The sequence below is a fragment of the Luteimicrobium sp. DT211 genome (assembly GCF_049844995.1).
In the GTDB taxonomy this organism is placed as follows: Bacteria; Actinomycetota; Actinomycetes; order Actinomycetales; family Cellulomonadaceae; genus Luteimicrobium.
Map to the genome: position 1 here is coordinate 288231 of NZ_JBNCMC010000002.1, position 226211 is coordinate 514441.

215 protein-coding genes, 4 tRNA genes and 1 riboswitch (1 of these 220 only partly in view) are annotated in these 226211 nt (G+C 73.5%); of the genes, 77 read left to right on the forward strand and 142 right to left on the reverse strand.

Annotated features, from left to right (window positions below; all coding sequences use genetic code 11):
• Both lnt and ACLQ14_RS05415 read left to right on the forward strand, forming a co-directional pair.
• Positions 1-253, forward strand: the 3' portion of a protein-coding gene (lnt, locus tag ACLQ14_RS05410; protein WP_425810682.1) for an apolipoprotein N-acyltransferase. It extends 1328 nt beyond the left edge of the window; only the last 253 of its 1581 coding nucleotides appear in the window; the start codon falls outside the window, past its left edge; it ends in the stop codon at positions 251-253.
• A gap of 9 nt (positions 254-262) precedes the next feature.
• Positions 263-1015, forward strand: coding sequence for a polyprenol monophosphomannose synthase (locus tag ACLQ14_RS05415; protein WP_425810684.1), 753 nt, complete (start codon positions 263-265; stop codon positions 1013-1015).
• 90 nt (positions 1016-1105) lie between these two features.
• Here ACLQ14_RS05415 and ACLQ14_RS05420 read toward each other — a convergent pair whose 3' ends face one another.
• Entirely contained in the window at positions 1106-1450 is a 345-nt protein-coding gene (locus tag ACLQ14_RS05420) for an RNA polymerase-binding protein RbpA (RefSeq protein ID WP_425810686.1), read from the reverse strand.
• Positions 1451-1672: 222 nt separating this feature from the next.
• On the opposite strand from ACLQ14_RS05420, the gene ACLQ14_RS05425 reads away from it, so the two are divergent.
• From ACLQ14_RS05425 to ACLQ14_RS05440, 4 genes are read left to right on the forward strand one after another with little or no spacing between them, the layout of a single operon-like run.
• Positions 1673-2113 carry a helix-turn-helix transcriptional regulator gene (locus ACLQ14_RS05425; RefSeq protein ID WP_425810688.1) on the forward strand — a complete coding sequence of 147 codons (441 nt, stop codon included), beginning with the start codon at positions 1673-1675 and terminating at the stop codon, positions 2111-2113.
• A gap of 10 nt (positions 2114-2123) precedes the next feature.
• Positions 2124-2537 (forward strand): VOC family protein, encoded by a 414-nt coding sequence (locus tag ACLQ14_RS05430; protein ID WP_425810690.1) that lies wholly within the window; start codon positions 2124-2126, stop codon positions 2535-2537.
• Positions 2534-4888: an ATP-binding cassette domain-containing protein gene (locus tag ACLQ14_RS05435; protein WP_425810692.1), complete on the forward strand. Its 2355-nt coding sequence runs from the start codon at positions 2534-2536 to the stop codon at positions 4886-4888. Before ACLQ14_RS05430 ends, ACLQ14_RS05435 begins: the two co-directional genes overlap by 4 nt.
• A gap of 14 nt (positions 4889-4902) precedes the next feature.
• Positions 4903-5403 carry a pyridoxamine 5'-phosphate oxidase family protein gene (locus tag ACLQ14_RS05440; protein WP_425810695.1) on the forward strand — a complete coding sequence of 167 codons (501 nt, stop codon included), beginning with the start codon at positions 4903-4905 and terminating at the stop codon, positions 5401-5403.
• A 23-nt stretch (positions 5404-5426) separates the two neighbouring features.
• On the opposite strand, the gene ACLQ14_RS05445 is transcribed toward ACLQ14_RS05440, so the two are convergent.
• Positions 5427-7121 carry a SulP family inorganic anion transporter gene (locus ACLQ14_RS05445; RefSeq protein ID WP_425810697.1) on the reverse strand — a complete coding sequence of 565 codons (1695 nt, stop codon included), beginning with the start codon at positions 7119-7121 and terminating at the stop codon, positions 5427-5429.
• A gap of 132 nt (positions 7122-7253) precedes the next feature.
• Complete coding sequence (aspS, locus tag ACLQ14_RS05450) at positions 7254-8567, reverse strand: aspartate--tRNA(Asn) ligase (protein ID WP_425810699.1); 1314 nt, start codon at positions 8565-8567, stop codon at positions 7254-7256.
• Positions 8568-8827: 260 nt separating this feature from the next.
• On the opposite strand from aspS (ACLQ14_RS05450), the gene ACLQ14_RS05455 reads away from it, so the two are divergent.
• Complete coding sequence (locus ACLQ14_RS05455; RefSeq protein WP_425810701.1) at positions 8828-9295, forward strand: NUDIX hydrolase; 468 nt, start codon at positions 8828-8830, stop codon at positions 9293-9295.
• Positions 9296-9315: 20 nt separating this feature from the next.
• Complete coding sequence (locus tag ACLQ14_RS05460) at positions 9316-9720, forward strand: hypothetical protein (RefSeq protein ID WP_425810703.1); 405 nt, start codon at positions 9316-9318, stop codon at positions 9718-9720.
• A gap of 104 nt (positions 9721-9824) precedes the next feature.
• On the opposite strand, the gene ACLQ14_RS05465 is transcribed toward ACLQ14_RS05460, so the two are convergent.
• Complete coding sequence (locus ACLQ14_RS05465; RefSeq protein WP_425810704.1) at positions 9825-10205, reverse strand: VOC family protein; 381 nt, start codon at positions 10203-10205, stop codon at positions 9825-9827.
• Positions 10206-10295: 90 nt separating this feature from the next.
• Between ACLQ14_RS05465 and ACLQ14_RS05470 the strand changes: the two genes are divergently transcribed.
• On the forward strand, positions 10296-11162 hold the full coding sequence (locus ACLQ14_RS05470; RefSeq protein WP_425810706.1) for a GNAT family N-acetyltransferase: 867 nt from the start codon (positions 10296-10298) through the stop codon (positions 11160-11162).
• Positions 11163-11636: 474 nt separating this feature from the next.
• Positions 11637-12143: a GNAT family N-acetyltransferase gene (locus tag ACLQ14_RS05475; RefSeq protein WP_425810708.1), complete on the forward strand. Its 507-nt coding sequence runs from the start codon at positions 11637-11639 to the stop codon at positions 12141-12143.
• On the opposite strand, the gene ACLQ14_RS05480 is transcribed toward ACLQ14_RS05475, so the two are convergent.
• Entirely contained in the window at positions 12100-12684 is a 585-nt protein-coding gene (locus tag ACLQ14_RS05480; RefSeq protein WP_425810710.1) for a cysteine hydrolase family protein, read from the reverse strand. The two genes, ACLQ14_RS05475 and ACLQ14_RS05480, sit on opposite strands and share 44 nt — an antisense overlap.
• 223 nt (positions 12685-12907) lie before the next feature.
• On the opposite strand from ACLQ14_RS05480, the gene ACLQ14_RS05485 reads away from it, so the two are divergent.
• On the forward strand, positions 12908-14035 hold the full coding sequence (locus ACLQ14_RS05485) for a tyrosine-type recombinase/integrase (RefSeq protein ID WP_425810712.1): 1128 nt from the start codon (positions 12908-12910) through the stop codon (positions 14033-14035).
• On the opposite strand, the gene ACLQ14_RS05490 is transcribed toward ACLQ14_RS05485, so the two are convergent.
• Positions 14007-14936 carry a cupin domain-containing protein gene (locus tag ACLQ14_RS05490; protein ID WP_425810714.1) on the reverse strand — a complete coding sequence of 310 codons (930 nt, stop codon included), beginning with the start codon at positions 14934-14936 and terminating at the stop codon, positions 14007-14009. The genes ACLQ14_RS05485 and ACLQ14_RS05490 overlap by 29 nt on opposite strands.
• A gap of 120 nt (positions 14937-15056) precedes the next feature.
• On the opposite strand from ACLQ14_RS05490, the gene ACLQ14_RS05495 reads away from it, so the two are divergent.
• Positions 15057-15602 carry a DUF1772 domain-containing protein gene (locus ACLQ14_RS05495; RefSeq protein ID WP_425810716.1) on the forward strand — a complete coding sequence of 182 codons (546 nt, stop codon included), beginning with the start codon at positions 15057-15059 and terminating at the stop codon, positions 15600-15602.
• A 46-nt stretch (positions 15603-15648) separates the two neighbouring features.
• On the opposite strand, the gene ACLQ14_RS05500 is transcribed toward ACLQ14_RS05495, so the two are convergent.
• The 3 genes from ACLQ14_RS05500 to ACLQ14_RS05510 are packed head-to-tail and all read right to left on the reverse strand — an operon-like array spanning position 15649 to position 18190.
• On the reverse strand, positions 15649-16209 hold the full coding sequence (locus ACLQ14_RS05500) for a DUF6328 family protein (RefSeq protein ID WP_425810718.1): 561 nt from the start codon (positions 16207-16209) through the stop codon (positions 15649-15651).
• Positions 16210-16218: 9 nt separating this feature from the next.
• Positions 16219-16935, reverse strand: coding sequence for a response regulator (locus ACLQ14_RS05505; protein ID WP_425810720.1), 717 nt, complete (start codon positions 16933-16935; stop codon positions 16219-16221).
• Positions 16928-18190, reverse strand: a complete 1263-nt coding sequence (locus ACLQ14_RS05510) for a sensor histidine kinase (protein ID WP_425810722.1) — start codon at positions 18188-18190, stop codon at positions 16928-16930. The genes ACLQ14_RS05505 and ACLQ14_RS05510 overlap by 8 nt, the downstream gene beginning before the upstream one ends.
• Before the next feature lie 165 nt (positions 18191-18355).
• Here ACLQ14_RS05510 and ACLQ14_RS05515 point away from each other — a divergent pair, with 165 nt between their 5' ends.
• Both ACLQ14_RS05515 and ACLQ14_RS05520 read left to right on the forward strand, forming a co-directional pair.
• On the forward strand, positions 18356-18922 hold the full coding sequence (locus ACLQ14_RS05515; RefSeq protein ID WP_425810724.1) for a hypothetical protein: 567 nt from the start codon (positions 18356-18358) through the stop codon (positions 18920-18922).
• A 48-nt stretch (positions 18923-18970) separates the two neighbouring features.
• Complete coding sequence (locus ACLQ14_RS05520) at positions 18971-19243, forward strand: DUF7218 family protein (RefSeq protein ID WP_425810726.1); 273 nt, start codon at positions 18971-18973, stop codon at positions 19241-19243.
• Here ACLQ14_RS05520 and ACLQ14_RS05525 read toward each other — a convergent pair.
• The 11 genes from ACLQ14_RS05525 to ACLQ14_RS05575 all read right to left on the reverse strand — a co-directional run bounded on the left by ACLQ14_RS05525 (position 19229) and on the right by ACLQ14_RS05575 (position 30239).
• On the reverse strand, positions 19229-22036 hold the full coding sequence (locus tag ACLQ14_RS05525; protein ID WP_425810727.1) for a cation-translocating P-type ATPase: 2808 nt from the start codon (positions 22034-22036) through the stop codon (positions 19229-19231). The two genes, ACLQ14_RS05520 and ACLQ14_RS05525, sit on opposite strands and share 15 nt — an antisense overlap.
• A gap of 83 nt (positions 22037-22119) precedes the next feature.
• Complete coding sequence (gene phoA, locus ACLQ14_RS05530) at positions 22120-23580, reverse strand: alkaline phosphatase (RefSeq protein ID WP_425810728.1); 1461 nt, start codon at positions 23578-23580, stop codon at positions 22120-22122.
• Between the two features lie 130 nt (positions 23581-23710).
• Positions 23711-24523: an MBL fold metallo-hydrolase gene (locus tag ACLQ14_RS05535; RefSeq protein ID WP_425810730.1), complete on the reverse strand. Its 813-nt coding sequence runs from the start codon at positions 24521-24523 to the stop codon at positions 23711-23713.
• Between the two features lie 52 nt (positions 24524-24575).
• The gene (locus tag ACLQ14_RS05540) at positions 24576-25154 is read right to left on the reverse strand and encodes a MerR family transcriptional regulator (RefSeq protein WP_425810732.1); all 579 of its coding nucleotides are present in this window, start codon (positions 25152-25154) and stop codon (positions 24576-24578) included.
• A 233-nt stretch (positions 25155-25387) separates the two neighbouring features.
• Entirely contained in the window at positions 25388-25873 is a 486-nt protein-coding gene (locus ACLQ14_RS05545) for a bifunctional nuclease family protein (RefSeq protein ID WP_425810734.1), read from the reverse strand.
• A gap of 59 nt (positions 25874-25932) precedes the next feature.
• Positions 25933-26721: a MerR family transcriptional regulator gene (locus ACLQ14_RS05550; protein ID WP_425810736.1), complete on the reverse strand. Its 789-nt coding sequence runs from the start codon at positions 26719-26721 to the stop codon at positions 25933-25935.
• A gap of 2 nt (positions 26722-26723) precedes the next feature.
• Positions 26724-27203 (reverse strand): FHA domain-containing protein, encoded by a 480-nt coding sequence (locus ACLQ14_RS05555; protein ID WP_425810738.1) that lies wholly within the window; start codon positions 27201-27203, stop codon positions 26724-26726.
• Between the two features lie 157 nt (positions 27204-27360).
• Complete coding sequence (locus ACLQ14_RS05560; protein WP_425810740.1) at positions 27361-28365, reverse strand: DUF881 domain-containing protein; 1005 nt, start codon at positions 28363-28365, stop codon at positions 27361-27363.
• A gap of 5 nt (positions 28366-28370) precedes the next feature.
• Entirely contained in the window at positions 28371-28703 is a 333-nt protein-coding gene (locus tag ACLQ14_RS05565; RefSeq protein ID WP_425810742.1) for a small basic family protein, read from the reverse strand.
• Between the two features lie 22 nt (positions 28704-28725).
• Positions 28726-29589 carry a DUF881 domain-containing protein gene (locus tag ACLQ14_RS05570; RefSeq protein ID WP_425810744.1) on the reverse strand — a complete coding sequence of 288 codons (864 nt, stop codon included), beginning with the start codon at positions 29587-29589 and terminating at the stop codon, positions 28726-28728.
• Positions 29586-30239, reverse strand: a complete 654-nt coding sequence (locus ACLQ14_RS05575; RefSeq protein WP_425810746.1) for a CDP-alcohol phosphatidyltransferase family protein — start codon at positions 30237-30239, stop codon at positions 29586-29588. The genes ACLQ14_RS05570 and ACLQ14_RS05575 overlap by 4 nt, the downstream gene beginning before the upstream one ends.
• Positions 30240-30485: 246 nt before the next feature.
• Here ACLQ14_RS05575 and ACLQ14_RS05580 point away from each other — a divergent pair, with 246 nt between their 5' ends.
• Positions 30486-32318 carry a DEAD/DEAH box helicase gene (locus ACLQ14_RS05580; protein ID WP_425810748.1) on the forward strand — a complete coding sequence of 611 codons (1833 nt, stop codon included), beginning with the start codon at positions 30486-30488 and terminating at the stop codon, positions 32316-32318.
• Between the two features lie 106 nt (positions 32319-32424).
• Here the strand turns inward: ACLQ14_RS05580 and ACLQ14_RS05585 are convergent, their stop codons facing one another.
• From ACLQ14_RS05585 to ribD, 7 genes are all read right to left on the reverse strand, one after another.
• The gene (locus ACLQ14_RS05585; RefSeq protein ID WP_425810750.1) at positions 32425-32892 is read right to left on the reverse strand and encodes a PH domain-containing protein; all 468 of its coding nucleotides are present in this window, start codon (positions 32890-32892) and stop codon (positions 32425-32427) included.
• Between the two features lie 23 nt (positions 32893-32915).
• Positions 32916-33764 carry an ATP phosphoribosyltransferase gene (hisG, locus tag ACLQ14_RS05590; RefSeq protein ID WP_425810752.1) on the reverse strand — a complete coding sequence of 283 codons (849 nt, stop codon included), beginning with the start codon at positions 33762-33764 and terminating at the stop codon, positions 32916-32918.
• 84 nt (positions 33765-33848) lie between these two features.
• Positions 33849-34112 carry a phosphoribosyl-ATP diphosphatase gene (locus ACLQ14_RS05595; RefSeq protein WP_425810754.1) on the reverse strand — a complete coding sequence of 88 codons (264 nt, stop codon included), beginning with the start codon at positions 34110-34112 and terminating at the stop codon, positions 33849-33851.
• A gap of 76 nt (positions 34113-34188) precedes the next feature.
• The gene (ribH, locus tag ACLQ14_RS05600) at positions 34189-34653 is read right to left on the reverse strand and encodes a 6,7-dimethyl-8-ribityllumazine synthase (protein WP_425810756.1); all 465 of its coding nucleotides are present in this window, start codon (positions 34651-34653) and stop codon (positions 34189-34191) included.
• Positions 34650-35960, reverse strand: coding sequence for a GTP cyclohydrolase II (ribA, locus tag ACLQ14_RS05605; protein ID WP_425810758.1), 1311 nt, complete (start codon positions 35958-35960; stop codon positions 34650-34652). The genes ribH and ribA overlap by 4 nt, the downstream gene beginning before the upstream one ends.
• On the reverse strand, positions 35957-36592 hold the full coding sequence (locus tag ACLQ14_RS05610; RefSeq protein WP_425810760.1) for a riboflavin synthase: 636 nt from the start codon (positions 36590-36592) through the stop codon (positions 35957-35959). Before ACLQ14_RS05610 ends, ribA begins: the two co-directional genes overlap by 4 nt.
• Complete coding sequence (gene ribD, locus ACLQ14_RS05615; protein ID WP_425810761.1) at positions 36592-37707, reverse strand: bifunctional diaminohydroxyphosphoribosylaminopyrimidine deaminase/5-amino-6-(5-phosphoribosylamino)uracil reductase RibD; 1116 nt, start codon at positions 37705-37707, stop codon at positions 36592-36594. The genes ACLQ14_RS05610 and ribD overlap by 1 nt, the downstream gene beginning before the upstream one ends.
• Positions 37708-37816: 109 nt before the next feature.
• A riboswitch (FMN riboswitch) is annotated at positions 37817-37960 on the reverse strand.
• A gap of 100 nt (positions 37961-38060) precedes the next feature.
• On the opposite strand from ribD, the gene ACLQ14_RS05620 reads away from it, so the two are divergent.
• Together ACLQ14_RS05620 and ACLQ14_RS05625 are read left to right on the forward strand one after the other, a co-directional pair.
• Positions 38061-38678 carry a TetR/AcrR family transcriptional regulator gene (locus tag ACLQ14_RS05620; protein WP_425810763.1) on the forward strand — a complete coding sequence of 206 codons (618 nt, stop codon included), beginning with the start codon at positions 38061-38063 and terminating at the stop codon, positions 38676-38678.
• Positions 38675-39232: a hypothetical protein gene (locus ACLQ14_RS05625; RefSeq protein WP_425810765.1), complete on the forward strand. Its 558-nt coding sequence runs from the start codon at positions 38675-38677 to the stop codon at positions 39230-39232. Before ACLQ14_RS05620 ends, ACLQ14_RS05625 begins: the two co-directional genes overlap by 4 nt.
• A gap of 12 nt (positions 39233-39244) precedes the next feature.
• Here ACLQ14_RS05625 and rpe read toward each other — a convergent pair whose 3' ends face one another.
• Positions 39245-39907 carry a ribulose-phosphate 3-epimerase gene (gene rpe, locus ACLQ14_RS05630; protein ID WP_425810767.1) on the reverse strand — a complete coding sequence of 221 codons (663 nt, stop codon included), beginning with the start codon at positions 39905-39907 and terminating at the stop codon, positions 39245-39247.
• 73 nt (positions 39908-39980) lie between these two features.
• Between rpe and pdxY the strand changes: the two genes are divergently transcribed.
• A complete protein-coding gene (gene pdxY / locus ACLQ14_RS05635; protein ID WP_425810769.1) occupies positions 39981-40832 on the forward strand; it encodes a pyridoxal kinase PdxY in 852 nt (283 codons plus the stop codon).
• 173 nt (positions 40833-41005) lie between these two features.
• Here the strand turns inward: pdxY and ACLQ14_RS05640 are convergent, their stop codons facing one another.
• The 3 genes from ACLQ14_RS05640 to ACLQ14_RS05650 are packed head-to-tail and all read right to left on the reverse strand — an operon-like array spanning position 41006 to position 44698.
• Positions 41006-42529, reverse strand: coding sequence for an RsmB/NOP family class I SAM-dependent RNA methyltransferase (locus ACLQ14_RS05640; protein ID WP_425810771.1), 1524 nt, complete (start codon positions 42527-42529; stop codon positions 41006-41008).
• The gene (fmt, locus tag ACLQ14_RS05645; protein WP_425810773.1) at positions 42526-43467 is read right to left on the reverse strand and encodes a methionyl-tRNA formyltransferase; all 942 of its coding nucleotides are present in this window, start codon (positions 43465-43467) and stop codon (positions 42526-42528) included. Before fmt ends, ACLQ14_RS05640 begins: the two co-directional genes overlap by 4 nt.
• A 10-nt stretch (positions 43468-43477) precedes the next feature.
• Positions 43478-44698: a benzoate/H(+) symporter BenE family transporter gene (locus ACLQ14_RS05650; RefSeq protein ID WP_425810775.1), complete on the reverse strand. Its 1221-nt coding sequence runs from the start codon at positions 44696-44698 to the stop codon at positions 43478-43480.
• Positions 44699-44721: 23 nt separating this feature from the next.
• On the opposite strand from ACLQ14_RS05650, the gene ACLQ14_RS05655 reads away from it, so the two are divergent.
• The gene (locus ACLQ14_RS05655; RefSeq protein ID WP_425810777.1) at positions 44722-45285 is read left to right on the forward strand and encodes a helix-turn-helix domain-containing protein; all 564 of its coding nucleotides are present in this window, start codon (positions 44722-44724) and stop codon (positions 45283-45285) included.
• Here ACLQ14_RS05655 and ACLQ14_RS05660 read toward each other — a convergent pair.
• From ACLQ14_RS05660 to metK, 3 genes are all read right to left on the reverse strand, one after another.
• A complete protein-coding gene (locus ACLQ14_RS05660) occupies positions 45266-45910 on the reverse strand; it encodes an HAD family hydrolase (protein WP_425810779.1) in 645 nt (214 codons plus the stop codon). The genes ACLQ14_RS05655 and ACLQ14_RS05660 overlap by 20 nt on opposite strands.
• The gene (locus ACLQ14_RS05665) at positions 45907-48054 is read right to left on the reverse strand and encodes a primosomal protein N' (RefSeq protein WP_425810781.1); all 2148 of its coding nucleotides are present in this window, start codon (positions 48052-48054) and stop codon (positions 45907-45909) included. Before ACLQ14_RS05665 ends, ACLQ14_RS05660 begins: the two co-directional genes overlap by 4 nt.
• A 93-nt stretch (positions 48055-48147) precedes the next feature.
• On the reverse strand, positions 48148-49377 hold the full coding sequence (gene metK / locus ACLQ14_RS05670; RefSeq protein WP_425810783.1) for a methionine adenosyltransferase: 1230 nt from the start codon (positions 49375-49377) through the stop codon (positions 48148-48150).
• Positions 49378-49495: 118 nt separating this feature from the next.
• Here metK and ACLQ14_RS05675 point away from each other — a divergent pair, with 118 nt between their 5' ends.
• The gene (locus ACLQ14_RS05675; protein WP_425810785.1) at positions 49496-50140 is read left to right on the forward strand and encodes a 4a-hydroxytetrahydrobiopterin dehydratase; all 645 of its coding nucleotides are present in this window, start codon (positions 49496-49498) and stop codon (positions 50138-50140) included.
• A gap of 188 nt (positions 50141-50328) precedes the next feature.
• Here ACLQ14_RS05675 and coaBC read toward each other — a convergent pair whose 3' ends face one another.
• From coaBC to ACLQ14_RS05765, 18 genes are all read right to left on the reverse strand, one after another.
• On the reverse strand, positions 50329-51534 hold the full coding sequence (coaBC, locus tag ACLQ14_RS05680; protein ID WP_425810788.1) for a bifunctional phosphopantothenoylcysteine decarboxylase/phosphopantothenate--cysteine ligase CoaBC: 1206 nt from the start codon (positions 51532-51534) through the stop codon (positions 50329-50331).
• 30 nt (positions 51535-51564) lie between these two features.
• Positions 51565-51870 (reverse strand): DNA-directed RNA polymerase subunit omega, encoded by a 306-nt coding sequence (gene rpoZ, locus ACLQ14_RS05685; protein ID WP_425810790.1) that lies wholly within the window; start codon positions 51868-51870, stop codon positions 51565-51567.
• 85 nt (positions 51871-51955) lie between these two features.
• Positions 51956-52552 carry a guanylate kinase gene (gene gmk / locus ACLQ14_RS05690; RefSeq protein ID WP_425810792.1) on the reverse strand — a complete coding sequence of 199 codons (597 nt, stop codon included), beginning with the start codon at positions 52550-52552 and terminating at the stop codon, positions 51956-51958.
• 24 nt (positions 52553-52576) lie between these two features.
• A complete protein-coding gene (gene mihF, locus ACLQ14_RS05695; protein WP_425810794.1) occupies positions 52577-52897 on the reverse strand; it encodes an integration host factor, actinobacterial type in 321 nt (106 codons plus the stop codon).
• 135 nt (positions 52898-53032) lie between these two features.
• A complete protein-coding gene (locus tag ACLQ14_RS05700; RefSeq protein WP_425810796.1) occupies positions 53033-53842 on the reverse strand; it encodes a tyrosine-protein phosphatase in 810 nt (269 codons plus the stop codon).
• Positions 53843-53899: 57 nt separating this feature from the next.
• The gene (gene pyrF, locus ACLQ14_RS05705) at positions 53900-54775 is read right to left on the reverse strand and encodes an orotidine-5'-phosphate decarboxylase (RefSeq protein ID WP_425810798.1); all 876 of its coding nucleotides are present in this window, start codon (positions 54773-54775) and stop codon (positions 53900-53902) included.
• A complete protein-coding gene (gene carB, locus ACLQ14_RS05710) occupies positions 54772-58110 on the reverse strand; it encodes a carbamoyl-phosphate synthase large subunit (protein ID WP_425810800.1) in 3339 nt (1112 codons plus the stop codon). The genes pyrF and carB overlap by 4 nt, the downstream gene beginning before the upstream one ends.
• A 3-nt stretch (positions 58111-58113) precedes the next feature.
• Positions 58114-59307 carry a glutamine-hydrolyzing carbamoyl-phosphate synthase small subunit gene (gene carA / locus ACLQ14_RS05715; RefSeq protein WP_425811637.1) on the reverse strand — a complete coding sequence of 398 codons (1194 nt, stop codon included), beginning with the start codon at positions 59305-59307 and terminating at the stop codon, positions 58114-58116.
• A gap of 35 nt (positions 59308-59342) precedes the next feature.
• Positions 59343-59942: a hypothetical protein gene (locus tag ACLQ14_RS05720; RefSeq protein WP_425810802.1), complete on the reverse strand. Its 600-nt coding sequence runs from the start codon at positions 59940-59942 to the stop codon at positions 59343-59345.
• Complete coding sequence (locus ACLQ14_RS05725; protein ID WP_425810804.1) at positions 59939-61303, reverse strand: dihydroorotase; 1365 nt, start codon at positions 61301-61303, stop codon at positions 59939-59941. The genes ACLQ14_RS05720 and ACLQ14_RS05725 overlap by 4 nt, the downstream gene beginning before the upstream one ends.
• The gene (locus ACLQ14_RS05730; RefSeq protein WP_425810806.1) at positions 61300-62310 is read right to left on the reverse strand and encodes an aspartate carbamoyltransferase catalytic subunit; all 1011 of its coding nucleotides are present in this window, start codon (positions 62308-62310) and stop codon (positions 61300-61302) included. The genes ACLQ14_RS05725 and ACLQ14_RS05730 overlap by 4 nt, the downstream gene beginning before the upstream one ends.
• A complete protein-coding gene (gene pyrR / locus ACLQ14_RS05735) occupies positions 62307-62933 on the reverse strand; it encodes a bifunctional pyr operon transcriptional regulator/uracil phosphoribosyltransferase PyrR (protein ID WP_425810808.1) in 627 nt (208 codons plus the stop codon). The genes ACLQ14_RS05730 and pyrR overlap by 4 nt, the downstream gene beginning before the upstream one ends.
• Before the next feature lie 141 nt (positions 62934-63074).
• Positions 63075-63482 carry a hypothetical protein gene (locus tag ACLQ14_RS05740; protein ID WP_425810810.1) on the reverse strand — a complete coding sequence of 136 codons (408 nt, stop codon included), beginning with the start codon at positions 63480-63482 and terminating at the stop codon, positions 63075-63077.
• Between the two features lie 115 nt (positions 63483-63597).
• Positions 63598-64014: a transcription antitermination factor NusB gene (nusB, locus tag ACLQ14_RS05745; protein ID WP_425810812.1), complete on the reverse strand. Its 417-nt coding sequence runs from the start codon at positions 64012-64014 to the stop codon at positions 63598-63600.
• Position 64015: 1 nt separating this feature from the next.
• Positions 64016-64579 carry an elongation factor P gene (efp, locus tag ACLQ14_RS05750; RefSeq protein ID WP_425810814.1) on the reverse strand — a complete coding sequence of 188 codons (564 nt, stop codon included), beginning with the start codon at positions 64577-64579 and terminating at the stop codon, positions 64016-64018.
• Between the two features lie 86 nt (positions 64580-64665).
• Entirely contained in the window at positions 64666-65094 is a 429-nt protein-coding gene (locus tag ACLQ14_RS05755; protein ID WP_425810816.1) for a hypothetical protein, read from the reverse strand.
• Entirely contained in the window at positions 65091-65693 is a 603-nt protein-coding gene (locus tag ACLQ14_RS05760) for a hypothetical protein (RefSeq protein WP_425810818.1), read from the reverse strand. The genes ACLQ14_RS05755 and ACLQ14_RS05760 overlap by 4 nt, the downstream gene beginning before the upstream one ends.
• A gap of 75 nt (positions 65694-65768) precedes the next feature.
• On the reverse strand, positions 65769-66209 hold the full coding sequence (locus ACLQ14_RS05765) for a type II 3-dehydroquinate dehydratase (RefSeq protein ID WP_425810820.1): 441 nt from the start codon (positions 66207-66209) through the stop codon (positions 65769-65771).
• Positions 66210-66242: 33 nt separating this feature from the next.
• Between ACLQ14_RS05765 and ACLQ14_RS05770 the strand changes: the two genes are divergently transcribed.
• Genes ACLQ14_RS05770 through ACLQ14_RS05780 form a run of 3 tightly spaced genes read left to right on the forward strand, consistent with a single transcriptional unit; the run spans position 66243 to position 69528 of the window.
• Positions 66243-67718 carry an MFS transporter gene (locus tag ACLQ14_RS05770; protein WP_425810822.1) on the forward strand — a complete coding sequence of 492 codons (1476 nt, stop codon included), beginning with the start codon at positions 66243-66245 and terminating at the stop codon, positions 67716-67718.
• The gene (locus ACLQ14_RS05775; protein ID WP_425810824.1) at positions 67715-68749 is read left to right on the forward strand and encodes an alpha/beta fold hydrolase; all 1035 of its coding nucleotides are present in this window, start codon (positions 67715-67717) and stop codon (positions 68747-68749) included. Before ACLQ14_RS05770 ends, ACLQ14_RS05775 begins: the two co-directional genes overlap by 4 nt.
• The gene (locus tag ACLQ14_RS05780) at positions 68746-69528 is read left to right on the forward strand and encodes a glycerophosphodiester phosphodiesterase (RefSeq protein WP_425810826.1); all 783 of its coding nucleotides are present in this window, start codon (positions 68746-68748) and stop codon (positions 69526-69528) included. Before ACLQ14_RS05775 ends, ACLQ14_RS05780 begins: the two co-directional genes overlap by 4 nt.
• Before the next feature lie 55 nt (positions 69529-69583).
• Here ACLQ14_RS05780 and aroB read toward each other — a convergent pair whose 3' ends face one another.
• Genes aroB through aroC form a run of 3 tightly spaced genes read right to left on the reverse strand, consistent with a single transcriptional unit; the run spans position 69584 to position 72536 of the window.
• On the reverse strand, positions 69584-70714 hold the full coding sequence (gene aroB / locus ACLQ14_RS05785; RefSeq protein WP_425811639.1) for a 3-dehydroquinate synthase: 1131 nt from the start codon (positions 70712-70714) through the stop codon (positions 69584-69586).
• A gap of 41 nt (positions 70715-70755) precedes the next feature.
• On the reverse strand, positions 70756-71310 hold the full coding sequence (locus ACLQ14_RS05790) for a shikimate kinase (protein WP_425810828.1): 555 nt from the start codon (positions 71308-71310) through the stop codon (positions 70756-70758).
• 8 nt (positions 71311-71318) lie between these two features.
• On the reverse strand, positions 71319-72536 hold the full coding sequence (aroC, locus tag ACLQ14_RS05795) for a chorismate synthase (protein ID WP_425810831.1): 1218 nt from the start codon (positions 72534-72536) through the stop codon (positions 71319-71321).
• Positions 72537-73139: 603 nt separating this feature from the next.
• Between aroC and ACLQ14_RS05800 the strand changes: the two genes are divergently transcribed.
• A complete protein-coding gene (locus tag ACLQ14_RS05800; protein ID WP_425810833.1) occupies positions 73140-73352 on the forward strand; it encodes a hypothetical protein in 213 nt (70 codons plus the stop codon).
• A gap of 21 nt (positions 73353-73373) precedes the next feature.
• Here the strand turns inward: ACLQ14_RS05800 and ACLQ14_RS05805 are convergent, their stop codons facing one another.
• The 8 genes from ACLQ14_RS05805 to ACLQ14_RS05840 form a co-directional block, all read right to left on the reverse strand.
• On the reverse strand, positions 73374-74243 hold the full coding sequence (locus tag ACLQ14_RS05805; RefSeq protein WP_425810835.1) for a shikimate dehydrogenase: 870 nt from the start codon (positions 74241-74243) through the stop codon (positions 73374-73376).
• A complete protein-coding gene (mltG, locus tag ACLQ14_RS05810) occupies positions 74240-75400 on the reverse strand; it encodes an endolytic transglycosylase MltG (protein WP_425810837.1) in 1161 nt (386 codons plus the stop codon). The genes ACLQ14_RS05805 and mltG overlap by 4 nt, the downstream gene beginning before the upstream one ends.
• Positions 75401-75464: 64 nt before the next feature.
• The gene (ruvX, locus tag ACLQ14_RS05815; protein ID WP_425810839.1) at positions 75465-75932 is read right to left on the reverse strand and encodes a Holliday junction resolvase RuvX; all 468 of its coding nucleotides are present in this window, start codon (positions 75930-75932) and stop codon (positions 75465-75467) included.
• Positions 75929-78619: an alanine--tRNA ligase gene (gene alaS, locus ACLQ14_RS05820; protein ID WP_425810841.1), complete on the reverse strand. Its 2691-nt coding sequence runs from the start codon at positions 78617-78619 to the stop codon at positions 75929-75931. The genes ruvX and alaS overlap by 4 nt, the downstream gene beginning before the upstream one ends.
• Before the next feature lie 78 nt (positions 78620-78697).
• Positions 78698-79060, reverse strand: coding sequence for a hypothetical protein (locus ACLQ14_RS05825; RefSeq protein ID WP_425810843.1), 363 nt, complete (start codon positions 79058-79060; stop codon positions 78698-78700).
• Positions 79057-79428, reverse strand: a complete 372-nt coding sequence (locus tag ACLQ14_RS05830) for a DUF948 domain-containing protein (RefSeq protein ID WP_425810845.1) — start codon at positions 79426-79428, stop codon at positions 79057-79059. The genes ACLQ14_RS05825 and ACLQ14_RS05830 overlap by 4 nt, the downstream gene beginning before the upstream one ends.
• 198 nt (positions 79429-79626) lie before the next feature.
• Positions 79627-80253, reverse strand: a complete 627-nt coding sequence (rpsD, locus tag ACLQ14_RS05835) for a 30S ribosomal protein S4 (RefSeq protein ID WP_425810847.1) — start codon at positions 80251-80253, stop codon at positions 79627-79629.
• A 230-nt stretch (positions 80254-80483) separates the two neighbouring features.
• Complete coding sequence (locus ACLQ14_RS05840; protein WP_425810849.1) at positions 80484-81887, reverse strand: replication-associated recombination protein A; 1404 nt, start codon at positions 81885-81887, stop codon at positions 80484-80486.
• 94 nt (positions 81888-81981) lie between these two features.
• On the opposite strand from ACLQ14_RS05840, the gene ACLQ14_RS05845 reads away from it, so the two are divergent.
• Both ACLQ14_RS05845 and ACLQ14_RS05850 read left to right on the forward strand, forming a co-directional pair.
• Positions 81982-84246: an MMPL family transporter gene (locus ACLQ14_RS05845; protein WP_425810851.1), complete on the forward strand. Its 2265-nt coding sequence runs from the start codon at positions 81982-81984 to the stop codon at positions 84244-84246.
• Positions 84247-84288: 42 nt separating this feature from the next.
• Positions 84289-84795, forward strand: coding sequence for an oxidoreductase (locus ACLQ14_RS05850; protein ID WP_425810853.1), 507 nt, complete (start codon positions 84289-84291; stop codon positions 84793-84795).
• Positions 84796-84853: 58 nt separating this feature from the next.
• Here ACLQ14_RS05850 and aspS (ACLQ14_RS05855) read toward each other — a convergent pair whose 3' ends face one another.
• Entirely contained in the window at positions 84854-86665 is a 1812-nt protein-coding gene (gene aspS / locus ACLQ14_RS05855) for an aspartate--tRNA ligase (protein WP_425810855.1), read from the reverse strand.
• A gap of 196 nt (positions 86666-86861) precedes the next feature.
• Here aspS (ACLQ14_RS05855) and ACLQ14_RS05860 point away from each other — a divergent pair, with 196 nt between their 5' ends.
• From ACLQ14_RS05860 to ACLQ14_RS05875, 4 genes are read left to right on the forward strand one after another with little or no spacing between them, the layout of a single operon-like run.
• Positions 86862-87149, forward strand: coding sequence for a hypothetical protein (locus ACLQ14_RS05860; protein WP_425810857.1), 288 nt, complete (start codon positions 86862-86864; stop codon positions 87147-87149).
• Positions 87149-88921: a polymorphic toxin-type HINT domain-containing protein gene (locus tag ACLQ14_RS05865; protein WP_425810859.1), complete on the forward strand. Its 1773-nt coding sequence runs from the start codon at positions 87149-87151 to the stop codon at positions 88919-88921. Before ACLQ14_RS05860 ends, ACLQ14_RS05865 begins: the two co-directional genes overlap by 1 nt.
• On the forward strand, positions 88899-89390 hold the full coding sequence (locus ACLQ14_RS05870; RefSeq protein WP_425810861.1) for a hypothetical protein: 492 nt from the start codon (positions 88899-88901) through the stop codon (positions 89388-89390). The genes ACLQ14_RS05865 and ACLQ14_RS05870 overlap by 23 nt, the downstream gene beginning before the upstream one ends.
• A 32-nt stretch (positions 89391-89422) precedes the next feature.
• Positions 89423-89716: a hypothetical protein gene (locus tag ACLQ14_RS05875; protein WP_425810863.1), complete on the forward strand. Its 294-nt coding sequence runs from the start codon at positions 89423-89425 to the stop codon at positions 89714-89716.
• A gap of 84 nt (positions 89717-89800) precedes the next feature.
• Here the strand turns inward: ACLQ14_RS05875 and ACLQ14_RS05880 are convergent, their stop codons facing one another.
• Positions 89801-89983, reverse strand: coding sequence for a hypothetical protein (locus ACLQ14_RS05880; protein ID WP_425810865.1), 183 nt, complete (start codon positions 89981-89983; stop codon positions 89801-89803).
• Between the two features lie 20 nt (positions 89984-90003).
• On the opposite strand from ACLQ14_RS05880, the gene ACLQ14_RS05885 reads away from it, so the two are divergent.
• From ACLQ14_RS05885 to ACLQ14_RS05905, 5 genes are read left to right on the forward strand one after another with little or no spacing between them, the layout of a single operon-like run.
• Positions 90004-90435, forward strand: coding sequence for a hypothetical protein (locus ACLQ14_RS05885; RefSeq protein WP_425810867.1), 432 nt, complete (start codon positions 90004-90006; stop codon positions 90433-90435).
• A complete protein-coding gene (locus ACLQ14_RS05890; RefSeq protein WP_425810869.1) occupies positions 90432-91571 on the forward strand; it encodes a hypothetical protein in 1140 nt (379 codons plus the stop codon). Before ACLQ14_RS05885 ends, ACLQ14_RS05890 begins: the two co-directional genes overlap by 4 nt.
• A gap of 34 nt (positions 91572-91605) precedes the next feature.
• On the forward strand, positions 91606-92073 hold the full coding sequence (locus ACLQ14_RS05895; RefSeq protein ID WP_425810871.1) for a PPOX class F420-dependent oxidoreductase: 468 nt from the start codon (positions 91606-91608) through the stop codon (positions 92071-92073).
• Positions 92074-92107: 34 nt separating this feature from the next.
• A complete protein-coding gene (locus tag ACLQ14_RS05900) occupies positions 92108-92722 on the forward strand; it encodes a hypothetical protein (RefSeq protein WP_425810873.1) in 615 nt (204 codons plus the stop codon).
• A gap of 9 nt (positions 92723-92731) precedes the next feature.
• Entirely contained in the window at positions 92732-93043 is a 312-nt protein-coding gene (locus ACLQ14_RS05905; RefSeq protein ID WP_425810875.1) for a hypothetical protein, read from the forward strand.
• 37 nt (positions 93044-93080) lie between these two features.
• Here the strand turns inward: ACLQ14_RS05905 and ACLQ14_RS05910 are convergent, their stop codons facing one another.
• Positions 93081-94127 (reverse strand): Rv2578c family radical SAM protein, encoded by a 1047-nt coding sequence (locus tag ACLQ14_RS05910; RefSeq protein ID WP_425810877.1) that lies wholly within the window; start codon positions 94125-94127, stop codon positions 93081-93083.
• 57 nt (positions 94128-94184) lie between these two features.
• Positions 94185-95588, reverse strand: a complete 1404-nt coding sequence (gene hisS / locus ACLQ14_RS05915; protein WP_425810879.1) for a histidine--tRNA ligase — start codon at positions 95586-95588, stop codon at positions 94185-94187.
• Positions 95589-95847: 259 nt separating this feature from the next.
• Here hisS and ACLQ14_RS05920 point away from each other — a divergent pair, with 259 nt between their 5' ends.
• Together ACLQ14_RS05920 and ACLQ14_RS05925 are read left to right on the forward strand one after the other, a co-directional pair.
• A complete protein-coding gene (locus tag ACLQ14_RS05920) occupies positions 95848-97272 on the forward strand; it encodes a DUF349 domain-containing protein (RefSeq protein WP_425810881.1) in 1425 nt (474 codons plus the stop codon).
• A gap of 142 nt (positions 97273-97414) precedes the next feature.
• Positions 97415-98026: a hypothetical protein gene (locus ACLQ14_RS05925; protein WP_425810882.1), complete on the forward strand. Its 612-nt coding sequence runs from the start codon at positions 97415-97417 to the stop codon at positions 98024-98026.
• Here ACLQ14_RS05925 and ACLQ14_RS05930 read toward each other — a convergent pair.
• The 19 genes from ACLQ14_RS05930 to ACLQ14_RS06020 all read right to left on the reverse strand — a co-directional run bounded on the left by ACLQ14_RS05930 (position 97983) and on the right by ACLQ14_RS06020 (position 116616).
• The gene (locus ACLQ14_RS05930; RefSeq protein ID WP_425810884.1) at positions 97983-100301 is read right to left on the reverse strand and encodes a RelA/SpoT family protein; all 2319 of its coding nucleotides are present in this window, start codon (positions 100299-100301) and stop codon (positions 97983-97985) included. The two genes, ACLQ14_RS05925 and ACLQ14_RS05930, sit on opposite strands and share 44 nt — an antisense overlap.
• Before the next feature lie 80 nt (positions 100302-100381).
• Positions 100382-100927 carry an adenine phosphoribosyltransferase gene (locus tag ACLQ14_RS05935; protein ID WP_425810886.1) on the reverse strand — a complete coding sequence of 182 codons (546 nt, stop codon included), beginning with the start codon at positions 100925-100927 and terminating at the stop codon, positions 100382-100384.
• Positions 100927-102015: a protein translocase subunit SecF gene (gene secF, locus ACLQ14_RS05940; protein WP_425810888.1), complete on the reverse strand. Its 1089-nt coding sequence runs from the start codon at positions 102013-102015 to the stop codon at positions 100927-100929. The genes ACLQ14_RS05935 and secF overlap by 1 nt, the downstream gene beginning before the upstream one ends.
• Positions 102015-104096 (reverse strand): protein translocase subunit SecD, encoded by a 2082-nt coding sequence (gene secD / locus ACLQ14_RS05945; RefSeq protein ID WP_425810890.1) that lies wholly within the window; start codon positions 104094-104096, stop codon positions 102015-102017. Before secD ends, secF begins: the two co-directional genes overlap by 1 nt.
• A gap of 99 nt (positions 104097-104195) precedes the next feature.
• Positions 104196-104663: a preprotein translocase subunit YajC gene (gene yajC / locus ACLQ14_RS05950; protein ID WP_425810892.1), complete on the reverse strand. Its 468-nt coding sequence runs from the start codon at positions 104661-104663 to the stop codon at positions 104196-104198.
• Positions 104664-104831: 168 nt separating this feature from the next.
• Positions 104832-105890 (reverse strand): Holliday junction branch migration DNA helicase RuvB, encoded by a 1059-nt coding sequence (gene ruvB / locus ACLQ14_RS05955; RefSeq protein ID WP_425810895.1) that lies wholly within the window; start codon positions 105888-105890, stop codon positions 104832-104834.
• Positions 105883-106518, reverse strand: a complete 636-nt coding sequence (ruvA, locus tag ACLQ14_RS05960; RefSeq protein WP_425810897.1) for a Holliday junction branch migration protein RuvA — start codon at positions 106516-106518, stop codon at positions 105883-105885. Before ruvA ends, ruvB begins: the two co-directional genes overlap by 8 nt.
• A 45-nt stretch (positions 106519-106563) precedes the next feature.
• Complete coding sequence (gene ruvC / locus ACLQ14_RS05965; RefSeq protein ID WP_425810899.1) at positions 106564-107142, reverse strand: crossover junction endodeoxyribonuclease RuvC; 579 nt, start codon at positions 107140-107142, stop codon at positions 106564-106566.
• An 86-nt stretch (positions 107143-107228) separates the two neighbouring features.
• Positions 107229-107990 (reverse strand): YebC/PmpR family DNA-binding transcriptional regulator, encoded by a 762-nt coding sequence (locus tag ACLQ14_RS05970; protein WP_425810901.1) that lies wholly within the window; start codon positions 107988-107990, stop codon positions 107229-107231.
• Positions 107991-107993: 3 nt separating this feature from the next.
• Positions 107994-108608 (reverse strand): pyridoxal 5'-phosphate synthase glutaminase subunit PdxT, encoded by a 615-nt coding sequence (gene pdxT / locus ACLQ14_RS05975; protein ID WP_425810903.1) that lies wholly within the window; start codon positions 108606-108608, stop codon positions 107994-107996.
• Positions 108609-108654: 46 nt separating this feature from the next.
• Entirely contained in the window at positions 108655-109158 is a 504-nt protein-coding gene (locus tag ACLQ14_RS05980) for an NUDIX hydrolase (protein ID WP_425810905.1), read from the reverse strand.
• Positions 109159-109220: 62 nt separating this feature from the next.
• Complete coding sequence (pdxS, locus tag ACLQ14_RS05985) at positions 109221-110180, reverse strand: pyridoxal 5'-phosphate synthase lyase subunit PdxS (protein ID WP_425810907.1); 960 nt, start codon at positions 110178-110180, stop codon at positions 109221-109223.
• A 62-nt stretch (positions 110181-110242) separates the two neighbouring features.
• A complete protein-coding gene (locus tag ACLQ14_RS05990; RefSeq protein ID WP_425810909.1) occupies positions 110243-110839 on the reverse strand; it encodes a hypothetical protein in 597 nt (198 codons plus the stop codon).
• Entirely contained in the window at positions 110836-112053 is a 1218-nt protein-coding gene (locus tag ACLQ14_RS05995; protein WP_425810911.1) for a glycosyltransferase family 4 protein, read from the reverse strand. Before ACLQ14_RS05995 ends, ACLQ14_RS05990 begins: the two co-directional genes overlap by 4 nt.
• On the reverse strand, positions 112050-113057 hold the full coding sequence (locus tag ACLQ14_RS06000; protein WP_425810913.1) for a phosphatidylinositol mannoside acyltransferase: 1008 nt from the start codon (positions 113055-113057) through the stop codon (positions 112050-112052). Before ACLQ14_RS06000 ends, ACLQ14_RS05995 begins: the two co-directional genes overlap by 4 nt.
• On the reverse strand, positions 113054-113728 hold the full coding sequence (gene pgsA, locus ACLQ14_RS06005) for a phosphatidylinositol phosphate synthase (protein WP_425810915.1): 675 nt from the start codon (positions 113726-113728) through the stop codon (positions 113054-113056). Before pgsA ends, ACLQ14_RS06000 begins: the two co-directional genes overlap by 4 nt.
• Positions 113725-114300 carry an HIT family protein gene (locus ACLQ14_RS06010; protein WP_425810917.1) on the reverse strand — a complete coding sequence of 192 codons (576 nt, stop codon included), beginning with the start codon at positions 114298-114300 and terminating at the stop codon, positions 113725-113727. The genes pgsA and ACLQ14_RS06010 overlap by 4 nt, the downstream gene beginning before the upstream one ends.
• 3 nt (positions 114301-114303) lie before the next feature.
• Entirely contained in the window at positions 114304-116316 is a 2013-nt protein-coding gene (gene thrS, locus ACLQ14_RS06015; protein WP_425811641.1) for a threonine--tRNA ligase, read from the reverse strand.
• Between the two features lie 114 nt (positions 116317-116430).
• The gene (locus ACLQ14_RS06020; RefSeq protein ID WP_425810919.1) at positions 116431-116616 is read right to left on the reverse strand and encodes a hypothetical protein; all 186 of its coding nucleotides are present in this window, start codon (positions 116614-116616) and stop codon (positions 116431-116433) included.
• Between the two features lie 354 nt (positions 116617-116970).
• Between ACLQ14_RS06020 and ACLQ14_RS06025 the strand changes: the two genes are divergently transcribed.
• The 3 genes from ACLQ14_RS06025 to ACLQ14_RS06035 all read left to right on the forward strand — a co-directional run bounded on the left by ACLQ14_RS06025 (position 116971) and on the right by ACLQ14_RS06035 (position 124506).
• The gene (locus ACLQ14_RS06025; protein WP_425810921.1) at positions 116971-118416 is read left to right on the forward strand and encodes a pectate lyase family protein; all 1446 of its coding nucleotides are present in this window, start codon (positions 116971-116973) and stop codon (positions 118414-118416) included.
• Between the two features lie 29 nt (positions 118417-118445).
• Entirely contained in the window at positions 118446-120902 is a 2457-nt protein-coding gene (locus tag ACLQ14_RS06030) for a hypothetical protein (protein ID WP_425810923.1), read from the forward strand.
• Positions 120903-120987: 85 nt separating this feature from the next.
• Positions 120988-124506: an InlB B-repeat-containing protein gene (locus ACLQ14_RS06035; RefSeq protein ID WP_425810925.1), complete on the forward strand. Its 3519-nt coding sequence runs from the start codon at positions 120988-120990 to the stop codon at positions 124504-124506.
• Between the two features lie 9 nt (positions 124507-124515).
• Here the strand turns inward: ACLQ14_RS06035 and ACLQ14_RS06040 are convergent, their stop codons facing one another.
• Entirely contained in the window at positions 124516-124818 is a 303-nt protein-coding gene (locus ACLQ14_RS06040; protein WP_425810927.1) for a hypothetical protein, read from the reverse strand.
• A gap of 162 nt (positions 124819-124980) precedes the next feature.
• Between ACLQ14_RS06040 and ACLQ14_RS06045 the strand changes: the two genes are divergently transcribed.
• Complete coding sequence (locus ACLQ14_RS06045; protein ID WP_425810929.1) at positions 124981-125445, forward strand: SRPBCC family protein; 465 nt, start codon at positions 124981-124983, stop codon at positions 125443-125445.
• A gap of 12 nt (positions 125446-125457) precedes the next feature.
• Here ACLQ14_RS06045 and ACLQ14_RS06050 read toward each other — a convergent pair whose 3' ends face one another.
• The 4 genes from ACLQ14_RS06050 to ACLQ14_RS06065 all read right to left on the reverse strand — a co-directional run bounded on the left by ACLQ14_RS06050 (position 125458) and on the right by ACLQ14_RS06065 (position 128534).
• Positions 125458-126180: a hemerythrin domain-containing protein gene (locus tag ACLQ14_RS06050; protein WP_425810931.1), complete on the reverse strand. Its 723-nt coding sequence runs from the start codon at positions 126178-126180 to the stop codon at positions 125458-125460.
• A gap of 244 nt (positions 126181-126424) precedes the next feature.
• A tRNA-Val gene (locus ACLQ14_RS06055) sits at positions 126425-126496 on the reverse strand.
• A gap of 104 nt (positions 126497-126600) precedes the next feature.
• Positions 126601-127455 (reverse strand): aminotransferase class IV, encoded by an 855-nt coding sequence (locus tag ACLQ14_RS06060; RefSeq protein ID WP_425810933.1) that lies wholly within the window; start codon positions 127453-127455, stop codon positions 126601-126603.
• Positions 127452-128534 carry a chorismate-binding protein gene (locus ACLQ14_RS06065; RefSeq protein ID WP_425810935.1) on the reverse strand — a complete coding sequence of 361 codons (1083 nt, stop codon included), beginning with the start codon at positions 128532-128534 and terminating at the stop codon, positions 127452-127454. Before ACLQ14_RS06065 ends, ACLQ14_RS06060 begins: the two co-directional genes overlap by 4 nt.
• A 191-nt stretch (positions 128535-128725) precedes the next feature.
• Between ACLQ14_RS06065 and ACLQ14_RS06070 the strand changes: the two genes are divergently transcribed.
• The 3 genes from ACLQ14_RS06070 to ACLQ14_RS06080 all read left to right on the forward strand — a co-directional run bounded on the left by ACLQ14_RS06070 (position 128726) and on the right by ACLQ14_RS06080 (position 129019).
• Positions 128726-128798 (forward strand) — tRNA-Gly (locus tag ACLQ14_RS06070).
• Between the two features lie 48 nt (positions 128799-128846).
• A tRNA-Cys gene (locus tag ACLQ14_RS06075) sits at positions 128847-128917 on the forward strand.
• 27 nt (positions 128918-128944) lie between these two features.
• Positions 128945-129019 (forward strand) — tRNA-Val (locus ACLQ14_RS06080).
• A 117-nt stretch (positions 129020-129136) separates the two neighbouring features.
• On the opposite strand, the gene hrpB is transcribed toward ACLQ14_RS06080, so the two are convergent.
• From hrpB to ACLQ14_RS06095, 3 genes are read right to left on the reverse strand one after another with little or no spacing between them, the layout of a single operon-like run.
• Positions 129137-131695 (reverse strand): ATP-dependent helicase HrpB, encoded by a 2559-nt coding sequence (gene hrpB / locus ACLQ14_RS06085; protein WP_425810937.1) that lies wholly within the window; start codon positions 131693-131695, stop codon positions 129137-129139.
• Positions 131696-131737: 42 nt separating this feature from the next.
• Complete coding sequence (gene tatA / locus ACLQ14_RS06090; protein ID WP_425810939.1) at positions 131738-131908, reverse strand: twin-arginine translocase TatA/TatE family subunit; 171 nt, start codon at positions 131906-131908, stop codon at positions 131738-131740.
• A 36-nt stretch (positions 131909-131944) separates the two neighbouring features.
• The gene (locus tag ACLQ14_RS06095; protein WP_425810941.1) at positions 131945-134503 is read right to left on the reverse strand and encodes a beta-L-arabinofuranosidase domain-containing protein; all 2559 of its coding nucleotides are present in this window, start codon (positions 134501-134503) and stop codon (positions 131945-131947) included.
• A gap of 240 nt (positions 134504-134743) precedes the next feature.
• On the opposite strand from ACLQ14_RS06095, the gene ACLQ14_RS06100 reads away from it, so the two are divergent.
• On the forward strand, positions 134744-135040 hold the full coding sequence (locus ACLQ14_RS06100; protein ID WP_425810943.1) for a hypothetical protein: 297 nt from the start codon (positions 134744-134746) through the stop codon (positions 135038-135040).
• Between the two features lie 224 nt (positions 135041-135264).
• Here the strand turns inward: ACLQ14_RS06100 and ACLQ14_RS06105 are convergent, their stop codons facing one another.
• Positions 135265-135492 (reverse strand): hypothetical protein, encoded by a 228-nt coding sequence (locus ACLQ14_RS06105; RefSeq protein ID WP_425810945.1) that lies wholly within the window; start codon positions 135490-135492, stop codon positions 135265-135267.
• A 149-nt stretch (positions 135493-135641) separates the two neighbouring features.
• Here ACLQ14_RS06105 and glgX point away from each other — a divergent pair, with 149 nt between their 5' ends.
• Genes glgX through ACLQ14_RS06125 form a run of 4 tightly spaced genes read left to right on the forward strand, consistent with a single transcriptional unit; the run spans position 135642 to position 143085 of the window.
• Entirely contained in the window at positions 135642-137831 is a 2190-nt protein-coding gene (gene glgX, locus ACLQ14_RS06110; protein WP_425810947.1) for a glycogen debranching protein GlgX, read from the forward strand.
• A complete protein-coding gene (gene treY, locus ACLQ14_RS06115) occupies positions 137828-140362 on the forward strand; it encodes a malto-oligosyltrehalose synthase (protein WP_425810949.1) in 2535 nt (844 codons plus the stop codon). The genes glgX and treY overlap by 4 nt, the downstream gene beginning before the upstream one ends.
• Complete coding sequence (gene treZ / locus ACLQ14_RS06120; RefSeq protein WP_425810951.1) at positions 140359-142167, forward strand: malto-oligosyltrehalose trehalohydrolase; 1809 nt, start codon at positions 140359-140361, stop codon at positions 142165-142167. Before treY ends, treZ begins: the two co-directional genes overlap by 4 nt.
• Positions 142168-142176: 9 nt before the next feature.
• Positions 142177-143085 (forward strand): PPK2 family polyphosphate kinase, encoded by a 909-nt coding sequence (locus ACLQ14_RS06125; protein ID WP_425810953.1) that lies wholly within the window; start codon positions 142177-142179, stop codon positions 143083-143085.
• Positions 143086-143117: 32 nt separating this feature from the next.
• On the opposite strand, the gene zapE is transcribed toward ACLQ14_RS06125, so the two are convergent.
• Positions 143118-144149, reverse strand: coding sequence for a cell division protein ZapE (gene zapE, locus ACLQ14_RS06130; RefSeq protein WP_425810955.1), 1032 nt, complete (start codon positions 144147-144149; stop codon positions 143118-143120).
• Between the two features lie 62 nt (positions 144150-144211).
• Positions 144212-144889 carry a hypothetical protein gene (locus tag ACLQ14_RS06135; RefSeq protein ID WP_425810957.1) on the reverse strand — a complete coding sequence of 226 codons (678 nt, stop codon included), beginning with the start codon at positions 144887-144889 and terminating at the stop codon, positions 144212-144214.
• 112 nt (positions 144890-145001) lie between these two features.
• Here ACLQ14_RS06135 and ACLQ14_RS06140 point away from each other — a divergent pair, with 112 nt between their 5' ends.
• A complete protein-coding gene (locus ACLQ14_RS06140; protein ID WP_425810959.1) occupies positions 145002-145529 on the forward strand; it encodes a hypothetical protein in 528 nt (175 codons plus the stop codon).
• Between the two features lie 63 nt (positions 145530-145592).
• Here the strand turns inward: ACLQ14_RS06140 and ACLQ14_RS06145 are convergent, their stop codons facing one another.
• From ACLQ14_RS06145 to gndA, 3 genes are read right to left on the reverse strand one after another with little or no spacing between them, the layout of a single operon-like run.
• Positions 145593-146309, reverse strand: coding sequence for an aspartate/glutamate racemase family protein (locus ACLQ14_RS06145; protein WP_425810961.1), 717 nt, complete (start codon positions 146307-146309; stop codon positions 145593-145595).
• A complete protein-coding gene (locus ACLQ14_RS06150) occupies positions 146302-147588 on the reverse strand; it encodes a carboxylate--amine ligase (protein WP_425810963.1) in 1287 nt (428 codons plus the stop codon). Before ACLQ14_RS06150 ends, ACLQ14_RS06145 begins: the two co-directional genes overlap by 8 nt.
• Positions 147585-149021 (reverse strand): NADP-dependent phosphogluconate dehydrogenase, encoded by a 1437-nt coding sequence (gene gndA, locus ACLQ14_RS06155; RefSeq protein ID WP_425810965.1) that lies wholly within the window; start codon positions 149019-149021, stop codon positions 147585-147587. The genes ACLQ14_RS06150 and gndA overlap by 4 nt, the downstream gene beginning before the upstream one ends.
• Positions 149022-149161: 140 nt before the next feature.
• Between gndA and ACLQ14_RS06160 the strand changes: the two genes are divergently transcribed.
• The 3 genes from ACLQ14_RS06160 to ACLQ14_RS06170 are packed head-to-tail and all read left to right on the forward strand — an operon-like array spanning position 149162 to position 152011.
• Positions 149162-149755: a DUF3000 domain-containing protein gene (locus ACLQ14_RS06160; RefSeq protein WP_425810966.1), complete on the forward strand. Its 594-nt coding sequence runs from the start codon at positions 149162-149164 to the stop codon at positions 149753-149755.
• On the forward strand, positions 149752-151002 hold the full coding sequence (locus ACLQ14_RS06165) for an HRDC domain-containing protein (protein ID WP_425810968.1): 1251 nt from the start codon (positions 149752-149754) through the stop codon (positions 151000-151002). The genes ACLQ14_RS06160 and ACLQ14_RS06165 overlap by 4 nt, the downstream gene beginning before the upstream one ends.
• A gap of 10 nt (positions 151003-151012) precedes the next feature.
• Entirely contained in the window at positions 151013-152011 is a 999-nt protein-coding gene (locus ACLQ14_RS06170; protein ID WP_425810970.1) for a lipid II:glycine glycyltransferase FemX, read from the forward strand.
• A 77-nt stretch (positions 152012-152088) separates the two neighbouring features.
• On the opposite strand, the gene ACLQ14_RS06175 is transcribed toward ACLQ14_RS06170, so the two are convergent.
• Positions 152089-152550, reverse strand: a complete 462-nt coding sequence (locus ACLQ14_RS06175) for an SRPBCC family protein (RefSeq protein WP_425810972.1) — start codon at positions 152548-152550, stop codon at positions 152089-152091.
• Between the two features lie 151 nt (positions 152551-152701).
• On the opposite strand from ACLQ14_RS06175, the gene ACLQ14_RS06180 reads away from it, so the two are divergent.
• From ACLQ14_RS06180 to ACLQ14_RS06195, 4 genes are all read left to right on the forward strand, one after another.
• Entirely contained in the window at positions 152702-153940 is a 1239-nt protein-coding gene (locus tag ACLQ14_RS06180; RefSeq protein WP_425810974.1) for a thiolase family protein, read from the forward strand.
• A gap of 48 nt (positions 153941-153988) precedes the next feature.
• Positions 153989-156112 (forward strand): 3-hydroxyacyl-CoA dehydrogenase NAD-binding domain-containing protein, encoded by a 2124-nt coding sequence (locus ACLQ14_RS06185; protein WP_425810976.1) that lies wholly within the window; start codon positions 153989-153991, stop codon positions 156110-156112.
• An 81-nt stretch (positions 156113-156193) separates the two neighbouring features.
• On the forward strand, positions 156194-156616 hold the full coding sequence (locus ACLQ14_RS06190; protein WP_425810978.1) for a TIGR03668 family PPOX class F420-dependent oxidoreductase: 423 nt from the start codon (positions 156194-156196) through the stop codon (positions 156614-156616).
• Between the two features lie 52 nt (positions 156617-156668).
• Positions 156669-157784: a carboxylate-amine ligase gene (locus ACLQ14_RS06195; protein ID WP_425810980.1), complete on the forward strand. Its 1116-nt coding sequence runs from the start codon at positions 156669-156671 to the stop codon at positions 157782-157784.
• Positions 157785-157807: 23 nt separating this feature from the next.
• Here ACLQ14_RS06195 and ACLQ14_RS06200 read toward each other — a convergent pair whose 3' ends face one another.
• The 6 genes from ACLQ14_RS06200 to dxs form a co-directional block, all read right to left on the reverse strand.
• Positions 157808-158485, reverse strand: a complete 678-nt coding sequence (locus ACLQ14_RS06200; protein ID WP_425810982.1) for a GNAT family N-acetyltransferase — start codon at positions 158483-158485, stop codon at positions 157808-157810.
• A 52-nt stretch (positions 158486-158537) separates the two neighbouring features.
• The gene (locus ACLQ14_RS06205; protein WP_425810984.1) at positions 158538-158936 is read right to left on the reverse strand and encodes a type II toxin-antitoxin system death-on-curing family toxin; all 399 of its coding nucleotides are present in this window, start codon (positions 158934-158936) and stop codon (positions 158538-158540) included.
• Positions 158933-159139 carry a ribbon-helix-helix protein, CopG family gene (locus tag ACLQ14_RS06210; RefSeq protein ID WP_425810986.1) on the reverse strand — a complete coding sequence of 69 codons (207 nt, stop codon included), beginning with the start codon at positions 159137-159139 and terminating at the stop codon, positions 158933-158935. The genes ACLQ14_RS06205 and ACLQ14_RS06210 overlap by 4 nt, the downstream gene beginning before the upstream one ends.
• Positions 159140-159317: 178 nt before the next feature.
• Positions 159318-159863 (reverse strand): DUF1697 domain-containing protein, encoded by a 546-nt coding sequence (locus ACLQ14_RS06215; protein WP_425810988.1) that lies wholly within the window; start codon positions 159861-159863, stop codon positions 159318-159320.
• A 20-nt stretch (positions 159864-159883) separates the two neighbouring features.
• Positions 159884-160537, reverse strand: a complete 654-nt coding sequence (locus ACLQ14_RS06220) for an HAD family hydrolase (RefSeq protein ID WP_425810990.1) — start codon at positions 160535-160537, stop codon at positions 159884-159886.
• A 61-nt stretch (positions 160538-160598) separates the two neighbouring features.
• Positions 160599-162500 carry a 1-deoxy-D-xylulose-5-phosphate synthase gene (gene dxs, locus ACLQ14_RS06225; RefSeq protein ID WP_425810992.1) on the reverse strand — a complete coding sequence of 634 codons (1902 nt, stop codon included), beginning with the start codon at positions 162498-162500 and terminating at the stop codon, positions 160599-160601.
• A gap of 174 nt (positions 162501-162674) precedes the next feature.
• Between dxs and ACLQ14_RS06230 the strand changes: the two genes are divergently transcribed.
• Genes ACLQ14_RS06230 through ACLQ14_RS06240 form a run of 3 tightly spaced genes read left to right on the forward strand, consistent with a single transcriptional unit; the run spans position 162675 to position 165786 of the window.
• On the forward strand, positions 162675-164147 hold the full coding sequence (locus ACLQ14_RS06230) for a GuaB1 family IMP dehydrogenase-related protein (protein WP_425810994.1): 1473 nt from the start codon (positions 162675-162677) through the stop codon (positions 164145-164147).
• Positions 164144-164839, forward strand: a complete 696-nt coding sequence (locus ACLQ14_RS06235) for an NUDIX hydrolase (RefSeq protein WP_425810996.1) — start codon at positions 164144-164146, stop codon at positions 164837-164839. Before ACLQ14_RS06230 ends, ACLQ14_RS06235 begins: the two co-directional genes overlap by 4 nt.
• 38 nt (positions 164840-164877) lie before the next feature.
• The gene (locus tag ACLQ14_RS06240) at positions 164878-165786 is read left to right on the forward strand and encodes a phosphotransferase (RefSeq protein WP_425810998.1); all 909 of its coding nucleotides are present in this window, start codon (positions 164878-164880) and stop codon (positions 165784-165786) included.
• Here the strand turns inward: ACLQ14_RS06240 and ACLQ14_RS06245 are convergent.
• Complete coding sequence (locus tag ACLQ14_RS06245) at positions 165770-166435, reverse strand: TetR/AcrR family transcriptional regulator (RefSeq protein ID WP_425811000.1); 666 nt, start codon at positions 166433-166435, stop codon at positions 165770-165772. The two genes, ACLQ14_RS06240 and ACLQ14_RS06245, sit on opposite strands and share 17 nt — an antisense overlap.
• 75 nt (positions 166436-166510) lie before the next feature.
• On the opposite strand from ACLQ14_RS06245, the gene ACLQ14_RS06250 reads away from it, so the two are divergent.
• Positions 166511-167380 carry an alpha/beta hydrolase gene (locus ACLQ14_RS06250; protein ID WP_425811002.1) on the forward strand — a complete coding sequence of 290 codons (870 nt, stop codon included), beginning with the start codon at positions 166511-166513 and terminating at the stop codon, positions 167378-167380.
• Positions 167381-167483: 103 nt separating this feature from the next.
• Here ACLQ14_RS06250 and acnA read toward each other — a convergent pair whose 3' ends face one another.
• Positions 167484-170225, reverse strand: a complete 2742-nt coding sequence (gene acnA, locus ACLQ14_RS06255; protein ID WP_425811004.1) for an aconitate hydratase AcnA — start codon at positions 170223-170225, stop codon at positions 167484-167486.
• A 137-nt stretch (positions 170226-170362) separates the two neighbouring features.
• Entirely contained in the window at positions 170363-172882 is a 2520-nt protein-coding gene (locus ACLQ14_RS06260; RefSeq protein WP_425811006.1) for an HAD-IC family P-type ATPase, read from the reverse strand.
• A 134-nt stretch (positions 172883-173016) separates the two neighbouring features.
• Between ACLQ14_RS06260 and ACLQ14_RS06265 the strand changes: the two genes are divergently transcribed.
• The 3 genes from ACLQ14_RS06265 (at position 173017) to ACLQ14_RS06275 (ending at position 178338) form a co-directional block, all read left to right on the forward strand.
• The gene (locus ACLQ14_RS06265; RefSeq protein ID WP_425811008.1) at positions 173017-173247 is read left to right on the forward strand and encodes a helix-turn-helix domain-containing protein; all 231 of its coding nucleotides are present in this window, start codon (positions 173017-173019) and stop codon (positions 173245-173247) included.
• Positions 173244-174554, forward strand: a complete 1311-nt coding sequence (locus ACLQ14_RS06270; RefSeq protein ID WP_425811010.1) for a HipA domain-containing protein — start codon at positions 173244-173246, stop codon at positions 174552-174554. The genes ACLQ14_RS06265 and ACLQ14_RS06270 overlap by 4 nt, the downstream gene beginning before the upstream one ends.
• Before the next feature lie 91 nt (positions 174555-174645).
• Positions 174646-178338, forward strand: coding sequence for a S8 family peptidase (locus tag ACLQ14_RS06275; protein ID WP_425811012.1), 3693 nt, complete (start codon positions 174646-174648; stop codon positions 178336-178338).
• A gap of 79 nt (positions 178339-178417) precedes the next feature.
• On the opposite strand, the gene ACLQ14_RS06280 is transcribed toward ACLQ14_RS06275, so the two are convergent.
• The gene (locus ACLQ14_RS06280) at positions 178418-179785 is read right to left on the reverse strand and encodes a class I SAM-dependent RNA methyltransferase (RefSeq protein ID WP_425811014.1); all 1368 of its coding nucleotides are present in this window, start codon (positions 179783-179785) and stop codon (positions 178418-178420) included.
• A gap of 11 nt (positions 179786-179796) precedes the next feature.
• On the reverse strand, positions 179797-181800 hold the full coding sequence (locus tag ACLQ14_RS06285) for an APC family permease (RefSeq protein ID WP_425811016.1): 2004 nt from the start codon (positions 181798-181800) through the stop codon (positions 179797-179799).
• Between the two features lie 137 nt (positions 181801-181937).
• On the opposite strand from ACLQ14_RS06285, the gene ACLQ14_RS06290 reads away from it, so the two are divergent.
• Positions 181938-182597, forward strand: coding sequence for an NAD-binding protein (locus ACLQ14_RS06290; RefSeq protein ID WP_425811643.1), 660 nt, complete (start codon positions 181938-181940; stop codon positions 182595-182597).
• The gene (locus ACLQ14_RS06295) at positions 182597-183358 is read left to right on the forward strand and encodes a potassium channel family protein (protein WP_425811018.1); all 762 of its coding nucleotides are present in this window, start codon (positions 182597-182599) and stop codon (positions 183356-183358) included. The genes ACLQ14_RS06290 and ACLQ14_RS06295 overlap by 1 nt, the downstream gene beginning before the upstream one ends.
• Here ACLQ14_RS06295 and ACLQ14_RS06300 read toward each other — a convergent pair.
• The 4 genes from ACLQ14_RS06300 to dut all read right to left on the reverse strand — a co-directional run bounded on the left by ACLQ14_RS06300 (position 183294) and on the right by dut (position 185817).
• Positions 183294-184124, reverse strand: a complete 831-nt coding sequence (locus tag ACLQ14_RS06300; protein ID WP_425811020.1) for a DUF3159 domain-containing protein — start codon at positions 184122-184124, stop codon at positions 183294-183296. The two genes, ACLQ14_RS06295 and ACLQ14_RS06300, sit on opposite strands and share 65 nt — an antisense overlap.
• Complete coding sequence (locus ACLQ14_RS06305; RefSeq protein WP_425811022.1) at positions 184114-184482, reverse strand: OB-fold nucleic acid binding domain-containing protein; 369 nt, start codon at positions 184480-184482, stop codon at positions 184114-184116. The genes ACLQ14_RS06300 and ACLQ14_RS06305 overlap by 11 nt, the downstream gene beginning before the upstream one ends.
• Positions 184482-185249: a DUF3710 domain-containing protein gene (locus tag ACLQ14_RS06310; protein ID WP_425811024.1), complete on the reverse strand. Its 768-nt coding sequence runs from the start codon at positions 185247-185249 to the stop codon at positions 184482-184484. The genes ACLQ14_RS06305 and ACLQ14_RS06310 overlap by 1 nt, the downstream gene beginning before the upstream one ends.
• A gap of 91 nt (positions 185250-185340) precedes the next feature.
• On the reverse strand, positions 185341-185817 hold the full coding sequence (dut, locus tag ACLQ14_RS06315) for a dUTP diphosphatase (RefSeq protein WP_425811026.1): 477 nt from the start codon (positions 185815-185817) through the stop codon (positions 185341-185343).
• Positions 185818-185882: 65 nt separating this feature from the next.
• On the opposite strand from dut, the gene ACLQ14_RS06320 reads away from it, so the two are divergent.
• A complete protein-coding gene (locus ACLQ14_RS06320) occupies positions 185883-186479 on the forward strand; it encodes a DUF3093 family protein (protein ID WP_425811028.1) in 597 nt (198 codons plus the stop codon).
• Positions 186480-186537: 58 nt separating this feature from the next.
• Here ACLQ14_RS06320 and ACLQ14_RS06325 read toward each other — a convergent pair whose 3' ends face one another.
• The gene (locus ACLQ14_RS06325) at positions 186538-186840 is read right to left on the reverse strand and encodes a DUF4193 domain-containing protein (protein ID WP_386800070.1); all 303 of its coding nucleotides are present in this window, start codon (positions 186838-186840) and stop codon (positions 186538-186540) included.
• Positions 186841-187081: 241 nt separating this feature from the next.
• Entirely contained in the window at positions 187082-187744 is a 663-nt protein-coding gene (locus tag ACLQ14_RS06330) for a trimeric intracellular cation channel family protein (RefSeq protein WP_425811031.1), read from the reverse strand.
• Between the two features lie 176 nt (positions 187745-187920).
• On the opposite strand from ACLQ14_RS06330, the gene sepH reads away from it, so the two are divergent.
• A complete protein-coding gene (sepH, locus tag ACLQ14_RS06335) occupies positions 187921-189234 on the forward strand; it encodes a septation protein SepH (RefSeq protein ID WP_425811033.1) in 1314 nt (437 codons plus the stop codon).
• Positions 189235-189310: 76 nt separating this feature from the next.
• Here sepH and ACLQ14_RS06340 read toward each other — a convergent pair whose 3' ends face one another.
• The 4 genes from ACLQ14_RS06340 to ACLQ14_RS06355 form a co-directional block, all read right to left on the reverse strand.
• The gene (locus ACLQ14_RS06340) at positions 189311-189955 is read right to left on the reverse strand and encodes a thymidine kinase (protein ID WP_425811035.1); all 645 of its coding nucleotides are present in this window, start codon (positions 189953-189955) and stop codon (positions 189311-189313) included.
• An 11-nt stretch (positions 189956-189966) separates the two neighbouring features.
• Positions 189967-191184: an alkaline phosphatase family protein gene (locus tag ACLQ14_RS06345; protein WP_425811037.1), complete on the reverse strand. Its 1218-nt coding sequence runs from the start codon at positions 191182-191184 to the stop codon at positions 189967-189969.
• Positions 191184-191765 (reverse strand): DUF5998 family protein, encoded by a 582-nt coding sequence (locus ACLQ14_RS06350; protein ID WP_425811039.1) that lies wholly within the window; start codon positions 191763-191765, stop codon positions 191184-191186. The genes ACLQ14_RS06345 and ACLQ14_RS06350 overlap by 1 nt, the downstream gene beginning before the upstream one ends.
• A 113-nt stretch (positions 191766-191878) precedes the next feature.
• Entirely contained in the window at positions 191879-194665 is a 2787-nt protein-coding gene (locus ACLQ14_RS06355; protein ID WP_425811041.1) for a GNAT family N-acetyltransferase, read from the reverse strand.
• Between the two features lie 103 nt (positions 194666-194768).
• Here ACLQ14_RS06355 and map point away from each other — a divergent pair, with 103 nt between their 5' ends.
• The 3 genes from map to ACLQ14_RS06370 are packed head-to-tail and all read left to right on the forward strand — an operon-like array spanning position 194769 to position 198733.
• Positions 194769-195539 carry a type I methionyl aminopeptidase gene (gene map / locus ACLQ14_RS06360; protein ID WP_425811043.1) on the forward strand — a complete coding sequence of 257 codons (771 nt, stop codon included), beginning with the start codon at positions 194769-194771 and terminating at the stop codon, positions 195537-195539.
• A gap of 55 nt (positions 195540-195594) precedes the next feature.
• Positions 195595-198138 (forward strand): DNA gyrase/topoisomerase IV subunit A, encoded by a 2544-nt coding sequence (locus tag ACLQ14_RS06365; RefSeq protein ID WP_425811045.1) that lies wholly within the window; start codon positions 195595-195597, stop codon positions 198136-198138.
• Positions 198139-198172: 34 nt separating this feature from the next.
• Entirely contained in the window at positions 198173-198733 is a 561-nt protein-coding gene (locus ACLQ14_RS06370) for a potassium channel family protein (RefSeq protein ID WP_425811047.1), read from the forward strand.
• A gap of 141 nt (positions 198734-198874) precedes the next feature.
• On the opposite strand, the gene ACLQ14_RS06375 is transcribed toward ACLQ14_RS06370, so the two are convergent.
• Positions 198875-199303 carry a PPOX class F420-dependent oxidoreductase gene (locus ACLQ14_RS06375; protein ID WP_425811049.1) on the reverse strand — a complete coding sequence of 143 codons (429 nt, stop codon included), beginning with the start codon at positions 199301-199303 and terminating at the stop codon, positions 198875-198877.
• A 63-nt stretch (positions 199304-199366) separates the two neighbouring features.
• Between ACLQ14_RS06375 and ACLQ14_RS06380 the strand changes: the two genes are divergently transcribed.
• The gene (locus tag ACLQ14_RS06380; RefSeq protein ID WP_425811051.1) at positions 199367-199825 is read left to right on the forward strand and encodes a VOC family protein; all 459 of its coding nucleotides are present in this window, start codon (positions 199367-199369) and stop codon (positions 199823-199825) included.
• A gap of 353 nt (positions 199826-200178) precedes the next feature.
• Here the strand turns inward: ACLQ14_RS06380 and ACLQ14_RS06385 are convergent, their stop codons facing one another.
• Positions 200179-201300, reverse strand: a complete 1122-nt coding sequence (locus tag ACLQ14_RS06385; protein ID WP_425811053.1) for a sensor histidine kinase — start codon at positions 201298-201300, stop codon at positions 200179-200181.
• Positions 201297-201974, reverse strand: coding sequence for a response regulator transcription factor (locus ACLQ14_RS06390; RefSeq protein ID WP_425811055.1), 678 nt, complete (start codon positions 201972-201974; stop codon positions 201297-201299). The genes ACLQ14_RS06385 and ACLQ14_RS06390 overlap by 4 nt, the downstream gene beginning before the upstream one ends.
• A gap of 87 nt (positions 201975-202061) precedes the next feature.
• On the opposite strand from ACLQ14_RS06390, the gene ACLQ14_RS06395 reads away from it, so the two are divergent.
• Positions 202062-202724, forward strand: coding sequence for a D-alanyl-D-alanine carboxypeptidase family protein (locus ACLQ14_RS06395; RefSeq protein ID WP_425811057.1), 663 nt, complete (start codon positions 202062-202064; stop codon positions 202722-202724).
• Positions 202721-203344, forward strand: coding sequence for a VanZ family protein (locus ACLQ14_RS06400; RefSeq protein ID WP_425811059.1), 624 nt, complete (start codon positions 202721-202723; stop codon positions 203342-203344). Before ACLQ14_RS06395 ends, ACLQ14_RS06400 begins: the two co-directional genes overlap by 4 nt.
• Before the next feature lie 18 nt (positions 203345-203362).
• On the opposite strand, the gene tatC is transcribed toward ACLQ14_RS06400, so the two are convergent.
• The 6 genes from tatC to ACLQ14_RS06430 form a co-directional block, all read right to left on the reverse strand.
• A complete protein-coding gene (tatC, locus tag ACLQ14_RS06405) occupies positions 203363-204088 on the reverse strand; it encodes a twin-arginine translocase subunit TatC (RefSeq protein ID WP_425811645.1) in 726 nt (241 codons plus the stop codon).
• A gap of 60 nt (positions 204089-204148) precedes the next feature.
• On the reverse strand, positions 204149-204577 hold the full coding sequence (locus ACLQ14_RS06410; RefSeq protein ID WP_425811061.1) for a Sec-independent protein translocase TatB: 429 nt from the start codon (positions 204575-204577) through the stop codon (positions 204149-204151).
• A gap of 20 nt (positions 204578-204597) precedes the next feature.
• Positions 204598-204816, reverse strand: a complete 219-nt coding sequence (gene tatA / locus ACLQ14_RS06415) for a Sec-independent protein translocase subunit TatA (protein WP_425811063.1) — start codon at positions 204814-204816, stop codon at positions 204598-204600.
• A gap of 89 nt (positions 204817-204905) precedes the next feature.
• Entirely contained in the window at positions 204906-206579 is a 1674-nt protein-coding gene (locus tag ACLQ14_RS06420) for a flavin monoamine oxidase family protein (RefSeq protein WP_425811065.1), read from the reverse strand.
• 295 nt (positions 206580-206874) lie between these two features.
• On the reverse strand, positions 206875-207765 hold the full coding sequence (locus tag ACLQ14_RS06425; RefSeq protein WP_425811067.1) for a hypothetical protein: 891 nt from the start codon (positions 207763-207765) through the stop codon (positions 206875-206877).
• A gap of 32 nt (positions 207766-207797) precedes the next feature.
• On the reverse strand, positions 207798-208496 hold the full coding sequence (locus ACLQ14_RS06430) for a DUF6318 family protein (RefSeq protein WP_425811069.1): 699 nt from the start codon (positions 208494-208496) through the stop codon (positions 207798-207800).
• A 284-nt stretch (positions 208497-208780) separates the two neighbouring features.
• Here ACLQ14_RS06430 and metH point away from each other — a divergent pair, with 284 nt between their 5' ends.
• On the forward strand, positions 208781-212332 hold the full coding sequence (gene metH, locus ACLQ14_RS06435) for a methionine synthase (RefSeq protein ID WP_425811071.1): 3552 nt from the start codon (positions 208781-208783) through the stop codon (positions 212330-212332).
• A gap of 3 nt (positions 212333-212335) precedes the next feature.
• On the opposite strand, the gene ACLQ14_RS06440 is transcribed toward metH, so the two are convergent.
• The 8 genes from ACLQ14_RS06440 to ACLQ14_RS06475 form a co-directional block, all read right to left on the reverse strand.
• Entirely contained in the window at positions 212336-213310 is a 975-nt protein-coding gene (locus ACLQ14_RS06440; protein WP_425811073.1) for a zinc ribbon domain-containing protein, read from the reverse strand.
• Between the two features lie 213 nt (positions 213311-213523).
• Positions 213524-213784 carry a recombinase family protein gene (locus ACLQ14_RS06445; protein WP_425811647.1) on the reverse strand — a complete coding sequence of 87 codons (261 nt, stop codon included), beginning with the start codon at positions 213782-213784 and terminating at the stop codon, positions 213524-213526.
• A 275-nt stretch (positions 213785-214059) separates the two neighbouring features.
• Positions 214060-215142 carry a hypothetical protein gene (locus ACLQ14_RS06450; protein ID WP_425811075.1) on the reverse strand — a complete coding sequence of 361 codons (1083 nt, stop codon included), beginning with the start codon at positions 215140-215142 and terminating at the stop codon, positions 214060-214062.
• Positions 215139-217385, reverse strand: a complete 2247-nt coding sequence (locus ACLQ14_RS06455; protein WP_425811077.1) for an ATP-binding protein — start codon at positions 217383-217385, stop codon at positions 215139-215141. The genes ACLQ14_RS06450 and ACLQ14_RS06455 overlap by 4 nt, the downstream gene beginning before the upstream one ends.
• The gene (locus ACLQ14_RS06460; protein ID WP_425811079.1) at positions 217382-219211 is read right to left on the reverse strand and encodes a DNA cytosine methyltransferase; all 1830 of its coding nucleotides are present in this window, start codon (positions 219209-219211) and stop codon (positions 217382-217384) included. Before ACLQ14_RS06460 ends, ACLQ14_RS06455 begins: the two co-directional genes overlap by 4 nt.
• Positions 219212-219893: 682 nt before the next feature.
• On the reverse strand, positions 219894-220610 hold the full coding sequence (locus ACLQ14_RS06465; RefSeq protein ID WP_425811081.1) for an ABC transporter ATP-binding protein: 717 nt from the start codon (positions 220608-220610) through the stop codon (positions 219894-219896).
• 12 nt (positions 220611-220622) lie between these two features.
• Positions 220623-221735, reverse strand: a complete 1113-nt coding sequence (locus tag ACLQ14_RS06470; protein ID WP_425811649.1) for an ABC transporter permease — start codon at positions 221733-221735, stop codon at positions 220623-220625.
• A gap of 5 nt (positions 221736-221740) precedes the next feature.
• Entirely contained in the window at positions 221741-221899 is a 159-nt protein-coding gene (locus ACLQ14_RS06475) for a hypothetical protein (RefSeq protein WP_425811083.1), read from the reverse strand.
• Positions 221900-222039: 140 nt separating this feature from the next.
• Here ACLQ14_RS06475 and ACLQ14_RS06480 point away from each other — a divergent pair, with 140 nt between their 5' ends.
• Positions 222040-222513, forward strand: a complete 474-nt coding sequence (locus tag ACLQ14_RS06480) for a hypothetical protein (RefSeq protein ID WP_425811085.1) — start codon at positions 222040-222042, stop codon at positions 222511-222513.
• A 33-nt stretch (positions 222514-222546) separates the two neighbouring features.
• Positions 222547-223173, forward strand: a complete 627-nt coding sequence (locus ACLQ14_RS06485) for a SprT-like domain-containing protein (RefSeq protein WP_425811087.1) — start codon at positions 222547-222549, stop codon at positions 223171-223173.
• A gap of 21 nt (positions 223174-223194) precedes the next feature.
• Here ACLQ14_RS06485 and ACLQ14_RS06490 read toward each other — a convergent pair whose 3' ends face one another.
• From ACLQ14_RS06490 to ACLQ14_RS06500, 3 genes are read right to left on the reverse strand one after another with little or no spacing between them, the layout of a single operon-like run.
• Positions 223195-223566 (reverse strand): type II toxin-antitoxin system RelE family toxin, encoded by a 372-nt coding sequence (locus ACLQ14_RS06490; RefSeq protein ID WP_425811089.1) that lies wholly within the window; start codon positions 223564-223566, stop codon positions 223195-223197.
• Complete coding sequence (locus ACLQ14_RS06495; RefSeq protein WP_425811091.1) at positions 223563-223889, reverse strand: hypothetical protein; 327 nt, start codon at positions 223887-223889, stop codon at positions 223563-223565. Before ACLQ14_RS06495 ends, ACLQ14_RS06490 begins: the two co-directional genes overlap by 4 nt.
• 10 nt (positions 223890-223899) lie before the next feature.
• A complete protein-coding gene (locus ACLQ14_RS06500) occupies positions 223900-226179 on the reverse strand; it encodes a DEAD/DEAH box helicase (RefSeq protein WP_425811093.1) in 2280 nt (759 codons plus the stop codon).
• Positions 226180-226211: the final 32 nt, after the last annotated feature.

The window sequence follows — 226211 nt, forward strand, 5'->3', positions numbered from 1 at the left end:
GGTCCAGGCGTCGACCGTGGGGGTCAGCGCGGTCGTGTCGCCGAGCGGCGTCGTCCTGCAGCGGACCGGGCTCTTCGAGCCCGCACAGCTCACCGCCGACCTGCCGCTGCGCACCGACATCACGCCGGCCGTGCGGGCGGGGGAGTGGCCCGCCCGCGCCGCGGCCGCGCTTGCGGCGCTCCTGGTGGTCGGTGGGATGATCGGGTCCCTGCGTCGTGCGCGCCAGCGCCGACGCCTCCCCGGCGAGAGGTAGGCAACCGGCGTGGCCCGTGTTCTGGTCGTGACCCCGACGTACGACGAGCGTGACTCGTTGCCCGTCACGTACGAACGGCTGCGCAAGGCCGTCCCCGACGCCGACTTCCTCGTCGTCGACGACGGGAGCCCCGACGGGACCGGCGAGCTCGCCGACGGCTGGGCCGCGACGGACGACGCCGTGCACGTGCTGCACCGGAGCGGCAAGCAGGGCCTCGGCACCGCGTACATCGCGGGCTTCCGCTGGGCGCTGGACCGCGGCTACGACGTCGTCGTCGAGATGGACGCCGACGGCTCGCACCGGCCGGAGGACCTGCCGCGGCTGCTGGCCGCCCTCGAGGACCCGGCCGTGGACGGCGTCGTCGGGTCACGGTGGGTGCCCGGCGGGCGCGTCGTGAACTGGCCGCTTCGCCGCGAGGTGCTGTCCCGGGGCGCGAACACGTACACGCGGCTGGCGATGGGCATCGGTGTCCACGACGCCACCGGCGGCTTCCGCGCGTACCGCGCGGCCACGCTCAAGGCGATCGACCTCGAGACGGTGTCGTCGCAGGGCTACTGCTTCCAGGTCGACATGACGTGGCGGATCGTGCAGTCGGGCGGCCGGATCGTCGAGGTGCCGATCACGTTCGTCGAGCGCGAGGCGGGCACGTCGAAGATGAGCGGCAACATCGTCGGCGAGGCGCTCGTCAACGTGACCCGCTGGGGCGCGGAGCACCGACTCGCGCAGCTGCGCGGCCTCGTGGGCGGGGAACGCCGGCGCTGACCCTGCGTCGGCGCGACGGTACGACGAAGGCTCCCGACCCAGCAGGGTCGGGAGCCTTCGTCGTGTGCGTGCCGGCGGGCCGGCGTCCGGTCAGGCGCTGCGGCGGAGCTTGCCGGCGCGCAGGAGCTCGAGACGCTCGTCGAGGAGCTCCTCGAGCTCCTTGACGGTGCGACGCTCCAGGAGCATGTCCCAGTGGGTGCGCTGCGGCTTGGTGGCCTTGGCCTCGGGGCGCTCGGCGTCGCGCAGGAGCGCCTCCTCGCCGCACCGGCACTCCCAGGTCGGGGGCACCTCGGCCTCGACGGAGAACGGGAGGATGATGGTGTGCCCGTTGGGGCAGTCGTAGTGCGCCTGGAACCGGGGGGCGAAGTCCACGCCCTCGTCGGACTCCATGCTCTTCGCGCCGATGCTCATGCCGCGCAGCGAGCGGTCTGCCATGTCGTCCTCCACAGGATGGTCGGGTCGGTGCCGTCGGTCGGTACCAGATCAGCGCGGGCCGGGTCGGGCCCGCGGGTGCGACCACGACCGGGATACGGTCGGGGCGCACAAGCCTTCGAGGGTACCAACTCGTAACCTTGCCGGAGTGTTCCGTCCGGCGCACGTCGGGTGGTGAAGGTCCGGTGAAGGTCGGGACGTCCCGCGCCGTGGCAGGATCGGAACGTGGCCACCACGGGGGACGAGGACCGGCGTCGCACGCTCGTGCTCCTGCGCCGGGTGCGGGACCGGATCGACCGCGAGTACGCGCAGCCGCTCGACGTCGAGGAGCTCGCGCGCGGCGTGCACCTGTCCGCGGGGCACCTGAGCCGGCAGTTCAGGGCGGCGTTCGGCGAGTCGCCGTACAGCTACCTCATGACCCGGCGGATCGAGCGCGCGATGGCGCTCCTGCGCCGCGGCGACCTCACGGTCACGGAGGTCTGCTTCGCGGTGGGTTGCTCGTCGCTCGGCACGTTCAGCACGCGGTTCACCGAGCTCGTCGGGATGGCGCCCAGCGTGTACCGCGAGCGGGAGTCCGGGGCCACCGAGGGCATGCCGTCGTGCGTCGCGAAGCAGGTGACGCGACCCGTCAGGAATCGAGAAGCGGCGCCCGCCGCCCGCCCGTAGCGTGACCGGCATGGACATCACGATTCACTCCGCGCTCCTGCCCCAGGACGATCCCGAGGCCGCACTCGCGTTCTACCGGGACGCGCTCGGCTTCGAGGTGAGGAACGACGTCGGGTACAAGGGGATGCACTGGATCACCGTGGGCCCGGCCGGGCAGCCCGAGACGTCGATCGTCCTGTACCCCCCGGAGGCCGCCCCGGGCGTCACCGACGACGAGCGCCGCACCATCACCGACATGATGGCCAAGGGCACGTTCGCGTCGATCAACCTGGCGACGTCCGACGTGGACGCGCTGTTCGAGCGGGTCCAGGCGCGCGACGTCGAGGTCGTGCAGGAGCCCACCGACCAGCCGTACGGCGTGCGCGACTGCGCGTTCCGCGACCCGTCGGGGAACCTCGTCCGGATCCAGCAGGCGGCACGATGACGGAGCTCGCGGACAGCCACGACCGGATCCGGGTCCACGGGGCGCGGGTCAACAACCTCAAGGACGTGTCGGTCGAGCTGCCCAAGCGTCGCCTCACCGTCTTCACGGGACTGTCGGGGTCGGGGAAGAGCTCGCTCGTGTTCGGCACCGTCGCGGCCGAGTCGCAGCGGCTCATCAACGAGACCTACAGCGCGTTCGTCCAGGGCTTCATGCCCACCCTCGCCCGGCCGGACGTCGACGTCCTCGACGGGCTGACGACGGCGATCGTCGTCGACCAGGAGCGGATGGGGGCGAACCCGCGCTCCACGGTCGGGACGGTGACCGACGCGAACGCGATGCTGCGGATCCTGTTCAGCCGGCTCGGCCGCCCGCACCTCGGGTCGCCGCAGGCGTTCTCGTTCAACGTCGCGTCCGCGAGCGGCGCCGGCGCGATCACCGTCGAGCGGGGAGCCGCGACCGCGAAGCAGCGCGCCGAGTTCCACGTGGTCGGCGGCATGTGCCCCCGGTGCGAGGGGCGCGGCACCGTCCAGGACTTCGACCTCACCGCCCTCTACGACGACGCCAGGTCGCTCAACGAGGGCGCCCTGACGATCCCCGGCTACACGATGGACGGGTGGTACGGCCGGATCTTCCGCGGCTGCGGGTTCTTCGACGCCGACACCCCGATCCGGGACTTCACGAAGCGGCAGCTCCACGACCTCCTGTACAAGGAGCCCACGCGGATCAAGGTCGAGGGCATCAACGTCACCTACGAGGGCCTGATCCCCAAGATCACCAAGTCGATGCTCTCCAAGGACGTCGACGCGATGCAGCCCCACATCCGGGCGTTCGTCGAGCGGGCGGTCACCTTCACGACCTGCCCCGAGTGCGACGGGACGCGGCTGAGCGAGGGCGCCCGGTCCTCGAAGATCGACGGCGTGAGCATCGCGGACGCGTGCGCGATGGAGATCCGGGACCTCGCCGGGTGGGTGCGCGGGCTCCGGGAGCCCTCGGTCGCGCCGCTGCTCGGGGCGCTGGGGGAGACGCTCGACTCGTTCGTCGAGATCGGCCTCGGCTACCTCAGCCTCGACCGCCCGTCGGGGACGCTGTCCGGGGGCGAGGCGCAGCGGACCAAGATGATCCGCCACCTCGGCTCTGCGCTCACCGACGTGACCTACGTGTTCGACGAACCGTCGATCGGGCTGCACCCGCACGACATCGTCCGCATGAACGTGCTCCTGCGGCAGCTGCGTGACAAGGGCAACACCGTGCTCGTCGTCGAGCACAAGCCCGAGATGATCGCGATCGCCGACCACGTGGTCGACCTCGGCCCCGGCGCCGGCTCGGGCGGCGGGCAGATCGTCTACGAGGGGACGCTCGACGGGCTGCGCACCAGCGGCACCCTGACGGGCAAGCACCTCGACGACCGGGCGACGCTCAAGGCGTCGGTGCGTGCGCCGTCGGGCGCGCTGGAGATACGGGGCGCGAGCACGCACAACCTCCAGGACGTCGACGTCGACGTCCCCCTGGGCGTGCTCGTCGTCGTGACCGGGGTCGCGGGGTCGGGCAAGAGCTCGCTGATCACCGGGTCCGTCGTGGGACGGGATGGCGTCGTGCACGTCGACCAGACCGCGATCCGCGGATCCCGGCGCAGCAACCCGGCCACCTACACGGGCCTGCTCGACCCGATCCGCAAGGCGTTCGCCAAGGCCAACGGCGTCAAGCCCGCCCTCTTCAGCGCGAACTCCGAGGGTGCCTGCCCCACGTGCAACGGCGCCGGCGTCGTCTACACCGACCTCGGCATGATGGCCGGTGTCGCGACCGTCTGCGAGGAGTGCGAGGGCAGGCGCTTCCAGGCGTCCGTGCTCGAGTACCACCTGGGCGGCAAGGACATCAGCGAGGTGCTCGGCATGTCGGCGTCCGACGCCGAGGCGTTCTTCGCGGCGGAGGAGTCCCGCGTGCCCGCGGCGCACACGATCCTGGGGCGGATCACCGACGTCGGGCTCGGGTACCTCACGATCGGACAGCCGCTCACGACCCTGTCCGGCGGCGAGCGCCAGCGGCTCAAGCTCGCCACGCACCTGGGCGACAAGGGCGGCGTGATCGTCCTCGACGAGCCCACCACGGGGCTGCACCTCGCGGACGTCTCCCAGCTCCTCGGGCTCCTCGACCGGATCGTCGACTCGGGCAAGTCGGTCGTCGTGATCGAGCACCACCAGGCCGTCATGGCGCACGCCGACTGGATCATCGACCTGGGGCCCGGCGCGGGGCACGACGGCGGCCGCGTCGTCTTCGAGGGCACGCCCGCCGACCTCGTCGCCGCGCGGGCCACGCTCACCGGCGAGCACCTGGCGCAGTACGTCGACGCATGACGAGAGGGAGAGGCATGGAACCGCACGAGATCACCGAGATCCTGGACCGACCGGCCAGCCGGGAGCTCCTGGCCCGGGATCTGACCCGCCTGGCCTACGTCGCCGAGGACGGCACGCCCCGCAACGTCCCGATCGCCTTCAGCTGGAACGGGTCGCAGCTCGTCATGTGCACGCCGCCGAACGCGCCCAAGCTCCGCGCGCTCCGCGCCAACCCGGCCGTCGCCCTCACGATCGACACCGAGGTCCACCCGCCCCGGATCCTGCTGATCCGCGGCCGCGCAGAGCTCGACCACGTCGACGGCATCCCCGACGAGTTCCTCGAGGCCAACACGACGTACGAGATGACCGCCGAGCAGCGCGTGACGTGGGAGGCCGAGGTGCGCTCGCTCTACCGCGACGGGATGGTCCGCGTCGTCGTGACCCCCACGTGGGCCAAGCTGATCGACTTCGAGACGACGCTGCCCAGCGCGGTCGAGGAGCTGGTCCGGCAGCGCGAGGGGCGCGAGCACGGCTGAACGGCGCGCCGCCACGCGGCGGGCTACAGCGGACCGGCTTCCGCGGCTCCGTGGTTCTCGCGTCCCGGCGTCGACATCGCGGCAACGGCCCGGTGGACGTTCCCGTGCACGTGGTCGGTGCCGATCCTGTCGAGCACGCCGTCGCGCTGGAGGGTGCGACGCACCGCCGGACGCACGCCGGCCAGGCGGAGCTCCACGTCCAGCTCCCCGGCGACCCGCGCGATCTCCGCCATGGTCGCGGAGCCCTGCGCGTCGATGAAGGTGACTCCCGCCAGGTACAGGACGACGGCGCGCACGCCCGGGGCGGTCAGGGCCGCGCGCACGCCGTCCTCGAGCGTGTCCGAGGTGGCGAAGAAGACGCCGCCCTCCATCCGCAGCACCACGACGCCGGGGACGGTCTCGTCGCCCGGATGCTCGTCGAGGTCCCGGAACACCTGAGTGCCCTCCTCCCGACCCAGGGCGGTCAGCCGGGGGTGGGTCGCGACGTGCACGAGCCAGAGCAGCGAGAGCGCGATCCCGACGACGACGCCGGCCAGCACGCCGAGGACGAGGGTCGCGACGATCGCTGCCACGGCGACCCAGAAGTCGATCCGCGAGACGCGTCGCAGGCGCCGCATCTCCGGGAGGTCGATCATCCCCATGATCACGGCCTCGATGATGAGCGCGGCGAGGACCGGCTTCGGCAGGGACGAGAAGATCGGGGCGAGGACGAGCAGCGCCAGCAGGACCACGACGCCCGACGTCAGCGACGCGAGCCCCGTGCGGGCGCCGGAACGGTCGTTCAGAGAGCTCGCCGACAGGCTCGTGGACACGGGCATCCCCTGCAGCAGCCCCGCGCCGACGTTGGCCGCCGACTGGGCGACGGTGTCCTGGTCGACGTCGACCTGGTAGCGGTGCTTGGCCGCGAATGACCGGGCGTCGCCGGCCGTCTGCGAGAAGCCGATCATCACGAGCGCGAAGGCCGCGGCCAGGACCGACCCGGCGTGGTCCGCGAGGAGGCCGACGTCGGGGACCTCGACGGACGGCAGTCCGCGCGGGATGTGCCCGACGAGGGCGACCCCGTGCCCGCCCAGGTCGAACAGCACCGACGCCAGGAGACCCCCCACCACGAGCACGAGCGCGCCCGGGACCCGCGGCGCCACCCGTCGGAGGCCGAAGACCACGACGAGGGCGCACGCGCCGACCACCGCCGTCGCCACGTGCAGGTCGCCGAGCCCGGTCACCCACGACCACAGCTCCCGGAACGACGTCTTCCCCTCGGCCTCCGTCCCCGTCAGCTTGGGAAGCTCGCCGATCACCACGTCGACCGCCGCACCGAACAGGAAGCCCGTCACCACGGCGCGCGACAGGAACTGCGAGAGCCAGCCCATCCGGAACACGGCCATCACCAGGAACAGCAGCCCTGAGGTGAGCGTGATGCCCGCGACCAGCGTGGCCACGTCGTCGGCGCCGGTCACGCCCGTCGCGAGGACCGCGCCTCCCGCCACCGCCGCGAGCCCCGAGCTCGGGCCCATCGAGATCTGACGACAGCTGCCGAGGACGGCGTAGATGATCGCGCCCGCCGCGGCGGCGTACAGGCCGTTCTCCAGGGGAACGCCCGCCACCCCGGCGTAGCCCAGGTTCTTCGGGATGATCAGCGCGGCGACGACGACGCCGGCGATCAGGTCGCCCCGGAGCCACGCTCGGCGGTAGGTCCGCAGCTGGTCGACGAGAGGCACGCGAACGCGGCGACGACCCGTGTCACCCGACATCGCGCCATCGTCCGACGCGGGGAGGTGGATCCGCACCACCCGGCGGGGGGTGGGGAGCGGTGACCTCGGCGCGCCTACTGGGTCCCGGTGCCGCGCGTCCTACGGCTCCAGCCGGTGCAGGTCGCGGGGGAAGAGGGTGACCTCGCGGACGTTCGCGGCACCGACGAGACGGGCGACCCAGCGTTCGAGGCCGATCGCGAAGCCGCCGTGCGGCGGCATCCCGTGCGCGAAGGCCTCGAGGTAGGTCGCGTACGACGCCGGTGACTCGCCGCGCGCCTCGAGCGCGGCCACGTAGTCCGCGTGCCGGTGGAGGCGCTGGCCGCCCGTGACGAGCTCGACCCCGCGGAACAGAAGGTCGAAGCTGTTGGTCCACGGGCCGCCCTCGACCGGCTCGCCGGTCCAGCCGTGGGTGTAGAACGGCCGCTTGCGCAGCGGGTAGCCCTCGACCGCCAGCAGGTCGCTGCCCAGCTCCTCCCTGGCCCAGACGCCGAGCGCGCGCTCGTGCTCCGGTGCGAGGTCCGGCTCGTCGGGCGCGGCGCCGACCCGGCGCAGCGCCTCGGCGAAGTGGACGACCGGGATCTCGGCCGGGACGACGGGCAGAACCAGCCCGAGCCGGTCGAGGGCGCCGGGCGCGTGCTCCCGCACGGCGTCGAACATCCCCGCGAGGACGTCGCGCAGCACGTCGAGCACGTCCCGGTGGTCGCGGACGAAGCCGAGCTCGACGTCGAGCGACACGTACTCCGCCAGGTGGCGCACCGTGTCGTGGGGCTCCGCCCGGAAGACGGGCGCCACCTCGTACACGCGTTCGAACACGCCGACCAGCTGCTGCTTGTAGAGCTGCGGGCTCTGCGCCAGGTAGGCGGCGCCGCCGAAGTAGTCGACGCCGAACACGTTCGCGCCCGACTCGGACGCCTGGGCGACCAGCTTGGGGGAGTGGACCTCGGTGAACCCGGCGTCGTCGAGCGTGCCCCGGAAGCCCCGGAGGCCGGCGGCCGCGATCTCCCAGACGGCTCGCCGTCGCGGGTGCCGCCAGGTGACAGCGGCGTGGTCGAGCAACGTCGGCAGCCCCGCGTCGAGCGTCGGGCGCCACAGCTCGACCGGTGGGGTCTGCGCCGGCTCGGACAGCAGGACGATCCGCGGCGACGTGATCTCCACGCCGCCCGACGCCTGCGCGTTCGGCGTCGCGCGGCCGGTCACCTCGACGACCGTCTCCTCGGGCGGAAGACCGCCGTCGGGCAGCTCGTCCGGGCGCACGACCACCTGGGCGAGCCCGGACCGGTCGCGCAGCACGAGGAACGCCACCGTCGCGAGCTCACGCCGACGGTGGACGTGCCCCCTCAGCGTCACGGTGCTTCCAGGCTCCGCGGCGCCGAGGTCGGCGGCCAGGGTGCGGGCGGGTGCGGGTGGTCTCATCGTTCCTCCAGAGCGTCGAAGCCCGGGAGGTGTGGGCGGGGGCTGGGTCGCGGTGCCACCACACCTTCGCCGGCGGTCCTGTCGATGCCGCCGGCCTCTCGTCGGTACGCCGGACGCGCGGGCGACCGCCTGCCCGCGCTGACGCTCGGGCCGAGGGTCGTCACGCCTCGCGGTCACCGACGTCGAGCCTACGGCGGGCCCCGGACGACGACCACGGAATTCCGGCCCGTGGCCCGGCCCACTCCCGTAACGTCGGCACCGTGGCCCGCATCGACTACATCGACGACCCGAACGCCCCTGCCATCACCTCCGTCGTCCCGTCCGTCGTGGCTGTCGTCGAGGAGGACGGCGCCGTCCTCCTCATCCACAAGACCGACAACGACCTCTGGGCGCTCCCGGGCGGCGGACACGACCCGGGGGAGACCATCACCGACACCGTCGTCCGCGAGGTCAGCGAGGAGACCGGCTACGACGTCGAGGTCACCGGCCTCGTCGGCACCTACACCAACCCCGGCCACCGGATGGCGTACGACGACGGCGAGGTCCGCCAGCAGTTCTCGATCTGCTTCACCGCCCGCCTCCTCGGCGGCCAGGCACGCACCAGCCCCGAGAGCAAGGCCGTCGCCTGGGTCACCCCCGACCACGCCGCCCGCCTCCCCATGCACCCGTCCATGCGCATGCGCCTCCGGCACGCGCTCGAACGCCGCCCCGCCCCCTACCTCGGGTAGCGCCTGGCGTGGGAAGCATCGTGACCACGCTCCGGCTCGACAACATCGGCATCGTCGTCGACGACGTCGCCGCCACGACCGCCTTCTTCACCGACCTCGGGCTCGAGGTCGTGGGGGAGACCACCGTCGAAGGACCCTGGGTCGACCGCGTCGCCAGCGTCGGCCACGTGGCGCTCGCGGTCGACGACGTCGACGCGGCGGTCGCCGTCGCCCGCTCCTACGGGGCCACCCTGCTGGGGGACGTCGTCCAGTACGAGGACAGCACCGGCTCTGCTTCCTGCGCGGCCCTTCGGGCATCATCGTCACGCTCGCTCAAGAGCTCGGCTGAGCGCCGGTGCCGATCCTGCCGAAGGAACGCGACCGCCCGGCTCGTCACCGTGCACCGCGGGGAACCCTCTCGCCCTCTGGGCCACGACGACAGGTAGGTCGGTGAGGCTCGTCGAGCCGCCACGATCCGTTGTCTGAAACGCCGGCGGACAGCAGATGGTGGCGGCTCCGCGAACGCCGCCCAGGACGGAACGCTGCGCCGTCAGTCGTCGTCCGTGACGTCCTGGACGGTGCGGGGGAGCAGGCAGAACTCGTTGCCCTCGGGGTCCGCGAGGACGACCCACGGCACGTCCGTGCCCTGCCCGACGTCGACGCGGCGGGCGCCCAACGCGAGCAGCCGGTCGAGCTCGGCCCGGGTGGTCGTGCCGTCGGCCCGCAGGTCCAGGTGCAGGCGGTTCTTGACGACCTTGCCCTCCGGGACGGCCGCCACGTCGATCGTCGGCCACGACGCGTCCTCGGCGCCGATGCTGACGAGGTCGCCGTCCCGCTCCACGACGCGCCAGCCGAGGACGTCGCACCAGAAGGCGGCGACGACCTCCGCGTCGGAGGCGTCGATGGCGATGGTGACGATCCGGCTGGTCATGGGCCCATCCTCCATCGCGCTCGAACGGTCGTCACGGGGCGCGCGGAAAAGCCGTGGCGCCCGCCGGCGGGCGCGCGGTGTGATCGAGACATGGCGACGACGCTGGACCGACCCGGGACCGCCGACCTCGACGAGGCGCTGAGCGCCTTGCGAGGCTGGCAGCAGGACGGCACCGCGCTCCAGCTCCACCCGGGCGACGTCGGCTGGCGGGTGCGGATCGGGGCCGACGCCGCGACCGCCGACCTGCGGACCTGGCGGCGCGAGGGGACGGTGGTCGCGCTCGGGATGCTCGACGGGCGCGTCCTGCGGCTGGCTCTAGACCCGGCTGTCTGGCGGGACGAGCCGCTCGCTCGCCGGATCGTCGCCGACCTCGCCGAACCGGGCAGTGGCGTGCTGCCGGCGGGGGAGGCGTCCCTCGAGAGCCCGAACGGCAGCGCCATCCACGACCTGGCGCTCGCGAACGGTTGGGATGCGGGGGAGTCGTGGACCCCGCTGCGCCGGGACCTCTCCGCGGAGGTCGAGGAGCCGGGCGTGCGGGTCGAGGCGGTCGGACCGGAACGGGTGTCCGTGCGGACCGCGGTCCACCGGGCATCGTTTCCCGGGTCAACCTTTGGCGACAACGCGTGGCGCACGATGGCCGCCGGGTCGGCGTACGCGGACGCGCGGTGCCTCGTGGCGTTCGACGACGACGGAGCCGCGGTCGCCGCCGCGACGGTGTGGTCGGCCGGCCCGGGAAGGCCTGGACTGCTGGAGCCGGTGGGAACGCATCAGGATCATCGCGGCCACGGGTACGGCAGGGCGATCAGCGTCGCCGCGGCGCGGACGCTCCAGGAGCTCGGTTCGTCCAGCGCGATCGTCTGCACGCCGACGGCCAACGAGGCTGCCGTCGCGACGTACCGGGCGGCGGGCTTCGTGCCCGAGGAGCTGCGACTCGACGCCACGCGACGTGCCCACTGAGCGATCTGTCGGCGCTCGCCTGCCGCGCCGTCCTCATGTCGTGGCATGGACGGTGCATGTGTGTGCTGTCACACTTCCCATGACGCGGCTCCGAGTGGAGCCCGTCAGGGGATGCGGAGAGACATGAGTACTCGATCAGATCCAATGGAACGACGACCGCCGGGATTGCTTCTCCCAGTCTCAGCGTGGTCCGTGGTCCTGGTCGGCTTCCTGCTCGGATACCTCGTGACTCACAACCCGGGCTGGGTCACCTTAGGAGCCGCCTTCGCACTGGTCGGCGTCTACCTGCTCGTCGTCCGGCTACGTCGACACGACTAGGTGCACGACCCATCGAGCCTGAAGTTAGCCCCTCTACGAGGACCGACGGCCGATCCGATAATGTACGTTATGTCATTATGCGTCAACGAGCGGCCCCTACCGGCGCAGTGTCGCCCCTCTCGAGCCCCACAGGCGCCCGATGCGACGATGAACGACGTGCCACCGACCTCCGTCCTCGCGATCACCGACCCGACCGCGCGCGACCTCGCGTCCGCCGCGGGGATCTGGGCACGTGCGACGGCGCGCCGCGACGACCTGGACACGCCGGAGCCCTGGGAACGCAAGCTCGCCGGCATCACAGCGCGTCTGGCATCGCCTGGAGCCGTCTTGTTCGTCGCGACCGGTTCGCACGGTCCGACGGGATTCGCCGTGGCGGCTCCTGAGGGGCCCCGCGGCGAGCTGTCCTACCTCGCGGTCGACCCCCGCGCCTGGGGCCGCGGCACCGCGGCGACGCTCCTCGCCGAGGTCGAGCGCTGGGCCGCGACGCTCGGGCTCGACCAGCTCGCGCTGTGGGTGCTCGCGGACAACACCCGCGCGCACGACGTCTACGCGCGCAACGGCTGGGTGTCGACCGGCGAGCGTCAGCACGCCGCGCCGTCCGGGCGGCGCGAGCGACGCCTCACGCTGGCACTGGCGGGGCGTCCGACACGGTCTCGAAGCTGACGTCGGCCGTCGTGACTGTCCCCGCTCGGCGTCCCGGCGCCCGGTGGTTTTCCCAGTAGAGGTTGGTGTGCGCGATCACGAGGTCAGGCGTCGGGGCCCCGAACTCCGAGAGGTCCTCGGTGGTGTGCGCGTCCGACACGAGCGTCGCGTCGTAGCCGCGCGCGATCGCACCGTGGAGCGTCGACCGGATGCACTCGTCGGTCTGCGCGCCGGCCACGACCAGGCTGCCCACGGCCAGCGCCGCCAGGCGCTCTTCCAGATCCGTGTCCTCGAACGAGTCCGGGTATTCCTTCTGGACGACCGGCTCGCCGTCTGCCACGGACAGCTCGGGCACGATCCGCCACCCCTCGCCCCCGCGCGGCATGGCCCGCGGATCCGAGTGCTGGACCCAGACGACAGGCACGTCGGCGGCTCGCGCCGCGTCCACGAGGGTCGCGACGTTCGCGACCACGTCGTCGCGGCGGTAGGCCTCGCCCACCACGCCGTTCTGGACGTCGATCACCAGGAGCGCCGTGCGGGACCGGTCGGTCAGCGTGCTCATGAGTACTCCCCTTCGAGTCGGGCTGCGGGACACCGCTGTACCTGCCCGACGCTACGACTCGCCCCCGACACGCGTCTCCGGCGAGCAATGTCCGATAGATACCATTTTGTATGTCTCAACTGAACGGTTTCGCAGCGCGGCAGCGGCGCCCGCGCGAGAGCGTGCGCCCGCGATGTCGGACCCGTCCCTTACGGTCGTCCCGTCCCACCGCACAGGAGGTCTCGTGGCAGCGCCACCCCGCGTCGTCAGGCTCACCGTCGCCGAGGCGGTCCGCCGCTACCGCACGGTCGTCGACTCGGAGACCCTCCGCGGCATCCTCTCCCCCACGACCCGCGACACCTACACGCGCGACCTGCGGGAGTTCTCCGTCCTCGCGGGACCCGACCGCGTCCTCGACGACATCTCCGGCGAGGACCTCGACGACGTCCTGGTGCGGTACCAGGTCGCGCCCGACGCCCGCTACAGCAACCCGGCAGAGAAACCGGGCGGACCAGGCAAGTCGACCGCCAGCGTCAACCGATTCCGGCAGTCCGTCTCGCGGTTCTTCACGCATGCGACCAAGCACGCCTGGGTGCAGGCCAACCCGTTCCTCTGGGCCGCTCCCCCGGCCCGGACGCGCGGCGGGCTGCGCGTCGAGCGCACGGCGCTCCCGGCGTCGTCGGCGCGGGCGCTCCTCGACGTGACCGAGGACGCCGTGCGTGAGCAGCCCGCGCGCCGCGACCAGGACCTCGCGCTCCGCGACCGGCTCGTGATCGCGCTTCTCCTGGTGCTCGGCCCGCGCGTGTCCGAGCTGGTGCGCGCCGACCTGGACGACGTCGTCCGCGAGCCCGGCGCCGCGCGGTGGCGGATCCGCGGCAAGGGCGGCGCCGTGCGGACCGTGAGCCTCTCGGCGCCCCTCGAGGTCGCGCTCGGCGACTACCTCGCGGGCCTGCGCCCGTCGCTCCTGGCCCGGGGCGACGCGTCGCCGGACGCCCAGCGCGCGCTCCTGCTGAGCTGGCGGGGACGGCGCATGGACGCCCAGTCGGTGCGGGCGCTCCTGACCCGCGCGATGCGCCGCGTGCCCGGCGACCTGCGCCGCGGCGCGACCCCGCACGCGCTGAGGCACACGACGGCTACGCTGCTCGTCGCGCACGGCTGGGACGTCAAGGTCGTCGCCGAGCTGCTCGGGCACGCGTCGATCGCCACGACCGGCGTGTACCTCGACCGGATCGAGGGCGAGCTCGCCGCCGCGATCGCCGCGCACCCGCTCACGCTGCGGTCGGAGGCACCGGGCGGCGAGGCACCCGCCGACGCGGCGCCCGAGGACCCCGACTGGCTCCCGTTCAGCGAGCCCGGTACTGCTGCGGGCTGAGCCCGTGCACGCGCTTGAACGCGGCGCTGAGGGCGAACGGCGTCGCGTACCCGACGCGCCGGGCCACCGTCTCGAGCGTCGCGTCCGACGACGTCAGCAGGTCCGCCGCCGCGGCCAGGCGCACGCCCGTCAGGTAACCCAGCGGGGCCTCACCGACGAGCTCGCGGAACCGTCGCGCGAACGCCGCCCGCGACATGCCCGCCCGGGCCGCCAGCACCTCGACCGTCCACGGGTACGCCGGGTCGTCGTGGATCCCCGCGAGCGCCCGCCCGACGTCGGGGTCGTGTGCCGCGCGCAGCCAGCCCGGGCGGTCCGCACCGGGCAGCGCGAACCAGTCGCGGAGCGCGGTCACGAGCAGCAGGTCGAGGACCCGGTCGAGCACGACCTCCTGCCCGGGCTCGTCGCGGGTCAGCTCCTCGTCGAGCACGTCGACGAGCCGCCGCGCCGCCCCGGTGGGTCCGAGGACGGCGAGCGGCGGGAGGCCGGCGAGGATGCGGCGGCTGGTGGCGTCGGGCAGCGGGTAGGTGCCGACGAGCATCCGAGCCTCACCGGGGAGCGCGTTGCCCCACGCGCGCAGCCCGAGGGTCATGCGCTCGGTCATGGGCTCCCCCTCCGGCGACCGGCAGACCTGTCCCGGGTGCACGACGACGTCCGGCGGGGTCGCGGGGGCGTGCGCCATCGTGTACGGGACGGGACCGGGGACGACCACGATGTCGCCGGGGCCGAGGACGACCCGGGGGCCGGCGTCGGACTCGAACGTGGCGGTGCCGTGGGTGACCGCGACGACCGTGGCGGGTGCCTCGTCGGCGACGCGCACGGACCACGGCGGGTCGAACGACGCGCGCAGCAGGAACGCCCCCCGCGCGCGGGGACCGTCGAGGAGCGCGGTGAGCGGGTCCACCTCGTCACCGTAGACGCTCGCGCATGCCGTCGAGCGCCCCGGCCATGTCCGCGCGTCGCGCGGCCCGGTTGACTCGAGGCAGGTGGTCACCTGGACCGCCACAGCCTCGAAGGAGTCACCGTGCGTCCTCTCACCGCCGTCCTGACGGGTCTCACCGTCCTCTCCGCCGGCGCGATGGCCGGCACGTTCTTCGCGTTCGCGGTGGGGGTCATGCCGGGGTTGTCGGCGTCGAACCCGGCGACGGCGGTCTCGGCGATGCGCCACATCAACGCCCGGATCGAGAACCCCTTCTTCCTCGCCGTGTTCATGCTCGTCCCGGTGTTCGCCGCGGCCGCCGGGTTCCTCGCGCTGCGCTCCGGTCAGCGCACGGCGGGCCTGCTGCTGCTCGTCGCCGCCGCCGTCTACGTCGTCGGGACGATCGTCACGACCGGGGCGGTGAACGTCCCGCTCAACCAGTCGCTCGCGGCCGCGTCCCCGCACGCGGACCCGGCGACCGTGTGGGCCGACTTCATCGGCCGCTGGAACGCGGGGAACGTCGTCCGGACCCTCGCGTCGAGCGCGACCCTGGTGCTCGCGGCGGCTGCCTTAGCGGCGAGGTCCGCGGCCCCGAAGGCGTCAGCGGCCGCGGAGCTCGTCACGAACGCGGTCACCGCCGCCGCGCGCTGAGGCCGTCCGTCGCCGGGGCGCCGCCGCGCTCGGACCCGTGCAGCGCTCAGACCGGTGTCGGGAGCGAACCGGGCGCCGACCGGCGGGCCACCGACCACGGCAGCACCACCCAGAGCCCGACCAGCCAGCACAGCGCGAGGCCACCCGCGACCGCTCCGACAACGGGTGAGACCACGACGTCGAAGAGGAAGAAGACGCAACCCACGATGGTCAGGCCGAGCGCGAGCAGCCCGAACCGGGCCAGCCGGTGGCCCAGGACCACGGTCTCGCGCTTGAGCCGCCGCCGGAACAGGAAGCGGTGCAGGCTCACCGGGGCGACGAGCAGCCCGGTCGCCGTCGTCGAGAGCGCGACCAGCACCAGGTACGTCACGACCTCGAGGTCGTCGAGCCGCCCGAACCGCTGCTGGAACGGGACCGTGAGGAGGAAGCCGGTGAGGATCTGCGCGCCGGTCTGGGTGACGCGGAGCTCCTGCAGCAGCTCGTTCCAGTTCCGGTCCAGCCGCTCGGCGACGGTCTCACGGCGTCCGGCGTCGTCGGGCGCCCACGGCCCCTCGTCGGGCCTCGGGTCCCCGGCCGTCACGCCGTCGGCCGCAGCGTCGTCGCTCACGAGTCCACGCTAGCCGTCCGCCCGCCCCGAAGGCATGACGAGGCCTGTCTCGTACGCCAGGACCACCAGCTGCGCCCGGTCGCGCGCGCCGAGCTTCGTCAGGAGCCGGCTCACGTGCGTCTTGACGGTCGTGAGCTCCACGACGAGCTCGGCGGCGAGCTCCGCGTTCGACCGGCCGCGCGCTACCAGGGCGAGGACCTCGCGCTCGCGGTCGGTGAGCCCGGCGAGGCGGTCGTCGTCGGCGGGGGCGGGCGGGCTGGGCGCCTGCCGGACGAACGCGGCCACGAGCCGCGTGGTGACGCTCGGCGCGAGGAGCGACTCGCCCGTCGCGACGACGCGGATCGCCTCGAGCAGCCGCTCGGGGGGCGTGTCCTTGAGGACGAACCCGCTGGCACCCGCACGGAGCGCCTGGAAGACGTGCTCGTCGTGGTCGAACGTCGTCACCACGAGCACCCGGGGCCCGTCGGGCTCGCCCGCGAGGTAGCGGGTGGCCTCGAGCCCGTCCATGACGGGCATCCGCAGGTCCATGAGGACCACGTCCGGGTGGAGCGCCCGCGCCTGGCGGACGGCGTCCGCGCCGTGCGACGCCTCCCCCACGACCTCGAGGTCGGGCGCCGAGCCGACGAGTGCCCGGAACCCCGCGCGGACCAGGGCCTCGTCGTCGACGACGAGCACCCGCGTGACTTCGGGGGCCACGTGGGCCACGGCCTCGCCCAGGTCAGGCATCAGGACGCCTCTGTTGTCCGGCACGCGCCCCAGTATGGGGTGCCGCGGTCGGGTCCGCCGGGACGTCGGGCCCGAACACGGCCCGCACGCGCCAGCCGCCGGCGTCCGTCGGACCCGCGTCGGCGTGGCCGCCGTGCAGCTCGACGCGCGCGCGGATTCCGTCGAGGCCGAGCCCGGACCCGGCGAGGTGCGTCCCCGGCCTCCCGCGAGCGCCGGTGTTCTCCACGACCACGACGAGCGGGTCGGCCCGCTGCAGGACGACCTGGACCTGGGCCCCGGGGGCGTGCTTGACGACGTTCGTGAGCGCCTCCTGGACGACGCGGTACGCCGAGGTCTCCAGCAGCCGCTCGTAGGTGGCGTCGCCGTCGACGTGGAGCTCGACGTCGACGCCCGTCCCGCGGACCGATGTGACGAGCGCGGGCACGTCCGCGAGCGTCGGCTCGACGGTGCGGGGTTCGGTCCCTCCGACGTCCCGGAGGCCGGCGAGCACGTCCCTCAGCTCGGTCAACGCCCGGCGGCTCACGTCCTCGATCGTCGCGAGGGCGGTGCGCGCCTGCTCCGGGTCGTCGTCGAGCAGGACGCGACCCACGCCCGCCCGCACCGCGACGAGCGAGAGGGTGTGCGAGACGACGTCGTGGACGTCGCGGGACACCCGGAGCCGCTCCTCGGCGCGGATCCGCGCGTCCGCCTCGGCCGCGAGCCGTCGTTCCTCGGCCGCGAGTGCCGCCGCGAACCCGCGGCGGGTGCGCACGACGTCCCCGAGGAACCACCCGACGCCGGCGACCAGCAGCTGGACCAGGTCCTGGTCGCGGTCGGGCCACAGGTGGAGCGCGACGAGGTCTGCGGCTGACACGACCGCGGCGGCCACGCCCACCGCGACGACGGCGGTGCGGCGGGGCAGACGCGAGGCGCACGCGTAGGCGGCGACGCCCAGCGCGGGGCCGAGGTCGCTCACGAACGGGGTCACCCGCACGCCGGTGAGCGCCGCGGCGACGAGGCCCGCGGAGACCAGGCCGAGCGCGACGACCGGGGCGCGTCGGGCCCAGGCCAGCGGTGCGGCGACGAGTAGGCCCAGGAACGGCGTGGCGACGGGGTGGGCGTCGGACGGCGGCGAGAGCAGGACCGGCAGCGTGAACAGTGCGAACGACGCGGCGGCCACCAGGACGTCGAGCCACGGGCCGGGCCGGAGCCGCCCTGCGGGCGGACGCACGGGGCCTGGGGCGACGTCGTGCGCGGGGGCGTCCGGGAGGGTCATGGCACCGACCCTAGGGCGGCGGACCTGCGGCGTCGTCCTCCTCGAGGACGACGGGCCGTGTCGTCCTCGAGGAGGGTGGCCGCCCGCCGTCGTCCCCCGGGACGACCCCACGATCCGTCCGCGAGCACGACGCGCGGGCCGATGGCCGGGCGGGAGGCTCGAGCCATGAACACACCGACCCGGCTCTCCCGCCCGATCGTCCTCACGTCCGTCGCGCTGTTCGCCGCCGGGCTGCTCTCCGGGGCGGCCGTCTACGCCCGCCGCACCGAGGCCGTGGAGGTCCACCACGGCGACACGTCGGCCTGGACCGTGCACCTGGTCCTCACGGCGCTGGCGGCCGTCGTGGTCGCGGTGCTCGCGGTCCGCGGCCGTCTCGTCCCCGCCGTCCGGGCGCCGTTCACCCGGGCCGCGGCCGGGCGTGTCCGGCTGACCCTGCGCGAGGCGGTCCGCAGCCCGGGCGCCGCGGTCCGCGCCGTCGTGGCGCTGCCCTTCACGGCGATCTTCCTGTACGAGTTCTACCGGGCGGGCGAGCAGGTGATCGCCGGGCTCGACCCGAACTTCACGGCGAACGCCTGGGGCGGCCCGTCCTACCTGGGCGCGATGTACTGCCACTACCTCGACGCCGCCCTGCTGGCGACGGTCGCCGCCCTCGCCCTGCACGGGCTGCTGCTGGGGCGAGGCTCGCGTCGCGCCGCCGTGCGGACGTCGTCGGACGTGGGCATGGTGGAATGACCGCCCGACGACGGCGGACCGCATCCATCGCTACCGGAGGAGGCAGCCATGCCAGGCAAGCGCAGCCCGGGACCCAGCGTGAAGGACAAGAAACTCTACGAGGAGCTCCGCGACGAGGGGAACTCGAAGCAGAAGAGCGCGCGCATCGCCAACGCAGCGGCCGGCAGCTCGCGCTCGAAGGTCGGGAAGAAGGGCGGCAGCTCCCCGTCCTACGAGGACTGGACCGTCACCGACCTGCGCAAGCGGGCCGCGGAGATCGGGATCGAGGGGCGGTCCACGATGAAGAAGGCCGAGCTGGTCAAGGCGCTACGCAACCACTGATCGCGTCGGCGCTCCCGACGGCGCGCGACGGATCGTGCGCCGTCGGGACACCGCCTTGACCCCCTCGACGAACAGGAAGACCGCGACGGCGAGGACGAGCGGCACCCACCAGCCGCGCCAGCCGACGGACGCCGAGTCGAACAGCGTGTGCATGAACGGCGCGTACACGAACACGAGCTGCAGGACGACGAGCGCGCCGGACGAGATCCACAGGACGCGGTTGCCGCGCAGCACGTCGAGGGTGAGGCTCGAGCGGTTCAGGAACCGGCAGTTGAACAGGTAGGCGAGCTGCCCGAGGACCAGCGTCGTGACCGCGGTGGTCTGGGCCTGGGCGACGCTCATGTGGCCGGACCGCTCCGTGAAGAACACGACGAGGGTCGCGCCGCCGATCACCGCGGACACCAGCAGGATGCGGCCGAGCTCCGCCCGTCCGACGAGCGAGGCGTCCGGGTCGCGCGGCGGACGCGCCATGACGCCGGGCTCCGCCTTCTCGTACGCGAGCGCCAGCGACAGCGTCACCGCGGTGACCATGTTGACCCAGAGCACCTGGACGGGCGTGAGCGGGAGCGTCAGCCCGAACAGGACGGCAACGAGGATGACGAGCGCCTGCGCGCCGTTGGTCGGCAGGAGGAACAGCACGGACTTGCGGACGTTGTCGTAGATCCGCCGCCCCTCCTCCACGGCCCGCTCGATCGTGGCGAAGTTGTCGTCGGCGAGGACGACGTCCGCGGCCTCCTTGGTCGCCTCGGTGCCCTTGATGCCCATCGCGACGCCGACGTCCGCCTGGCTCAGCGCCGGGGCGTCGTTGACGCCGTCGCCGGTCATGGCGACGACCTGGCGGTGCGCCTGCAGGGCCGAGACGATGCGGATCTTGTGCTCGGGGCTCGTGCGCGCGTAGACGTCGACGTCCTGCACGACGGCGCGCAACTGCTCGTTCGAGAGCGCCTCCAGCTCGGCGCCGGTCAGGACCGTCGGGGTCTCGGCGTCGGCCCCGCCCGGCCCGAGCCGGCGCCCGTCGGCGTCGAGGATCCCGAGCTCCTTGGCGATCGCGACGGCCGTGCCCGGGTGGTCCCCGGTGATCATCTTGACCGCGATGCCCGCCCGGTGGCAGTCCGCGACCGCCTCGACGGCCTCGGGCCGCGGCGGGTCGACGATCCCGACGAGGCCGCACAGCTCGAGGTCGCGGAGGTCGTCGTCGGACACCTGGCCGGCGCCGGCTGCGGCCTGCCGTCGCGCGGCCGCGAGCACCCGCAGGCCGCGAGCGCCGAGCGCGTCCACCTGCGCCTCCCAGAACGCGGCGTCGATCGGCCCCGGCGTCCCGTCGGGCCGCACCTGGCTCGTGCACCGCGCGAGCACCCGGTCCGGCGCGCCCTTCACGTGCACGACGGCGCCGCCCGGCCCCGCGTCGAGCGTGGCCATGTACTTGACCGCCGAGTCGAACGGCAGCACGGCCACGCGGTCCCAACCCGCCCCGTCCTCGCCCGCCTTGAGGGCGAGCGTGCGCAGCGCGCCCTCGGTGGGCTCCCCGACGAGCGCCCAGCCGTCCGCGCCCGGCACGACCTGCGCGTCGTTGCACAGCGCGACCGTCTCGACGACCGCACGCAGGTCGGCGTGCCCGCCCAGCGGGGCGGCGCCCCCGCCCGGGCCCGTGACCGCGCCCTCCGGGTCGTAGCCGGCGCCCTCGACGTCGAACGTCCCGCCCGCGGTCCGCACGACCCGCGCCGTCATCTCGTTCTTGGTCAGCGTGCCCGTCTTGTCCGAGCAGATCGTCGTGACCGCGCCCAGCGTCTCGACCGACGGCAGGCGGCGGGTGATCGCGTTCCGCCGCGCCATCTGCTGGACGCCGAGCGCGAGCGTGATCGTCACCAGCGCCGGGAGCCCCTCGGGGACGGCGGCGACCGCGAACCCGATCGACGCCGACAGCAGCTCGTCGACCGAGAAGTCGTGCAGCGTGTGGCCGATCACGGCCATGACCACGCCGAGCACGAGGATGAGGAGCGCGATCGCCGTGCCGAAGCGCGCCAGCTGCCGCGTGAGCGGCGTGGAGAGGTCGTCCGCCTCCGCGACGAGCCCCTGGATCCGGCCGAGCTCGGTCGCGGCGCCGGTCGCGACCACCACGCCCGAGCCCGTCCCCGCGACGACGATCGTCCCGGAGAAGAGCATGCTCGTGCGGTCCCCGACGCCGGCCTGCGGGTCGACCGGCCGCGCGTCCTTGGCCGCGGGCTGCGACTCGCCCGTGAGCGCCGACTCCTCGACGCGCAGGCTCGTCGCCTCCAGCACCCGGACGTCGGCGGGCACGCGCTCCCCCGGTCTGACCCGGACCACGTCGCCCGGGACCACCTGCGCGGCGTCTACCGTCGCCCACGACCCGCCCCGCCTGACCTCCGCCGACGGCGAGAGCATCTGGCGGATCCCGTCGAGCGCGCTCTCGGCACGCCCCTCCTGGATGAACCCGACCGCCGCGTTCACCACCGCGACGAGCAGGATGATCGTGAAGTCGATCCACTCCCCGAGGATCGCCTTGAGCCCCGCCGAGACGAGCAGCACGTAGACGAGCACGTCCTGGAACTGCGCGAGCACACGGCGCCACAGCGGGGGCCGCTCGGGCGGCGGGAGCTCGTTCGGCCCGACCTCGGCGAGCAGGCGCGCCGCAGCGGCGGCCCCGAGGCCGTCCGGTCCCGACCCGAGGTCGGCGGCCACCTCGGCCGCGGGACGCGCCCACGGCGAGGAGCCGGGGGCACCGGGCGCCGTGGCGCTCGCGGACGCTGGATGCGGGGCGGGGACGGCGGTCACGCCCTCATTCAAGTCCGCACGACGGAGGCCCGCACCCGGCGCCGAGGACGACGCCGGGTGCGGGCCCGGGACGGGACTTCCCGTCAGTGCTGCGAGCCCTGGCCGTGGCCGTGGCCGTGCGAGCCCGACGGGCGCGAGTCCAGGCGCAGCGCGTCACGGATCGTGAAGAACAGGTCCGTCTGGTCGGTCAGCCCCACGACGTTCGCCGCGCGCGGACCGTAGCCGGCGACCCGCACCTGGGTGCCCGTGTGGTCCTGCGAGCCGCCCTCGTCCGCCGTCCCGTACGCGACCGTCAGCGGCTGGTCGTCCGCCGTCACGAGCGTCCGGGTCAGGCCCGGCGTCGTCGTGCCCGGGTAGACGATCTGGCTGGAGTGGCCGTGGTCCGCCGTCACGACGACGAGCGTGTTCCCGTCCTTCTTCGCGAACGCGAGCGCGGCCTGCACGGCCTCGTCGAGGTCGACGGTCTCGCCGATCTGGCCGCACGGGTTCGCGGCGTGGTCCTGCTTGTCGATGCTCGCGCCCTCGACCTGGAGGAAGAAGCCCTGCTTCGAGCGGCGGTCGTCGAGCAGCGCGATGGCCTTCGAGGTCATGCCGGCGAGCTTCGGCTGGGTCGCGGGCACGCTCGGGTTCGCGGTGCAGCGGACCGCGGTCTCGGCGCCCCCGGTGTGCGTGGCAAGCGGCCCGGCCCAGCGCGTGGCGAAGTTGCCGTCGGCGAACAGGCCGAGCACCGGGCTCTTCTGGTCGGCCTTCCTGATCTTCGCGAGGCTCGCGGCGTCCGTCACGACCTGGTAGCCGCGCGTCTTCGCCTGGTCGAGGAGCGTCTGCCCCTTCCACTGCCCGGCCTTCGCCGACTCGCGGAACGAGGCCGCGCCGCCGCCGAGCGTGACGTCGGGGCGGGTGCCGAGGAGCTGCTCCGTGATCGAGCCGGCGCCGCCGTTCTCGAGCGCGTTCGCCGGGCAGCTCTTCGACGTCGACGACGGCGCGTAGCAGCCGCGCTCGGAGACGTGCGCGACCTGCACGGCCGGGGTGGCGTCCTGGATCTCGGCCGTGGTCACGTCGCCGGTGCGCAGGCCGCCCGCCTTCGCGAGCTCGAGAAGGCTGCGCTGCGCTGCGCCGTCGATGTCGACGGAGATCGCGCCGTTGTAGGTCTTGGTGCCCGTCGCCCAGCCGGACCCCGAGGCAGCCGAGTCGGTCACGTAATCGGGCCGGCCGTTGCTCCGGTCGAGCGCGTAGGTCGTGTACTGGCCGGTCAGCGGCAGGGCGTCGATGCCCGGGAGGCGCCCCGCGGCGCCGTACTGGTAGTCGCGCGCCAGGGTGATCTCCGAGTCACCCATCCCGTCGCCGATGAGCAGGATGACGTTGCGGGCCGTGCCGCCCTCGATCTCGTGCTTGACGGCCGAGGACCGGTCCCCGTGGATCCGTCGCGCGTCGCCGTTCCCGGTCAGATCGGTGCCCACCGCGGTGGCGGCCGTCGCGGCGACGGCGAGCCCCCCGACGAGTGCCATGGCGAGGCCGGCGCGGCGGCCGGCGCGGGTCATGTGCATGATGTCCCTTTCGACTGGTCGGTACGGCAACGTCTGCCGCCCGGCCAGTCGAACGGACCGGGGTGTCGCGGGGGCGACGCCCCGGCGTCGGCTGGGTGAACGATGTGTCCCCGCTGTGGCCCTGCCAGGCTCAGCCCGCGCGGCCGTCGGTGTCCGCGACCTCCTCCTCGGGCCGCGGCGCGACGTTCTCGTCACGCTCCAGCGTGGGGACGTCGCCGAACTCCGGGTGCTCCAGCTCGAGCTCGTGCGCGACCAGGGGCGCCCGCGCCGCGGGGTCGGGCTCCACCTCGAGGGCCGCGCCGTCGTCCCCGAGGTCGACGACCGTCCACGCCCAGCCCGAGCCGAGCCCCTCGGGGCCGAGCTGACGCAGGACCGAGCCGCGCCCGACCGGCGACAGCAGCGCGTCGTGGATCGGCACGACCACGCGGGGCTGGACGGCGCGGACCCAGTCGACGATCTCCGCGAGCTTGAGCCACGGGCCCGAGACCGGCGTGAGTGCGACGTGCACGTGGGCCCCGGTCGGCAGCTCGACGAACGCGTCGCCCGGGTGCAGGACGGCGCCGTCGACGACGTAGCCCACGTTCGCGATGCGCGGCAGGTCCGCGTGGATCGACGCGTGGGTCCCGCCGACGACGTCCACGTCGTGGCCGAGGACCCGCACCGCGGTCCCGGGCACGGACTCGTGCACGCGCTGGAGCTCGACACCGCGTGCCTGCAGGGCCGCGACGACGGCGGCGGGCGCCCAGACCTCGACGTGCGTGCGCTCGGCGAGCGCGGTGAGCAGCGCGTCGACGTCGAGGTGGTCGGCGTGCTCGTGGGTCACGAGCACGGCGTCCGCGGTCGCGAGGGCCTCGGGCGAGGAGAAGGTGCCGGGGTCGATGACGAGGACACCGGAACGGTCGGTCAGGCGTGCGCAGGCGTGGCCCAGGATCTCGAGCTTCATGCCCCGATTGTCCGCCTCGGACCGCGACTCGGCGCGCCGTGGCCCGGTGCCGTCAGCTGGCGCTGCGGTTCCGACGACGCGCGGCGAGCTCGTCCTCGACGCCGGGCGCCGCCTCCTCGAGGCTCTCGGTCGGCAGCTCGGCGAGCGTGCCCTCGACCTCGCGCCACACCCGGCCCACGGCGATGCCGAACACGCCCTGGCCGCCCTGCACCAGGTCGATGACCTCGTCGGCGGACGTGCACTCGTACACGCTGGCGCCGTCGCTCATGAGGGTGATGCCGGCGAGGTCGTTGACCCCGCGCTCGCGCAGCGTGTGCACGGCGGCTCGGATCTGCTGGAGGGAGACGCCCGTGTCGAGCAGACGCTTGACGATCTTGAGGACGAGGATGTCGCGGAAGCCGTAGAGGCGGTGCGACCCCGAGCCCTGCGCCGGCTTGACGCTCGGCTCGACCAGGCCCGTCCGCGCCCAGTAGTCGAGCTGTCGGTACGTGATGCCCGCGGCCCGGCACGCGGTCGGGCCGCGATAGCCGATCGACTCGTCCTGCTCCGCGATCGCGTCACCGAACAGGAGGCCCTGGGCGCCCTGCGGTACGGGGGTGCTCGTCGCCCCCACGTCACCGTTGCTGCTCATCCTGCGCCTCCTACCGGGCCCTGCGTCCTCGGTCTGCTCGCACGCCTCCACGTTCCGCGGGGCGGCTCGACCTACCCCACGCTAGGGGTGGCCGGGGGGCGGGTCAACGACCGCGCCCTCCAGCGTATCGGGCGTGTCGCGACACCGCCGACCGAGACGCCGGGCAGACCCTCAGGTGGAGGGTCAGGCCCATGCCTCCGTGCCTCACCCTCGACCTGAGGTCGAGGCCGGGCTCACGGCCCGAAGTCCTCGGGCTCCACGCCGTCGAGGAACGACCGGAACCGCTCCACCTCGCGCGCGCCGGCGTCGTCCACGACCTCCACGCCCGCCCGGGCCACGACCTCCGCGGCGCACAGCACGGGCGCCCCCGTGCGGACGGCCAGCGCGATCGCGTCGGACGCGCGCGAGTCCACCCGCTCCCCGTTCGACAGCGCGAGCTCGGCGAAGAAGACCCCGTCCCGCAGCGCGACGACCCGGGTGCTCTCGAGGACGACGCCCGCGGCACGCAGCACGTCCCGCAGCAGGTCGTGCGTCATCGGACGGGGTGGGACGACGCCCGCCTGGGCGCTCGCGATCGCCGTCGCCTCGCGCGGACCGATCGCGATCGGCACGACGAGGCCCGAGGTCGCGTCCAGGAGCAGCACGACGACCTCCTGGTCGCCGAGCTGGCGCACCCCCAGCACGTCGACGGGAACCATCGGGTCGTCGTCACCGGCCATCACCCCACGGTACGACGAGCGCCCCGGGTGCGGCAGAAGGCGGCTGCCACGGCGGGCCGTCAGGCCAGGTCGGCGATCTCCCGACGGAGCCAGGCGGCGTGCAGGCGGACGAACAGGTCGCCGATCTCGTCGGCGGTCTCGTCCGCCCGGACGTGCGCGGCGGGTGACTGCTGGCTGCGCAGCGGCGCGACGACCTGGGCGGCCAGCGCGACCTGCCGGTCCACCGCCGTCCGCAGCGACCGCAGGTGACGCGGCTCGATCCCGTACCGGCCGAGCGCCGCGGCCGTCCGGAGGATCTCCGTGGCCGTGTCGTCGAGCCGGCCTCCCGGACCGGGGTGCAGCACGCCGGACGCGACGAGCTCGCCCACGAGCGCGCCGTCGACCGGCTCGTCCTCGACGACCCCGTCCGGGATGGGTGCGGGCCGCTCCGGCTCGGGCACGAGGCGGGCCGCCGGCCGCGCCGCGGGCTCGCGGGGCTCGGCGCCACGTGCCGCGGGGCGCCCGAGCGCGATCTCGCCGGCGTCCAGCTCCTCCAGGCGGTCCTTGATCACCTTGAGCGGCAGGTAGCGGTCGCGCTGCTCGACGAGGACGAACCGCAGCCGCTCGACGTCGGCGGGGCTGTACTGGCGGTAGCCCGCGGCCGTGCGCACGGGCTCGACGAGCCCCTGCTCCTCGAGGAAGCGCAGCTTCGAGTGGCTGATCGAGGGAAAGTCGTCCCGGAGCGCGCGCAGCACGTCCGAGATCCGCATCGAGGGCGTCCGCGAGACACCCGGAGGCCAGGCACGCTCCCCCGTCCCGGGCGGCTCGTCCCGCTCGGGGTCGTCGTCCCTCGCCCAGGCGGACGACATGCTCACGCCTCGCCGCCCGCCCCCGCTGCCGCGGCGCGGCTCTCGTAGTACGTCAGCCGGAACTTGCCGATCTGCACCTCGTCGCCGGTCGCCAGCGGCGCCGCGTCCACCCGGGTCCGGTTCACGTAGGTGCCGTTGAGCGAGCCCGTGTCCCGCACCGTGTACCGGCCGCCCTCGCGCACGAACTCCGCGTGCTTGCGCGAGACCGTGACGTCGTCGAGGAAGATGTCCGCGTGCTCGCTGCGACCCGCGCTCACGCGGTCCGCGTCGAGCAGGATCCGCTCGACGCCCGCCCCGCCGCGCTGCATGACGAGCAGGGCCGAGCCCTGCGGGAGCGCGGTGATCGTCGCCGTCTCCTCGTCGTCCGGACGACGACGTGCCGGCGTCTCCTCCGGCTGGTCCGGGACCCGATCGGTCCGGTGGAAGCTGATGGTCGTGTCGCCGTCCCGGGGGCCCGTCGCGCCACCGCCGGAAACTGTCATTGCGCCTCCTCGGGACGTGGCGCCGACCAGGACGGCCGGCGCGGGCGGATGCTCCGCCCGTGACCGAAAAACCTACTACAACCCCTGGTGACAACAGTAGGCGGCGAGAGTCGCCCTGTGCAGCACCGTCCGGCTGGTGTCACGGATTCACGCCCGTTCACGAGCCGCCGCCGGTCACGAGCGGCGTCGGCGTCGCGTACTGGGGCGTCCCGGGCTCGCGCGTCGCCTTCACCTCGACGCTCGACGGCGTCGTGACGTCCGCGGTCGCGCCCGTGTTGCGGACCGCGGCCAGCGCCCCGCCCGGGATGCCGAGCGCGGGCGCGAGCGTGTCCGGGTCGCCGATCGCGAGCCACACGTACGGCGACTCCAGCGGCTGGCCGTCGGCGACCAGGGTGTCGCCGTGCACCTCGAACCAGCTCGACGCCACGAGCCGCACGTCGCCCACCTGGACCGCCTCGGCGCCCGCGTTCCTGAGCTCCTCGAGGACGTTGAACATCGTCGCCGCGCCGACCACCTGCGTCCCCTGCGTGATCGTCAGCCGGATGCCCGGCCCCTGGGCCGGCAGGCGCCCGGACAGGATGCCCTGGGTCTGCGCCCGCTGGGTCGCGAGGTCGATCGCGGCCTGACGGCTGCCCGAGCTCGACTTCAGCTGGTCGCGCGTCGCCGTGAGGTCCGACTGCTCGCGCTCGAGCGTCTGCGTGCGCTGCGTGACGTCGTCGAGCAGGCGGACCAGGTCGGACTGCCGCAGCGACGACAGGTTGTCCGACTGGTTCTGGTTGACCTGGACGATGAGCGCGAACCCGAGCGCCGCGCACAGCACGGCGACGATGAGCTGCGACGTGTTGAGCCGGGGCCGCAGCAGGGTGCGGAGCCCGGACCAGCCGCGCAGGCCACCCGTCGTAGCGGGCTCCTTCGCGGGCTCCATCGCCGGCTCGCCCGCTGGCGCCGGACCGCCGCGCTCCTCGGCCTGGTGCGCCTCGCCGTCGTCGGCGTCGTCGGGCAGGTGGCCTCCCGCGTGACGCCCGTGGTGAGCGTCGTCGACCGGCTCCGCCGCGTGCTCGCTCGGCGCCGGCGCCTCGGGGGCGGCGTCGGGCTCCGGGGCGTCGTCGCGCTCGGGACCGGGCTCGGTGCCGTGCTGCTCGGGCTCGCGGGGTCCGGACACGCGCGTCAGGCCTTGAAGACGTGGCGGCGGATGGCGGCCGCGTTGGAGAAGATCCGGATGCCCAGCACGACGACGACCGCCGTCGACAGCTGCGACCCCACACCCAGCTGGTCGCCGAGGAACACGATCAGCGCGGCCACGACGACGTTCGAGAGGAACGACACGAGGAAGACGCGGTCGTCGAACATCCCGTCGAGCTTCGCGCGCAGCCCGCCGAACAGCGCGTCGAGGGCCGCGACCACCGCGATCGGGAGGTAGGGCTGCAGCGACACGGGCACGGTGGGCTGCAGGACGAGACCGACGACGACGCCGATCACGAGCCCGACAAAAGCGATCACTGCTGCCTCCTTCGACGGCTGCTCAGTCTAGGGGTAGCGCGTACTGCAGCGTCGACGGTCCGCCACCCTCGAGCTCGAGGTGCTTCTCGGTGGCCACCGACGACTGGAGCCCGTACGACTCCCCGAGCACCTTGAGCTGGTCGGCCGCGGTCGACGTCGCGAACGAGCTCCGCAGCGCGTCCGGGTCACCGACCGCCTCGACGTGGTACGGCGACGCGAGGCCGACGAAGTCGACCAGGATCGCGCTGCCCGCGCTGCGGATCGCGGTCGTGGACGTCAGCCGCTGGCCGTTGATCGCGACCGCCTCGGCTCCACCGGCCCACAGCGCGTTCACGACGTTCTGCAGGTCGGAGTCCTGGACCCGGCGGTCGGGGTCGACCGTGCCGTCCGCGGCGACGGCGTCGGCGGCGTCCGAGACGGTCACCGTGACGCCCGGCCCCGAGACGGCGGCGGCGCCCGAGGCGACGGTGTCGTCCTGGACGGTGGCGAGGAGCGACGGGGACTGCGCGGCCAGCGCCTGCGACTGCAGGGTGCCGACCTCGGCGTTGGTGCGGGCGATGCTGCGACTCAGGGCGTCCGCGCGGTCCTGGCGCTCGAGGATCTGCTGCTGCAGCACGGTGCGGGCCCCGACGATGCCCGGCGACGGTGCACGCAGGCTCCGCACCGCCACGACCGTCACGACTCCGAGCGCGACGGCCACGAGCAGCGCGAGGGCACGCCCCGGCGCGCTCGGGCCCTTCCGTGCCCCGCTCTCACGGGCCCGGGCCGCCTCTTCGTACCCGGGGTCGAGCGGGTGCGCCATGACCTCCGTCAGGAGCGTCATGGACTCGTCGGGGCGCCGCGGCCGTCGCCCTCCGACGTCCGGCGCGTCGGTCCCTCCGCTCACGCGGGCGCACCCTCGGCGCCCGTCGCGGCCCCGCCGGCCACGGTGCCGCCCGAGTCGTCGCTGCCGCCGGTCGAGCGCAGGATCCGCGCGGCGCCGCGGAGGTAGAGGAACCCGGCCCACCAGTACAGGCCGACGCCCCACCACGCGAACGCCCAGCCGGCCACGCCGGCCACCGTGCCCACCCAGCCGTCGACCTGGCCGAGCAGCAGGAGCGGGAACGCGTACATGAGGGTGAGCGTGGCCGCCTTCCCGATGAAGTTCACCGGCAGCGGGCCGTACCCGCGCCTCGCCAGCAGCGGCAGCGTGAGCCCGACGGCGACCTCCCGCGCGAGGAGCACCGCGACCAGCCACCACGGGATGATGTCGCGCAGCGCCAGCCCGAGCAGGGTCACGAGGATGAAGAGCCGGTCGGCAGCGGGGTCGAGGAGCTGCCCGAGCTTGCTCACCTGGTGCAGCCTGCGGGCCGCGACGCCGTCGAGCCAGTCCGAGGCTCCGGAGACGGCGAGCACGACGATCGCCCACACGTCGTGGTGCGTGGCGATGAGGATCGCGAACACGGGGACGAGCAGGAGCCGCAGCACGCTGATGAGGTTGGGGACCGTCAGGATCCGGTCGGTCGCCTCGTCCAGATCGTCCTTGTCGTCCGCCACCGGGCCAGTCTATGAGGTGGCGCGGGCTCCCAGGTGGCTCCGGTACCATGGGGCGACCCCCTTTCGCAGTCGTCGCCGTTCCTGGCTGGTGCTCGGCAACAGTCCGAGGCAACCGTCCGACACGTCCGGGCCGCCGCAGCACGCGGCGTGGCCCTCGTCGGAACCTCTTCTCGTGTGTCCCGGGAGATGCGACCGCGGCCCCTGCCGCATGCGATCCCCCCGACCGGACGGTTCGAGCTGACTTCTATGACCACGCCCTCCCCTGCCCCCGAGCAGGCCACCACCGAGACTGCCCCCGAGACGACGTTCCGCGACCTCGGCCTCCCCGCGACCCTCCTCGACTCCGTGGAGGCGCTCGGCTTCGTGACGCCGTCGGCGATCCAGGCCGCGGCGATCCCGCCGCTGCTCGAGGGCCGCGACATCACCGGCGTCGCCCAGACCGGCACCGGCAAGACCGCGGCGTTCGGCCTCCCGCTGCTCTCGCGCATCGACCCGGACCTGCACAAGACGCAGGCGCTCGTGCTCACGCCGACCCGCGAGCTCGCGCTCCAGGTCGCCGAGGCGATCGAGACCTTCGCGTCGACGCTCACCGGCGTCGAGGTGCTCGCCGTCTACGGCGGCGCGCCCTACCTGCCCCAGCAGCGCGCCCTGCAGCGCGGCGCCCAGGTCGTCGTCGGCACGCCCGGCCGTGTCATCGACCACATCGAGCGCAAGAACCTCGTGCTCGACGAGGTGCGCTTCCTCGCGCTCGACGAGGCCGACGAGATGCTGCGCATGGGCTTCGCCGAGGACGTCGACACGATCTTCGGGGCCGCCCCCGCCGAGCGGCAGGTCGCCCTGTTCTCCGCGACGATGCCCCCGCAGATCCGCCGTGTCGCGCAGCAGCACCTCAACAACCCGGTCGAGATCGCGGTCACCCGCCAGGCGTCGACCGTCACGACCGTCCACCAGACCTACTCGATCGTGCCGTTCCGGCACAAGACCGGGTCGCTGGTGCGGGTCCTCCAGACCAGCGACGCCGACGCCGCCATCGTGTTCTGCCGCACGCGCGGCGCGGCCGAGGAGGTCGGGACGGCGCTCGTCGAGCGTGGGATCTCCGCCGCGACGATCTCCGGCGACGTCGCGCAGAAGGACCGCGAGAAGATCGTCGAGCGCCTGCGCTCCGGCCAGATCGACGTCCTCGTCGCGACCGACGTCGCGGCCCGCGGCCTCGACGTCGAGCGCATCGGCCTGGTCGTCAACTTCGACCTGCCGGGCGAGCCGGAGGCGTACGTGCACCGCATCGGGCGCACGGGGCGTGCCGGGCGCACCGGCGAGGCGCTGAGCTTCGTCACGCCGCACGAGCGCGGCCGCCTGCGCCAGATCGAGCGCACCACCCGGACGCCGCTCGAGGAGATCTCGATCCCGACGCCCGCCGACGTCTCGGCGCACCGCGTGCGGCGCATGCTCGACGACGTCGCCGAGCGTCAGGAGGCGGGCCGCCTCGACCTGTACGCGCGGCTCGTCCGCGAGCACCTGGCCGCGCACCCGGACCTCGACGCCGTGGACCTCGCGGCGACGCTCGCCGCGCTCTTCGTCGGCGACAAGGGCCCGAAGTCGCGCGAGGCCATCGAGGCCGAGAACGAGGCCGCCGAGCTGGCCGCCGCCTCGCGCGCGGTGCGCCAGCGCCGCGAGGTCGAGGACGGCGCCCGGCCCCGCCGCGCGCACGGCCACGACGACGACCGCGGCCCGCGCCGCGCCGGCGGCCGCCCCGAGCGCCGCGGCCCGGGTGGCGCCCGCGAGGACGACGGCCGCCCCGCACGGCGGCTCACGAACGGCACCCGCTACCGCGTGGCCGTCGGGCACGCGCACGGCGTCGAGCCGCGCGGGATCGTCGGAGCCCTCGCGAACGAGGGTGGGTTGTCGGGCAAGGACGTCGGCAAGATCGACATCTTCGGCTCGTTCTCGCTCGTCGAGATCGGCCGCCCGCTCGACGCGGCGGCGCTCGACAAGATCGGCCGCGCCCGCGTCGGCGGACGTCCGCTCCGGATCGCCGTCGACAAGGGCGCGCCCTCCGGCGCGCGTCGTCCCCGCGACTGACCCGACCCGACCCGGCGGCCCGCGCACCTCACGAGGTGCGCGGGCCGCCGTCGTCTCCGCGAAGCACCCCTCCCGGAGGCCTGCTTCGGCGAGATACCTCGTGGGATCAGTGGCGCTCGGGCGGCGTCGACGGCGTCTCCGGGGCCTCGCCGTGCAGCTCGACGAGGTGCACCAGGCGGTTCGCGGCCCGCGTGCCCCGGGCGCCGTCCGCGCGCTGGATCGCCATCACCGCAAGCGTCTTGCCGTCGGCGAGATCGAGGACGACCCAGGGATCGTTCGGCCCGAAGTGCACCGCGAGCACCTCGGGCCACTCGAGGGTCCGGCGCCGGACGATGTTGCTGACCACGAGCCCCTGCGGGCTCGGCACGGCGCGCGTGTTGACGAGCAGCTCGACGAGCCACCCGCCGAGCAGGCCGACGACGATGATCGCGATCCGCTCGCCGGCGTCGAACGACGGCCCGACACCGGTGAGCGCGACCAGGACGCACCCGACCACGAACACCGTGCCCGTGATCGCGCCGGCGATCAGGGCGAACCGGGGGCGGAACGTGGCGTAGAGGTCGCCGTCGGGCACCGCTCCCCCCTTCCCTCCCGGCGTCAGAGCCGGCAGGCGTGGATCGACGTCACCAGGATGGCACGGGCTCCGAGGTCGTACAGCGTGTCCATGACGCGGTTGGTCTGGCTGCGCGGCACCATCGCGCGCACCGCGGCCCACGACCGGTCGTGCAGCGGCGACACGGTCGGCGACTCGAGGCCGGGCGTGACGGCGACGGCCTGCTCGACGAGCTCCAGCGGGCAGTCGTAGTCCATGAGCACGTACTCGCGGGCCGTGAGCACCCCCTGCAGCCGGCGCGTGAGCACGTCGAGGCCCTCGGGCTCGGGCAGGTCGCCGTTGCGGATCAGCACAGCCTCGGAGACGAGCAGCGGGTCGCCGAACACCTCGAGCCCGGCGGCGCGCAGCGTGGTGCCGGTCTCGACGACGTCGGCGATCACGTCGGCGACGCCGAGGCGCACCGCGGTCTCGACCGCGCCGTCGAGGTGGACGACGGCGGCCGGCTCGACGCCGTGCTCGCCCAGGTGGGCGAGGACGAGCCCCGGGTAGGAGGTGGCGACCCGGCGGCCGGCGACGTCGTCGACCGACGAGGCCGTCCCGACCGGCGCGGCGAACCGGAACGTCGAGCGCGCGAAGCCGAGCGAGAGGTGCTCGACGTCGCTCGCGCCCGAGTCGATCATGAGGTCGCGGCCGGTGATCCCGACGTCGACCGTACCCGCCCCGACGTACACGGCGACGTCGCGCGGGCGCAGGAAGAAGAACTCGACGTCGTTGTCGGGGTCGGCGAGCACCAGCTCGCGGGGGTCGCGGCGCTGGCGGTAGCCCGCCTCGCGCAGCATCTCGGCGGCGGGTTCGGACAGGGAGCCCTTGTTGGGCACGGCGATACGGAGCACGGCGGAGATCCTCAGTCAGTCACGGGTCGATGGAGACGTCGGGGGCGTCGGAGCGGGCGCTGCGACGGGCGCGGCGTGCGCCCGTCACAGATGGCGGTACACGTCCTCGAGCGTCAGCCCCTTCGCGACCATGAGCACCTGCAGGTGGTAGAGGAGCTGGGAGATCTCCAGCGCGGCGTCGTCGAGCGTCTCGTGCTCGGCGGCCATCCAGACCTCGGCGGCCTCCTCGACGATCTTCTTGCCGATCGCATGCACGCCGGAGTCCAGCTCGGCGACCGTGCCCGAGCCCTCGGGGCGTGCGGCGGCCTTCTCGGTGAGCTCGGCGAACAGGGCATCGAAGGTCTTCACGCCGCCAGCCTAGTGGCGGGCCGGTGCGCGGCGTCGGGCGGTCCGCCCAGCGGGCAGCTCGCCCGACGCCCGCCGGTCAGAGACCGCGCAGCGCCACGACAGTCGCGACGGCCGCCTCGGCGGCCTCCGCGCCCTTGTCCTCCTTCGACCCGGGCAGCCCGGCCCGGTCGAGCGCCTGCTGCTCGTCGTCGCACGTCAGCACCCCGAAGCCGACGGGCACGCCGGTCCGGGTCGCGACGTCCGTCAGACCCAGGGTGGCGGCCTCGCACACGTACTCGAAGTGCGGCGTGCCGCCCCGGATCACGACGCCGAGCGCCACGACCGCGTCCGACGACGCCGCCGCGCGGGCCGCCGCGACCGGGAGCTCGAACGTCCCGGGCACGCGGATCTCGCGCACGTCCGTGACGTTCGCCTCGGCCAGGGCCCGGCGCGCGCCTGCGAGCAGGCCGTCCATGACGACGTCGTGCCAGCTCGCCGCGACGACCGTGACCCGCAGGCCCGTCCCGTCGGTGTGGATGGTGGGTGCTCCGGCGCCGCTCATGCGCGGTCCTCCTCGGTGTCGTCGTTGCCGTCGGTGCTGCCGTCGTCCGTGACGGACTCCAGCAGGTGGCCCATCTGGGTCTTCTTGGTACGCAGGTACGCGTCGTTGTACACCGAGCGCCCCACCTCGAGCCGGCGCGTCGAGGTCACGTCGATGCCGCTCGCGGTCAGCCCGGACACCTTGGCCGGGTTGTTGGTCAGCAGCTCGACGCGGTCGAGCCCGAGGTCCGCGAGGATCGCCGCCGCAGCCCCGTACTCGCGCCGGTCCACGGGCCAGCCGAGCTCGAGGTTCGCCTGCACGGTGTCGAGGCCGGCGTCCTGCAGCGCGTACGCGTGGACCTTCGCGAGCAGGCCGATGCCTCGCCCCTCGTGCCCCCGCAGGTAGACGACGGCGCCGCCCTCGCGCGTCACCGTCTCCATCGCGGCGTGCAGCTGCGGGCCGCAGTCGCAGCGCAACGACCCGAACGCGTCCCCGGTGAGGCACTCCGAGTGCACCCGGACGACGGGCGTGGCGGCCGGCTCGAGGGGCGGGTTCGCCGGGACGAGCGCCACGTGCTCCGCGCCCGTGCGCAGGTCGCGGTACCCGTGGATCCGGAAGTGGCCGTGCGCCGTCGGCAGGAACGCCTCGGTGGTCGCCCGGACGCGCGGGACGTGCGTCCCCGCGCCCGGGGCCGTCTCGGTCTCGCTCACCGGGTCGTGCTCGCGCCGCCACGCGATGAGGTCGGCGATGGTGAGGATCAGCAGGCCGTCGCGCTCGGCCAGCGCCTCGACGTCGCCGAGCCGCATCATCGTGCCGTCGTCGTTCACGAGCTCCGCGATCGCCCCGACGACGCCGGCCCCGGCCAGGCGGCACAGGTCCACCGCCGCCTCCGTGTGCCCCGCCCGGTGCAGCACCCCGCCCGGCACCGCGCGCAGCGGCAGCACGTGCCCCGGGCGGATGAGGTCGGTCGGCCCGCTCGCCGTGTCGGCGAGGACCTGCAGCGTGCGGGTGCGGTCGGCCGCGGAGATGCCGGTCGTGACCCCGGTCGCCGCGTCGACCGTCACCGTGTACGCGGTGCGGCGCGGGTCCTGGGACTGCGGCACCATGAGCGGCAGCTCGAGCGCGTCGGCCCGCCACGTCGGCATCGGCGCGCACAGGTACCCGCTCGAGTGCCGGATCGTCCACGCCACCCACTCGGCGCTCGCGGCCTGCGCCGACAGGACGACGTCGACCTCGTTCTCGCGCTCCGGGGAGTCCGCGACGAGCACCGGGCGTCCGGCGGCGAGCTCCGCGAGGGCGTCCTCGACGGTGGCCAGGCGCGCGCTCATGCCCGGCCTCCCGCCGCCGGGACCTGCAGGTGCCGCAGGTGGCGCTCCACGTACTTCGACAGCACGTCGACCTCGAGGTTGACGAGGTCGAGCTCACCCAGCAGGCCGAGGGTCGTGTCGGCGAGGGTGGTGGGGATGAGGGAGACGCCGAACGCGTCGTCGGACACCCAGGTGACGGTGAGCGAGACGCCGCTCACGGTGACGGAGCCCTTCTCGGCGAGGTAGCGGGCGACGTCGGGCGACGTCGCGACCGTGACCTCGTCCCAGCGCGGCCCGGGGACCCGCTCGCGGATCGTGCCGACGCCGTCGACGTGCCCCTGGACGACGTGCCCGCCCAGCCGGGCGTCCGCCCGCAGGGCGCGCTCGAGGTTGACGCGTCGGCCGGGCACGAGCTTCTCGAGGGCCGTGCGCCGCAGCGACTCGGGCATGACGTCCGCCGCGAACGTGCCCGGACCGGCGGACCCGAGCGACGTGACGGTGAGGCAGACGCCATCGACGGCGATCGAGTCGCCGTGCTTCGCGTCGGACGTCACGAGCGGGCCGCGCAGGGTGAGCACGGCGTCCGTCTCGGGGCCGTCGGGGAACTCGATCCCGACGACCTCCCCGACTTCTTCGACGATCCCGGTGAACATCAGGCCTCCTGTGAGGTGGGGCGAGGGCGAGAGGGGTGAGAGCGCGCGGTGAGCAGGACGTCGTCCCCGAGCCGGCGCACGTCGTGCGTGCGCCAGCGGAGCGCGTCCGCGATGGTCGTGATGCCGAGGCCGCCGACGACGCCCGGCCCGGCGCCGAGCAGCACGGGCGCCACGTAGGCGTGCAGCTCGTCGACGACGCCGGCCTCCAGGAACGCGGTGGCGAGCCGGGGGCCGCCCTCGACGAGCAGGGTCCTGACCTCGCGTGCGGCGAGCACGGCCAGGACCTCGGCGACGTCGTGGGTCGCGAGCTGGAGCAGCTCGCCGCCGGCCTCCGTGCGCAGGCGCGCCCCGTCGGGCACGTCGCGGCGCCCCACGACGACGCGGAGCGGCTGGTGCTCGGCGAGCGTGCCGTCCGGGCGCCGCGCGGTGAGGGCGGGGTCGTCGGCCGCGACGGTGCCCGTGCCGACGGCCACCGCGTCGACGGCGGCACGAACCTCGTGCGCGTGGGCGCGAGCCTCGGGTCCGGTGATCCACCGGCTCGTGCCGTCCGCGGCGGCGACCCGGCCGTCCAGCGTGGCGGCGGTCTTGACGATCACGTAGGGGCGGCTGGCCGCGGCCGACGTCGCCCAGGTGCGCACGAGCTCGGTGGCCGCGGGCGTCGGGCGGAGCTCGGTGCGCACCCCGTGGGCGGCGAGGTGGTCCGCTCCCCCGGCGGCGACGGGGTTGGGGTCCGCGACGGCGTACACGACCTCCGCCACCCCGGCCTGCTCGAGGGCGACGGCGCACGGCCCGGTCCGTCCGGTGTGGTTGCAGGGCTCGAGGGTGACGACGGCGGTCGCACCGCGCACGTCGACGCCGGCCTCCCGGGCGGCGGCGAGCGCGGCCGCCTCGGCGTGCGGGGTGCCCGCGCCGCGGTGCCAGCCCTCGGCGAGGACGACGCGCGGGCCGACCGCGCCGTCGTCGGCTGTGTCCTGGACGGGGGCGAGGATGACGCAGCCGACCCGCGGGTTCGGGCCCCAGGCGGGGCCGCGGGTCGCGAGCTCGACCGCGCGCGCGAGCGCGCCGTCGACGGACGCGACGGTGCGGTGGTGCGCGGGGGCGGCGTGGTCGGCCATCGGTGCTGGCGGTCCTTCCCGGTCGGTGCGGCGGCGCACCTGCTCCGGGGTGGACGAGGCCGGGACCCCATGACGGCGCCCCGCACCACGGGACGTCGGACGACGCCCCGCACGCACTGCCTCCCATCCGGACTTTCACCGTCGGTCCCGGAATTCCACCAGGTCAACCGCCCCGCCGCCTCGTGAGAAGCAGCCGGACGGGTCGCGGACTGTCACCGCCGGTTCGGAATTACACCGACCCCGGAGCACGTGCTCGTTGCTGTCAACGATGATGCCACACGACTTCTTCCCGCTCGCTCCGCGTCTCTCCAGCCCGTCACTTGTTACTAGCACAGTCGTGCTAGTTTGAAGGGGTGAGCAACCGGATCGACGCGACGGCACGCCGTCAGGAGCTGGCCGAGGCGGTGTGGCGGATCATCGTGCGCGACGGCCTGTCCGCGGTGTCCGTGCGCGCCGTCGCCGCGGAGGCCGGCCTCGCCACCGGGTCAGTCCGGCACTTCTTCCCGTCGCAGGCCGAGCTCGTGAGCTTCGCGATGACCGCGCTGGCCGACACGGTCACCCAGCGGGTCCGGGCGGCCGCACGGACCCCGGACGCGAGCGACCGCGTGCTCGCGATGCTCGTCGAGCTGCTCCCCGTGACGGATCGGACGCTCGCGGAGTTCACCGCGTATCTGGACTTCATGGAGCGCTCGCGGACCGACGCCTCGCTGCGGCCGGTCGCCCGGGAGAGCGTGCGCGCGGTCCGCGAGCTCGTCGTGACGGTCCTCGCCGACCTGCGCGCGCTCGGCCTGCTGCGCCCGGAGGTGGACGTCCCGGCCGAGAGCGTGCGTCTGCACGCATTCGTCGACGGGCTGACGCTCCAGCTCGTCGTCGCGCCCGAGCTCGTCTCGCGCGACGAGGCGCGCGGCGCGCTCGAGCGGTGGCTGCGGGAGCTGCAGGGCGTGGCCGCGACCGACGGAGGCCGGGCATGATCCTGGCCGGCATCGCCACCTCGGAGGTGGCGTTCTGGGTCGTGCTGGCCCTCGCGCTCGCCGCGCGGTACGTCCTGCGGCGAGACCGGCTGAGCACGGCGCTCCTGAGGACGCTGCCCGCGATCGACCTCGCGCTCCTCGTCTTCGTCGCCACCGATCTCGCCCGCCACGCCGACCCCACGTCCTCCCACGCCCTGGCGGCGTCGTACCTCGGCTTCACGGTCGCCTTCGGCGGCCCGCTGGTCCGGTGGGCGGACGCACGCTTCGCCCACCGCTTCGCGGGCGGCCCTCGTCCCGTCAAGCCGCCGAAGGGAAGCGCGACCTACGTGCGGGGCCTGTGGCTGGAGTGGTTCCGGGCGCTGGCCGCCGCCGGGATCTCGGTGGCGATCCTGACCCTGCTCGCGCTCGGCATCCGGCACCAACCCGTCCCCGCCACGCTCGACGACGCTGCCGCCGACCCCCTCTGGGCGCACGTGGTGCTGCTCGGGATCGTCGTGGTGGTCTGGTTCCTCGCCGGTCCGGCGTTCGCGCGCCGCACCGACCGCACGTCCTGAGGCCGCTCGCCGTCAGTGGGCGTGCCCCGACGCGAGCTCCCGCAGGGCGTCGATCTCGGCGGGGACGTCGTCCGCCCCGTACACCGCGGACCCGGCGACGAACACGTTCGCCCCGGCGTCGGCCGCGCGCTCGATCGTCGCGCGCGAGACGCCGCCGTCCACCTGGACCCACACGTCGAGGTCGGCGGCGGAGATCGCGCGCCGCGCCCGCCGGATCTTGGGCAGCGTGCCTTCGATGAACGACTGGCCCCCGAAACCGGGCTCGACCGTCATGACGAGCAGCATGTCGATCTCCCCCAGGAGGTCGAGGAACGGCTCGACCGGCGTCGCGGGGCGCAGCGCCAGACCCGCCCGGGAACCGAGGCGCCGCAGCTCGCGCGCGAGCCGGACCGGCGCCGTCGCCGCCTCGGCGTGGAACGTGACCGACCCGGCGCCGGCCTCCGCGAACCCCGGGGCCCACCGGTCGGGGTCCTCGATCATGAGGTGCACGTCGACGGGCACCGGGCTCACCTGGACGAGGCGCTCCACGACCGGGAGGCCGATCGTGAGGTTGGGCACGAAGTGGTTGTCCATGACGTCGACGTGCGCCCAGTCGGCGGCGGCGATCGCGCCGAGGTCACGCTCGAGGTTCGCGAAGTCGGCGGACAGGATGCTCGGGGCGATGAGGGCTGCCATGTCGCCCAGCCTAGGCGGGCGCCGCCACGAGCGGCGCGCCCTCGGCCCGGCGCACGATGGCATGATCGGGGCCGTGAAGATCCTCTCGATCCAGTCGGCTGTCGCATACGGCCACGTCGGCAACTCCGCGGCCGTGTTCCCGCTCCAGCGCATCGGTGTCGAGGTGCTGCCCGTGTACACGGTGAACTTCTCGAACCACACCGGCTACGGCCAGTGGCGCGGCCCGCTCATCAGCCCCGACGACGTGCGCGAGGTGCTCCTCGGCATCGAGGAGCGCGGGGTGCTCCCCCAGGTCGACGTCGTCCTGTCGGGCTACCAGGGCGGCGAGGGCATCGCCGACGTGATCCTCGACGCGGTCGAGCGCGTCAAGGCTGCCAACCCCGCGGCGATCTACTCCTGCGACCCCGTGATGGGGAACGCGAAGTCGGGGTGCTTCGTCGCGCCCGCGATCCCCGTGCTGCTGCGCGACCGGGTGGTCCCGGCGGCCGACGTCATCACGCCCAACCAGTTCGAGCTGGGCTTTCTCACCGGGACCGAGCCCGACACTCTCGAGTCCACGCTCGCCTCCGTCGAGCTGGTCCGCGCGACCGGGCCGCGGACGGTGCTGGTCACCAGCGTGGAGCGCCCCGACCGAGAGGACGGCACGATCGAGATGCTCGCCGTCGACGACAGCGGCGCGTGGCTGGTCACGACCCCGTACATCCCGATGAAGGCGAACGGCTCGGGCGACGTGACCGCCGCCCTCTTCACCGCGCACTACCGCCGCACCGGCGACCTCGCCGACGCGCTCTCGCGCACCACCTCGAGCGTCTTCGACGTGCTCACGCGCACCCACGAGTCGGGCGAGCGCGAGCTGCAGCTCGTCGAGTCGCAGGACGCGTACGCCCACCCGCGGATGCAGTTCACCCCGCGTCGCGTCGCCTGAGAGCCTCGCCGCGAGCACGGGTTCCGTGGCTGGGCCGGGCGGTTCGGGGGTGTGGCGCGCGGTCGTCCCACCTCCGCAGACGGTCGCGTCCCCGAAGGCCCTGTTCGCCCACGGTGACGCTGCGTTCGCCGAACCCACCTGCGGACCGGACCACGAGATGCCCGACGGGAACCTCAGCGCCGACGCAGCAGCGTGAGGTGCATCGCGTCGGTGCCGTGGACGTGCGGCCACAGCTGGACGTCGAGGCGCTCGGAGAGCGGGATCGCGTCGCCCGCGACCCGCCGGACCGCCTCCGCCGCGTCGACGCGCTCGACGTCGTCCCGGCGGCGCAGGACGTCGTCGACGACGACGCGCGTCTCCGCGAGGTGCGGCGAGCACGTCACGTAGGCGACCAGGCCGCCGGGCCGGACGGCGTCGAGCGCGGACGCGAGCAGCTCCCGCTGGAGCCCGGTGAGGTCCTGCAGGTCCGACGGCGTGCGGCGCCAACGGGACTCCGGCCGGCGGCGCAGCGCGCCGAGCCCGGTGCAGGGCGCGTCGAGCAGCACCCGGTCGTAGGCGGCGGGCTCGTTCGCCCCGAGCTCGCGACCGTCGCCGGTGCGGACCTCGACGACGTCGCGGACCGCGCGCACCGACCGTTCCACGAGCCGGCTCCGGTGCGGGGCGACCTCGTTGGCGACGAGCGTCGCCCCTCGCTCGAGCGCGAGCGCGCCGAGCAGCGCGGCCTTGCCGCCGGGGCCGGCGCACAGGTCGAGCCACCGCTCGCCCACGTCGGGGGCCGGCGAGCCGAGGTCGGCAGCCGCGAGGGCCAGCGTGACGAGCTGGCTGCCCTCGTCCTGCACCCCGACGCGCCCCTCGCCCACGCCCGGCACGCCCGCCGGGTCGCTGCCCGGCAGGACGACCGCCGTCGGCGCCCAGCGCCCCCGCGGTCCGCGCGTGTCGGCCGCGATCTCGTCCGGGTCCGCGAGGCCGGGGCGCGCCACGAGCGTGACCCGCGGCGCGGTGTTGTCGGCCTCGAGCAGCGCGGGCAGGTCGTCCGCGGTCAGCCCGTTCCCGACGAGCGACTCGCGCAGGGCGCGCACGATCCACGCCGGGTGGCTCTGCGTCGCGGCCAGCGCGGCGGTCTCGTCGGGGGCGCTGGCGCGCAGCTCCTCGAGCCACGTGTCGAGGTCGCGCTCGCCGACGCGGCGCAGCACCGCGTTGACGAACTGGCCGGCGCCGCTGCCGATCCTGTCGCGGACCAGGCCGACGGTCTCGGAGACGGCCGCGTGCGGCGGCACGCGCATGCCGAGGAGCTGGTGCGCCCCGAGCCGGAGCGCGTCGAGCACGGGCGGGTCGGTCTCCGTCAGCGGGCGCGAGGAGCACCGCGACAGGACGGCGTCGTACCGGCCGCGCAGGCGCAGCGTGCCGTAGGCGAGCTCCGTCGCGAACGCCGCGTCGCGCCCTTCGATCCCGCGCTCGCGCAGCAGCGGCGGCAGGACCAGGTTCGCGTAGGCGTCGGAGGCGTCCACGTCGCGGAGCACGTCGAACGCCGCCGTCCGGGCGGGGTCGGCGGCCCGCCGCCGCTGCGAGGGCGCCTGGGAGGTTCGCGCCCGGTCGCCGCGCAGGCGCGCTCCCCCACGCTCACGTCCGCGGGCGTCGCGTCCCTCGTACCTGCCGCGCTCGCCCCGACCGTCCCCGCGCCCGCCGTCGCCGCTCACGCCGCGGCCTCCGCCCCGAGGACGGCACCGTCGCCGAGGCGCGCGCCGCGCGCCCAGTCGGGGGCCGCCATGTGCTTCTTGCCGACGGGGGCGACGTCGCCCAGCTCGACGGCGTGCGTCGCGGTCCCGACGAGGACCTCCCGCTTGCCGGGGCGCACCTCGCCCGGAGCCAGGTCCGTGACGTCGGGGCGTGGCCGCACGGGGCCGAGCCCCAGCCGTGCGCCGTCGGGGGCGGTCGTCCACGCCCCGGGAGCCGGCGTGCAGCCCCGCACGAGCCGGTCGATCGCGAGGGCGGGCCTGGTCCAGACGACGCGGGCGTCGTCGGGCGTGATCTTGGGCGCGACGCTCACGCCGTCGGCGGGCTGGGCGACCGGGGACGCCGTGCCGTCCTCGATCGCGTCGAGGGTGCCGAGCAGCAGCGGGGTGCACGCCGTCGACAGGCGGCCGAGCAGGTCGCCCGACGTGTCGCGCGCCCGCACGGTCTCGGTCATCGTGCCGAAGACCGGCCCCTCGTCGAGGCTGGGCGTGAGGCGGAAGGTCGAGGCGCCCGTCACCTCGTCGCCGGCCATGACGGCGCGCTGCACCGGGGCGGCTCCGCGCCAGGCGGGCAGCAGGGAGAAGTGGACGTTGACCCAGCCGTGCGGCACGGCGTCGAGGACCGGCTTCGGCAGGATCTCGCCGTACGCGACGACGACGGCCGCGTCCACGTGCAGGTCGGTGAGCACGTCGAGGAAGCCTTCGCTGCGGGGCCGGGCCGTGATCACCGGCAGCCCCGCCTGCTCGGCCCGCACGCGCACGGGGCTCGGGGTCAGGGCGCGGCCACGCCCCACCCGCCCGTCGGGCCGGGTGAGCACCGCGACGACCTCGTGACGGGAGCCGAGGAGCGCCTCGAGCGACGGGACGGCGACGTCCGGGGTCCCGGCGAAGAGGAGGCGCATGGCCCCGATCCTACTGGTGGGGCGCCTGGGCGGCGGCCTCGCCCTCGTCGGCGCGCGGGGTGCGGCGGCGCAGGACGGCGCCCACGACGAGGCCCGCGAGGAGCGCCCAGAAGGCGGCGCCGACCCCTCCCAGGGCGACGCCCGACGCGGCGACGACGAACGTCACCACCGCGGGTTCGCGTGCCGCGGTCGCGCCGAACGCGCCGTGGAGCGCTCCCCCGAGGCTCGCCAGCAGGGCGAGCCCCGCCGCCGCCTCGACCACGCCCGGCGGCGCCTGCGCGACGAGCGACGCGAGCCACGTCGAGGCGAGCGCGAGCGCGACGTAGCACCATCCCGCGACGTGCGTCGCGAGCCACCGGCGGCGCGGGTCCCGGGCGGCGTCGGGAGACGCGGCGAGCGCGGCGGTGATGGCGGCGAGGTTGACGGCATGGCCGCCCGCGGGCGCCGCGAGCACGGTGCCGAGCCCGGTCACGGTCATCGCCGACCGCCAGGGCACCTGGTAGCCGAACGTGCCGAGCACCGCGACGCCCGGCACGTTCTGGGACGCCATCGTGACGAGGAACAGGGGCACCGCGATCCCGACCACGGCCTGCCACCCGAGGTGCGGCGTCGTCCAGGCGAGATGCCCGACCGACGCGGCCGGGAGGCCGCCGTGCCGGACCTCGTCCACGACGACGAGGGCCAGCGTCAGCCCGAGGGCCGCGGGCGTCGCCCAGCGAGGCGCGAGGCGCAGGAGCACGAGCCACACGACGACGACGGGGACGACGAACGCCGGCTCGGACGCGAGCGCGCGCACCGGCGCGAGGCACAGGGTGAGCAGGACGCCGGCGAGCATGGCCTGCGCGACCGGCACCGGGATCCGTCCGACGAGCGCCCCGAGCCGGGGCCACGCCGCGGTCGCCAGGACGAGCACGCCGACCAGGAGGAAGGCCCCGACCGCCGCCGGCCAGCCGCCGGCCACGGCCCCGGTGCTGACGAGCAGCGCGGCGCCGGGCGTCGACCACGCCAGCGTGATCGGGATGCGGTGCCGCCAGGACAGCACGACCATCCCGATCCCCTGGGCGAGGCAGAGCGCGGCGAGCCCGGACCCGGCCTGGGCCGGCGTGGCGCCGACGGCGCGGAGCCCGGCCAGGACGACCGCGAACGAGCTGGAGAACCCGACGAGCGCCGTGACGACGCCGGCGAGGACGGGGCGGCTGCGGTCGTCACGGGACGGACGAGAGCGTTCCATATACGGAACGATAGTCTGGCCAGGTGACCGACGAACAGCCCCCCGCCCGCAGCGATGACGTCGCGCTCCGGGTCGGACGGCGGATCCGGCGCCTGCGCGAGGCGCGCGGACTCTCCCTGTCGGGGCTCGCTGCCCGGGCCGGCGTCGGCAAGGGCCTGCTCTCGGAGCTCGAGTCCGGGCGACGCAACCCCACGCTCGCAAGCCTCTACGCCGTCGCACAGCCCCTCGGCGTGCCGCTCGCTGGCCTCCTGGGCGACGAGCCCGGCAGCATGGTCGACGGCGACGGCGCGCGCACCCGGCTCCTGGACGTGCGCGCCGAGGACGACGGCACGACGGTCGAGGTCTACACGCTCGAGCACGACCCCGGCGTGGCCCGCAGCTCGCCGGCGCACGCGCCCGGCGTCGTCGAGCACCTCGTGACCACGCGGGGCAGCTTCCGGGTCGTGCGCCACGGCCCGGCCGGCGACGAGGTCCACGACGCCCCGCAGGGCCGGCACGTCAGCTGGACGAGCGACGTGCCGCACGACTACGCAGCGGGCCCCGACGGCGCGACCGCGGTCCTCGTGATCACGACGCCGCGAGGCTGACCCCGAGCGCGCGGAGGTCGCGCCGCAGCTGCTCCGCGCCGGTGAAGCGCACTGCCAGGAAGCCGAGGCGCGCGGCGGACCCGACGTTCGCGGGGGCGTCGTCGACGAACACCGTGCGCGCCGGGACGAGCCCGAACCGGTCGGCCGCCCGCTCGAAGATCGCCGGGTCCGGCTTGACGAGCCCCTCCCGGCCCGAGACGAGCACGTCCTCGAGCAGCCCGATGGCCGGCGCGGCGGCCGGCCCGTGCGGGTACGTCTCCGCGGACCAGTTCGTCAGCCCGTACAGCCGCAGGCCCAGCGCGCGCAGGTCGCGGACCACGTCCTCGCTCCCCGGGACGGGGCCGGCGAGGGTCGCGGCGAACCGCCTCACGTACGCGTCGACGAGCGGGGCGTGGTGGGGGTGCGAGGCCGCGACCTCCGCCCGGACGTCCGCCCAGGCCAGCCCCGCGTCCGCCCGACGGTTGAGGTCGGGGAAGTCGACGTCGGCGAAGAACCGCTCGACGTCGTCGCGCGACGCGACCCCCCGGAACGCGCCGTGCGGGTCCCACTGCACGAGCACGTTCCCCAGGTCGAACAGGACGGCCTCCACGGGCTCGCGGCCGTCGGTGGCGGGTTCGGGCGTCACACGATCTCCTTCGGGTCGAGCTGGACACGGACGTCGCCGCCCTCGCGACGGGCGGAGCGCACCGACAGCGAGGCGGCGAGCTGGCGCGCGAGCTCGCGCCCCTGCTCCCACGGCACCCGGACCAGCATGCGGACGGGCTCACCGCCTGGGAGGACGAGGGTGCCGCCCTCCGCGGCACGGCCGGTGCGGCCCGCACCGGGGTCGAGCGTCACGGGGCCGAGCACGGCGTCGCCCGTCGCGAGCGGCACGCGCCCGACGACGGCGGACACGGCCGTCCGCTCACCCTCGACGGACGCCATGCGCACCGCGGGCGGCAGCGCGAGCTCGGTGACCTCGTCGAGCTCGCGGGCGGCCAGCCCGACCGGGTCCCAGCGCACTAGCGCCCCGGTCGGCGCGGGCGCCGCGTCGCCGACGAGCAGGACGGTCCCGCCGTCCGGCGCCGACCGGACCAGGGCCGCGGCGGCGAGCCACCGAGCGAGCGCGTCCTGCGCGACCCCCAGGCCGCGGCCCGCGGTGCTCGCCGCCGCGTCGAGCAGCAGGGCGCACGCGTAACCGCCCGGCGCGACCGGCTCGGCGCCCGGCGTGGACACGACGATCGCGCGTCGCGCGGGGACGGTGTCGAGGACGCCCGTCGCGGCCCCCGAGACGCGGACGGTCACGCCCGGGAACGCGCGGCCGAGCTCCTCGGCGGTGCGGCCCGAGCCGACCGACGTCGCGCGCAGACCGTGCGCGCCGCACTCGGCGCACGTCCAGTCCGCCGCAAGACGGCCGCACCAGCGGCACTGCGGGTCCGAGCGCGCGCCGGCGAGCCCCAGCGGCCCGTGGCACGTGGCGCAGCGCGCCGGCGTCCGGCACCGCGTGCACGCGACCACCGGGACGTAGCCGGCGCGCGGCACCTGGACGAGGACGGGCCCCTCCTCGAGCGCGCGGCGCACCGCCTGGAGGGCCGGGGCGGGCAGGCGCGCCGCCGCGCCCGCGCCCTCCTTCGCGAGCTCGACCGATGTGAGCGCCCGCACCCGAGGGGTCCGCTCGCGCACCACCGGGCGCGGGGACACGACGTCCTTGGCCCACCCCCGCGCGACCAGCGCCTGCGTCGCGGTGGTGCGGGCGTGCGACCCGACGACGAACGCGCACCGCTCGAGCTCGGCGCGCAGCGCCAGGACCTCCCGCGTGTGCGGGTAGGGGGCCCGCGGCTCGGCGTGCGTGTCGGCGGTGTCGTCCCAGCACACGACGAGCCCCAGGTCTGCCACGGGGGCGAACGACGCCGCCCGCGTGCCGATCGCGACCCGCACGTCGCCCCGCAGCACCGCGAGGAACTGGGCGTAGCGCGCGGAGGGCCCGTCGTCGGCGGTCAGGTGCGCGACCCGCCCCCCGCTCGCGGGCACCCACGGCGCCAGCCCGCGCACCTCGAGGGCGCGGGACAGACGGGCGACGTCCCGTGCGTCGGGCACGACGACGAGCGCGCCCCGGCCGGCCGCGACGACCACGCGGACCGCCTCCGCGATCGCCGCGGCCCAGTGCGCGCCCGTGTCGACGAGCGGGTCGGGTCCGGGCAGCACGGTCCACGCGGCACGCGGCGCCGCGCCCGCGGCGAGGTGCCGGAGCAGCGCGACCCCGCCGCGGTACGCCCGCCACTCCCCCGGCGGCGCAGTCAGCGGGGGAAGGTCCGCGGGGGCGGCGTCCGCATGTGAGGCCTGCTCGGTCCGGGCGTGCCGGGGCGGGACCGCGAGCCGCAGGACGTCCGCGAGCGTGCCCGCGTACCGGTCGGCGACGGCGCGGGCCAGCCGGAGCACAGGCGGCGTGAGCACGGGCTCGGACGAGACGACGCGCCGCAACGGGACGAGGCGGTCGCCGTGCTCGGACGACGCCTCGCGCGCGACGACGAACCCGCCCACGTCCTGCGCGCCGAACCTGACCTTGACCCGGACGCCCGGCCGGGCCGTGTCCTCCACGTCCGCGGGGACGGCGTAGTCGAAGGTGCGGTCCAGGTGCGCGGGCGGCAGCTCCAGCGCCACGCGCGCGACCGGGAGGTCGTCGGCGAGCGGGACCCCGCCCTCGGCGACGCGCCGGCGCCTCGCCCCGCGGGGGGCGCCGGCCGACTCGAGGCCCGGCAGCGCGAGCTGCTCGACCGGTTGTGCTCCCATGCCCCTATCCCAGCACGTCGCACCCACCCCGCGGCACGCCGTGCACAGGCGGGACAGGGTGGCGCAGGCCCGGACGACGAGCGGGACGGCGGGTCAGACGGCGGCGCGCAGCGCGTCGACGCGGTCCGTGCGCTCCCACGTCAGGCCCTCGAGCTCGCGCCCGAAGTGCCCGTACGCGGCCGTCCGGCGGTAGATCGGGCGCAGCAGGTCGAGCTCGGCGATGATCGCCGCGGGTCGCAGGTCGAAGACCGCGCGGATCGCCGCCTGGATGCGGTCGACCGGAACCGTCTCGGTGCCGAACGTCTCGACGTACAGGCCGACCGGGCGCGCGCGCCCGATCGCGTACGCGACCTGGACCTCGCACCGGCGGGCCAGCCCGGCGGCCACGACGTTCTTCGCGACCCAGCGCATCGCGTAGGCCGCGGAGCGGTCGACCTTCGACGGGTCCTTGCCCGAGAACGCGCCGCCGCCGTGGCGGGCCATCCCGCCGTAGGTGTCGACGATGATCTTGCGGCCCGTCAGGCCCGCGTCCCCCTTGGGGCCGCCGATCTCGAACTTGCCCGTCGGGTTCACGAACACCTGGCGCGGGCTGCCGAGGCTCACGCCGTCCGGCAGCTCCAGGGCCGCCAGGACCGGGTCGACCACGCTCTCGCGAACCTGGGCGCGCAGCTCCTCCTGGAGCGTCTTCTCGTCGTGCTGCGCGGAGACGACCACGGTCTCGATCCCGACGGGCCGGTCGCCGTCGTACGCGATCGTCACCTGCGTCTTGCCGTCCGGCCGCAGCCCCGGGAGGGTGCCGTCCTTGCGGACCGCCGCGAGGCGCTCCGCGAGCCGGTGGGCGAGGAAGACCGGCAGCGGCATGAGGGTCGCGGTGTCGTCGCACGCGTAGCCGAACATCAGGCCCTGGTCGCCCGCGCCCTGCGCGTCCAGCGGGTCCCGGACGATCGACGGCCCCGACGAGTCGTCGCGCTCCTCCTCGGACTTGTCCACGCCCTGCGCGATGTCGGGCGACTGCTGGCCGATCGACACGGAGACGCCGCACGAGTCGCCGTCGAACCCGATCTCCGACGACGTGTAGCCGATGGAGTTGACGACCTCACGGACGATCTGGGGGATCTCGACGTACGCCGTCGTGGTGACCTCGCCCGCGACGTGCACGAGGCCCGTCGTCACGAGCGTCTCGACCGCGACCCGAGCGGACGGGTCCTGCGCGAGCATCGCGTCGAGGATCGCGTCGGAGATCTGGTCGCAGACCTTGTCCGGGTGTCCTTCCGTCACCGACTCGGAGGTGAACAGGCGCATGCCGGACAGGTCGCTGGTCATGCGCGTCAGCGTACAGGCGGACCGCCCGTCGCCCTAGGGATGTCCACGGGTGAGTCCGACCCGCGAGACGACCGCCCTCACGGGTGCGGGCGACGGCGCCCGGCGCCACGATGGAGCGATGACGACACTCACCGGGAAGCAGGTCGACGACGCCGCGCTGGCGGGCTGGGCGAACCTGGGCGGCGTCCTCGTGACGCGCTTCGCGACCCCCGACTTCGCCACGGGTCTCGAGCTGGTCGACGCGATCGGGGCGCTCGCCGACGAGGCGAACCACCACCCCGACGTCGACCTGCGCTACACGCGCGTCGACGTCGCCCTTACGAGCCACGACGCCGGCGGGCTCACCGCGCGCGACGTCGACCTGGCACGCAAGGTGACCGAGGCGGCCGCGGTCCGTGACCTCACCCCCGACGACACGGGTGTGTCCCGGGTCGAGCTCGCGCTCGACTCCCCGGACCACGCCCGCGTCCTGCCGTTCTGGCAGGCGTTCCTCGGCTACCAGCGCGCCGAGGGTCTCGACGACGAGCTGCGTGACCCCGCAGGCGCCCAACCGATGGTCTGGTTCCAGGCCTCGGGATCGGACGAGCCGCGCCAGCGCTGGCACCTCGACGTCTGGGTGCCGCCCTCGCAGGTCCAGCCCCGGATCGACGCCGCGCTCGCGGCCGGAGGGACGGTGGACGACGGCGCCGCGCCGGCGTTCTGGGTGCTCACCGACCCGGAGGGCAACCGGTCCTGCCTGTGCACCTGGCAGCAGCGCGACTGAGCCGCGCCGCGGTGCCGTACCTCTCGGCCGGTCGGGCGGTTCGAGGGCGTGGCGCCCTTGACGCCGGCATCACCCAGCAGACTGCCGGCTCCCCGCACGCCGCGCCGGCCTCCCGGGTTCGCCCGCCAGGGTCGCGCACGACGACGGCGCGAGCCCGGGCGGCTGTGCTGACAGGCGAACGAGAAGGGTCAACCGAGCAGCTTGACGACGGCGTCCCACACGACGTCGGCCACGCGCTCCTTGGGGCCGGCCGCGGTCTCGACGACCTCGCCGGAGGCGTCGACGATCGTCACGTCGTTCTCGTCCGTCCCGAAGGCCTTCCCGGCCCCGACGGCGTTCACCACGACGAGGTCGGCGCCCTTGCGGCGTGCCTTCGCGCGGCCGTGGAACAGGACGTCGCCGGTCGCGTCGCCGGTCTCGGCGGCGAAGCCGACGACGACCTGGCCCGGGCGTAGCCGGTCGGTCGCCAGCTCCCGGAGGATGTCGGGGTTCTCGACGAGCTCGATGGGCGCCGGCGGCTCGCCCGGCACCTTCTTGATCTTCGCGTCGGGCACGTGGACGGGACGGAAGTCAGCCACCGCGGCGGCCATGACGACGGCGTCCGCCTCACGCGCGGCGGCTCGGACGGCGTCGCGCAGCTCGGCCGTGGACACGACGGGGACGAACGTCCCGACGCCTGTCGGCGTCTGCGCGAGGTTCGCTCCGACGAGCACCACGTCGGCGCCGCGGGCCACGGCCGCACGGGCGAGGGCGACGCCCTGCTTGCCGCTCGAGGAGTTCCCGATGAAGCGCACCGGGTCGATGGCCTCGCGCGTGCCCCCGGCCGAGACGACGACGCGGCGGCCGGCGAGGTCCCGGGGCGTCGTCCCGCGACCGGCCACGTCGAGCGCGACGCGCGCGATCTCCTCGGGCTCGGGCAGGCGTCCGGGGCCGCTGTCGGCGCCGGTGAGACGGCCCGACGCGGGCTCGATCACGTGCACGCCGCGCGCCCGCAGCGTCGCGACGTTCGCGACCGTGGCGGGGTGCTCCCACATCTCGGTGTGCATCGCGGGCGCCATCACGACGGGCGCCCGGGTCACGAGCAGCGTCGCCGTCAGCAGGTCGTCCGCCTGTCCCGTGGCCGCGCGTGCGAGGAGGTCCGCTGTCGCGGGCGCGACGACCACGAGGTCGGCCGACTGCCCGAGGGCGACGTGCGCGACCCCGGGGACGTCGTCGAACACGTCGGTGCTCACGGGCTCGCCCGACAGCGCCTCCCACGTGGGCGCGCCGACGAAGCGGAGCGCCGCCGCGGTGGGGATCACGCGGACGGCGTGCCCCGCCTCGCGAAGCAGGCGCAGCAGCAGGACCGCCTTGTAGGCGGCGACCCCGCCCGCTACCCCGAGGACGACGCGCATGTCAGCAGGCCCGGACCGGCTCGGCCGGTCTCAGAGCTGAGGCGGCGACGCGGTGTCCGCGTCCTCGCCCTCGACGACCTCGCGCTCCGTCATCGTGAGCAGGCCGGCGTTGATCTCGCGCAGCGCGATCGACAGCGGCTTCTCCTGCGGGCGCGTCTCGACGAGCGGGCCGACGTTCTCGAGCAGGCCCTCGTTGAGCTGGGCGTAGTACGAGTTGATCTGGCGGGCGCGGCGCGAGCCGTAGATGACGAGCGCGTACTTCGAGTCCGCGCGGTCGAGCAGGTCGTCGATCGGCGGGTCGGTGATGCCCTCGGGCTGGGCGACGGTTCCGGACACGGAAGCTCCAGTTCACAGTGGGGAGAAGGGGATCCGACACCCATTCTACGGGGTCGGGGGCGGGCGCGGCCCGCACCGGCCGCCGTCAGGCGGTGACGGCCCCGGCGGACCGGCCCAGGCCGTGCGGCGCCAGGCCCATCACGGTGACCAGCTCGTCGGTGGCGCGGTGGACCTCGTCGTTGACGATCGTGTGGTCGAACTCGGGCTCCGCGGCGAGCTCCACGCGGGCCGTCCGCAGCCGGCGCTCGCGCTCCTCCGCGTCCTCCGTCCCCCGCCCCACGAGGCGGCGGACCAGCTCGTCCCAGCTCGGCGGCGCGAGGAACACGAACCGCGCGTCAGGCATGGACTCCCGGACCTGCCGCGCGCCCTGGAGGTCGATCTCGAGGAGCACCGGGCGCCCGTCGGCGAGGCGCTCGAGGACCGGCCTGCGCGGTGTCCCGTAGCGGTGCCTGCCGTGGACCACGGCCCACTCGAGCAGCTCGCCGTCGGCGGCCATCCGGTCGAACTGCTCCTCGGTGAGGAACACGTAGTGCACGCCGTCGATCTCGCCCGGGCGCGGCGGCCGGGTGGTGGCCGACACCGAGAGCCAGATCTCGGGGTAGCGGGCGCGCACGTCCGCCGAGACGGTGCCCTTGCCGACGGCCGTCGGACCTGCGAGGACGGTGAGCCGGGCGCGGGCCACGGCGGGGTCGGTGCGTGTGATCGTTCAGCCCTTCGAGTCGAACCTCTCGATCAGGGCCTTCGCCTGGTGCGGGCCGAGCCCACGGACACGGCGAGTCTCGGCGATCCCGATCTCCTCCATGATCGCACGCGCCTTGACCTTGCCGACGCCGGGCAGGGACTCCAGCAGGGCGACGACCTTGAGCTTGCCGATCACGTCGTCGGTCTGGCCCTGCTCGATCACCTCCGACAGCGAGCCCTGCGAGTACTTGAGCCGGTTCTTCACCTCGGCGCGGGCGCGCCTGGCCGCTGCGGCCTTCTCGAGCGCGGCGGCGCGCTGTTCTGGGGTGAGGTTCGGGAGTGCCACGGTGGTCGCCCTTCGAGTGGTGGGGATGCCGGACGGCAACTGCTCCCCTCGAACGTAGCGAGGCACCGGGGCCCGTGCAATCGATCCACGCCGGACACGCGCAACGCACAGGTGATCCCTGACCTGCTCCGACGGTCAGACGAACCGTCCGACGAGCGCGTCCCGGTCGGCCGACGACAGCCCGCAGGCGGCGACGTACGCGTCCACGCTGCCGTGCTCGCGCGCCGCGAGCTCCCACGCGGAGAGCAGGTAGTCGTCCTCCACGGAGACGAACGGCTCGGCCGCGTCCGCCGTCAGGCCGGGCACCGGCGGGATCCGCGCGAGCATCGTGGCGGCGGACTGCGCGCTGAGGAGGTACTCGGCGAGCCGCGCGTCGTCGTCGACGCCGCACAGGTACTGGACGAGGGCGACGAGCCACCCGGTCCGGTCCTTGCCGGCCGAGCAGTGCACCACCGAGGCGCCGTCGGCGCGGGCCAGGTCGGTGAGGGCGCGGCCGACGGCGGAGCGGACGGCGGCGTCGGTGACGAACGACGCGTACACGGCACGCATCATGGCGCGCGCGACGTCGGCGGGCCGGTCGGCCTCGAGAAGCCGGGCGACGAGGGCCTGGGTGTCGGCGGTCGGCGACGTCGCGGCACCGCCGTCGCCGACCGGAGCGGGCTCGGCGCGGGAGGACGCGAGGGCGGCCGCCGGGTCCATGGCCCGGTGCAGGACGATGACGTCCGGCCCGACGGCGTCGGCGCCGTCCCGCTCGACCTCCGCCGTCCCGCGCAGGTCGAGCACGGTGGTGACGCCGAGGGACGCGAGCGTGGCGCGGCCGGCGTCGTCGAGTCCGGACAGGCTGGCGGTCCGCAGCAGCACGCCCTCGCGCAGCGGCTCGGTGCCGCCGCGCGGCGTCGCCCGGCCGCCGACGTCGCGCGCGTTCCACGTCCCGGAGATCTCCATCGGGCCATCCTGGCAGGTCAGGGGCCCGAGGCGCGAGGTCTCCGGGACGTGGGCACGTCAGCCGCGGAGCGCGGCCCGCGCCTCGAGGACGGCCTCGTCGGCCGCGCGGCGCAGCGCCGCGGCGTCGGGGCCCGCACGCAGCACCCCGCGCGACGACGACGCGAGCACCTGGCGGCGCGCGTCGCCGAACACGGCGGCGAGCTCGGCTGCCCCGCCGCCCTGGGCCCCCACACCGGGCGCCAGCAGCGGGCCGTTGACGGCGGTGAGGTCCGTGCCCGTCCGCTCCGCGGCGTCGCCCACGGTGGCCCCGACGACGAGCCCGATCGACCCCATCGGGTCGACGTCCGCGTTGAGCGCCGCCGCATGGCCGGCCATGGTGGCGGCCACGCTCGGGCCGCCCGGCCGGCCCTCCGGCGTCAGGGTCCGCGCGTGCTGCACCTCGTGACCCTCCTTGTTGGAGGTCAGGCACAGCACGAACAGGCCGCGTCCCGACGAGAGCGCCAGGTCGACCGCGGGCGTGAGCGAGCCGAAGCCGAGGTACGGCGAGACCGTCAGCGCGTCGCCCGCGAGCGGCGAGCCGTCCCGGAGGAACGCCTCCGCGTAGGCGTCCATGGTCGAGCCGATGTCCCCACGCTTCGCGTCCACGACGACGAGGGTCCCGGCAGCCCGGGCCGCCGCGATCACGTCCTCGAGCGCCGCGACCCCGCGCGAGCCGTGGCGCTCGAAGAACGCGGCCTGCGGCTTGACGGCCGCCACGCGTCCTCCGACCGCCTCCACGACCCGGAGGCCGAACTCGCGCACCCCGGCCGCGTCGTCGGGCAGCCCCCACGCCTCGAGCAGGCTCGCGTGCGGATCGATCCCCACGCACAGCGGGCCGTGGTCGTCCATGGCCGCGGCGAGCCGCGCGCCGAAGGACGGCTGCCGCGCGCTCACACGGTCGCCCCGGCCGAGCGGGCGGCCCGCACCGCGAGGTGCTCCTGCAGGCTCCCGACGGCGAACGGCCCGGCGAGCTGCGCCTCGATGCCCTGGACCGCGGCCGACAGCTGCTGGACGGTCGTGACGATGGGCTTGTCGGCGGCCGTCGTCGCGGCGCGGATCTCGTAGCCGTCGGCGCGCGCGCCCTGGCCGTTCGGGGTGTTGACGACCATGTCGACCTCGCCCTCGGTGATGAGGTCCACGATGGTCGGCTCGCCGTCGGCGCCGCGGCCCTGGGAGTACTTGCGCACGACGGTGGCGGGGATCCCGCTGCGCCGCAGCACGACCGCGGTGCCCTCGGTGGCCAGCACCTCGAAGCCGAGCTCGGTCAGGCGGCGGATCGGCAGGACGATGGACCGCTTGTCCCGGTCCGCCACGGAGACGAACACGCGACCGGACTCCGGCAGGCCGCCGAACGCCGCGGACTGCGACTTGGCGAACGCTCTCGGGAAGTCGACGTCGAAGCCCATGACCTCGCCCGTCGAGCGCATCTCCGGGCCGAGCACCGTGTCGACCGCGACGCCCTCGGCGGTGCGGAACCGCTTGAAGGGAAGCACGGCCTCCTTGACGGCGATCGGGTCGTCGAGGTCGATCGTGGCGCCGTCGCGGTCGGAGGGCAGGAGGCCCTCGGCACGCAGGTCCGCGATGGTCTCCCCCGCCATGACGCGCGCCGCGGCCTTGGCGAGCGGGACGCCCGTCGCCTTGGAGACGAACGGCACGGTCCGCGACGCACGGGGGTTCGCCTCCAGGACGTAGAGCGTGTCCGAGACGAGCGCGTACTGGACGTTGAGCAGCCCGCGGACGCCGACGCCCTTGGCGATCGCCTCGGTCGAGGTGCGGATCCGCTCGAGCTCGGCGGCCGACAGCGACACCGGCGGCAGGACGCACGCCGAGTCGCCCGAGTGGATACCGGCCTCCTCGATGTGCTCCATGACGCCGCCGAGGAACATGTCGGTGCCGTCGTAGAGCGCGTCGACGTCGATCTCCATCGCGTCGTCGAGGAAGCGGTCGATGAGCAGCGGGGCCGGCAGCGAGCCGGCCGCCTGCTCGTTCGCGGCGACGAGCGCACGCTCGACGTAGCCCGTGAGCTGCTCGGCGGAGTACACGATCTCCATGCCGCGGCCGCCCAGCACGTACGACGGGCGCACGAGGACCGGGTACCCGATCGACTCGGCGACCTCGCGGGCCCGCTCGAGCGAGCGCGCCGTGCCGAACGCGGGGGCCGGGAGGCCGGCGTCGGCGAGGACCTGGCCGAACAGGCCGCGGTCCTCGGCTGCGTCGATCGCCGCGGGGCTGGTGCCGAGGATCGGCAGGCCCGCGTCGGCGAGCTTCTGCGCGAGGCTCAGGGGCGTCTGCCCGCCGAGCTGCACGATGATCCCCTTGACCGGCCCCACGGCGAGCTCGGCCTGGTAGACCTCGAGCACGTCCTCGAACGTGAGCGGCTCGAAGTACAGGCGGTCGGACGTGTCGTAGTCCGTCGAGACGGTCTCCGGGTTGCAGTTGACCATGATGGTCTCGTAGCGGTCGGCGAGCGCGAGCGTCGCGTGCACGCACGAGTAGTCGAACTCGATGCCCTGGCCGATGCGGTTCGGGCCGGAGCCGAGGATGATCACGGCCTCGCGCTCGCGCGGCCGGACCTCGGTCTCCTCGTCGTAGGACGAGTAGTGGTACGGCGTGCGGGCGGCGAACTCGGCGGCGCACGTGTCGACCGTCTTGAAGACGGGGCGGACGCCGAGCGCGTAGCGCACCTCGCGGACCGTCGCCTCGCCGGCCGGACCGAGTCGCCGCAGGCGCGCGACCTGCGCGTCCGACAGCCCGTGCCGCTTGGCCCGCGCGAGGACGTCGCGCGTGAGGGCGGGCGCGTCGGCGACAGCCGCCGCGACCTCGTTGATCAGCTGGATCTGGTCCAGGAACCACGGGTCGATCTTGGTCGCGTCGAAGACCTGCTCGACCGTCGCGCCGGCGCGCAGCGCCTGCTGGACGCCGATGATCCGGCCCTCGGTCGGGCGGCCGATCTGCTCGAGCAGCGCGTCGAGGTCGGCGCCGGAGACCGGCTCGCCGTCCCAGTGGAACACCGAGCCGGACTTGTCGATCGACCGCATGGCCTTGCCGAGCGCCTCGGTGAAGCTCCGGCCGAGCGCCATGGCCTCACCGACGGACTTCATGGTGGTCGTGAGGGTCGGGTCCGCGGCCGGGAACTTCTCGAACGCGAACCGCGGCACCTTCACGACGACGTAGTCGAGCGTCGGCTCGAAGCTCGCCGGGGTGACCTGCGTGATGTCGTTGGGGATCTCGTCCAGCGTGTAGCCGACGGCGAGCTTCGCGGCGATCTTCGCGATCGGGAAGCCCGTCGCCTTCGACGCGAGCGCGGACGAGCGGGACACCCGGGGGTTCATCTCGATGACGATGACGCGGCCCGTCGCGGGGTCGACGGCGAACTGGATGTTGCAGCCGCCGGTGTCGACGCCGACCTCGCGGATCACGGCGATCGAGATGTCGCGCAGCTTCTGGTACTCGCGGTCCGTGAGCGTGAGAGCGGGCGCGACGGTGATCGAGTCGCCCGTGTGGACGCCGACCGGGTCGACGTTCTCGATCGAGCACACGACCACGACGTTGTCGTGCTTGTCGCGCATGAGCTCGAGCTCGTACTCCTTCCAGCCGAGGATCGACTCCTCCAGGAGGACCTCGGTGGTCGGCGAGTAGTGCAGGCCCTGGCCGACGATCCGGCGCAGGTCGACCTCGTCGTACGCGATGCCGGAGCCGAGGCCGCCCATGGTGAACGACGGCCGCACGACCATCGGGTAACCCAGCGACTCCGCGGCCGCGATCGCCTCGGGGATCGTGTGGATGATCTCCGAGCGCGCGCTCTCGCCGCCGCACTTGGCGACGACGCCCTTGAACTGCTCGCGGTCCTCGCCCTTCTGGATCGCGGGGATGTTCGCGCCGATGAGCTCGACGTCGTACTTCTCGAGGACGCCGGCCTCGTGCAGCGCGATGGCCGCGTTGAGGGCGGTCTGGCCGCCGAGCGTCGGGAGCAGCGCGTCCGGGCGCTCCTTGGCGATGATCGTGGTGAGCACGTCGGTGGTGATCGGCTCGACGTACGTCGCGTCGGCGAACTCGGGGTCCGTCATGATCGTCGCCGGGTTCGAGTTCACGAGGACGACCCGCAGGCCCTCCTCCTTGAGCACGCGGCAGGCCTGCGTGCCCGAGTAGTCGAACTCGCACGCCTGCCCGATGACGATGGGGCCCGAGCCGATGACGAGGACGCTCTTGATGTCGGTTCTGCGCGGCACGGGTCAGGCCTCCTGCTCGGTCGTGCTCTGGTTCATGAGGTCGAGGAAGCGGTCGAAGAGGTACGCCGCGTCGTGCGGGCCGGCCGCCGCCTCGGGGTGGTACTGGACGGAGAAGGCGGGCAGGTCGAGCGCCTCGAGCCCCTCGACCACCTGGTCGTTGAGCCCGACGTGCGACACGCGCACCCGGCCGTACCGGCCGCCGTCGTACGGGGCGGTCGACTCGCCGTCGAGCGGGGCGTCGACCGCGAAGCCGTGGTTGTGGGCCGTGACCTCGACCTTGCCGGTCGTCCGGTCCATCACGGGCTGGTTGATGCCGCGGTGCCCGTAGGCGAGCTTGTAGGTGCCGTAGCCGAGGGCCCGCCCGAAGATCTGGTTGCCGTAGCAGATCCCGAAGTACGGGATCTTCCGGTCCAGGACGGCGCGGAGCAGCTCGACCTCGGTGGTCGCGGCGCCGGGGTCGCCCGGGCCGTTGGAGAAGAACACGCCGTCCGGGTGGAGGGCCTCGATCGTGGCGATGTCCGTGGTGGCCGGGACCACGTGGACGCGCATGCCGCGCTCCGCCATCCGGTGCGGCGTCATCGACTTGATCCCGAGGTCGACCGCGACCACGGTCGCGACCGGCCCGGCGCCCGCGTGCTCGCCGAGCGGCTCGATCGTGTACGGCTCGGTCACCGAGACCTCGGCGGCGAGGGCCGCCCCCTCCATCGCGGGGGCCGAGCGGACCTCGTCGACGAGCTCGGCGACCGGGCGCACGCGCCCGCCGCGGACGAGGTCGTCGCCCGAGAAGATCGCCGCCCGCATGACGCCGAGCTCGCGCAGGTGCCGGGTCAGCGCCCGCGTGTCCACGTCGCTGATCCCCACCACGCCCTGCGCGGCGAGCTCCTCGTCCAGCGACCGGTCCGCGCGCCAGCTCGAGTACCGGCGCGCGGGGTCACGCACCACGTACCCGGAGACCCAGATGCGGCCCGACTCGGGGTCCTCGTCGTTGACGCCCGTGTTGCCGATGTGCGGCGCCGTCATGACGACGATCTGCCGGTGGTAGGACGGGTCGGTCAGCGTCTCCTGGTAGCCGGTCATGCCGGTGTTGAAGACGATCTCGCCGACCGTCGTCCCGCGGGCGCCGTAGGCGCGGCCCACGCTCGTGCGGCCGTCCTCGAGGACGAGGACCGCGGCGTCGGGGCCGAGGTCGGCGGGCAGCTCCGTCGGGGCTGCGTGCTGGGGGGCAGGTGCGTTCACTTCTTCTCCTCCGTCGTCTCCTGCGCGGCGTCGTCCCGCGCGGCGGTCGGCGCCGCGTCACCCGGGGCGTGGCCCGCGGGTCTCAGCGCGTTGACCGCGTCGACCAGCAGCGGCCTGTCGTCCGCGTGCCTGGTCCTCAGTCCTGTGTCGAGCGCGACCGTGCCGTCGGCGCCCGGGGCGGCGAGCCGCCACGTCACGACGACGAGCCCGTCCTTGCCGACGAACTTGCCCGCCATGCCGGGCGCCGTCTTGGCCTCGACCACCGCCTCGGCCGGGACGAACACGTCCTCGGCGCCCTGGCGCTCGACGACCACCCCGCCCGCGAAGACCTGCACCGTCGCGTTCGACCGGAAGCCCAGGTCGTGGGACGCGACCCGGTCCAGCCAGTCTCCCGCGGTCGTGCTCGACACGTACACCGCGTCCACGGGCTGGGTGCGGGCCTCGCCGAGCGCGGCGTCGTCGGGCCGGGCGGGGAGCGCCGGGACGAGCGCCCGTCCGCGGCGCGAGCGTCCCCGCCAGCCGAACCACATGATCGAGAGCAGCGCCGCCGCGAGGACGACCCAGATGCCGACGGCGACCGGCAGCGGCAGGTTCACCGGGCACCCCCCGCCACCAGCGCGGCCTCGACCGGCGAGCCGTCGAGCACCGTCGCCCGCCCGCGCAGGAACGTCGCGACCACGCGCCCCGGCAGCTCCCGCCCCGCGAAGGGCGTGTTGGCGCTCGCGGTCTGCTGCGCGCGGCCGTCGACGACGCGGCGCGCGGCCGGGTCGACGAGCACGAGGTTGGCGGGCTCGCCGACCGCGAGGGGTCGGCCCTGGGCGCGTTCGCCCGTGTCGATGCGGCCGATCCGCGCGGGGTTCGCCGACATCACCCGGGCGACGTCGGCCCAGGTGAGGCTGCCGGTGTCGACCATGGTCGCCTGCACGACGCTCAGCGCCGTCTCGAGTCCCGTCATCCCGAACGCCGCCGCGGCCCACTCGCAGTCCTTGTCCTCGCGGGCGTGCGGGGCGTGGTCGGTCGCGACGATGTCGATCGTCCCGTCGGCGAGGCCCTCGCGGACCGCGTCGACGTCGGCCTGCGTGCGCAGCGGGGGGTTGACCTTGAACGTCGGGTCGTACCCGCGCGCCTCCTCGTCCGTGAGGACGAGGTGGTGGGGCGTGACCTCGGCGGTCACGTCGATGCCGCGGCCCTTGGCCCAGCGCACGAGCTCGACCGAGCCGGCCGTCGACAGGTGGCACACGTGCAGCCGCGAGCCCACGTGCTCGGCGAGGAGCACGTCGCGGGCGATGATCGCCTCCTCGGCGACCGCCGGCCAGCCCGCGAGCCCCAGCTCGGCGGAGACGGCGCCCTCGTTCATCTGCGCGCCCTCGGTCAGGCGCGGCTCCTGCGCGTGCTGCGCGACGACGCCGTCGAACGCCTTGACGTACTCGAGCGCCCGCCGCATGAGGACCGGGTCCGAGACGCACTTCCCGTCGTCGGAGAAGACGCGGACGCGTGCGGCGGACTGCGCCATCGCGCCGAGCTCGGCGAGCTGCTCGCCGGCCAGCCCGACGCTGACCGCGCCCACGGGATGCACGTCGACCCAGCCGGCGTCGCGGCCGATCCGCCACACCTGCTCCACGACGCCCGCGGTGTCCGCGACGGGCGTCGTGTTCGCCATCGCGTGGACCGCGGTGAACCCGCCCGCCGCGGCGGCCCGCGTGCCCGACGCGATGGTCTCGGTGTCCTCGCGGCCCGGCTCGCGCAGGTGCGTGTGCAGGTCGACGAGGCCGGGCAACGCGACGAGGTCGGTCGCCTCGACGACGGTCGCGTCCGCCGGCACGTCGCCGTCGGCGATCCTCGGCTCGATCCGCGCGATCACGCCGTCGCGCACGAGCACGTCCGCTCGCTCGCCGCCCAGGGGTCGGACCCCGCGCAGGAGGTACGAGTCGGTCGGGCTGGTGGGAGCGGCGCTCATGCGTGGGCCTCCTGGGGACGGGCGGTGGTCGGGGCGTCGGACTGCCCCGCGAGCAGCAGGTAGAGCACGGCCATGCGGACCGCGACGCCGTTGGCGACCTGCTCGACGATGACCGCGCGCGGCGAGTCCGCCGCCTCCGCGGAGATCTCGAGGCCGCGGTTCATCGGGCCGGGGTGCATGACGATCGTGTGCTCGGGCAGGGTCGCGAGGCGGCGGCCGTCGAGGCCATAGGCGCGCGAGTACTCGAGCGGGCTCGGGAAGAACCCGCCGCCCGCGGAGCTCATCCGCTCGCGCTGCACGCGGAGCATCATGACGGCGTCGGGCTTGCCGTCGGCGAGGGTCGCGTCGAGGTCGTACGAGACCTCGCAGGGCCACCTCTCGACGCCGACCGGGACGAGCGTCGGCGGCGCCACGAGCGTCACGTGCGCGCCCAGCGTGGTCAGCAGCGCGACGTTCGACCGCGCGACCCGCGAGTGCAGGACGTCCCCGACCACGGCCACGTGGAGGCCGTCGAGGTCCGCGCCGAGCCCGGACGTCGCCCCCAGCGACGGGTCGCCGGCCAGGTGCCGGCGCAGCGTGAAGGCGTCCAGGAGCGCCTGCGTGGGGTGCTCGTGCGTGCCGTCGCCCGCATTCACGACGGCGGCGTCGAGCCACCCGGCGTGCGCGAGCAGGTGCGGCGCGCCCGACGCCTGGTGGCGGACCACGACCGCGTCGGCGCCCATGGCCTGCAGCGTCAGGGCCGTGTCCTTGAGGGACTCGCCCTTGGAGACGCTCGAACCCTTGGCCGAGAAGTTGATGACGTCGGCCGACAGCCGCTTGGCCGCGGTCTCGAACGAGATCCGCGTGCGGGTCGAGTCCTCGAAGAACAGGTTCACGACCGTGCGGCCGCGCAGCGTCGGCAGCTTCTTGATCTCGCGGGACTGCGTCGCGGCCATCTCGGCGGCCGCGTCGAGGACGTGGACCGCCTCGGCGCGCGAGAGGTCCGCGGCGGACAGCAGGTGCTTCATCGGTCGCCCTCCGTCGGCGTCGTCGGGGTCCCCTGGATGACGACGGCGTCCTCGCCGTCGAGCTCGGCCACCCGCACCCGCACCCGCTCGGTGTGCGAGGTGGGCAGGTTCTTGCCCACGAAGTCGGGGCGGATCGGCAGCTCGCGGTGGCCCCGGTCGACGAGCGCCGCGAGCTGGACCGCACGCGGGCGCCCGAGGTCGCTGATCGCGTCGAGGGCGGCGCGGATCGTCCGCCCGGAGTAGAGGACGTCGTCGACCAGGACGACCACCTTGCCGTCGATGCCGCCCGCGGGCAGCTGCGTGCGGCCGATGGTCCGGGTGGGGTGGTCGCGCAGGTCGTCGCGGTACATCGTGACGTCGAGCTCGCCGGCGGGTGCGATGGACGCGCTCCCGGCCTCGTCCGCGGCGATGGTCGTCAGCCGCTCGACGAGCCGGTGCGCGAGGGGCACGCCGCGCGTCGGGATGCCGAGGAGCACCACGTCGTGGGTGCCCTTGTTGCGCTCGACGATCTCGTGCGCGATGCGGGTGAGCGCCCGCTGGATCTCGTTGGGCCCCAGGACCACGGTGCCGGTCGGGGCGGCGACGGGCGCGTTCGCACCGTCGGCAATCTGGCCATGACTCATGAAGACCTCCTTCCCCGCCTCCCGGACGGGTGTTAAAGGAACGTCGGCTCGTATTCGTGTTGGGGGCGCGAACGCCCACGTCAGTCTAGCGGAGCACCGGCCGGAGCCGGCCGGATCCGGGCCACGGGTCCGTGAGCCGCGTCACGGCTGCGCGAGGCCGGCGTCCCGGTCCGCGGCCGCGAGCTGCTCGAAGAAGCGCTTGTGCACCCAGTGCTTCTCGCCGAGCAGCTCGATCGTCCACCACGTGCCGCGGCCCGGGCCCAGCCCGGTGCGGCGGGGCATCGTGCCCAGCAGCCTCCGCGGGCGGGCGCCGCCGGACAGCTTGGCGCTGTCGAGCACGTAGATCCCGTCCTCGGTGACGGCCACGCACCGGTACCTGTTCACCAGCATCGTCAGACCGGTCAGGTACGTCACCACGAAGAACAGGAAGCTCGGCGCGCTCTGCGCGATGAACGCCTGCCGGATCACGCTGCCGGCCGGCAGCAGCTCGGCCGCGCGCGACGCCAGGTCCGGCCGCGGCTCGGGCTCCGGGCGGGCGTCGTCGGGCACCGGCGTTCCACCGCTTCTCTGGACGGCCCCCGCAGCGAGGCCGCTGCGGGGGGCGGGGGCGAGATGTCCCCGGCCCGGGCGCCGCCATCGACGCCCGGGACGAGTGGTGCGGGCGTCAGGCCCGCAGGGTGGGACCGAGCTCCGCGACGCGGGCGAGGAGCCCGTTCACGAACGAGGGCGACTCGTCCGTCGACAGGGACGTCGCGAGGGAGACCGCCTCGTCGAGCGCGACGCCGTCGGGCACGTCCTCGTTGTAGAGGATCTCCCAGACGCCCACGCGCAGGATCGCCCGGTCGACGGCGGGCATGCGCTCGATCGTCCAGCCGTGCGAGTACGTGGCGAGGATCTCGTCGATCCGCTCGCGGTGGGCGTCGACGCCCTCGACGATCTCGACGGCGTACTGGGGCAGGGACGCCTGCGTGCCCGGCTCGGCGACCCGCTCGGAGAGCATCGTGACGGGCGCGATGCCGCGCGAGTCCGCCTCGTACAGGACGTCGATCGCGCGCTTGCGCGCCTTGCTGCGCGCCGCCACGTCAGTCGTTCACGCGGCCGAGGTACGACCCGTCGCGGGTGTCGACCTTGACCTTGGTGCCGGCCTCGAGGAAGAGCGGGACCTGGATCGTGGCGCCCGTCTCGAGCGTCGCGGGCTTGGTGCCGCCCGTCGAGCGGTCGCCCTGGAGGCCGGGCTCGGTGTACGTGACCTCGAGGACCACGGACGCGGGGAGCTCGACGAAGAGCGGCGCCGCGTCGTGCGTGGCGACGATCGCGTTCTGGTTCTCGAGCATGTAGTCCGACGCCGAACCGACGGTCGCGGCCGAGACGGGGAGCTGGTCGAAGGTGACCGTGTCCATGAAGATGAAGTCGTCGCCGTCGCGGTACAGGTACTGCATGTCGCGCTTGTCGACGTTGGCCGTCTCGATCTTCGCGCCGGCGTTGAACGTCCTGTCGACCACCTTGCCCGAGAGCACGTTCTTGAGCTTCGTGCGGACGAACGCGCCGCCCTTGCCGGGCTTGACGTGCTGGAACTCGATGACGGTCCAGAGCTGGCCGTCCAGGTTGAGCACGGTGCCGTTCTTGATGTCGTTGGTGGTCGCCACGTTCTGCTTCCTGAGGTCGGGGAGAGGGCCGGGCTGCTGTGCGGCGGGTGAAGGGAGGCCGCGCCCGCGAAAAGGCCCAGGCAAGACTACCTGACGAGCCCGTTCAACCACAGGCCGAGCAGGCCGGCGGCCGCGGCCCACACGAGCGAGGCCAGGGATCCGATGACGAACCGCTCGGACACACCGGGGTTGTCGCGGATCTCCGGGTAGCGCCCCAGGCCCTTGACGGCGACGACCACGGCGACCCCAGGTGCGAACCCGGTGAGGAGACAGCCGGTCACCGCGAGGCGTTCGAGGATGCCGATCCACGTCCCGCCCCGCAGCACGGCGGCGGCGTCAGGAGCGTCGGGCTGCGGGGCGTTCGACGGCTGGGCGTCTGCCCGCGCGGCCTCGCCGGCGGACGTCCGGCCGGCGGCCCGCAGCACGGCCGGGACGACGACGAGGCCACCGAGCACGCTGACGGCCAGCATCGCGACGGAGATCCCGACGACCGCGAGCACCTCTCCCACGCTCACGACGCGTCAGCCTCCTCGAGCAGCCGTGCCGCGAGCGGGCGCGCCGCGGCTTCCTCGGGCCACATGCTAGCCCGCACGCGCTGGCTCACGGCCTGCCCCGACACGCCCAGCCGCTCGGCCGCCGCCCGCTGCGACAGCCCGTCGCGCAGGAGGTCGACGACCTCCCAGCCCGCGGCGGTGCGGCGCTCCGCGACCGAGGCGAGGAGCTGCAGCACGGACTCGGCCTCGGCGGCCCGGTCGGCCTGCGGTCCGCGGTCCGCGCCGACGACGGCGACCGGCGCGCCGCCCGCGCGGCGCTTGGCCCGCTCGACCGCCTCGCGCGCCCGGACGAACGCCGCGCCGGTCCCGGCCCGCGTGCTCGCCGGCAGCGGCTCGTCGACGGGGCCCACGCCGACGCCCACGCTCCACTCCCCCAGCCGCGCGGCGAGGAGGACGACGTCGACGACGGTGGCGGCGTCGTCGAGCACCCCCTGGACCTCGTCGCCGACCGTCCGGTCGAACGCGAGGACGACGCCGTCGTCCCCGGGCCCCGGCAGGGCCCCGAGCAGCTCGGGCACGCGGTCGCCGTGGCGCCGGCTGGCCCGCTGGTCGATCGTCATGACCCACATATCACAAGGTTAAGGTCTTGATAGTGAGGAATCAAGGTTGTGATCTTGATACTGAGCGATCCAGTCTCAGGCCTTGGCGGCCACTGCCTGGAGCGCCAGGCGGTAGGAGTCGAACCCGAAGCCCGCGACCGTCCCCGTCGCCACCGGCCCGATCACCGACGTGTGGCGGAACTCCTCGCGCGCCATCGGGTTCGAGATGTGCACCTCGACCAGCACCAGGCCCGCCTTGGTCACCTGTGCCGCCGCGTCCCGCAGCGAGTAGGAGTAGTGGGTGAACGCCGCGGGGTTCAGCACCACGTGCGCGTCCGTGTCCACCGCCTCGTACAGCCAGTGCACGAGCTCGGCCTCGTCGTCCGTCTGCCGCACCTCGGCCTCCAGGCCCAGCTCGCCGGACCACCGGCCCACGGCGTCCCCCAGGTCGGCGAGGCTCAGCGCCCCGTAGACGTCCGGCTCCCGGACCCCCAGGCGACCGAGGTTCGGACCGTTCAGCACCAGCACGCGCGTCATGCCCCCGAGGGTAGCGGCCCGTAGCATGCGCACGTGCCCGCACGCAGCGCCGCCCGGACCCCACGCCGCTCGCCCGACCAGGTGAACGGCGCGCCCGCGCCGCGCACCCTCCGGCGTCAGGTCACCGCCTGGTCCCTGTGGGACTGGGGCGGTGCCGCCTTCAACGCGGTCGTCACCACGTTCGTCTTCACCCCCTGGCTCACGAGCGACACGTTCGTCGAGCAGGGAGCCGACGCCGACGCCGTGACCGCCCAGCACTCCGCCTGGCTCGGGTGGGGCCTCGCCGGCGCCGGCGTCCTCATCGCCGTGCTCGCGCCCGCGCTCGGGGCGCTCGCCGACCGGTCCGGCCGCCGCAAGCTGTGGCTCGGCGCCAACTCCGCCGTCGTCCTCGTGACGATGCTGGCGCTCTGGTTCGTCGAGCCCGTGCCCGGGCACCTGTCGCGCGCCGTGGTGCTCGGCGTCGTGCTCCTGTCGGTCGGCAACGTGTTCTACGAGCTCGCAGGCGTGGCGTACAACGCGCTGCTCCTCCAGATCTCGACTCCCCGCACCATCGGGCGGATCAGCGGCATCGGCTGGGGCGCCGGGTACGTGGGCGGGATCGTCCTCCTGCTGATCCTCTACGTCGGGTTCATCAACCCCGACGTCGGATGGTTCGGCGTCACCGACGCGCACGGGCTCGACTTCCGTGTCTCCATGGTGCTCGCGGCCCTGTGGTTCGGGCTCTTCGCGATCCCGGTGCTCGTCGTCGTGCCGGAACGCCGGACGTCGCCGTTCACCGGCGACGTCGCCGAACCCGCCGCCGCGGACGCGGCCGTGACCGGTCGGACGGCCCGCGGGACGCGCGGTCTCGCCGCCGTGGCGAGCGCCTACCGCCAGCTCTTCCGCGACCTCGCCCGGCTCTGGCGCACGAGCCGCTCGACGCTCGGGTTCCTCGTGGCCAGCGCCGTCTTCCGGGACGGGCTCGCCGGCGTCTTCACCTTCGGCGCCGTCATCGCGTCCGGCACGTTCGGGTTCACCTCGAGCGAGGTCATCGTCTTCGCGATCGCCGCCAACGTGGTCGCGGGCGCGTGCACCATCAGCGCCGGCTGGCTCGACGACCGCATCGGGCCGCGGCGGGTGGTCGTCGGCTCGCTCGTCGGGCTCGTCGTGGCCGGGACCGCCGTCTTCTTCCTCCACGACGCGGGTCGGACGGCCTTCTGGGTCTTCGGCCTGCTGCTCTCGGCGTTCGTGGGGCCGGCGCAGTCCGCGAGCCGCGCGCTGCTCGGCCGGCTCGCGGAGCCCGGCCGGGAGACCGAGCTCTTCGGGCTCTACACCACCACCGGACGGGCGGCGAGCTTCCTCGCGCCGTTCGCGTTCTCGACCCTCGTGTCCGTCACGGGCCACCAGTACTGGGGCATCGTCGGGATCGTCGCGGTGCTGGCCCTCGGGCTCGTCCTGCTCCTGCTCGTCCGCTTCCCGAGCGGGCGCGGGATCGGCGGCGCGCGCGACACCCCGGAGACCGCCGCATGAGCGACGCGCCCGCGTGGACGCCCGACGACGAGCTCGGCGACGCGTTCTCGGTCGCCACGCTGCCCGCGCCCGGGACCTCCGGCGGACCCCGCAACCACGGGGGCGCCGTCCCACCGCGCGTGACGCTCGTGCGTGCCGCGGCCGGGCGCCTCGGCGGCGACGACGGCACCCGGCCGCGCGCCGTCGTCCTGCACGTCCACGGGTACAACGACTACTTCTTCCAGGCGCACCTCGCGGCCGCGCTGACCGGCGCCGGGTACGCGTTCGTCGCCGTGGACCTGCGCCGCGCCGGCCGGTCGTGGCGCCCCGGGGAGGTCCCGCACTACGTCGACGACCTCCACGAGCACGCCGCCGACCTCACGCTCGCCGCGGCGGCGGCCCGCGCGCTGCACCCCGGCCTCCCGCTCGTCGTCCACGCGCACTCCACGGGCGGCCTCACCGCGGCGCTGTGGGCGCACGCGGCCCGCCGTGGCCCGGACGGTCCCGACCTCCTCGTGCTCGACAGCCCGTTCCTCGACCTGCGGTCCAGCTGGTTCAACCGGACGGTCGGGACGCGGCTGCTCGACGCCGTCGGGCCGTACGCGGCCCTGCGCCCCATGACGAACGCACCGTCCGTCTACGCGACGCACCAGCACGTGTCGGGCGGTGGGCGGTGGGAGTTCGACACGGCGCTCAAGCGACCCGAGGGGCTCCCCGTCCGCGCCGGCTGGCTCCGCGCGGTCCGGCGCGGCCAGGCGCGCGTCGAGCGCGGGCTCGACGTCGCGGCGCCCGTGCTCGTCGCCCGGTCCGCCCGGTCCGGGCCCGACCGCGAGGGCAACCCGGACCTCGACCGCGAGGACACCGTGCTCGACGTGCGGTCGATCGCCCGGCTCGCGCCGCGCCTCGGTCACGACGTGACGGAGCTCGTCGTCGACGGTGGGGTGCACGACCTCACGCTCTCGGCCGACGGCCCGCGGGCCGCCTACCTCGACGGCGTGCTGTCGTGGGCCGGTGAGCGCCTGGCCGCGCCCCGGCCGGGGACCGCCCGGTGACCGCGACGCCCTACCTCGACGCGCCCTTCGTCGCGCTCGCCCACCGAGGCTTCTCGCTCCACGGGCTCGAGAACTCGCTGCGCGCGTTCGAGGCCGCTCGGGACCTCGGCTACCGCTACGTCGAGACCGACGCGCACGGCACGTCCGACGGCGTCGCGGTCGCCCTGCACGACGCGACCCTCGACCGCACCACCGACGCCACGGGGGTCGTCGCGGCGCTGCCGTGGGCCGTCGTCGCGCGGGCCCGGATCGGCGGCGTGGAGCCGGTCCCCCGGCTCGACGACCTCCTGGGTTCGTGGCCCGACCTCCGCGTCAACATCGACGTCAAGGGCGATTCGGCCGTCCGACCCGTCGCCGAGGCGATCGAGCGGACGAGCGCCCACGACCGCGTGTGCGTCACGTCCTTCTCCGTCGCCCGACGGCGCGCGACGGTCGCACGGCTGAGCCGGCCCGTCGCGACGTCCGCCGGGCAGGGCGAGGTGCTGCGGTTCCTCCTGGGCGTGCGCGGGCGCTCGCGCGGAGCGGTCATGAGGGCGCTGCGCGAGGTCGACTGCCTCCAGGTGCCGGTCACGCAGGGGCCGGTCCGTGTGGTCTCCGCGCGGAACCTGGCCGCCGCCCACCGCGTAGGACGGCAGGTCCACGTGTGGACGATCGACGATCCCGCCGAGATGCGCCGGCTGCTCGACCTCGGCGTCGACGGGATCGTCACCAACCGCGCCGACCTGCTCCGCGACGTGCTCGCCGAGCGCGGTATCCCCCTCGCCCCTGACGGGAGGTAGGCCTCCCGGAGGGGTACCTCGCGATGCCTGGTGGGGGCGAGACGAGGTCGACGCGTCAGAGGGAGATGGTGCGCGACGACGGCGCGTCCGCCGAGATCTCGGCGTACGCGGCATGCAGCAGCGCGGGGTCGGGGCCCTCGAGCCGCGTGGGGCGGGCGACGTCGTCGAGCACGACGAACCGCAGCAGGTCGCCGCGCGTCTTCTTGTCGCGGCGCATCGCGGTCAGGAGCTGGTCCCAGCGGTCCCCGCGGTACGTGGTGGGGAGCCCGAGCGACGACAGGATCGAGCGGTGCCGGTCGACCACGTCGTCGTCGAGCTTGCCCGCGAGCCGCGACAGCTCGGCCGCGAACACCATGCCCACGGACACGGCCGCCCCGTGGCGCCAGCCGTACCGCTCGGCAAGCTCGACCGCGTGCCCGAGGGTGTGGCCGTAGTTGAGGATCTCGCGCAGGCCGGCCTCCTTGAGGTCCTCCCCCACGACGGCGGCCTTCACGGCCACGGACCGCTGCACGAGCTCGGCGACGACGGCCCGCAGCTCCGCGGACGGCTCGCCGCCGGCCGCCTGCCACGAGCCCCAGTCCCGCAGCTCGCCGGCGTGCGCCTCGACGAGCTCGAGGATCCGGGGGTCGGCGATGAACCCGGTCTTGACGACCTCCGCCAGCCCCGCGACGAACTCGAACCGCGGCAACGACTCGAGGGTCGCGAGGTCCGCGAGCACGCCGGCGGGCGGGTAGAAGGCGCCCACCAGGTTCTTGCCCTCGGCGGTGTTGATGCCGGTCTTCCCGCCGACGGCAGCGTCGACCATGGCGAGCAGCGTCGTCGGGACGTGGACCACGCGGATGCCGCGCAGCCAGGTCGCGGCCACGAAGCCCGCGAGGTCCGTCGTCGCTCCCCCGCCGACGCCGACCACCGCATCGGACCGCGTGAAGTCCGCCTGGCCGAGCACCCCCCAGAGGAACGCGGCGACCTGCGCGGACTTGGCCTCCTCGGCGTCGGGCACCTCGGCGAGGAACGCCTCGTAGCCGCTCGCCGCGAGGTCCTCGCGCACGACCTCCGCCGACGCCGCCAGCGACGGCTGGTGCACGACGAGCACCCGGCGGACGCCCTCACCCAGGAGCCGCGGCAGCTCGCCGAGCAGGTGCCGGCCGATCAGCACGTCGTACGGCGCGTCACCCCGCACGGTCACGGCCACGGGCGCGCTGCCCGTCTCGTCCACGAGCGACTCGCTCACACGTCCTCCTCGGTCCGGGGCGACACGTGCGCCCGCTCGATGTGCCTGACGATCTCCTCGACGACGTGCCCCGGCCCGGCGGCGTCCGTCCTCACGCGCACGGTGGCCACCTCCTCGTAGACGGGCCGCCGCGCGGTCATCAGCTCGTCCCAGCGTGCCACGGCGTCTCCCGCGAGCAGCGGGCGGCTCCGGTCGCCGCGCAGCCGTCGCGCCGCGTGGAGGCGGCTCACGTCGAGGAACACGACGACGCCGCCCTCGGCCGCGTACGCGGCGAGACGTTCGCGCGTGGCCGGGTCGAGCACTGCGCCTCCACCGAGCGAGAGCACGCCCGGGTGGGACTCCAACGCCGCGGCGACGGCGTCGCGCTCGAGCGCCCGGAAGGCGGACTCCCCCTGGTCGGCGAAGATCGCGGCGACGGTCACCCCGCTGGCCGCCTCGACGTCGGCGTCGGTGTCGCGGCCGTCGACGCCGAGACGCCGGGAGAGGTGCCGCATCACGGTCGACTTGCCGCTCGCGGGCGGTCCGACGAGGACCGCGACGGGCCGAACCATGGCGGGCCTCAGCGCAGCAGCTCGGGGACGGCCGCGAGGTACGCGTCGACGTTGCGGCGCACCTCGGCGACGGAGTCCCCGCCGAACTTCTCGAGTGCGGCCTGCGCGAGGACGAGCGCGACCTCGGCCTCCGCCACGACCGCGGCGGGCGGCACCGCGCACACGTCGGAGCGCTGGTGCTGCGCGGTGGCGGCCTCGCCCGTCACGACGTCGACGGTCGCCAGGGCGCGCGGCACGGTCGAGATCGGCTTCATGGCGCCGCGCACGCGCAGCACCTCGCCGTTGCTCATCCCGCCCTCGACGCCGCCCGCCCGGTTGGACGCCCGTCGGATCCGGCCGTCCTCGCCACGGACGATCTCGTCGTGGGCCTGCGAGCCGCGCCGGTGCGCCGTCCGGAACCCGTCGCCGACCTCCACGCCCTTGAACGCCTGGATGCCCATGACGGCGGCCGCGAGCCGGGCATCGAGGCGCCGGTCGGACGAGACGTACGACCCGAGCCCCGACGGCACGCCGTAGGCCAGCACCTCGACGACGCCGCCGAGGGTGTCGCCGTCCTTCTTGGCCTCGTCGATCTCCGCGACCATCGCCTCCGACGACGCGGGGTCGAAGCAGCGCACCGGGTCCCCGTCGAGCGCGGCGACGTCGTCGGGTGTCGGCAGCGTCGCCCCGTCGGGCACGTCGACCGACCCGATCGCGACGACGTGCGAGACGAGCCGGACCCCGAGCGCCTGCTCGAGGAACGCGGCGGCGGCGCGGCCGAGGACCACGCGGGTCGCGGTCTCGCGCGCGGACGCCCGCTCGAGCACGGGCCGCGCGTCGTCGAACGCGTACTTGCGCATGCCGATGAGGTCCGCGTGCCCGGGCCGGGGCCGCGTCAGCGGGCGGTTGCGTGCGATCTCGCGCTCGTCGCCCGTGCCGGCGTCCACGAGCAGGGCCTCGGGCGGCACCGGGTCCGCCGCCATCACGTCGACCCACTTGGGCCACTCGGTGTTGCCGATCTGGATCGCGAGGGGGCCGCCCTGCGTGAGCCCGTGCCGCAGCCCGCCGAGCACGGTGAGCTCGTCCTGCTCGAACTTCTGCCGCGAGCCGCGCCCGTAGCCGAGGCGCCGCCGCGCGAGGGCCGAGCGCAGGTCGTCGCTGACGAGCTCGACGCCGGCCGGCAGGCCCTCGATGATCCCGACGAGCGCCGGGCCGTGCGACTCACCTGCGGTCAACCAACGGAGCATGCGCCGATTCTTCCACGCGCCCGCACGGTGGACGGCCGCCGTCCGCTGCGCGGACCTCCTGTGGACGGGCCCGGCGCGCGTCCCGCGTCGTCGTTACAGTGCCGCCGTGCCGACGACGCAGCCCGCCCCCGGAGGAGACCTCACCGACACCCCGCTCACCGGGGTGGCGGTGGTGCGCTCGCCGGGGCGCACCGTGGCGGCGCTGCGGCGCGAGATCGCCCCGGTGCGCGTCGGGTCGACGGTGGTGAGCCTCGTCGCACTGGCGCTGGTCGGTCTTGCCGTGGTCGCCGCCGCGTCGGCGCGGCACGACGCGGCTGTGGGCGATGCGGCCGGCCTGGTCCTCGCGGCCGTGCCCGCGCTCGTGGTGCTCTCCCTCGTCGCGGGCCCGCTCACCGTGATCGACGCGCGGACCCACCGGCTCCCCGACGTGCTCACGGTCCCCGGGATCCTGCTGAGCGCTGTCGCCCTGGGCGTCGCGGCGCTGGTGCTCGGCGACGGGTCAGCCGTGGTCCGGACCATGGTCGGAGCCGCCGTCACGGCCGGGTTCTACGCGCTGCTCGCGCGCCTCGCGGGCTGGGGCGCGGCGACGTCAAGCTTGCGTGGTTGGTCGGGCTCCCCCTTGCCTGGGTCGGCTGGGGGACGCTCGCGACGGGAGTCCTGCTCGCGTTCCTGCTGGGCGGACTGTGGTCGGTCGGGCTGCTCGCGACGCGCCGCGCGCACCGCAAGACGGCCGTCGCGTTCGGCCCGTTCATGCTCGCCGGTGCGCTGCTGGCGATCGTCCTCGCGACGCTCGCCGCGCCGGCCGTCGGCGTCTGACCCGAGCTCTGCCCGGACCGCTCAGCGGGTCGCGAGGGCCGCGCGGAGGGCCGCGTCCATCGCGTCGAGCGGGGCCCGGCGGCCCGTCATCAGCCGGACCTGCTCGGCCGCCTGGTGAAGCAGCATGCGCTCGCCGTCGACGGTGTCCCCGCCGGCCCGGCGCCATGCGGCGGCCAGGGCGGTCGGCCGGGGGTCGTACGCGACGTCGAGCAGCAGGCCCTCGACCGGGCCTGCGAGCCCGGCAGCGAGCCCGTCGGCGGCGTGCGGCGGCAGCGTGGACACGATGACGTCGTGGCCCGGCAGCGTCTGTGCGGCGTCGTCGAGGACGACGAACCGCGGGCGCACCTCGAGCCGCTCGGCCACCTTCGCCAGGTCCGACGTGCGCGCGAGCGAGCGCGCGTAGACGACCGGCTCGGCGCAGCCGAGCTCGCGCAGGGCCGCCAGGGTCGAGGCGGCGGTGGCCCCGGCCCCCAGGACCGCGGCCGACTGCGCCGCCGATCGGACGGACGAGGTGTCAGGCCCCCCGCGCTCGTCCGACTGCCCGTCGAGCCCCTCCCGCAGCGCTGCGACCAGCCCGTGGACGTCGGTGTTGGAGCCGTGCCGGCCCGCGTCGTCGAGCACCACGGTGTTCACCGCCCAGACGCCGAGCGCCAGGGGCGTCACGTCGTCGAGCAGCTCGATGACCGCCTGCTTGAGCGGCATCGTGAGGCTCAGTCCCGCCCACGTGTCGTCGAGCGCGTCGAGGAACGCCGGCAGCGCCTCCTCGGTGACGTCGACGGCCGTGTACGACCAGTCGTCCAGGCCGAGCGCCGCGTAGGCGGCGCGGTGGAGCACCGGGGACAGCGAGTGCGAGATCGGGTGGCCGAGGACGGCCGCGCGGCCGCTGCTCACTTGGACGGGTGAGCCTTCTGCCACGCAGCAAGCTCCTTCTCGTTGGTCTGCTGCTCCTGGTAGGTCACCGCGAACTTGGTCTTGCCGGTGTCCAGGTTCACCGCCACCCAGAAGAGCCAGTCACCCGTCGCGGGGTTCATGACGGCCTTGACCGCGCTCTCCCCCGGCGACGCGATGGGCCCTGGCGGCAGACCGGTCAGCACCCGTGTGTTGTAGGGGTTCTTCGTGCTCTGCAGGTCCGCCTTGGTCAGGTCGGTACCGGACTTGTGAGCGCCGTACGCGGTAGCGGCATCGATGCCCAGCGTCATACCGCGTTCGAGACGGTTCTCGATGACGCGCGCCATCTTGGGCTGGTCGGCCGGGACCTTCGCCTCGCGCTCGATCATCGACGCCTTGATCAGGACCTCTTCCTGGTCCGCGGACGGCACCTTGAGCTTCTTCAGCTCGGCCTTGGTCTGCGCGACCATCTGGTTGAGGACCTCGGTCGCGGTGACGTCCGGGTCGAACGAGTACGTCGCCGGGTACAGCCAGCCCTCGTAGTTGCCCTTCGCGACGGCGGGCAGGCCGGTGCCCTTGGTGTTCTTCTTGGCCTGCTCGAACTGCGCCGCCGAGATGCCTGTGACGCTGCTGGCCCGCGTGATGGCCTGGTCCGCCGTGTAGCCCTCGGGCACCGTCACCTGGAACTCGACGCGGCCCTGGTTGGACGCGAGCAGCGCGACCGCGTCGGCTGCCTTCATCTGCTTGCGGACCGTGTAGACGCCCGGCTGGATCCCCGCGGCGTTGACGTTGGCGCTGTACGCGTTGGTGAACGCCTTGACACTCTTGACCACCCCGGCCTCGACCAGCGACTCGCCGATCGCCGTCCCGGAGTCGCCCGGGTTCACGGTCACCTCGACGGACCCGGTCCCGGGCCCGGAGTAGTCCTCGGCCTTCGGGTGCAGGCCACCGAACGACAGGCCCGGAAGCACGTGCTCGTAGACGTACCAGCCCGCCCCGCCGACGACGACGAGCGCCAGGAACAGGACGACGAGGCGGCGGCGACGACGCCGACGACGAGCTGCGGCGGACGCCTTCTCACGGCGCCGCTGAGCGGTGCGGGAGGGAACGGGCGCGGGGCCGGTCGTCGTCGGCGGAGGTGCCGAGAACAGGTCCGTCATGCCGTCCAACCTCTTTCTCGTCGTCGTCTGCTGGTGCTCCCCCTGCGAGTGCTTCTTCGGCGGCTCATGCGGTGACGAGCTCGCCGGCCCGTTCCCCGGCGCGACGCTCGGCGTCGAGGGCGGTCTGGAGGATGATAACCGCCGCCACCTGGTCGACCACGGACCTCTGCTTGCGACCGGGTCGGCCAGCCTCCTGCATGGAACGGTGGGCGCTCACGGACGACATGCGCTCGTCCACGAGGTGGACGGGTACGGGGTCGATCGCTCGCGCGACCGTTCCAGCGTACGCGCGGGCGGCCTGTGCGGAAGCACCCTCGGCCCCGGAGAGGTGTCGCGGCAGCCCCACGTACACGACACGTGCACCCCGCTCGACCACCTCGTCCACGATGCGCCGCACGTCGCTCGCGCCCCCCGCGTCGCGGCGCAGCGTCTCCACCGGGGTGGCGACGAGGCCGTCCGGGTCGCTCGCGGCGAGCCCGACCCGGACGGTCCCCACGTCGATCGCGAGGCGCGGCCCCCGTTCCAGCGTCACGAGGCCTGCGCGGCCACGGCGTCGCGGACGGCGTCGAGCGCCGCGGGCACGGCCGCGGCGTCCTGCCCGCCGCCCTGCGCGACGTCGTCCTTGCCGCCTCCGCCCCCGCCGAGGACGCCGGACGCCGCCTTCACGAGCGCTCCGGCGCGCACGCCGGACTGGCGGGCCGACGCGTTGGTGGCGGCCACGACGAGCGGGCGGCCCTTCGCGACGCCCGCCACGGCCACGACGGCCGGGTCGGACTCTCCGAGGCGCGAGCGGACGTCGAGGGCCAGGGCGCGCAGGTCGTCCGCCGAGGCGACCTCGCCGGCGTCGTGGGTCACGACGCGCACGGCGCCGACCTGGCCGGCGGCCGCCGCGAGCGTGCCCGCCTGGGCCAGCAGCTGCCCCTGACGAACGCCGGCGAGCTCCTTCTCGGCGTCGCGCAGGCGTGTGACCAGCGAGGACACTCGGTCGACCAGCTCGTCCGGGCGCGCCCCGAGCAGCTGCGTGACCTGCCCGACGAGCGCGTGCTCCTTGGCCTGGAAGCCGTAGGCGCCGTCGCCGACGAGCGCCTCGACGCGCCGCACGCCCGAGCCCACGGAGGACTCGCCGAGCAGCGTCACACGGCCGATCTCGCCGGACTGCTTCACGTGCGTCCCGGCGCAGAGCTCGCGCGACCAGTCGCCGCCGATCGAGACGACGCGCACGCGGTCGCCGTACTTCTCGCCGAACAGGGCCATCGCGCCGAGCGACTTGGCCTCGGCGATGGGCATCACCTGGTCGGTGACCTCCAGGTTGTCGACGAGCAGGGTGTTGACCCGCTCCTCGATCTCGCCGAGGGCGCTCTGCGGGACGGCGGACGACGACCGGAAGTCGAAGCGCACCCGGCTCGGCGAGTTCTCCGAGCCGGCCTGCGTGCGGTCCGGGCCGACGGTCTCGTGCAGCGCCTTGTGGATCATGTGCGTGGCGCTGTGCGCCTTGCTGATCGCCTTGCGGCGCGCCAGGTCGATGCGGCCGGTCCCGCGGTCCCCCAGCGCCGCGGTGCCCTCGACGAGGCGCCCGCGGTGCACGGACAGGCCCTTGACCGGGCGCTGGACGTCGTCGACCTCGATCGAGGCGCCGCCGTCGAGCACGATGGTGCCGTGGTCGGCGAGCTGGCCGCCGGCCTCGGCGTAGAAGGGCGTGCGGTCGAGGACGACCTCGACGTCCGCGGGCGCGGTCGCGGCCGGAGCGGGGACGCCGTCGACGAGGAGACCGACGATCCCGACCTCGGCCGTCGTGTCGGTGTAGCCGAGGAACTCGACCGGCTTGTCCAGGTCCTTGTCGATCGCCTCGTAGGCAGCGAGGTCGGCGCCGCCCCGGCGCTTGGCGAGGGCGTCCTCGCGCGCCCGGGTGCGCTGCTCGGACATGAGGCGGCGGAACGCGTTCTCGTCGACCTGGACGCCCTGCTCGGACGCCATCTCGAGCGTGAGGTCGATCGGGAAGCCGTAGGTGTCGTGGAGCGCGAACGCCTGGTCGCCGCCGAGCACCGGCACCTGACCGGCCGGGGCCGCGTCCTTGAGCTTGCGCACGGCGGTGTCGAGGATCGTCGTCCCGGACACGAGCGTGCGACGGAAGGCGTCCTCCTCCGCGTACGCGACCTCGGAGAACCGCGCGAACTCTGTGGCGAGCTCCGGGTACGACGGCGACATCGCGTCGCGGCTGACGGGCAGCAGCGACGGCAGGGACGGGTCGTCGACGCCGAGCAGGCGCATCGCGCGCACCGAGCGGCGCAGCAGGCGCCGCAGCACGTAGCCGCGGCCCTCGTTGGACGGCCGGACGCCGTCGCCGATGATCATGAGGGCGGACCGGACGTGGTCGGCGACGACGCGCATGCGCACGTCGTCGTCGTGCGCCGCGCCGTACGTCTTGCCCGAGAGCTCGGCGGCCGCGGCGATCACGGGAAAGACCTCGTCGATCTCGTAGAGGTTGTCCTTGCCCTGCAGGAGGTAGGCGACGCGCTCGAGCCCCATGCCCGTGTCGATGTTCTTGCGCTGGAGCTCCCCGAGGATCCGGAACTCCTCCTTCGACTTCACGTCGGCGATCGCGTACTGCATGAACACGAGGTTCCAGATCTCGAGGTAGCGGTCCTCGTCGACGACGGGGCCGCCCTCGCGCCCGAACTCCGGACCGCGGTCGATGTAGATCTCGGAGCACGGCCCGGCGGGACCGGGCTGGCCCGTTGACCAGTAGTTGTCCTTCTTGCCGCGCGCCTGGATGCGCTCGTCGGGCAGCCCGGCGATCCGCTTCCACAGCTGACGGGCCTCGTGGTCCTCGTGGTAGACGGTGACCCAGACGGTCTCCGGGTCGAACCCGTACTTGCCCTCGTCGCGCGAGCCCGTGATCAGGTCCCACGCGTAGGTGATGGCGCCTTCCTTGAAGTAGTCGCCGAACGAGAAGTTGCCGTTCATCTGGAAGAACGTGCCGTGGCGGGTCGTCTTGCCGACCTCCTCGATGTCGAGGGTGCGCACGCACTTCTGGACGCTCGTCGCCCGGTCCCAGGGCGGCGTCTGCTCGGCCGTCATGTAGGGGATGAACGGCACCATGCCCGCGATCGTGAACAGAGTCGACGGGTCCGGGGAGATCAGGGAGGCCGACGGCACGACGGTGTGGCCGTTGGCCTCGAAGTAGTCGAGCCAGCGCTTGCGGATCTCGGCGGTACGCATGGTGTCCTTCGTCGGTCGGGACGGCCCGCGGGGCGGGCCGGTCGTGCAGCGGGTGGTGGGGCGCGCGAGGGGCTCGCGTCAGAAGAACGCGTAGCCCACGTCGGGATCTTCCTCGTCGCGCGGGACGGCGCCCGGCTCCGCGTGACGAGCCTCGCCGGGACGGCGGCCCTCGGCGCGCGCTCGGCGCACGTCGTCGGGGGCGGGCTGCCCCTCGGACAGCAGTGCGGCCTCGAGCTCGGCCTCGCGCGCGTCGCGCGCGGTCCGGAACTCCTCGCCGAACGTGCGCACGAACGTGACCGCCCGTCCCCCGGCGGCGTTGGCGCGGTCGGTCGCCTGGTCCACGAGCGAGGCCGGCGCGTAGCGGGCGACCACCTTCCGGCCCTGGCGGACGACGACGACGGTCACCGCGACGCCGACGCCGATCCAGAACAGGCGCCTCACGCGGCACCGCCCGTGCCTCGGCCCGACGCGCGGGCGAAGGCCTTGCGCACGCCGTAGCTGAACGCGGCGACCTTGACGAGCGGGCGCCCGACCGTCGCGGCGTACAGGCCCGTGAGCGCGGAGACGTTCTCGCTGACCTGCGCCGCGGACGTCGTGATGACGTCGACCTTGGCGAGCTGCCCGTTGGTCGAGGCGACCGTGGTGGCGGCCTCGTCGAGGATGGGCACCGAGTGCTCGGTGATCTGGCGCACGGAGTCGCGCGTCTCGTCGAGCACGCGCCCGAGCTTGAGCAGGGGGACCGCGAGGAACCCGACCAGCAGGACGAACGCGATCGCCGCGATCAGTCCGGCCACGTCACCGACGCTCATGTGCTCCCTCATCTCTGTGTCCGGTACGGCCCGGTCCGGGCCGCCACGCCACCTTACCGAGGCGGGCGGCGAGGTGCGCCGCCCGCGGGGCGAGTCGCCGTGGGTCGGGCGGGCCGGCGGGGAACCGGGTCCGGGCACACGGACGCCCCGCTCGCTCCTGAGCGGGCAAGCGGGGCGTCCGACGTGCGGCGGGCTGGGTCAGCGCGCGTAGTACTCGACGACGAGCTGGACCTCGCAGGTCACGGGGACCTCGGCGCGCTTGGGGCGGCGCGTCAGCTGCGCGGTGAGCTTCTCGAGCTGCACCTCCAGGTAGCCCGGGACGGCGGGGAGCACGTCGCGGTGCGCGCCGGCGGCGGCGACCTGGAACGGCGTGGTCGCCTGGCTCTTCGGCTTGACCTGGAGGGTCTGGCCGGGCTTCACGCGGAACGACGGGCGGTCGACGATCTTGCCGTCCACGAGGATGTGGCGGTGCACGACGGCCTGGCGCGCCTGGAGGATGGTGCGGGCGAAGCCGGAGCGCAGCACGAGCGCGTCGAGACGGGTCTCGAGGTTCTCGACGAGCGCCTCACCGGTCAGGCCCTTGTCCTTGCGGGCCTCCTCGTACGCACGAGCGATCTGCTTCTCGCGGAGCGCGTACTGCGCGCGCAGACGCTGCTTCTCGCGCAGACGGACCGCATAGTCGGACTCGGTGCGGCGGCGGGCGCGGCCGTGCTCGCCGGGCGGGTAGGGGCGCTTCTCGAAGTGCTTGACGGCCTTCGGGGTCAGGGCGATGCCGAGCGCACGGCTCAGACGCACCTGACGGCGCGAGCGGGTCACAGAGGACACGGTGGTTCCTTCTCTTCCTGTCGTGTTCTGACGTCGCACCGGGCGGTCGTGGAGACCGGCGGTGCTGGACCAGCCGATGAGCCTCGCTCTGTCGAGAGCGAGCGGGCTGCGAGGGCCGAGGTCCCAGGGGTCGCCCGAGCGGGCAACCCGTCAAGGTTACCAGAGCGGCCGGCTCCCCCGGGCCGCCCGAGCCCGCCGCGCGGAGCCCGGCCGACCCCGCGGGAGGCGGCTCAGCCGGCGCCCTGGCCGGCGTCGTCGCCTGCGAGGATCCGGCGGATCCGGCTGAGCCTCTCGCCGACCGAGCGCTCGTAGCCGCGGTCGTTCGGCTCGTAGTACCGGCGGCCCACGAGCTCGTCGGGCAGGTACTGCTGGGCGGCGACGGCGTGGGGGGCGTCGTGCGCGTACCGGTACCCGTCGCCGTGGCCGAGGCGCTCGGCCCCGGCGTAGTGCGCGTCGCGCAGGTGCGCCGGCACGGTGCCCACGCGCCCGGCCCGGATGTCGGCGAGGGCCGCGTCGACGCCGAGGTACGCGGCGTTCGACTTGGGCGCGGTCGCGAGGTGCACGACGGCCTCGGCGAGCACGATCCGCCCCTCGGGCATCCCGATGAACGCGACCGCCTGCGCGGCCGCGACCGCCGTCTGGAGGGCCGACGGGTCGGCCATACCCACGTCCTCCGCGGCAGAGATGACGAGGCGCCGGGCGATGAAGCGCGGGTCCTCCCCCGCCGCGACCATGCGCGCGAGGTAGTGCAGCGCGGCGTCGACGTCGGACCCGCGGATCGACTTGATGAACGCGGAGACCACGTCGTAGTGCTGGTCGCCGTCGCGGTCGTAGCGGACCGCCGCCACATCGACGGCGCGCTCGATCGTCTCGAGGTCGATCGTCGGGGCGCCGGCCCCCGGGCCCGTCCCCGACAGGGCGGCGCCCGCCGCCGCCTCGAGGACGGTCAGCGCCTTGCGCGCGTCCCCGCCTGCGAGGCGGAGCAGATGGTCCTCCGCGTCCTCCTCGAGCACGACCGACCCCGCCAGGCCGCGCTCGTCGTCGAGCGCCCGCCGCACGAGCACCTGCACGTCCTCGCCCGTGAGCGGCTCGAGGGTGAGCAGGAGCGAGCGGGACAGCAGCGGCGCGTTGACGGAGAAGCTCGGGTTCTCGGTCGTCGCGGCGACCAGGGTCACCCAGCGGTTCTCGACGCTCGGCAGCAGCGCGTCCTGCTGGGTCTTGGAGAACCGGTGGACCTCGTCCACGAAGAGGACGGTCTCCTGCGCCCCGGACACCAGCCGCCGCCGCGCGTCGTCGATCACGGCGCGCAGGTCCTTGACCCCGGCCGTCACCGCCGACAGCTCCACGAAACGGCGGCCCGAGGTCCGCGCGACCAGGTACGCGAGCGTCGTCTTGCCCGTGCCGGGCGGTCCCCACAGGATGACCGACGTCGGCGCCGCCCGGCCGGCGTCGCCCGCGCCGTCGTCGACCAGCCGGCGCAGCGGCGAGCCTGGGCGCAGGACGTGCGCCTGGCCGACGACCTCGTCGAGCGTGCGGGGGCGCATCCTGACCGCCAGCGGCGCCGACGCCGGGACCTCGGGCAGGCCCGTGGGCCCGGTCGAGGCGGCGTCGAACAGGTCCCCGAGCGCGTCCATGGGAACGAGCGTACGCAGCGCAGCCCACAGGCCCGAGCGCGCCGGCGCCGCACAGGGCGTGACGCGCCCTCGCGCGGGATGGAATGCTGACCCCGTGTTCGCCAGCCTCGGTCGCGCCGTGTCGCGGCACCCGCTCCGTGCCGTCGCCGCCTGGGTCGTCGTCGCCGCGCTGTCGTACCTCGTCGCGGTCGCGGGGCTCGGCTCCGACGGGGGCCTGTTCGACCGCGTCACCTCGGGCGAGCCCCAGGTGAGCGGGTCCGAGAGCGCGACCGGCCTGGCGCTCATCGACTCCTCCAGCGAGCAGGCCGTGAGCATCACGGCGATCGTCGACGACGCCCCGCCCACCACCAAGGGCCTCGCCACCGCGCTCGGGCCGCTGCACGACGACCTCGCCGGGACCGACGGCGTCGACACCGTGATCGACCCCTTCGTCCTGCCCGACGGCCCGACGTCCGACGCCGCGAAGCCGCTGATCGGCAAGGACGGCCAGGGCTTCATCGTCGTCGTCGACCTCAAGGCGTCGTTGAACGACACCCGGACGAGTGCCGCCGAGGACGCCGTGGTCGCGCGCCTGCGCGAGCTGCCCGCGGACCTGGCGAGCGTCGCGCCCGACGCGACCGTGCGGGTCTCCAGCGACGACCTCGTCGTGCACGCCATCACCGACCAGCTCGAGGCCGACCTCCGGACCGGCGAGGCGATCGCGCTGCCCGTGGCGCTCGTGATCATGGTCCTGGTCTTCGGCGGGCTCCTCGCCGCGAGCATGCCCATCGTCGGCGCGCTGGCGTCGATCGGCTGCGGGTTCGGCGTGCTCTACCTGCTCACCTACGTCCTCGACGTCGACGCCACCGTCATCAACGTGGTGACCGTCCTGGGCATCGGGCTCTCCATCGACTACGGGCTCCTCGTCGTGTCCCGGTACCGCGAGGAGCTCACCCGCCCCCAGGCCCCCGACGACGGCTCCGGGGGCACCGCGACCCGCAGGCGGCGGCGCGGCGGGCGCGGCGGCACCGCCCACGAGGCCGTCGTCGCGACCGTCGCCACGGCCGGGCGCACCGTCACGTTCTCGGCCCTCACCGTCGCCATCTCCATCGCGACGCTCGCGATCTTCCAGCCGCAGCTCATGCGCGCGATCGGCCTCGCCGGCGTCGCGATCATCCTGCTCGCGCTCGCCACGGCCCTCACGCTCGTCCCCGCGCTGCTGCGCATGTCCGGCACCAGGCTCGCCCGGCCCGGCGTCGTCGGCCGCGTTCCCGGCCTGCGGGCCGTGCTCGCACGCACGTCCGACGTCTCCTCCGACGAGGGCGTCTTCTCCCGGCTCGCCGCGCGCGTGCAGCGCCACCCATGGCTCGTGGTCGTCGGGTGCGTGGCCGTGCTCGGCGTGCTCGCCGCGCCCGCGGCCGGGCTGCAGCTGCGGAACTCCGGCATCGAGCTCCTGCCCACCGACAGCGAGTCCCGCCAGTTCGTGGCCGAGCTCTCCGACGAGTACCCCGCGTCCCGCAGCCCCGAGGTCCGCGTCGTCGTCCAGGGCACCGAGACGCAGGGCAAGGAGCTCGCCGGACGCATCGCCACCCTCGACGGCGTCCAGTCCGTCGACCCGCCCGCCCAGGGCGACGGCATCCAGGTGATCGGCGTCCGCACGACCGACCACGACCCCGGCAGCGCCGCCGTCGTCGACGTCGTCCACGGGATCCGCGACCTGCGCGACGACGGCGTCGCCACCACCTTCTACGTGACGGGCCAGGCGGCGGGCCAGGTCGACTTCACCGCCGCGCTCGCCGACCGGCTGTGGTGGGCCGTCGGGATCATCGCCCTCGCCACGTTCGTGCTGCTCGCCCTCATGACGGGCTCGCTGGTGCTGCCGGTCAAGGCGCTGCTCACGAACGCGCTGTCGATCTTCGCGTCCCTCGGCGTCCTCGTCTGGGTGTTCCAGGACGGCCACCTGTCCGGCCTGCTCGGCTTCACGAGCACCGGGGGCATCGAGGTCTACGTGGTCGCGCTCGTCCTCGCGTTCGCGTTCGGGCTCGCGATGGACTACGAGGTCTTCCTGCTGTCCAGGATCAAGGAGCTGCACGACGCCGGGGTCGCGCCGCGCGAGTCCGTCCGGCTCGGCCTCCAGCGCTCCGGACGGATCATCACGAGCGCCGCGGCCATCATCATCGTCGTGTTCGCGGGCTTCGCGGCCGGACGCCTGCTCGTCACCAAGGAGATCGGCTTCGCGCTCGCCGTCGCCGTCTTCATCGACGCGACGCTCGTCCGCATGCTGCTGGTCCCCGCGACGATGACGCTGCTCGGCCGCGCGAACTGGTGGGGTCCGCGCTGGCTCAAGCGGCTCGCGTCCGCAAGCGCCGTCCGGCCCTGATCCGCCCGTCCCGGGCGGCGCCGCGCGCGTAGCGTGGGCAGCATGAACGAGCCGCGACGCAGCGCCACCGCCGACGACGCCGGACCGGGCCCGGCCGGCCGGCCGACGGTCTTCGAGGCGTGCGGCGGCACGCCGGCGATGCTGGCGCTGGCGAAGGCGTGGCACGCGCGGTGCCTCGCGGACCCGGAGGCCGCGCACCCGTTCACGCACCGCCCCCTCCACCCGCAGCACGCCGAGCGCCTCGCCGCGTACTGGGGCGAGTCGCTCGGGGGCCCGCCCGCGTACACCCGGGAGCTCGGGACGGAGGCGGACTTCGTGCGCATGCACTCGGGCAACGGCCCGCACGACTCGCTCGACGCCGCCGCAGCGGCCTGCTTCGCCCTGGCGCTCGACGATGCGGCGATCCCCGACGACCCGGCGCTGCGCGACACGCTCGCGCGGTGGTTCGTGTGGTCGAACCGGCTGGTGAACCACGGCTGGCCGACGCCCGCCGACGTGCCCGACGACCTCCGCCTCCCCCGGTGGGGCTGGGACGGCCCGGTCACGTGAAGGCCGCGGGCCCGCGGTCTCGGGTGGAGACCACGGGCCCGCGGGGGGCAACCGGTTGTCAGGCGACCGGCGTGCGCTCACCGCTCGGCGCGTCGGCGTCGCCGCGCTTCGGAGCGGGCCTGGAGTCCACGCCCGCCTCCTTGCGCTGCTCGGCCGTGATGGGCGCGGGCGCGCCGGTGAGCGGGTCGTAGCCGCCGCCCGACTTCGGGAACGCGATGACGTCGCGGATCGACTCGGAGTCCGTGAGGAGCGCGACGATCCGGTCCCAGCCGAACGCGATGCCGCCGTGCGGCGGGGCGCCGAACTGGAACGCGTCGAGGAGGAAGCCGAACTTCTCCTGCGCCTGCGCCTCGTCGATGCCCATGACCTGGAAGACGCGCTCCTGCACGTCGCGGCGGTGGATACGGATCGAGCCGCCGCCGATCTCGTTGCCGTTGCAGACGATGTCGTAGGCGTAGGCGAGGGCCTCGCCGGGGTTCTGCTCGAACGTGTCGATCCAGTCCGGCGTCGGGCTCGTGAACGCGTGGTGCACGGCCGTCCACGCGCCCTCGCCCACGGCGACGTCGTCGTCCTCGCCGGTCGGCTTGAACAGCGGGGCGTCGACGACCCAGACGAACGCCCAGGTGCCCTCCTCGATCATCCCGGTGCGCTTCGCGATCTCGAGGCGCGCGGCGCCCAGGAGCTCGCGGGACTGCGTGACCTTGCCGGCCGCGAAGAAGACGGCGTCACCCGGGTTGGCGCCGGTCGCCTCGCGGAGCCCGTCGCGCTCGGCGTCGGACAGGTTCTTGGCCACCGGGCCGCCGAGCGTGCCGTCGTCGGCGAACGTGACGTACGCGAGGCCCTTGGCCCCGCGCTGCTTGGCCCACTCCTGCCACGCGTCGAACTGGCGACGCGGCTGCGACGCCCCGCCCGGCATGACGACGGCGCCCACGTACGGCGCCTGGAAGACGCGGAACGGGGTGTCCTTGAAGTAGTCCGTGAGCTCGACCAGCGGGTTGCCGAAGCGCAGGTCCGGCTTGTCGCTCCCGTACAGCCGCATCGCGTCCGCGAACGTCATGCGCGGGATCGGCGTCGGGATCCGGTAGCCGATCAGGTCCCACAGCTCGGTGAGGATCTCCTCGCCGAGGGCGATCACGTCGTCCTGCTCGACGAAGCTCAGCTCGACGTCGAGCTGAGTGAACTCCGGCTGGCGGTCGGCGCGGAAGTCCTCGTCGCGGTAGCAGCGGGCGATCTGGTAGTACCGCTCGAGCCCGGCGACCATGAGCAGCTGCTTGAACAGCTGCGGCGACTGCGGCAGCGCGTACCAGCTGCCGGGCGCGAGGCGGGCGGGGACGACGAAGTCGCGCGCGCCCTCCGGCGTCGAGCGCGTGAGCGTGGGGGTCTCGACCTCGACGAAGTCGTGCGCGTCGAGCACGCGGCGGGCAGCCTGGTTGGCCTTGGCGCGCAGGCGCAGGGCGTGCGCCGGCGTCGGGCGGCGCAGGTCGAGGTAGCGGTGCTTGAGGCGCGCCTCCTCACCGATCGTCTCGTTGCCCTCGAGCGCGGTCGAGACCTGGAACGGCAGGGGGGCCGACTCGTTGAGCACGACGACGTCGCTCGCCACGACCTCGATCTCGCCGGTCGCCAGGTGCGGGTTCTCGTTGCCGTCGGGACGGCGCGAGACGTCGCCCGTCACCTGGAGCACGAACTCCGCGCGCAGCGGGTGGGCTACGGCCTCGTCGCGGATGACCACCTGGGCGATGCCCGAGGCGTCACGCAGGTCGATGAACGCCACTCCCCCGTGATCCCGGCGCCGGTCGACCCAGCCCGTGAGGGTGACGGTCTGACCGATGTGGTCGGCTCGCAGCGAGCCGGCCGTGTGGGTGCGGAGCACGGAGGTGTCCTTTCGGGGACGACGGGAGTGGGCCGTCCGAGTCTAGTGGGTGGCGCCTGTGGACGATGCTTGGCGTCGCAGCCTCCCCTCGCTATCGTCCTTGCCCAGGCGACGGCGCAGGTCATGGGGAGGTCTCCCCATCGCCCGTGCTCGAGGGGCTCGTTAGGCTCGCGGGCGAGACAGGGGGAAGGTATCGATGGCAGATCTGAAGCTGGACCTGGACGCGGTGACCGAGCTCGGCACCGACCTCTCGCGGGTGGCGGACGAGTTCGAGGACGCGAACGCGCACAGCGACCGCATCGCCGAGGCCGTGGGGCACGACCACCTCGCGAAGACCGTCCGCGACTTCGCCCACAAGTGGGACGACACGCGCGGCAAGATGACGGAGAACCTGCGGCTGCTCGCCGACTCCGCGACCCAGGTGTCCGACGCGTTCACGCAGACCGACGGCGACATGGCCAAGGCTCTCGCGAAGGACGGCTGATGTCGCGTCCGACGGATTGGTCGCCGGTGGGTCTGGATATCGACCCCACACCGGGCGACCCGGTGCTCGTGCTGTCCGGGGGCCGGGAGTACCTGGATGTCGCGGACAGCATCGATGGTGCTGCTGCTGCGATGGCGCGGTTGGACGTGGCGGGTGCGGTGTCGCAGGCCGTGGACGCGTTGATGGATCGCAAGGAAGACACGATCAGCGAGGTCCGTAAGGCGCACGCCCGGTACCAGGCGGCGGGTGAGGCGTTGGTGTCGTATGCCTCGACGTTGGAGCAGGTGCAGGCCGACACGTTGGCCGCGTTGCAGAGGGCGCGGGGTGCCCGCGGGGACGCGGACGACGCCGCGCGAAACGAGCACTATTACCAGGACCTCGCGGAGTCGGAGACGGATCCGACCACGAAGGCACAGTACAAGCACAAGGCGACCACGGCTGCGGATGGTGCGTCGGCTGCCCGCGCGACGATCGCGGGGGCGCAGGACGACATCACCTCTGCGGTCTCGACGCGGGACCGGGCGGCGGACTCGGCTGCGGATCAGATCACGGAGATCACGTCTCATGACGATCTGAACGACTCGTGGTGGGACAACTGGGGCTCCAAGCTCGTCGCCGCGATCGCGGACATCGCCGACCTGGTCTCCACGATCGCGGGGATCCTCGCGGTGGTGGTGGCGTTCATCCCGGTGGTGGGGACCGCGCTGGCGGGTGTCCTGATCGTCGTCGCAGCGGTCGCTGCGATCGTCAGCGCGTTGGCGAACATCGCCCTGGCGGCGACGGGTGAGCGGTCGTGGGGTGAGGCGGGGATCGCGATCGCCGGTGCCGCGCTGTCCGTGATCGGTCTGGGGGCGGCGGCGAAGGCTGCGACGGGGATCTCGAAGGCGGCGTTCAAGGCCGGCGCCCGCCAAACCATGACGGGGCTGAAGGGTCTGGGCGCGGACGGTCTGCGGGGTGGGTTGAAGGGGTTCGGTAAGGAAGCGTGGTGCAAGGTCGGGTTCGGGACCTGCTTCACCGCCGGCACCCTGGTCGCCACCCCGGATGGCGACAAGCCGATCGAGTCCCTTCGCGCGGGTGACAAGGTCTACACCTACGACCAGATCACCGGCGTGCAGCTGCTGGAGACGGTCGAGGAGACGGTCGTCCGCACGACGACGACCGTGTTCCATCTGACGATCGGCGACGCGGTCGTCACGACGACGGCGGAGCATCCGTTCATGGTGGCCGGGATGGGCTGGATCCAGGCCCGGGACCTGCGCGCGGGTGACCTGCTCACCACCCCGGACGGCACCGTCGCCCTCGACGCGATCAACCCCGAGACCGTCGACGAGGCCGACGCGGTCGCCGTCTACAACATCCACGTCCACACGCACCACACGTACTACGTCCTCGCCGGCGACCTGCCGATCCTCGTCCACAACGCCGCCGGACACGCCAAAGCGGCTACGGACGCTGCCTCGCACCCGGGCCTTGCTGACGACACGATCCGCGCGGGATCACTGAACAAGCACATCAAGGGAACTAACGAGTTCCGTGGCGCGTCGGCGTCGGACCCTCTTGGCAAGTCTGTCTTCGTGGGTCCGGCCAGCGCAAAGAAGCTCGTCGATCTGGCGCGACTTCGTGGTACACCATTCATCGACAAGCTTGGCGTCCTCAAGGTCAAGTGGTCTGCTGGTGTGACGACCGGCTTCGCACCAGACGGCACCCGCCTCACCGACATCATGATCACCTACTCGAAGAAGGGATGGCATGGCTGGCCTACGAAACTCTAGGTGGGTCGTTCTCGATCGCTACCTCGCGCTAACTGTGGGAAGCCATCGGACTACCGCGTGGTCCTTGGGGAAGGCCCGTGAGGCTGCCTTCTCCGGCTTGTGGGACGACCTCGCTGCGAGCGTGCTGCCAGGGCTGGCACTTCGTTCGACGACCGACTCGAACGTCAACACTGCTTGCGTCTACGAGGCCGGTGACGCAGATCGCTCGCTCTACATCTCGTGCGTTCTGCCGGTCTATACGGCGTGGGAAGGGGGCCGGTTCCTCGACGAGGCACCACACTGGGGTGCCGGGCTGACGGATGCCGGGTTGACCTTTCTCGGCAGTTCTGCGACCCGAACGCTCACGCCGTACGTCGATGACGAGGCCGAACGCCGGATCACTTACTTCGAGATGCTCTTCGAGTGGATCGAAGGCTCGGACGGACCCGACGAGTCGGTGCTCATCGACCCGTGGAAGCATGGGTCGTGACGACAAGCGCGTAGGGGCACCAGCCACAGACCATGGAGCTCACGGAAGATGTCGTCGAGCTCATCATGCGACTGCTCCTCAACCATGAGATCGACAGGACGGTGGCTTGCAGGTTCGTCAGACCGTGGGTCGAAGGCACGCTTCCTTCAACCCGGTTGGCAGAGTCGGGCGCGCAGACGATCCACGGACTGGACATCGTGCGTCACGACGGCATCGCCCTCCACCCACTTACGCCGGACGCCGACAACGTGTTCGTCGTCGACGACGACGAACACGTCCGGCGATGCCACGAGTGGCTCCGACGCGCTGGGCGCAGCACCACGTGAGGCGCTGAGATGGCGAATCCAGAGATCGCGGATCGTGTCGACGTTGCCGGGACTGAGTCGTTCGACCCGGAACGGGAACAGCCTTCAAGCCACGAGGACGAGAGATGTACCTTTGGCGCCCACGAGCGTCATGGCGGCCCACCGCCATGTGCTCGCGCTGACCAGAGAGCTCCAGTCGAGGCCGCGCTCGATCTCCTCGGTCCGACCGAGACGCGGCTGCGCCTCGGCGAGGACGTCGACGATCTCCGGCGCTCCGTCGAGTCGCACTTCGCCGAGGACGGAAGTGCGTGACCCTCTCCGCTAGACCGCCCAGCGCGTTGCTGGGCGGCGACGAGGTGACGCTGCTCGTGCGCGCCACGTCGCAGTGGGGTGGTCCAGCCCACGCGAGCGAGGGCCTCGCGCGCGCGATGGGGTTCGAGGACACATCCGCGATGCTCGTTGAGCTCGCTGCTCTCGGGCGAGCTCTGCGCACGGACACCCCGCTCGAGCCGATCGAGTGGGCGCGGGTCCTGGTAGCGACCGAGATCGCGTTCGCCAGCGACCTGTTCGGCGCAGGAACAGAATGGCGCACGATGACCGGCGAGACGGACGAGGCGACGATCCGCACGCTGAGGGCGATCCAGCGCAAGCTCGGACCGGTCCTGCGCGGTTTCTACGGTGGTCGGGCCTCGCTGCTCGCCGGCACGACAGGCTCCGAACTCGACGAAGGAAAACGATGACCGATCAGCCTCCCGCTTCCGGGCAGAACCCCGACCTGGCCGCCGCGCTCGCCTCGGGCGACCGTGCCGCCGTCGGGCGCGCGCTGCGCGAGGGACCCGTGGTCGTGCCGCACCTGACGCGCGACGACGGCACGCCGCAGGTGCGGGTGTTCCCCGCGCCCGAGGGTTCGACGGCGCCGTACGAGGTGTGCGTGTTCTCGTCGGCGGCGTCGCTCGCCGACTTCCTCGGGGACGACCCCGGGCGTGACTTCAGCCTGCGCCGTCGGGACTCGCTCGCGCCGTTCCTGCGTCGGCACGGAGCGGCCCTGGAGCGCGTCGTCGTCGACCCGGCCGGCGCCCACGCCACTGCGTTCACCGTGGCCGAGGTGCTGGCCGCGCTCGAGACCGCCCCGGTCGCCGACGACCCGACGGGTCTCTTCGACGACACGGGAGCCGGCATCAGCCCGGAGGGCCGCGAGGCCCTCGCTACGGCCGACCAGCCGGGCGGCTCGCGCGGCATCGGGATCGAGCTCAACCTGCCCGACCACTGGGTGCTCCTCGACCTCGAGGATCCGGAGGCCCGGGACAAGGAGATCCGCGACGTCGTCAAGCGGCAGACCGCCGCCCTCGGCGACCGGGGTGCGTCGCTGCGGCGGGACCTGCGCGACCGGATGATCGACGCCGCGGCCAAGGCGGCGTCGGCGGGCGGTCAGGTGATGGCGTACCTCGTGCTGCCGGGGACGAACGCCGCGTTGGCGCTCAGCCTCACCCTGTACTGGCACGACCTGGGGCCGGAGGCCGACGGGCTCCCCCACCTGCGCCGGCTGCAGGACCGCCTCGGGAACGGGCTCGGTCCCGACGACGCGCTCACGCGGACCGAGACCCTCTCCGGCCCGTTCCTGCGCCACGTGCGCGTCGGCCGCGGAGCCGAGGAGCTGGGCGCGCAGGACGTGCCGCTGCTGCTGATCGACTACTGGGCAGAGGCGCCGGGGCGTCAGTCCGTCGCGCGGCTCGCGTTCTCGACGCCGCACCTCGAGATCCGCGAGCAGGTCCTCACCCTCACCGACAAGGTGCTGTTCGCCACCGAATGGCTCATGAGCGAGCCTGGCAACGAGCTGGTCTTCGACGGCCCGTCGACGCAGGCGGACCGGAACTGACGGAACCCTGCGGCCGATCGGCCAGACTGGTGCCATGCCCCGCACCATCGCCACGAACACGTCCGTGGACCGCGACGAGCTCCTCGCGTTCCTCCGCCCCCGGCACCACGCCGTCCTGATCACGACACGCGCGAACGGCCTCCCCCAGGCCAGCCCCGTCACGTGCGGCGTCGACGAGGAGGGACGCGTCGTCATCTCCACGTACCCCGACCGCGCCAAGGCCGCCAACCTGCGCCGCAACCCGGCCGCGACGCTGTGCGTGCTCAGCGACGACTTCGGCGGCGCCTGGGTGCAGGTCGACGGGACCGCCGAGGTCGTCGACCTGCCGGACTCGGTCGAGCCGCTCGTGGACTACTACCGGTCGATCTCGGGCGAGCACCCGGACTGGGACGAGTACCGCGAGGCGATGGTCGCGCAGGGCAAGTCGCTCATCCGCGTGACGATCACCGGGTGGGGCCCGATCGCGACGGGCGGCTTCCCGGCGCGCCTCGCCGACTCCTGAGCCGCGCGGGGCCCTGGCGACGGATACTGACGCGGTGGGCCGCCCTCGCCTCCAGGAGCTCGTGTCCTGGCAGCTCCCCGGACGTCACGCGCCCACGGTCCGGACGTCCGCGGCCCGCTGGCTCCCCGACGCGTTCCCCGCGCTGCTGGCCGGCGTCGTCTCCGCGATCCTGTCCGGAGGCGACGGCGGCAGCAGCAGCGTGCCGATCGGCGAGGCGTCCGTCGCCCGGTCGCGGCTCCCACGCGACCCCGCCGCGCCCGTCGTGACCCTGGCCGCCATGGGCGGGGACGCCCGCTGGCTGCCGCCGCGCTGGGCGGACCGGCCGCTGCTGCACGTCACGCGCGACGCGGCCTACGTCGAACGCGCCGCCCGCCCCCGGATCGACCTCGACCTGGCCCGCTCCCGGCTCACGAGCCTCACCGCGGCCGACGCCGGGGGTTCGAGCGGGGTCGGCTTCGTCGCGGCCGTCCTCGACCGCGTCCCGGGAACCGTAGCGCTGCCGCCGGTCGAGATCACCCATCCCGACGACGAGTGCACGGCCACGATCGAGACTCCCCACGGGAGCTTCACCGCGAACGGCCCGTGGGTGGCGGTCGCCTGGCTCGGTCTCGTGGCCGGCTGGCCCGACCCGGGGCTCGCGGGTCGCTAGGCTCCGACCATGCCGGTGACGTTGTGCGTCCTCCTGTGGGAGACCGAGGGCAACGGCGACCTCCTCGCCGCCTACGAGGACGCGGTCCTCGCCCTGGTCCCCGAGCACGGCGGCGAGGTGCACGAGCGGATGCGCCGCACCTCGCTCCCGGGTGAGCCGCGCGGCGGGGACCCGCTCGAGGTCCAGGTGATCGGGCTGCCCGACGACGACGCCCTCGCCGCTTACCTCGCGGACCCACGGCGCACGGCGCTCGCGGACACGCGCGACCGGGCGATTGCCCGCACGCAGATCGTGCGGGTCGACCGGGTCGTGCCGGACTGAAGGTCGCGGGCCGCGCCGCCATGGCGGTGCATCCAACTCAGAACAGCGCCGGCTGCGCCGGTGTGCGGACCGGAGCCGCCGCCTGCCCGACGTCGTGCGCCGCGGCCGCGCGCACGCCCCACCGCTGGTCCCGGTCCCAGCCCCCGTCGAGGCGGTGGGCGTGCATCAGCGGGCGCACGCGGTCGGACAGCCAGCGCTGGTACTCCTGGGACGCGTACGCCCGGTCCCCGTACACCCGCCGATAGCCGGCGACGAGATCGGACCGGTACTCCGCGAGCCACTGCAGGTACCACTCGCGCGCGCCTGACCGGAGGTGCAGCGCGAAGACCGTGGCCCGCTCGGCGCCCGCGTCGGCGATCTCCCGCAGGATCGCGTCGAGGTGCTCCGTGGAGTCGGTCAGCCACGGCAGCACGGGGGCGACCATGACGTGGCACGAGAGGCCCGCCTCGCGCACCGCCCGGACGAGGTCCAGCCGGGCGCGCGGCGTCGGGGCGCCCGGCTCGACGGCGCGGTGGAGCGCGTCGTCGAGCGTCGTGAGCGACACGCCGACGCTGACCGGGACGTGCTCCGCCGCCTCCTGGAGCAGGCCGATGTCGCGCCTGAGCAGCGTGCCCTTGGTGAGGATCGAGAACGGCGTCCCGGACGACGCGAGCGCGTCGATCACGCCCGGCATGAACCGGTACCGGCCCTCGGCGCGCTGGTACGGGTCCGTGTTGGTGCCGAGCGCGACGTGCTCGCGCTTCCACGACGGCCGCGCGAGCTCCGCCCGCAGGACCTCGACGAGGTTGACCTTGACCACGAGCTGGGAGTCGAAGTCCTCCCCCGTGTTGAGGTCGAGGTAGCGGTGCGTGCCACGCGCAAAGCAGAAGGTGCAGCGATGGCCACATCCGCGCACCGGGTTGATGGTCCAGCGGAACGGCACGTGCGACGCGGCGGGGACGTGCGAGAGCGCGCTCTTGCACAGCACCTCGTGGAACGCCGTCCCCGCGAACTCCGGGGTCCGGACCGTGCGCACGAAGCCCGCGCGCTGCAGCCCGGGCAGGGCGCCGTCGTCGGCATCGAGAGCTTGGCCGTCCCATCGCATGACTCGATTCGAACACGTGTTCGAACGAGGGTCAAGCGCGCGACACGCCGGGGAGCGTCAGCCCTCCCTCTCCCCCGCCACGGCCGTCGCCCGCCGGTCGGCCGCCGGCGGCTCCCAGGTCGCCGGGTCGGCCTCGACCTGGTCGCCCGACCGGATGTCCTTGACCTGGTGCGTCGTCGGCGTACCGTCCGCCGTCACGCCCGCCGGGAACCACACGAACGGGATGCCCCGGCGGTCGGCGAAGCGGATCTGCTTGCCGAACTTGGCGGCCGTCGGCGCGACGTCCGTCGGGATCCCGCGGGAGCGCAGCCCCGTCGCCACCCGGTCGGAGTCGCTGCGCGTCGCCTCGTCGGTCACCGCGACGAGCACCGCCGACGGCACGGCCCGGGTCGCCCGGACCAGCCCCGCGGACAGCAGCCGCGAGACGAGCCGCGAGACGCCGATCGAGAGCCCGACGCCCGGGTAGGTGTTCGCGCCGTCGGACGCGAGCGTGTCGTAGCGGCCGCCCGAGCAGATGGAGCCGAGGTGCTCGTGGCCGACGAGCACGGTCTCGTAGACCGAGCCCGTGTAGTAGTCGAGCCCGCGCGCGATCTTCAGGTCGGCGACGACGACGCCCGGCGCCCGCTCCGCCGCGGCGGCGACGAGCGCGCCCAGCTCCTCGAGGCCGGTCTCGAGGAGCTCGGTGGACGCGCCGTGGGTCGCAGCCAGCGACCGCACGCGCTCGACGACGCCCACGTCCTCGCCCGAGATCGACGCGAGCTCGAGGCACGCGGCGGCCTGCTCGGGCGTGGCGCCCGCCTCGGCGACGAGGAGCCGCGCGACCTCGTCGGGGCCGACCTTGTCGAGCTTGTCGATGCTGCGGAGCACGGCCTCGACGTCGTCGAGCCCGAGGCCGCGGTAGAAGCCCTCGGCGACCTTGCGGTTGTTGACGAGGATCCGGACCGGCGGCACGCCGACGGACCGCAGCTCGCCCAGCGCCTCGGCCATCACGAGCGGCAGCTCGACCTCGTAGTGGTACGGCAGGTCGCCCGCGCCGACAACGTCGATGTCGGCCTGGACGAACTCGCGGAACCGGCCCTCCTGCGGGCGCTCGCCGCGCCAGACCTTCTGGATCTGGTAGCGCTTGAACGGGAAGGCCAGGTGGCCGGCGTTCTCGAGCACGTAGCGCGCGAAGGGCACGGTCAGGTCGAAGTGCAGCCCGAGCTGCTTCTCCGCCCGGTCGCCGCGGCCCTGGGCTTCCTCGGCGGCGCCCTCCTCCTGCAGCCGGCGGAGCACGTAGACCTCCTTGGAGGTCTCGCCCTTGCGGAGCAGCTGGTCGAGCGGCTCGACCGCCCGCGTCTCGATCCCCGCGAACCCGTGGAGCTCGAAGGTGCGCCGGAGCGAGTCGAGGACGTGCTGCTCGACGACGCGACCGTCCGGGAGCCATTCGGGGAAGCCTGAGAGGGGTGTGGGGCGGGCCATGCGTCGATCTTTCCAGATCGTCGCGCGTTCCCCGTGCCTCGTCCGACCGGCGAGCGTGACCGGATCGTAATGAGATGAACCGCCCCGCGACCCGAAATAGCCCGGGTCGACAGCCTTGCGGCTGCCTAGACTGGCAGACGACTACGCCTCAGCCCCTCGGCCGGCGTGGTCGGGTCCCTGGTCCGGCACCGGCCGGACGGTCGTTGACGCGGGTCGGCTCCGTCGCCGCACGTCGTGTCACCATCGAAGGAGTTGAGTCGTGAGCGAGACGCCCCCGAGCACCCCGCCCGCACCGCGTCCCACGCCGCGCCCCGTGCCCCGGCCGGCGCCACGGCCCGCACCCCCCGCGGGTGCTGCGCCGTCGCCCGCGCCGGCCCCGACCACGCACGACGTCGCACCCATCCCCGTGCCCGACGACGCGAAGGCCGTCGCGGAGGCCTCGGCCTTCGGCCGGGTCGACGCGGAGGGCAACGTCTACGTCCGCGAGGCGTCCGGCGAGCGCGTCGTCGGGCAGTTCCCCGGCGTGCCGGACGAGCAGGCCCTGTCGCTGTACGTGCGGCGGTACCTCGATCTCCAGGCCAAGGTGTCGCTGTTCGAGGCGCGGCTCAACCAGACGGACCTGTCCGTCCGCGAGATCGACACGACGCTGACCCGGCTGACCGAGGAGCTCGCCGAGCCCGCCGCCGTCGGCGACCTCGACGCGCTGCGCACGCGCCTCGAGTCCGCCCGCACCGTCGCGGAGGAGCACCGCACCCGCATGGAGGCCGAGCGTGCCGCCGCCAAGGAGGAGGCGCTCCAGGCGCGGACGGAGATCGTCGAGCGGGCCGAGGCGCTCGCCGCGACCGACCCCGCGCGCGTGCAGTGGAAGTCCGCCGGCGAGGAGCTGCGGACGCTCCTCGACTCGTGGAAGCGGGCCCAGCACGACGGCCCTCGCCTCGACCGGCCCACCGAGGACGCCCTCTGGAAGCGCTTCAGCCACGCGCGCACGGCGTTCGACCGGGCCCGGCGGCACTTCTTCGCCGAGCTCGAGCAGCGCAACGCCGGGGCCCGCGCCTCCAAGGAGGCCATCGTCGCCGAGGCGGAGCGGCTCTCGTCCAGCACCGACTGGGGTGCGACCGCCGCGGAGTACCGGGACCTCATGGCCCGCTGGAAGGCCGCGGGCCGCGCCAACCGCAAGGACGACGACGCGCTGTGGGCCCGGTTCCGCACCGCGCAGGACACGTTCTTCCACGCGCGCGACGAGGCGAACGCCGTCGTCGACGCGGAGTACGCGGCCAACCTCGAGGTCAAGGAGCAGATCCTGACGGAGGCCGAAGCGCTGGTCCCGGTGACGGACCTCGGGCGCGCCAAGAGCGCGCTCCGCGACATCCAGGACCGCTGGGAGGCGGCGGGCAAGGTGCCGCGGGCGGACGTCCAGCGCGTCGAGGGCCGGCTCCGCGCCGTCGAGAACGCGGTCCGTGCCGCCGAGGACAACGAGTGGCGCCGCTCCAACCCCGAGACGCGCGCCCGGGCCGAGGGCGCCCTGAGCCAGCTCGAGTCGGCGATCGCGGGCCTCGAGGCCGACCTCGCCGACGCGGAGGCCGCGGGCGACGCCCGCAAGGCGTCCGAGCTCGGCGCCGCCCTCGAGGCGCGTCGCGCGTGGCTGGAGCAGGTCTCGCGCGCCGCCGAGGACGCGCGAGGCTGACGCTGCCGGCGCGCCGCGGCACGGGCCGCGGCGCGTCAAGCCCGCGCTGCGAGGCATCGAAGGTCGACGGGACGCCGGACCGTCGTCCACAGCCCCGCCTCGGGATCCGCGCGGGACGGGCGGAGTCGGCGAGGCTGGACCCGTGCTTCCCGACCTGCTCTCCCCCGACGACGTCGGCGGCGTCGTGCCCTGGCGCGCGCTGTGCCGCGACGGCGCGCTGGTGCCGCTCTGGAACCAGGTCGCGTGCCGCGCCACCATCCCCGTCGGGCCCGAGGTCCGCGCCCGGGCGTTCGCGACGGTCCTCCGCGGGCAGGTCGCCGTCGGAGGGACGGCCGCCGCCTGGGTGCACTGCGGCGGGCCCGCACCGCGCCGGGTCACCGCCGTGCACAAGGCGCGTCGGCACCGGCCCTGGCCGGACCCGGCGGTCCGGGTCGTCCAGGCGACGCTCCTCGCGGGCGAGGTCGTGGACGTCGGCGGGGTGAGCGTCACGTCGGTCCAGCGCACCGGCCTCGACGTCGCGCGGGACGCGGACCAGGCGCTCGCCCTCGCCTGGCTCGGCCGCCTCGCCACGGTCGGCTTCGACGTCCGGGCGGCGCGCCTGAGCCTCGAGCGTCGGCCACGCTGGCACGGGCGCAACCAGATCCGCGCGACGCTCGACGCGTTCGAGCGTCAGACCACGCCGACGGCGGCCGCAGGCCGGCCGTCGCAGGTCAGACCGGCAGCTGGGGCGTCTGCTCCGCGCGGGCGCCGGTGATGCGGTAGACGTCGAACACGCCGTCGACCTTGCGGACCGCGGCCAGCACCGTGGCGAGGTGCGCGGGCTCGGCCATCTCGAACACGAAGCGCGACAGCGCCACACGGTCGTTCGACGTCGACACGGTGGCGGACAGGATGTTGACGTGGTTGTCCGACAGCACGCGCGTCACGTCCGACAGGAGCCGCGACCGGTCGAGCGCCTCGACCTGGATCTGGACGAGGAACAGCGTGTTGGACCCGGTCGTCCAGCCGACGTCGACCATGCGCTCGGGCTGGGACCGCAGGCTGCCGACGTTCGCGCAGTCGGTGCGGTGGACGCTCACGCCCTGCCCGCGCGTGATGAACCCGACGATGTCGTCGCCGGGGACGGGGGTGCAGCACTTCGCGAGCTTGACCCACACGTCCTCGACGCCCTTGACCACCACGCCCGGGTCCCCGGTGCGCACGCGTCGGGCGGTGTGCCCGGGCAGGGCGGCCTCGGCGACGTCCTCGGTCGTGGCGTCCTCGCCGCCGAGCGCGTGGACCAGGCGCTTCACGACCGTGGCCGCGGCGACCTGCCCCTCGCCCACCGCCGCGTAGAGCGCCGACACGTCGGGGTAACGCATCTCGGAGGCCAGCACGACGAGCGACTCGTGCGAGAGCAGGCGCTGGATCGGGAGGTTCTGCTTGCGCATCGCCTTGGCGATCGCGTCCTTGCCGTGCTCGACTGCCTCCTCGCGGCGCTCCTTGGAGAACCACTGCCGGATCTTGTTCCGGGCGCGGGGGCTCTTGACGAACGCGAGCCAGTCGCGGCTCGGCCCGGCGCCCTCGGCCTTGGACGTCAGCACCTCGACCACGTCGCCGTTGTCGAGCTGCGAGTCGAGCGGGACGAGGCGCCCGTTGACGCGCGCGCCCATGGTGCGGTGCCCGACCTCGGTGTGCACGGAGTAGGCGAAGTCGACCGGCGTCGACCCCGACGGGAGCGCCTGCACCTCGCCCTTGGGCGTGAAGACGTAGACCTCCGACCCGGCGATCTCGAACCGCAGCGAGTCCAGGAACTCCGTGGGGTCCGCCGTCTCCTTCTGCCAGTCGACGAGCTGCCGGAGCCACTGCATGTCGGTGTTGTCGGAGCCGGCCTTGCCGCCGTCCGGCCCCTTGCCCATCTCCTTGTACTTCCAGTGCGCCGCGACGCCGTACTCGGCCCGCCGGTGCATCTCGTGCGTGCGGATCTGGATCTCGACGGGCTTGCCGCCCGGGCCGATGACCGTCGTGTGGAGCGACTGGTACATGTTGAACTTCGGCATCGCGATGTAGTCCTTGAACCGGCCGGGGACCGGGTTCCACCGCGCGTGCAGGGCGCCGAGCGCCGCGTAGCAGTCGCGCACCGTCTCGACCAGGACACGCGTGCCGACGAGGTCGTAGATGTCCGCGAAGTCGTGGCCGCGCACGATCATCTTCTGGTAGATCGAGTAGTAGTGCTTGGGCCGGCCGGTGACGGTCGCCTTGATCTTCGCGCTGCGCAGGTCCGAGCTGATCTGCTCGCGGACCACGCCCAGGTACTCCTCGCGCGCGGGCGCCCGCTCCGCCACCAGGTGCACGATCTCCTCGTACACCTTGGGGTACAGCGTCGAGAACGACAGGTCCTCGAGCTCCCACTTGATCGTGTTCATGCCCAGCCGGTGCGCCAGCGGGGCGTAGATCTCGAGCGTCTCGCGCGCCTTGCGCTCCGCCGACGACGACGGCACGAACTTCCACGTGCGCGCGTTGTGCAGGCGGTCGGCGAGCTTGATGACGAGGACGCGGATGTCGCGCGCCATCGCGACGATCATCTTGCGGACGGTCTCGGCCTGCGCGGCGTCCCCGTAGGTCACCTTGTCGAGCTTGGTGACGCCGTCGACGAGCATCGTGATCTCGTCGCCGTAGTCCGCCCGGAGCTGCTCGAGCGAGTAGTCGGTGTCCTCGACCGTGTCGTGCAGCAGCGCCGCGGCGAGCGTCGACGGCGTCATGCCGAGCTCGGCGAGGATCGTCGCGACCGCGACGGGGTGCGTGATGTACGGGTCACCGCTCTTGCGGAACTGCCCGCGGTGGGCCTTCTCGGCCGTCCGGTACGCGCGCTCGATCACGCCGACGTCGGCGCGCGGGTGGTTGGTGCGGACGGACTGCAGCAGCGGCTCCAGCGCGGGGACGCCGCCGCCTCCGCGCGAGCCGAACCGGACGAGGCGGGACCGGACGCGGGCTCCCGTCGACTCCTCGGGTGCCTGCGCACCGCGCGTGTCGGGGCTCGTGCTGCTCATGCGCGCCTCCCGTCCGCTCCGGAACCTCCCGGTCCGCTCACCCGGCCGGCGCGGTCAGCGCCCGGCAGGGTCCACCAATCCTACGACCCGGCCGTGAGCAGCGAGTCCACGACCAGGCCCGACAGTGCGTCGCGGCCCCCGAGCCCGTCGAGCTCGAGGAGGAACGCGGCGCCGACGACGTCCCCGCCGCACGCTTCCACCAGCCTGACCGCCGCCGCGGCCGTCCCGCCGGTGGCGAGCACGTCGTCGACGATGAGAACGCGCGACCCGGGGGTCACTGTTCCCGTGCGGACCTCGAGGGTGGCCGACCCGTACTCGAGGTCGTACGTGACCGACTCGACGGGCGGCGGCAGCTTGCCCGCCTTGCGCAGGGGCACGAAGCCCACGCCCAGCCGGACGGCGAGGGCGGCGCCGAGAATGAAGCCCCGCGCCTCCATCCCGGTGACCGTGTCGACAGGTCCGTGGTGCGCGACGAGGTCCGCCAGGGCCGCGACGGCGCCGTTGAACGCGGGCCCGTCCGCGAGCAGCGGCGTGATGTCGCGGAACACCACGCCGGCCGTCGGATAGTCGGGCACGGGCCGCACCAGCGCGCCCAGCGCGTCGATGCCCAGCGGCTCCCCCGCCATCAGCGCTTGCGGCGCGGCTGCGCCTTGATGCCCTGGTGCGCGCCCGGCTGGAGCTGCGCCGAGCCGACGGTCGTCACGAGACCGGGGTCCTCGCCCCGCTCGGCGGCCTGCTCCCGGGCGGCCAGGACCTTGGCCGTGTTCGCCTTGATCCCGGGCTCCCGCTCGCGCAGCGTCACCTCGAGCGGCGTCGCGAGGAAGATCGAGGAGATCGTGCCGACGGCGATGCCCACGAACAGGGACAGCGCGATGTCGCGCAGCGTCCCGGCGCCGAGGAGGAAGCCTCCGACGAAGAGGATGCCGCCGACGGGGAGGAGCGCCACGACGCCGGTGTTGATCGACCGGACGAGCGTCTGGTTCACCGCGAGGTTCGCCCGCTCCGCGTACGTCGACCGTGTCTGGTCGACGATGCCCGCGGTGTTCTCACGGACCTTGTCGAAGACCACGACCTTGTCGTACAGCGAGTAGCCGAGGATCGTGAGGAAGCCGATCACCGTGGACGGCGTGACCTCCCACCCGACGACGGCGTAGACGCCGCTCGAGATCACGAGGTCGGCCATGAGCGCGATGACGGCCGCGAGCGACATGCGCCAGTTGCGGAAGTAGATCGCCATGAAGGCGGCGACGAGCAGGACGAACGCGATGACGCCCTCGATGGCCTTCTTGGAGACGTCCGAGCCCCAGGTGGGGCCGATGAACTCGGCCCCGACGTCCTTCGAGGCGTCGACGTCGAAGGTCTTCGCGAGGGCCGTCTTGACCTGGTCGGTCTCGTCCTTGCTCAGCGTGCCGGTGCGGACCTGCAGGCCGTTGCTGCCGAGGTTCACGACCTCGGGCTGCTCGGACGGCGCGACCGACTGCACGGCCTGGACGGCCTTGTCCTGCGACTGGTCCTGGATGTTCGTGACGGTGAACTCGGACCCGCCCTCGAAGTCGATGCCGAGGTTGAAGCCCTTGGTCCCGAGCACCAGGATCGACAGCGCCACGAGGGCGCCGGTGATCCAGAACCACAGGGCGCGGCGCTGGACGATCTTGTACGAGCGGCGACCGGTGTACAGGTCGTTGCCCCACTGGGCGAAGCTCCCCGCGGCCATCAGCGGTTCTCCTCTGTGGTCGAGTCCTGCGTGGGTGCGTCGGCGCCGGCCGCGGCCGCGCGCTCGGCGGCGCGCCGTTCCGCGATGGTCATCCTGCGGCCGTCGGGCGTGGTCGCGGGCGCGGCACCGGCCGGACGGGCCTGGTCGGCCCGCGCGCTGCGCTCGGGCCCGGCGGGCACGAGCGCGGTCTCGTCGGGCTCGTCCCCGACGTCGGCGCCGGACTCCGGCGGCGGCGCGGCGGCGGCCTCCGGGACCCCGGGGGTCTCGAACTTGCCGGCCCCCTTGTAGCGGACGCCCCGCTGTACCTGGTACGTCTCGGGCGACAGGCCCGAGCCGCGGTGGCCGTCCCGGAAGTACGGCACGCGGGCGATCAGCTCCATCATCGGGTGCGTGAACCAGAACACCACGATGACGTCGATGATCGTCGTCAGGCCGAGCGTGAAGGCGAAGCCCTGGACGCCGCCGACGGCGACGTAGTAGAGCACGATCGCCGAGATCAGGTTCACGGTCTTGGCCGCGAGGACCGTGCGGCGCGCACGCTCCCAGCCCCGCTCGACGGCGCCGACGAGCGGTCTGCCGTCGCGGAGCTCGTCTCGGATGCGTTCGAAGTAGACGATGAACGAGTCGGCTGTGAAGCCGATCGCCACGATCAGGCCGGCGACGCCCGGCAGCGAGAGCCGGTAGCCCATCCGCCAGGACAGCAGCGTGATCACGCCGTACGTCAGGATGCCGGCGACGACGAGGGACGCGATGGTGAGCAGCCCGAGCAGGCGGTACTGGAACATCGAGTAGACGACGACGAGCAGCAGGCCGATGAGCCCGGCGAGCAGGCCCTTCTGGAGCTGCTCGGAGCCGAGCGTCGCGGAGATCTGCTGCTGGCTCTGCACCTCGAACGTCAGCGGCAGCGCACCGAAGTTGAGCTGGTTGGCGAGCGTCGCGGCGCTCTGGCGCGTGAAGCTGCCGGAGATCTGCGACGAGTCGCCCGTGATGCCGGTGCTCGCGTACTGGGAGTCGACGCTGGGCGCCTCGATCACGAGGCCGTCGAGCACCATGCCGAACTGGTTGCGCGGCGCTTGGCCCGCCTGGTCCAGCTGCGCGAGCCGCTTGGTCATCGCGGTCTGCTTCTTGGCGCCGTCGGACGTGAACTTGATGTTGACGACCCAGTTGTTCGTGGTGACGCCCTGCGACGACGTCTCGAGGCCCGACGTCGCGCTCTTGATCTCGGTGCCCTCGATCTCGACCGGGCCCAGGATGTACTTCGCGGTTCCGTCCTGCGAGCACGTGACGAGGGGCTTGTCAGCCGCGTCCCCGCCGCCACCCTTGAGGTTCTTCCCGTCGGTGCAGTCGAGGTCGTCGTACTGCTTCTGGATCGCGGGCGTGATCTGGGACAGCGAGCTCGGCCCGTCACCGCCGCTGAGCGAGTCGGAGCTCGAGCCGTCGGACGCCGCGCTCGGCGTCGGCGTCGGCGTCGCGGCCGCGTTCACGACCGTCGCGCTCTTCTTCACGTACGCCGCGTTCTCGGCGTGCGACGTCGGAGTGCTCTCGTACGCCGAGTTCTTGTTCGTCGGGGTGGGCGTCGACTTGGACGCGTCCTTCGACGTGGACGTCGGGGTCGGGGTGCTGGTCGCCGCCGGGGCGCTCGTCGGGGTCGAGGCCGCCGCCGTCTGCTGCGCCGCCGTGAGCGGGCTGCCGATCACGAGCACGGGCCGGATCCGCATCTGCGCGGACTTGCTCACGAGGTCGATCGTGTCCTGCGACGGGTTGCCCGGCAGCGCGACCACGATCTGCTTGGTGCCCTGCTTGCTGATCTGCGCCTCGGACACGCCGGACGAGTCGACGCGCTGACGGATGACGTCGATCGCCTGGTCCATCGCCTCGGGCGTGACCTTCGAGCCGTCCGTCGTGGACGGCTTGAGGATGAGCTGCGTGCCGCCCTCGAGGTCGAGCGCCAGCTTCGGCGTCCACGACGCGTTCGAGACCGCGGCGCCGACTCCGATCGTGCCGAACAGCGCCGCGGTGAGGATCAGCAGGATCAGCAGGATGCGGCCCGGGTGGGACTTCGCGTGGTTGGTGGTGGCCAACGGTGTGTCTCTTCTCGTGCGCGCCGCCGGGGCGACGTCGATGGCGGGGAGTCGAGCGGGACGGCGCGTGGGCGCGGTCCGGTGGTGCTCCGGGCCGGGCTACTTGGACCCGTCGCCCTTGCCCGAGTCGTCCGGACGGTGGGTGTCGTCGCCCAGCGAGCCGTCGCCGGTCAGGCCGGAGAGGTCGTCCGGCACCTCGAGCACGTCGTCGTCCGTGGCGTCCGACCCCGCGGTCACCGCGGGGGCGTCGGTCGCGGCCGTCGGCTCGACGACCTTCGCGATCGCGGCGCGGACCCAGCGCGAGCGGGTCCCGGGCGTCGACTCGATGGTGATCTCGTCGCCGTCGACCTCGACGATGCGCCCGAGCATGCCCGACGCCGTCATGACGTCCTGGCCCGGGGTGAGGTTCGAGCGGAACGACTGGGCGTCCTTCTGCTTCTTCTGCGTGCGCCGCGAGAGCAGGAACAGGCCGACGAGCAGCACGAGGAGGATGATCAGGAACGTGTAGTTGCTCCCGCCGCCGCTGCTGCTGCCTGCGGCCTCGGTCGCTGCCTGGATGTGCTGCATGGGTGGTTGCTCCTCGCGCGCGTGCGGCTCTCGCCGCACGACAGTCTTTGGCTGGGCTGGCCAGACGCCCCCACGCGCTCGGGCCGTCCGGCGCGGTCGTCGCCCCGGGAGGCGCGCCGCAGCGCGGTCGACGCCGGCACGCGTCTGCGCCGACAGGTCCGCCTCAGTCTAGGCCCTGAAAAGGGCGGCCTGGTCCGCCGGTGGTTCGAGGCCGAGATGCTGCCACGCCGCGGGCGTCGCGACCCTGCCGCGAGGCGTGCGCGCGATGTAGCCCTCGCGCACGAGGTACGGCTCCGCGACGGTCTCGACGGTCTCCGCCTCCTCGCCGACGGTCATCGCCAGGGTGGTGAGCCCGACCGGCCCTCCCCCGAACCGGCGGCACAGTGCCTCGAGCACGGCGCGGTCGAGCCGGTCGAGCCCGACCGGGTCGACCTCGTACACCTCGAGGGCCGCCCGCGCGGCGGCCAGGTCGAGGACGCCGTCCCCGCGCACCTGGGCCCAGTCCCGCACCCGCCGCAGCAGCCGGTTGGCGATGCGCGGCGTGCCGCGGGAGCGGCGTGCGATCTCGGCGGCGGCGTCCGTGGCCAGCGGGACGTCGAGCAGCCGGGCCGAGCGGTGCAGGACCTTCTCCAGCTCGGTCGCGTCGTAGTAGTCGAGGTGGCCCGTGAAGCCGAACCGGTCGCGCAGCGGCGCGGGCAGCAGCCCGGCACGGGTCGTCGCGCCCACGACCGTGAACGGCGGCAGCGCCAGGGGGATCGCGCTCGCGCCGGCGCCCTTCCCGACGATGACGTCGACGCGGAAGTCCTCCATCGCGACGTAGAGGAGCTCCTCCGCGGGCCGCGCCAGGCGGTGGATCTCGTCGAGGAACAGGACCTCCCCCTCCTCGAGCGAGCTGAGGACGGCGGCCAGGTCCCCGGCGTGCTGGATCGCGGGGCCGCTCGTCACGCGCAGCGAGGAGCCGAGCTCGGCAGCGACGATCATCGCGAGGGTGGTCTTGCCCAGTCCGGGCGGCCCGGACAGGAGGACGTGGTCGGGCGGCGCGCCTCGCGACGTCGCCGCCTCGAGCACGAGCGAGAGCTGCTCCCGGACGACCCGCTGGCCCACGAACTCGTCGAGCCGTCGCGGGCGCAGCGCGGCCTCGGCGGCGCGCTCGACGTCGTCGGCGGAGGAGGTGACGAGCCGCTCGGAGCCGAGGTCACGCTCGTCGTCGGGGGCGAGCTCAGCCACGCCGGCCCCCGAGGAGCCTCAGGGCCGCCCGGAGCGTCGCGGCGACCTGCTCGGACGGGCTCGCGCCGGCGGCCGGGCCGTCCGCGTCCGCCGTGACGGCGTCGACCGCCTCCTCGGCGACCTTCTGGGTCCAGCCGAGGCCGACGAGCGCGGCGACGACCTCGTCCCGGCGCGCGTCCGCGGTCCCGGCCGCCAGGGTGGGCGCCCCGGCCGCTCCCGACCCGACGGGTGCGCCGAGCTTGCCGCTGAGCTCGAGGACGATGCGCTGCGCGGACTTCCGGCCGATGCCGGGCACCCGCTCCAGGGCCTTGAGGTCCTCCCCCGCGACGGCGACGCGCAGCGCCTCGGGGCTGTGCACCGCGAGCATCGCGAGGGCCAGCCGCGGCCCCACGCCCGAGACCGACTGCACGGTCTCGAACACGGCGCGCTCGTCGTCGTCGGCGAACCCGAACACCGTCATGGCGTCCTCGCGCACGACGAGCGACGTGAAGAGCGTGACCGTCGCGCCGTGGCGCAGGGTGCCGAGCGTGGCGGGCGTCGCGTGCACGAGGTAGCCGACGCCGTGGACGTCGAGGACGGCGGAGTCGAGGCGGATCCCCGCCACGGTCCCGGTCAGGTGTGCGATCACCGCTGGCTGGCCCCTCTACGAACACGTGTACGAACGGCCACCACCCTAACGTCCCTGCACCCCCGACGGCGCCCGACGCGCCGCCTGCTCGGCGGCCGCCCAGGCGCGCTGGGCAGGGGTGAGCTGGTGCCGGTCGCCGCCCTGGAGCGCGCCCGCGGGCCGCCACAGGTGGCAGATCGCGAGGGCGAGGGCGTCGGCGGCGTCGGCGGGCCGGGGCAGGTCGGCGAGGCCGAGGAGCCGCGCGACCATCCGCTGGACCTGCTCCTTGCCCGCGCGCCCGTTCCCGGTGACGGCGGCCTTGACCTCGCTGGGCGTGTGGAGCGCCACGGGGATCTTCCGGCGCGCGGCCGCCACCATGGCGAGGCCGGCCACCTGGGCGGTCCCCATCACGGTCCCGACGTTGTGCTGCGCGAACACCCGCTCGATCGCGACGACGTCAGGCACGTGCGCGTCCAGCCACCGCTCGAGGGAGTCGGCGACCTCGGCGAGCCGCAGGTCGACGGTCAGGGTGGGCGCGGTCGTGATCACGCCGACGTCGACCAGCGCGACCTTCCGCCCCCCGGCGGAGTCGACGACGCCGACCCCGCACCGGGTCAGCCCAGGATCCACCCCGAGTACGCGCACGACGCCACCCTCTCACTGACGGAGGCTGCGCCGTCGGCCGCCACACCGCGCTGCCCCGACCACGAGCGGCCTGCCGACGAGAGGGACTACTCCTCCTCGTCGAGCTCCGCCATCACCTCGTCGCTCGCGTCGAAGTTCGCGTACACGTTCTGCACGTCGTCGCTGTCCTCGAGCGCGTCGATGAGCCGCAGGATCTTGCGGGCGCCGTCGGCGTCGACCTCCACCTCCATGGAGGGGTGCCAGATCGAGTCGGCGGAGTCGTACTCGATGCCGGCGTCCTGGATGGCGGTGCGCACGGCGACGAGGTCGGTGGGCTCGCAGAGCACCTCGAACACGTCGCCGTTGTCGGTGACGTCCTCGGCGCCGGCGTCGAGCGCGGCGAGCATGACGTCGTCCTCGGCGACGCCGTCGGCCTTGGGCACGACGACGAGGCCCTTGCGGGAGAACAGGTACGACACGGAGCCGGGGTCGGCGAGGCTGCCGCCGTTGCGGGAGAACGCGGTGCGGACCTCGGCGGCGGCGCGGTTCTTGTTGTCGGTGAGGCACTCGACGAGCACGGCGATGCCGTTGGCGCCGTAGCCCTCGTACATGATCGTCTGGTAGTCGACGGCGTCGGCGCCCTGACCGGACCCGCGCTTGACGGCGCGGTCGATGTTGTCGTTGGGGACCGACGTCTTCTTGGCCTTCTGGATGGCGTCGAAGAGGGTCGGGTTGCCCGCGGGGTCACCGCCGCCGGTGCGCGCGGCGACCTCGATGTTCTTGATGAGCTTGGCGAAGAGCTTGCCGCGCTTCGCGTCGATCACGGCCTTCTTGTGCTTGGTCGTGGCCCACTTGGAGTGACCTGACATCGACTACGACTCCTTGACGATCTGGACGAAGTGCTCGTGCACGCGCCGATCCCCCGAGATCTCGGGGTGGAACGACGTCGCGAGCAGCGAGCCTTGGCGAACTGCAACGATCTTACCGGCGACCGGTTCGGGGTAGTCGTCGGGGATCCGGGCGAGGACGTCGACGCCGTCGCCGACCTCCTCGATCCAGGGGGCCCGGATGAAGACGGCGTGCACGGGGCCGCCGTCGAGGTGCGCGAACGGGAGGTCGGCCTCGAACGAGTCGACCTGCCGGCCGAACGCGTTGCGCCGCACGGTGGCGCGGAGGCCGCCGAGGGTCTGCTGGTCGCTGGTGCCGCCGAGCACGCGGTCGGCGAGGAGGATCATGCCTGCGCACGAGCCGTAGACGGGCAGGCCGTCGGCGATCCGGGCGCGCAGCGGGTCGGCGAGCCCGAAGATGCGCAGCAGCTTGTCGATCGTGGTCGACTCGCCGCCGGGGAGCACGAGCCCGTCGACGGCGGCGAGCTCGTCGGGCCGCCGCACGGTCACGGCGCGGGCGCCCGACGCCTCGAGGGCGGCGCGGTGCTCGCGGACGTCGCCCTGCAGCGCGAGGACGCCGATGGTGGGGGTGCTGCTCACGGAGTGTCGTGCTCCTCGCTGCTCGGTCCGGTACTCGGTGGGGTGCTCAGTCGTCGTGCTCGGTGCCCAGGTGCAGGACGGTCCCGTCCCAGCCGCCCGCCAGCCGCTCGACGACGTCGGGCAGGGCCGTCGGGAAGTACTCGAGGGGCTGCGCGCGCAGCTCGTCGGGGCTGAGCCACGCGAGCTCGTCGAGGAGCTCGCGCTCGACGTCCGTCCAGCCGGCCGTGTCGGGGCCGACGTGCGGCACGACGGCGGCGTAGAACACCTCGTCCTGGCGGCACGTCTCCTTGTAGAAGTCGAAGATCCCGACGCGCGTCAGCACCGGTCCGACGAGCTGGCCGGGCTCGAGCACGATCCCGGTCTCCTCGCGCACCTCGCGGACCGCCGCCTCGAGCGGCGTCTCGTCGCCGTCGATGCCGCCGCCCACGGTGAACCACCAGGAGCGCTCGGGCTGGTCGGCGTCGTGGCCGCGCACCAGGAGCGCGCGTCCGGCGTCGTCGAGCAGGATCACACGCGCAGCCCGGCGGAACCGGACGCCGTCGGGGCCCACGGTCCAGTCCGCCCCCAGCGAGGAAGCGCGAGGAGGCGCGCCTGCGCCCTCGAGCCCGGACGTCACCAGCCGCGCTCGGCGAGCCGGTGCGGGACGGGGATGTCGTCGACGTTGATGCCGACCATGGCCTCGCCGAGGCCGCGGGACACGTCCGCGATGACGTCGGGGTCGTCGTAGAACGTGGTGGCCTTGACGATCGCCGCGGCCCGCTGCGCCGGGTTGCCGGACTTGAAGATCCCCGAGCCGACGAACACGCCCTCGGCGCCGAGCTGCATCATCATGGCCGCGTCGGCGGGGGTCGCGATGCCGCCCGCGGTGAACATGACGACGGGGAGCTTGCCGGTCGCCGCGATCTCCTTGACGAGCTCGTACGGCGCCTGCAGCTCCTTGGCGGCGACGAACAGCTCGTCCTCCGGGAGCGAGGTGAGGCGCCGGATCTCGGCGCGGATGGTGCGCATGTGCGTCGTCGCGTTCGAGACGTCACCCGTGCCGGCCTCGCCCTTGGACCGGATCATCGCCGCGCCCTCGGTGATGCGCCGCAGGGCCTCGCCGAGGTTGGTCGCGCCGCACACGAACGGGACGGTGAACTGCCACTTGTCGATGTGGTTCGCGTAGTCCGCGGGGGTCAGCACCTCGGACTCGTCCACGTAGTCGACGCCGAGGCTCTGCAGGACCTGCGCCTCGACGAAGTGCCCGATCCGGGCCTTGGCCATCACGGGGATCGAGACCGCCGCGATGATGCCGTCGATCATGTCCGGGTCGCTCATGCGCGAGACGCCGCCCTGGGCGCGGATGTCCGCGGGAACCCGCTCGAGCGCCATGACGGCGACGGCGCCCGCGTCCTCGGCGATCTTGGCCTGCTCGGGCGTGACGACGTCCATGATGACGCCGCCCTTGAGCATCTCCGCCATGCCGCGCTTGACGCGGGCGGTGCCGACGGCGGCCGCGGCACTGCCGTTCCGCTCGGCGTTCGACTGGTCCGGGGAGGCGGGCGATGACGACGGGGACGACGGTGACGACACGGTGAGACCTCGCACGTTGCTGGGGCGTGTTCGCGGTGCACCGGGAGGCGGGCCCGCTGCCCTCATGCTACGCCGGGCACGCCCTCCCCCGGCGCGGGCGTCTGCGTCTCGAGAGGGCGCAACGACGCAGGTGAGGCGTCGTCGAGCTCCGCGGTCTGCGGCATCGCGGCGTGGCCGGCGAGGCGCAGGAGCCGCACGTACCAGCGGCGCCTGCGGCGCTGCGTCTGGTCGACCGCCTCGTTGTGGAAGCGCCGCGCGAGCTGGGCCCGGTACCAGGCGCCGGCCAGCTCCCCGAGGACGACGGCGCCGTCGGGCTCCTCGCACCAGCGGCTCACGTCGTCGGGGTCGCCGAGGACGGCACGCAGCGTCGCGGACAGGTCGCTCTCGGCGCGCTCGCGCTCGAGGTCGGGAAGCTCTGCGGCCTCGAGCTCCCGCGAGGCAGCGGTGGCGACGAGCACCGAGCTCGCCGGGTCGAGCAGGCCCGACGACGCCAGGTCGCGGGCCGCCGCGGCGCGTCGCACCAGCTGCGCGTCGAGCGCGAGCCGCGACGAGTACACCTTGCGGTGCAGCCGGTCGATGTGGGAGGCCCCGGCCCAGGCGAGCCACAGCACGAGGATGAGGACGAGGACCCCGACGACCACCAGGTCGCTCCAGCTCATCGGGCACCCCCGTCGCGCCGGGCGTCGCCGACGAGCCGCGGCCACAGCCCCGGCCGTCCGTCGCGGAACGCCTCCGGGTCCTCCTGGACGCGCCCGGCCGCCTCCGCAGCGAGGACCATCTCGTACACGGCGAGGACCTGGCCCGTCACGGCCGACCAGTCGTACTGGCGGACCCACTCGTGCGCGTGCGCCACGAGCCCGGCCCGCCGGTCCGTGTCCTCGAGCACGCCGACCACCGCGCGGCCCAGCGCCGCCGGGTCGCCGACGTCGAACAGCACGCCCGCCCGGCCGTCGTCGAGCACGCGGCGGAACGCGCCGAGGTCGCTCGCGACGACGCACGAGCCCGCGCTCATCGCCTCGACCAGCACGATCCCGAAGCTCTCCCCGCCGGTCTGCGGCGCGACGTACACGTCGGCGGACGACAGCAGCGCGGCCTTCTCGTCGTCGGACACGCCCCCGAGGAACTCGAGGGACGACGCGTGCGCACCCACCGCCTCCAAGGCGTCGTCGCGCCCCTGGTCGCCTCGCCCCGCCACGAGGATCCGCGCGCCGGGGAACCGCTCGAGGATCGTGGGCACAGCCTGCGCGAGGACCTGCAGGCCCTTGCGCGGCTCGTCGAGGCGGCCGAGGAACGCGACCGTCGGCGCCTCGGGCGTGCCCGTCCAGCGCGGGTCCACCGGGGCGGCCTCGAACGCGTCCACGTACACGCCGTTGGGAATGACGACGGCGTCGCCGCCCAGGTGCTCGGTCAGGGTGCGCCGCGCGTCCTCGGACACCGCGATGCGCGCCGACAGCTTCTCCAGGCTCTGCCGTACCAGCGGGTACGCGGCCTGCAGCGTCCGCGAGCGGACGAGCGAGGAGTGGAAGGTCGCGACGATCGGGCCCTGCGCGAGCCAGAGCGCGAGCATGCCGAGGGACGGCGTGACGGGCTCGTGCAGGTGCAGGACGTCGAAGTCTCCCCCGACGAGCCACCGGCGCGTGCGGGCCGCCGTCCGCGGGCCGAAGGTCATGCGCGCGACCGCCCCGTTGTACGGGACGGGAACGGCCTTGCCCGCGGGCACGACGTAGTCCGGGATGGGGGTGTCGTCGTCCGCGGGGGCCAGCACGGAGACCTCGTGGCCCCGCGCCATGAGCGCCTCAGCGAGGTCGCGGACGTGGAACTGGACGCCGCCGGGGGCGTCGAACGAGTACGGGCAGACGATCCCGACCCTCACCGGGCACCACCCTCCGTGGCCGCGGCGGCCTGCGGCGCGGCCGTCGCCTCCGGCCCGACCGTCCGCGCGTAGCGTGCGGGGTCGAGGTCGGACACGAAGACCTTCTGCAGCATGTGCCAGTCCTCCGGCCGGCGCCGGATCTCCTCGCCCAGGAAGTCCACCCACCGCTGGCTGGCCTGCGCGATCCGCTCGCGCCGCGACAGGGCGGGGTCCGTCTCGACGAGCGGGCCGAACGTGGCGACGACCCCCCACGGCGTCCCCGCCGCGCGTCGTCGTTCGCCGTCGAGCCGCTCGTACGTCAGCGACGTCCCGAACAGCGGGGCGCCCGTCATGACCGACAGCGCTGCCGGTCCTGCGGCCACGCGCACGCGCTCGCCGAACAGGTCGACCTCGATGCCCTGCGCGCTGAGGTCCCGGTCCGCGAGCAGGGGCACCAGCTTGCCCCCCTCCTGGGCGCCGCGGACGAGCGAGCGGAACACGCCGTCGTCGCCGAACGCCAGGATCGTCATCCCGAGCGACTCGCGGAACGCCAGGAACTCCTCGAACACGCTCGGCGGCTCGAGCCGCTCCGCGACCGTGAGGACCGGCGCGAGGTTCTGGGTCCCCCAGGCGCCCGCGAGGTCCCAGTTGCCCAGGTGCCCGAGCGCCATCAGGACCGACCGGCCCTCGTCCAGGTAGGGCTGCACGACCTCGCGGTTCGCGACCCGCATCCGCGCCCGGATCTGCTCGGGCGTCGCGCCGCTGAGCGTGAACGCCTCGCGGAAGTAGCGCATGTAGGAGCGCATCCCGCCCCGCGACAGACGGCGCAGGTCACGCCTCTCGACCCCCGGCGCCACCCGCTCCAGGTTGCGCTCGAGCTGGTCCACGCCGCCCTTGCGCAGCGCCCACGCCACGTCCGCGCCCGCGGTGAACGCGCCGCGCAGCAGCGGCTCCGGAACCTTGGGCGCGAGGCGCCACGCGGTCGCGTACAGCCTTCCGGCGTCGATCCCCATGCGCCGCGTCACGCTCCTTCGTCGGGTCGGGCGGGCCCGGCGTCGGACCCCGTGCTCCCCGCCGTCGACGACGCCCCGCGCGTCTGGCGGCGCACCGCGGCCATGCGCTGCAGGACGGTCACGGCGCTCGCGGCCGCCAGCACGTACAGCACGACGACGAGCACGACGTCCGGCAGGCCCAGCCCGACCAGCCCGGCCGCAGTCAGGGACACCACGAGCCGCTCGCCGCGCTCGGCGATCCCGACGTTCGCGTCGTACCCGAGCGACTCGGCCTTGGCTCGCGCGTACGGCACGACGCCGCCGATCGCCAGGCAGGCCAGCGCCGCGACGGCGCCCCACATCGACACCGAGGCGTCGGCGTGCCGGACGAACCAGATCGTCATGCCCATGAAGATCGCGCCGTCGACGACGCGGTCCAGCGTCGAGTCGAGGAACGCGCCCCACGGCCCCACGCGGTTCGCGAGCCGCGCCATCGTCCCGTCGAGCGCGTCGGACAGGGTGAGGATCCCGATGACGATGCCCGCCGCGACGAGGTGCCCCGTCGGGTACAGCCACAGCGCGGCGACGACGGCGCCGAGCGCGCCGACGATCGTCACCGCGTCGGGGCTGACCCCGCGGTCGAGGAGGAACTGGGCGACGGGCCGGAACAGGCGTCCGAACCCGGCACGGAGCTTGCTGATCACTCGCTGGTCCCCTTCTCGGGCCAGGCCCCGGCGAGCCGCGCCCGCGTGTCCGCGAGCAGCTCCGGGACGGCCTTGGTCTGTCCGACGATCGGCAGGAAGTTCGCGTCCCCGGCCCATCGCGGCACGACGTGCTGGTGCAGGTGGGCAGCGATCCCGGCCCCGGCGGCGACCCCGAGGTTGGTCCCCAGGTTGAAGCCCCCCGGGCTGTACACGGCCCGCAGCGTCTCGATCGCCGTCCGCGTCCACGCCGCGAGCTCGTCCTGCTCGTCGGCCGTGAGCTCCGTGTAGTCGGACACGTGCCGGTACGGGAGCAGCATGAGATGCCCGGCGTTGTACGGGTAGAGGTTGAGGATCGCGAACACCGTGCGGCCGCGCGCGACGATCAGGCCCTCCTCGTCGCTGCCGCGCTGGGCCCGGCAGAAGGGGCACTGCTCGCTCGTCGCGTCCGCGGGCTTGTCCTGGCCCCCGATGTACACCATGCGGTGCGGCGTCCAGAGGCGCTGGAAGCCGTCGGGGTCGCCGGGATGGTCGGCGAGGTCGTCGACGCGCGGCGCGTCGTCAGGGGCGCCCACGCGTCAGACCTGCGCGTGGTCGCGGACGGCCGCGACGATCCGCTCGACCGCCTCCGCCACGGGGACGCCGTTCTCCTGGTGGCCGTCCCGGTACCGGAAGGACACGGCCCCCGCCTCGGCGTCCTCGCCGCCCGCGATGAGCACGAACGGGATCTTCTGCGTGCTGGCGGTGCGGATCTTCTTGGCGAAGCGGTCGCTCGAGTCGTCCAGCTCGGCGCGGATGCCCTGCGCCTTGAGCTGCCCGACGACGTCCGCCAGGTAGTCGTTGAACGGCTCGGCCACAGGGACGCCCACCACCTGCACGGGCGCGAGCCAGGCGGGGAACGCGCCCGCGTAGTGCTCGACGAGGATCCCGAAGAACCGCTCGATCGACCCGAACAGCGCACGGTGGATCATCACGGGGCGCTTACGGGTGCCGTCCGACGCGGTGTACTCCAGCTCGAACAGCTCCGGCTCGAAGAAGTCGAGCTGGATCGTGGAGAGCTGCCAGGTGCGGCCGATCGCGTCCTTGACCTGGACCGAGATCTTCGGCCCGTAGAACGCCGCGCCCCCCGGGTCGGCGACGAGCTCGAGGCCCGACGCCGTCGCGACCTCGCGCAGGGTCTCGGTCGCGACCTCCCAGGTCGCGTCGTCGCCGACGGACTTCTCGGGGTCGCGGGTCGAGAGCTCGAGGTAGAAGTCGTTCAGCCCGTAGTCGCGCAGCAGGTCCAGGACGAAGGTCAGGAGCGACGCGAGCTCGTCGCGCATCTGCTCGAGGGTCGTGTAGATGTGCGCGTCGTCCTGCGTGAACCCGCGGGCCCGGGTGAGGCCGTGGACCACGCCCGACTTCTCGTACCGGTACACGGTCCCGAACTCGAACAGCCGCAGCGGCAGCTCGCGGTACGAGCGTCCGCGCGACCGGAAGATCAGGTTGTGCATCGGGCAGTTCATGGGCTTGAGGTAGTAGTCCTGCCCGGCCCGCTTCACGTTGCCCTCGTCGTCGACCTCCTCGTCGAGGTGCATGGGCGGGTACATGCCGTCCTTGTACCACTCGAGGTGCTTGGAGGTCTCGAACAGGTTGGCCTTGGTGATGTGGGGCGTGCTCACGAACGAGTAGCCGGCCTCGATGTGCCGCTTGCGCGAGTACTCCTCCATCTCCAGGCGGACCATCGCGCCCTTCGGGTGGAACACGGGCAGCCCGGAGCCGATCTCGTCGGGGAACGAGAAAAGGTCGAGCTCGTTGCCGAGGCGGCGGTGGTCGCGGCGCTCGGCCTCGGCGAGCCGCTCCGTGTACGCGACGAGCTCGTCCTTGCTGGGCCACGCGGTGCCGTAGACGCGCTGGAGCTGCGGGTTCTTCTCGCTCCCCCGCCAGTACGCGGCGGCCGAGCGCATGAGCTTGAACGCGTTGGGGACGATGTAGCGGGTGCTCGGCAGGTGCGGGCCGCGGCACAGGTCCTTCCACGCGACGGACCCGTCGCGGCGGACGTTGTCGTAGATGGTGAGCTCGCCCTCGCCCACCTCGGCCGCGGCACCTTCGGCCGCGGCGGCGGTCGCCTCGCCCTTGCCCTTGAGGTCGACGAGCTCGAGCTTGAAGGGCTCGGTCGCGAGCTCGTCGCGGGCCTCGCCGTCGGTCACGACGCGGCGGCGGAAGGTCTGGCCCTCCTTGATGATCCGCTGCATCGTCTTCTCGAGGGTCTTGAGGTCCTCCGGGGTGAACGGGGTCTCGACGTCGAAGTCGTAGTAGAAGCCGTCGGTGATCGGCGGGCCGATCCCGAGCTTCGCGTCCGGGTTGACCTGCTGGACCGCCTGGGCGAGCACGTGCGCGGTCGAGTGACGCAGCACGGCCAGGCCGTCCGGCTCCGCGACCGTGACCGCCTCGACGACGTCGCCGTCCGCGAGCACCGTCGCCAGGTCCTTCAGGGCGCCGTTGACGCGCTGCACGACGACGTCGCGACGGTCCGCGAACAGGTCGAGGCCCGTCGTGCCCGTCGTGACCTCGCGCTGCTCCCCGTCGAGGGTGATGGTCAGCTGCGACACGGGCACGGAGGTCACGTCAGGTCTCCTCAGAGGATCGGGGGGCCGCCGCCCGCTGGCAGCGACCCCCCGATGGTACCGACAGACCGCCCCGCGCGGCCGACGGCTTTCCGATCCTCAGTCGTTGAGCCTCTTGGCCTGTTCCGCGGCCTTGTCGACGTAGCCGTCGACCGAGTCGGGCGCGAGGCCCTTGAGCTTCTCCGCGGTGCCGTCGATCTTGTCGTCCGTCGCGAGCTCCTTGGCCTTGTCGACCAGGCCACCCAACCCGCTCTTCGCCTTCGCGACCTCGTCCTCGATCCCCATGTCGTCCCCTCCTGCGGGCCTCGGGGGCGCGGTGCCGCGCCCCGGTCTCGACGCTACCGAACCGCCCGGAGGCGGGCGAGGGCAGCGGGCCGGGCGCGGCGGCGAGGCGTCCGACCGGCGCACCGAAGGCCCCCGGGATGCACGTCCGAGAGACGCGTTTCTCTGTTCTGAGAAACCCGTTTCTGTGCTGGCGTTCCGACGGCCGCGGCTGGCACGATGCCGCACATACGGCGAGAGTCCCCGCTCCTGATCGGCGAGCCGGGCGGCCATCTTGTCACGACACCGTTGTCACGATACGTTCGGACGAATTCGGTCAGGAACCGATTTCCCCCCGCTCAACGAGGAGCACGAGACATGCGACGAACCCCCCTGCCCCGCACCGCCGCGCGACGCGCCGCGGCCGTCGGCCTCGCCGTCGCCGCCGCCGTCGCGCTGGCCGCCGGCCCGTCGTCCGCCGGATCGCCGGCCGCGCCCACGGCCGCGCGATGGCTCGGTGCCGCGGACGGCTGGGCCGCCACGAACGGCGGCACCGTCGGCGGCGCCGACGCCCCCCGCGAGAGCTACTACGTCGTCAGCTCCCGCGCCGAGCTGATCGCCGCGGCTGCCAACGGCGGGCACCCGGACGACCCCAAGGTGATCATGGTCCGCGGAACGATCGACGGGAACGAGGCCGCGGACGGGCACCTGCTCGGCGAGCAGGACTACGCGCCCGGGTACGACATCGAGAAGTACATGTCGTGCTTCGCGGACGGCACCACGTGGAGCGACACGACGTTCCCGTACTGCAAGGAGCAGCGTCAGCTCCGGACCACGGGCTCGAACAAGGAGAAGGCCCAGATCCAGATCACGCTGCCGAGCAACACGTCGCTGATCGGCCTCGGCAAGGACGCGACGCTGTCGAGCGTGTTCCTCTCCGTCAACCGGGGCCACGACATCACCGTCCGGAACCTCGCCCTCGAGTCCCCGGTCGACTGGTTCACGTCCTGGGACCCGACCGACGGCGCGAACGGCAACTGGAACGGCCGCTTCAAGGCCATGGGCGTGGTGACCGGGACCAACATCTGGGTCGACCACTGCACGTTCAGCGACGGCGCCTACCCCGACGACGAGGCCCCGACCGGCTTCCAGGGCCGGACCATCCAGCGCCACGACGGCCTGCTCGACATCGAGGACGGTTCGGACTTCATCACCGTCTCCTACAGCCAGTTCCTCGGGCACGACAAGACGATGCTCATCGGCTCCGGCGACAGCCACGCCGACCGCGACGCCGGACACCTCAAGATCACCTACCACCACAACCTCTTCAAGAACGCCCTCGAGCGCAGCCCCCGCGTCCGGTTCGGGGCCGTCCACACGTACAACAACCTGTTCCAGGGTGCCGTGGACGACCCGCACTTCCCGATGCTCAGCCAGGCGCTGGGCGGCCCCGCGTACTTCCTGGGCACGGGCTACCAGTCGAAGATCTACTCCGAGTACAACGACGTCGAGTACACCGGCCCGGGGGCCACGAACGACATCGCGATCATGAACTTCGGCGGCAACCAGTTCGTCGACCACGGCTCGTGGTTCAACGGCCGCCCGACCGACCTCAACACGCTCGCCGCGCAGAAGTTCGACGCCGCCAAGGCCGCCGCGCTCGAGAGCGCCGCGGCGACCGGCACGGCCGCGCCCGACTGGACCGCGCTCGACTTCACGACGGACGTCGGCTGGAGCCCCGCGCACGAGTACAAGTACCACGCGCTGACGTCGCCCGCCGCCGTGCGCGCCGTCGTCCTGGCCCAGGCCGGCGCCGGCCGCTGAGCCGGCGACACCGTACGAGAAGGAGCGACATGAGACCCCATCGAACGGCCGGCGCCCTCCTGAGCGCCGCGCTCGTGCTCGCGACCGTCCCGGCGTCCGTCACGGGCGCCACCGCGGCCACGACGACGACCACGCCCGCCTCGGCCCCCGCCTCCGGCACCTGGTTCGAGAGCGCCTACACCACCTGGACCGGCCACGCCGGCGGCTACCGGGCCTACGTCAGGACGCACGGCGCCTACGACTGGCGCGACGGGAGCAGGATCGAGAACTGGCTGACCGACTGGCAGGAGGTCGACGCGCAGCTCGTGCGCGAGGTGGACCCCGCCCGCGGCACCTGGCGCGTCGACGTCCCGGGCCTGCCCCGCGGCACCTACGACCTGCAGGTCCGCGCCACCGACGGCACCACCGTCGTCGCGACCGCCTCCGGCCTCACGACCCGGTCGTTCCCGCGCGACGGCGCGGCCTTCGTCCCGTCCGACCAGGACGTCTACGGGTTCCCCGGCAGCAACGAAGCCGCGCCCGACGGCGCGGTCGGCGGCTACCTGCCCGACGGGCGCATCGACCCCGACGCACGCGTCGTCTACCTGACCCCCGCGACCATGGGCACGCTCCCGACCACGGTGTTCTCCGACGGTCGCGGCACGCAGGCGGACGCGAAGGACCCGCTCGTCGTCCGTGTCGTCGGCACGATCGGCTCGTTCGACACGGTCGCGGCCACCAAGGCCGCGGCCGGCGCGGACGTGCCGCCGGGCGTCAGCGACAGCCGCATGCTGACCATCGGCAAGGGCAACGGCAACGTCACCGTGGAGGGCGTCGGGACCGACGCGACCCTCTTCGGCTGGGGCGTCAACACCGGCGGCGCGATCAACGTCGAGTTCCGCAACCTGCACCTCGACCAGTGGTACGACGACGCGCTCTCGTTGGACGGCGGGGGCACGGGCACCCGGGCCTCGAACCTCTGGGTGCACGACAACACGTTCGGCTACGGCCAGAACAAGCACCTCGCGCTCGGCCAGGACCCCGACCAGGCCAAGGGCGACGGCGCCGTCGACATCACCAACCACGCCCGGAACTACACCGTCGACCACAACCTCTTCGCGGGCAGCAGCAAGGCCATGCTCGTCGGCGGAGGCGCCTCGTCGATCAGCGCGCACTACGGGACCATCGACCACAACTGGTTCAAGGGGTCGGAGGAGCGCACGCCGCGCGTCCGCAACGGCCGGGTCCACGTCTTCAACAACCTGTACCAGGACATCCAGGGGCACCCGTACCACAACCAGCTCCTGGACCAGGACACCGGGTACGGCATCGGTGCCGGGCACAACGCGACGATCTGGGCCGAGGGCAACATCTTCGACGACGTGAACTTCCCGTTCCTGCGGAGCCGGCAGGGGCACTCCCGCGGGTTCCAGGCGATCGACTACGAGCCCGGCCCGGGCGAGTCCGCCGACGCGAACGCCGGCTACAACCACTTCTTCGGCGACGCACCCGGCTTCATCGTCTCGAAGGAGGCCGTGACCGAGGGCGACTTCCCGGCGAGCGTGGACGGCTTCCGCCGGTCGTCGGACTACCTCCCGGGCCTGACGGACTCTGGGCTCGAGGACCTCCGCCAGGCCGCGCTCGCGCTCGAGCCGAACGTCCTCGACGCGGCGTCGTCGAGGTACTTCGACCCCAAGCTGGACGTCGGCGTCGTCGTCGCGGCGGGGTCCACGACGACCAACCCCACCATGACGACCAGCCCCGCGGCGCAGCTCGACTGGGCGTTCCGGCCGAACCGCGAGGGCGTCTGGCCGACGGACACCCCCCAGAAGACGACCGCGCTGCGGACGGAGATCGAGACCGATTCCGGCGCGCAGAAGGCTGTCGCGGCCACGTCCGCCCCCGTCGCGCCGACCGTGACGGACGTCCGGATCAACGACGAGGTGCGCTCGGCCGTCAGCGAGTTCATCCCCGCGCCGGGCAAGGTCGTCGTCCAGCCCGGCACGTTCACCATCGACTGGACCGGCCGCGACGTCCAGACTGCGAGCTACGAGCTCCAGTGGGACCAGGGCTCCGGCGACTGGGCGACGGTCTCGACGGTCGCGGCCAGCGCCCGCCCGACGACCTTCATCACGCAGTCGATGAACCAGTTCGCCACGCCGGAGACGGTCAAGGTGCTCGCCGCCGCCTCCGACCAGGACGCCCAGTACCTGTTCCGGGTCCGGGCCGTGAACGCCGCGGGCGCGAGCCCCTGGTCGAGCACCTTCGTGCTGAACGGGACGCTCGTGGGCGCGACGCCGTCGGCGCACGTGGAGAAGCGGTCCGGGGCGACCAACGCGCTCACCGTGACCGTGACCGAGAAGTTCGCGAACGGTGTCGCCGCGGACGACACGGAGACCTTCACGATCCGGAACAACGCGTCGGGCACGTACGCCGTCGGGCCGTACCGGGTCCACGTCGCGACGAGCGGCAACACCCAGGTCCGGGCCGTCCGGATCGTCGAGTAGCGCGGCGGTGGGCCGGACGCGCACCGGCGTCCGGCCCCCGCCCGCACCGTCACGTCACGTCACGTCGCTCGAAGGAGAGTGGAAGATGCGCACGGCACTGCACCGACCCATCGCCCTCGCGCTCGCCCTGGCGGCGACCGCGTCCCTGGCCGGCCTCGCCGGCCCGGCCGTCGCCGCGCCGGCGGCGGGCGCCCAGGCCGCGACCGGCCCGACGGTCGACGACCTCGTGCCGCTCGAGACCGCGACGACCGACCTGCGGACCGTCCTCGACGCGACCGGGCGGTCCTCCCACCCCGACCCGACGACGACGGCGCGCCTGCAGTCCCAGCTCGCGGCCCTCGCGCCCCTCGCGCGCGAGGCGGCGGCCGCACACGAGCCGGCGCACGCGGCGTCGTCGGGCGGCACGGCGGACCCCGCGACGACGGTGCTCGCCGACGCGCGGGCGGCGGTGCGGGACGCGCGCGCCGTGATCGCCGAGGCCCCGGCCGCGGACGACGCGGTGACGGTGACGTTCGACTCGGCCGGCGGCAGCGCCGTCGCGCCGCAGCAGGTGACGGCCGGCGGCACGCTCGCGGAGCCAGCGCACCCCACCAAGGAGGGCGTCGTCTTCGTGGGCTGGTACACCGACGCGGCGACCGTCGGCCACCTGTGGGACTTCCGCAACAACACGGTCCTCGACGCGACGACGCTCCACGCCAAGTGGGTGCGGGTGGACGCGACGCACCGCCTGCTCAACGCGTACGCGTCGGACGACGAGCTCGCGAGCCCGTACGTCGCGGCCACGCTCCAGACGCTCGGGACGCTCTCCGACGACCAGCGGCACCTGACGCTCCCAGCCGGAACGACCGTCTACGTAGCGCCCGGCGTGTACTGGACCGACCTGACGTACCGCGAGGGCGGCGTGATCGACCCGCCCAACGTCGGGCTCAGCATCCTCGGCGACGACGTCGCGCTCCTCGGCCTGACCGACGACGCGACCGACGCGATCGTCGCCGGCAACCGCGGCGAGGGCGGCGAGACCGGCCTCGGGGCGAACGGCAGCTGGTACTCGCTCGGCGTCTCGTCCGGCTTCCGGAGCGAGAACCTGACGATCGCGAACTACGCGCAGCAGGACCTGGTCTACCCGCGCGACCCGTCGCAGGACGTCGCCAAGCGCATCGACTCCAAGAACCACGCCGAGGTGCTCACCCGCGCCGACGGCACCGGGACGCCGGACCGGCTGACGTTCGACAACACGCGGTTCGTCGGCTACCTCAACATGATGGCGAACCTGACACCCGCGCGCGCCTACTTCAAGGACAGCTTCTTCCAGCTCACGGACGACTCGATCTTCTCGGGCGGCACCAACGTCTACGAGCACTGCACGTTCCACTTCTTCGGGAACCACCCGTCGTACAGCGGCGCGGACGACGGCGGCATCGCGGTCCTGCTCGACAGCACCGTCGTGGGCATGCCGCAGATGACGGCGACGGACCTCTACCTCGCCAAGCAGTCCAACGCGATCGGCCCGGACGCGGACGCGATCTTCGCCGTCCTCGACACGCAGTTCACGGGCCGGATCCAGTCGGTCGAGTGGGAGAACGTCGTCCGCGAGGACGCCCGCCACTTCGTCTCGAACAACACGATCGGCGACGACGCGAAGCCGCTCGTCATCAGCCCGTCGCAGCCGCAGACGTCCGTGACGCTGACGGGCGACGCCCTCGACGCGTTCAAGGTCGGCGACGTGTACAACGTCTACAACCTCCTCAAGGGCGACGACGGCTGGGACCCGACGCACCAGCACGACGCCGCGTGGGAGCCGTACTCGAACCTGCCGTACCGGTTCCTCGTCGGAGCCGCGGGCAAGACGCTGTACTCCGACCGGACGGACGACACCAACCGCGCCGTCCTGACACCCGCGCCCGCACCCGTGGGCTCGGTCGACGCGCGGGCGACGTCCTGGTCGTACGACCGCGACCTCCTCGACGGGACGGTCGACGCGGCGACCGGCGCCATCACGTTGACGGCCAAGCCGAACCGGACGGGGGCCGTCGTGAAGACGATCGTGACCGGCACGCTGCCGAGCGGGCTCTCCGCCGGCGCGACGCTGTCCGTCCGTCCGGTCACCGTGCCGGCGCCGGTGGTCTCCTCCCCCGCGATCGCGATCGGGAAGAACGTCGCGACGCTGCGCTACACGCTCGACCAGCTCGGGTACAAGGACACGTCGGTGATCGACTGGTACCGCGAGTCCGGCCCGGACACGACCGACGGCGTCCACATCGGCACGATGCGCAACGACGCCGCCGGCTTCTTCGTCGACGACCCGTACACCGACTACGACCTCAGCACGTACGACGTCGGCTCCTACCTGCGGGCGGTCATCACCCCGAAGTACGAGTTCAGCGGGGCCGGCGCCCCGGTCACCGTGCGGACGACGCGCGCCGTCACCGCGGCCGACGTCACGGACGCCACGCTGCACACGGACTTCAGGAACCTCTTCCTCACCGACGAGGACCACCTGACGACGCAGGGCCGGTGGTTCTTCGACCGCGTGAGCGGGACCGCCGTCCCGTGGGGATGGGGCATCGGGACCAACGGCACCGACAAGGTCTGGGGCCTGCAGAACAACACCGGCGGGACGGGCACCCGGCTCGTGCTCGGCCAGCCCGGCAGCTACGGCGACATGAGCTTCACCGTCGACTACTCGTCGAGCAAGGTCGAGGGTCAGGGCTTCGGGGGCAACGGCCAGTTCCTCGACCTGTACGTCAAGTACGACCCGGCCACGCGCACGGGCTACGGGCTGCACGTCGAGCGGACCGCCGCGGGCGGTTCCAACGCCACGACGTGGACGCTCGCCCGGTTCGACGGCGAGACCCGGACCGCGCTGACGGAGCCCCAGCGGACGGCCGCGTTCATGCCGAAGAGCACGGTGTCCGTCTTCGTCGCGGGCGACACCCTCGGCGTGACGGCGTCGACCCTCTCGTCGCGGACCCCGCTGCAGGTCGAGCAGGGCCTCGCGAACACCGTCGACCTGTCGTGGACGGACGACACGGGCGCCCTGGCCCAGAGCACCGCGGGCGGCGTCGGCATCCGGATCAACAACTCGGGGAACTCGTCCTACGACTACGCGGGCAGCGGCACCGCCACCAACAACACGGTGATGCTGCACGACGTCAGCGTCGACGCCTCCCCCCGGACCGGCGTCGTGACGTTCGACGCCGACGGCGGCACGGAGACCGCAGCGGTGACCGTGCCCCTCGGCGGCGCCGTCGCACGGCCCGCCGACCCGACGCGGGGCGCCGACCTGTTCGCCGGCTGGTTCGCGGACGCCGCCTGCCGGACGCCGTACGACTTCGACTCCCCCGTCACCGGCGACCTGACGCTCCACGCCTGCTGGGAGACCCTGGTGTCCGCGGTCCCCTCCGCGGCCGTCGAGCGGCTGCCCGGCCCGACCGACTCCCTCACGGTCACGGTCACGGAGACCTACTCGCGCGGCACGGTCAAGCGTGTCGCCGACACGTTCCGGGTCCCCAACAACGCGGCTGACACGTACGCCGTCGGGCGCTACCGGGTGTCCGTGGACACCAAGGGCGGGAAGGTCCGGGAGGTGCGGATCGTCGGGTGACGTGCCGGATCACGGCTCGCGCTCGACCGCGAAGACAACGGGCAGCCACCCCTCGCCCGCGCCGGGGACCCCCTCGGGCGGCGTGGGGACGTCCAGCGCGGTCGTGCGCCGGGTCGGCCGGGCCGCGGCCTGCTCGTAGACCTCGTGCCGTCGGCGCGACAGCTCGGAGCACATCGGCAACCCGTCGATCGAACCGCCCGCGACGAGCCGCGAGAGGATCTGGCTCTCCAGGTGGTCGAGCTCCGCAAGTCGACGCCGGTCGGTCGCGTCGAGCAGCGTGTACACCTGGGCCAGCGTCACGGTCTCGGTCATGTGGGTCTCCTTCACGAGCTCGGGCGGTGAGGCGAGCCTGCACCGGCGACCTGTGGCGGACCTCGGAGACTCGTGGCACCACCCGGGGGACGCGTACCGTGGAAGGTGCGGCGCGCGGCCGGCGCGGTCCTGCCCGCCCGCTGGGGAGAAGTGGTGACCACGATGGCTCCGAGCACCGTCCGGTTCGAGGCGAGCACGCGGGTCGAGCAGCCGGTCGACCAGGTCTTCGAGAGGCTCGCGGACCTGCCGGGGTACACCGGCTGGATGCACCACGACGGGCTCTTCAGGCACTGCACCCCCACGTCGGGGCCGCCCGTCCACGAGGGCTCGACCTACCGCGACAGCACCCGGATGGGCACCTTCGACGGCGAGGTCACCACGTGCGAGGCGCCGTCGCGGCTCGCGTTCCGCGAGACCCTGCGGTGGTTCGGCTCCCCCATGTCCGAGGCGCGCCCCGAGTACGAGCTCGAGCGCGACGGCGACGCGACCGTCGTGCACCACGTCGCCGTCGGGACGCTCTACGGGCCGATGCGGCTCATGAAGCCGGTCGCCGGCTGGATGGCCGGCCGGGAGCGGTCGCGCACGCTGCGCTCGCTCGCGCGCTCGTGGGAGCACCCCGGGGAGTGACCCGGCCGCACGTCACGGGGTCTGCGGCACCGGCCGGTCCGGGAACAGGAGGCGGTACTGCTTCTCGAACTGACGCCGCCCGAACATCCGGTACATGACCCGGACCGGCCGGGGCATGCCGTCGACGAACCCCGCCCGCTCCGCCACCGGCGTGTTCGCCAGGAGCATCCCGAGCTGGGGCATGAGGCGGGAGCGCGGGATCGCGCCCATGCCGTGCTCGGCGAGCTGCTCCCACTCCTCCTGGGACAGCACCTTCTCGGCCACCGGCACCACCTCGACGACCTCGCGGCGCAGGTGCGTCGAGAGGACCTCGAGCATGTGCTCGTACTCGCCGGCGAGCGCTTCGCCCGTCGCCGGGTCCGCGGTCCGCGTCCAGTCGGCCAGGAGCGGCGCCGCCCGGTGCAGCAGGTCCTGGACCTGCGCGTGCTGGGCTCGCATCTGCCCGACGTGCAGCGCGCACGCCGGCGCCCGCTGCTCGAGCTTGACCCACAGGAGCTGGTCCTCGCCCTCGTGGTGCACGTGCAGGGTGGCGTCCAGGTCCCCCAGCCACCGGCCGACGAACGCGCTCCGGTCCGTGTCGCCCGCGGAGACGTCACGGACCAGCCCGGGCGCCTGCTGGTACCCCCACAGGAAGGCGTTGTGCACGATGCGCATGTCGCGGCCGTCGCACAGGAGCGGACCGTCGGGCACCGGCGGCGCGGACTCCCCTCGCGCCGCCACGTAGAACTCGTCCATGCCGTCCTCCGGGTCTGTGGGGGCACGGACCGGCAGACCTGCGCCCACCCTCGGAGAGGCCCGTCGCGAGGAACCTGATACGGCGTCGGCCGGACTTCGCCCACGGAGCGGTACGAGCACGGCGAGCAGCCGGCAGGCTCGGCGCGGCGGCTCGCGGCCGGTGCGAGCCGGTCAGGCGTCCCCGCGTGGAAGCAGAAAATGCCCCCGCCCAGCGATTCCGCTGGTCGGAGGCATTTCCTTGAGGTGGGCGATACTGGGTTCGAACCAGTGACCTCTTCGGTGTGAACGAAGCGCGCTACCACTGCGCCAATCGCCCGGGCCACACTCGTACTTCACGCCTGGACCCCACCGACGCGAGCCGGTGCACCAGGTGCGCGCTCAAGGATAGCGGCTCGCGAGCGTGGTGCGAAACCGACACCCTCACGGGTCGACGTGCTGCGCCCGGCGACGCGCGAAGAGGTCCGCGGCGCGCTCGCTGAGCGGCCCGGCGGCAACGTCGACGCCGTCGAGGCGCACCACCGGCGTGACGTTGCGCACGCTGCCCGTGACGAGCAGGTGCGCACGCCCGGCCGTGACGTCGTCGAGCACGGAGAACCGGAGCTCCCCGGGGTCTGCCTCACGGACGGCCAGACCCTCGGCCGCACCCCACTCGAGAAGGAGCTCGCGCGTGATCCCTGCCAGGCAGCCGCTGCTCAGCGGAGGGGTGACGAGCTCGCCACCACGCTCGACGAACACGTTCGCGCCCGTCCCCTCGCAGAGCTCTCCGACGGTGTTCGCGAGGATCGCCTCGTCCGCCCCGCGCTCGGCCGCGTACGCGAGAGCGACGACGTTCTCGGCGTACGACGTCGTCTTGAGCCCCGCGACGGCGGAGCGCTCGTTGCGCACCCACGGGGACCGCACGACCGACGACGTCGCGTGGTGGAGTCCTGGCGACGCCGCAACCACGACGGTCTGCGCCCCGGGGATCCGCCCGGACCCGAGCGGCCCGCGCCCCGCGGTGACGGTGATCCGCAGCCGGGCGGCGTCGGGGCCGGCGGCTGTCAGCACCTCCGCGACGGCGGCACGCAGCAGCGCCTCGTCGGGCGCGTCCAGACCGAGACCCGCCGCGGAACGCTCGAGCCGACGCAGGTGCCGGGTCAGCGCGAACGCCTGCCCGTCCTGCACGCCGCACGTCTCGAACACGCCGTCCCCGACCGTCAGCCCGTGGTCGAGCGCGCCGATCGTCCCCGCCTTAGGGTCGACGAGCACGCCGTCCACCCACACCGTCGCCGTCATCCGTCCTCCTTGCTCCGCCTCACGCCCGACGACGCGAGGCCCACCAGGCGCCGCGCCTTCAGCTCCGTCTCGTCCCACTCGCGCGCGGGGTCCGAGCCCCACGTGATCCCCGCCCCGGTCCCGAACCGCAGGACGCCGCCGGACCACCAGAAGGTCCGGATGCCGACGGCGAGCTCGGCCCGGCCGCGCGCCGGGTAGACCCAGCCGACCGCACCGCAGTAGGGGCCGCGCGGCACGGGCTCGAGCCTACGGATCGAGCGGAGCGCGGACGACTTCGGCGCGCCGGACACCGAGGCCGGCGGGAACGTCGCGGCGAGCACCTCCGCCCAGCCGGTGCCGGTGCGCGTCCGTCCCGCGACGCGCGAGACGAGGTGAACGAGCCCGGGGTGCTCCTCCTTGGCGAGCAGGTCGACGACCTCCACGGAGCCCGGCTCGCACACCCGCTGGAGGTCGTTGCGGACGAGGTCGGTGATCATGACGTTCTCGGCGCGGTCCTTCGCCGTGAGGCCGCCCGGGTCCGCAGCGGTCCCCTTGATGGGGCCCGAGGTGAGGACGCCGTCGCGCACCGACAGGAACAGCTCGGGCGACGCGCTCACCACCCACACGGGCTCCACGCCGCTGCCCGCCGGGACGTGCAGGTACCCGCCGTGCGGCGCCGGGTTGCCCGCCGCCAGCACGCCGGCCAGGGCGCGCGCGTCGGGCTCGCGTCCGGCCCGGACCGGCAGCGGCGCCTCCAGCACCCGGCAGACGTTCACCTGGTAGACCTCGCCGGCGCGGATCTCCTCGCGGACCGTGCGCACGGCGGCCTCGTAGGCGCGTGCGTCGAGCGAGGTGCGCCACGCGTCGGGCGCGGGTCCCTCCCAGGCGGCCGTGCCGTCGTCGGGCGGGAACGACGAGGCGGTGACGTCGCGGAACCGCCACGCCCGCCCGCCACCCTCGAACGGCACGACGACGAACCACGGGCCTCCCCGGTCGAGCACCGACGGGTCGTCCGCGAGGTCGACGGACTCGACGACGTCGCGCGCCCCCAGCCCCCCGAAGGAGGCACTCCCCCGCGTCCCGTGCCGGTCGTGGTCCACGGCGACACGGTAGCCACGACCGGGGGCGACCGGTGCCAGGCGTCCGGGATCCGCGCGATTCCGGGCCTCGCGGGCCCGCGAGGCCGTTACCTGCGGACACACGGAGGGGCCGGTTTGGCTCCGGGCCCCAAAGTCGTCTAAAGTTCATGACGCGCCGAGAGGCCGGGAAAAACCCCGGAACTCAGCAGCGTGCGGACGTGGCTCAGTTGGTAGAGCATCACCTTGCCAAGGTGAGGGTCGCGGGTTCGAATCCCGTCGTCCGCTCGGAGGAACGAACCTCGTGGCTCCAGGGCCTTGTGGTACGAGTCTCAAGGTGGAGTGGCCGAGAGGCGAGGCAGCGGCCTGCAAAGCCGTATACACGGGTTCGAATCCCGTCTCCACCTCGCAGCATTCGGATGCTCCGCATCCCTGGGCGATTGGCGCAGCGGTAGCGCGCTTCCCTGACACGGAAGAGGTCACTGGTTCGATCCCAGTATCGCCCACCAGCATCACGAGCTCCTGACCGGCACGTCCGGTCGGGAGCTCGTCTCGTCTCGGGGACGCGACGTCCGCGACCGCGCCCAGCACCACGACGCCGGACCCCACGCGAGTGACCGATCTTGTCAGCGGGCGCGGCGAGCCGTCGGCGTCGCCGAGGTCGGATCCTCGGGCCACGCGTGCTTCGGGTAGCGGCCCCGCAGCTCGGCCCGCACCTGCGGGTACCCCTGCACCCAGAACGACTCCAGGTCGGCCGTGACCGCGGCGGGACGTCCCGCGGGCGACAGCAGGTGGAGCAGCAGAGGGACGCGGCCGTCGGCGAGCCGGGGCGTGCGCTGCCAGCCGAAGGTCTCCTGCAGGCGCACGGCGAGCACGGGCTGGTCGGCACCGTAGTCGACGCGCACGCCGGAGCCGCTCGGCACGGTGACCCGCTCGGGGGCCAGCTCGTCCAGGCGGGCAGCCTCGGGCCAGGGCAGCAAGCGACGCAACGCACCGGTGAGGTTCACCGTGCGGCCGCGGGCCAGCGCCGCGACGTCGGGTCCGAGCCAGGCGTCCAGGTCGGCAAGGAGCGCGGCGTCGGTGACGTCCGGCCAGGGTGCCCCGAGCACGCGGTGCAGGAAGTCGAGCCGCTCGCGCAGGCGGACCGCGGCCTCGGGCCAGCGCAGCACCGCGAGCCCGTCGCGCCGGAGCCCCGCACGGACCGCGTCCGCGACGACGTCCTTCGACGGGTCGGTCCAGCGCTCGCGCCACAGCTCGATCGCACCGAGCGAGGTCACCCGCGCCGCGCTCACGCGTGCTCCGTCCCACGCGACCTCGGCGCGCACGGTGACGTCCGCCGCGGCCGCCTGACGGGCGGTCTGCTCGTCCACGGGGACGGCGCTGCGCACGACGGCATCCGCGCGTCCCGGCGAGCGGTCCACCTCGGCGACGGCGAGCCACGGCGTGCCGGTCAGCGGCGACCCGGCGGGCAGCACGGCGCCGGCACCCGACGCCATCAGGTACGACGAGCCGCCCGGGCGTAGCCGTGCGAGGCGGTCGGGGTGCGCGAGCGCGACGACGAGCCCGACGGCCTCGTCGTCGGTGAGCCGGCCTTCGTGGGCGCCCCGGGAACGCGGAGGACCGTCCGCCGGGGTCGCCGTCCCCGACGGCGCTCCGAACCCACCGGGTGCGTCGCGCGTCGCGTCGCGCGTGGCCCGCTCGAGCCGGTCCCGCTGGGCGCGCCACGGCTCCGCCCCCGCTCCCCCGCCCCGCAACGCGCGCAGCCCGGCGACGAGGTCTGCACCGGGCACCCGGACGTCCTCGGACAGTGCCGCCACGACCTCCGCCGCGCGGCGCGGTCCCACGACGGCCGCAGCGTCGAGCAGCGCACGGGCGTGCCGTGGGTCCGCGGGGATGCGCGCGATCCGGCGACCGAGCGGGGTGACCGCGTGCCCGGCGTCCACCGCCCCGAGGCGCCGCAGCACCTCGTGGGCGCCGGCCAGGGAGGCGGTCGGCGGCGGGTCCAGCAGCGCCAGGCCGCGCCCGTCGGGCGTCCCCCAGCACGCGAGCTCCAGCGCGAGACCGGTGACGTCCGCGGTGCGGATCTCCGGCTCCGGGTGCGGCACGAGCCGCGCGTGGTCGCCCTCCGACCAGCACCGGTACACCGCTCCGGGCCCCTCGCGCCCCGCGCGGCCGGCGCGCTGCTCCGCGCCGGCCCGGCTCACCGACACGGTCACCAGGCCGGGCAGCCCGCGGCGCACGTCGGTGCGCGGCTCGCGCGAGAGCCCGGCGTCGACCACGACCCGGACCCCCGGGACGGTCAGGGACGACTCGGCGACCGCCGTGGACACGACGACGCGCCGCCGCCGGCCGGTCGCGAGCGCGCGGTCCTGCTCACGCCCCGCAAGACGACCGTGCAGCGGCCACACGTCCACGCTCGCGCCCGAGAGCCCCCTCACCACCACCTCGACCTCGCGCACGCCCGGCACGAACACCAGGACGTCCCCGCCGCGCTCTGCCAGCGCCCGACGCGTCGTCGCGACCACGTGGTCGAGGAACGCACGGGTCGGCCCGCGCTCGTCCTGACGGGGACCACGCGGTGGGCACCAGACCTTCTCCACGGGGTGCAGCGCCCCGGTCACGCGCACCACGGGCGCGGCCACGTCGCCACCGACGGCCGCGGCCGTCCGCTCCGCCTCGACCGTCGCGGACATCGCGACGAGCGCCAGGTCGTCCCGCAGGTTCTCCCGCACGTCGACGAGCAGGGCGAGCGCCAGGTCGTCGTCGAGGTGACGCTCGTGGACCTCGTCGAGCACCACGGCCCGCACCCCCGCCAGCTCGGGGTCGCGCTGCAGGCGCCGCACCAGGGTGCCGGTCGTGACGACCTCCACCCGGGTGCGTGCCGACGTGCGCGACTCGCCCCGGACCGTGAACCCGACGCTCGCCCCGACCTCCTCGCCGAGCAGCGCCGCGAGCCGGCGCGCCGCGGCCCGTGCGGCGATACGCCGCGGCTGCGTCACCACGACCCGCCCTCCGAGGGCGTGCGCGACCGCGGGCGGGACCAGGGTCGTCTTGCCCGTCCCGGGCGGTGCCTGGACCACCGCGACGCCGCGCGCACCGAGCGCCGCCACGACCTCGCCCAGGTGGGCGCCTACAGGGAGGTCCGGTGGCGCGGCGAGCAGGCGGGCGATCGGGTCTTCGGGCACCGCCCGAGTCTGCCGTGCCCGGTCCCCCGGCGTCGACGCGAGCTAGACCGTGGGCGGCGTGGGCGGCGTGTCCGGGTCGCCGCCGAGCTCCTTGATGTCCTTCTGGACGATCTTCAGCGACTGGCCCACGCTCTTCGCGAGGTCCGGCAACCGGCCCGCGCCGAACAGCAGGACGACGACGACGAGCAGGACGATGATGTGCCACGGCTTCATGGGTGGTGCCTCTCGGTGGTGGGTCGGGACCGGCGGTCAGCGCGCGTCGTAGCGCCAGCGCAGCACGCCGCCCGAGACGCCGGGCTGGAGCTGGAGCTGGATGCGCAGGGCGTCGGTGCGGACGGCCCGGAAGCTGACCCGGTTGAACCGGCTCCGCGCCGTGCCGTAGCCGGAAGCACCCGACACGGGCACCCACGCGTCGTCCTGCCGCGAGAAGAGCTGCCACGAGGCGGGCACGCGGCACTGCCCGTCGCCCGTGTCGTCGAACCAGTACAGCTCGACCGCGCGCGCCTCGACCTGCTGGCCGAAGTCGTACTGGACCCACTCGGACGTCCCGACGTGCGGCCAGAAGCTGTGCCGTGCGAGGTTCTCCCCAAGCGAGGACGACGGCTCGTCACCGAGGCCGATCGCGTTGACGTCGTCCGAGCCGAAGCACCACGACGCCGTCGGTGCCGCCCAGGCGTGGGCCGACCGGTCCGTCGACACCCGAGGGAACGACGAGATCCGCAGCCGCGCCGCACCCAGCGGCACCAGGTCGACGGTCGTGCGGGACGCCGTCGTCCGGGCGGGGCCGGGCTGCAGCACGCCGACGACGTCGTCCGCGTCCTCGCGCCAGCCCGGCACGAGGCGCGCGGGCGCGGTGGCGACGAGCGGCGTCGTCGCGGGCACGAACGGGTTGGCGCCGGAGGGAACCGAGCGCCGCCGCACCTTGATCTCCCGCTCGGGGTGCCGGCTCGGCAGGTCCAGGCCATAGTTCCACGGCGACGTCGGGTCCGCCGTGAGCTCGGGCCACTGCTCGCTCCCGTCGTAGCGGGTGGACAGCTCGCCGATCGCGAGGGAGAACGTGACCGGGCCGTGCTGCACGGACACGGAGTCCTGGTTGTCGGGCCACTCCCGGACGCTCGTCGACATGGGCAGTCGGAGCGTCACGACGTCGCCGTCGTGCCACGTCCGGTCCAGGCGCACGTACCCGGCGCCCGAGCCTGTGACGCGCACCCGCCGCCCGGCCACCGTGATCGACGGGCTGCCCGCCCACGCCGGGATGCGCAGGTAGAGCGGGAACGCGACGTCCTTCGACGTGCCGACCCGGAGCTCGACGGTCTCGTCGAACGGGTAGGAGGTGCGCTCCTCGATGGTGACGCTCTGCCCGGACGCGACCTTCGCCTCGACGGTCGTCGGCGCGTACAGGGACGCGACGAGGCCCCCGTCGTGGCTCGCGAGCCACGACTCCTCGACGTAGTAGGGCCAGCCCATGCCGTAGTTGTGGGGGCAGCAGCGGTAGTTGTGCACGCCCGTCATGTACGACTGCATGGCCCAGGTGTTGTCGAACTGGCCCATCGTCTGCGCGGCGGACCGCAGCCGCGTGCTGTTCGCTGACGTCACGTAGTGGATCGCCCGCTGCTGGGGGTCGAACGCGGCGGGCAGCGAGTTGATCGCGAGGTCCTCGCACCGGTCGGCCCACGCCGGGTCGCCCGTCATGCGCGCCAGCATCTCGTGGCTGTGCATGAGCTCGACGATCCCGCACGTCTCGAAGCCCTGGCGCGGGTCGGAGTAGCCCTGACGGACGTTCTCGTCGCCGGCGAACCCGCCGCCCGGGAACTGGCCGAACCCGCCCATGATCTGCGCGTACCGGGCGTACGTCGCGTCGTGGTGCCGGTCCTGGCCCGACCGCAGCCAGTACTGCAGGGGCTCGCGGAAGCCCTGCGAGACGTTGACGTTGTGCCAGTTCGGCATGCCGGACACGTAGTCGGCCATCCCGGCGTGGATCTTGTCCACGAGGTCGAGCAGCCAGGAGTCGCCCGTGCGGTCGTACAGCCAGTAGATGCTGTCGATGTTGTCGCCCCAGCGCTGCGCCGCCCAGCTCCGGCCGAAGACGGCGTCCGGCTGCGTGGACTGGAAGCGGAAGAACTTCTCCATGAGGTCGGGCACGGCGTCGTCGCCCGAGTACTCGTGCCAGCTGCGCAGGGCCGCGAGCAGGGGCATCCCGGGCCAGAAGTCGGGGCCGCCCTCGAGCGAGGTGCGCAGCGACGTCGGGCCGAACCAGCCGTCCGACGTCTGCGTGGCCATGATCCCCGTGATCCACTTCTCGGTGCGCTCGAGGACGCCGGCGTCCCCGGTCACGTAGCCGAGGTCGCCGAAGCCCCGCAGCCAGTACGGCAGCTCCTCCCAGCCCGCCTTCGCGGGATGCACCCAGCCGCAGCTGTCGTAGTCGAGGTAGTCGGACACCTCGTCGTAGCGGCCGTTCATCCCGTCGAGCTGCAGGTCGAGCTGCTGACGCAGCCAGCCGCCCGCTCGCACGGCGCCCGGCGGGAGCGGCAGGAACGGGGCCGCGCGCAGGGGCGCGCGGTGCTGCGTGTACGGGGTGGTCCCGGAGCCGTCCGCGGAGACGGTCGGGAGGATCTGCACGGACGCCGCCGCCGCGCCCTCGACCGTCGCCGCCGACGCGCGGCCGGCGGGAAGGCCCGAGACCGCCAACGCTGCGCCTGCGACCGCCCCGAGCTGGAGGACGGCGCGGCGTGGCACACCTCCCCCGCCTTCGGGTCCGCCGGGGTCGGTCGACGACGTGACCATGGGTGACGACAGCTGCTCCACCATGCCTCCTTGCACCGAGGTTGCCCGAACGAGCACGTACCGCTCGACTTCGAGCAGCTCGCGCCTTCAACCTAGGTCGCGAGTTCCCAGAAGACAACAGGTCTGATCATTTGGTCCCAGATGCGATCAGACCAGCACGTCGCGCTTGGTTGTGCGTCTCGGTCGCCGGACCACGGCACCGGTCGGATCGTGACGACGAGCCCGGAGCACGTCCCCCGACAAGATCGGACGTAAGGTCGGGTCGTGACTCTGCACGCCCCGCCCGCCGGCACGCCCGTCTCCCCCGCGATGCGGCAGGCCAAGCAGGAGGCCCAGGCGTCGCACGTCACCATCGGCACCGCCGGTGAGACCGCGGAAGGTCGGATCACCATCGGCTGCTCGTGCGGCATGACGCTCACGAACGGGCCGACCTGGTCCCTCGACGAGCACATCCGGCTGCATCGCGCCGAGGCGCGGTACCTGGCCCTGAGCGACGCGGCTCCTGCCGGGATGCCCCGGCTCCTCCCCGTCGGCGCGGACCGCCTGCCCTTAGCTCACTGACGCCGCCGCTCACTGACGCCGCCGCTCACTGACGCCGCCGCTCACTGACGCCGCCGCTCACCGACGCCGCAGAGCGTGGATTCAGCCGCGGCTTGCGCAGACGCGTCCGGACGACCGGCACAACCACAGCACGAGGCGCGGGGGTCTGTGCGGTGGAGTTCAAGGCCCGACCGTAGGGACGGCGGCCCGCCGTCCCGTGCGTCAACCGCCCGACGCGTCGCTCCTCAGAGCTCGTCGGGGTCGTCCCACGAGGTGCCGGACGAGGCGCCCTCGATGGGGTGGAGCTCGGTCGCGGACAGCGACTGCGGGGCCCGGGAGGCGTCGCCCCCGGCGAGGAGCTCGCGCCGCCGCTCGCTCGAGAGCCGGCTGTCGTCGTCGCTGGCGAGGGTCCCGGCAGCCCGTGCCGCCCGCTCGGGGGCTGCGGCGCGGTCGGCGATCCGTTCGGTGCTCATACCTCGGGTCTACCAGGTCCGACGGCAGCGCGCACGTACCCGCCGCGTCCGGCGACGGACCGTCACACAAGGTTCACCCGCACGAGACATGCGAGGCGCATCGTGCCCCCTGGCACACACGGGACCGTCCTCGATGGCACGCTGGGGCCATGGATCTCTGGCCCGGCCGCTCCTATCCTCTCGGCGCCACGTTCGACGGCACCGGCACCAACTTCGCCCTGTTCTCGGAGGTCGCCGACAAGGTCGAGCTCTGCCTCCTGAACGACGACGGGACGGAGGAACGCCTCGCCCTGCGCGAGGTCGACGCGCACGTCTGGCACGGGTTCCTCCCGGGCGTCGGGCCAGGCACCCGGTACGGGTACCGGGTGCACGGGCCCTTCGACCCTGCCCAGGGGCTGCGCAGCGACCCGAGCAAGCTCCTGCTCGACCCGTACGCGAAGGCGATCGACGGCATGATCGACGGTGACGAGTCGCTGTTCTCCTACCGGTTCGACGCCCCGGACGAGCGCAACTCGGCCGACTCCGCGGCGCACACGATGCACTCGGTGGTCATCAACCCGTACTTCGACTGGGGCCACGACCGGCCGCCGAACCGGGACTACCACGACAGCGTGATCTACGAGGCGCACGTCAAGGGCATGACGATGCAGCACCCCAAGGTCCCGGAGCACCTGCGCGGGACGTACGCGGGCATGGCGCACCCGGCGATCGTCGAGCACCTGACGAAGCTGGGAGTGACGGCCGTCGAGCTCATGCCGGTCCACCAGTTCGTGGACGACCCCGTCCTGCGCGAGCGCGGCCTCTCCAACTACTGGGGCTACAACACGATCGGGTTCTTCGCCCCCCACAACGGGTACACCGCGTACGGCACGCGGGGCCAGCAGGTCCTCGAGTTCAAGGCCATGGTCAAGGCGCTCCATGAGGCGGGCATCGAGGTGCTCCTCGACGTCGTGTACAACCACACCGCGGAGGGCAACCACCAGGGGCCGACGCTCAGCTTCCGGGGCATCGACAACGCCGCGTACTACCGGCTGGTGGACGGCGACGAGGCGCACTACTTCGACACGACGGGCACCGGCAACTCGTTGCTCATGCGTTCGCCCCAGGTGCTGCAGATGATCATGGACTCCCTGCGGTACTGGGTCGAGGAGATGCACGTCGACGGGTTCCGGTTCGACCTCGCTGCGACCCTGGCCCGGCAGTTCCACGAGGTCGACCGCCTGTCGGCGTTCTTCGACCTCGTGCACCAGGACCCGGTGGTGTCGCAGGTCAAGCTCATCGCCGAGCCCTGGGACCTCGGCGACGGGGGCTACCAGGTGGGCGGGTTCCCTCCCCTGTGGACCGAGTGGAACGGGCAGTACCGGGACACGGTCCGCGACTTCTGGCGCGGTGAGCCGTCGACCCTGCCGGAGTTCGCGAGCCGCCTGACGGGCTCGTCGGACCTGTACGAGCACAGCGGCCGCAAGCCGATCGCGTCGATCAACTTCGTGACCGCCCACGACGGCTTCACCCTGCACGACCTCGTCTCCTACAACGAGAAGCACAACGAGGCCAACCTGGAGGGCAACAACGACGGCGAGTCGTACAACCGGTCGTGGAACTGCGGGGTCGAGGGCGAGACGAAGGACAAGGAGATCCTCCGGCTGCGCCGGCGTCAGCAGCGCAACTTCCTGGCCACCCTCATGCTCTCGCAGGGCGTGCCGATGATCAGCCACGGCGACGAGCTGGGCCGGACGCAGGGCGGCAACAACAACGGCTACTGCCAGGACAACCCGACGACGTGGGTGAACTGGGACCTGGACGGTGAGGGGCGCGCGCTCCTGGAGTTCGCACAAGCGGCGGTGGCGCTGCGCCGGGCGCACCCGATCCTCCACCGCCGCGGGTTCTTCACCGGTCGGACCGACATCGAGCCGGGCTCCGGCGACGTGGACGGTGACGGCGTCCTCGACGACCCGTCCGCCCCCGGCGACGACGCGCCGTCGGCGCCGGGCGAGCCGGCCGACATCGAGTGGCTCGACCTGACCGGCCAGCGGATGGACTCCACCGACTGGCAGCAGGCCTTCGCGCGCACGGTCATGGTCTTCCTCAACGGCGCGGCCATCCCCGAGACCGACCGCCGCGGCGACCCCATCGTCGACGACTCGTTCCTCATCCTCCTCAACGCCCACTCCGACGCGCTCGCGTTCCACCTGCCGGACGAGTCGTTCGGCCAGGCGTGGACGGTGCGCCTCGACACGGACGGCTCGACCCGGCCAGGCGCGCGGGTGCTCGCCGGCGCGACGCTGCGGGTCACCGGCCGCAGCGTGATCGTCCTGGCTCGCCCCTCGGAGCTCGGATGACCGCCCCGGTCCTGGCCCGCCGACGACCCGGCCCCGCCCGCCCCGTCCCGGTCTCGACGTACCGGCTGCAGCTCGGGGCCGACCTCACCTTCGACGACGCGGCCGGCCAGGTCCCCTACCTGGCGGCGCTCGGGGTCACGCACCTGTACCTGTCCCCCGTGCTCCAGGCCGCGCCCGGGTCGACCCACGGCTACGACGTCGTCGACCACACGCGGGTCTCGGACGTCATGGGCGGCCGGGACGGCCTCGCGCGCCTGGCCGCGGCCGCGCACGAGCACGATCTCGGCCTCGTGCTCGACGTCGTGCCCAACCACATGGCGGTCCCGGTGCCCGAGTGGCACAACCGGGCCCTGTGGTCGGTGCTCGCGCACGGCCCGGACTCGGAGTACGCCCGCTGGTTCGACGTCGACTGGTCGGCGGGCGACGGCGCCGTCCTGCTCCCCGTGCTCGGCGCGCGGCTCCCGGACGTGCTCGCCGAGGACCAGCTCACCCTCGACGAGGTCGTCCTGCCCGGCGACGACGAGCCGACCACCGTCCTGCGGTACTTCGACCACGTCCTGCCGGTCCGTCCCGGCACGGAGTCCCTGTCGCTCACCGACCTCCTCGAGCACCAGCACTACCGGCTCGCCTACTGGCGCGTCGGCGACGAGGAGCTCAACTACCGACGCTTCTTCGACGTCGGCTCCCTCGTCGCGATCCGGGTCGAGGACGAGACCGTCTTCGACGCGACGCACGCGCTGATCCTCGAGCTCCTCGCCGACGGCACCGTCGACGGCCTGCGCATCGACCACCCCGACGGGCTCGTCGACCCGGGCCGCTATCTCGAGCGCCTCGCCGAGCGGACGGGCCGCGCCTGGGTCGCCGTCGAGAAGATCCTCGAGGGCGACGAGACGCTCCCGCCCGAGTGGGAGACCGTCGGCACCACCGGCTACGAAGCGCTCTGGCGGCTGCAGCAGCTCTTCGTCGACCCGCGCGGACGCCCGTACCTCGCGCGGCTGCAGCGCGCAGCCCAGCCCGACGCGACCGACGGTCTCGAGCGGCTCGTCGCCCGGTCCAAGGCCGAGGTGCTCGACGGTGCCCTCTACGCCGAGCTGCACCGACTCACCGACCTCGCCCGCGCCGTCTGCCAGGACGACCCGCGCCTGCGCGACCACCCGTGGCGGGGCCTGCACGAGTGCCTGAGCGTGCTGCTCGTCGAGTTCGACCGCTACCGGGCGTACGTCGTCCCCGGCACAGAGCCTCGGCGCGAGGCGGTCGACGCCGTCGAGGCCGCCGCCGCCCGGGCACGACGCCGACTGCCGGCGGACCGCGCCGAGACGCTGGACGTCGTCGTCGCGCTCCTGCTCGGCCGCGAGGTCGGCAGCGCCGGCCGGACCCGCGGCCCACGCCGCGACGAGCTCGCCGTCCGATTCCAGCAGGTGTGCGGCGCCGTCATGGCCAAGGGCGTCGAGGACACCGCGTTCTACCGGTGGACCGAGCTCGCCAGCCTGTGCGAGGTCGGCGCCGACCCCGTGCCCTTCGCCCTCGACCCGCACGCCTGGCACGCGTTCGCCGAGGCGTTCGGCGCCCTGACCCCGCTCGCGCTCACCACCGGCTCGACCCACGACACCAAGCGCAACGAGGACACCCGCGCGAGCCTGGGCGTGCTGTCCGAACGCGCGGCCGCCTGGGAGCGCGCCGTCGCCGACCTCGACGCCCGGACGCGCACCCGCCGCGCCGCACTCGTCGACGGCCACGCCTCGACCCTCTTGTGGCAGACCCTCGCCGGCACCTGGGACCCCGACGCCGACGACGGCGCGGGCGCCCCGATCGACGCGGACCGGCTCACCGCATACCTTCTCAAGGCACTGCGCGAGGCCAAGCTGCGCACGTCCTGGACCGACCCCGACGCCGCCTACGAGGACGCCGTCCTCGAGCTGGCCCGCAGCACGCTGGCCGACCCCCGCTGCGTCGACGTGCTGCGCGAGTGGGCGCGCGCCGGCGACAAGGCGCTGCGGGCCGCCTCGCTCGGCATCAAGCTCGTCCAGCTCACCATGCCCGGCGTCGCCGACGTCTACCAGGGCACCGAGCGCTTCGCCCCGACCCTCGTCGACCCCGACAACCGCCGCCCCGTGGACCACGCGGCGCTCGCGGCCCGGCTGGCGCGGCTCGACGACGGCGCGGGCGCGCGCACGCTGGCGGACCAGAAGCTCCTCGTGACGTCCCGCGCTCTGCGGGTCCGTCGCGCCGACCCGGCCGCGTTCGTGGGCGAGGCCGCCGGCTACCGGCCGCTCCCGACGTCGTCGCCGTGCGCGGTCGCCTTCGCCCGGACGTGCGACGGCGAGCCGCGGGCCGTCACCGTCGCGACGCGGCTCGCGACCGAGCTCGACGAGACGGGCGGCTGGCGCGAGCACACGGTCGTGCTGCCCTCCGGCGCCTGGACGGACGTGCTGACCGGGGCACGCGTGGCCGGCGGGTCCGTGCGGCTCGAGGACCTGCTGGCCACCTTGCCGGTCGCGCTGCTCGTGCCGGACGAGGGGGCACGGGCATGAGACCGGCGGTCTGGGCGCCTTCCGCCGGCGCGGTCGCTCTCGTCCTCCCGCGACGGGCGGACCGCGCCTACGACGACGCCGCGCGCGTCCCGATGAGCCCGGATCCCGACCGCGCCGGCTGGTGGAGCGCACCGGACGCCCTGGAGCCCGGCACCGACTACGCCTTCGCGCTCGACGACGGGCCGCCGCGTCCCGACCCGCGCAGCGCCCGGCAGCCCTACGGCGTCGACGGCCCGAGCCGCGTCGTCGACGTGCACACCTTCCCGTGGACGGACGACGCCTGGCCGGGTCGGGACGTGCGGGGGCAGGTCGTGTACGAGCTGCACGTCGGCACCTTCACCTCCGAGGGCACTCTCGACGCTGCGGCCGGCCGCCTCGGCCATCTCGTCGAGCTCGGCGTGGGCGTGGTCGAGCTCATGCCCGTGAACGCGTTCGGGGGGCGCTGGGGCTGGGGCTACGACGGCGTCGCGCTGTGGGCGGTGCACGAGCCCTACGGCGGCCCCGAGGCGCTCGCACGGTTCGTCGACGCGGCGCACGGCCGGGGGCTCGCGGTCGCCCTCGACGTCGTCTACAACCACCTCGGCCCGGCGGGCAACTACCTGCCGGAGTTCGGACCGTACTTCACCGACGCGCACCACACGCCCTGGGGCCCGGCCGTCAACCTCGACGGCCCGGGCAGCAGCGAGGTGCGGGCGTGGATCGTCGAGAACGCCTGCCGGTGGCTGCGGGACTTCCACGTGGACGCGTTGCGGCTCGACGCCGTGCACGCGCTCGTCGACGACTCCCCGCGGCACCTGCTGGCCGAGCTGTCCGACGTCGTCGCGACGCTGTCGGCCGAGCTGGAGCGGCCGCTCTCCCTGATCGCGGAGTCCGACCGGAACGACCCAGCAACGACCGCGCCCACAGCCGAGGGCGGGCTCGGGATGACCGCCCAGTGGGCCGACGACGTCCACCACGCCGTCCACGCGTTCCTCACGGGCGAGCGGCACGGCTACTACGTGGACTTCGGGTCGGTCCCGGTGCTCGCGAAGGCGCTCACCGGGGTGTTCGTGCACGACGGCGGCTGGTCGACGTTCCGCGACCGCCCCTGGGGCCGGCCGCTGCCGCCGGGACGGGACGGGCACGCGTTCGTCGTCTTCGCCCAGGACCACGACCAGGTGGGCAACCGCGCCCTCGGCGACCGCCCCTCGGCGAGCCTCGACCCGGGCGGGCTGGCCGCCGCAGCGGCCCTGGTCCTGGTCTCTCCGTTCACGCCGATGCTCTTCATGGGCGAGGAGTGGGGTGCGAGCACGCCGTGGCAGTACTTCACGGACCACGCCGACCCGGAGCTGGGCCGCGCCGTCCGGGAGGGCCGACGGGGCGAGTTCGGCGGGCACGGCTGGGAGGCCCTCTACGGGGGCCGGGTGGACGTACCCGACCCGCAGGACCACGCGACCCGCGACGCCTCCGTGCTCGACTGGGCGGAGAAGGACTCCGGCCTCCATGCGGCCCTGCACGCCTGGTACCGCCGCCTCGTGGCGCTCCGTCGAGAGCCGGCCGTCGCCTCCGGGGACCTCGGCGACGTGCGGGTGACGTCACAGGACGGCGACGCGACGGTCGTGGTCGCTCGGCCGGGGGTGGTCGTGGCGCTGACCCGCGCGTCGTCGGACGTCCGGGTCCCGCTCCCCCCGTCCGCCGGCGGATGGACCCTCGCGGCCGCGTGGGACGGTCGCAGCCACGTGGACGGCGAGGGCGGGGACGCCGCCGTGGTGCTGGGCGCAGGGTCGGTCGCCGTCCTCCTCGCCTCCGACGGCGGCCGTCGGTAGGCTCGCGCCATGGCCAGCGGCACGAAGCACGGCGGCAAGAAGCGCGGCAAGGCGAAGCCGAGCACGTCCGCGCTCGACGGTTGGAAGAAGCCGCCGCCCGAGGTGCTGCGCGCCCCGCACGGGCTCGACCTCGCCGCGTTCGACCGCGCGTCGACACCGGGGTGGAAGCACGGGCGCAAGGCCGGCGAGCAGCTGGTCGCCCGGCACGCCGACGAGCTGTCGGAGCTCCAGGAGCGGCTGTTCGCCGAGGGGCGGTCGGGCGGCACGCGGTCCGTGCTGCTCGTCCTGCAGGGCATGGACACGTCCGGCAAGGGCGGGATCGTGCGGCACGTCGTCGGGCTCGTGGACCCGCAGGGCGTCGCGCACCGCTCGTTCGGCGTGCCCACGCCGGAGGAGGCGCGGCACCACTACCTGTGGCGGGTCCGTCGCGCGCTCCCGCCGGCCGGGTACATCGGTGTCTTCGACCGCTCGCACTACGAGGACGTCCTCGTGGCGCGCGTCGACGAGCTCGTCCCGCCCGAGGTGTGGGAGAAGCGCTACGACGAGATCAACCGCTTCGAGGAGCGCCTCGTCGAGTCGGGAACCAGCCTCGTGAAGGTCGCGCTGCTCGTGTCGCCCGAGGAGCAGAGAGCCCGGCTGCTCAAGCGGCTCGACCGACCCGACAAGTACTGGAAGTACAACCCCGGCGACGTCGACGCGCGGCTGAGGTGGAGCGCCTACCAGGAGGCGTACCAGGCCGTGCTGGACCGGACCAACACCGAGGTCGCGCCGTGGCACGCGGTCCCCGCGGACCGCAAGTGGTTCGCGCGGCTCGCCGTCTCGGAGCTGCTCCTCGACGCGCTGCGCCGCCTGGATCTCGGCTGGCCCGCCGCCGACTTCGACGTCGGGACCGAGCGGGCCCGGCTGCTCGCGACCTGAGGGCCGCGCGTCGGGCCCGCGAGCCTGGGCGGCTAGGCCGCGAGTGCCGCGACGCGGGTGCGGCCGTCCTCCGCCAGCGCGCCGAGGCGCGAGAGCGCCCGGTAGTACTTCTTGCGGTAGCCGCCCGCGAGCATCTCGGGCGTGAACAGGCCGCTGTCCCCGCCGCCCAGCACGACGGGCACGTCCCGGTCGTACAACCGGTCGACCAGCACGACGAGGCGCAGCGCCACGTTCTGGTCCGTGACCGGGTGGACGCCCGTGAGCGCGAGCAGCTCGACGCCGTCGAGCATCGCGCCGTAGCGGCTCGGGTGGACGTGGGCGAGGTGCGCGACGAGCGTGTCGAAGTCGTCGAGCCGGGCGCCCTCCACCGACGCGGCGGCCGCACGTACGGCGTCCGCCGGCACGTCGGGCGCGTCGGTGACCGTCGGGCGGTGCCGGTAGTCGGGGCCGTCGATGCGCAGCACCTCGAACCGTGAGGACAGCGCCTGGATCTCGCGGAGGAAGTCCTCGGCCGCGAACCTGCCCTCCCCCAGCGACTCCGGGAGCGTGTTGGACGTCGCGGCGAGCGCGACCCCCCGGTCCGCCAGCTCGCGCAGCAGCCGCGACATGAGGACGGTGTCGCCCGGGTCGTCGAGCTCGAACTCGTCGATGCACACGAGGGTCTTCGTGGCGAGCGCGTCGACGGTCTGCCGGAACCCCATCGCGCCCACGAGGTTCGTGTACTCCACGAACGTCCCGAACGCGGTCCGCTCGAGCCCGACCTCGTGCGCGAGCGACGCCAGCAGGTGCGTCTTTCCGACGCCGAAACCCCCGTCGAGGTAGACCGCGGGGGGCGCCTGCTTCCTGGCCCGCTTGAACAGGCCCCCGCCCCGCGGGTGCACGAGCACCTGGGCGACCTCCTGCAGGCGCGTCAGCGCCGCCTGCTGGGTCGAGAAGTCTGGGTTCGCCCGGTACGTCGAGAACCTTGCCGCGGCGAAGTGCCGCGGGGGGACGAGGTCACCGAGCAGGCGGTCCGGCGAGACGTGCGGGACGACGTCGCTCAGCGAGGGGACAAGAGTGGTCACGACCGTCCAGGGTACGTCGGGTCGGGCGGCGCTCGCTGTGACGCGCGTCTCGGCGGGGCCGCTCAGCGCCCGTGCGGCGCGACCCGGACCAGCTGCGGCGCGCCCGGATCGTCGAGCACGCCGCGCACCGCGCCTGCGACCTCCGCGTGGCCCAGCTCCGCGTCCGGGTCGAGGTTGCGCTCGTCGCCGGCGACGGCCGCCAGGAACGACACCTCGTGGAAGCGCACGCCGTCCGCGTGCTCGGCGGCCACCGCGCGCAGGAGCATCCGCTGGGCGGCGCCCGTGACGTTGACCGGCCCCGAGCCCGCCATCGGCTCGTCCGCGGCGGCACCGTTGGTCGTCACGTAGACGGCGTCGTCCTGCCCCGCGAGGAGCGGCACGTACGCCTGCATCGCCCGCAGGTGGGCCGTGAGGTGGTCGTCGAGGGCGCGCTGCCAGGCGTCGGGCGCGAGGTCGAGCAGGCGCGGGCCGATGCTCCACCCGCCCAGCGACGCCACGACCGCCGACGGCGGCGGGTCCAGCCGCTCGAGCGTCGGTGCGGTGCCCGCGGGCCCGGCCGGGTCCAGAGGCACGACGACCAGCCGGCCGGGGGCGCCCTCGAGGCGCACGCCGAGGTCGTCGAGGGCGCCGGGGCGCCGCGTCGGCACCGCCACCGTGCACCCCCGGCGCACCAGGTCGGCCACCACGATCCGCCCCAGGAACCCGGCACCGCCGGCCGCCACCACCGTCCGCTCTCTCACGCACCCACCCTAGGTCGCTGTGGGCATCCGTCCTGCTGTCGCCGGCCGTCCGACACCAGCAGAACGGATGCCCACAGCGGGCGGGACGCGGGCGCGCGGATAGGGTGACGCCATGACCGAGAACGCCCCCTCCCCGCAGCCCGCCGCGCCGACCGCCCGGACCGTCCTCGTCCTGGCGGAGGACGCGCTGGGCGCCGCCGACGTCCAGCACATCGTCGGCATGCACCCCGACGACGAGCTGCGCTACGAGGTCCTGGTGCCCGCGGACTCGGAGCGCAACTTCGCCGTCGAGCTGATCGACCACCTGAGCGTCGGCGAGCTCCGGCAGGCGTGGCACGACCTGCGCCGCGACGTGCCGTCCGAGCCGCAGGCCAAGAAGACCGCGGAGGAGCAGGTCACCGAGACGGAGGCGCTGTTCGAGGCCGCCGGCCGGGACGCCACGGGCGTGGTGACGGGCGACGACCCGCTGCCCACCGTGCGGGAGCGGGCGGCGCGGGGCGACGTGCTCGAGCTCGTCGTCGTGACCTACCCGCACGCCGTCGAGGACACGTTCCACCGCGACTGGGCGTCGCGGGCCCGCGAGGAGCTCGACGACCTGCCCGTGCTCCACCTGTACGCGGGCACGAGCGAGATCGGCTGACCCGGGACGCACGTCGCCCGTCGTTCCCGTGGGGAGCGGCGGGCGACGTGCGTCGGGGCGCGGTCAGCCCGCGCGGACCTCGTGCCCCGCGCGGACGATCGTGGCGCGGGCGAGCTGGTCGAGCGAGTCCACGTACAGCGGGTCGGCCAGCAGGCCGTGGTCGACGGCGGCGACCGACAGCTCGGTGCAGCCCAGGACGACGGCCGCGGCACCCCGGTCCGCGAGGCGTCCCACCACGCCCTGGAGCGCCGGCAGGTTTACCGGACGCCCCGCCTTGACCTGCTCGTAGATCACGGCGGAGACGACGGCCTGGTCCGCGTCGTCGGGCACGATCGTGTCGATGCCGTGCGCGGCGAACGCGTCCTGGTAGACCTTCGCGGCGACGGTGCCCTCGGTCGCGAGGAGACCGACCGTCGTCCGGTCCCCGATGCGGGCGCGCACCGCGTCGACGGTCGCCTCCACGATCGAGAGGAACGGGACGTCGACGGCGTCGACGACCTGCTGGGTGAAGTGGTGCGCCGTGTTGCAGGGCATCACGAGGAACTCCGCCCCGAACGCCTCGAGCCGGCGCGCGTCGCGCGCGAGAACGGGACCGGGGTCCTCGGTGGACCGGCCCAGCACGAACGCCGTGCGGTCGGGGATCGTCGCGTGGTCGAGCACGACCATGTCGAGGTGGTCCTGGTCCCGCTCGGCGCGCGTCAGCGCGACGACCCGCTGCAGGAAGTAGGCGGTCGCCATGGGGCCGACGCCGCCCAGCACGCCGACGAGGGGCTCAGCCACGCGGCGCCCCTGCACCGGTCGGCGCGCCCGACTCCCGGTACGCGGTCGCCCGCGCCTCGGAGACCGGGTAGAACTGGCGGAACTTGCGCACCTGGTTGAGCTCCGACAGCCAGACCCACAGGTCGCGGCGCAGGGAACGGTCACGGCCGTAGCGCAGCGGGTGCGCCACGCGGCGCACCTGCTTGAGCCGGGCGCGCACGTCGGGGTCGTTCGCGGCCTTCACGTACCGGCGCAGCAGGAAGCCCGGGACGATCCGGTAGAGCACCTGCTGCCGGATCGGCACGGGGATGTTGCCGTGCAGCACGTGCTCGGTGACCCAGAGCTTGGCCGGGTTCACCCCGCTCGCCGTCATGTAGTAGTTCGAGCGCCCGGTGCGCGGGTTGAGCTCGAAGAAGTAGCCCTTGCCGTCCCGCGGGTCGACCTTGATGTCGAAGTTCGCGAACCCCGTCCAGCCCAGGTGCTCCACGAGCCTGCGCGCGTCCGCCTCGATCTGCGGCAGCGGACCCGTGAGGATCGCCGCCGGGTTCCCGAGCGTGCCGGGCGTGTGCTCCTCGACGAGGACGTTGCCGCCCACCGCCGTCCGCACGTACCCCCGCTGGTCGGAGAACGTCGTCATGATCCGCATCTGCGCGTCCGAGCCGGGGACGAACTCCTGGACGATGAACACGCCCCGGTACCCCGCCTCCCCCGCCGCCGTCAGGAGCCACTGCAGGTCCTCGGCGTTCGAGAGCTCGTGGACCTTCCGTTTGCCCCGGAACGCGACGTGGTGCCACGCCGCGTTGTCGCCCGGCTTCGCGATGATCGGGAACCGCAGGCCGAGCTCGCCCACCTGGTCGCCGCCGTGCCGCACGACCGTCCGCGGGTGCGCCACGCCCAGCTCGATGCACAGCTCCGAGAACCGCTCCTTGTCCATCACGCGGTCCAGCAGGTCGAGCCGCGTGTACGGGACGATCGCCACGTCCTCGAGCCGCGCCCGGTGCTGCGCGAGCGCGCGGACGTACCAGTCGACGCACGTCACGACCATGAGCGGCACGTCGGAGCGCGCCGCCAGGTCGCGGATCGTGGCCACCATGACGTCCGGGTCGTCCAGACCCGGGACGACGAGGTTGTCGAGGATCTTCGAGTGCCGGACGTTGCGGGTCGGGACGATCGTCACGACCGTCGAGCGGACCCCGTAAGCCTCGTGGAACGCGCGGGCCAGGCTGTACGCGCCCGCGTCGCCGCCCAGGACGACCGGGCGGACGACGGGGGCGCCGGCCTGCTTCGAGCGTCGGCTCACGCCGTGATCTCGCTACGGTCGCCCGACCACTCCGTGTGGAACGTCCCCTCGCGGTCGACGCGGCGGTACGTGTGCGCACCGAAGAAGTCGCGCTGCGCCTGGATCAGCGCCGCGGGCAGCCGCTCGGCGCGGACGCCGTCGTAGTACGCCAGCGACGACGCGAACGCGGGCGTCGGGACGCCGTTGAGCGCGGCCTGGGCCACGACCCGGCGCCACGCCGCGAGGCCCTTGCCGACGACGTCCGCGAAGTACGGGTCGGCGATGAGCAGCGGCAGGTCCTCGTCGCGCTCGTACGCCTCGGTGATCCGGTTGAGGAACTTCGCGCGGATGATGCAGCCGCCCCGCCAGATGCGGGCCATCGCACCGCGGTCGACGCCCCAGCCGTACTCGGCGCTCGCCGCGGCGATCTGGTCGAAGCCCTGCGAGTACGCGACGAGCTTGGAGGCGTAGAGCGCGAGCCGGACGTCCTCGACGAAAGCGTCGCGGTCCTCGATCTGCCAGGTGCCGGCATCGCCCGGGAGCGCGGCGCGTGCTGCCTCGCGCTGCGGGACGGACCCGGACAGCGCGCGGGCGAACGTGGCCTCCGCGATGCCGGTGATCGGGACGCCGAGGTCGAGGGCGTTCTGGACCGTCCAGCGGCCGGTGCCCTTCTGCTCGGCCTGGTCGAGGACGACGTCGACGAACGCGTTGCCGGTGGCCGCGTCGACGTGCTGCAGCACGTCCGCGGTGATCTCGATGAGGAACGACTCGAGGTCGCCCGCGTTCCACTGCTCGAAGATCTTGCCGATCCCGGCGGCGGACTCGCCGAGCCCGTGCCGCAGGAGGTCGTACGCCTCCGCGATGAGCTGCATGTCCGCGTACTCGATGCCGTTGTGGACCATCTTCACGAAGTGGCCGGCGCCGTCGGGGCCGACCCAGGTGCAGCACGGGGTGCCGTCGACCTTGGCGGAGATGTCCTCGAGGATCGGGCCGAGGGTCGTGTACGACTCCTTCGGGCCGCCGGGCATGATGCTGGGGCCGTTGAGCGCGCCCTCCTCGCCGCCGGACACGCCCATGCCGACGAAGTGCAGGCCGAGCTCGGCGAGCTTGTGCTCGCGGCGGATCGTGTCCGGGAAGTGCGCGTTGCCGCCGTCGATGACGACGTCGCCCTCCTCGAGGTGCGGGATGAGCTCGTCGATGACCGCGTCGGTGGCGGCGCCGGCCTTGACCATGATGACGATCTTGCGGGGGCGCTCGAGGGAGGCCACGAAGTCCGCCGTCGACTCCGACGGGACGAAGTCGCCGTCCGTGCCGTGGTCGGCGATCAGCGACTCGGTCTTGGCGTAGGAGCGGTTGTGCACCGCGACCGTGTACCCGTGGCGGGCGAAGTTCCGTGCGAGGTTGCGGCCCATCACGGCGAGGCCCGTGACACCGATCTGTGCGCGTGCGGACATGCTTCAGACTCCTAGGCGGTGGTCGACAGATACGTCGGAGATGCTCAGCGGCTCCGTGGCCAGCGTAATCCAGACGCGCTCGGCGACGGCACGCCGTCCGCCTCCACGAGAACGGGCCTACCAGCACCTACAGTGCCCGTGTGAGTCCGGCCGGCGACCAGCACGTGCCCGAGGAGTTCCAGCGCGCGCTCCGCTCCTTGCGGGATCTGCGGGTGCGCGCGGACGTCTCGTTGCACGAGATCCCCGCCCCCACGCGGGTGGCCCCCTACGCCCTGGCGCTGACCGGTGAGCTCGCGGGCCACGGTGCCCACGCGACCGACGCCGCGAGCGGGCGGTTCGTCGTGCTGTACGACCCGGACGGCCAGGAGGTCTGGCAGGGCCGGTTCCGCGCGGTCACGATGGTGCGGGCCCCGCTCGAGCGCGACCTGGTCCGCGACCCGCTCCTGTCGGAGGTGGCGTGGACCTGGCTGCGCGAGGCGCTGGTCTCGGCGGGTGCGGGCTCGCGCGCGCACGGCGGTACCGTGACGCGGGTGATCTCCGAGAGCTTTGGTTCCCTGGCCGACACGCCGGAGGCGGACGAGATCGAGATCCGCGCGTCCTGGACCCCCACGACGCCGGACCTCGCGCCGCACCTCCACGCGTGGGCCCATCTCATGGGCTCCGTCGCGGGCCGGCCCGCCCTGCCCGAGGGCGTGACCCCGTTGCGCGCGCGCCGCGCGGGGAGCGGCTCGTGACGCAGGGCACCGCCGACGACGCCCCCCTGGCCGAGCAGCCCGAGGTCACGCCGCTCCTCGAGCCGGCCGCCGGGGTGCCGCGCGTCGTGGCGACCCCGGCCGCCTACCGGGACGCCGTGGAGCGGCTGGCTGCTGGGACGGGCCCGGTCGCCGTCGACGCCGAGCGTGCGTCCGGCTACCGCTACGGCCAGCGCACCTACCTGGTCCAGGTGCGCCGGGAGGACGTCGGCACGGTGCTCGTCGACCCGGTGCCGTTCGAGGACCTCAGCGAGCTGGGCGCGGCGCTCGGCGACGCCGAGTGGGTGCTGCACGCCGCGACGCAGGACCTGCCGGGCCTGGCGGACCTGGGGATGCGCCCGGCCAAGGTGTTCGACACCGAGCTGGCCGCCCGGCTCCTCGGTTACGAACGCGTCGGGCTCGGCGCCGTCGTGGCGCGGGTCCTGGGTCTGGGGCTCGCCAAGGAGCACTCGGCGCAGGACTGGTCGACCCGGCCGCTGCCCGAGGACTGGCTGCGCTACGCGGCGCTCGACGTCGAGCTCCTGGTGCCGCTGCGCGACCACCTCGTGGACGAGCTCGCGGCGCAGGGCAAGGCGGACTGGGCGGCGCAGGAGTTCGAGTTCGAGCGCCTCGCTCCCCCGGCGCCGCCGCGCGTCGAGCCCTGGCGGAGGACGTCGGGCTCGGCCGCGCTGCGGGACCGGCGCAGGCTCGCCGTCGTGCGGGCGCTGTGGGAGGCGCGCGACGCGAACGCGCGCCTGCGAGACCTGTCGCCCGGCCGCGTGCTGCCGGACCGCTCGATCGTCGCGGCGGCGCAGGCGCTGCCCCGCACGGTCGCGGACCTGACGCGGCTGTCCGAGTTCGCGAGCAAGGGCACCAAGCGCCGGGCCCCCGTCTGGCAGCGCGCGATCTCCGAGGCGCTCGCCCTGCCGGCCGACGAGCTGCCGTCGCTGCGGGGCCCCGGGACCGACGGGCCGCCGCCCGCCCGCGCGTGGGCGGACCGCGACCCCGCGGCGTGGGCCCGGCTCGAGGTGGCGCGTCCGCTCGTCGCCGAGATCGCGGCGAACCACCGGCTCCCGACGGAGAACCTGCTCCAGCCCGACGCGCTGCGGCGCCTGTGCTGGACGCCGCCGGAGCCGATGACGCCCGAGGCAGTCGCCGATTTCCTGCACGGCCGGGCGGCGCGCGAGTGGCAGGTCGGGCTGGTCGCGGAGCCGCTCGCGCGGGCCTTGACGGAGGTCGACGCCGGGTAGGGTTCTCGCCATGCCCGGTTCCTCCCCTCTCGTGACCGTGATCGACGACCCGACCCTCTGGGACTCCGAGGTCGACCGGCTCGGCGGCCACCCGCTCCAGCTCTGGGGCTGGGGCCAGGTCAAGGCCGACGGCGCCTGGACCGCCCACCACGTCGAGATCTCCCTGGGAGACCAGACGATCGGCCTCGCTCAGGTCCTCGTCCGCCAGCTCCCGACGCCGTTCCGCTCCCTCGCCCACGTGCCCCGCGGCCCGGTCGTCCCCGACCCCGCGCTGCGCGGGCTCGTGTGCGACGCGGTCGCGAACTGGTGCCGCAAGGAGGTCGGCGGCATCTCGGTGACGTTCGAGCCCGACTGGGACGCGGCCGACCCGCTCACGGTCTCCGGCGCGGTCCCGTCGCCGAACCCGATCCTCTACCCCAAGACGCTGATCCTCGACCTGTCGAAGACCGAGGACGAGCTGCTGGCCGCGATGTCCCGGACCACCCGCTACGACATCCGCAAGGGCCTGCGCACCGGCCTCGACGTGCGGCGCGTCACCACGGAGGACGAGGTCCGCGGCGTCCTGGACGTCTACCACGAGACCGCGTCGCGGGCCGGTTTCGCCCTGCACGACGACGAGTACTACCTCGCGATCCACCGGTACCTCGGCGAGCGGTCGCTTCTCGTGGCAGCGTTCGACGCCGAGGGCAAGCCCTGCGCGTTCGTGTGGGACGTCGTCTCGGCCACCACGGCCTTCGAGCTGTACGGCGGCCAGAACGATGCCGGCCGCTCGCTGCGCGCCAACGCCCCCGTGAAGTGGAAGGCCGTCACGATCTCCCGCGACGCCGGGCTGCGCCGCTACGACATGAACGGCCTGCTCAACGACGGGATCTCCGAGTTCAAGAAGTCGTTCGCGCAGCACGAGGACGAGCTGACCGGCTCGTTCGACGTCCCGTTCTCACCCCTGTACAGCATGTGGAACAAGGCGCTCCCCCTCGCGAAGAAGGCGGTGCGCAAGGTCCGCGGCTGACCTGACACCCCCTTCGTCCGACGGCGGCGCTCCCCACCCGGGGTGCGCCGCCGTCGTCGTCGCTCCGCTCGTCGTGACTACCGCTCCCCCGCCAGGACGGCGTCCAGCTTGCCGAACGTGCGGCGCCACCCAGGGGCATAGTCGTGCGCCGAGACCCCGACCAGCTCGCCGTGCACGAACCGCATGGCGGTGGCGTCACCGTCACCCACGAGCTCCACGGTCACACGTGACCGGGTGCCCGGCTCGGACTCCCACGACCACGTGAAGTCCAGGAGACTCGGCTCCTCGACGCGGAGGTACTCGCCGCGGGACGTGTGCCCTTCGCCGCCCGGGTCCCGGAACGAGATCTCGAACCGGCCGCCGACGTGGACGTCGAGCTCGGCGGACGTCACGACGCCGCCAGGATCCGAGCCCCACCACCTGCTCACACGCTCAGGATCCGTCCACGCACGCCAGACGACGTCGAGCGGAGCGTCGAACCTGTGCTCGACGACGACCGAGGAGCCTGACGCTCCCGAGGACTGCGGCTGCACCGTCATGCACGCATCGTAGGTCGCTGCACCGACGGCGCCGTGGCGCACGCCACATCCGCCCGGCGGCAGGTGCGTAGACTTTCCTAGGACTGGCGGTATCGTGTTCTTCGCGTCGACGGACCGCCCAGGACATCGCAGTCCAGATTCAGGAGAAGCCATGACCACCGCCTCCACCCGCCCCACCGTGCGTGACGTCGTCTTCGTCGACGGCGTACGCACCCCGTTCGGCAAGGCCAGGCCCGACGGCCTGTACGCCGGCACCCGCGCCGACGACCTCGCCGTCAAGACGGTGCGCGAGCTCCTCCGCCGCCACCCCGAGCTCCCGCCCGAGCGCATCGACGAGGTCGCCATCGCCGCCACGACGCAGCAGGGCGACCAGGGGCTCACGCTCGGCCGGTCCGTGGCCGTGCTCTCCGGGCTCCCCAAGACGGTCCCCGGCTACGCCATCGACCGCATGTGCGCGGGCGCGATGACCGCCGTCACCACGACCGCCTCCGGGATCATGGCCGGCATGCAGGACGTCGCCCTCGCCGGCGGCGTCGAGCACATGGGCCACCACCCCATGGGCTTCGACGCGGACCCCAACCCGCGCTTCCTCACCGAGCGCCTCGTCGAGGGCGACGCACTCGTCATGGGCGCCACCGCCGAGAACCTCCACGACCGGTTCCCCCACCTCACCAAGGAGCGCGCCGACGCCTACGGCGTGCAGTCCCAGGCCCGCTACGCGAAGGCGCTCGCGGACGGGAACATCACGCCCGACCTGGTGCCCGTGGCGGTCCGTTCGGAGCTCGGCTGGGGCCTCGCCACGGCCGACGAACTGCCCCGTCCCGGCACGACCGTCGAGGCCATCGCGAACCTCAAGACGCCGTTCCGCCCGGGCGGCCGGGTGACCGCCGGGAACGCCTCCCCCCTGACCGACGGCGCGACCATGTCGCTCGTGGCCTCGGGCGAGACCGCCGACGAGCTCGGCCTCGCGCCCCGCATGCGCCTCGTGTCGTTCGCGTTCGCGGGCGTCGACCCGGAGATCATGGGCTTCGGCCCGATCCCGTCCACCGAGAAGGCCCTCGCCAAGGCGTCCCTCACGATCGACGACATCGGCCTCTTCGAGATCAACGAGGCGTTCGCCGTCCAGGTCCTCGCGTTCCTCGACCACTTCAAGATCGACGACGACGACCCGCGCGTGAACCCGTACGGCGGCGCCATCGCGGTCGGGCACCCCCTCGCCTCGTCGGGCGTGCGGCTCATGACGCAGCTCGCGCGCGAGTTCTCCCAGCACCCCGACGTGCGCTACGGCATCACGACCATGTGCGTCGGCCTCGGCATGGGCGGCACGGTGATCTGGGAGAACCCGCACCACGCCGACTACTCCGGCCACTCCGACGCGACGCGCCACTGAGTCGACGCCCGCGCACCCCCCGAACTCGAACCCAGGGACGGATCACCGATGACCGACACCACCCCCACCCCGCGCGCCGAGCGGGTCACCCACTTCCTCGTGCGCGACGTCGCACTCCCGGACGACCTCGGCACGCTCGCCCTCGTCACCCTCGACAACGGCCTCGACCACACCAAGCCCACGACCCTCGGCCCGCAGGGCATCGCCGAGCTCCAGGCCGTTGTCGACGACCTGCACGAGCGCGCCGCCGCCGGCGAGATCGTCGCCGTCGGCGTGACCGGCAAGCCGTACTTCCTCGCCGCGGGCGCCGACCTCACCCAGGTCGCCTCCGTCACCTCGCGCGACGACGCGCTGGCCCTCGGCCGCGCCGGGCACGCCGCCTACCGGTCGCTGTCCGAGGTCGGCGTCCCCACCTTCGCGTACATCAACGGGGTCGCCCTCGGCGGCGGCCTCGAGATCGCGCTCAACTGCGACTACCGGACCGTCGCGTCCGACGCCGGAGCGCTCGCCCTCCCGGAGACCGGCCTCGGCCTCGTCCCCGGCTGGGGCGGCGCGTACCTCGTGCCCCGGCTGATCGGCGTGCGGAAGGCGCTCGACGTCATCCTCACGCGGCCCGCCCAGAACAAGCCGTTCAAGGCCGCCGAGGCGTACGAGCTCGGGCTCGCCGACGCGATCTTCGACGCCGCCGACTTCCTCGAGGAGTCGATCCGCTGGACCGCCGCGATCCTGCGCGGCGAGATCGTCGTCGAGCGCCGCCCGCTCGACGACGAGGCGACGTGGTCCGGCACGGTGGCCGCGGCGCGGGAACGCCTCGACGCCACCGTCCACGGCTCCCGCCCCGCGCCCTACCGGGCGCTCGACCTCGTGGCCCACCGTGACCGGGACAAGACCGAGGCCTTCGCCGCCGAGGACGAGGCGCTCGCGGACCTCATCATGACCGACGAGATGCGCGCGAGCGTCTACGCGTTCCAGCTCGTCTCGCACGGCAAGAAGCCCGCGGGCGCGCCCGACCCGTCGCTCGCCCGGCCCGTCACCCGCGTCGGGATCGTGGGCGCCGGCCTCATGGCCGCCCAGATCGCCCTGCTGTTCGCCCAGCGGCTCCAGGTCCCCGTCGTCATGCGGGACATCGACCAGGAGCGCGTCGACAAGGGGCTCGGGTTCGTCCAGTCCCAGCTCGCCAAGCTCGTCTCGACCGGCCGCATGTCCAAGGACACCGCGGCGCGCATCACGGCCCAGGTGCACGGCACCACGGACGTCCAGGAATTCGCCACCTGTGACTTCGTGATCGAGGCCGTCACCGAGGTCCTGGGGCTCAAGAAGAAGGTCTTCGCGGAGCTCGAGGGCATCGTGTCCCCCGAGACGATCCTCGCGACGAACACGTCGGCCCTGTCGATCACGGAGATGGCCGCCGACCTGCAGCACCCGGAGCGCGTCGTCGGCATCCACTTCTTCAACCCGGTCGCCGCCATGCCGCTCGTCGAGGTCATCCACGCGGAGAGGACGTCCGACGAGGCCCTCGCGACCGCGTTCGCCGTCACCAAGAAGCTCCGCAAGACGTCGGTGCTGGTCAAGGACCGCCCCGGGTTCGTGGTGAACCGGCTCCTCGTGCTCGTCATGGGCAAGATCGTCGAGGCGGTCGAGAACGGGACCCCCGTCGACGTCGCCGACCACGCGACCGACCCGCTCGGGTTCCCCATGCCGACGTTCGAGCTGTTCGACCTCGTCGGCCCCGCCGTCGGCCTGCACGTGCTGCAGTCGCTCCGGGAGGACCTGGGCGACCGCTTCCCCGCCTCCCCCGGCCTCGAGAAGCTCGTCGCCGACGGGACGCGCGTCGTGCTGGACGCCCCGGCGAAGGGCCTGCCGAAGCCGGTCAACCCGGAGATCCAGGGCGTGTTCGGCACCGCCGGCGGAGCGGGCTCGGATTCGACCGCGCTCGACGCGGCGGGCGTCCTCGACGCCACGCTCACGGCGCTCACCCGCGAGATCGGGCTGATGCTCGAGGAGGGCGTCGTCGCCACGCCGCAGCAGATCGACCTCTGCATGATCCTCGGCGCCGGGTGGCCCTTCCACCTGGGCGGCATCACGCCGTACCTCGATCGCGCCGGCTACTCGGAGCGCGTGCTCGGCAAGCGGTTCCTGCCCGACGGCGTCGCGAACGTCGCGCGCGGCTGACGCACCCCGGCACGACGACGGCGCCCGCCCCCGCGATCGGGTGCGGGCGCCGTCGTCGTGGGCCGGGGGCAGAATCCGAGGATGCGACTCGACGAGGCGACCTGCCGCGACCGGCTGGGCGCCGCACGGCACGCGCACCTGGCGACCACGGGCAGCGACGGCCAGCCGCGCGTCGTGCCGGTCACGTTCGCGCTGGTCGGTGACGAGCTCGTCACCGCCGTCGACCAGAAGCCCAAGACCACCACCCGGCTCCGGCGCCTGCGCGACATCGCCGAGAACCCGCGCGTCGCAGTGCTCGCCGACCGCTACGACGACGACTGGGCCCGGCTGTGGTGGGTCCGCGCCGACGGCGTCGCGGCCGTCGAGACCGAGGGCCCCGCTCGCGAGGCCGCGCTCGCCGCGCTCGCAAACCGCTACGCGCAGTACGTCGCCGATCCGCCCCGTGGCCCGGTGGTCCGGATCCGCGTCGAGCGGTGGACCGGCTGGTCCGCGTCCCCGCCCTGACCGCCCGCGTCCTCGCCCGGCGACGCGCAACCCGGTGCCGCAGACTGCTGAGGTGCGAAGCGTCGGCGTGGAAGAGGAGTACCTGCTGGTCGACGACGAGGGCGTGCCCGCGCCCCGCGCGCCGCAGGCACTCGCGGCCGGCGGCGACCCGGTCCTGCCGGGTGGGCCCGAGGAGGTCGCGGATGCCGACGGCCCGGGCGGCGAGCTCGAGGCCGAGCTGAAGCAGCAGCAGCTCGAGACCTCGACGCCCCCGTGCGCGGACCTCGAGACGCTCGCCGGAGAGCTGCGCGAGGGCCGCGCCCGCGCCGGACGTGCGGCCGGACGCGCGGGCGCCCGTGCGGTCGCGCTGGCCACCTCGCCGCAACCGTTCGCCTCGACGGTCACGCCGGAGCCCCGGTACCGGGAGATGAGCCGGCTGTTCGGCCTCACGGCACGCGAGCAGCTCACGTGCGGGTGCCACGTGCACGTGGCGGTCGACTCGCCGGACGAGGGGGTCGCCGCCATCGACCGGATCGGCGTCTGGCTGCCGGTGCTGCTGGCGCTGAGCTCCAACTCGCCGTTCTGGCGCGGCGAGGAGACCCACTACGCGAGCTACCGCGCCCAGGTCTGGAACCGCTGGCCCACCTCGGGCCCGACGCAGCCGTTCGGGTCCGTCGCGGCCTACCGCGCCGCGGTCGACCGCCTGGTCGCGACCGGCACGGCGCTCGACGAGGGGATGGTCTACTTCGACGCCCGGCTGTCGGCGCGGTACCCGACCGTCGAGGTGCGGGTCGCCGACGTATGCCTCGACCTCGAGGACGCCGTCCTGCTGGCCGCGCTCGCGCGCGGCCTCGTCGAGACGGCGGTCCGCGACGCCGCCGCCGGCGCGACGGCGCCCGACGTCCGGCTCGAGCTCCGCCGCGCCGCGTCGTGGCGGGCGAGCCGCTCGGGCATGCGCGAGGACCTGCTCAGCCCGACGACGTTCCGGCCGGTGCCCGCCGCCGACGCCGTGGCAGCGCTCCTCGCGCACACGCAGGGGGCGCTCGCCGACGCCGGCGACCTGGAGCGCGTCACCGACCGCGTCGCCCAGCTCGTCGACCGCGGGACGGGCGCGGACACGCAGCGCCGGTGGCGGGCCGACGGGCTCCCGGCGCTCGTCGAGCGCGCGGCGCTGCGCACGCTCGCCTGAGGGCGGGGATCGCCGGCGGCGGGTCAGAGCCCCAGCAGCTCCCGGACCGGCTCGACGCCGTGCAGCGTGACCTCGGGCCGGTCGGTCTGCGCCTCCCACGCCTCACGAGTCAGCCGGTAGCGGTTGCTCGTCACGGCCCTGCCCTCGCGGGCCAGGATCTCGACGCCGTTCGGCTCGTACCCGAGCCTGCGGGTCACCCCGTTCGACGGCCCGTTGTCGGCGAACGCCACCGTCGTCGCCTCGACCATGCCCAGACCCTCGAACAGCAGGTGCAGCACCATGCGCCGCATGAGGGTGCCGGTCCCCCGGCCCTGGTGGCGCCGCCCGAGCCACGAGCCGGTCTCGACGGTCCGGGTGACGGCGACGTCGGTCCCGAAGAAGCCCTGGATCCCCACCGGCTCGCCGGCCCGGACCACCCCGAGCTCGAGCCGCAGGCGGTCCGTGCCGAGCGCGCCGGCCCGCCCGCCCCAGTGGTAGGTCAGGACGCTGCGCCCGACCTCGGCCGGCGTCCCTCGCGTCCACGGCGTGGTGAACGGCATCGCGTCCTCGGCGTGCACGCCCTCGGCGGCGAGGCGCGCCAGGCGGAGGAGCAGGTCGTCGTCGAGGTACCGCAGCTCCACGTCGCCGCTGACCACGTGCAGGCCCGCGAAGGGCCAGAGGTCGTCGAGCGTGAGGGAGTCCGTGGCGGTGCGCGTCGTCATGCGCCGACGCTGCCAGCCGCCACGGCGACCGGGCAAGTCGATTGACGATCCGTTACCGCGCCCAGGGCGCAAGGGTCGACGCGACGGTGTACACATCGCCGAGCGACCCGTCCGCGATCGCCATGGTGAGCACGTAGAGCTCCTCGTGAGGCGCCACGAACCTCCGCCCGTTCAGCCCGTAGAAGGTGACGACCGCGACCACGCCGAGTCGCTCGTTGCCGTCGAGGAGCGCATGGCTCTGCACGCACGACAGCATGAGGGCGGCAGCCTTCGTGTCGAGCGTCGGGTAGGCGTCGACGCCGAACATCGAGCTTTGAGGGCGGTGGACGGCCGAGTCGAGGGCGCCCCAGTCACGCACGACCGGCTCCGCCCCGAGCAGCGCACGCCCGGCCGCGAGAAGGTCGTCGACCTCGAGGTACTCGACCGGAGCAGGGGTCCCGGCGTCGCTCACGCGAGCCGGTCGAGGACGGGCTTGTACTCCCGGATCGCGTCGGCGATCAATCGGTCTCGCAGCTCGGTCCGTCGCTGGGCGTAGGCGCGGACCGCCTCTCGGACGATGTCGTTCTGCGACCGGCCCTCACGCTCCGCCGCCGTCTCGATCGCCTTCTTCTCCTCGGCGTCGAACCTCACGACGAGCGTCGTGGTACCGCTCATGTCGGCTTCTCCTCTGCGTTCGACACACCTGCTGATATCACGGCGATAGCCGGAGGGCTTGCCTCTCGGTGCGTGGTTTTTGGCTTGTTCGGCGATCCGCGGGCCGAAGAGGAAGACGGTGGCGCTTGGCACACTATTTCTTACTCAGCCCGACGACGTCGTTCCCGTGCGAGCTCCGTCAGAGCAGCCGGCGGAGCGTGCGGACGTTGCGGGTCGTGGTCGTCGCGCGGTAGCGGGCCTTGGACGAGAGCTTCGAGAACGGGGCGTCGAGGGTGCCGCCCTGCGGCACCTGCCAGTAGACGACCCCCTCCCCTCCCCCGACCGGGTCGGTCGCCGGGTCGAGACCGAGCTCGTCCGCCGCGGCCAGCAGCTCCTCCAGCACGGCCGGCTCGGAGACGAACGTCACGTAGTCGTGCCAGCCGTCCCGCGCGGGCCACGGGAAGGCATCGACGACGGCGGCCAGCGCGCCCTGCGGCACGAGCACGACCCAGGCGTCGTAGCCGAACCGCTCCCCCAGTCCCGCCTCGATCCGCGTCTTCGCGTCCGGCAGCGCCTCGTCCGTCGCATCGACGACGACGTTCCCGCTCGCGAGCACCGTGCGCACACCCGTGAAGCCGAGCCCTTCGACGCACGCCCGGAGGTCGGCCGACCGGATCGTCACCCCGCCCACGTTCACGCCCCGGAGGAGCACCACCCATCGGCCGTCGTCGCCCGTCGTCGTCATGCGGGCCATCCTGCCCGAGGTCAGCCGCCGTGCGCACCGGCGAGCGCGAGAGCCTCGCGCGTCGTCGAGCCGACGACGTCCGGCCCGGCCGGGCCCTCCCAGACGCGCCCGTGCGACACCCAGGCCGTCCGGACGCCCGCCGCGCGGCCTGCCGCGACGTCCGCGTGGGCGGCGTCGCCCACCATCCAGACGCCGCCGCGGTCGGCGCCGGCGGCGCCGAGCCGGTGCAGCGCGATCTCGAGCAGGCGGGGGTCAGGCTTCGCGACGCCCTCCTCGTCCGAGACCACGACGACGTCGACGTGCTCCTCGATACCGGTGCGGGCGACCTTGGCGCGCTGCTGCGCCGACGTGCCGTTCGTGACCACCGCCACCCGGTGCCCCGCCGCCCGCAGGGTGTCGAGGTCGGCCAGCACGCCGTCGTACGCACGGAGGCGCTCGACGATGCCGGCGCGGAACCGGAGGATCGCGGCGGGCACGTCGTCGTCCCAGCCGAGCAGGTCGACGAGGAGCGCGGCGAGAGCCGTCTTCGAGCCGTGCCCGTCCTCGTCGACGGCGAGGACCGCCTCGAGCGCGTCGGCGGGTGCGCCGGCCGCAGCGAGCGAGTCCGCCGCCCAGGCCCGGAACGCCTCCGTGCGGCCGACGAGCGTGTTGTCGAGGTCGAGCAGCCAGATCACGGTCGCAGGCTAGCCGCCGCCCGGACGCGGCGGCGCGAGCGGCCACACCTCGGACCCGCGCTCAGCCGTCCTGGCCGAGCGTGCCCAGCGCGCCGAGCGCGTCCGCGGCGACGTCCGAGGCCGTCAGGCGGCAGGCCGCGACGATCTCCTCGCGGCTCGCGTGGTCGAGGAACGCGGTCGGCAGGCCGAGCGTGAGCATGCGCGCCGGGTGGCCCTCCGCGGTCAGCCGCTCGCCGAGCAGCGCGCCGACACCCCCCTCGGCGAGGCCGTCCTCGATCGTCACCACGAGGTCGGCGTCGCCCGCGAGCTTGACGAGGGCCGTCGGGAGCGGCAGCACCCACGTGGGCGCGGCGACGGTCGTCGCGACACCGTGCTCGCCGAGCACCTGGGCCGCCTCGACGGCGGTGCCGACCATGGAGCCCACGCCGACGACCAGGACCCTTCGGGCGCCGTCGGACTCGGCCCCCGGCCCCGTCCGCGCCACGACGTCGACGTCGTCCAGCCGGTCGACAGCCGGGAGGTCCGGCCCGAGCGAGCCCTTGGGGTAGCGCACGACGGTGGGGGCGTCGTCGACGTCGACGGCGGTGCGGAGCGCCTCGCGGAGGGTCGCCTCGTCGCGGGGCGCGGCGAGGCGCAGGCGCGGCACGAGCCGGAGCATCGCGAGGTCCCACATGCCGTGGTGGCTCGGGCCGTCGGGGCCGGTGATGCCGGCCCGGTCGAGGACGAACGTGACGCCCGCGCGGTGCAGCGCCACGTCCATGAGGACCTGGTCGAACGCGCGGTTGAGGAACGTGGCGTAGAGCGCGACGACGGGGTGCAGGCCGGCGAACGCCATGCCCGCGGCCGACGTCACCGCGTGCTGCTCGGCGATGCCCACGTCGACCGTCCGGTCCGGGAACTCGCGCGAGAACGGCAGGAGGCCGACGGGCTCGAGCATCGCGCCGGTGATGGCGACGACGTCGGGCCGCCGGCGGCCGATCTGCACGAGCTCGTCCGCGAAGACCTTGGTCCAGCCGAACCGCGACGGCGCGATCGGCAGGCCCGTCTCGGGGTGGATCACGCCGATCGCGTGGAAGCGGTCGGCGACGTCCTCCTCGGCGGGCGTGTAGCCCCGGCCCTTCTCGGTGATGACGTGCACGATGACCGGGCCGCCGAACGCCTTGGCCTGGCGCAGAGCCCGCTCGACCGCCTGCTCGTCGTGGCCGTCGACCGGGCCGATGTACTTGAGGCCGAGGTCCTCGAACATGCCCTGGGGCGCGACGACGTCCTTGATGCCCTTCTTCAGCCCGTGCAGCCACTCGTACGCGAAACGCCCGGGCGGCCCGGACCGGGTCAGGGTCCGCTTGCCCCACTGCAGGAAGGACTCGTAGCCGTCCGTGGTCCGCAGCGTGTCGAGGTGGTGGGCGAGCCCGCCGATCGTCGGCGAGTACGAGCGTCCGTTGTCGTTGACGACGATGACGAGGCGGCGGTCCTCGGCCGCGGAGATGTTGTTGATGGCCTCCCAGGCCATGCCGCCGGTGAGCGCGCCGTCGCCGATCACGGCCACGACGTGCCGGTCGCGCAGCCCCCGCACCGCGTTGGCGCGCGCGATGCCGTCGGCCCAGCTCAGCGAGGTCGACGCGTGCGAGTTCTCGACCACGTCGTGCTCGGACTCGGCCCTGCTCGGGTACCCGGCCAGCCCGTCCTTCTGGCGGAGCGTCGAGAAGTCCTGGCGCCCGGTCAGCAGCTTGTGCACGTACGACTGGTGGCCCGTGTCGAAGACGAACGTGTCGCGCGGGGACTCGAACACCCGGTGCATCGCGACGGTCAGCTCGACGACACCGAGGTTGGGCCCGAGGTGCCCGCCCGTGCGGGACACCGCCTGGACCAGGAACTCCCGGATCTCCGCGGCCAGCTGCCGCAGCTGCGCCGGGGTCAGCCCGTCCAGGTCCCGTGGTCCCGAGACCTGCTCCAGCAGCCCCATCGGCGCTCTCCCTTCGTGGTGCCTGTCGGGTCGTGGCCAGCCTGCCGCCGACTCCCGACCATCGGACGATTCTACGCAGCGACCCGCGCCCCGCCGATGAAGGACGCCTGCACAGGCTGTGCGAGTGAGCCGCGCCACGTTCCCCGGCCGGCCCCCGACCTTAGACTCGAAGCTATGCGCTTCCTGCCCGGGCAGACCCCGACGACCGACCTGACCTACGGCGACGTCTTCCTCGTCCCCTCGCGCTCGGACGTGGCGTCCCGGTTCGACGTCGACCTGTCCAGCACCGACGGCACCGGCACGACCATCCCCGTCGTCGTCGCCAACATGACCGCGGTCGCGGGCCGGCGCATGGCCGAGACCGTCGCGCGGCGCGGCGGCCTCGTCGTGATCCCGCAGGACATCCCCGTGGACGTCGTCGCCGACGTCGTGGCGGACGTGAAGTCCAAGGACCCCGTCGTCGAGTCCGCGGTCGTCGTCGCACCCGGCGACACCGTGCAGACCGCGCTCTCCCTGCTCGGCAAGCGCAGCCACGGCGCGGCCGTCGTCGTCGACCAGGGCGTGCCGGTCGGCGTCGTCGCGACCGCGGACTGCCAGGGCGTCGACCTGTTCACCCAGGTGCGCGAGGTCATGACCCCGGACCCGACCACGCTCGACGTGGGCGCCCTCGGCGGTCTGGGCCCGGACGGCCGGGCCGACGCCGCCGCGCTCGAGAAGGCGTTCACCCTGCTGCACGAGCGCCGCCACCACCTCGCGCCCGTGGTGCGCGACGGCCGGCTGGTCGGCGTCCTGACCCAGAAGGGCGCGCTCCGGTCCTCGGTCTACTCCCCCGCGGTCGACGCCGCGGGCCGCCTGCGCATCGCGGCCGCCGTCGGCATCAACGGCGACGTCGCGGGCAAGACCCGCGCGCTGCTCGACGCCGGGATCGACACGCTCGTCGTGGACACCGCCCACGGCCACCAGGTCAAGATGCTCCAGGCGCTCGACGCCGTCCGCAGCGTGTCCCCCGACGTCCCCGTCGTCGCGGGGAACGTCGTGACGGCCGACGGCGTGCGCGACCTCGTGGCGGCCGGGGCCGACATCCTCAAGGTGGGCGTGGGCCCGGGCGCGATGTGCACGACGCGCATGATGACCGGCGTCGGGCGGCCGCAGTTCTCGGCCGTGCTCGAGTGCGCGGCCGCGGCCCGCGAGCTCGGCAAGCACGTCTGGGCCGACGGCGGTGTCCGGCACCCGCGCGACGTCGCGCTCGCGCTCGCCGCCGGCGCCTCCCAGGTCATGGTCGGCTCGTGGTTCGCCGGCACGCACGAGTCGCCCGGCGACCTGCACGACGACGGCACGGGGCGCCTGTACAAGGACTCGTTCGGCATGGCCTCGGCCCGCGCGGTCGCGGCGCGCACCCTCGGCGGGTCCCCGTTCGAGCGGGCTCGCAAGGGCCTGTATCAGGAGGGCATCTCCACGGGCCGCATGTACCTGGACCCGCGCCGCCCCGGTGTCGAGGACCTGCTCGACGAGATCACGTCGGGCGTGCGGAGCTCCTTCACGTACGCGGGCGCCGCGACCATCGAGGAGTTCTTCGAGCGCGCCACCGTCGGGGTCCAGTCCGCCGCCGGGTACGCGGAGGGCGCGCCCGTCCCGGAGAGCTGGTGACCGCACCGGCGACGGCGCGCGACCAGCTCGTCGCGCTCGCCGCCGACGAGCACGACTGGGCCACGTCGTGGCGGTATGCGATCGGCAGGTCCGACCCGGCCCGCACCCGCGACGCCGCGGTGCTCCTGCTGTTCGGCGTGCTCGACGGAACGCCCGCGGCGCACCGCTCGAGCGCGGTCGCGCGGGACCTCGACGTCCTGCTGCTCGCCCGCGCGGGAACGCTCGGCCAGCACCCCGGCCAGGTCGCCTTCCCGGGCGGCCGCGTCGACCCGGGCGACGGGGGGCCGGTCGACGCGGCGCTGCGCGAGGCCGTCGAGGAGACCGGGCTCGACGCGGCGGGCGTCGAGGTGCTCGGCACGTTCCCGCCGCTCCCCCTCCCGGTCAGCCATCACCTCGTCACACCCGTGCTCGGCTGGTGGGCGACGCCCACGCCCGTGCGGGTGGTCGACGACGCCGAGTCGGCGCACGTGTTCCGGGTGCCGGTGGCGGACCTCGTCGCCCCGCAGAACCGGCGGACCGTCGTCGCCCGCCGCGGAGCCCGCTCGTACCGGAGCCCCGGGTTCCTCGCGGCCGCGGACGGCCGCGAGCACCTCGTGTGGGGCTTCACCGCCGGGATCCTCGACGCCGTGCTCGACCGCCTCGGCTGGGCCGAGCCGTGGGACGAGTCCCGGACCGTCGACGCCCCGCTCTGACGCGGTCACGGCCCGCGCCCACCCCGTAGGGTCGGTCCGTGGAAGCCGACATCGTGGTGACGACCGACCTCGCTCGCGCGCTCCTGGGCGCCCAGCACCCCGACCTCCTCGAGCTCGCTGACGCGCGGCTCGACGTCGCCGCGAACGGGTGGGACAACGCCGTGCTGCGGCTCGGCGACGACCTCGCGCTCCGGCTCCCCCGGCGCGAGGCGGCCGCGCACCTCGTCGAGCACGAGCAGGCCGTGCTGCCGGTCCTCGCGACGCGGCTCCCGGTGCCCGTGCCGGATCCCGTCCGGGTCGGGCGCGCGGAGCCGGCCGTCGGCTATCCCTACGCGTGGAGCGTCGTCCCGTGGTTCGACGGCGAGACCGCGGCGCGGACGCCCGTCGTGCGCCGCACCGCCTGGGCGCCGACGCTGGGTCGCGCGCTCGCGGCGCTGCACGTCCCGGCGCCGTCCGACGCGCCAGCCAACCCCTTCCGCGGCGTCCCGCTCGCCGGGCGTGCGGCGGCGTTCGCCGAGCGGCTCGTGCGCGCCGACGACGGTGCCCGGGTGGTGCTCGAGGCTGCGTGGGCCGCGGGGCTCGCCGCTCCCCCGTACGACGACCCTCCGGTGTGGCTGCACGGCGACCCGCACCCGGGCAACGTCGTCGCGCGGGTCCGCGGCGGGGCCGACGACGAGCTCGCGGCGCTCGTGGACTTCGGGGACGTGACGAGCGGCGACCCGGCATCGGACCTGGCGACAGCGTGGCTGAGCTTCGACGCCGCGGGCCACGCGGCGTTCCGGGACGCGTACGTCACGGCGGGCGGCACCGACGACGCCGCGACCTGGACGCGAGCGCGGGCCTGGGCCGCGAGCCTTGCGCTGGCGTTGCTCGCGTTCCCCGACGACCATCCGCTCATGGCCGAGGTGGGGCGGCACACCGTCGCGCGCCTCAGCTCCGGGGACTGACGGGGGCGTCAGCGACGAGCTCCGCCCCCGCGGCCAGCAGGAGGCCGCGCACCGCCCCGTTCGCCCGGTCGTACGCAGCCGGGTCGCCGAGCAGGACCGACGCGAGGTCGGCGCGATCGAGCAGCGCGTCGACGGTGAAGACGAGCTGGTCGATGTCGGTGGCGCCGTCGAGCTCCCCCCGGCTCACGGCGTCTCCGACGAGGCGTGCGAGGTACGCGTCCCAGTCCTGGAGCGCCGCGACCACCGCGTCCCGCACGGGGCCGGGGGTCCGGGCGTCGAGCTCGGTCGCCGCCGAGCGGAAGAAGCAGCCGCCGTCGAACACGCGGTCGTGGGAGTAGCGCAGCCACGCCAGCACGGTCCCCCAGAGTCGGGCGAGACCGGGCTCGGCGTCCGTGGCCGGCAGCACGACCGCCTCCCGGAAGACCTCGCGCGCGTGGGCGACCACCGCGAGCTGCAGCCCCTCCTTGGACCCGAACAGGCCGGCGATGCCGCTCTTGTTCACGGGCGCAACCGCGGCGAGCGTGCCGAAGGTCAGTCCGTCGAGGCCGTCCACCGAGGCCATCTGCACCGCGCGGTCGAGGACGGCGCGGCGCGTGCGGTCGCCGCGGAGCCGCCGTCCGTCGGTCGCGGTGGGGTCCGGAGTGCTCATGCGGTCGAGTGTACGACCGTTCGTTCAGTGTTACTGTGCGAACGGTCGTACATCTTTCCGTCTCAGGAGGTCGCTATGCCCTACGTCCCCACGGGAGTCAGCACCGGCTTCCGCATGCTCTCCGTCGCCGCGCCCCCGCTCGCGGTCCGCCTCGGCGCGCGAGCGTTCTGGCGGGTCGGCCCGCCCGCGCCGGTCCGGCCGGCCGACCGCCCCGTGCACGAGCGCGCCCAGCGGGGCGCGGTCCTCGTCGGCGGCGAGCGCGTCATCACCTACCGGTGGGGCGACTCGGCGTCCCCGACCGTCCTGCTCGTGCACGGCTGGCAGCTGCGGGCCTCGCGGTTCGCAGCACTCGTCGTCGCGCTCGAGCGGGCCGGGCACGGCGTCGTCGCGTTCGACGGCGTCGCACACGGTGACTCGTCGGGCCACCGGATGTCGGCGCTCGAGCACGTCGCAGCGATGCACGCCGTCCAGGACGCCGAAGGCCCGTTCACGGCGGTCGTCGGGCACTCGATCGGTGGCCTCGCGGCGGGCCTCGCCCTGCACGACGGGTTCGCCGCCGACCGCTTCGTCGCCGTCGCGCCGCAGGCGGGCTTCGACGCCGTCGCAGCGGCCTTCCTCCGCCTTGCCGGGCTCAGCCCCCGCCTGCACGACCGGTTCTGCGCGTACGTGGCCCGCACGTTCCCCGGTGGTACGCCCGACGCCCGCGCCCGGGTCGACCTCGCGACCCATCCCGCGCCGCCGACCGTGCCGACGCTCTTCGTCCAGGACGTCGACGACCGGATCACCCTCCCCGGCGACACCGTGCGGCTCCACGCCGCCCACCCCGGCAGCACGTTCCTCGCCACTCGCGGCCTGGGGCACACGCGGATCCTCGACGACGAGGCCGTCCTGGCCGCCGTCGTCGGGCACGTCGCGGCGCCGCTGCCCGCCGTCCTCGGCAGGTGATGTCGGGGCGTGACCCGCACCGGACGCGCGGACACCCCCGGGGACGGCGACGGCCGGGCCGACCCGAAGGTCGACCCGGCCGTCACGTCCCGCGTGGTGCAGGTCAGTGCACGAGCGAGCGCAGCACGTACTGCAGGATGCCGCCGTTGCGGTAGTAGTCCGCCTCACCGGGCGTGTCGATGCGCACGACGGCGTCGAACTCGACCGTGGTGCCGTCGCCCTTGGTGGCCGTCACGTGGACGGTCCGCGGCGTCGGGCCGTCGTTGAGCGCCGCGATCCCGGCGATGTCGAACGTCTCGGTGCCGTCGAGGCCGAGCGACCCGGCGTCCTCACCCTCGGGGAACTGCAGCGGGAGGACGCCCATGCCGATGAGGTTGGAGCGGTGGATGCGCTCGAAGCTCTCGGTGATGACTGCCTTCACGCCCAGGAGCGCGGTGCCCTTGGCGGCCCAGTCGCGGCTCGAGCCGGAGCCGTACTCCTTGCCGCCGAGGATGACGAGCGGCGTGCCCTGCGCCGCGTAGTCCTGCGCGGCGTCGTAGATGGTGTCCTGCGCGTCCTTCACGAAGTTGTACGTGAAGCCGCCCTCGACACCATCGAGGAGCTGGTTCTTCAGGCGGATGTTCGCGAACGTGCCGCGGATCATGACCTCGTGGTTCCCGCGGCGCGAGCCGTACGAGTTGAAGTCCTTGCGCTCGATGCCGTGCTCCGTGAGGTAGCGGCCGGCCGGGCTGTCGGGCTTGATCGCGCCCGCGGGGCTGATGTGGTCGGTCGTGACCGAGTCGCCGAGCCTCGCCAGCACGCGAGCACCCGCGATGTCGGCGACGGGCTCCGGCTCGAGGCCCATGCCCTCGAAGTACGGGGGCTTGCGCACGTAGGTCGAGTCGTCGTCCCACTCGAAGACCGAGCCCTCGGGCGTCGGGAGGCCCTGCCAGCGCTCGTCGCCCGCGAACACGTTCGCGTAGTCCTCGGTGAACATGTCCCGGTCGATCGACGAGTCGATCGTCGCCTGGACCTCGTCCGGCGTCGGCCAGATGTCGCGGAGGAAGATCGGCGTGCCGTCGGCGTCGCGTCCCAGCGGGTCGGACTCGAAGTCGAAGTCCATGGTCCCGGCGAGCGCGTACGCGATGACGAGCGGCGGCGACGCGAGGTAGTTCATCTTCACGTCGGGGTTGATGCGCCCCTCGAAGTTGCGGTTGCCCGACAGGACCGAGGCGACGGCGAGGTCGTGCTCGTTGACCGCGGCCGACACGTTCTCGTCGAGCGGGCCCGAGTTCCCGATGCACGTGGTGCAGCCGTAGCCGACCAGGTTGAAGCCCAGCTTGTCGAGGTAGGGCCACAGGCCGGCCTTCTCGTAGTAGCCGGTGACGACCTGGGAGCCGGGCGCCGTCGACGTCTTGACCCACGGCTTGGAGGTGAGGCCCCGCTCGACGGCGTTCTTGGCGAGCAGGCCCGCCGCCATCATGACCGACGGGTTCGACGTGTTGGTGCACGAGGTGATCGACGCGATCGCGACGGCGCCGTGGAACAGCTCGAAGCTGTTGCCGCGCGCGTCGGTCACAGGCACGAGGCGCGTGGCCTTCGACGTGACGGCGGGCGAGTCGGACGCCGGGAACGACTCCTCCTCGGCCTCGTCGACGCCGTTGCCGACCTCGGGTGCGTAGACCGGCAGGTCGCGCAGGAACTGCTCCTTGGCGCGGGACAGCTCGATGCGGTCCTGCGGGCGCTTCGGGCCGGCGATCGACGGGACGACCGTCGACAGGTCGAGCTCGAGGTACTCGGAGAAGACGGGCTCGCGCGACGGGTCGTGCCAGAGCGTCTGCTCCTTGGCGTACGCCTCGACGAGCGCGACCTGCGCGTCGGAGCGGCCCGTGAGGCGCAGGTAGTCGAGCGTGACGTCGTCGATCGGGAAGATCGCCGCGGTGGAGCCGAACTCGGGGCTCATGTTGCCGATGGTGGCGCGGTTCGCGAGCGGGACCTGGGCGACGCCGTCCCCGTAGAACTCCACGAACTTCCCGACGACGCCGTGGCCGCGCAGCTGCTGCGTGATGGTGAGGACGACGTCGGTCGCGGTCACGCCGGCCGGGATCGAGCCGGTGAGCTTGAAGCCGACGACGCGCGGGATCAGCATCGAGACGGGCTGGCCGAGCATCGCGGCCTCGGCCTCGATGCCGCCGACGCCCCAGCCGAGCACGCCGAGGCCGTTGACCATCGTGGTGTGCGAGTCGGTGCCGACGCAGGTGTCCGGGTAAGCCCGGAGAACGCCGTCCACCTCACGCGTCATGACCGTGCGCGCCAGGTACTCGATGTTCACCTGGTGCACGATGCCGGTGCCCGGGGGGACGACCTTGAAGTCGTCGAAGGCCGTCTGGCCCCAGCGCAGGAACTGGTAGCGCTCGTGGTTGCGCTCGTACTCGATCTCGACGTTGCGCTCGAACGCGCCGGCCGACCCGAAGACGTCGATCTGCACCGAGTGGTCGATGACGAGCTCGGCCGGGGCGAGCGGGTTGATCCGCTCGGCGTCGCCGCCGAGCTCGGCGACGGCCTCGCGCATGGTCGCCAGGTCGACGACGCAGGGCACGCCCGTGAAGTCCTGCATGATCACGCGCGCCGGCGTGAACTGGATCTCCGTGTCGGGCTGCGCGTCGGGGTCCCAGCCGGCGAGGGCGCGGACGTGGTCGGCGGTGATGTTCGCGCCGTCCTCCGTGCGCAGGAGGTTCTCGGCGAGGATCTTCAGGCTGTACGGGAGGCGCTCGAGGCCCTCGACGGCGGCGAGCCGGAAGATCTCGTAGTCCTGGTCACCGACGGTGAGGTTTCCCTTCGACCCGAACGTGTCGACGCTGCTCACGGTGCAACTCCTGTCTGCTGGCGAGAGGTGACGAGGGGCACGCCGGCGTCGGCGCGCGCGGCCCGTCAGGGGGCTTGTCAGGGCATTGTGGGGGGCTTTGGTTCAGCGTACGCCAGCATACCGTAGATATCTTGACGTCAAGATATCGAGGGGTGACGGCCCCGCGCGCCGATCACGCGGTAGGCGATCTCGATGAGCGCCCAGCCCACCACGACGACGACCGCGGCGAGCGCGAGCTGCCCGGCGTCGAGCACCTCGAGCGCGAAGAAGTCCCGCGTGAACGGGATCGCCCAGGCCCCCGCGGCGCAGGCCGCCATGGCGATCACGAGCCAGAACCGCCAGCTGCGCCCGTGGCGCCAGGGCCGTGCCGCGATCCCCAGCACCCACAGCGCGAGGCCGAGCAGGACGAGCGTGGCGACCGACCGCGCCTCGACCGTCGGGTCGCCCTGGCCCCGCGAGACGAGGTACGCCGTCAGCACGCCCGCGCCGATCACGACGCCCGACGGCACCGCGTACGTGAGCACGCGCCGCAGGAACCCGGAGACGTAGCGGGTGTCGTTGGGCGGCAGCGCGAGGAAGAACGCCGGGATGCCGATCGTGAGCGAGCTGACGAGCGTGAGGTGGCGCGGCAGGAACGGGTACGGGACGGCGAGCAGCACGACGGCGACGGCGAGCAGCGCCGCGTACGTCGTCTTGGTGAGGAACAGCCCCGCGACGCGCTCCATGTTCGCCATGACACGACGCCCCTGCCCGACGACGCCGGGCAGGGTCGAGAACCGCCCGTCGACCAGGACGAGGCGCGCGACCGCCTTGGTGGCGGGCGCCCCGTTGCCCATGGCGATCCCCAGGTCGGCGTCCTTGAGTGCGAGCGCGTCGTTGACGCCGTCGCCGGTCATCGCCACGACGTGCCCGCGGGACTGCAGCGCGTGGACGATCGCGCGCTTCTGCTCGGGCCGCACGCGCCCGTAGACGCCGTGCTCGTCGAGGATCTCCGCCAGCGCCGCAAGGGAGTCGGGGTCGGGCTTCCCGTCGACGTCCGCGACGTCGGGCAGCTGCCGCGCGTCGTACCCGACGAGCGGCGTGTCGCCCTGCTCCGGGCCGCCGGACCGCACGCCCGTCGCGATCGCGCCGACCGTCTCGGGGTCGTCGCCCGAGATCACGATGGTCCGCACGCCCTGCTGGTGGAAGTACGCGAGGGTCTGGGCGGCGTCTGGACGCACGTGCTCGCCGAGCACGCACACGACGGCGGGCACGAGGTCGGGGGGCAGCGGCTGCTCGGGGTCGGGCAGCCCGGCCGGCGCCTCCGCCAGCAGCACGACGCGCGAGCCCGCGCCCGCCGCCTCGCGCACGAGCGCGAGCGTGTCCCGGGCGGCGTCGTCGTCGCGGCCGCCGAGCAGGACGTCCGGGCCGCCGAGCACGTAGGCGCGCTCGGCCGTGGCGACCGCGGACCACTTGCGCGCCGACGAGAACGGCACCGCGTCCGTGACGACGGCGGGCCGCTCGTCGATGCCGTCGCCCGCCGCGAGGGCGGTCGCGTTGGCGCCGGGGTCGGCCGCCTGCGCGGCGAGGACGGCGAGGGCGCTCCGTGCGCGGGGACCGCTCGCGCCGCCCTGCGTGCCGTCGTCGGGCAGGACGACGTGGCGCTCGCTCAGCCCGACCGTGCCGTCGGTGATGGTGCCCGTCTTGTCGAGGCACAGGACGTCGACGCGGGCGAGGACCTCGACGGCGGGCAGCTCCTGGACCAGGACGCCCTGGCGTGCGAGGAGGATCGCCGCGAGCGCGAAGTTGAGCGAGGTGAGGAGCACGAGGCCCTCGGGGATCATCCCGACAACCCCTGCGACCGCCGCGACCACGGCATCGCGCCACGACCCGTCGTGGAACGAGCTGGTGATGCCGCCGGTGGAGCGGAGCTGCGACCAGGCCAGGAGGAGCGCGACGGGGACGATGCCGACGGAGACGACCGCGAGGACCTTGTTGATGCCCTCGCGGAGCTCGGAGCGCGCGACGGAGAAGCGCCGCGCCTCGGTCGCGATGCGCTGGGCGTAGGCGTCGGCGCCGACGGCCGTGACGTGGACGGCGGCGCTGCCGGCGACGACGACGGACCCGGAGAGCACGGGGTCGCCGGTCTGCTTGCGGACGGAGCGGGACTCCCCCGTGAGCATGGACTCGTCGATCTCGAGCCCCGCGACGTCGAGCACGGTGCCGTCGGCGGGCACCTGGTCCCCGGTCGCGAGCAGGAGGACGTCGTCGAGGACGATCTCCGCGAGGGGCACGTCGACGTCCTCGGCCCCGGCGGGCGTCGCCCGCCGGACCCTGGCCGGCGACTCGGTGAGGAGCGAGAGCTGGTCGAGCGTGCGCTTGGCACGGTATTCCGTGGCGATGCCGATGCCGGCGTTGACGACCATGACCACCGCGAACACCGCGTCGGGCCAGCTGCCGGTCGCGAGGACGAGCACGGCGGCGATCGCGAGGATGAGGTTGAAGAGCGTGAGGACGTTCGCGCGCAGGATGGCGCCGAGGCTGCGCGAGCTGGCCCGCTTGACGTGGTTGACCTGGCCGGCGGCGACACGCTCGGCGACCTGCGCCTCGGTGAGCGGCCCGGGGACGGTCGTGGTGGCGAGGGTGCCGGCGGGGGCGTCGTCGGCGGGGGTCGTCATGGGACCCGAGCCTAGCGGAGCCCCGACCCTGTTGTGCGGATATCGTGACACGGGCACGGTGTGCTGATATCCTCACTTCGAGTCATTGTCACGTTATCCGCACACCGCGTCGTCCGCACACCCCAGGAGCCGTCATGACCGACCGACCCGAGTGGGCCTTCGTCACGCGCGCGAGCGACCTCGGCGACTTCCTGCGCCGACGCCGCACCCAGCGCGGGCTCACGCAGGCCCAGCTCGCCGACGAGCTCGGCATCACGCGCCGCTACCTCGTCGAGATCGAGCAGGGCAAGCCCAGCCTCTACACCGACCGGCTGTTCGCGCTGCTGCGCGAGCTCGACGTCGTACTCAAGGTCGAGGCGTCGTGAGCGCGCCCGCCACCGAGCTCGACGTGTGGCTGTACGGCACGCGCGCGGCCACGGTCCGGCCCGCCGCCCGGGGCCGCTCGGGCATCGACGTCGCCTGGGCCGACGCGGCCCTCGGCCGCTGGGGCGTGGGCTCGCGCGTCCTGTCCCAGCTCCTCCCCCTCGGTACCCCCGCCGGGTCGCACCCGGCGCGCGTCCGGGTCTGGCTCGAGGGCCTGCTGCCCGAGGGGCGCGCCCGGGACTCGATGGCACGCGAGCACCGCATCGACCCCGACGACACCCTCGCGTTCCTCGCCGTCTACGGGCGGGACACCGCGGGCGCCGTCGTCCTCGTCCCCGCGGGCACGCCCGACCCCGCGACGACGGCGCGCACCGAGCCCATCGGCGAGGCAGGGATCGCGGCCATGCTCCGCCAGGCCGCGAGCCACGGCTCCACGGCCGACCGGCTCGACTCCCTCACGTCGCTCGCCGGCATGGAGCCCAAGATCGCCCTCGCGCGGGCCGCCGACGGGTGGGCGCGCGTGCGCGACGGCGCCGCCTCCACGCACATCCTCAAGCTCTCCCGCCCGCCCGGCACCGCGACGTCCGACCTCGTGGACACGGAGGCGGCCGCCCTCGACCTCGCGCGCCGGGTCGGGCTGACGACCGTCGAGGCGCACGTCGCGACGTTCGAGGACCAGCGCGCGCTCGTCGTCTCCCGGTTCGACCGGACCGCGAGCGCCGGGACGAAGGCGGTGCCGGGCGGGCCGGACACAGTGGGACGCGTCCACCAGGAGGACCTGGCGCAGGCGCTGGGGATCGCGACGACGGACCCGGACCGGAAGTTCCAGCACGGGCGGGCGACGCCGTCGTACGCGGACGCGGCGCGGGTCCTGACGGACGGGGGCTCGACGGCGGACGCGCTGCTGCGCCTGGTGACGTTCACGGTGGTCGTGGGGAACACGGACGCGCACGCGAAGAACCATGCGTTCGTGCGGCACGCGGACGGCGCCCGCGCGAGCCTGGCCCCGGCCTACGACGTGTCGATGCACCTGCACTCCCCCGCGTCGTCGGGGCGGCTCGCGCTGGCCGTGGACGGGCGGGACGACGCGCGGGCGGTCGGTGCCGGGGATCTTGTGGCGGAGGGGCGGTCGTGGGGGTTGGCGGCGCGGCGGGCGGCGCGCGTCGTCGCCGACACCCTGGAGCGGATGGTCGCGGCGCTCGAGGACGTCGACCGCGAGCGCCATCCGGGCGTGTCCGCGGCGGCGTGGGCGGTGGTCGACGGCCGGGCGCGGGACCTCGCGAGGCAGGCTGCCGACCCGGCCGGCTGAGGTCGTCTCCCCTGGCGGACGTCCGCCATGTCGGATGTCCGCCACCGGCGAAGCCTAGGATCGCGCGGCCCGGGCGGCTTACATCCGTGACATGCGATCCATCTCCAGACGCCGGGCGGTCCCGGCAGCCACTGCGCTCAGCCTGGCGCTCGCCGGGTGGGCGGGGGCGTCGGCGGCGCCCGCCGGCGCCTCGACGGGTGAGGCGGGCATCCCCGCCGCGACCCCCGACTCCTACGACGTCACCCTGATCACGGGCGACGTCGTGCACTACACGGACGGGCCGGGGACGAAGGACGTCGTGACGGTCGACCTGGCCGACGAGGACGCCGGCGGGGTGCAGGTGCAGACCCGGGGCGACGACACGTACGTGGTCCCGGTGCAGGCGATGCCGCTGCTGGCGGCGGACCGGCTGGACCCGCGCCTGTTCGACGTCACCCGGCTGGTGGCGATGGGCTACGACGACGCGCACGCCTCCTCGGTGCCCGTCATCGTGACGGCGTCGGGCACGGGCCGGTCGGCCCGTCCCCCGGCCGCGCCCGGCGGTTCCACGGCCGTGCGCACGCTCCGCTCGATCGACGGCACCGCGCTGCGGACCGACAAGGACGAGGCCCGCACGTTCTGGACGCATGTCGCGCCGGGGAAGGCTCCGCAGACCCTCGGCGCGGGCATCGGCAAGGTGTGGCTGGACGGGCAGGTCGAGGCGTCGCTCGCGAACGAGACCGCCCAGATCAGGGCGACCGACGCGTGGCAGCAGGGCTACGACGGCTCGGGCGTGAAGGTGGCCGTGCTCGACTCGGGGGTCGACCTCGACCACCCGGACCTGGTGGGACAGGTGCTGGAGTCCCAGAGCTTCGTCGCCGGTCAGGGCGTGGACGACGGCAACGGCCACGGCACGCACACGGCGTCGACGATCGCCGGGACGGGCGCGGCGTCCGGCGGCACGGAGAAGGGTGCGGCGCCGGGCGCCGAGCTGCTGGTCGGGAAGGTTCTCGGCGACGGGGGCACGGGCGAGGACTCGGACGTGATCGCGGGCATGGAGTGGGCGAAGGCGCAGGGCGCCGACGTGGTGTCGATGAGCCTCGGCTCTCCCGACGGCTCGGACGGCGAGGACCCGATCTCGCAGGCGCTCGACGCCCTGTCGGCCGACGGGGGCCCGCTGTACGTGGTCGCCGCCGGCAACGCGTACGACCCGGGCACGATCGGGTCGCCGGGTGCCGCCGCGGCCGCGCTCACCGTGGGTGCCGTCGACAAGGTCGACGAGCGGGCGGACTTCTCCAGCCAGGGCCCGCTGACCGGGACGCACAGCCTCAAGCCGGACGTCTCGGCGCCGGGCGTGGACGTCCGCGCGGCCGCCTCGCAGTCGGTGCCGGGGTGGACCGGCGGCCTGTACCGGACGATGAGCGGCACGTCGATGGCCACGCCCCTGGTCGCGGGCGCGGCGGCGATCCTCAAGGAGCGTCACCCCGACTGGACTGGCGCGCGTCTCAAGGACGCGCTCATGACCACGGCGGACCGCGCGGACGAGACCCCGTTCGAGGTCGGCACGGGGCGCGTCGACGTCGCGGCCGCCCTCGGCACGACCGTGGAGGCGACGGGCTCGGTCGAGACCGCCGCGTACGACTGGCCGAACGCCGACGCCAAGGCCGCGACCCGCACCGTCACGTACCGCAACGACGGCGACGCGGACGTGACGCTCGCCCTGTCCACCGGCACGGACTCGGCCGCCTACGCACTGTCGGCGTCGTCGGTGACGGTCCCGGCGCACGGCACCGCGGCCGTCACCCTGACCATCGACCCGTCGAGGGTCGCGGCGGGCACGACGTTCTCCGGCCAGGTCACGGCGACGGACACGGCGTCGGGCGCGGTGGTCGCGCACACGGCCTACGGGCTGTTCAAGGAGGACGAGAGGTACGACCTCACCATCAAGCTCAAGGACCGCAGCGGGAAGCCGGTCGCGGACACCGTCACGCTGCACGACCCGGCCTCCACCGACCCGGTCCTCCTCGCCGTCGGCGCCGACGGGGAGGCGACGGTGCGGCTCCCGCCGGGACGCTACGTCGTCTCCAGCTACCTGGACGTCCCGGGCGACGCCGCCGGCGAGCTCGGCGAGGCGCTGCTGATCTCCCCGGAGGTCACCCTCGACGCGGACCACCCCGGCGGCACGGCGGTCCTCGACGCCACGACGGTGCGCAAGGCGTACGCCGTCCCCCCGCGGGCGGCCGAGACGACCCAGACCGTGTTCGGCCTGTCGCGCCACTACGCCGACGACCCGGCCGCCGACTGGACGACGTCCGACCTCCTCCCGGGCAAGTACGACGCGCTCTACCTGTCGCCGACCGCGACCGTCGACGACGGCTCGATGAAGGCGTTCGTGACCTGGCGGATGCGGCAGAAGGCGCTCACCGCGCGGACCGGCAAGGGCGACGACGTCGCGCTCGTCCCGCAGACGGGGGGCGTCTTCCACGACGGCTCCAGCACCTTGCGCACCGTGTACGCGGGGCAGGGCGCCGCGGCCGACTACGACGGGCTCGACGTGCGCGGCAAGGCCGTCCTCGTCGACCTCAGCGCCGCGGTCACCGCGAACCAGCGGGCCCAGGCGGCCTCGGCCGCCGGCGCCGCGATGCTCGTCGTCGTCAACGACACCCCGGGGCGCCTGTACTCGACCTCCTCGGGCGCCGGGGACCTCACCATCGCGTCCGTCGCGCAGGAGGCGGGCGCCCGCCTCGTCGCCGAGGCACGGTCCCCGCGGGGCGGCGTCCTGCACGTGACCCAGCGCCAGTACCCGGACTACACCTACGACCTGGTCGAGACGTTCGACGGGGGCATCCCGAACCGCTCGCTGGCCTACCGGCCGAGCAACGGCCACCTGGCCCGCGTGGAGAGCAGCTACGACGCGACGCCGGGCACGACCGGCTACGGCGGGCGCTACTTCGTCCCCGCCTGGGGTCCCGCGCTGGGCGGCGACGCCTACGAGCTCTACGGTCGGACCGTCACCGAGTACGTCACCCCGAGCACCGGCGACGTCGGGACCTGGTGGGCGCAGCACCAGGGCCTCGGCGCCGCGGCGAGCTACTGGGAGAACGGCTACGAGCCGTCGTACCCAGCGGGGCGCCCGACGCGGGAGGGCTGGTTCGCGACGGTGCAGGCCCCGCGCCTCGCCCAGGGCTACTCGGTCAGCTACACCAAGGCGGGCACGCTCACCTGGAACGTCCCGACCCTCTCGGGCGGAGACGACGGCCACGCCGGGTTCGGCGGGACCGCGCAGAGCGCGTTCTACCGGGGCGACACCCAGGTGGCCAAGGTGAGCGCCCGCGCGGGGCGGGCCGTGGGCATGACCGCGGGCTCCTACCGGCTCGTGCTCACCGGGCAGCGCAGCACGGCGGCCTGGAGCACGTCGACGGCGACCAGCACCACCTGGGGCTTCGACTACACGCCGCTGCCGTCCGACGGCGCGGCCCGGGCCGACCTGCCGCTCCTGAACCTCGGCTACGACGTCGACACCGACCTGCAGGGCGCCGCGAAGGCGGGCAAGCGCCTCCCCCTGACGCTGACGGCCGCCACGTTCCCCGGCGTCGTCACGGCGACCTCGGCCGCGCTGCAGGTCTCCTACGACGAAGGCGCGACGTGGCAGCCGGTGACGCTCAAGCGTGCCGGGGCCGGGCGGTGGACGACGGACCTGCGCACCCCGCGCGACGCGACGTCGGTCTCGCTCCGGGCGAGCGCACAGGCGCCCGGCGGGCTCACGGTCCAGCAGGACGTGATCCGGGCCGTCGCGCTGCGCTGACGCGGGACCGGCCGTGGCCGGGTGAGGCGGATCCCCGCCGCGCCCGGCCACGGGCGCGTCCGGGGCCCTGTCGAGGCGGTCAGCCCCGGCGCGTGAGCGTCGCGACGGCCTCGAGGTGGTGGGTCATGGGGAACAGGTCGAACGCGCGCAGCGCGGACAGGTCGTACCCGTGCCCCGCGAACAGGGCGACGTCGCGGGCGAGCGCAGCGGGGTCGCACGCGACGTACACCACCGCGTGCGGGGCGAGGTGCGCGACCTGGTCCACGACGACGCGCCCGGCGCCCACGCGCGGCGGGTCGAGGACGACGGCGTCGGCATGGGCGAGGCCGCCGCTGCTGCCGGCGGCCGCGCGCAGGGCCGCGAGGACGTGGTCGACCGGGCCGGCGTGCAGCTCGACGTGGGGCCGGTCGTGCAGGGCGCGGCGGGCGTCCTTGACGGCGCGCGGCGAGCCCTCGACGGACACGACCCGGCCCGCACCGCCCGCCGCGTCGACCGCGTCCGAGAGGGGCAGCGTGAACAGGCCCGCCCCGGCGTACAGGTCGAGGACCGTGGCGCCACCCAGGCCGCCGGCCGCCGTCAGGGCGTCGAGGACGGCGCCGACCAGGACGGCGGGAGCCTCGCGGTGGACCTGCCAGAACCCGTCCGCGGCGAGGCGGTGGGTCCAGGTGCGCTCGCCGACGGTCACCGTCTCGGTGACGGTGCGCCGGGCGTTGGGGCGGCGGTCGGCGCGGCCGCCGGACCAGGTGAGGCCGTCAGCGAGCAGCAGGGGCGGGGCGGGGCTCGCGCCGGGCCGGCGGTCCGCCGCGGGCGCGACGAGCTCGAGCCGGGTGCCGGGCTCCCAGCGGCGGGTGAAGACTCCCTCGGCGTCCGCGAGCGCCAGCACGTCCTGCGTGGCGAGCGGCATGGGGCCGCCGGGGGCGGCGGGGTCGAGCGCGACGACGTCGTGGGTGCGGTAGCGGTGCATGCCGGCCCGGCCGTCGGGCCCGGCGACGAGCTCGATGCGGGTGCGCCAGTGCAGGCCAGCCTGCTCGGTGTCCCCGGGCGCGGCCTCGACGCGGACGGGGCCGCCGGGCAGCTCGTCGGCGGGCAGCCGGCCGAGGCGCTCGAGCTGCTCGGCGAGGACGCCCGCCTTCCAGCGGTGCTGCCCGTCGAGGGAGACGTGGGCGAGCTCTCCCCCGCCGACGCCGCCCGGACCCGCGGCGGGCCAGGCGCTCGGGACGCGGTCGGGCGAGGGCTCGAGGACCTCCACGGCATCCGCGCGCCAGAACCGGGCGGTGTCGGGGTCGTCGCCGGTCTCGGTGATCCGCGCGAGCACTCGCTCGCCCGGCAGGGTGTGGCGCACGAAGACGACGCGGCCGTCCGTGCGGGCGACGCAGTGCCCGCCGTGGGCGACGGGCCCGACGGTCAGCTCGACGAGCTCGCCGGTGGTCGTGGTCGTGGGTGCCATGGGCGGGCCTCTCAGCGCCGGTGGAGCCAGGTCGCGCCGACCCGGGTGTTCTCGAGGCCGGTGTGGCCCTCGCTGGACTCGAGCTGCCAGGGCACGGACGCGACGACGACGCCGGGCGTGAACAGCAGGCGCCCCTTGAGGCGCAGGGCGGACTGGTTGTGCAGGAGCTGCTCCCACCAGTGCCCGACGACGTACTCGGGGATGTAGACGACGACGAGGTCGCGGGGCGACTCGCGGCGCACCGACCGGACGTACTGCAGGACGGGGCGCGTGATCTCGCGGAACGGGGAGTCGAGGACGCGCAGCGGCAGCGGCAGGTCGAGCGCGTCCCACTCGGCGGTCAGGGCGGCGACCTCCTCGGCGTGGACGCCGACGGTCACGGCCTCGAGGACGGACGGCCGTGAGGCGCGGGCGTAGGAGATCGCGCGCATCGCGGGCTTGTGGAGCTTGGAGATCAGCACGATCGCGTGGACGCGGCTGGGCAGCGCTCGGGCGGCCGCGGCGTCGTCGAGCGAGAGCTCCTGGGACACCGACTCGTAGTGACGACGGATGCCGCGCATGAGCGTGTACAGGACGGCCATGGCGAGGATCGCGATCCACGCGCCGTGCGTGAACTTCGTGGCGAGGACGATGAGCAGGACGACGCCGGTGAGGCCGAACCCGAACCCGTTGACCATCCGGGACCGGATCATCCGTTTGCGGCCGGCGGGATCGGTCTCGGTGCGGAGCTTGCGGGTCCAGTGCCGGACCATGCCGAGCTGGGACAGCGTGAACGACACGAAGACGCCGACGATGTAGAGCTGGATGAGCCGGGTGACTGTCGCGTCGAACGCGACGATCAGGGCGATCGCGCCGAGCGCGAGCACGATGATCCCGTTGGAGAACGCGAGCCGGTCGCCGCGCGTGTCGAGCTGGCGCGGCAGGTAGCCGTCCTTGGCGAGGATCGACCCGAGCACGGGGAACCCGTTGAACGCCGTGTTCGCCGCCAGGACCAGGATCACGCCGGTCGCCGCGGACACGATGTAGAACGCGACCGGGAACCCGGAGAACACGGACTGGGCGAGCTGCCCGATCACGGGGTGCTGCACGTAGTTCGCGGCGACCGCGTGCCCGCCGTCCCGCAGCTGGGTGGCGGGGTCCTCGACGTACTTGGCGCCGATGTCGCGGGCCAGGACGAGGATCGCGAGGATCATCGCCGCGGAGATGGCACCCAGGAGCGCGAGGGTCGTGGCCGCGTTCTTCGACTTGGGCTTGCGGAACGCGGGGACACCGTTGCTGATGGCCTCGACGCCGGTCAGGGCCGCGCACCCGGACGCGAACGCGCGCGCCACCAAGAACGCGCCGCCCAGGCCGACGAGCCCGTTCGACAGGTTGTCGGACGCGACGATGTCGAAGCCCGCGGACTCGGCGTCGGGCAGTCCGCTGGTCAGGAAGCGCACGAACCCGACGATCGCGGTCACCCCGATCGCCGCCATGAAGAAGTACACGGGGATCGCGAAGAACCGGCCCGACTCCTTGACGCCGCGCAGGTTCGCGACCGCCAGCAGGATCACGACGGCGATCGCGAACGGCACCTCGTGCCCCCGCAGCGCGGGTATCGCGGACGCCGCGTACTGGGTCCCCGACGAGATCGAGACCGCGACCGTGAGGACATAGTCGACCATGAGCGCGGACGCGACCGACAGCCCGGCCCCCGGTCCGAGGTTCGTGGTCGCGACCTCGTAGTCCCCTCCCCCGGACGGGTACGCGCGCACGTTCTGCCGGTACGACGCGACCACCGTCACGAGCACCACCACGACCGCGACGCCCACCCACGGCGAGACGGTCGTCGCCGTGAAGCCGGCGAGCGCGAGGGTCAGGAGGATCTCGTCGGGCGCGTACGCGACCGACGACAGGGCGTCGGAGGCGAACACGGGCAGCGCGAGGCGCTTGGGCAGCAGCGTGTGGCCCAGGCGGTCGCTGCGGACGGGACGCCCCAGCAGGAGCCGTTTGGCGGCGTCGGCGAGATCGGACACGAGGCACCATGCTACGCGTGCGAGCACCTCCGCGACGGCGGGCACGAGCACCCGGCGGGGCGCCCGTCCCCCCGCCGGACGGACGCCGGGCGGGGCGCGCTCGCGCTGGTAGCGTCGGCGCTGTGCACTTCGTGATCATGGGATGCGGGCGCGTCGGCGCCACGCTCGCCCAGTCGCTCGAGGCGAGCGGCCACTCGGTCGCCGTCGTCGACCAGAACCCCGAGGCGTTCCGCCGCCTGCCCGCCGAGTTCGACGGCAAGAAGGTCACGGGCGTCGGGTTCGACCGCGACACCCTCGTCCAGGCGGGCATCGAGGACGCGTACGGGTTCGCGGCAGTCTCCGACGGCGACAACTCCAACATCCTCGCGGCGCGCGTGGTGCGCGAGACGTACGGCGTCGAGAACGTCGTCGCCCGCATCTACGACCCGCACCGCGCGGAGATCTACCAGCGCCTCGGCATCCCCACCGTGGCCACCGTCCGGTGGACCAGCGACCAGGTGCTGCGCCGCATGCTGCCCCTCGGGGCGACCGACGAGTTCCGGGACCCGTCCGGGCAGGTGCGCCTGTGCCAGCTCGACTACCACCCGGAGTGGATCGGCACGACGATGCAGATGATCGAGCAGGCCACCCGGACCCGGGTCGCCTACCTGTCCCGGTACGGCGACGGGGTGCTGCCGAGCCAGGACTCGGTGCTGCAGGAGAACGACGTGCTGCACCTCCTGGTGCGCAGCGACGACGTGGACCGGGTCGAGCGCGTGCTCACGCGCGCCCCCCAGATCGAGGAGCAGGTGGGCTGATGCGGGTCGTGATCGCCGGTGCAGGCTCGGTGGGGCGCTCGATCGCCCGCGAGCTGCTGGGCCACGGGCACGAGGTGACGCTGATCGACCGGCAGCCGTCGGCGATGCGGGTCTCGCAGGTCCCCGACGCGGACTGGCTGCTCGCCGACGCGTGCGAGCTGCCGACCCTGACCGAGGCGCGCGTGGACGAGTGCGACGTCATCGTCGCCGCCACGGGCGACGACAAGGCGAACCTCGTCGTCTCGCTCCTCGCCAAGACCGAGTACGGGGTGCCGCGCACCGTGGCCCGCGTCAACAACCCGCGCAACGAGTGGATGTTCGACGAGTCGTGGGGCGTGGACGTCGCCGTCTCGACGCCGCGGATCATGACCGCGATGGTCGAGGAGGCCGTCGCCGTCGGCGACCTCGTCCGGATCTTCACGTTCCACCAGTCGGGCGCGGACATCCTCGAGCTCACCCTGCCCGACGGCTCCCCGCTCGCCGGGCGGCGCGTCGGGTCCGTCCCGTGGCCCGACGACGTCGTTCTCGCCGCGATCGTCCGCGGGCCGCGCCCGCTCGCCCCCAGCGCTGACGACACCCTCGAAGCCGGCGACGAGCTGCTGTTCGTGGCGGGCGCCGAGGTCGACGAGGACGCCCTGCAGCGCCTGCTCGCCCCGGACGGCGAGCTCGCCGACGGCGGCGACGTGCTCGCTGAGCTCAGGCCGGTGCGGCTGCCCGCCGCGCCCGGTGCGGGATCAGCACCCACGTCGCCCACAGCGTGAGGCCCCACAGCGGCAGCCCCATGACGAGGCGCGCGGTCCCCAGCCAGCCGACCGAGTGGTCGAGGTACAGCGGGACCTGCACGGCCAGGCGCACCGCGAACATCGCCACCCAGACCCACGTCGCGAGCGCGTAGCGGCGCACGAGCTCGCGGTCCGCGCGCCACGCCGTCGGGAAGGTGGGGCGCTCGGGTCCCTCGGGTTCCATGGGCTCCTCGGCTGCGCCGTCCCGCGCGGCCACGACCTCGCCCGACGGCGCGGCGGGGCGCGCGGGCGCCCGACCGCCGGCGAGCACGCCGCCGCCCAGGCCCGAGCGCAGCAGCTCCACGACGACGCCCACGGCGGGCCACCGCACGACGACCGTGACGAGGCACCCGACGAGGTACACGGCGTTCGTCAGCAGCCCCACCGCGTAGTAGTTCTCCGCGCGGTGCGACGTGGCCGCCCACAGCACGCCGATCCCGACGCCGACCAGGCCGCCGAGCGCGTGGACGGGGGGCGTGCGGGCCAGGAGGCGGGCCACCACGAGGAGCACGGCCACGGCCACCGACGCCCACAGCGTCGCGGACAGGGAGCTCGTGATCACGTAGACCACGACGAACACCAGGCCCGGGAGCATCGACTCCACCAGGCCGCGCACGCCGCCCACGGAGTCGAGCACCGAGAAGTCGTCGGACGCCAGCGCGCGCACGCCCCGCGCGTCGTCGGGCGCGGCGCCGGCCGCGGCGGCGTCACCAGCGGTGGCGACGCCGTCGGCCTCACTCGGCATGACGCGAGCGCAGCTCGTAGCGCGGGTTGAAGACCGTCGGGCGGCCGCCCGACGTGCTCACCAGGCCCTCGACCCGCAGACGCGAGCCCGGCTCGATCCCGGCGATCCGCCGCCGGCCCAGCCACACGAGGTCCAGCGACCCCGTGCCGTCGAAGAGCTCCGCGGCGAACGCGGGCACGCCCTCGCGCGGGCGCAGGGTCACCGACCGCACCACCCCGGAGACCTGGGCGCGGCGGCGGTCCGGCAGCGAGCCGATCGCGCAGCAGCCCGACTGGCGCGACGCCTCGTCGCGCTCCTCGTCCGCCGCGATCTCGTCGCGCGAGGCCAGGGCGTCCTTGAACGCCGTCCGCATGCCCATCAGTGGATCTCCGTGATCTCGGGGCCGCGCTGGAGCGGGTTGAAGCCGCCGGCCGGCGGCTGCGCGTGACCGGTGCTGGTCCCGTCCTCGCCGGCCGCGGCGTCTGCGTCCCCCGCGGCGTCACCCTCCGGCTGGGCGGGCGGGTTGAGCTCGAGGACGTCGCGCGGCGGGCGGGCCTGGTCGCCGCGCACCACCACCGTGTTCGCGAACACGAACTCGAGCGTCGTCGCGGCCTCGGGCTCGACGGCCGCCCGGCCGGTGATCACGCCGCGCAGGAACCAGCGCGGGCCGTCGACGCCGAGGAACCGGGCCGGGCGGAAGCCCGTGCGGCCGTCGGCGCCGGCGACGGGGAGGCGCGCGAGCAGCTCGCGCCCGAACGGGCCGGGCACGTCGTCCGCGGCGCCGCCCTGCTGCTGCACCGACGACGCGATCTCCTCGCGGATCTCGTCCCAGATGCCCTGGCTGCGCGGCGCGGCGAACGCCTGCACCTGCAGCACCGAGCCCTCGACCGTGCACGCGACGCCGGTGAACTTGCTCGTCCGGCGGTCCTGCTCCAGGCGGAGCCGCATGCCGGGGACCCCGGGCACCAGCAGACCGCCCAGGTCGAGACGGCCCGACGTGTCGTCGATCTCGGCCGCGTCGAACGGCCCGGACGTGCGGGGCTCGCCTCCGTCCGAGGGCGACCCGGACTCGCCGCCCTCGCGCGCGAGGGCGCCCTCCTGGTCGGCACGGCGCTCGTCGGCCGTGGCCCGTCGGAAAAGCCCCACGTTGATCTCCTCGTCAGTACCGTCGGGCGCGCGCGATCGTCGCACGCGCTCGGTTTCCAGCGTAGTCCCGCCGCGCGGACGCGCGGGACCGTCAGGGGGCGGTCGCGCCCGCGCCGCCGAACCCGCCCGACGACCCGAACCCGCCGTCGCCGCGGTGCGACCCGGGCAGGCGCTCGGCCTCGACGAACCGCACGCGCTCGACCCGCTGGACCACGAGCTGCGCGATCCGGTCGCCGCGGCGCAGCGTGAGGGACTCGGTGCGGTCGGTGTTGAGCAGCGTGACCTTGATCTCGCCCCGGTAGCCCGCGTCCACGGTGCCGGGCGCGTTCACGACGGTCAGCCCGTGCCGGGTCGCGAGGCCCGAGCGGGGGTGCACGAACGCCGCGTACCCGTCGGGGAGCGCGATCGCGACGCCGGTGGGGACCAGGGCCCGTTCACCAGGGCCGAGCACGACGTCCTGCGTCGTCACGAGGTCCGCGCCCGCGTCCCCCGGGTGCGCGTAGGACGGCAGGGGGACGCCGTCGTCGAGACGCTGGAGCAGGACGTCGGGCACCTCGGAGCTGGACACGAGGCGTGAGCCTAGTTGCTCCGCGCGCGGCCGGTCCACGCGGGCGGCTCTGGCATCCTGGTGCCATGCCCGAACCCACGGCCCCCGCCCGCGGCACCGACCCCGTCGCCGCCACCTTCCGCGAGCGCCTGCGACCCTCCGCCGCCTACCTCGTCGGGGCGGTGTGCGTCGGGTTCATGCTCGGGCTGACCCTGTGGCTGTTCTCCCCGGTCCTGACGCTCGTCGTCGGCGCCGTCGCCGCCGTCGTCCTCGCCGTCGTCCTGTGGGCCGCCTCCCCCGTCGTCGCGGTCGGCCCCGGGCCCGACGGCGCACCCTGGCTCTGGGCCGGGAGGGCGCGCATCCCCGTCGCCCTCCTCGCCGCCCCGCGCGCCCTCGACGCCGCCGCGCTGCGCGCCGAGCTCGGCCCGGGCTCCGACGCCCGCACCTTCGCGTGCCTGCGCCCGTGGGTGCGCGCCGCGGTCCACGTGCGCGTCGTCGACCCGGAGGACCCCACCCCCGGGTGGCTCGTCGGGTCGCGGCGCCCCGCGGAGCTCGAGGCCGCGCTGCTCGCGGCCGGCGCCCGGCCGGTGCAGCAGGGTGACGGGCGCGAGAACCCGGACCACGAGAACAGCGACGAGCACGGCGCCGGCCCGGAACGAGGAACGGCTGCCACCCGAGGGTGACAGCCGTGTGGTCGAGCGGGGCTCGCAGGAGCCTGCGGCTCCCGTCCTCGCGATCAGGTCAGGCGGCGCACTCCGTGCACACCGGCTGGCCGTCCTTGGTGGTGTAGGCGAGCTGGGAGCGGTGGTGCACGAGGAAGCAGCGCGAGCACGTGAACTCGTCGGCCTGCCTGGGGAGCACGCGGACGGACAGCTCTTCGCCTGAAAGGTCAGCGCCCGGGAGCTCGAAGCCCTCCGCGGCCTCCGTCTCGTCCTCGTCCACAACCCCCGAGCTCTTGTCGGACCGGCGCGCCTTGAGCTCCTCGAGGGAGTCCTCGGACATCTCGTCGTCGGTCTTGCGCGGGGCGTCGTAGTCAGTTGCCATCGGTGGGGTCACACTCCGGTCGTTCGTCGGACGGTGCGTGCCGGAAGGACGGGGGTCACCGACCAGCCGGGCACTGCGCGTTCAATGCACGCGCGACCGGTTTCATTCCCGGTCGGCGAAGGGAGATTCTGCACCATGCGGTGACCGCCCGCAGCCCGGAACCGGTCCCCGGGGCCGAACTGTGGCGGACTTCACCCTGCCGTGCACGTCCGTGCAGGTCAGGAGCGTGTCCCCGCGGACGTCAGCGGGGCCTCCGGCCACCGTTCCACGGACCCGGCCACGCGGCCTGCGCGCCGTCGGGCAGCACCCAGCCGCGCCACAGCGACAGCAGGCGGAACGCCACGACGCCGATCGCGACGAGGGTGGCCGACCAGCCCGTCAGCCACCCCTCGTGCCACAGCAGCACCGTCGCCGCCGCGCCCGCGAGGGCCGGGACCGCGTAGAGCTGGCGGTCCTGCAGGACGAGCGGGACCTCGCCGGTCAGCACGTCGCGCAGGACGCCCCCGCCGACGCCGGTGAGCGTGCCGACGATCACGGACGCGAGCATCCCGGCGTCGTACTGCAGCCCCTTGGTGGTGCCGACGATGACGAACAGGCCCAGGGCCCCGGCGTCGAGCACGACGATGGCGCGCCGCATGCGGGCGATGCCGGGATGGAAGAACCAGATCGCGACGCCCGAGAGCAGCGCGGTGCCGACGAGCACCGGGTCGGTGATGCCGACGGGCGGGGTGGCGCCGATCAGGACGTCGCGGAGCATGCCGCCCCCGAGCCCCGTGGCGCCGGCGAGGACGAGCACGCCGAAGACGTCCAGGTGCTTGCGCACGGCGGACAGCCCGCCCGACAGCGCGGCGAAGAAGACGCCGGCGATCTCCAGGGCGGGCGCGGCGTGCAGGACGACGGTCACGTCCCGATCATCCCAGCGCGCCCCCGGGCCGGGCGAGCGGGCCGACTCGCGGCACACCGGGCCCGCCTGCGGCCCGTGCGCGCCCTCAGGTGGCAGGCTCGTGCCGACGACGGACGGTCCCGGCGCGGAGCGGTCCAGGCACGGCCCGGTACCGTCGTCGGCTGACGGGAGGCGTGATGAACGAGCTGAACCTGGTGGGGCTGCACGAGGACGGTGAGAGCCTCGTCCTCGCGGGACCCATGGGCGAGCGGTACACGGTGCGGATCGACGACGCGCTGCGCGCCGCGGTGCGCCGCGACCGACCCCAGCTCGAGCAGCTGCGCGCGTCGTCGACGGCGACCCTGCCCGTGCGGGAGATCCAGGCCCGGATCCGGGCGGGCGCGACCGCCGAGGAGGTGGCCACGGAGGCCGGGGTGCCGGTCGAGCACGTGCGCCGGTACGAGGGCCCGGTGCTCGCCGAGCGCGAGCACGTCGTCGACCGGGTCCGCGCGACGCGGCTCGGCGACGCGGACGCCCCGACCCTCACCGACCTCGTGGCCGACCGCCTCGCGTCCCGCGACGTGGACGCCGACGACGTCGCCTGGGACGCCGCCCGCGACACGTCGGGCAGCTGGCGCGCGACCGCGCGGTTCGTCGCGGGCGGTGCCGAGCGGACCGCCACGTGGGCGTACGACGCGTCCTCGCGCGAGGTGCGGGCGCTCGACGACGAGGCGCGCTGGCTGTCCGAGAACGAGGTCGGCGTCCCGCGCACGGGCGTGAGCGAGGACGACGTCCGCTCGGCCGTGCGGCCGGTCCTGTCCGCGGTGGACGGCCTGCTGGAGCGGGGGCACGACCCGCGGCGCCCGCGCGACGCCGCCGCGACCGACGCGCTGCTGGACGACCTGGGCCGGCGCCGCGGGAGCCGGTCCGACGCCCTCCCGGACCTGGACGACGACTTCGAGGGCTTCGGGCCGCTGCGGGACGACCCGCACCCCGCCGGGTCGCGCGGCGACCGGGGGCGCGACGACCGTCAGCAGGACGACCGGGGGCGCCGCTCCGACGAGCCGGCCGACGCGGACGGGCACGACGAGCACGCACCGGACGAGCGCGAACCCGACGGGCACGGCTCCGCGGGCGGGCTCGACGAGCGGCGTGGACGCCGCGGCAAGCGGCAGCGGCAGGGCCACGACCGGGTGCCCGTCACGGACCGGTTGAGCGTCGCCGACGTCGTGGCGCTCCCCTTCCCCGCCCGCGACGCGCACCCCGGCGAGGGGGAGGGCGTCCCGCCCGACGCCGGGACTGACGCCGCGCCGTCGGACGCGGCACCGGAGCGCGACGCCGAGAGCGATCACGGGCCCGGCGACGGCGCCCCCGAGCAGAGCTCGGACCTCGAGCCCGCCGGCGCCGGGCGACCCGAGGGCCGGCGGCCGGCGTCGTCGTCGCGCAAGCAGCGGGCCAAGATGCCGTCGTGGGACGAGATCATGTTCGGCGGCTCGCGCACCGACGCCTGAGCCCCGCGCCCTCAGCGAGGTAGACCGGCCGCCCGTCTGTGAAGTCTCACAGACCGGCCGCCCGTCCACCTCGCGATCAGGCGAGGTCGAGGGTGTCCCCCGGGCCGGAGCGCGCGCTCGCGGTCGCGAGCGTCATGCGGCGCGCGTGGTGGCGGCGGCACAGGACCTCGTAGGCGACGGTGCCGGTCGCGCTGTCGACGTCGCCGACGACGACCTGCTCGCCCTCGACGACCATCCGCCCGTCGACGGTGCGGGCGTTGTGGGTCGCACGGGCCCCGCACCAGCACAGTGCGGGCACCTGGAGCGTCTCGACGCGGTCGGCGAGCTCGACGAGCCGGGCCGAGCCGGGGAACAGGCGGGTCCGGAAGTCGGACAGGATCCCGAAGGCATACACGTCGATGCCCGCCTCGTCGACGAGGCGCGCCAGCTGCTCGACCTGCTCGGGCGCGTAGAACTGCGCCTCGTCGCAGACCAGGTAGTCGACGTGCCCGGTGCGTGACCGCGCGTCGGAGACGACGGCCCAGAAGTCGGTCGCGTCGTCGACCTCGTCGGCGTCGACCTCGAGCCCGAGGCGCGACGACAGGCGCGCCTGCCCGGCCCGGTCGTTGCGCGTGAACAGCAGGCCGTGCCGCCCGCGCGAGGAGTGGTTGTGATGGGTCTGCAGCGCCAGCGTGGACTTGCCGGAGTCCATGGTGCCGCTGAAGAAGACGAGCTCGGCCACGGGGTGTCCTCTCAGGTCTGTTCGACGACGAGCGGGACGCGCATCTCGGCCGGCGTCAGCGACCCGTGCATCCCGACGAGGGTGAGGCTCGCGGCCGTCTGGGTGCGCGAGTCGACGATGCTCGCGCGGCCGGTCGCCGCGACGACGACGTCCCCGATCACGGGCAGCGCGTGCGGGGCGACGGCCCCGAACAGGCCCGCGGCCACGGCGTCCTCCCGCACGGCGACGAGCGCGGCGTCGCCGAGGTGCGCGGACCACCGGGCCGCGACCTCGCGGGGGTCGGCGCCGTCCTCGAGGTACAGGTGGCTCGCCCGCGGCTCGCCGCCGACCAGCGCGACGCCCTCGCGCAGCACAGGGTCAGTGGCGACGTCCCAGCGGGCCGCGGGGTCGACGTCGACCATCCCGTGGTCGGCGGTCACGACGAGCAGCGTCCCGGTGGGCAGCGACCGCGCCAGCCGGGCGAGCTCCGCGTCGAACGACTCGACCGCGTGCCCCCAGGCCGCGGACCGCCAGCCGTTGTGGTGACCGACCTTGTCCACGTCGCCCCAGTACAGGTAGACGAGGCCGGGGGCGCGCAGCGCCCGGGTCGCGACGTCCACGCGGTCCCCGAGCGCCTCGGCGGGGACGTAGGTTCCGCCGCGCAGCGCGGCGACGGTCATGCCGGACCCGGCGAACCGGGCGGGGCCGACCGACGTCACCGCCAGCCCGCCCGACGCCGCCACCTCCAGCAGCGGCGCCTCGCGCTGCCAGGCGCGGGGGTCGGGGGCGCCGTCCCAGGACACGAGGCCGACGAGCCGTCGTGAGGCGGGGTCGCGGACCGTGTACCCGAGCATGGCGGTGCGCCCGGGCGCCGCGCCGGTGCCGAACGTGCCGAGGGCGGCGGCCGTCGTCGACGGGTAGGTCGTGACGAGCGGCCGCGCGGCGGCCGCGTCGTTCAGGCGGGGGCGCAGGAACGAGGCGTGCCCGGCGCGCTCGCGCAGGTTGTCCCAGCCGAGCCCGTCGACGAGGACGACGCACGCGCGGGTCGCGGCGGGCAGGCCGAGCCGGGCGGTCGCTGCCACGTCCGCGCCGGGGCCCTCGCCGAGCGCCCCGAGGACGCCCGGCAGCACCGCGTCGAGGCCCGCCGCGCCGTACGCGGGGGCGACGAACGCCGGGGGGTCGGCCGAGGCGTCGGACGGGTCGCTCGCGGGCGCCGAGGCAGCCGCGAGCGCCGCGACGAGGTCCGCCATCAGCGGGCGGTCGCGGCGGACAGGACGCGCGCGAACCGGGCGGCCCGCTGCACGGCCTTGGCGCCGTCGGCCTCGGCGCTGACCCGGACGACGAGGTCGTCGGGGACGAGCTGGCCGGTCAGGCCGTGGTCGGCCTCGCAGGTCGGGTCGGCGCAGGTGGCGGGTTCGAGGTCGACGCGCTGGACGGCGCCCCACCCGATCGAGAGGGTGAGCTCGGCGGGCGTCTGGCCGGAGCGGTGGGTGTCGGGGCGCGCGACGACGTGGGTGAGCGCGACCGAGCGGACGGCGCTGAGCGGGACGGCCTCGGAGGTCGCGACCGCGCTCGCGGCGGGGTGCTCGGAGTCGGCGGGGTGGTCGTCGACGTGGACGGTGACGAACCGGGTCGTGGTGAGCGCGAGGACGGTGACGTGGCGGCGGATCTCCTCGCCGTCGAACGTGGTCTCGGCATGCACGAGGTGGGCGACGACGTCCTCGTCGGCGACCGCGACGTCCACGACGTCGTCGACGAGCTGAGGGTAGTAGCCGGCCCGGACGAGCTGGGCGGTGAGGTCGGCGCGGGCTGAGGTGGCGGGCTGCGGCACGCCGTCATTCTCGCACCACACGCGCCGCCCTCACCGAAGGAGGCCCCCGCGCGGGGTACCTCGCGAAGCACCCGTCCGCGCGGTCTACCTCGCGAAGCGGTCGTCCGCGCCGTCTACTTCGCGGGGCCGGACAGCCGCGGCAGGGCGCGGCGCAGGGCGTCGACCCGGCGCGGCGGTGCGACGGTCGCCCGCGCGCCGAGGACGGCGAGCCCGCGGGGCTGGGCGACGACGGGCGCGAGCTCGAGGCTCGCGACCTCGGGCAGGTCGTCGGCGAGCACGGAGATCCTCCCGACGAGCTCCTCGAGCGCTCCCACGTCGACGCCGGGCGCCCCGCGGTACCCGAACAGGCGGGGCGCGGCGCGGACGCGGCGGACCATGGTGGCGACGTCGACGTCGGTCAGCGGCGGCACCCCGTAGGCGATGTCCCCGAGGAGGTCGACGGCGTCGCCGGACAGCCCGAACGACACCACGGGCCCGTAGAGCGGGTCCTCGCCGGTGCGGACGACGCACGCGACGCCCGCGTCGGCCATGCGCTGCACCTCGAACGGCGCGCCGGCCTCGGCGAACGCGCCCGGGCCGAGCCCGGCGAGGATCGTGGCGCGCAGCGACTCCAGGCCGGCGCGTGCGTCGTCGTCGCCGGTCACGTCGAGGCGCACCCCGCCGAGGTCGGCGCGGTGGCGCAGGGCGGCGCTCGTCGCCTTGAGCGCGACCGGGTAGCCGAGCTCGCGGGCGGCGGCGACGGCCTCGTCGGCGTCCCGCACGGGGATCGCGGGCCACAGGGTGATGCCGTAGCAGGCGAGCAGGCGGCCGAGGTCGTCGGCGGGCAGCGGGCCCGGGGCGGCGGCCTCGGCGATCTCCCGGGCACGTTCGCGGTCGATGTCGGGGTAGGCGACGTGCCGGCCGTGGTCCTCGGCGCGCCAGCGCGCGTACCGGGCGACGGCGGCCGCGGCCCACACGGCGTCCTCGGGGGTGGAGTAGGCGGGCACGCGGTGCGTGACGCCGTCGGGCGTGGTGAGGGTGAACGCGTCGGTGAGGCCGTGGTACCCGAGCGCGGAGACGAGCGTGGGCCGTCCTGACGACGCGGCCCGCGCGGTGAGCTCCCCGGCGAGCCAGCCCAGGTCCACCCGGACGGTGGGGACGTTGACAGCGACGACGACGTCGCACGCGCCGGGCGCGAAGACCACGTCGAGGGCGGCGCGGATCCGGTCGGGGCTCGCGTCCTCCCGCTCGACCGACGCCCGGCACGCCACCACGAGGCCCGCCGCCTCCGCGGCGTCGGCGACCGACGAGACGAGCGACGGCGAGCTCCCGACGATCCCCACCCGACGCCCCGCGGGGAGCGGCTGGTGCGCGAGGAGCTGGGCGAGGTCCGCCATCTGGTGGGTGTTCTCGGCCCGGATGATGCCGGCCTGCCGCATGATCTCCTCGAGCGCGCGGCGCGGCACCTGCCCGCGGCGCACGGCGTGCCCGGGCGGCGCGAAGTGCCCCGACTGCCCGGCGGCGACCACGACGACGGGCTTCGCTGACGCGAGTCGCCGCGCGATCCGCGAGAACTTGCGCGGGTTGCCGATGGACTCGAGCGACAGGCACGCCACGGCCGTGGCCGGGTCCTCCGACCAGAACTGCATCATGTCGTTGCCCGACACGTCGGCGCGGTTCCCCGAGGACAGGAACGTCGAGACCCCCAGGCCGCGGCGCCGCACCGTGGCGAGCAGCGTCACGGCCGTCGGCGCCGACTGGCAGAACAGGCCCACGCTGCCCTCGGGCGGCGGGTCGGTCGCGAGGGAGACGTCGATCCGGTTCCCCGCCGTACGGCGCAGCAGCCCGTACGACGCCGGCCCGATCACCCGCATCCCGGCCGTGCGGGCGCGGCGCACCAGCTCGAGCTGGCGGGCCAGCCCGTCCGGCCCGACCTCCGCGAACGAGCCCGACAGCACGATCAGCCCGCGCACCCCCCGGCGCGCCAGGGCCGGGACGATCGCCAGCACCTGCCCCGGCGCGAGCGCGAGCACCGCCAGGTCGTACGGGCCGGTCGCCGTGTCGAGGCGGTCGTGGAACGCGACCCCGGGCAGCGCCTCCCCCGGCTCGCGACCCGTCCCCACGACGTCGAACGTGGCGTCGCCCGGTCCCGCGAGCGCCCCGTCGACGACGGCGTCCGCCATCCGGCGCTCGACGGCGTCCGCGGGCAGGTCGGGCGACGTGACGACGAGCACGGCGTGCGCGTCGAGGAGGGTCTGCATGGACCGGGCCTCGGCGCGCCGCTCACGGTCGGCCATGACCTCGCGGGACCGTTCGGTGGGGTCGAGGTCGACGCTCACGGACACGACGCCGTCGTCGACGTGCTGGGACACCTCGTAGCCGGCCTCGCGGAAGACGGCGAGCATGCGCCCGTTCTGGGGCAGGACGTCGGCGGTGAAGCGCTCGACGCCGCGCTCGCGGGCGGCGGCGGCGATGTGCTCGAGGAGCACGGACGCGAGGCCCCGGCCCTGGTGGGCGTCGGCGATGTTGAACGCGACCTCGGCCTCGTGCGGCCCGGTGCGGTCGAACCGGGCGACGCCGATGATCTCCTCGCCGAGCGGGTTGTCGTCCGCGGCGGTGCCCTCGGCGTCGGTGCCGTCGGCAGGGGTCGTCGTCGAGGTGGGCGTCGCGGCGACCGCGATGAGCGCGACGCGGTCGCGGTGGTCGACGTGCGTGAACCGGCGCAGGTCCCGGTCCGAGAGCCGTTCCATCGCGGCGAAGAACCGCAGGTACACGGACCGTTGCGACTGGCCGACGTGGAACCGCTGCAGGGCGTCGGCGTCGGAGGGGCGGATGGGGCGCACGTGCGCGGTCGAGCCGTCACGCAGGACGACGTCGGCCTCCCACTCCTCGGGGTAGGGCGGGGCGGAGGGCTCGCTCACACCCGCAGCCTAGATCGTGGGGCACGACGGCGCCGGGGAGCACGGGCCGCGCGGCGGTCTGCCACGATGGGGGCGGACCGTCCCCTCCCGAGCAAGGTGCCGCATGATCGAGATCCTCACCCCCGCCGAGCTGGACCGCGCCCGGGACACCGGCGCGCTGGTGGCGAACATCCTCGCCACGGTGCGCGAGCGGTGCGCCGTCGGCACGAACCTCCTCGAGATCGACCGCTGGACCCGGGAGATGATCGAGGGCGCCGGGGCGGTCTCGAGCTACGTGGACTACGCGCCGTCGTTCGGGAGCGGGCCGTTCGGCCACTACATCTGCACGTCCGTCAACGACGCCGTCCTGCACGGGCTGCCCCACGACTACGCCCTCGCCGACGGCGACCTCCTCACCCTCGACCTGGCCGTGTCGCTGCGCGGGATCGTGGCGGACTCGGCGATCAGCTTCGTCGTCGGGCCCACGCAGCCGCCCGCGAGCCTCGCCCTGATCCGCGCGACGGAGGAGGCGCTGGCCGCGGGCATCGCGGCCGCCCGGCCGGGCGCGCGCGTCGGCGACCTGTCCCACGCGATCGGCACCGTCCTGACGGCGGCCGGGTATCCGGTGAACACGGAGTTCGGCGGGCACGGCGTCGGGTCGACGATGCACCAGGACCCGCACGTGGTGAACATCGGCCGCCCGGGCCGCGGGTACGTGCTGCGGCCGGGCCTGCTGCTCGCGCTCGAGCCCTGGGTCATGGCCGACACCGACGAGCTCGCCGTCGACGCGGACGGCTGGACCCTGCGCAGCGCCACCGGCGCCCTGACCGCGCACAGCGAGCACACGGTCGCCATCACCGAGGACGGCGCGGAGATCCTCACGCTGCGGCGGTAGCCCCGGCCGCGCGCCGTGGGCGGCGGCGTGGGCGGCGTGCGGGACAATGGCGCCCATGGCCCGTTCGTCCCGCCCCGGCTCTCGCAGTTCCGGCACAGGCACACCCGACCCCTCCGAGCCGTACGTGGAGAAGATCGTCGACATCGACGTCTCCGCGGAGATGGAGGGCTCCTACCTCGAGTACGCGTACTCGGTCATCTACTCCCGGGCCCTGCCCGACGCGCGCGACGGCCTCAAGCCCGTGCAGCGCCGCATCCTGTTCCAGATGTCCGAGATGGGCCTGCGCCCCGACCGCCCGTACGTGAAGTCGGCGCGCGTCGTCGGCGACGTGATGGGCAAGCTGCACCCGCACGGCGACACCGCGATCTACGACGCGCTCGTCCGTCTCGCACAGAGCTTCGCCCTGCGTCTGCCGCTCGTCGACGGGCACGGGAACTTCGGCTCGCTCGACGACGGCCCCGCCGCCCCCCGGTACACGGAGGCGCGCCCCGCTCCCCCGGCGAGTGCGATGACGGCGGGTCTCGACGAGGACGAGGTCGACTTCGTCCCCAACTACGACAACAAGCTCATGCAGCCCGAGGTGCTGCCCGCCGCGATCCCGAACCTGCTGGTCAACGGGGCGAGCGGCATCGCGGTCGGGATGGCGACGAACATGGCGCCCCACAACCTCGTCGAGGTCGTGGCGGCCGCCCAGCACCTGGTCGCGCACCCGGACGCGGACCTCGAGGCGCTCATGCGGTTCGTGCCCGGCCCGGACCTGCCGACGGGCGGCAAGATCGTCGGGCTCGAGGGGGTCCGCGACGCGTACCGCACGGGCCGCGGGTCCTTCAAGACCCGCGCGACCGCGAAGGTCGAGTCCCTGACCCCGCGCCGGCGCGGGATCGTCGTGACCGAGCTCCCGTACATGGTCGGGCCCGAGCGCGTGATCGAGAAGGTCCGCGAGGGCGTCCAGGCCAAGAAGCTCCAGGGCATCTCCGCGATCACCGACCTCACGGACCGCGAGCACGGGCTGCGGCTCGTGATCGAGGTCAAGACGGGCTTCAACCCGGACGCCGTGCTCGAGCAGCTCTACCGGCACACGCCGATGGAGGACTCGTTCGGCATCAACAACGTCACCCTCGTCGAGGGGCAGCCGCGCACCCTCGGCCTGCGCGAGCTGCTGACCGTGTGGGTGGACCACCGCATCGACGTGGTGCGCCGCCGCTCGCAGTACCGCCTCGCCAAACGCCGCGACCGCCTGCACCTGGTCGAGGGCCTGCTGCTCGCCATCGTCGACATCGACGAGGTCATCGAGGTGATCCGCTCCTCCGAGGACGCCGGGATCGCCCGCACGCGGCTCATGGAGGTGTTCGACCTCTCCGAGGCGCAGGCCACGTACATCCTCGACCTGCAGCTGCGGCGCCTGACGAAGTTCAGCCGCATCGAGCTCGAGAAGGAGCAGGACGAGCTCAAGCGCGAGATCGACGAGCTCGAGGCGATCCTCGCCGACGAACAGCGCCTGCGCGGCGTCGTCAGCGACGAGATGGGCGAGGTCGCCCGCCTGTACGGGACGCCGCGGCGCACCATCCTGCTGGACTCCGCCGGGGCCGGGGTGAGCGGCGCGACCGGCGTCGCGCCCGCCCTGACCACGGCGCGCGGGGCCAAGGCGCCCGCGCTCAGCCTCGAGGTCGCCGACACCGCATGCCACGTGCTGCTGTCGGCCACGGGCCTGCTGGCCCGCACGTCCGACGACGCCGCCCCCGCCCGCGAGGGCGCGCGCCACGCGCACGACGTCATCCGGTCGGTGGTCGCCGCCACCGCCCGGGCCGACGTCGGGGTCGTGACGAACCGGGGCCGCGTGGTGCGCGTGTCGGTGCTCGACCTGCCCGCGCTCCCGCCCAGCCACGGCGCGCCCAGCCTGTCCGGCGGCGTGCCCGTGAGCGAGGTCGCGGCGCTCGAGTCGGGCGAGAAGGTGCTCGCCCTCGTCTCGCTCGCGCCCGACGCGCCGACGCTCGCGCTGGGCACCAAGGCCGGCGTCGTCAAGCGGGTCGCGAAGGGCGACGTCCCGGCCAAGGACGCGTTCGACGTGATCGGCCTCAAGGACGGCGACGAGCTCGTCGGCGCGGCGGCCGTCGGTGACGACGACGAGCTCGTGTTCGTGTCGTCCGACGCGTCGCTGCTGCACTTCGGGGCCTCGGCGGTGCGGCCCCAGGGCCGGGCGGGCGGCGGCATGGCGGGCATCAAGCTCACTGCCGGCGCCGAGGTCGTGTTCTTCGGGACCGTGGCGGCGCACGTGCGCGACGGCGACGGCAGCAGCGAGGGGCTCGCGGGCGCCGTCGTCGTGACGGTCGCCGGGTCCTCGGACGCGCTGCCCGGCACGCAGGCGGGCTCCGCGAAGGTCACCCCGTTCGAGCTCTACCCCGGCAAGGGGCGCGCGACCGGCGGCGTCCGCGCGCAGCGGTTCCTGCGCGGCGAGGACGCGCTCGTCCTCGCCTGGGTCGGCGCGGCCCCCGCCCGCGCGCTCGGGTCCGGCGGGCAGCCGCTCGACCTGCCCGCGCCCGACGCACGCCGCGACGGCTCGGGCCAGCCCCTCGCCGCCCCCGTGGCTGCGGTCGGCTGACGGCGGCCGGGCGCGGACGAGGAGGAGGCACCCGATGCAGCAGGAGGCACACTGGGGCGAGCTGACGCGGCCGGAGCGCCGCCGTCGCGTCACCCGGACCGTGCTGCACGTCGTCGGGGCGTGGGTGATCACGCTCGCCGCGTACGCGGCCCTGCCGCTCGACGGCAGCGCACGCTCGGCCGTCCGGCTGGGCGTGGCCCTGATCCTCGTCGCGCTGCTCGTCGTGTGGGAGGTCTGGCGCATCCTCGGCGCCGGGATTCCGGCCCTGCGCGCGATCCAGGCCCTCGGCACCATCGCCGTCGTGTTCCTGGCGACGTTCGCGTCCGCGTACCTCGCGATGTCGCACGCCGACCCGTCCCGCTTCGACGTCCCGCTCGACCACGTGAGCGCGTTCTACTTCACGACGACCGTGTTCGCCACGGTCGGGTTCGGCGACATCACCCCGCACGACCACCTCGGCCAGATCGTCGTGACCGTCCAGATGCTCCTCGACCTCGTCCTCATCGGCCTCGTGGTTCGGGTGCTCATCGCGGCCGCGCGGATGGGCCATCAGCGGCGCGGCGACCCGATCGGCCGGGGGCCGGACGCGCCGTGACCGCCCGTGCCCGGTGCGGTCACAGCCGCCCACCACGGATTCCCCCAACCGCCAGCGCCGCACGTCGAACCGCCACGATCCGATGCCCGGCGACGTCGTCGACAACGGTTCCTGGCGGTTCGGCATGCGCCGGGCGGGCGGTCAGCCCGCGAGCGCCCCGGATGCGACGACGCCCCCGCCGGCGACGGCTACGAACCGCTCGGGCCGCACCGCGACGATCACGCGCACGGACGCGTCGGGGATCGGGTACTCGTTCCCGTAGCGGACCTGGAGGGAGTGGTAGAACGACGCCTCGGCGTCGTCGGGGGTGATGGACTCGACGGTGCCGCGCAGCTCGAGGAACCGGTACTCGTCGTCCGGGTCCGCGATGGAGAGCGCGACCCGGGGCTCCTGCTCGAGGTTCTTGAACTTCTGGCGGGTCGAGGTGTGGGTGAAGCGGACGAGCTCGCCGTCCCAGGAGAACCACATGACGCTCGACTGGGGCGAGCCGTCGGGGCGGATGGTCGCGAGGTGCGCGAACAGGGGGCGGTCGAGGAGGTCCGCGTGCGACGCGGGCAGCGTGGTGGGCATGGCGCCACGATAGGTGCCCGGGCGCCCGTTCACCCGCCGGGCGCCGTCGTCTAGCGTGGCCGGATGACGTCGACGCGGGTGACGCAGGTCGGGCAGGTCAGGCAGGTCCAGGTCACGTTCGACTGCGCGGACCCGGTGCGGGTCGCCCGGTTCTGGTGCGAGGTGCTCGGCTACGTGCTGCCCGCACCGCCCGAGGGCTTCGACGACTGGGGCGCGTACGAGCGCGCGGCCGCGCCGGACGACCCCGACGTGTGGGCCTCCTGCCAGGACCCGGACGGCGTCGGCCCGCGGCTGTTCTTCCAGCGCGTCCCCGAGGGCAAGGTCGTGAAGAACCGGGTGCACCTGGACGTGCGGGTCGCGACCGGGCTCGTCGGCGACGAGCGCCTCGCGGCACTGAACGCCGAGGGCGACCGGCTGGAGGCGCTGGGCGCGAGCCGGTTCCAGCTCCTGGTCGCCGACGAGGAGAACGAGTCCTGCCTCGTGATGCAGGACGTCGAGGGCAACGAGTTCTGCCTGGACTGAGAGCAGGGGTTTCGTCGGACCTCAGCCGTCCGGGTCGAGCGCCCCCAGGGCTTCGAGCACCGTGCGGACGGTATTCGCTGCGTCGTCCGCGCTGACCGTCAGCACGCACTGGTGCGCCAAGCTGGTTCGCCAGGTCTCCGCGCTCGCAACGCCCGCCCGGATCGGTGACCGAGCTGCAACCTCCTCGAGAAGCCGAGAGCCGTTCGAGAGTGGCCCGTCGTCGAACGGATCTCGGCTTCTCGACGACGGGCGTGCGACGGGGAGGCGGTCGCAGATCCCGCTCCGGAAGCCCGCGACCATGAGCGAGCTGCCGCGGCGGCTTTGTCGGGCTCGAAGTCCGCCACAGCCCCGGTCTAAGGCGTCGCCGGCAGGTGCACGACGACGCGCAGCCCGCCGCCGGGTCGCGGCGCCAGCGCGAGGGTCCCGCCGTGCGCGCGCGTGATGCTCTTGACGATCGCGAGCCCCAGGCCGACCCCCTCGTGGTCGGTGCGCACGCGGTCGCTCCCCCGCCGGAACCGCTCGGTGAGGCCGCCGACGAGCGCCGGGTCGAGCTCGGCGCCCGTGTTCTCGACGGTGAGGGTGACGCTCGCGGCGTCGGCCCGCGCCGTCGTGACGCGGACCGTGCCGCCGGCGCGCAGGTTGTGGACGATCGCGTTGTGCACGAGGTTCGTCGTGAGCTGCAGCAGCAGCGCGGGCGAGCCGAGCACCGGGGCCGCGACGCCGTCGGCCGCGAGCGCCACGCCCCGGCGCTCGGCGAGCGGCAGCAGCGTCTCGGTGGCCTCCTCGGCGAGCAGCGACAGGTCGACCCGCTCGCGCTCGAACTCCCCCTGGTCCGCGCGGCTGAGCAGCAGCAGGGCCTCGGTCAGGTCGATGGCGCGGGTGTTCACGACGCGCAGCCGCGCGAGGAGCGCGTCGGCGTCGCGGTCGGGGTCGTTCGCGGCGACGTCGAGCAGGGTCTGGGTGATCGCGAGCGGGGTGCGCAGCTCGTGGGACGCGTTGGCGGCGAACCGCTGCTGCTCGGCGACGAGCGCCTCGAGGCGCGCGAGCATCGAGTCGAAGCCGTCGGCGAGCTCACGGAACTCGTCGTCGCGGCCGGGCAGGCGGATCCGGTAGGACAGCGACCCGTCCGCGGCCCGGCGCGTCGCGTCGGTGATCCGCGCCAGCGGGGCCAGCACGCGGCCCGCGAGGAGCCAGCCGCCGGCCAGCCCGACGACGAGCAGCAGGAGCAGCATCAGCGCTGCCTTCGGGGCGAACGCGGCCCACAGGTCCGACCGGCCCGGGATGAACAGCGAGCCCGGGCGCAGGTTGCCGCTCGGCAGGGTGCGCGGGACCACCACCGCCTGGTCCGGGACGTAGCGCAGCAGGAACACCAGGACGACGGCGATCAGCCCCGCCCCGGCGACGATGAGGAAGCCCGCGTAGCTGAGGGTGAGCTTCCACCTGACACTGAGACCCGGCCGGCGGCGCGCGCTCACGGCCGCTCCCCCGGCCCGGCGTCGATCCGGTACCCGACGCCCGGCACGGTCGCGATGAGCCACGGCTCCCCGAGCCGCTTGCGCAGCGCGGAGACGGTGATGCGGACGGCGTTGGTGAACGGGTCGGCGTTCTCGTCCCACGCCCGCTCCAGCAGCTCCTCGGCGCTCACGACGCCGCCCCCGGAGCCCACCAGCACCTCCAGCACCGCGAACTGCTTGCGCGTGAGCGCGACGTACCGGCCGTCGCGGTAGACCTCACGCCGGAACGGGTCGAGCCGCAGCCCCGCGAGCTCCAGCACGGGCGGGCGGTGGTGCGCCCGCCGGCGGTCCAGCGCGCGGAGCCGCAGCACCAGCTCGCGCAGCTCGAACGGCTTGGTCAGGTAGTCGTCGGCGCCGAGCTCGAACCCGGACTCCTTGTCGTCGAGCCGGTCCGCGGCCGTGAGCATGAGGATCGGCATCCCGCTGCCCGACGCGACGATGCGCCGCGCGACCTCGTCGCCCGACGGGCCGGGGATGTCCCGGTCGAGCACCGCGATGTCGTACGCGTTGACCGCCAGCAGCTCGAGGGCCGTGTCGCCGTCCCCCGCGACGTCGGACGCGATCGCCTCCAGCCGCAGACCGTCGCGGACGGCCTCGGCCAGCAGGGGCTCGTCCTCGACGATCAGCACGCGCATGGGCACCATGCTCCCGGTCCCGACCTATCGCGCGCATATCGAAAAGCGCTTACGCCCCGGCAACGCGCGGGTGCCTTGACTGGTCGCATGCCTTTCGTCATCTCTCCAGCACCCCGACGACGGCGCGCCCTCGCTCTCCTGGTGACCTGCGCCGTCGGCGGGGCCGGGCTGGGCGGGGTGGCCGCGTACCGGCACGCTGAGGCCGGTCCCCAGCCCCGCGCCGTCGCCACCTCCCCGGCCGAGACCGCCGCGCCCGCGGCGGCGACCACCGAGCGCGAACCGGCTCCGCGCGACGCGGACGAGAAGCCGGCCGGTTCCGGCGGCGTCGTGACGGTCTTCAGCGACGACCCGACCGTCAGCCACCTCGACCCCGCGCTGCTCGCCGCCCTGCGCACGGCCGCGACCGACGCCGCCGACGCGCGCGGGATCCGGTTCGTCGTCAACAGCGGATGGCGCTCCGCGGCCGACCAGGCGGACCTGCTCGACGACGCCATCGCGAAGTACGGCTCGAAGGCCGCGGCGGAGCGGTGGGTCGCGACGCCCGGCACGTCCGAGCACGTCAAGGGCGAGGCCGTCGACCTCGGGCCCATGAAGGCCACCGACTGGCTCGCGCAGCACGGCGCCGCGTACGGGCTGTGCCAGGTCTACGCCAACGAGTCGTGGCACTACGAGCTGCGGCCGAGCGCCGCTCGCGACGGCTGCCCCGCGATGTACGCGGACCCGACGCAGGACCCGAGGATGCAGCGGTGACCCCCGGAGTCGTCGTCGCGGGCACCGCAGCGCGCGCACCGGCCCGGACGCGGCCGCTGCTGGCCGCGCTGTTCGCCGCGTACCTGGTGCTGCTGGTGTGGCTGGTGCTGTGGAAGCTCGACGTGCCGTGGGTGGGCTCCGGCGCGCGGCGGACTATGAAGCTCGTGCCGTTCGTGGCGACGGCCGAGAACGGGGCGAGTCAGCCGTCGGAGGTGCTGGGGAACGTGCTGGCGTTCGTGCCGTTCGGCGTGTACCTCGCCCTGCTGCTGCCCCGGCGGCCGTGGTGGCGGACGTGGGCGCGGGCGGTCGGCCTCGTCGCGCTGACGAGCGCCGGGCTCGAGGTCGCGCAATACGTCCTGGCCGTCGGGAGCACGGACGTGTCCGACCTGATCGCGAACACCGCCGGCGGCGTGGCGGGGCTCGTGGCGGTCGCGCTTGCCCGGCCGGTGCTGCGCCGGCGGACGGCCGCCGTGCTCACCGCGGCGTGCGCCGTCGGGACGGTGGTGGCGCTGCTCGCGACCGCCGCGTTCGTCACCTCGCCCGTGCGCTACGGGTCCGCGCCCGACGGCGGCGGGCAGCACCGGCTGGTCGACCGCCCGCCGCTGGACGCGCCGGGGTGAGGTGGGGCGCCGGCCGGCTCAGGCGTGCCGGTCCGTCCTGCGGTCGTGCCATGTCGTGACGGCGAGCGACGCGAAGTAGAGCACGCAGATGGGCACGGCCACGGCGACCATGGTCAGCGCGTCCGGGGTCGGCGTCATGACGGCGGCGAACACGAACGCGAGGAGGACCGCCCAGCGCCACGCCCGGGCGAGGGGCTCGTGGCGCACGACCCCGGCGAGGTTGAGCGCGACCAGCACCGCGGGCGCCACGAACGCGACCCCGAAGGCCAGCACCAGCCGCATCACGAAACTCAGGTAGTCCTGGGCGTTGACGAGCTGGGACGCCCCGTCGGGGACGAACGAGGCCAGGACGTCCACGGCGTGCGGGAGGATCCACCAGGCCAGGCCACCGCCGAAGAGGAACAGCGGCACCGAGGCGGCGAGGAACCCGACGGTGTACCGCTTCTCGCGCCCGGTCAGGCCCGGGACGACGAAGGCCCAGCCCTGGTACAGCCACCACGGGCAGGTGACCAGCACGGCGAGGAACAGCGAGACCTTGATCCGGACGTCCAGGGGCGCGCCGAGCGACGCGAAGTTCAGCGCGATCTCCTTGCCCTGCGCTGTGGCCGCCAGGCTGAGCGGGCGCATCAGCAGCGCGAGCAGGGGGTCGTAGAGCACCCAGCCCGCCACCGCGCCGACCGCCAGGCCGCCGGCGACGAGGAACGCTCGCACCCGCAGCTCGGCCAGGTGGGCGCGGAGGGACATCCGCCCCCGGCCGTCGCGCCCCGTGACGCCCGGCGCGGCGTCGGAGGTCAGCGTCGCCACTCAGGCCGCCTCGGCCCGGCCGGCGGGCAGGTCACCGGGCACGTCACCGGACGGGCGCCCCGCCGCGGCGGGGGCCGCGACGGGGTCCGGTCCGGGCAGCTCGACCGCGCCCGGCGGCAGCCGCACGACGACGTCCTCCACCGAGGCGGCAGGCCGGCGGACGCCACCGGGCAGGAGGTCCTCGAGAAGCGCCTCGCGGACGATCGACCGCGGGTCGTACCGGCGCGGGTCGAGTTGCGCCCAGTCGACGCCCGCACCCTCGGGCCCGAGCTCGTCGGTGACGCGGTCCCGGGCCTGGACGACCCACGTCCTGGCCGTCCGGGCGAAGGCGGTGACCTGCTTGACGTACTCCGGCAGCCGTTCGGGTCCGATGAGGACGGCGGCGAGGACCGCGATGACGAGGAGCTCGCCGCCGTTGATGTCCAGCATGGCTTCGGCGCCCCTGCTCGTCAGGCCTGGGACGTCACGACGGGCGCCGGTTCCGCCACCCCGGCCGGGACGGTGGCGGGCGCCTGCTCGGACTCGCCGGTGAGCTCCTTGACCTCGCTCTTGAAGATCTTGAGCGACTGCCCGACGCTCCGCGCCAGGTCGGGCAGGCGCTGCGCCCCGAACACGAGCAGGACGACGGCGACGAGGACGATGATGTGCCACGGCTTGAGCATGCCCATTGCGGTACTCCCTTGGTCTCACGGTGGACGCAGACGAGCTGCGCTGGGGGTGGTGCCCGGCCGCGCGGGCGGCCGGGCACCGGCTCCTGTCAGACGGTCGCGACGGCCTTCTCGTGCAGGGACTGCACGGCGTAGCGCGCGGCCCAGAACGCCCCGTGCTGCCACGCCGAGATCTCGGACATCCAGTCGCCCGCGAAGTACACGTTGCCCGCGCCCTCCTGGAGCTTCTGGAAGTAGGGGGAGCTCAGGTTCGGGTACGCCCACGCCCCCTGGATGTGGGGCACCTTGTGCCATGCGATCGAGAACGAGTGCTCCAGCTCGGTCCGGTACTTGTCGCCGTGGATCTTCACGCCCTGCGCGACGGCGCGCGCCTCGCGGTCCTTCGGGGACAGCGCCCCGTAGGTGCTGGCGGCCGTACCGGTGTTGTAGTAGCCGATGATGAGGCCCTTGCGCTCCCCGTAGCCGTAGGACGGGTACCAGATGTGCTGGAGGTCCATGTCGGTCTCCGTGATGCCGCCGTAGATGTGGTGGTCGGTCTCCCACCAGCGCGACGCGTACTGCAGCCCGATCTTCCCCACCGGGCTCCCCTTGGCGAACTCGCCGAGGCCGGTGTCGATGTCCGCGCCCCAGTTGTTCGTGAACGTGCGCGCGACGTGGGCGGGCGACGCGACGACGGCGAAGTCGGCCGCGAGCTGGTAGCTCCTGCCGCGCTTGTCCTGGTAGGTGACCTTGACGCCGTCGGACGTGTTCTCGACCCCCGTGACCGGGGAGTTGAAGAACACGTTGTGCGCGCCGATCGCCCGCACGAAGTACTGGTACGTCGTGTCCATGCCACCGATCGGCTGGAACATCAGCATCGCCTGTTCCCAGCTGTTCTCGAACTCGAAGTAGTTGCCGAACCGGCTCGCCAGCGTCTGCGACATGTCCGGGCGGGTCGGGGGCAGCTCGGTCCCTTCGACGTTCCACGCGCTCGGGTACTGGGAGTAGCCGCGGTCCGAGTGCGTGGGCGCGTCCCAGTACTTCCCGTCCTTGAGCGACCCGAGGGAGCTGAGGAAGGACTTGAGGTTGACCTTGTCCTCTTCCGTCAGCTTCCCGTCGAGCGCGCCCTGGTCCGCGGCGTACGTGAGCAGCTCCCCGACCGTGCCGTAGAAGTCCGCCTTCGCGGTCCGGTACTTGGTCGGGTTGCCCGGGGTCGAGCCGCGCTTCTCGTTGTAGAGGTAGGCCTCGGCGCTGGCGTTCGTCATCACCTGGTACGGGACGCCGAGCTCGCGGTAGTACTCCATCGTGACCATCCACTGCGCGACCCGGCCGGCACCGCAGTTCATGTAGACGCCGTCGTCCCACCGGGCCACCTGGGTGACGCCGTCGAGGTCGGTCTCCTTGTCCCCGGGGCGCATGGTGAGCGTGCGGCCGCCGGGGCGGTGGCGCGCCTCGAGCACCGTGACCTTGTACCCGGCCTTCTGCAGCTCGTACGCCGAGCACAGGCCGGCGGGGCCCGCCCCGACGACGATGACGTGCTTGGTGTTCTTCTTGCCCTTGGCGCTGAAGTCGGCGCGGCTCGGCGGGCTCCACCTCCAGTCCTGCTTGTGCGCCAGACCACCCGGGCCGTACCCCTGGGCGGCCGCGGTGGGCGCCAGACCGATGGCGCCCATGGCCCCCAGCATCACGCCGGCGGAGGAACCGACGCCGACGGCTTGAAGGAACCCGCGGCGGGAGACGCCGCCCGTGGCCTTCTCGTCCAGGAGATCCAGCTTGTCAGCCATGTGCCCTACCTCTCGGTGATGGACGTGCCCGGCGCCTGCCTGGTGCGGGGACCGGTCAAGACACCGCCACGCTAGGCAGCGCAGGTCAACTCGGTGATTCGGCCCTATTTCGGACTTGTGACACTTCGGCAAGTTGCGTCGCAGGACGTCCGGACGCGCGGCGCCTGCGCCCGTTACTCGCGACGCTCCCCCTCGGTCGGCGACGGGCGCGATGTGCGGGCTCCCTCGCTCACGGGCTACCGAACCTCGAGCACGACGTCGTGGGCCTCAGCAGGTTCGCTGGCTGACCGGAAGATCAGGGCAGGGTGTCCTCGACCAGATGCGGGCGCTTCTCGTAGACGTTCAGGTGCACGGTGGGACTCGTCGTGTGCGCCTCACCGGGAATGTCGGTCCACGTGTCAGGGTCATTCGGGTCACCGGGAAGCCCCTCGATCCGAAACCGCCCCGTCCACGTCGTCGACAGGTCCAGCGTCGCCGGACCCGCGTGCGTGTACGTGTGCGTCACCGTCTGATCGGGGTACGGCTTCCCCGGGTCCGTGGTCGTCACCGAGGAGCCCTCATCGCCCCCGTCGGACCCGTACGACCACGTGAAGCTCGTCGGGACTGCCTGCACCTCGACCGGGATCGCCTGGTCGCCCTTACCGAGCTTGATGTTGAACGTCTCGGCACCTTGGTCGGTGTAGGTCACCGTGAACATGTTGATCAGCACCTGCCCACCGCCGGGCTGCACATGGACTGGCGACGGTTTGACCGTGAGCGATTTGAACGCCTTCGTCACGTCCGCCTTGAGGTCAGCTGGCGTCAAGCACAGGCCTGACTCGAGGTACGTCCAGGGGGACCAATCCCCCGGCTGACCGTCCTCCACCTCACGGGTCGACATGAACAACGGGTCCAACGGGATCGCGTTCTTGGGGCAGTCAGCCGCCTCGACCACGTCCGTCAGCCATTGGCAGCCCGCCACGTCCCCGTTGTCGTGGTCGTGACACAACACCGCCGGCAGACGCTCGTACCGGCGCGTCGCGATCCCGTTGACAGACGACGTGGGGTCGTACGCGATCTCACCGCCGAGGTAGCGGTTGAAGTCGAACTGCTGATCGTGCCCGCTGGCCCCCACGCCCCCGAACGGCGGGTCCGCAGCTGCCACGCGGGCAGGGATGGTGGTCCACGCGAGTGCGAGCAGCACCACGGCTGCGGTGATTCGCGGTAGGGCCACACGAATCAACGGGTCACGCCCTCGAGGATCCTCCAGCCCTTCTTGCTGCGCATCACCTCAAGCGACAAGGTGTTGCGTGACGCTGGCTCCGAGTAGACGATCTTGCCGGAGCCATTCTGGATCTTGAAAGCCTTCTGCTTCACTTCGAGATCGAATGCGTATGCGCCGTAGAGGCTGTCATAGTCGTAGCGCTTCGTCACGCGGTATGAGAGGTCTCCGCCGACGTAGGCGAGACCGTGCTTCTTGACGTAAACCGCCTGCTTGCGGCGGTTCGAGCAGTAGCCACACTTTGATTCGACGATAAGGCTATCGAACTCGCTGATGTCACCCGTCGTCTGGACGTATTTGTCCATAGAGAGGAAGTAGAGCGCGGTCTTCTCGGCGCCTTCGCGCGTGTTCGCGTTCATCCCCGCCGGCCGCTTGGGCGCCCCAGAGGTCGCGGCAGCAGTCTTCGTCGGCGTCGGGGTGGCGCTCGGCGTCACCGCCGGCGTGCTCACGGAAGGCGACGGCGTGACTGCACCCTGCGTCGTCGGGCCGGCCTCACCGGAACCACTGGTGCACCCGGCGAGCACTAGCGAACCGGCCACGGCGAGCGTCGCCGCCCCGAGCACGCGGCGGGCACGCCCACGTCCCACGCCCCCGCGCACCCCTACGGGCGCGGGCGGGTCAGACGGTCGGTCGGTCAGGTCGCGGCGGATACCCACGAGTCCCCCTGTTACATGCGTCAACAGAATCAACGCGCCGACCATACCGGGAACCGATACATCCATGGCCAGAAGGCGTCCACCCTGTGGACAACCGGCCAACGCGAGCCCCGCGCGTCGGGCACGCCCCACCGCGCGTCGAGCAAGAGGCAACCGAGCCCACCAAGCGGCCGCGCCCGCTTGCTCGGCGCGCAACCCGCTTGCTCGGCGATCGAGCCGACCACACCGTCCCGCGCCCTGGAACTCCCCCGCCGTGACACACCCCGCGCCCTAGACTCGCCACCATGCTGACCGCTCGCTCCGCCCAGCTCGCCGACGCGCTCCGTTCGAGGGTCGTCGTGGCCGACGGCGCGATGGGGACGATGATCCAGGCGCAGGACCCGTCGCTCGCGGACTACCGGGACCTCGAGGGCTGCAACGAGATCCTCAACGTGTCGCGCCCGGACATCATCCGGTCCGTCCACGAGGCGTACCTGTCTGTGGGCGTGGACGCGATCGAGACGAACACGTTCGGCGCGAACTGGTCGAACCTCGCGGACTACGGCATCGACGACCGCATCACCGAGCTCGCCGAGGCCGGCGCGCGCCTGGCCCGCGAGGCCGCGGACGCGTTCTCCACCCCCGACCGCCCCCGGTTCGTGCTCGGCTCGATGGGCCCGGGCACCAAGCTCCCGAGCCTCGGCCACACCACGTACTCCCACCTCAAGGGCACGTTCGCCCAGCAGGCGGTGGGCCTGGTGCGGGGCGGCGCGGACGCCGTCCTGGTCGAGACGAGCCAGGACCTGCTGCAGGCGAAGGCCGCGGTGAACGGCGCGCGCGAGGCCATGCGCGAGACCGGGCTGCACGTGCCGGTGTTCGTGTCGGTGACGGTCGAGACGACGGGGACCATGCTCATGGGCTCCGAGATCGGCGCGGCGCTCACGGCGCTGCAGGCGCTCGGCGTCGACGCGATCGGACTCAACTGCGCCACCGGCCCCGACCTCATGAGCGAGCACCTGCGGCACCTGTCGCGGCACTCGACCGCGCCCGTGACGTGCATGCCCAACGCCGGGCTCCCCGTCCTCGGGCCCGACGGCGCCAGCTACCCCCTGTCCCCCACCGAGCTCGCCGCCGCGCACACGCAGTTCGCGCGGGAGTTCGGGCTCGGGCTGGTGGGCGGCTGCTGCGGGACGACGCCGGAGCACCTGGGAGCCGTCGTCGACGCCGTGGGCGGGCAGTCCATCACCGTGCGCGACCCGAAGCCCGAGAACGGCGTCGCGTCCCTGTACTCGCACGTGGACTTCCACCAGGACGCGTCGTTCCTGGCGATCGGCGAGCGGACCAACGCGAACGGGTCGAAGGCGTTCCGCGAGGCGATGCTCGCGGGCGACTGGGACGAGTGCGTCGCGATCGCGCGCGCCCAGACCCGCGACGGCGCGCACCTGCTCGACGTGTGCGTCGACTACGTCGGGCGCGACGGCGTCGACGACGCGCGGGAGGTCGTGTCGCGGCTCGCGAGCGCGTCCACGCTGCCGCTCGTCATCGACTCGACCGAGCCGGCCGTGATCCAGGCGGGCCTGGAGCTGCTGGGCGGGCGCGGCGTCGTGAACTCGGTGAACTTCGAGGACGGCGAGGGCGAGGGTTCCCGGTTCGCCCGGGTCATGCCGGTGGTGAAGGAGCACGGCGCGGCCGTCGTCGCGCTGACGATCGACGAGGAGGGCCAGGCCCGGACGACGGAGACGAAGCTCGCGATCGCGTCGCGCCTCATCGACACCCTCACCGGCGAGTGGGGCATGAAGCGCGAGGACATCGTCGTCGACTGCCTGACCTTCCCCATCGCGACCGGGCAGGAGGAGACGCGCCGCGACGGCATCGAGACCATCGAGGCGATCCGCGCGCTGGTGGCGAAGTACCCCGGCGTGCACACGACGCTCGGGGTGTCGAACGTGTCGTTCGGGCTCAACCCGGCCGCGCGCACGGTGCTGAACTCGGTGTTCCTGCACGAGTGCGTGCAGGCGGGGCTGGACTCGGCGATCGTGCACGCCGCGAAGATCCTCCCCCTCAACCAGATCCCCGACGACCAGCGCCAGGCCGCGTACGACCTGGTCTGGGACAAGCGCGAGTACGACGACGCCGGGAACCTCACGCACGACCCGCTCGCCCACCTGCTGGACCTGTTCTCCGGGGTGGACAGCGCTGCGCTGAGGGACGCCCGGGCCGCCGAGCTTGCCGGACTGCCCGTCGGCGAGCGACTCGAGCGGCGGATCATCGACGGCGAGCTCAAGGGGCTTGAGGCCGACCTCGACGAGGCGCGGCTGGTCGAGGGGATGTCGGCGCTCGACATCGTGAACACGCACCTGCTCGAGGGCATGAAGGTCGTCGGCGAGCTGTTCGGCAAGGGCGAGATGCAGCTCCCGTTCGTGCTGCAGTCCGCGGAGGTCATGAAGACGGCGGTCGCGCTGCTCGAGCCGCACATGGAGAAGGTCGAGGGGGTCGACTCATCCAAGGGGTCGATCGTGCTGGCGACCGTCCGCGGCGACGTGCACGACATCGGCAAGAACCTCGTCGACATCATCCTCACGAACAACGGCTACACGGTGCACAACATCGGCATCAAGCAGCCGGTCTCCGCGATCATCGAGGCCGCCGAGGAGCACGACGCCGACGTCATCGGCATGTCCGGGCTGCTCGTGAAGTCGACCGTCGTGATGAAGGAGAACCTCGAGGAGCTGACGTCGCGCGGGCTCGCCAAGCGGTGGCCCGTGCTGCTCGGCGGCGCCGCCCTCACCCGCACGTACGTTGAGGACGACCTTGCCGGCCAGTTCGACGGCGTCGTCCGGTACGCGCGGGACGCGTTCGAGGGGCTGCGGCTCATGGAGCCGCTGGTGCGGGTGGCGCGGGGCGAGTCGGTCGACGCCGTCGGGTTGCCGGCGCTGAAGAAGCGGCGGCACGGCGTGGTGACCGTGACGGAGACGGCCGACGAGGACATGCCGGCGCGGTCCGACGTCGCTCTTGACAACCCGGTGCCCGAGCCGCCGTTCTGGGGGACGCGGATCGTCAAGGGTCTGCAGCTCGCGGACTATGCGGCGTTCCTCGACGAGCGGGCGACGTTCCTCGGGCAGTGGGGCTTGAAGCCCGGGCGTGGCGACGACGGCGCTTCCTATGAGGAGCTGCGCGACACCGAGGGGCGGCCGCGGCTGCGGGCGTGGCTCGACGCGATCCGCGCCGAGGGCATGGTCGACCCGTCCGTGATCTACGGGTACTTCCCCGCGTGGTCCGAGGGCGACGACGTGGTCATCGGACACCACGATGGGCCCGACGGCGGCTCCGGCGGTGAGGTCGGGACCGAGCGGTTGCGGTTCCACTTCCCCCGGCAGCGGCGCGACCGGCATCTGTGCCTGGCCGACTTCATCAAGCCGAGGTCGTGGGTCGAGGAGACCGGGCGGTTCGACGTGCTGCCCGTGCAGCTCGTGACCGTCGGCGACACCGTCGACACGCACACCGCCCGGCTGTTCGCGGCGAACAAGTACCGCGAGTACATGGAGCTCCATGGGCTGTCCGTGCAGCTCACCGAGGCGCTCGCCGAGTTCTGGCACTCACGGGTGCGCGCGGAGCTCGGGTTCGCGGACGAGGAGCCCGACGACGTGGACGGGCTGTTCAAGCTCGACTACCGCGGGGCGCGGTTCTCCCTCGGGTACCCCGCGTGCCCCGACATGGAAGACCGGCACAAGGTCGTCGAGCTCCTGAAGCCCGGTCGCGTCGGGGTCACGCTGTCCGAGGAGCTGCAGTTGCACCCGGAGCAGTCGACGGACGCATTTATCATTCATCACCCAGAAGCCAAATATTACAGCGTCTGACCTTTATGGGGTTCCGAGACTCCGCGTCAGTCTCTGGACAAATTGGCGACCACATCTTGTGGCACGAGGGGCACGGTTTCGGGGACCCCGGCCTGACCCGACGGGACGCGGCTCGATGGCCGTAAGCCATGTCGCGAGCACGCGACGCCGGTCCTCGACGGTGGACGCGGAGTCGAACTCCTCCGCGATGGTCCTCCCGGTGGGAACGAGTTGTCGGCGCAGCGATACTGCAGATGCCGACCGAAGTCGTGTTCGCTCCGCTTTCAGCGAAGAGATTTGGGCAAGCGCTGCGGTCTCCGTGTCTTCACCCTCCGCAGCGAGGAGCGCGGCAGAGGCGGCGGCCAGCGCAGCTTCGAGATCGATGAGAGCAGCGTCAGTCTGGGTGGCGGCCACGAGTTGCTCGACGACGTGAGGCCGGCCGCCCACTTCGCCCAAGAAGCGATCGATGACAGCCTCCTCGAGATCCACGACCCGGACGCCCGTCTGCCCAACGCACTTGCCACCCTCCCGCGCGGGCATCGGATGGTGGTAGTCGACTGCGTCTCGCAGCTTGTGAGTACGTAGGTAGAAGCGCGCACCACAGACGTGGCAACGAACGATTCCTGAAAGGAGACGGTCTTTACGCATGTGCTTTCGAGTGCCCGGCCTGTCAGCCCAGGGAAACATCACGTGCAGTTGCTGAGACTGCTCCACGGTAAGGACGGTTTCTGAGACGAGGATGGGCTCGCCGTCGGCGTCACAGACCGTCTCACCACGCTCGCTCTGACGACCCAACAACGGCTCGCCAGAGATCATCCGGACGAGCACGCTGTGCCCCCAGGCGCCCGTCTCCAACCCGGACGGGTCCCCGCCTGCGATGAGCGCCTTACGCACGGCAGAATTCGGCGAGGGTACCCCGCGGCCCGTGAGATCGCCGGCCGCGATCCATGGGCTCTCCCCCGCGATCAGGCGCGCGCCGATCTCGTGCACGATCTTCACTTCCCGAGCCTCCTGGACGAGCCTCTTGCCACCAGGGGCTTGGATCGGTCGGTACCCGTAGGGAACTCGTCCACCACCCCATAGCCCGGCCCGGAGCCGTACCGCGCGGTCCGACTTGATTCGGAGACTGATGTTGTCCGACTCCATCCGCGCGACCTCGGCCAGCATGCCCGCGACCATGCGCCAGGCGGTGCTGTCGCTTCGCAACCCGTCCTAGAGCGCGACGAAGAGCGTGCCAGGACGTGACCCAAGCGCATCCATCAGTTCGGCGAGGGCGCCGAGCCCTTGCCGCGTGAACCGGTCGAACTTCCAGACCGCGAGCACGTCGGCCCGACCGTCTGCCAGCATCGTGACGGCCTCGGTCGCGTTGGCCCTCGCCAGCCGCCCAGAGATGCCGTCGTCGACGAGGACCCGGACCACGACCCAGCCTTCTCTCGCCGCAAGTGCGCGTAGGTCGTCCTCCTGCCGAGAGATGGACGTCGATGTCTCATCTCCCTCACGGACAGTCGGGCGTAGATGACGGCTCGCTTCGTTGCTCCCCCGACCATCGCCACAGCATGCCCGATTCGCGCGCTTCTGTACACCCCGAAGCCAAGTACTTCTCCGTGTTAAGTATGGGCCCTAGTCAATGCCACCTCTGGCGGCCGTGACCTGCGAAGATACCAGGAAGGCCACGGATCCAGCGCCATGGTTCGCGCGAACTCGAACTCGCCCCTGATCGCTACCGGCGCCCTACCTGAGCGCCCACCTCACGCATCCGTTGGGTCATCGCCCGAGAGTCGCCGCTTCACGCGCTCAGAGTCGAGGTCGGGTACTCCAATCCGTCCTCGGTACTGGCTGTGCTGAACGAGCAGAGCCTCGGAAAACGGACTCACGAGGGAAGCTACCGGGCTCATCGCATCGAGAACCTCAGCCGTGACAGCTTGCACGTCCTCCAGATCGAGAACGAGGTCCGGAATGTCACGAAACGCGGGCAAGTAATAAAAACGGCCCTGAGTCGCAGTCAGAACGTGCCTCTCAAGCTCATTCCAGGCAGACTTTGACTTTGAAGCAGACCATTTCTGGAATCTGGGATTCGATCCCAAGTCGTCTGCTTTGGCCAGTAGCGCCAACTCAAACTTGTCTTGAGCAAAGTCGCACGCTGGCGTGAGAATGACCCACCATGTCGCGTCCGGCGCCCGAAGGAGATCCCCTGGTGCGCGGCGAGTCGAAGCCGGCGGGTAGATGTATCGAAGACTCGGGTCCGCGGTCAACGACTGTTCGCTGTCTTCTTCAAGCACCCGAGATAGGCGGCTCAGCAGAACTTGCGCAATTCCCGGAGAGTCAGCGGCCTCGGTATACTCCGCCCAGTTCGGGGCCAGTTCCGTCCACATGTGCTTACGCAGGACAGTAGCCACGTGTTCTTCGATGCCGCTAATCGTGATGGCCGCGCGACTGGCAACTGCAGCCTGGATTGCTGCAGGCAGCTTGTCGGTGTCATCTTTGGTTACAACTGTAACCAACGGAGCCATCTGCTCATGTGCGACCTTTTCCGGGAGCGCCGTCCAGAAAACGACTGGAGCGAAGCGGGCATCCTTGATGTTGAAATACACAGCGTGCCCGGCGGTCTCATCGTCCGGCGACGGGTCAGGGACGTCGCGCCGGACATCGAGCACGACAACGTCGCTATCGCCACGGCTGAACGTAGCGAATCCCTCATCGAAGTCGGTCTCTACCGAAACCTCAACCTCAATTTCATCGCTCTCCTCAAACGCATCCTCGATCTCACGCCGCGCATCTGCCGCCAGGGAAGCCTTGTCCTCAATGATGAGGACTCTGACCTTCTCGCTCACTGCACCCGCCTTCTGAAGGTCGCTTCGAAAGTCGCTCCGTCAAGCGACCCGTCGTCAACAAGAATAAGTTGGCCGTCGTAGATGTCCTCCACGATGTTTCCTACGATACTCAGGCCCAGCCCCACGCCTTCCGGCCTACTAGAGAAGTACGGGTCGAAAATGTGCGCACGAACGCCCTCCGCTACCCCGGGTCCAGAATCGCTCACGACGAGGCTCAATGAAGAGTCGTCGTTGAGCCGAGCGGCAGAAATCACCTTCCGCTCGGTCCCCTTTGGCTGAGTAGAGGTCCAGTAAATGGCGTTCTGGATGAGGTTGATGAGGACCGTCAACAGTTCGGCTTCGTCGAGTTTCACGGCGACTGGGTCGCCCTCTCTAACCAGTTCGACGCCGCGGTCGTCGGCTTCCTGTTGGAGGATTGAGATTGCTTTGTCGATGACGTCGCTAGTGCTGATTTCCTTGGGTCGTCCGCGCTTGCGGCCGCCGAAGGGCTCGATCTGTTTGAAGAGAGAAGAGAGCAGATCGGCCTGGGCCGTGGTGTCCGACATAGCTTTCGCGGCGATTGTGATCTTCTCGCTGTCAGTGAGTTTTGTCTTGTCGAGGTCGCGGGCACCGAACCGCGCAATGTTCTTGAGTCGTGTCACGACGGTTCGACCGTCGTGGAGGACACGATCGATGAGCGCCCCGAGAGTGGCCAGTCGGGAGTATCGCGACAGGACGTTCTGAACCTCGGTTACTCCCTCTTGGATGTCGCGGTTCTTGTCGTCAATGAGTCCGATGAGGCGCTTGTCGCCGGGGTAGTTCTGGGCCAAGGCGGTGCGAATCTCCCCAAGGTCGAAGCGCTCGAATAGGCCTCCCTTGCCCTCACCAGGCTCTTTCTTGGGGTGGCGAGCGGCATAACGCCGCGTCTCAAGCTCAACGAGCGCGGCTTTCACTAGCGTCTGGAGGTCCGAGTAGGCGGTGCCAGCGAGTATGCCCTCACGGTTCGACTGGTCCTTGAGCCCTTCGTTCGTGTCCGCACCAATAAAGACGTGACCGATGATCTGGTTGTTCGACACCCGACGGGTCGGTGTCTGGACGCGTCGCAGGTCGAGCCCTAGCCAGTCATCGCCGCTTTCACCGAATGGCAGGACTCGAAAGCCATCTCGATAGATGCTGACACCGGCAACCTCGCTGAGCGTGTCGCGGAAGCCCTTCAAGTCCTTCGCGCTGGGCGCTGCACTCTCTGCGTCGGTCTCTTGAAGGGTCCGTTGGATGGCCGTCTTGTCTCGGTCCCAGACGCTGATCTCGAAGTCGAAGGGTCCTACATGCGGGGAGCGCTTCTCATCGGTCCACAACTGTTTGATGCCGATATCCTCCTCCAGCGGAGGGTCCTGTTGTGCGTAGCGAAGCGTGGCGGACCCCTGGGCATCCACGGAGCCGGTGAGGCTGTAGTGAGGGGTCTGGAGTTCAGACGATGGATCGATCGGACCAGCGAGGTCTTCTAGGCCCTCCTCGACGTCAACCAGTTCCAGGATCACCTGGAAATCGGGCTCGGCATCTTCTGCGCTCGCGAGGCTTGACACTGTGCCAGGACGGGGCCGTATCAGCCGCGTCAGCGCCGTGCGCAGTTCAAGAAGGTCCTCGCGATCCCACGCACGAGTAAGGCGGTCAATCTGGACCACAGTCCCCCGGCCGTGATGCCAGGTCTCGTTCTCGGCTGCGGAGAAGGTGTCAACCGCTGCGCCGAAGTCAGAGAAGAGGTCGGGTGCTCCGACTTCCCAGGCGACCTCGATCTGATCGAGGTACGCGTCCTCGCGATCGAAATCCGTCCAGTCGATCAGGAGCTTGATCTCGTCGGCATTGGTCATCCGCGTGACGAGCATCATCTCGTGCCCGAGCCGGGCCGCGGCGAGCCGACCGATGCCCTTCTCGCCGAGCACTCGGCGGCCCCCGTCGCTGCGAGGGCGTCGTCTCTTGGTGTCGGTCGCGATGTCGAGCCATGAGCGTTGGAGTGTGGCGACGTCCATGCCGTGGCCGTCATCCCATACCTCGATGCGACCTTTCCTTTCCTCCAGTGGGCCGTGGAAGCGGATGAGAACGACGCTGGCGTCGGCGTCGTAGGAGTTCTTGACCAGTTCGATCAGGGCGACCTTGTCGCTGCTGATCAGGTCGCTGCCGATTGTCCGGAGCAGCCGCGCCTTGGGACGGAGCGCGCCTCTGCCCGATGGCTCATGGCTCGCGGTCCGCCGGACATCGGCGCTCATGAGACTCGCTCTCCCCTGGACTCCGCTGGGTGTGGAGCGGCGGGGTCGAGGATTCGGGCGCTCGCCTCGGAGACAGTTATCGCACGGATTGCGCACATCCTCAATGCAGCTTCGTCGCCGCCGGAGACCAGTTGCGCGAGCGCAACCTTGATATCAGTGCGCAGACCGGTGTGCCCTTCGGGCAGTTCCATCAGGAGGGTCACGACCTTGCTGACGTGCTCATTGACAAGAAGTTCGTTGCCACCGCGTAATAGCGAGAACACGCGGTGCTGCGCGTCGCCGAGCATGGCTGCGACGCGCGGTGTCCAGTCCACAGACGGGCTGTCGCGGACGATGCCTCGAAGTTGCCTTACGGCGTCCCTGCGGGTCTTGCTCACCGTGTGCACTTCGATGTGCTGGAGCGACTCGACGGAGAGGTCCGGAACGCCTCGGAGCGGTTCCATAAGCGACGCGGCGGTTGCAGCAGGAAGTCGGTGCATGTCAAGCAGAGCAGCGACCGCGGCAGCAGCGGCCGTCATGTCCGGCCCAGGGTAAAGCCACCATGCCGTCTGTCTCTGCTCGACGGCCCACAGCGACAGCCTCCGGCGCAGATCGGGAAGTCTGGGCTGCTCGTCATGCGGCTCCACGAGGGGCAGGATCGCCTCTGCGACGGTCCGGCCAAGTGCTGGCGGGACTGCGTTGCCGATCTGCCGAAATGCGTCACTGCGGGTTCCCGCGAAACGGAAGCTGTCTGGAAAGGTCTGGATACGTGCCGCTTCGCGGACGGTGAGCGTGCGGTGTTCCTCTGGATGGATGTACCAGTAGCCGTCTTTGGCGATGTGAGCCGTGATCGTCCTACTGAGGTCGTCCCAGTCAAGGCGCTTGTACTTGTCGTTGAAGGTGTCGGAGCGGTATCGGCGCAGATGCTTAGGGAGGTCCGAGTACAGGGTCGAGGCGGTCATAAGCTCGAACGCCTCGCGGTCATCGTCCCGCACCGGACGCGTCATGTGGTCGTAGATGATGTCCGCATCATCGTCACGGAGAGTCTTGGCCAGTGCGCTAGATGGTTCACCCGTGTAGGGCAGTTCGCGCCCACCCGTGGTGTCGACGAGCGAAGGGAGGTCCGCGATCGCATCACGGACGGTGGGGCGGTGGTTCATCGGTGTGGGCCAAGCCGGCAGAGCCCCATCATTGCGCGCCTGGAGGATGAATCGCTTGCGGTGCTGTGGTACTCCGTGGCGCCACGCGTCAAGTAGTCGGTAGTCGACCACGTATCCGGCGCCCTCGAGGACGTTCGCGATCGCCCTGATGACGAGGAGGTCGTCGCCGATGGCCATATCGGGCACGTTCTCCATCAGAACTGCGCGTGGTCTCAGTGCCAGGACGACATCGATGAAGGATCGCCATAGCTCCTTGCGGACGTCAACCTCATCGCGAACGCCGTCGTTGATGAGACTGCGAATCTTTGCTCGTCCGGCCCGGCTGAAGGGCTGACAGGGCGGGCCTCCGGCTACGAGGTCGATCCCGAGCGGCCGGAGTCGTTCTATGAGCGCAGTCACCTGGGCAGGGTCAGCCATATTGACGTCGAGCGCTTGGCCACGGAAGTTGGCTCGATGTGTCTCCAGAGCCGCGGTGTCATGATCGACTGCGGTGACGACTGTCCAGCCTGCGGCTTCGACTCCAGCGCCGAGGCCACCAGCTCCAGAGAAGAGATCGACGGCAAGGGGGCGGCCAGACGCCTCTTCCAACTGACACCACTCGGCGAAACCGGCGTCGTCCGGAGCGTCTGGGTGCCTGGGAAGGGCGAGCGGCGCGGAGCGCTCCAGTTTTACTGCGTATGTCGCCAAGCTCCAGCGCTCCTTCCCGCTTGGGCGTTCACCTCCAGGAGAACACGACCAACGTCGTCGTGGCGCGCAGCTCATCGAGCCGATAGGCCACCGGCGCTTACCTTACCGGTACGCGCGGGAGGGACTGCTGCATCAACAAGGGACGGCCGGCGTCGCGCGCGCCAATAACGCGGTCACCGGTCAGGTTCACCGATTCTCGCTGGAGCCTTGGGATCGAGGACGACGAACAAGCGCTGGCTCGAAGCCGCCCTCGCCACCAAGAACAGGGTCCTCGAGCCCGGCGCTGCCCCCGCAGTCTCGCTACCCGCCGAGAGACTCGACGCGATGAACGACCGCGGCCGCCACGACATGCTTCCCAGAAGCGGCGCTGACTGTGATTCGCGACGACCCGCGCGGGTTTCGGCAGCAGTGGGCGGAGGTCTCCCCTAGCCGCATCGGTCACGCTCGCGGCTGCAGCCACAAAGACGGCGACGACCGGACGCGTTGGGGCCGACGGGCTGACCGCAGACTCCGAGCCCATGGTCGCGATGCAGGCGGTTCTGGACCGGCTTCGCCATCGGCTCGCTGCGTCGTCGGACGTACCGGGACGCCACGCGAGTAACGCGTGTGTGCCGTCCCACCTTGTCGACCACGCCCCGAGCGTCGTCCCCGTGGGCACCGGACCATGGCAGGACGCCCGACATCACGCCGACACCCCCGTGCCCGGTGACGTGTGCGGTGACGTCCCGACCAGTCGGCCGTCGACGAGCTGCTCGCGGCGGTCGACCGCGCCGAGCGTGGACTCGTCGTGCGAAACCACCAACGTGGCCGCGCCGAGGTCGCGTGCAAGTGACGTGATCAGCTCGATGATCTCGGTGCCGCGCTCGTGATCGAGGGCCGACGTGGGCTCGTCGACGAGCAGCACGTCGGGCGACCCGGCGAGCGCCCGCGCGATCGCGACGCGCTGTCGTTGCCCGCCGGACAGCGTGCCCGGCCGCCTGTGCACCCAGGACCCGAGCCCGACGGCGTCGAGCAACGAGAGCGCGTGCTCGCGGGACGCCGACGGCCGCTTGCCACGCAGGTGCGACAGCAGCTCCAGCTGCTCGAGAGCGGTCAGGGACGCGATGAGCTGGGGTTGCTGGAACACGAAGCCGACGCGGTCGAGCCGCGCCCGTGTCGCGTCGTCGCGCGTCGTCACGGTCGTGAACAGCGGCTCCCCGTCACCGAACGTAACGCTCCCGGACGTCGGCGGCGTGAGGCCGCCCGCGACGGCGAGCAGGCTCGACTTCCCGGAACCGGACGGCCCAAGCAGGGCCGTGGTGGTGCCCGAAGCCACGGTCAGGGACACGTCGTCGACGGCGGTCAGCGTCGAGTCCCCGTCGGGGTAGACGAGGGTGACGTGCTCGAGGTGCAGGTCCATGGGGGCTCCCGATCAGCGGGCCGCGAGCGCGGCGTGCGGGTCGACGCGGGCGATCTGGCCCACGGCGAGCGCGGCGCCGAGCAGGCCGAGGACGACGAGGACCAGTGCGGGCAGCAGGACCGTCCCGACGGACACGAGCACGGGCACGACCGGTTGCAGCAGCACGGCCGTGACGGCGGCCAGGACGGTGCCGAGGCCCACGCCGATGACGAGGATCACGAGCGCCTGCCCGATCGCGTCGCGGAGGAGGTACCGGGTCGAGGCGCCGAGGGCCTTGAGCACGGCGATGTCGCCGCTGCGGCTGATCGTCCAGACGGTGAAGAACGCCCCGACGACGAGCGCGGAGATGCCGATGAGGAACGCCTCCATCAGCAGCAGCGAGCCGTGCTCGGAGGAGTAGGAGCTGATGGCGCTCTTCGCGGCGCGGCGGGTCTCGGTGACCGTGCCGATGGTGGCGTCGGCGGCGGCGAGGTCGGCGTCGCCGTCGGTCGTGAGGGCGACGACGGTGGCGACGGTCGTCGGCGTCGCCCCCGGCGCGAGGTGGGCGCCGAGGCTCTGCCAGTCGTCGAGCGCGAGCCAGATCACCGGCGTGTGGGCGTACGCGGACGTGTCGTCGAGCACCGCGGACACCTTCAGGTCGAGGTCACCTGCGGTCACGGCGTCGCCGGCGTGCACGCCCAGGTCGTCGGCCGCGCCGCTCGAGAGCACGGCCGTGCCGGTCGCCACGTCGGTGCCGTCGTGCGGCAGGAGACCAGAACCTGGCTCGACGCCGAACGCGGTCACGGCAGCCGTCGTGGTCGCGGAGGTGGCGCGCGCGGTCGCGATGCCGAGCGGCTGGGCGTCCGTCACGCCGTCGACGTCGGCCCACGCCTTCCACTGCTTCTCGGTCACCTGCGAGCCGGTGAACGTGGGGCCACCGCCCGGTCCGGACGGCTCGGCGTCGTCGGCCACGGTGAACGCGAGGTGGTCGGCGGGCAGCTGCGTCACCGCGGACGTCGAGTCCGCGCCGAGACCCTGCGTGAGGGAGGCGAGGAACACGACGAGGTAGGTGATGAGCACGATGACGGTCGCCATCAGCAGGAAGCGACCTCGGGCGAAGCGGAGGTCGCGCAGGGCGACGAACATGCTGGTCACCCTCGCACCCGTACGCTCCTGCTGCATCCGGGGTGTCCTGACGGCGCGGCGAAGAACCGCTGCCGGTCGCCGTCGAACCCGCCGCCGAGCGACCAGGTGAGGTCGAGCTGTCCGTCGTCCGTCCGGATCACGTCGTCGAGCAGCACGGTGCGCACGCACGGAAGCGTCGGGACCGCACGGATCGGGCGCCGACCACCGCACGTCCCGCCGTCCACAGGCCCCCCGCGCCGCCAGCATCCTCCGCCACGCTGACTCCACCGATCATCCGATCAGAGGAGGAACAGTGCGAGGACCCATGACGGACCTGTCGTCCGAGGAGGCGCGCGAGGAGGCGCTCGAGCTCCTCGACGAGCTCACCGACCGCCAGCTCGAGGCGAGGTGGAACGACGGCCCGACCACGGGCGCCGTGCTTCGGGCCGTCGCAGCCAACCCCGACCGGGTGCGCTGCGCCACGGGCTACATCCACCCGGACGACGACTGGCCGGCGACGTCGACCGTGTACGTCCGGCCGGAGCGACCGTTCCGGATCGCGGTCGGCCCCAGCCAGTTCTACGGGCCGTTCCCGGGCGACCCGGAGTACGACGAGGACGAGGAGTACGTCCACCCCGACTGGTGCGAGTGCGAGGGTCTGCGTCAGTACATCCGTGACGAGCTGGGCCTCGACCAGCAGTACGGGCCGGACGAGATCCTCCCCGACGGCCCGCGGTGGCTCCCACCGGACGCCGACGCGGGCGAGCCCGCCCAGTGGCTCCGGCTCTGGTGGGACTGAACGCCCGTGGGTGACGCCCGCTACGGTTCCACCGTGCCCGACGTCCTCGACCAGATCCACGCCCAGGCGCGGGCCGCCATGGACGACCACGGACTGACCGACTGGGACCTCGTCTTCGACCAGGCCGTCCGCCGCGCCGGGGCCACGCGCTTCGACCGCAGATCCATCAGCCTCTCGGCGCCGCTCATGCAGCGCTACGCGCAGGAGGGCGCCCACGACGAGATCCGCGAGACCGTCCTGCACGAGATCGCCCACGCCCTGGCGGGACGCCGGCACAACCACGACGCGACGTGGCAGGCCATCGCGCGGCGGATCGGCTCGACCGGCCGGCGGACCGTGGCGCCGGAAGCGCCGGCGATCGAGGCCGACTGGGTCGGCACGTGCCCGGCCGGGCACACCATGACCCGGCACCGGCGGCCCACCGGGATCGGGTCGTGCAGCCGGTGCGCGCCGAGGTTCGACGAACGGTTCCTGCTGACGTGGACCTACCGCGGAACGCGCCTCGCCGACGTCGGAAGCCGCGTCCGGGTCACCGCGCCCGGGCGCTGGAACGGCGCCGTCGGGACCGTACGACGCGTCGCGCAGACCCGCTACCACCTCGCCGTCCCCGGAGCGGACCGGCCGCTGACGGTGCGCTTCGAGCACGCCGAGCCGGCCTGACCTCGACAGCTGGCGGGCGGCTCACCGCCCCCACGCGGTGTCGAGGATCTGGCGGAGGATGGCGAGCTTCTGGCGATCGGCGGTGTAGGCCCCGAGCCGCGCGACGGCCAGCCGGTAGACCTCGTCGTCGGCGCGCCGAGCGATCACCCAGACGACCACGATCGTGCCGTCGTCCTGGACGTCGTAGACGATCCGGTAGTCGCGGTTGCCGACGACGAGCTTCCGCAGGCCGGTGAGGTTCCCAGAGCCACGGGACCCCAGGGGCGCGCCCCGCTGCGCCGGCTCGGCCCTCAGCTTCAGCAGCCCCTTGAGAATGATCTTCCGGGCGGCGCCGTCGAGGTCCTCGAGATCGTCACGCGCCTCCGGCAGCAGGACGATCCTCGCTTCGCTCACGCGTCGCCGTCCGCGTCGTCGGACTCCTCGCTCGCGAGCTCGTCGAGGTCGATGCCGAGATCGGCAGCCGTCTCCTCCAGCGTGAACGTGCGCCCGCTCGTCGTCTCGGAGCGCACCAGCGCCAGCGCCAGCAGGCGCAGGTCCTCCTCGCGCTCGTCGAGCGCGTCGATCGACTCGAGCACGGAGATCGGTGCGACGACACTGGTCGGGCGGTTGTTCTTCATCACGACGATGGTCCGGCCGGCCTCTACCTCGTCCGTCACCGCGCCGAAGTTGCGGCCCACCCAGCTGGCGGACCGGAGATCCCGAGTGTCGACCTTCATGCGCAACATCTTACGCACGATTCCGCGGCAGAGCTGAGGGTCTCTCGAGCTCGTCCCACACCGGCCCGTACCCGAGCCTGGCCTGCTCCTGGGCGACGACGTCGCGCGCCAGCCCCGCCTCGGTCACGTCCACCGCCCGCACGGCGGCCGCGGCGACGCTCGACCGGCGCACGTAGTCGTCGAACACTTCCTGCTTGCCGGCGAGCAGCTCGACGATCCGCTCGTCGACGCCGTCCTCGGCGAGCAGCCGGTGCGCGTGCACGGTCCGCACCTGACCCATCCGGTGCAGCCGCGCGACGGCCTGCGCCTCCGCGGCGGGCGTGAGCTGCGGCTCGCACAGCACGACGACGCTGGCCGCCTGCAGGTTGAGCCCCGTCCCGCCCACGGCGACCTGGGCCACGAGGACCGCGCCGGCGTCGTCGGCGGTGAACGCGTCCACGACGCCCATGCGGTCCGCGACGGGCACGTCCCCGGTCAGCGGCCCGTGCACGCTCACGCCGGGTGTTCGCAGCGCCGCGACCGCAGTGTCGAGCACGTCCCGGAAGTACGAGAACACGACGACGCTGCGCCCCTCCTCGCGCGCCTCGGCGACGATCGCCACGAGCCGCTCCAGCTTCGCGCACGCCTTCGCGCCGCCGTCGGCACCCGCTACCCACGCCGCCTGCCGCATGGCCATGAGGTTCCCGGACGCGACGGCCTCCCGGTACGCGCGCTCGTCGGCGTCGGCGAGGCTCACCCAGTCGTCGGTGGCGACGACGTCGGGCAGCTCGACGAGCACGTCGGCCTGGTTGCGCCGCAGGTACACGGGCGCGACAACCTGCCGGAACGCGTCGGGACCCAGCAGCCCGAGGTGCCGCGGGAGCTGCGCGCCCAGGTCCGGCTGCAGGATCCTCACCAGCGACAGGAAGTCCTCGAGCCGGTTGTCCATGGGCGTCCCGGTGAGGAACAGGACCCGCCACACGAGCCGCGCCCACGTCCCGACCGCCTTGGCGCGCCGGGTGCGCGGGTTCTTGACGTAGTGCGCCTCGTCGACGACGAGCAGCCCCACCTCCCCCACCGACCCGTCGGTGGGCACGTGCGTGAGCGTCTCGAACGTCGTCAGCCCGACGCCGCCGTCCGCCGCCCACGCCTTGATGGCCTCGTCGCGGTCCTCGCCGTGGAGCCGGTGCGCGGTCAGCGTGGTGCGGGCCTCGACCTCGCGCGCCCAGTTCGCGAGCAGGCTCGCCGGGCAGACCACGAGGAACCGCTTCTGCCCGGCCGCGACCAGGTCGGACATGACCGCGAGCGCCTGGATGGTCTTGCCGAGGCCCATCTCGTCGCCGATGAGGCAGCGGCCCTGGTTGAGGGCGAACCGGGCGCCGAACTCCTGGTACCCGCGCAGGCCGACGCGCATGGCGCCGAGGTCGAGGGGACGGTCGTTCACGCGGTCGACGAGGTCGCGCGGAAGGAGCCCGCGCGCGGCGAGCACGGACCCGGCGGCCGGGGCGATCCCGACAAGCGTCGAGTAGTACTCGGCGGACCGCCTCTCGAAGTCTGCGGCGAGCTCGAAGACGCCGGGGTCGGGGCGCGCGGCGGCCTCCGCGAGGCCGTCGATGGTCTGCGGCAGCCGGCGGGCCACCACCGATGCGTCCCACTGCTGCAGCGAGGCGAGCGCGCCGGCCGTGGCTTTGCGCGTCGTTGGGCGGGCGAACCACAGCCGGGCGGCGTGCCGTGCCCGACGCGCGGCGGGCAGGGCGGCGGTCACCGTGGACGCGTAGTCGGCGAGGAGGGTGCGGTGCGGCTCGACGAGCGGGCGCAGCCGCATGATCCGGTGCAGCAGGGCGAGGAGCCGGTCCGCGCCGTCGGGGGTGGGAAGCCCGGCCCGGTCGAGCCCGATCCGCAGGGGCGTCGCCGCGACGGCGGCCTCGCTGAGCTGCCCGACGGCGGCCACGACTCCCCGCGCGGTCGTGTCGCCGACGCCGGGCAGTGCGGCGAGCGTGGCGGGCTCGACGTCGATGAGGTCGGCCGCGGTGAGGTACCCGCCGGCCTGGACGGCGGCGAGCCGCAGGTTCCGGTCGGTCATCTCGCCGAGGCGGTCCGTGTCGACGTGGGTGAGCTCCTCGCGGGCGCGGCGGCGCTCGTCGTCGTGCACCCAGCCGGCGACGGCGACGACCGCGCCGTCGAGATGGTCGAGGATCCCTTGGGCGACCGCGGCGAGACGCGCGTGGCGGTCCGTCAGGTCGCGCGCCCCGCGCCCCGACTCGAGCGGCGCGCCCCGTCCGCGAGGGGCAGGTGGCTGGGCGGTCGACACGAGCGTCAGGTTAGCCGCCCGGCGCCGTCGTG

What these genes read in the sequence shown, in the direction of transcription:
- ACLQ14_RS06480 (WP_425811085.1), top strand. Translation starts at nt 222,040, where the DNA reads ATGACGGACCTGTCGTCCGAGGAGGCGCGCGAGGAGGCGCTCGAGCTC.
- ACLQ14_RS06290 (WP_425811643.1), top strand. Translation starts at nt 181,938, where the DNA reads ATGGGATGCGGGCGCGTCGGCGCCACGCTCGCCCAGTCGCTCGAGGCG.
- glgX (WP_425810947.1), top strand. Translation starts at nt 135,642, where the DNA reads ATGGATCTCTGGCCCGGCCGCTCCTATCCTCTCGGCGCCACGTTCGAC.
- ACLQ14_RS06280 (WP_425811014.1), bottom strand. Translation starts at nt 179,785, where the DNA reads ATGGCACCCACGACCACGACCACCGGCGAGCTCGTCGAGCTGACCGTC.
- ACLQ14_RS06395 (WP_425811057.1), top strand. Translation starts at nt 202,062, where the DNA reads ATGCCTTTCGTCATCTCTCCAGCACCCCGACGACGGCGCGCCCTCGCT.
- ACLQ14_RS05870 (WP_425810861.1), top strand. Translation starts at nt 88,899, where the DNA reads ATGGCTGGCCTACGAAACTCTAGGTGGGTCGTTCTCGATCGCTACCTC.
- ACLQ14_RS05420 (WP_425810686.1), bottom strand. Translation starts at nt 1,450, where the DNA reads ATGGCAGACCGCTCGCTGCGCGGCATGAGCATCGGCGCGAAGAGCATG.
- aspS (WP_425810699.1), bottom strand. Translation starts at nt 8,567, where the DNA reads ATGAGACCACCCGCACCCGCCCGCACCCTGGCCGCCGACCTCGGCGCC.
- ACLQ14_RS06380 (WP_425811051.1), top strand. Translation starts at nt 199,367, where the DNA reads ATGACGTCGACGCGGGTGACGCAGGTCGGGCAGGTCAGGCAGGTCCAG.
- mltG (WP_425810837.1), bottom strand. Translation starts at nt 75,400, where the DNA reads ATGACGGACCTGTTCTCGGCACCTCCGCCGACGACGACCGGCCCCGCG.
- ACLQ14_RS05545 (WP_425810734.1), bottom strand. Translation starts at nt 25,873, where the DNA reads ATGGCCGGTGACGACGACCCGATGGTTCCCGTCGACGTGCTGGGGGTG.
- ACLQ14_RS06175 (WP_425810972.1), bottom strand. Translation starts at nt 152,550, where the DNA reads ATGACGGTGCAGCCGCAGTCCTCGGGAGCGTCAGGCTCCTCGGTCGTC.
- ACLQ14_RS06275 (WP_425811012.1), top strand. Translation starts at nt 174,646, where the DNA reads ATGCGATCCATCTCCAGACGCCGGGCGGTCCCGGCAGCCACTGCGCTC.
- ACLQ14_RS05895 (WP_425810871.1), top strand. Translation starts at nt 91,606, where the DNA reads ATGCCCCGCACCATCGCCACGAACACGTCCGTGGACCGCGACGAGCTC.
- tatC (WP_425811645.1), bottom strand. Translation starts at nt 204,088, where the DNA reads ATGTCCCTCCGCGCCCACCTGGCCGAGCTGCGGGTGCGAGCGTTCCTC.
- ACLQ14_RS06170 (WP_425810970.1), top strand. Translation starts at nt 151,013, where the DNA reads ATGCCCGGTTCCTCCCCTCTCGTGACCGTGATCGACGACCCGACCCTC.
- ACLQ14_RS06345 (WP_425811037.1), bottom strand. Translation starts at nt 191,184, where the DNA reads ATGGCGGACCTCGTCGCGGCGCTCGCGGCTGCCTCGGCGCCCGCGAGC.
- ACLQ14_RS05610 (WP_425810760.1), bottom strand. Translation starts at nt 36,592, where the DNA reads ATGTTCACCGGGATCGTCGAAGAAGTCGGGGAGGTCGTCGGGATCGAG.
- ACLQ14_RS06230 (WP_425810994.1), top strand. Translation starts at nt 162,675, where the DNA reads ATGCGCTTCCTGCCCGGGCAGACCCCGACGACCGACCTGACCTACGGC.
- ACLQ14_RS05860 (WP_425810857.1), top strand. Translation starts at nt 86,862, where the DNA reads ATGGCAGATCTGAAGCTGGACCTGGACGCGGTGACCGAGCTCGGCACC.
- ACLQ14_RS06030 (WP_425810923.1), top strand. Translation starts at nt 118,446, where the DNA reads ATGAGACCCCATCGAACGGCCGGCGCCCTCCTGAGCGCCGCGCTCGTG.
- metH (WP_425811071.1), top strand. Translation starts at nt 208,781, where the DNA reads ATGCTGACCGCTCGCTCCGCCCAGCTCGCCGACGCGCTCCGTTCGAGG.
- ACLQ14_RS06020 (WP_425810919.1), bottom strand. Translation starts at nt 116,616, where the DNA reads ATGGGGATCGAGGACGAGGTCGCGAAGGCGAAGAGCGGGTTGGGTGGC.
- ACLQ14_RS06325 (WP_386800070.1), bottom strand. Translation starts at nt 186,840, where the DNA reads ATGGCAACTGACTACGACGCCCCGCGCAAGACCGACGACGAGATGTCC.
- ACLQ14_RS06200 (WP_425810982.1), bottom strand. Translation starts at nt 158,485, where the DNA reads ATGACGACGCGCACCGCCACGGACTCCCTCACGCTCGACGACCTCTGG.
- sepH (WP_425811033.1), top strand. Translation starts at nt 187,921, where the DNA reads ATGAACGAGCTGAACCTGGTGGGGCTGCACGAGGACGGTGAGAGCCTC.
- ACLQ14_RS06455 (WP_425811077.1), bottom strand. Translation starts at nt 217,385, where the DNA reads ATGAGCGCCGATGTCCGGCGGACCGCGAGCCATGAGCCATCGGGCAGA.
- metK (WP_425810783.1), bottom strand. Translation starts at nt 49,377, where the DNA reads ATGACCAGCGACCTGTCCGGCATGCGCCTGTTCACCTCCGAGTCGGTG.
- ACLQ14_RS05480 (WP_425810710.1), bottom strand. Translation starts at nt 12,684, where the DNA reads ATGAGCACGCTGACCGACCGGTCCCGCACGGCGCTCCTGGTGATCGAC.
- ACLQ14_RS05865 (WP_425810859.1), top strand. Translation starts at nt 87,149, where the DNA reads ATGTCGCGTCCGACGGATTGGTCGCCGGTGGGTCTGGATATCGACCCC.
- ribD (WP_425810761.1), bottom strand. Translation starts at nt 37,707, where the DNA reads ATGGCCGACCACGCCGCCCCCGCGCACCACCGCACCGTCGCGTCCGTC.
- ACLQ14_RS05555 (WP_425810738.1), bottom strand. Translation starts at nt 27,203, where the DNA reads ATGACAGTTTCCGGCGGTGGCGCGACGGGCCCCCGGGACGGCGACACG.
- alaS (WP_425810841.1), bottom strand. Translation starts at nt 78,619, where the DNA reads ATGCGTACCGCCGAGATCCGCAAGCGCTGGCTCGACTACTTCGAGGCC.
- ACLQ14_RS05790 (WP_425810828.1), bottom strand. Translation starts at nt 71,310, where the DNA reads ATGGTTCGGCCCGTCGCGGTCCTCGTCGGACCGCCCGCGAGCGGCAAG.
- ACLQ14_RS05550 (WP_425810736.1), bottom strand. Translation starts at nt 26,721, where the DNA reads ATGTCGTCCGCCTGGGCGAGGGACGACGACCCCGAGCGGGACGAGCCG.
- ACLQ14_RS06025 (WP_425810921.1), top strand. Translation starts at nt 116,971, where the DNA reads ATGCGACGAACCCCCCTGCCCCGCACCGCCGCGCGACGCGCCGCGGCC.
- dxs (WP_425810992.1), bottom strand. Translation starts at nt 162,500, where the DNA reads ATGGGGCTGCTGGAGCAGGTCTCGGGACCACGGGACCTGGACGGGCTG.
- ACLQ14_RS05970 (WP_425810901.1), bottom strand. Translation starts at nt 107,990, where the DNA reads ATGTCAGGTCACTCCAAGTGGGCCACGACCAAGCACAAGAAGGCCGTG.
- secF (WP_425810888.1), bottom strand. Translation starts at nt 102,015, where the DNA reads ATGGCCGCGGGGAGCTTCGCCCAGTGGGGCAACGACCTGTACACCGGT.
- ACLQ14_RS06050 (WP_425810931.1), bottom strand. Translation starts at nt 126,180, where the DNA reads ATGGACGAGTTCTACGTGGCGGCGCGAGGGGAGTCCGCGCCGCCGGTG.
- ACLQ14_RS05430 (WP_425810690.1), top strand. Translation starts at nt 2,124, where the DNA reads ATGGACATCACGATTCACTCCGCGCTCCTGCCCCAGGACGATCCCGAG.
- ACLQ14_RS06180 (WP_425810974.1), top strand. Translation starts at nt 152,702, where the DNA reads ATGACCACCGCCTCCACCCGCCCCACCGTGCGTGACGTCGTCTTCGTC.
- ACLQ14_RS06470 (WP_425811649.1), bottom strand. Translation starts at nt 221,735, where the DNA reads ATGTTCGTCGCCCTGCGCGACCTCCGCTTCGCCCGAGGTCGCTTCCTG.
- ACLQ14_RS05775 (WP_425810824.1), top strand. Translation starts at nt 67,715, where the DNA reads ATGAGCGACGCGCCCGCGTGGACGCCCGACGACGAGCTCGGCGACGCG.
- yajC (WP_425810892.1), bottom strand. Translation starts at nt 104,663, where the DNA reads ATGCAGCACATCCAGGCAGCGACCGAGGCCGCAGGCAGCAGCAGCGGC.
- ACLQ14_RS06060 (WP_425810933.1), bottom strand. Translation starts at nt 127,455, where the DNA reads ATGACGGCGACGGTGTGGGTGGACGGCGTGCTCGTCGACCCTAAGGCG.
- ACLQ14_RS06140 (WP_425810959.1), top strand. Translation starts at nt 145,002, where the DNA reads ATGACCGAGAACGCCCCCTCCCCGCAGCCCGCCGCGCCGACCGCCCGG.
- ACLQ14_RS05990 (WP_425810909.1), bottom strand. Translation starts at nt 110,839, where the DNA reads ATGAGCTGGAGCGACCTGGTGGTCGTCGGGGTCCTCGTCCTCATCCTC.
- ribA (WP_425810758.1), bottom strand. Translation starts at nt 35,960, where the DNA reads ATGAGCGCGCGCCTGGCCACCGTCGAGGACGCCCTCGCGGAGCTCGCC.
- map (WP_425811043.1), top strand. Translation starts at nt 194,769, where the DNA reads ATGATCGAGATCCTCACCCCCGCCGAGCTGGACCGCGCCCGGGACACC.
- coaBC (WP_425810788.1), bottom strand. Translation starts at nt 51,534, where the DNA reads ATGCGCGTCGTCCTCGGGGTAGCGGGCGGGGTCGCCGCCTACAAGGCG.
- ACLQ14_RS06300 (WP_425811020.1), bottom strand. Translation starts at nt 184,124, where the DNA reads ATGCCGAGTGAGGCCGACGGCGTCGCCACCGCTGGTGACGCCGCCGCG.
- ACLQ14_RS06035 (WP_425810925.1), top strand. Translation starts at nt 120,988, where the DNA reads ATGCGCACGGCACTGCACCGACCCATCGCCCTCGCGCTCGCCCTGGCG.
- treZ (WP_425810951.1), top strand. Translation starts at nt 140,359, where the DNA reads ATGAGACCGGCGGTCTGGGCGCCTTCCGCCGGCGCGGTCGCTCTCGTC.
- ACLQ14_RS06495 (WP_425811091.1), bottom strand. Translation starts at nt 223,889, where the DNA reads ATGAAGGTCGACACTCGGGATCTCCGGTCCGCCAGCTGGGTGGGCCGC.
- ACLQ14_RS05840 (WP_425810849.1), bottom strand. Translation starts at nt 81,887, where the DNA reads ATGGACGCGCTCGGGGACCTGTTCGACGCCGCCTCGACCGGGCCCACG.
- ACLQ14_RS06410 (WP_425811061.1), bottom strand. Translation starts at nt 204,577, where the DNA reads ATGCTGGACATCAACGGCGGCGAGCTCCTCGTCATCGCGGTCCTCGCC.
- ACLQ14_RS05440 (WP_425810695.1), top strand. Translation starts at nt 4,903, where the DNA reads ATGGAACCGCACGAGATCACCGAGATCCTGGACCGACCGGCCAGCCGG.
- ACLQ14_RS06250 (WP_425811002.1), top strand. Translation starts at nt 166,511, where the DNA reads ATGCCCTACGTCCCCACGGGAGTCAGCACCGGCTTCCGCATGCTCTCC.
- ACLQ14_RS05675 (WP_425810785.1), top strand. Translation starts at nt 49,496, where the DNA reads ATGACGACACTCACCGGGAAGCAGGTCGACGACGCCGCGCTGGCGGGC.
- tatA (WP_425810939.1), bottom strand. Translation starts at nt 131,908, where the DNA reads ATGAAGCCGTGGCACATCATCGTCCTGCTCGTCGTCGTCGTCCTGCTG.
- ACLQ14_RS05505 (WP_425810720.1), bottom strand. Translation starts at nt 16,935, where the DNA reads ATGCCTGACCTGGGCGAGGCCGTGGCCCACGTGGCCCCCGAAGTCACG.
- ACLQ14_RS05725 (WP_425810804.1), bottom strand. Translation starts at nt 61,303, where the DNA reads ATGAGCGCCGCTCCCACCAGCCCGACCGACTCGTACCTCCTGCGCGGG.
- ACLQ14_RS05905 (WP_425810875.1), top strand. Translation starts at nt 92,732, where the DNA reads ATGCCGGTGACGTTGTGCGTCCTCCTGTGGGAGACCGAGGGCAACGGC.
- ACLQ14_RS06185 (WP_425810976.1), top strand. Translation starts at nt 153,989, where the DNA reads ATGACCGACACCACCCCCACCCCGCGCGCCGAGCGGGTCACCCACTTC.
- ACLQ14_RS06370 (WP_425811047.1), top strand. Translation starts at nt 198,173, where the DNA reads ATGCAGCAGGAGGCACACTGGGGCGAGCTGACGCGGCCGGAGCGCCGC.
- ACLQ14_RS05580 (WP_425810748.1), top strand. Translation starts at nt 30,486, where the DNA reads ATGACCACGCCCTCCCCTGCCCCCGAGCAGGCCACCACCGAGACTGCC.
- ACLQ14_RS06295 (WP_425811018.1), top strand. Translation starts at nt 182,597, where the DNA reads ATGCGGGTCGTGATCGCCGGTGCAGGCTCGGTGGGGCGCTCGATCGCC.
- ACLQ14_RS05520 (WP_425810726.1), top strand. Translation starts at nt 18,971, where the DNA reads ATGCCAGGCAAGCGCAGCCCGGGACCCAGCGTGAAGGACAAGAAACTC.
- ACLQ14_RS06260 (WP_425811006.1), bottom strand. Translation starts at nt 172,882, where the DNA reads ATGACGACCCCCGCCGACGACGCCCCCGCCGGCACCCTCGCCACCACG.
- ACLQ14_RS06210 (WP_425810986.1), bottom strand. Translation starts at nt 159,139, where the DNA reads ATGAGCGGTACCACGACGCTCGTCGTGAGGTTCGACGCCGAGGAGAAG.
- ACLQ14_RS05830 (WP_425810845.1), bottom strand. Translation starts at nt 79,428, where the DNA reads ATGAGCGTCGGTGACGTGGCCGGACTGATCGCGGCGATCGCGTTCGTC.
- ACLQ14_RS05650 (WP_425810775.1), bottom strand. Translation starts at nt 44,698, where the DNA reads ATGGAACGCTCTCGTCCGTCCCGTGACGACCGCAGCCGCCCCGTCCTC.
- ACLQ14_RS06215 (WP_425810988.1), bottom strand. Translation starts at nt 159,863, where the DNA reads ATGACGACGACGGGCGACGACGGCCGATGGGTGGTGCTCCTCCGGGGC.
- ACLQ14_RS06375 (WP_425811049.1), bottom strand. Translation starts at nt 199,303, where the DNA reads ATGCCCACCACGCTGCCCGCGTCGCACGCGGACCTCCTCGACCGCCCC.
- ACLQ14_RS06190 (WP_425810978.1), top strand. Translation starts at nt 156,194, where the DNA reads ATGCGACTCGACGAGGCGACCTGCCGCGACCGGCTGGGCGCCGCACGG.
- hisS (WP_425810879.1), bottom strand. Translation starts at nt 95,588, where the DNA reads ATGGCCCGCCCCACACCCCTCTCAGGCTTCCCCGAATGGCTCCCGGAC.
- ACLQ14_RS05515 (WP_425810724.1), top strand. Translation starts at nt 18,356, where the DNA reads ATGAACACACCGACCCGGCTCTCCCGCCCGATCGTCCTCACGTCCGTC.
- ACLQ14_RS05700 (WP_425810796.1), bottom strand. Translation starts at nt 53,842, where the DNA reads ATGGAGATCTCCGGGACGTGGAACGCGCGCGACGTCGGCGGCCGGGCG.
- ACLQ14_RS05470 (WP_425810706.1), top strand. Translation starts at nt 10,296, where the DNA reads ATGGCGACGACGCTGGACCGACCCGGGACCGCCGACCTCGACGAGGCG.
- ACLQ14_RS06305 (WP_425811022.1), bottom strand. Translation starts at nt 184,482, where the DNA reads ATGGGCATGCGGACGGCGTTCAAGGACGCCCTGGCCTCGCGCGACGAG.
- ribH (WP_425810756.1), bottom strand. Translation starts at nt 34,653, where the DNA reads ATGAGCGGCGCCGGAGCACCCACCATCCACACCGACGGGACGGGCCTG.
- ACLQ14_RS05765 (WP_425810820.1), bottom strand. Translation starts at nt 66,209, where the DNA reads ATGACGCGCGTGCTGGTGCTGAACGGTCCGAACCTCGGTCGCCTGGGG.
- ACLQ14_RS06420 (WP_425811065.1), bottom strand. Translation starts at nt 206,579, where the DNA reads ATGGCTGACAAGCTGGATCTCCTGGACGAGAAGGCCACGGGCGGCGTC.
- ACLQ14_RS06125 (WP_425810953.1), top strand. Translation starts at nt 142,177, where the DNA reads ATGGCCAGCGGCACGAAGCACGGCGGCAAGAAGCGCGGCAAGGCGAAG.
- ACLQ14_RS06105 (WP_425810945.1), bottom strand. Translation starts at nt 135,492, where the DNA reads ATGAGCACCGAACGGATCGCCGACCGCGCCGCAGCCCCCGAGCGGGCG.
- rpe (WP_425810767.1), bottom strand. Translation starts at nt 39,907, where the DNA reads ATGGCAGCCCTCATCGCCCCGAGCATCCTGTCCGCCGACTTCGCGAAC.
- treY (WP_425810949.1), top strand. Translation starts at nt 137,828, where the DNA reads ATGACCGCCCCGGTCCTGGCCCGCCGACGACCCGGCCCCGCCCGCCCC.
- ACLQ14_RS05910 (WP_425810877.1), bottom strand. Translation starts at nt 94,127, where the DNA reads ATGCGATGGGACGGCCAAGCTCTCGATGCCGACGACGGCGCCCTGCCC.
- ACLQ14_RS05930 (WP_425810884.1), bottom strand. Translation starts at nt 100,301, where the DNA reads ATGAGCAGCACGAGCCCCGACACGCGCGGTGCGCAGGCACCCGAGGAG.
- ACLQ14_RS05510 (WP_425810722.1), bottom strand. Translation starts at nt 18,190, where the DNA reads ATGACCCTCCCGGACGCCCCCGCGCACGACGTCGCCCCAGGCCCCGTG.
- ACLQ14_RS05535 (WP_425810730.1), bottom strand. Translation starts at nt 24,523, where the DNA reads ATGAAGCTCGAGATCCTGGGCCACGCCTGCGCACGCCTGACCGACCGT.
- fmt (WP_425810773.1), bottom strand. Translation starts at nt 43,467, where the DNA reads ATGCGCCTCCTCTTCGCCGGGACCCCGGACGTCGCCGTCCCGTCGCTC.
- ACLQ14_RS05465 (WP_425810704.1), bottom strand. Translation starts at nt 10,205, where the DNA reads ATGACCAGCCGGATCGTCACCATCGCCATCGACGCCTCCGACGCGGAG.
- ACLQ14_RS06095 (WP_425810941.1), bottom strand. Translation starts at nt 134,503, where the DNA reads ATGGTGGAGCAGCTGTCGTCACCCATGGTCACGTCGTCGACCGACCCC.
- ACLQ14_RS05850 (WP_425810853.1), top strand. Translation starts at nt 84,289, where the DNA reads ATGAACGAGCCGCGACGCAGCGCCACCGCCGACGACGCCGGACCGGGC.
- ACLQ14_RS06245 (WP_425811000.1), bottom strand. Translation starts at nt 166,435, where the DNA reads ATGAGCACTCCGGACCCCACCGCGACCGACGGACGGCGGCTCCGCGGC.
- ACLQ14_RS05760 (WP_425810818.1), bottom strand. Translation starts at nt 65,693, where the DNA reads ATGACGATCGACCAGCGGGCCAGCCGGCGCCACGGCGACCGCGTGCCC.
- ACLQ14_RS06365 (WP_425811045.1), top strand. Translation starts at nt 195,595, where the DNA reads ATGGCCCGTTCGTCCCGCCCCGGCTCTCGCAGTTCCGGCACAGGCACA.
- ACLQ14_RS05435 (WP_425810692.1), top strand. Translation starts at nt 2,534, where the DNA reads ATGACGGAGCTCGCGGACAGCCACGACCGGATCCGGGTCCACGGGGCG.
- ACLQ14_RS06265 (WP_425811008.1), top strand. Translation starts at nt 173,017, where the DNA reads ATGACCGACCGACCCGAGTGGGCCTTCGTCACGCGCGCGAGCGACCTC.
- ACLQ14_RS05935 (WP_425810886.1), bottom strand. Translation starts at nt 100,927, where the DNA reads ATGGCGGGGGAGCCGCTGGGCATCGACGCGCTGGGCGCGCTGGTGCGG.
- gndA (WP_425810965.1), bottom strand. Translation starts at nt 149,021, where the DNA reads ATGTCCGCACGCGCACAGATCGGTGTCACGGGCCTCGCCGTGATGGGC.
- ACLQ14_RS06465 (WP_425811081.1), bottom strand. Translation starts at nt 220,610, where the DNA reads ATGGACCTGCACCTCGAGCACGTCACCCTCGTCTACCCCGACGGGGAC.
- ACLQ14_RS06390 (WP_425811055.1), bottom strand. Translation starts at nt 201,974, where the DNA reads ATGCGCGTGCTGATCGTCGAGGACGAGCCCCTGCTGGCCGAGGCCGTC.
- ACLQ14_RS05665 (WP_425810781.1), bottom strand. Translation starts at nt 48,054, where the DNA reads ATGGGAGCACAACCGGTCGAGCAGCTCGCGCTGCCGGGCCTCGAGTCG.
- phoA (WP_425810728.1), bottom strand. Translation starts at nt 23,580, where the DNA reads ATGCACATGACCCGCGCCGGCCGCCGCGCCGGCCTCGCCATGGCACTC.
- ACLQ14_RS06040 (WP_425810927.1), bottom strand. Translation starts at nt 124,818, where the DNA reads ATGACCGAGACCGTGACGCTGGCCCAGGTGTACACGCTGCTCGACGCG.
- ACLQ14_RS05890 (WP_425810869.1), top strand. Translation starts at nt 90,432, where the DNA reads ATGACCGATCAGCCTCCCGCTTCCGGGCAGAACCCCGACCTGGCCGCC.
- ACLQ14_RS05875 (WP_425810863.1), top strand. Translation starts at nt 89,423, where the DNA reads ATGGAGCTCACGGAAGATGTCGTCGAGCTCATCATGCGACTGCTCCTC.
- ACLQ14_RS05540 (WP_425810732.1), bottom strand. Translation starts at nt 25,154, where the DNA reads ATGAGCAGCAACGGTGACGTGGGGGCGACGAGCACCCCCGTACCGCAG.
- tatA (WP_425811063.1), bottom strand. Translation starts at nt 204,816, where the DNA reads ATGGGCATGCTCAAGCCGTGGCACATCATCGTCCTCGTCGCCGTCGTC.
- aroC (WP_425810831.1), bottom strand. Translation starts at nt 72,536, where the DNA reads ATGCTCCGTTGGTTGACCGCAGGTGAGTCGCACGGCCCGGCGCTCGTC.
- ACLQ14_RS05625 (WP_425810765.1), top strand. Translation starts at nt 38,675, where the DNA reads ATGATCCTGGCCGGCATCGCCACCTCGGAGGTGGCGTTCTGGGTCGTG.
- pyrR (WP_425810808.1), bottom strand. Translation starts at nt 62,933, where the DNA reads ATGAGTCATGGCCAGATTGCCGACGGTGCGAACGCGCCCGTCGCCGCC.
- ACLQ14_RS06320 (WP_425811028.1), top strand. Translation starts at nt 185,883, where the DNA reads ATGCCCGAACCCACGGCCCCCGCCCGCGGCACCGACCCCGTCGCCGCC.
- ACLQ14_RS06045 (WP_425810929.1), top strand. Translation starts at nt 124,981, where the DNA reads ATGGCTCCGAGCACCGTCCGGTTCGAGGCGAGCACGCGGGTCGAGCAG.
- ACLQ14_RS05730 (WP_425810806.1), bottom strand. Translation starts at nt 62,310, where the DNA reads ATGAAGCACCTGCTGTCCGCCGCGGACCTCTCGCGCGCCGAGGCGGTC.